General features: G+C 34.9%; 234 protein-coding genes, 16 pseudogenes and 1 riboswitch (2 of these 251 only partly in view). Of the genes and pseudogenes, 180 read left to right on the forward strand and 70 right to left on the reverse strand.

Annotation, left to right across the window (positions count from 1 at the left end; genetic code table 11):
- The 4 genes in view from ACZDYH_RS06835 to ACZDYH_RS06850 are tightly spaced (at most 60 nt apart) and all read left to right on the forward strand, a layout consistent with a single transcriptional unit that may run on beyond the window.
- Nucleotides 1-150 carry the 3' end of a rhodanese-like domain-containing protein gene (locus ACZDYH_RS06835; protein ID WP_434713531.1) on the forward strand. The gene continues 210 nt to the left of window position 1, outside the view, so 150 of the gene's 360 nt are visible here — the last part of the coding sequence; its start codon lies off the left edge, out of view; it ends in the stop codon at nucleotides 148-150.
- A 14-nt stretch (nucleotides 151-164) separates the two neighbouring features.
- On the forward strand, nucleotides 165-461 hold the full coding sequence (locus tag ACZDYH_RS06840; protein ID WP_000661810.1) for a rhodanese-like domain-containing protein: 297 nt from the start codon (nucleotides 165-167) through the stop codon (nucleotides 459-461).
- A gap of 60 nt (nucleotides 462-521) precedes the next feature.
- The gene (locus ACZDYH_RS06845) at nucleotides 522-1,001 is read left to right on the forward strand and encodes a DsrE/DsrF/DrsH-like family protein (RefSeq protein ID WP_000437746.1); all 480 of its coding nucleotides are present in this window, start codon (nucleotides 522-524) and stop codon (nucleotides 999-1,001) included.
- 32 nt (nucleotides 1,002-1,033) lie between these two features.
- The gene (locus tag ACZDYH_RS06850; RefSeq protein WP_086395480.1) at nucleotides 1,034-1,798 is read left to right on the forward strand and encodes a sulfite exporter TauE/SafE family protein; all 765 of its coding nucleotides are present in this window, start codon (nucleotides 1,034-1,036) and stop codon (nucleotides 1,796-1,798) included.
- Nucleotides 1,799-1,830: 32 nt separating this feature from the next.
- On the opposite strand, the gene ACZDYH_RS06855 is transcribed toward ACZDYH_RS06850, so the two are convergent.
- Both ACZDYH_RS06855 and ACZDYH_RS06860 read right to left on the reverse strand, forming a co-directional pair.
- Nucleotides 1,831-2,271, reverse strand: coding sequence for a hypothetical protein (locus ACZDYH_RS06855; protein ID WP_000642362.1), 441 nt, complete (start codon nucleotides 2,269-2,271; stop codon nucleotides 1,831-1,833).
- Nucleotides 2,272-2,419: 148 nt separating this feature from the next.
- Entirely contained in the window at nucleotides 2,420-3,619 is a 1,200-nt protein-coding gene (locus ACZDYH_RS06860; RefSeq protein ID WP_000437390.1) for an LCP family protein, read from the reverse strand.
- Between the two features lie 314 nt (nucleotides 3,620-3,933).
- On the opposite strand from ACZDYH_RS06860, the gene ACZDYH_RS06865 reads away from it, so the two are divergent.
- Nucleotides 3,934-4,929: a YhdH/YhfP family quinone oxidoreductase gene (locus tag ACZDYH_RS06865; protein ID WP_139849201.1), complete on the forward strand. Its 996-nt coding sequence runs from the start codon at nucleotides 3,934-3,936 to the stop codon at nucleotides 4,927-4,929.
- A gap of 37 nt (nucleotides 4,930-4,966) precedes the next feature.
- Here ACZDYH_RS06865 and ACZDYH_RS06870 read toward each other — a convergent pair whose 3' ends face one another.
- Both ACZDYH_RS06870 and ACZDYH_RS06875 read right to left on the reverse strand, forming a co-directional pair.
- On the reverse strand, nucleotides 4,967-6,622 hold the full coding sequence (locus ACZDYH_RS06870; protein WP_000456269.1) for a Na/Pi cotransporter family protein: 1,656 nt from the start codon (nucleotides 6,620-6,622) through the stop codon (nucleotides 4,967-4,969).
- 351 nt (nucleotides 6,623-6,973) lie between these two features.
- A complete protein-coding gene (locus ACZDYH_RS06875) occupies nucleotides 6,974-8,176 on the reverse strand; it encodes an MFS transporter (RefSeq protein WP_000503239.1) in 1,203 nt (400 codons plus the stop codon).
- Between the two features lie 319 nt (nucleotides 8,177-8,495).
- Here ACZDYH_RS06875 and ACZDYH_RS06880 point away from each other — a divergent pair, with 319 nt between their 5' ends.
- The 8 genes from ACZDYH_RS06880 (at nucleotide 8,496) to ACZDYH_RS06915 (ending at nucleotide 16,094) form a co-directional block, all read left to right on the forward strand.
- The gene (locus ACZDYH_RS06880; protein WP_001253349.1) at nucleotides 8,496-9,584 is read left to right on the forward strand and encodes a DUF871 domain-containing protein; all 1,089 of its coding nucleotides are present in this window, start codon (nucleotides 8,496-8,498) and stop codon (nucleotides 9,582-9,584) included.
- A gap of 76 nt (nucleotides 9,585-9,660) precedes the next feature.
- Nucleotides 9,661-11,601 carry a BglG family transcription antiterminator gene (locus tag ACZDYH_RS06885; protein WP_061113601.1) on the forward strand — a complete coding sequence of 647 codons (1,941 nt, stop codon included), beginning with the start codon at nucleotides 9,661-9,663 and terminating at the stop codon, nucleotides 11,599-11,601.
- Nucleotides 11,602-11,711: 110 nt separating this feature from the next.
- Entirely contained in the window at nucleotides 11,712-12,032 is a 321-nt protein-coding gene (locus tag ACZDYH_RS06890) for a PTS lactose/cellobiose transporter subunit IIA (RefSeq protein ID WP_000774631.1), read from the forward strand.
- A 1-nt stretch (nucleotide 12,033) separates the two neighbouring features.
- Nucleotides 12,034-12,339 (forward strand): PTS sugar transporter subunit IIB, encoded by a 306-nt coding sequence (locus ACZDYH_RS06895; RefSeq protein WP_000275642.1) that lies wholly within the window; start codon nucleotides 12,034-12,036, stop codon nucleotides 12,337-12,339.
- A gap of 83 nt (nucleotides 12,340-12,422) precedes the next feature.
- Nucleotides 12,423-13,733 carry a PTS sugar transporter subunit IIC gene (locus ACZDYH_RS06900; protein WP_001013053.1) on the forward strand — a complete coding sequence of 437 codons (1,311 nt, stop codon included), beginning with the start codon at nucleotides 12,423-12,425 and terminating at the stop codon, nucleotides 13,731-13,733.
- The gene (locus tag ACZDYH_RS06905; RefSeq protein ID WP_000900048.1) at nucleotides 13,709-13,987 is read left to right on the forward strand and encodes a hypothetical protein; all 279 of its coding nucleotides are present in this window, start codon (nucleotides 13,709-13,711) and stop codon (nucleotides 13,985-13,987) included. Before ACZDYH_RS06900 ends, ACZDYH_RS06905 begins: the two co-directional genes overlap by 25 nt.
- Nucleotides 13,977-15,062 carry a DUF871 domain-containing protein gene (locus ACZDYH_RS06910; protein WP_000440054.1) on the forward strand — a complete coding sequence of 362 codons (1,086 nt, stop codon included), beginning with the start codon at nucleotides 13,977-13,979 and terminating at the stop codon, nucleotides 15,060-15,062. The genes ACZDYH_RS06905 and ACZDYH_RS06910 overlap by 11 nt, the downstream gene beginning before the upstream one ends.
- A gap of 108 nt (nucleotides 15,063-15,170) precedes the next feature.
- Nucleotides 15,171-16,094 (forward strand): HEAT repeat domain-containing protein, encoded by a 924-nt coding sequence (locus tag ACZDYH_RS06915; protein WP_025709941.1) that lies wholly within the window; start codon nucleotides 15,171-15,173, stop codon nucleotides 16,092-16,094.
- Nucleotides 16,095-16,149: 55 nt separating this feature from the next.
- On the opposite strand, the gene entC is transcribed toward ACZDYH_RS06915, so the two are convergent.
- The 4 genes from entC to ACZDYH_RS06935 all read right to left on the reverse strand — a co-directional run bounded on the left by entC (nucleotide 16,150) and on the right by ACZDYH_RS06935 (nucleotide 20,953).
- Nucleotides 16,150-17,541 (reverse strand): cell wall-binding protein EntC, encoded by a 1,392-nt coding sequence (entC, locus tag ACZDYH_RS06920; protein WP_142384871.1) that lies wholly within the window; start codon nucleotides 17,539-17,541, stop codon nucleotides 16,150-16,152.
- Nucleotides 17,542-17,997: 456 nt separating this feature from the next.
- On the reverse strand, nucleotides 17,998-19,152 hold the full coding sequence (locus ACZDYH_RS06925; protein WP_001986269.1) for an ABC transporter permease: 1,155 nt from the start codon (nucleotides 19,150-19,152) through the stop codon (nucleotides 17,998-18,000).
- A 26-nt stretch (nucleotides 19,153-19,178) separates the two neighbouring features.
- Entirely contained in the window at nucleotides 19,179-19,853 is a 675-nt protein-coding gene (locus ACZDYH_RS06930) for an ABC transporter ATP-binding protein (protein ID WP_000609100.1), read from the reverse strand.
- A complete protein-coding gene (locus ACZDYH_RS06935) occupies nucleotides 19,850-20,953 on the reverse strand; it encodes an efflux RND transporter periplasmic adaptor subunit (protein ID WP_000728834.1) in 1,104 nt (367 codons plus the stop codon). The genes ACZDYH_RS06930 and ACZDYH_RS06935 overlap by 4 nt, the downstream gene beginning before the upstream one ends.
- Nucleotides 20,954-21,164: 211 nt before the next feature.
- Here ACZDYH_RS06935 and ACZDYH_RS06940 point away from each other — a divergent pair, with 211 nt between their 5' ends.
- The 3 genes from ACZDYH_RS06940 to ACZDYH_RS06950 all read left to right on the forward strand — a co-directional run bounded on the left by ACZDYH_RS06940 (nucleotide 21,165) and on the right by ACZDYH_RS06950 (nucleotide 23,861).
- Complete coding sequence (locus ACZDYH_RS06940; RefSeq protein WP_000388697.1) at nucleotides 21,165-21,899, forward strand: YwaF family protein; 735 nt, start codon at nucleotides 21,165-21,167, stop codon at nucleotides 21,897-21,899.
- An 89-nt stretch (nucleotides 21,900-21,988) separates the two neighbouring features.
- Nucleotides 21,989-22,855, forward strand: a complete 867-nt coding sequence (locus ACZDYH_RS06945; RefSeq protein WP_000239670.1) for an ABC transporter permease subunit — start codon at nucleotides 21,989-21,991, stop codon at nucleotides 22,853-22,855.
- Nucleotide 22,856: 1 nt separating this feature from the next.
- Nucleotides 22,857-23,861, forward strand: coding sequence for an ABC transporter permease (locus ACZDYH_RS06950; RefSeq protein ID WP_474885990.1), 1,005 nt, complete (start codon nucleotides 22,857-22,859; stop codon nucleotides 23,859-23,861).
- 41 nt (nucleotides 23,862-23,902) lie between these two features.
- Here the strand turns inward: ACZDYH_RS06950 and brnQ2 are convergent, their stop codons facing one another.
- From brnQ2 to ACZDYH_RS06970, 4 genes are all read right to left on the reverse strand, one after another.
- On the reverse strand, nucleotides 23,903-25,219 hold the full coding sequence (brnQ2, locus tag ACZDYH_RS06955) for a branched-chain amino acid transport system II carrier protein BrnQ2 (RefSeq protein WP_001260934.1): 1,317 nt from the start codon (nucleotides 25,217-25,219) through the stop codon (nucleotides 23,903-23,905).
- Between the two features lie 217 nt (nucleotides 25,220-25,436).
- Nucleotides 25,437-26,006, reverse strand: a complete 570-nt coding sequence (gene cotJC, locus ACZDYH_RS06960; protein WP_000265278.1) for a spore coat protein CotJC — start codon at nucleotides 26,004-26,006, stop codon at nucleotides 25,437-25,439.
- A 12-nt stretch (nucleotides 26,007-26,018) separates the two neighbouring features.
- Entirely contained in the window at nucleotides 26,019-26,282 is a 264-nt protein-coding gene (locus tag ACZDYH_RS06965; RefSeq protein ID WP_000194492.1) for a spore coat protein CotJB, read from the reverse strand.
- Between the two features lie 8 nt (nucleotides 26,283-26,290).
- The gene (locus tag ACZDYH_RS06970; RefSeq protein ID WP_001046257.1) at nucleotides 26,291-26,506 is read right to left on the reverse strand and encodes a spore coat associated protein CotJA; all 216 of its coding nucleotides are present in this window, start codon (nucleotides 26,504-26,506) and stop codon (nucleotides 26,291-26,293) included.
- Nucleotides 26,507-26,539: 33 nt separating this feature from the next.
- Here ACZDYH_RS06970 and ACZDYH_RS06975 point away from each other — a divergent pair, with 33 nt between their 5' ends.
- Both ACZDYH_RS06975 and ACZDYH_RS06980 read left to right on the forward strand, forming a co-directional pair.
- Entirely contained in the window at nucleotides 26,540-26,968 is a 429-nt protein-coding gene (locus ACZDYH_RS06975; protein WP_165443285.1) for a VOC family protein, read from the forward strand.
- A 14-nt stretch (nucleotides 26,969-26,982) separates the two neighbouring features.
- The gene (locus tag ACZDYH_RS06980) at nucleotides 26,983-27,762 is read left to right on the forward strand and encodes a DUF2935 domain-containing protein (protein ID WP_000440986.1); all 780 of its coding nucleotides are present in this window, start codon (nucleotides 26,983-26,985) and stop codon (nucleotides 27,760-27,762) included.
- Nucleotides 27,763-27,780: 18 nt separating this feature from the next.
- Here the strand turns inward: ACZDYH_RS06980 and ku are convergent, their stop codons facing one another.
- Entirely contained in the window at nucleotides 27,781-28,593 is an 813-nt protein-coding gene (gene ku, locus ACZDYH_RS06985; protein ID WP_000557737.1) for a non-homologous end joining protein Ku, read from the reverse strand.
- A gap of 351 nt (nucleotides 28,594-28,944) precedes the next feature.
- Between ku and ACZDYH_RS06990 the strand changes: the two genes are divergently transcribed.
- The 4 genes from ACZDYH_RS06990 (at nucleotide 28,945) to ACZDYH_RS07005 (ending at nucleotide 30,681) form a co-directional block, all read left to right on the forward strand.
- Nucleotides 28,945-29,226 (forward strand): YkvA family protein, encoded by a 282-nt coding sequence (locus ACZDYH_RS06990; RefSeq protein WP_000733844.1) that lies wholly within the window; start codon nucleotides 28,945-28,947, stop codon nucleotides 29,224-29,226.
- A gap of 17 nt (nucleotides 29,227-29,243) precedes the next feature.
- Nucleotides 29,244-29,849 carry a DedA family protein gene (locus ACZDYH_RS06995; protein WP_000435017.1) on the forward strand — a complete coding sequence of 202 codons (606 nt, stop codon included), beginning with the start codon at nucleotides 29,244-29,246 and terminating at the stop codon, nucleotides 29,847-29,849.
- Between the two features lie 98 nt (nucleotides 29,850-29,947).
- A complete protein-coding gene (locus ACZDYH_RS07000) occupies nucleotides 29,948-30,316 on the forward strand; it encodes a DUF3992 domain-containing protein (RefSeq protein WP_001277537.1) in 369 nt (122 codons plus the stop codon).
- Nucleotides 30,317-30,336: 20 nt separating this feature from the next.
- Nucleotides 30,337-30,681, forward strand: coding sequence for a DUF3992 domain-containing protein (locus tag ACZDYH_RS07005; RefSeq protein WP_000525819.1), 345 nt, complete (start codon nucleotides 30,337-30,339; stop codon nucleotides 30,679-30,681).
- A gap of 56 nt (nucleotides 30,682-30,737) precedes the next feature.
- Here the strand turns inward: ACZDYH_RS07005 and ACZDYH_RS07010 are convergent, their stop codons facing one another.
- On the reverse strand, nucleotides 30,738-31,121 hold the full coding sequence (locus ACZDYH_RS07010; protein WP_434714555.1) for an S-Ena type endospore appendage: 384 nt from the start codon (nucleotides 31,119-31,121) through the stop codon (nucleotides 30,738-30,740).
- Here ACZDYH_RS07010 and ACZDYH_RS07015 point away from each other — a divergent pair.
- From ACZDYH_RS07015 to ACZDYH_RS07030, 4 genes are all read left to right on the forward strand, one after another.
- On the forward strand, nucleotides 31,006-31,254 hold the full coding sequence (locus ACZDYH_RS07015; protein ID WP_002025365.1) for a hypothetical protein: 249 nt from the start codon (nucleotides 31,006-31,008) through the stop codon (nucleotides 31,252-31,254). The two genes, ACZDYH_RS07010 and ACZDYH_RS07015, sit on opposite strands and share 116 nt — an antisense overlap.
- 261 nt (nucleotides 31,255-31,515) lie before the next feature.
- Nucleotides 31,516-33,975 (forward strand): LamG-like jellyroll fold domain-containing protein, encoded by a 2,460-nt coding sequence (locus tag ACZDYH_RS07020; protein WP_434713546.1) that lies wholly within the window; start codon nucleotides 31,516-31,518, stop codon nucleotides 33,973-33,975.
- 79 nt (nucleotides 33,976-34,054) lie between these two features.
- Complete coding sequence (locus tag ACZDYH_RS07025) at nucleotides 34,055-34,258, forward strand: hypothetical protein (RefSeq protein WP_000435797.1); 204 nt, start codon at nucleotides 34,055-34,057, stop codon at nucleotides 34,256-34,258.
- A gap of 12 nt (nucleotides 34,259-34,270) precedes the next feature.
- Complete coding sequence (locus tag ACZDYH_RS07030) at nucleotides 34,271-34,441, forward strand: hypothetical protein (protein ID WP_001174839.1); 171 nt, start codon at nucleotides 34,271-34,273, stop codon at nucleotides 34,439-34,441.
- Between the two features lie 28 nt (nucleotides 34,442-34,469).
- On the opposite strand, the gene ACZDYH_RS07035 is transcribed toward ACZDYH_RS07030, so the two are convergent.
- Nucleotides 34,470-35,930, reverse strand: a complete 1,461-nt coding sequence (locus ACZDYH_RS07035) for an amino acid permease (RefSeq protein WP_002040681.1) — start codon at nucleotides 35,928-35,930, stop codon at nucleotides 34,470-34,472.
- A gap of 105 nt (nucleotides 35,931-36,035) precedes the next feature.
- Here ACZDYH_RS07035 and ACZDYH_RS07040 point away from each other — a divergent pair, with 105 nt between their 5' ends.
- From ACZDYH_RS07040 to ACZDYH_RS07080, 9 genes are all read left to right on the forward strand, one after another.
- Entirely contained in the window at nucleotides 36,036-37,259 is a 1,224-nt protein-coding gene (locus tag ACZDYH_RS07040) for a cation:proton antiporter (RefSeq protein WP_474885997.1), read from the forward strand.
- 124 nt (nucleotides 37,260-37,383) lie between these two features.
- Entirely contained in the window at nucleotides 37,384-37,698 is a 315-nt protein-coding gene (locus ACZDYH_RS07045; protein WP_048655899.1) for a hypothetical protein, read from the forward strand.
- A 29-nt stretch (nucleotides 37,699-37,727) separates the two neighbouring features.
- Entirely contained in the window at nucleotides 37,728-38,591 is an 864-nt protein-coding gene (locus ACZDYH_RS07050) for a MurR/RpiR family transcriptional regulator (protein WP_000648175.1), read from the forward strand.
- Between the two features lie 235 nt (nucleotides 38,592-38,826).
- Entirely contained in the window at nucleotides 38,827-39,711 is an 885-nt protein-coding gene (gene murQ / locus ACZDYH_RS07055) for an N-acetylmuramic acid 6-phosphate etherase (protein WP_000892350.1), read from the forward strand.
- 24 nt (nucleotides 39,712-39,735) lie between these two features.
- Nucleotides 39,736-41,100, forward strand: a complete 1,365-nt coding sequence (locus tag ACZDYH_RS07060; protein ID WP_000711293.1) for a PTS transporter subunit EIIC — start codon at nucleotides 39,736-39,738, stop codon at nucleotides 41,098-41,100.
- Nucleotides 41,101-41,148: 48 nt separating this feature from the next.
- Nucleotides 41,149-42,222 carry a DUF871 domain-containing protein gene (locus tag ACZDYH_RS07065; RefSeq protein ID WP_000580627.1) on the forward strand — a complete coding sequence of 358 codons (1,074 nt, stop codon included), beginning with the start codon at nucleotides 41,149-41,151 and terminating at the stop codon, nucleotides 42,220-42,222.
- 152 nt (nucleotides 42,223-42,374) lie between these two features.
- Nucleotides 42,375-42,779 carry a DoxX family protein gene (locus ACZDYH_RS07070; RefSeq protein ID WP_474886004.1) on the forward strand — a complete coding sequence of 135 codons (405 nt, stop codon included), beginning with the start codon at nucleotides 42,375-42,377 and terminating at the stop codon, nucleotides 42,777-42,779.
- Nucleotides 42,780-42,932: 153 nt separating this feature from the next.
- Nucleotides 42,933-43,334 (forward strand): nuclear transport factor 2 family protein, encoded by a 402-nt coding sequence (locus ACZDYH_RS07075; RefSeq protein ID WP_001126699.1) that lies wholly within the window; start codon nucleotides 42,933-42,935, stop codon nucleotides 43,332-43,334.
- Complete coding sequence (locus ACZDYH_RS07080; protein WP_000897995.1) at nucleotides 43,334-43,819, forward strand: PRK06770 family protein; 486 nt, start codon at nucleotides 43,334-43,336, stop codon at nucleotides 43,817-43,819. The genes ACZDYH_RS07075 and ACZDYH_RS07080 overlap by 1 nt, the downstream gene beginning before the upstream one ends.
- Before the next feature lie 34 nt (nucleotides 43,820-43,853).
- On the opposite strand, the gene ACZDYH_RS07085 is transcribed toward ACZDYH_RS07080, so the two are convergent.
- Nucleotides 43,854-44,765 (reverse strand): DMT family transporter, encoded by a 912-nt coding sequence (locus ACZDYH_RS07085; RefSeq protein ID WP_001146242.1) that lies wholly within the window; start codon nucleotides 44,763-44,765, stop codon nucleotides 43,854-43,856.
- Nucleotides 44,766-44,970: 205 nt separating this feature from the next.
- Between ACZDYH_RS07085 and ACZDYH_RS07090 the strand changes: the two genes are divergently transcribed.
- Entirely contained in the window at nucleotides 44,971-45,465 is a 495-nt protein-coding gene (locus ACZDYH_RS07090) for an Lrp/AsnC family transcriptional regulator (RefSeq protein WP_000446095.1), read from the forward strand.
- A gap of 129 nt (nucleotides 45,466-45,594) precedes the next feature.
- Entirely contained in the window at nucleotides 45,595-46,050 is a 456-nt protein-coding gene (locus ACZDYH_RS07095; protein ID WP_000686669.1) for an N-acetyltransferase, read from the forward strand.
- Nucleotides 46,051-46,116: 66 nt separating this feature from the next.
- Here ACZDYH_RS07095 and ACZDYH_RS07100 read toward each other — a convergent pair whose 3' ends face one another.
- Entirely contained in the window at nucleotides 46,117-46,887 is a 771-nt protein-coding gene (locus ACZDYH_RS07100) for an SDR family NAD(P)-dependent oxidoreductase (protein ID WP_434713553.1), read from the reverse strand.
- A 134-nt stretch (nucleotides 46,888-47,021) separates the two neighbouring features.
- Here ACZDYH_RS07100 and ACZDYH_RS07105 point away from each other — a divergent pair, with 134 nt between their 5' ends.
- From ACZDYH_RS07105 to ACZDYH_RS07125, 5 genes are all read left to right on the forward strand, one after another.
- Nucleotides 47,022-47,381, forward strand: coding sequence for a MerR family transcriptional regulator (locus ACZDYH_RS07105; protein WP_075677766.1), 360 nt, complete (start codon nucleotides 47,022-47,024; stop codon nucleotides 47,379-47,381).
- Between the two features lie 411 nt (nucleotides 47,382-47,792).
- Entirely contained in the window at nucleotides 47,793-48,137 is a 345-nt protein-coding gene (locus ACZDYH_RS07110) for a DMT family transporter (protein ID WP_017656912.1), read from the forward strand.
- 2 nt (nucleotides 48,138-48,139) lie between these two features.
- Nucleotides 48,140-48,454 (forward strand): DMT family transporter, encoded by a 315-nt coding sequence (locus ACZDYH_RS07115; protein WP_000539671.1) that lies wholly within the window; start codon nucleotides 48,140-48,142, stop codon nucleotides 48,452-48,454.
- A gap of 151 nt (nucleotides 48,455-48,605) precedes the next feature.
- The gene (locus ACZDYH_RS07120) at nucleotides 48,606-49,184 is read left to right on the forward strand and encodes a TetR/AcrR family transcriptional regulator (protein ID WP_002025356.1); all 579 of its coding nucleotides are present in this window, start codon (nucleotides 48,606-48,608) and stop codon (nucleotides 49,182-49,184) included.
- A gap of 212 nt (nucleotides 49,185-49,396) precedes the next feature.
- Nucleotides 49,397-50,599 carry an MFS transporter gene (locus ACZDYH_RS07125; protein ID WP_000742953.1) on the forward strand — a complete coding sequence of 401 codons (1,203 nt, stop codon included), beginning with the start codon at nucleotides 49,397-49,399 and terminating at the stop codon, nucleotides 50,597-50,599.
- Nucleotides 50,600-50,632: 33 nt separating this feature from the next.
- Here the strand turns inward: ACZDYH_RS07125 and ACZDYH_RS07130 are convergent, their stop codons facing one another.
- The gene (locus ACZDYH_RS07130) at nucleotides 50,633-50,971 is read right to left on the reverse strand and encodes a winged helix-turn-helix transcriptional regulator (protein WP_061113258.1); all 339 of its coding nucleotides are present in this window, start codon (nucleotides 50,969-50,971) and stop codon (nucleotides 50,633-50,635) included.
- Nucleotides 50,972-51,140: 169 nt separating this feature from the next.
- Between ACZDYH_RS07130 and ACZDYH_RS07135 the strand changes: the two genes are divergently transcribed.
- Together ACZDYH_RS07135 and ACZDYH_RS07140 are read left to right on the forward strand one after the other, a co-directional pair.
- A complete protein-coding gene (locus tag ACZDYH_RS07135; RefSeq protein ID WP_163093099.1) occupies nucleotides 51,141-51,680 on the forward strand; it encodes an ester cyclase in 540 nt (179 codons plus the stop codon).
- Between the two features lie 23 nt (nucleotides 51,681-51,703).
- A complete protein-coding gene (locus ACZDYH_RS07140) occupies nucleotides 51,704-52,252 on the forward strand; it encodes an NAD(P)H-dependent oxidoreductase (protein ID WP_006917044.1) in 549 nt (182 codons plus the stop codon).
- Nucleotides 52,253-52,324: 72 nt separating this feature from the next.
- On the opposite strand, the gene ACZDYH_RS07145 is transcribed toward ACZDYH_RS07140, so the two are convergent.
- On the reverse strand, nucleotides 52,325-54,085 hold the full coding sequence (locus ACZDYH_RS07145) for an SgrR family transcriptional regulator (RefSeq protein ID WP_434713561.1): 1,761 nt from the start codon (nucleotides 54,083-54,085) through the stop codon (nucleotides 52,325-52,327).
- An 84-nt stretch (nucleotides 54,086-54,169) separates the two neighbouring features.
- Here ACZDYH_RS07145 and ACZDYH_RS07150 point away from each other — a divergent pair, with 84 nt between their 5' ends.
- Nucleotides 54,170-55,432: an MDR family MFS transporter gene (locus ACZDYH_RS07150; protein WP_434713563.1), complete on the forward strand. Its 1,263-nt coding sequence runs from the start codon at nucleotides 54,170-54,172 to the stop codon at nucleotides 55,430-55,432.
- A gap of 51 nt (nucleotides 55,433-55,483) precedes the next feature.
- On the opposite strand, the gene ACZDYH_RS07155 is transcribed toward ACZDYH_RS07150, so the two are convergent.
- From ACZDYH_RS07155 to ACZDYH_RS07175, 5 genes are all read right to left on the reverse strand, one after another.
- Nucleotides 55,484-55,687 (reverse strand): hypothetical protein, encoded by a 204-nt coding sequence (locus tag ACZDYH_RS07155; RefSeq protein WP_001063863.1) that lies wholly within the window; start codon nucleotides 55,685-55,687, stop codon nucleotides 55,484-55,486.
- A gap of 311 nt (nucleotides 55,688-55,998) precedes the next feature.
- Nucleotides 55,999-56,514, reverse strand: coding sequence for a type 1 glutamine amidotransferase domain-containing protein (locus tag ACZDYH_RS07160; RefSeq protein ID WP_006917041.1), 516 nt, complete (start codon nucleotides 56,512-56,514; stop codon nucleotides 55,999-56,001).
- 18 nt (nucleotides 56,515-56,532) lie between these two features.
- Nucleotides 56,533-58,530: a catalase gene (locus ACZDYH_RS07165; RefSeq protein ID WP_006917040.1), complete on the reverse strand. Its 1,998-nt coding sequence runs from the start codon at nucleotides 58,528-58,530 to the stop codon at nucleotides 56,533-56,535.
- Between the two features lie 274 nt (nucleotides 58,531-58,804).
- Nucleotides 58,805-60,004, reverse strand: coding sequence for an ABC transporter permease (locus ACZDYH_RS07170; protein ID WP_434713566.1), 1,200 nt, complete (start codon nucleotides 60,002-60,004; stop codon nucleotides 58,805-58,807).
- 60 nt (nucleotides 60,005-60,064) lie between these two features.
- Entirely contained in the window at nucleotides 60,065-61,489 is a 1,425-nt protein-coding gene (locus ACZDYH_RS07175; RefSeq protein WP_001186301.1) for an amino acid permease, read from the reverse strand.
- A gap of 147 nt (nucleotides 61,490-61,636) precedes the next feature.
- A riboswitch (Lysine riboswitch) is annotated at nucleotides 61,637-61,818 on the reverse strand.
- Nucleotides 61,819-62,019: 201 nt separating this feature from the next.
- Here ACZDYH_RS07175 and racE point away from each other — a divergent pair.
- Nucleotides 62,020-62,850 carry a glutamate racemase gene (gene racE, locus ACZDYH_RS07180; RefSeq protein ID WP_000109669.1) on the forward strand — a complete coding sequence of 277 codons (831 nt, stop codon included), beginning with the start codon at nucleotides 62,020-62,022 and terminating at the stop codon, nucleotides 62,848-62,850.
- Nucleotides 62,851-62,959: 109 nt separating this feature from the next.
- Complete coding sequence (locus ACZDYH_RS07185; RefSeq protein ID WP_102956458.1) at nucleotides 62,960-64,045, forward strand: DUF3626 domain-containing protein; 1,086 nt, start codon at nucleotides 62,960-62,962, stop codon at nucleotides 64,043-64,045.
- A gap of 79 nt (nucleotides 64,046-64,124) precedes the next feature.
- Here ACZDYH_RS07185 and gapN read toward each other — a convergent pair whose 3' ends face one another.
- Nucleotides 64,125-65,564, reverse strand: coding sequence for an NADP-dependent glyceraldehyde-3-phosphate dehydrogenase (gene gapN, locus ACZDYH_RS07190; RefSeq protein ID WP_474886012.1), 1,440 nt, complete (start codon nucleotides 65,562-65,564; stop codon nucleotides 64,125-64,127).
- A gap of 595 nt (nucleotides 65,565-66,159) precedes the next feature.
- On the opposite strand from gapN, the gene ACZDYH_RS07195 reads away from it, so the two are divergent.
- The 5 genes from ACZDYH_RS07195 (at nucleotide 66,160) to ACZDYH_RS07215 (ending at nucleotide 72,457) form a co-directional block, all read left to right on the forward strand.
- Nucleotides 66,160-67,920 carry an ABC transporter ATP-binding protein gene (locus tag ACZDYH_RS07195; RefSeq protein WP_102956457.1) on the forward strand — a complete coding sequence of 587 codons (1,761 nt, stop codon included), beginning with the start codon at nucleotides 66,160-66,162 and terminating at the stop codon, nucleotides 67,918-67,920.
- Nucleotides 67,917-69,917 carry an ABC transporter ATP-binding protein gene (locus ACZDYH_RS07200; RefSeq protein WP_102956456.1) on the forward strand — a complete coding sequence of 667 codons (2,001 nt, stop codon included), beginning with the start codon at nucleotides 67,917-67,919 and terminating at the stop codon, nucleotides 69,915-69,917. The genes ACZDYH_RS07195 and ACZDYH_RS07200 overlap by 4 nt, the downstream gene beginning before the upstream one ends.
- A gap of 294 nt (nucleotides 69,918-70,211) precedes the next feature.
- Nucleotides 70,212-71,009: an amino acid ABC transporter substrate-binding protein gene (locus ACZDYH_RS07205; protein WP_033696624.1), complete on the forward strand. Its 798-nt coding sequence runs from the start codon at nucleotides 70,212-70,214 to the stop codon at nucleotides 71,007-71,009.
- Nucleotides 70,996-71,694, forward strand: coding sequence for an amino acid ABC transporter permease (locus ACZDYH_RS07210; protein WP_000281497.1), 699 nt, complete (start codon nucleotides 70,996-70,998; stop codon nucleotides 71,692-71,694). The genes ACZDYH_RS07205 and ACZDYH_RS07210 overlap by 14 nt, the downstream gene beginning before the upstream one ends.
- Nucleotides 71,695-71,722: 28 nt before the next feature.
- The gene (locus ACZDYH_RS07215; protein WP_000623610.1) at nucleotides 71,723-72,457 is read left to right on the forward strand and encodes an amino acid ABC transporter ATP-binding protein; all 735 of its coding nucleotides are present in this window, start codon (nucleotides 71,723-71,725) and stop codon (nucleotides 72,455-72,457) included.
- Between the two features lie 51 nt (nucleotides 72,458-72,508).
- Here ACZDYH_RS07215 and sasP read toward each other — a convergent pair whose 3' ends face one another.
- Nucleotides 72,509-72,712 carry a small acid-soluble spore protein, SasP family gene (gene sasP / locus ACZDYH_RS07220; RefSeq protein WP_000013338.1) on the reverse strand — a complete coding sequence of 68 codons (204 nt, stop codon included), beginning with the start codon at nucleotides 72,710-72,712 and terminating at the stop codon, nucleotides 72,509-72,511.
- Nucleotides 72,713-73,169: 457 nt separating this feature from the next.
- Between sasP and ACZDYH_RS07225 the strand changes: the two genes are divergently transcribed.
- Nucleotides 73,170-73,415 carry a hypothetical protein gene (locus tag ACZDYH_RS07225; RefSeq protein WP_000510476.1) on the forward strand — a complete coding sequence of 82 codons (246 nt, stop codon included), beginning with the start codon at nucleotides 73,170-73,172 and terminating at the stop codon, nucleotides 73,413-73,415.
- 19 nt (nucleotides 73,416-73,434) lie between these two features.
- Here ACZDYH_RS07225 and ACZDYH_RS07230 read toward each other — a convergent pair whose 3' ends face one another.
- Both ACZDYH_RS07230 and ACZDYH_RS07235 read right to left on the reverse strand, forming a co-directional pair.
- Nucleotides 73,435-74,892, reverse strand: coding sequence for a YheC/YheD family endospore coat-associated protein (locus ACZDYH_RS07230; protein ID WP_088362356.1), 1,458 nt, complete (start codon nucleotides 74,890-74,892; stop codon nucleotides 73,435-73,437).
- Nucleotides 74,893-74,912: 20 nt separating this feature from the next.
- A complete protein-coding gene (locus ACZDYH_RS07235; protein WP_033696621.1) occupies nucleotides 74,913-75,965 on the reverse strand; it encodes a YheC/YheD family endospore coat-associated protein in 1,053 nt (350 codons plus the stop codon).
- 129 nt (nucleotides 75,966-76,094) lie between these two features.
- On the opposite strand from ACZDYH_RS07235, the gene ACZDYH_RS07240 reads away from it, so the two are divergent.
- Nucleotides 76,095-77,231 (forward strand): DUF445 domain-containing protein, encoded by a 1,137-nt coding sequence (locus ACZDYH_RS07240; protein ID WP_025709955.1) that lies wholly within the window; start codon nucleotides 76,095-76,097, stop codon nucleotides 77,229-77,231.
- 142 nt (nucleotides 77,232-77,373) lie between these two features.
- Entirely contained in the window at nucleotides 77,374-77,730 is a 357-nt protein-coding gene (locus ACZDYH_RS07245; RefSeq protein WP_000164614.1) for a YlbF/YmcA family competence regulator, read from the forward strand.
- Nucleotides 77,731-77,859: 129 nt separating this feature from the next.
- Here the strand turns inward: ACZDYH_RS07245 and ACZDYH_RS07250 are convergent, their stop codons facing one another.
- Both ACZDYH_RS07250 and ACZDYH_RS07255 read right to left on the reverse strand, forming a co-directional pair.
- A complete protein-coding gene (locus ACZDYH_RS07250; protein WP_088362354.1) occupies nucleotides 77,860-78,465 on the reverse strand; it encodes an NDxxF motif lipoprotein in 606 nt (201 codons plus the stop codon).
- A gap of 17 nt (nucleotides 78,466-78,482) precedes the next feature.
- The gene (locus ACZDYH_RS07255; protein ID WP_088362353.1) at nucleotides 78,483-79,043 is read right to left on the reverse strand and encodes an HAAS signaling domain-containing protein; all 561 of its coding nucleotides are present in this window, start codon (nucleotides 79,041-79,043) and stop codon (nucleotides 78,483-78,485) included.
- A 432-nt stretch (nucleotides 79,044-79,475) separates the two neighbouring features.
- Here ACZDYH_RS07255 and alsS point away from each other — a divergent pair, with 432 nt between their 5' ends.
- Nucleotides 79,476-81,164 (forward strand): acetolactate synthase AlsS, encoded by a 1,689-nt coding sequence (alsS, locus tag ACZDYH_RS07260; protein WP_434713574.1) that lies wholly within the window; start codon nucleotides 79,476-79,478, stop codon nucleotides 81,162-81,164.
- Between the two features lie 16 nt (nucleotides 81,165-81,180).
- The gene (gene alsD / locus ACZDYH_RS07265; protein WP_078385749.1) at nucleotides 81,181-81,939 is read left to right on the forward strand and encodes an alpha-acetolactate decarboxylase; all 759 of its coding nucleotides are present in this window, start codon (nucleotides 81,181-81,183) and stop codon (nucleotides 81,937-81,939) included.
- 138 nt (nucleotides 81,940-82,077) lie between these two features.
- Here the strand turns inward: alsD and ACZDYH_RS07270 are convergent, their stop codons facing one another.
- Nucleotides 82,078-82,695: a DNA-3-methyladenine glycosylase gene (locus ACZDYH_RS07270; protein WP_410988265.1), complete on the reverse strand. Its 618-nt coding sequence runs from the start codon at nucleotides 82,693-82,695 to the stop codon at nucleotides 82,078-82,080.
- A 134-nt stretch (nucleotides 82,696-82,829) separates the two neighbouring features.
- Here ACZDYH_RS07270 and ACZDYH_RS07275 point away from each other — a divergent pair, with 134 nt between their 5' ends.
- Nucleotides 82,830-83,702 (forward strand): Cof-type HAD-IIB family hydrolase, encoded by an 873-nt coding sequence (locus ACZDYH_RS07275; protein ID WP_000640415.1) that lies wholly within the window; start codon nucleotides 82,830-82,832, stop codon nucleotides 83,700-83,702.
- Between the two features lie 394 nt (nucleotides 83,703-84,096).
- Nucleotides 84,097-87,936, forward strand: a complete 3,840-nt coding sequence (locus ACZDYH_RS07280) for a SpaA isopeptide-forming pilin-related protein (protein WP_474886020.1) — start codon at nucleotides 84,097-84,099, stop codon at nucleotides 87,934-87,936.
- A gap of 94 nt (nucleotides 87,937-88,030) precedes the next feature.
- On the opposite strand, the gene ACZDYH_RS07285 is transcribed toward ACZDYH_RS07280, so the two are convergent.
- The gene (locus ACZDYH_RS07285; RefSeq protein ID WP_044307491.1) at nucleotides 88,031-89,734 is read right to left on the reverse strand and encodes an S-layer homology domain-containing protein; all 1,704 of its coding nucleotides are present in this window, start codon (nucleotides 89,732-89,734) and stop codon (nucleotides 88,031-88,033) included.
- A gap of 251 nt (nucleotides 89,735-89,985) precedes the next feature.
- On the opposite strand from ACZDYH_RS07285, the gene ACZDYH_RS07290 reads away from it, so the two are divergent.
- Nucleotides 89,986-91,476 (forward strand): coproporphyrinogen III oxidase, encoded by a 1,491-nt coding sequence (locus tag ACZDYH_RS07290; RefSeq protein ID WP_140159228.1) that lies wholly within the window; start codon nucleotides 89,986-89,988, stop codon nucleotides 91,474-91,476.
- 301 nt (nucleotides 91,477-91,777) lie between these two features.
- Nucleotides 91,778-93,334, forward strand: a complete 1,557-nt coding sequence (locus tag ACZDYH_RS07295; protein ID WP_434713580.1) for a fatty acid--CoA ligase — start codon at nucleotides 91,778-91,780, stop codon at nucleotides 93,332-93,334.
- A gap of 554 nt (nucleotides 93,335-93,888) precedes the next feature.
- Here ACZDYH_RS07295 and ACZDYH_RS07300 read toward each other — a convergent pair.
- Entirely contained in the window at nucleotides 93,889-94,086 is a 198-nt protein-coding gene (locus ACZDYH_RS07300) for a hypothetical protein (protein ID WP_001098262.1), read from the reverse strand.
- Between the two features lie 134 nt (nucleotides 94,087-94,220).
- Nucleotides 94,221-94,685: a hypothetical protein gene (locus tag ACZDYH_RS07305; protein WP_000954998.1), complete on the reverse strand. Its 465-nt coding sequence runs from the start codon at nucleotides 94,683-94,685 to the stop codon at nucleotides 94,221-94,223.
- 187 nt (nucleotides 94,686-94,872) lie between these two features.
- Between ACZDYH_RS07305 and ACZDYH_RS07310 the strand changes: the two genes are divergently transcribed.
- The 4 genes from ACZDYH_RS07310 (at nucleotide 94,873) to ACZDYH_RS07325 (ending at nucleotide 101,439) form a co-directional block, all read left to right on the forward strand.
- Nucleotides 94,873-96,342 carry a SulP family inorganic anion transporter gene (locus tag ACZDYH_RS07310; RefSeq protein ID WP_000486654.1) on the forward strand — a complete coding sequence of 490 codons (1,470 nt, stop codon included), beginning with the start codon at nucleotides 94,873-94,875 and terminating at the stop codon, nucleotides 96,340-96,342.
- Between the two features lie 335 nt (nucleotides 96,343-96,677).
- A complete protein-coding gene (locus ACZDYH_RS07315; RefSeq protein WP_006919753.1) occupies nucleotides 96,678-98,198 on the forward strand; it encodes a putative polysaccharide biosynthesis protein in 1,521 nt (506 codons plus the stop codon).
- 143 nt (nucleotides 98,199-98,341) lie between these two features.
- Nucleotides 98,342-99,430, forward strand: a complete 1,089-nt coding sequence (csaB, locus tag ACZDYH_RS07320; protein WP_001241591.1) for a polysaccharide pyruvyl transferase CsaB — start codon at nucleotides 98,342-98,344, stop codon at nucleotides 99,428-99,430.
- Between the two features lie 146 nt (nucleotides 99,431-99,576).
- A complete protein-coding gene (locus tag ACZDYH_RS07325; RefSeq protein WP_000847506.1) occupies nucleotides 99,577-101,439 on the forward strand; it encodes an S-layer homology domain-containing protein in 1,863 nt (620 codons plus the stop codon).
- Nucleotides 101,440-101,623: 184 nt separating this feature from the next.
- On the opposite strand, the gene ACZDYH_RS07330 is transcribed toward ACZDYH_RS07325, so the two are convergent.
- The gene (locus tag ACZDYH_RS07330) at nucleotides 101,624-103,018 is read right to left on the reverse strand and encodes an O-antigen ligase family protein (protein ID WP_434713585.1); all 1,395 of its coding nucleotides are present in this window, start codon (nucleotides 103,016-103,018) and stop codon (nucleotides 101,624-101,626) included.
- 300 nt (nucleotides 103,019-103,318) lie between these two features.
- Between ACZDYH_RS07330 and ACZDYH_RS07335 the strand changes: the two genes are divergently transcribed.
- The 3 genes from ACZDYH_RS07335 (at nucleotide 103,319) to ACZDYH_RS07345 (ending at nucleotide 104,902) form a co-directional block, all read left to right on the forward strand.
- Nucleotides 103,319-104,131, forward strand: a complete 813-nt coding sequence (locus ACZDYH_RS07335; RefSeq protein WP_002023367.1) for an enoyl-CoA hydratase — start codon at nucleotides 103,319-103,321, stop codon at nucleotides 104,129-104,131.
- Between the two features lie 109 nt (nucleotides 104,132-104,240).
- Nucleotides 104,241-104,558, forward strand: coding sequence for a hypothetical protein (locus ACZDYH_RS07340; protein ID WP_000738198.1), 318 nt, complete (start codon nucleotides 104,241-104,243; stop codon nucleotides 104,556-104,558).
- 17 nt (nucleotides 104,559-104,575) lie between these two features.
- Nucleotides 104,576-104,902, forward strand: coding sequence for a nucleoside triphosphate pyrophosphohydrolase (locus tag ACZDYH_RS07345; RefSeq protein ID WP_001277350.1), 327 nt, complete (start codon nucleotides 104,576-104,578; stop codon nucleotides 104,900-104,902).
- 21 nt (nucleotides 104,903-104,923) lie between these two features.
- Here ACZDYH_RS07345 and ACZDYH_RS07350 read toward each other — a convergent pair whose 3' ends face one another.
- Nucleotides 104,924-105,103, reverse strand: coding sequence for a hypothetical protein (locus ACZDYH_RS07350; RefSeq protein WP_149215554.1), 180 nt, complete (start codon nucleotides 105,101-105,103; stop codon nucleotides 104,924-104,926).
- Nucleotides 105,104-105,229: 126 nt separating this feature from the next.
- On the opposite strand from ACZDYH_RS07350, the gene ACZDYH_RS07355 reads away from it, so the two are divergent.
- The 3 genes from ACZDYH_RS07355 to ACZDYH_RS07365 all read left to right on the forward strand — a co-directional run bounded on the left by ACZDYH_RS07355 (nucleotide 105,230) and on the right by ACZDYH_RS07365 (nucleotide 109,380).
- Nucleotides 105,230-106,279 (forward strand): M42 family metallopeptidase, encoded by a 1,050-nt coding sequence (locus ACZDYH_RS07355; protein ID WP_000930085.1) that lies wholly within the window; start codon nucleotides 105,230-105,232, stop codon nucleotides 106,277-106,279.
- Nucleotides 106,280-106,670: 391 nt separating this feature from the next.
- The gene (locus ACZDYH_RS07360; protein WP_102956911.1) at nucleotides 106,671-108,278 is read left to right on the forward strand and encodes an N-acetylmuramoyl-L-alanine amidase; all 1,608 of its coding nucleotides are present in this window, start codon (nucleotides 106,671-106,673) and stop codon (nucleotides 108,276-108,278) included.
- Between the two features lie 148 nt (nucleotides 108,279-108,426).
- On the forward strand, nucleotides 108,427-109,380 hold the full coding sequence (locus tag ACZDYH_RS07365) for a TRM11 family SAM-dependent methyltransferase (RefSeq protein WP_016121971.1): 954 nt from the start codon (nucleotides 108,427-108,429) through the stop codon (nucleotides 109,378-109,380).
- Between the two features lie 141 nt (nucleotides 109,381-109,521).
- Here ACZDYH_RS07365 and ACZDYH_RS07370 read toward each other — a convergent pair whose 3' ends face one another.
- Nucleotides 109,522-109,737: a YflJ family protein gene (locus tag ACZDYH_RS07370; RefSeq protein ID WP_163093213.1), complete on the reverse strand. Its 216-nt coding sequence runs from the start codon at nucleotides 109,735-109,737 to the stop codon at nucleotides 109,522-109,524.
- A 165-nt stretch (nucleotides 109,738-109,902) separates the two neighbouring features.
- Between ACZDYH_RS07370 and ACZDYH_RS07375 the strand changes: the two genes are divergently transcribed.
- The 11 genes and pseudogenes from ACZDYH_RS07375 to ACZDYH_RS07425 all read left to right on the forward strand — a co-directional run bounded on the left by ACZDYH_RS07375 (nucleotide 109,903) and on the right by ACZDYH_RS07425 (nucleotide 121,143).
- Nucleotides 109,903-110,907, forward strand: a complete 1,005-nt coding sequence (locus tag ACZDYH_RS07375) for a proline racemase family protein (protein ID WP_163093107.1) — start codon at nucleotides 109,903-109,905, stop codon at nucleotides 110,905-110,907.
- 19 nt (nucleotides 110,908-110,926) lie between these two features.
- On the forward strand, nucleotides 110,927-111,904 hold the full coding sequence (locus tag ACZDYH_RS07380; RefSeq protein ID WP_086388828.1) for an ornithine cyclodeaminase family protein: 978 nt from the start codon (nucleotides 110,927-110,929) through the stop codon (nucleotides 111,902-111,904).
- 361 nt (nucleotides 111,905-112,265) lie between these two features.
- On the forward strand, nucleotides 112,266-113,846 hold the full coding sequence (locus ACZDYH_RS07385; protein WP_434713593.1) for an ABC transporter substrate-binding protein: 1,581 nt from the start codon (nucleotides 112,266-112,268) through the stop codon (nucleotides 113,844-113,846).
- 55 nt (nucleotides 113,847-113,901) lie between these two features.
- Entirely contained in the window at nucleotides 113,902-114,852 is a 951-nt protein-coding gene (locus ACZDYH_RS07390) for an ABC transporter permease (protein ID WP_000278787.1), read from the forward strand.
- Nucleotides 114,853-114,858: 6 nt separating this feature from the next.
- On the forward strand, nucleotides 114,859-115,710 hold the full coding sequence (locus tag ACZDYH_RS07395; RefSeq protein ID WP_001065302.1) for an ABC transporter permease: 852 nt from the start codon (nucleotides 114,859-114,861) through the stop codon (nucleotides 115,708-115,710).
- A gap of 26 nt (nucleotides 115,711-115,736) precedes the next feature.
- Nucleotides 115,737-116,729 (forward strand): ABC transporter ATP-binding protein, encoded by a 993-nt coding sequence (locus ACZDYH_RS07400; RefSeq protein ID WP_434713596.1) that lies wholly within the window; start codon nucleotides 115,737-115,739, stop codon nucleotides 116,727-116,729.
- On the forward strand, nucleotides 116,722-117,693 hold the full coding sequence (locus tag ACZDYH_RS07405) for an ABC transporter ATP-binding protein (protein ID WP_000544142.1): 972 nt from the start codon (nucleotides 116,722-116,724) through the stop codon (nucleotides 117,691-117,693). The genes ACZDYH_RS07400 and ACZDYH_RS07405 overlap by 8 nt, the downstream gene beginning before the upstream one ends.
- Before the next feature lie 609 nt (nucleotides 117,694-118,302).
- Nucleotides 118,303-118,922 (forward strand): annotated as a pseudogene (locus ACZDYH_RS07410) (DsbA family protein).
- A gap of 326 nt (nucleotides 118,923-119,248) precedes the next feature.
- Nucleotides 119,249-120,070, forward strand: a complete 822-nt coding sequence (locus ACZDYH_RS07415) for an MBL fold hydrolase (protein WP_006919777.1) — start codon at nucleotides 119,249-119,251, stop codon at nucleotides 120,068-120,070.
- Between the two features lie 4 nt (nucleotides 120,071-120,074).
- The gene (locus tag ACZDYH_RS07420) at nucleotides 120,075-120,467 is read left to right on the forward strand and encodes a nuclear transport factor 2 family protein (protein ID WP_001046361.1); all 393 of its coding nucleotides are present in this window, start codon (nucleotides 120,075-120,077) and stop codon (nucleotides 120,465-120,467) included.
- Between the two features lie 151 nt (nucleotides 120,468-120,618).
- Nucleotides 120,619-121,143 (forward strand): nuclear transport factor 2 family protein, encoded by a 525-nt coding sequence (locus ACZDYH_RS07425; protein ID WP_000764214.1) that lies wholly within the window; start codon nucleotides 120,619-120,621, stop codon nucleotides 121,141-121,143.
- A 417-nt stretch (nucleotides 121,144-121,560) separates the two neighbouring features.
- On the opposite strand, the gene ACZDYH_RS07430 is transcribed toward ACZDYH_RS07425, so the two are convergent.
- Both ACZDYH_RS07430 and ACZDYH_RS07435 read right to left on the reverse strand, forming a co-directional pair.
- Nucleotides 121,561-121,845 carry a hypothetical protein gene (locus ACZDYH_RS07430; protein ID WP_016121979.1) on the reverse strand — a complete coding sequence of 95 codons (285 nt, stop codon included), beginning with the start codon at nucleotides 121,843-121,845 and terminating at the stop codon, nucleotides 121,561-121,563.
- Complete coding sequence (locus tag ACZDYH_RS07435; protein WP_016121980.1) at nucleotides 121,845-122,939, reverse strand: response regulator aspartate phosphatase; 1,095 nt, start codon at nucleotides 122,937-122,939, stop codon at nucleotides 121,845-121,847. The genes ACZDYH_RS07430 and ACZDYH_RS07435 overlap by 1 nt, the downstream gene beginning before the upstream one ends.
- Before the next feature lie 204 nt (nucleotides 122,940-123,143).
- Between ACZDYH_RS07435 and ACZDYH_RS07440 the strand changes: the two are divergent.
- Nucleotides 123,144-123,370: pseudogene (locus ACZDYH_RS07440) on the forward strand (hypothetical protein); the annotation flags it as partial.
- Nucleotides 123,371-123,625: 255 nt separating this feature from the next.
- Entirely contained in the window at nucleotides 123,626-124,069 is a 444-nt protein-coding gene (locus tag ACZDYH_RS07445) for a DUF5065 family protein (RefSeq protein ID WP_016121981.1), read from the forward strand.
- Nucleotides 124,070-124,141: 72 nt separating this feature from the next.
- Here ACZDYH_RS07445 and ACZDYH_RS07450 read toward each other — a convergent pair whose 3' ends face one another.
- Nucleotides 124,142-124,297 carry a hypothetical protein gene (locus tag ACZDYH_RS07450; protein WP_000394762.1) on the reverse strand — a complete coding sequence of 52 codons (156 nt, stop codon included), beginning with the start codon at nucleotides 124,295-124,297 and terminating at the stop codon, nucleotides 124,142-124,144.
- 842 nt (nucleotides 124,298-125,139) lie between these two features.
- On the opposite strand from ACZDYH_RS07450, the pseudogene ACZDYH_RS07455 reads away from it, so the two are divergent.
- From ACZDYH_RS07455 to ACZDYH_RS07525, 15 genes and pseudogenes are all read left to right on the forward strand, one after another.
- Nucleotides 125,140-125,308: pseudogene (locus tag ACZDYH_RS07455) on the forward strand (DUF4176 domain-containing protein); the annotation flags it as partial.
- A gap of 76 nt (nucleotides 125,309-125,384) precedes the next feature.
- Nucleotides 125,385-125,504: pseudogene (locus ACZDYH_RS07460) on the forward strand (ornithine cyclodeaminase family protein); the annotation flags it as partial.
- A 198-nt stretch (nucleotides 125,505-125,702) separates the two neighbouring features.
- Nucleotides 125,703-125,999: a WXG100 family type VII secretion target gene (locus ACZDYH_RS07465; RefSeq protein WP_000918591.1), complete on the forward strand. Its 297-nt coding sequence runs from the start codon at nucleotides 125,703-125,705 to the stop codon at nucleotides 125,997-125,999.
- A gap of 158 nt (nucleotides 126,000-126,157) precedes the next feature.
- Nucleotides 126,158-126,433 carry a TIGR04197 family type VII secretion effector gene (locus tag ACZDYH_RS07470; protein ID WP_006923578.1) on the forward strand — a complete coding sequence of 92 codons (276 nt, stop codon included), beginning with the start codon at nucleotides 126,158-126,160 and terminating at the stop codon, nucleotides 126,431-126,433.
- A 40-nt stretch (nucleotides 126,434-126,473) separates the two neighbouring features.
- The gene (locus ACZDYH_RS07475; protein ID WP_000077666.1) at nucleotides 126,474-126,836 is read left to right on the forward strand and encodes a DUF3958 family protein; all 363 of its coding nucleotides are present in this window, start codon (nucleotides 126,474-126,476) and stop codon (nucleotides 126,834-126,836) included.
- The gene (locus ACZDYH_RS07480; RefSeq protein WP_152122297.1) at nucleotides 126,833-128,215 is read left to right on the forward strand and encodes a T7SS effector LXG polymorphic toxin; all 1,383 of its coding nucleotides are present in this window, start codon (nucleotides 126,833-126,835) and stop codon (nucleotides 128,213-128,215) included. Before ACZDYH_RS07475 ends, ACZDYH_RS07480 begins: the two co-directional genes overlap by 4 nt.
- Nucleotide 128,216: 1 nt before the next feature.
- A complete protein-coding gene (locus ACZDYH_RS07485) occupies nucleotides 128,217-128,888 on the forward strand; it encodes a hypothetical protein (protein ID WP_098821582.1) in 672 nt (223 codons plus the stop codon).
- A 253-nt stretch (nucleotides 128,889-129,141) separates the two neighbouring features.
- Nucleotides 129,142-129,405: a DUF4176 domain-containing protein gene (locus ACZDYH_RS07490; protein ID WP_138101366.1), complete on the forward strand. Its 264-nt coding sequence runs from the start codon at nucleotides 129,142-129,144 to the stop codon at nucleotides 129,403-129,405.
- Nucleotides 129,406-129,481: 76 nt separating this feature from the next.
- Nucleotides 129,482-129,673 (forward strand): annotated as a pseudogene (locus ACZDYH_RS07495) (hypothetical protein); the annotation flags it as partial.
- Between the two features lie 126 nt (nucleotides 129,674-129,799).
- Complete coding sequence (locus tag ACZDYH_RS07500; protein ID WP_000918587.1) at nucleotides 129,800-130,096, forward strand: WXG100 family type VII secretion target; 297 nt, start codon at nucleotides 129,800-129,802, stop codon at nucleotides 130,094-130,096.
- A 186-nt stretch (nucleotides 130,097-130,282) separates the two neighbouring features.
- Nucleotides 130,283-130,558, forward strand: a complete 276-nt coding sequence (locus ACZDYH_RS07505; protein ID WP_000529655.1) for a TIGR04197 family type VII secretion effector — start codon at nucleotides 130,283-130,285, stop codon at nucleotides 130,556-130,558.
- 41 nt (nucleotides 130,559-130,599) lie between these two features.
- Nucleotides 130,600-130,962, forward strand: a complete 363-nt coding sequence (locus ACZDYH_RS07510) for a DUF3958 family protein (protein ID WP_000076120.1) — start codon at nucleotides 130,600-130,602, stop codon at nucleotides 130,960-130,962.
- Nucleotides 130,959-132,383 carry a pre-toxin TG domain-containing protein gene (locus ACZDYH_RS07515; RefSeq protein WP_000056052.1) on the forward strand — a complete coding sequence of 475 codons (1,425 nt, stop codon included), beginning with the start codon at nucleotides 130,959-130,961 and terminating at the stop codon, nucleotides 132,381-132,383. Before ACZDYH_RS07510 ends, ACZDYH_RS07515 begins: the two co-directional genes overlap by 4 nt.
- Nucleotides 132,384-132,401: 18 nt before the next feature.
- Entirely contained in the window at nucleotides 132,402-132,872 is a 471-nt protein-coding gene (locus ACZDYH_RS07520) for a hypothetical protein (RefSeq protein ID WP_000595044.1), read from the forward strand.
- A gap of 3 nt (nucleotides 132,873-132,875) precedes the next feature.
- Nucleotides 132,876-133,085, forward strand: coding sequence for a hypothetical protein (locus ACZDYH_RS07525; protein WP_000392187.1), 210 nt, complete (start codon nucleotides 132,876-132,878; stop codon nucleotides 133,083-133,085).
- Between the two features lie 80 nt (nucleotides 133,086-133,165).
- Here the strand turns inward: ACZDYH_RS07525 and ACZDYH_RS07530 are convergent.
- A pseudogene (locus tag ACZDYH_RS07530) lies at nucleotides 133,166-133,411 on the reverse strand (site-specific integrase); the annotation flags it as partial.
- A 127-nt stretch (nucleotides 133,412-133,538) separates the two neighbouring features.
- On the opposite strand from ACZDYH_RS07530, the gene ACZDYH_RS07535 reads away from it, so the two are divergent.
- The 6 genes and pseudogenes from ACZDYH_RS07535 to ACZDYH_RS07560 all read left to right on the forward strand — a co-directional run bounded on the left by ACZDYH_RS07535 (nucleotide 133,539) and on the right by ACZDYH_RS07560 (nucleotide 135,771).
- Nucleotides 133,539-134,207, forward strand: a complete 669-nt coding sequence (locus ACZDYH_RS07535) for a hypothetical protein (RefSeq protein WP_140159397.1) — start codon at nucleotides 133,539-133,541, stop codon at nucleotides 134,205-134,207.
- A 13-nt stretch (nucleotides 134,208-134,220) separates the two neighbouring features.
- Nucleotides 134,221-134,313, forward strand: a pseudogene (locus tag ACZDYH_RS07540) (DUF4176 domain-containing protein); the annotation flags it as partial.
- Between the two features lie 11 nt (nucleotides 134,314-134,324).
- Complete coding sequence (locus ACZDYH_RS07545; RefSeq protein ID WP_001147552.1) at nucleotides 134,325-134,516, forward strand: hypothetical protein; 192 nt, start codon at nucleotides 134,325-134,327, stop codon at nucleotides 134,514-134,516.
- 95 nt (nucleotides 134,517-134,611) lie between these two features.
- Nucleotides 134,612-134,680 (forward strand): annotated as a pseudogene (locus ACZDYH_RS07550) (hypothetical protein); the annotation flags it as partial.
- Nucleotides 134,681-134,802: 122 nt separating this feature from the next.
- A pseudogene (locus tag ACZDYH_RS07555) lies at nucleotides 134,803-135,246 on the forward strand (SecY-interacting protein Syd); the annotation flags it as partial.
- Between the two features lie 45 nt (nucleotides 135,247-135,291).
- A complete protein-coding gene (locus tag ACZDYH_RS07560; RefSeq protein WP_166695335.1) occupies nucleotides 135,292-135,771 on the forward strand; it encodes a DUF2247 family protein in 480 nt (159 codons plus the stop codon).
- Between the two features lie 215 nt (nucleotides 135,772-135,986).
- Here the strand turns inward: ACZDYH_RS07560 and ACZDYH_RS07565 are convergent.
- Nucleotides 135,987-136,157: pseudogene (locus ACZDYH_RS07565) on the reverse strand (N-acetylmuramoyl-L-alanine amidase); the annotation flags it as partial.
- A 39-nt stretch (nucleotides 136,158-136,196) separates the two neighbouring features.
- Complete coding sequence (locus tag ACZDYH_RS07570) at nucleotides 136,197-137,519, reverse strand: MFS transporter (protein ID WP_474886048.1); 1,323 nt, start codon at nucleotides 137,517-137,519, stop codon at nucleotides 136,197-136,199.
- 224 nt (nucleotides 137,520-137,743) lie between these two features.
- On the opposite strand from ACZDYH_RS07570, the gene ACZDYH_RS07575 reads away from it, so the two are divergent.
- The 3 genes from ACZDYH_RS07575 to ACZDYH_RS07585 are packed head-to-tail and all read left to right on the forward strand — an operon-like array spanning nucleotide 137,744 to nucleotide 141,002.
- Entirely contained in the window at nucleotides 137,744-139,360 is a 1,617-nt protein-coding gene (locus ACZDYH_RS07575; RefSeq protein WP_474886050.1) for an ATP-binding protein, read from the forward strand.
- Nucleotides 139,354-140,031: a response regulator gene (locus ACZDYH_RS07580; RefSeq protein WP_440009105.1), complete on the forward strand. Its 678-nt coding sequence runs from the start codon at nucleotides 139,354-139,356 to the stop codon at nucleotides 140,029-140,031. The genes ACZDYH_RS07575 and ACZDYH_RS07580 overlap by 7 nt, the downstream gene beginning before the upstream one ends.
- Nucleotides 140,028-141,002: a tripartite tricarboxylate transporter substrate binding protein gene (locus tag ACZDYH_RS07585; protein ID WP_474886051.1), complete on the forward strand. Its 975-nt coding sequence runs from the start codon at nucleotides 140,028-140,030 to the stop codon at nucleotides 141,000-141,002. Before ACZDYH_RS07580 ends, ACZDYH_RS07585 begins: the two co-directional genes overlap by 4 nt.
- 211 nt (nucleotides 141,003-141,213) lie before the next feature.
- On the opposite strand, the gene ACZDYH_RS07590 is transcribed toward ACZDYH_RS07585, so the two are convergent.
- Nucleotides 141,214-142,611 (reverse strand): Sau3AI family type II restriction endonuclease, encoded by a 1,398-nt coding sequence (locus ACZDYH_RS07590; RefSeq protein ID WP_474886052.1) that lies wholly within the window; start codon nucleotides 142,609-142,611, stop codon nucleotides 141,214-141,216.
- Between the two features lie 273 nt (nucleotides 142,612-142,884).
- Between ACZDYH_RS07590 and dcm the strand changes: the two genes are divergently transcribed.
- The 12 genes and pseudogenes from dcm to ACZDYH_RS07650 all read left to right on the forward strand — a co-directional run bounded on the left by dcm (nucleotide 142,885) and on the right by ACZDYH_RS07650 (nucleotide 158,922).
- The gene (gene dcm, locus ACZDYH_RS07595) at nucleotides 142,885-144,168 is read left to right on the forward strand and encodes a DNA (cytosine-5-)-methyltransferase (RefSeq protein WP_474886054.1); all 1,284 of its coding nucleotides are present in this window, start codon (nucleotides 142,885-142,887) and stop codon (nucleotides 144,166-144,168) included.
- 259 nt (nucleotides 144,169-144,427) lie between these two features.
- The gene (dptF, locus tag ACZDYH_RS07600) at nucleotides 144,428-146,794 is read left to right on the forward strand and encodes a DNA phosphorothioation-dependent restriction protein DptF (protein WP_474886056.1); all 2,367 of its coding nucleotides are present in this window, start codon (nucleotides 144,428-144,430) and stop codon (nucleotides 146,792-146,794) included.
- 3 nt (nucleotides 146,795-146,797) lie between these two features.
- Nucleotides 146,798-148,186, forward strand: a complete 1,389-nt coding sequence (gene dptG, locus ACZDYH_RS07605; protein ID WP_086402434.1) for a DNA phosphorothioation-dependent restriction protein DptG — start codon at nucleotides 146,798-146,800, stop codon at nucleotides 148,184-148,186.
- A complete protein-coding gene (gene dptH, locus ACZDYH_RS07610) occupies nucleotides 148,167-153,260 on the forward strand; it encodes a DNA phosphorothioation-dependent restriction protein DptH (protein ID WP_474886058.1) in 5,094 nt (1,697 codons plus the stop codon). Before dptG ends, dptH begins: the two co-directional genes overlap by 20 nt.
- Before the next feature lie 276 nt (nucleotides 153,261-153,536).
- Complete coding sequence (locus ACZDYH_RS07615) at nucleotides 153,537-153,719, forward strand: hypothetical protein (RefSeq protein ID WP_233462297.1); 183 nt, start codon at nucleotides 153,537-153,539, stop codon at nucleotides 153,717-153,719.
- A 155-nt stretch (nucleotides 153,720-153,874) separates the two neighbouring features.
- Nucleotides 153,875-154,213, forward strand: coding sequence for a magnetosome magnetite crystal formation protein family (locus ACZDYH_RS07620; RefSeq protein ID WP_474886059.1), 339 nt, complete (start codon nucleotides 153,875-153,877; stop codon nucleotides 154,211-154,213).
- Between the two features lie 3 nt (nucleotides 154,214-154,216).
- Nucleotides 154,217-154,468 (forward strand): hypothetical protein, encoded by a 252-nt coding sequence (locus ACZDYH_RS07625; RefSeq protein ID WP_044783259.1) that lies wholly within the window; start codon nucleotides 154,217-154,219, stop codon nucleotides 154,466-154,468.
- 8 nt (nucleotides 154,469-154,476) lie between these two features.
- Nucleotides 154,477-155,234, forward strand: a pseudogene (locus ACZDYH_RS07630) (MerR family transcriptional regulator).
- A 53-nt stretch (nucleotides 155,235-155,287) separates the two neighbouring features.
- Nucleotides 155,288-155,614 carry a nucleoside triphosphate pyrophosphohydrolase gene (locus ACZDYH_RS07635; protein WP_474886062.1) on the forward strand — a complete coding sequence of 109 codons (327 nt, stop codon included), beginning with the start codon at nucleotides 155,288-155,290 and terminating at the stop codon, nucleotides 155,612-155,614.
- A gap of 196 nt (nucleotides 155,615-155,810) precedes the next feature.
- Complete coding sequence (locus tag ACZDYH_RS07640) at nucleotides 155,811-156,674, forward strand: DnaD domain-containing protein (RefSeq protein WP_474886064.1); 864 nt, start codon at nucleotides 155,811-155,813, stop codon at nucleotides 156,672-156,674.
- Nucleotides 156,671-157,960 carry a replicative DNA helicase gene (gene dnaB, locus ACZDYH_RS07645; RefSeq protein WP_474886066.1) on the forward strand — a complete coding sequence of 430 codons (1,290 nt, stop codon included), beginning with the start codon at nucleotides 156,671-156,673 and terminating at the stop codon, nucleotides 157,958-157,960. The genes ACZDYH_RS07640 and dnaB overlap by 4 nt, the downstream gene beginning before the upstream one ends.
- A 113-nt stretch (nucleotides 157,961-158,073) precedes the next feature.
- Entirely contained in the window at nucleotides 158,074-158,922 is an 849-nt protein-coding gene (locus ACZDYH_RS07650) for an RpnC/YadD family protein (protein WP_000908110.1), read from the forward strand.
- Between the two features lie 139 nt (nucleotides 158,923-159,061).
- On the opposite strand, the gene ACZDYH_RS07655 is transcribed toward ACZDYH_RS07650, so the two are convergent.
- On the reverse strand, nucleotides 159,062-159,847 hold the full coding sequence (locus ACZDYH_RS07655; protein WP_016513681.1) for a TrmB family transcriptional regulator: 786 nt from the start codon (nucleotides 159,845-159,847) through the stop codon (nucleotides 159,062-159,064).
- 263 nt (nucleotides 159,848-160,110) lie between these two features.
- Here ACZDYH_RS07655 and ACZDYH_RS07660 point away from each other — a divergent pair, with 263 nt between their 5' ends.
- The gene (locus tag ACZDYH_RS07660) at nucleotides 160,111-160,878 is read left to right on the forward strand and encodes a TSUP family transporter (protein ID WP_000348458.1); all 768 of its coding nucleotides are present in this window, start codon (nucleotides 160,111-160,113) and stop codon (nucleotides 160,876-160,878) included.
- A gap of 200 nt (nucleotides 160,879-161,078) precedes the next feature.
- Here the strand turns inward: ACZDYH_RS07660 and ACZDYH_RS07665 are convergent, their stop codons facing one another.
- Nucleotides 161,079-161,966, reverse strand: coding sequence for a DMT family transporter (locus ACZDYH_RS07665; protein WP_474886070.1), 888 nt, complete (start codon nucleotides 161,964-161,966; stop codon nucleotides 161,079-161,081).
- A 298-nt stretch (nucleotides 161,967-162,264) separates the two neighbouring features.
- On the opposite strand from ACZDYH_RS07665, the gene ACZDYH_RS07670 reads away from it, so the two are divergent.
- Entirely contained in the window at nucleotides 162,265-162,420 is a 156-nt protein-coding gene (locus tag ACZDYH_RS07670; protein ID WP_000394753.1) for a hypothetical protein, read from the forward strand.
- A gap of 173 nt (nucleotides 162,421-162,593) precedes the next feature.
- Here the strand turns inward: ACZDYH_RS07670 and ACZDYH_RS07675 are convergent, their stop codons facing one another.
- On the reverse strand, nucleotides 162,594-163,169 hold the full coding sequence (locus tag ACZDYH_RS07675; RefSeq protein ID WP_474886073.1) for a TetR/AcrR family transcriptional regulator: 576 nt from the start codon (nucleotides 163,167-163,169) through the stop codon (nucleotides 162,594-162,596).
- A gap of 142 nt (nucleotides 163,170-163,311) precedes the next feature.
- On the opposite strand from ACZDYH_RS07675, the gene ACZDYH_RS07680 reads away from it, so the two are divergent.
- Nucleotides 163,312-164,787, forward strand: a complete 1,476-nt coding sequence (locus tag ACZDYH_RS07680) for an MDR family MFS transporter (RefSeq protein ID WP_001057517.1) — start codon at nucleotides 163,312-163,314, stop codon at nucleotides 164,785-164,787.
- Nucleotides 164,788-165,187: 400 nt separating this feature from the next.
- A complete protein-coding gene (locus ACZDYH_RS07685; protein ID WP_000358710.1) occupies nucleotides 165,188-165,748 on the forward strand; it encodes a PRK06770 family protein in 561 nt (186 codons plus the stop codon).
- Nucleotides 165,749-165,840: 92 nt separating this feature from the next.
- Here the strand turns inward: ACZDYH_RS07685 and ACZDYH_RS07690 are convergent, their stop codons facing one another.
- Nucleotides 165,841-165,975, reverse strand: coding sequence for a hypothetical protein (locus ACZDYH_RS07690; RefSeq protein ID WP_001198456.1), 135 nt, complete (start codon nucleotides 165,973-165,975; stop codon nucleotides 165,841-165,843).
- A gap of 214 nt (nucleotides 165,976-166,189) precedes the next feature.
- Between ACZDYH_RS07690 and ACZDYH_RS07695 the strand changes: the two genes are divergently transcribed.
- The 4 genes from ACZDYH_RS07695 to ACZDYH_RS07710 all read left to right on the forward strand — a co-directional run bounded on the left by ACZDYH_RS07695 (nucleotide 166,190) and on the right by ACZDYH_RS07710 (nucleotide 170,944).
- Nucleotides 166,190-166,297, forward strand: coding sequence for a YjcZ family sporulation protein (locus ACZDYH_RS07695; protein WP_000540375.1), 108 nt, complete (start codon nucleotides 166,190-166,192; stop codon nucleotides 166,295-166,297).
- Between the two features lie 132 nt (nucleotides 166,298-166,429).
- Complete coding sequence (locus tag ACZDYH_RS07700; RefSeq protein ID WP_064532710.1) at nucleotides 166,430-166,975, forward strand: GNAT family N-acetyltransferase; 546 nt, start codon at nucleotides 166,430-166,432, stop codon at nucleotides 166,973-166,975.
- 773 nt (nucleotides 166,976-167,748) lie between these two features.
- Nucleotides 167,749-170,517 carry an S-layer homology domain-containing protein gene (locus ACZDYH_RS07705; RefSeq protein WP_474886075.1) on the forward strand — a complete coding sequence of 923 codons (2,769 nt, stop codon included), beginning with the start codon at nucleotides 167,749-167,751 and terminating at the stop codon, nucleotides 170,515-170,517.
- A gap of 13 nt (nucleotides 170,518-170,530) precedes the next feature.
- Nucleotides 170,531-170,944: a CDI toxin immunity protein gene (locus ACZDYH_RS07710; RefSeq protein ID WP_000212599.1), complete on the forward strand. Its 414-nt coding sequence runs from the start codon at nucleotides 170,531-170,533 to the stop codon at nucleotides 170,942-170,944.
- 237 nt (nucleotides 170,945-171,181) lie between these two features.
- Here ACZDYH_RS07710 and ACZDYH_RS07715 read toward each other — a convergent pair whose 3' ends face one another.
- Nucleotides 171,182-171,337 carry an IS3 family transposase gene (locus tag ACZDYH_RS07715; protein ID WP_080348377.1) on the reverse strand — a complete coding sequence of 52 codons (156 nt, stop codon included), beginning with the start codon at nucleotides 171,335-171,337 and terminating at the stop codon, nucleotides 171,182-171,184.
- A gap of 188 nt (nucleotides 171,338-171,525) precedes the next feature.
- Here ACZDYH_RS07715 and ACZDYH_RS07720 point away from each other — a divergent pair, with 188 nt between their 5' ends.
- The 4 genes and pseudogenes from ACZDYH_RS07720 (at nucleotide 171,526) to ACZDYH_RS07735 (ending at nucleotide 173,468) form a co-directional block, all read left to right on the forward strand.
- Entirely contained in the window at nucleotides 171,526-172,206 is a 681-nt protein-coding gene (locus ACZDYH_RS07720; RefSeq protein ID WP_474886077.1) for a pre-toxin TG domain-containing protein, read from the forward strand.
- 49 nt (nucleotides 172,207-172,255) lie between these two features.
- A complete protein-coding gene (locus tag ACZDYH_RS07725; protein ID WP_001025898.1) occupies nucleotides 172,256-172,579 on the forward strand; it encodes a hypothetical protein in 324 nt (107 codons plus the stop codon).
- A 321-nt stretch (nucleotides 172,580-172,900) separates the two neighbouring features.
- Nucleotides 172,901-173,098 (forward strand): annotated as a pseudogene (locus ACZDYH_RS07730) (GNAT family N-acetyltransferase); the annotation flags it as partial.
- A complete protein-coding gene (locus tag ACZDYH_RS07735) occupies nucleotides 173,082-173,468 on the forward strand; it encodes a hypothetical protein (protein WP_000631591.1) in 387 nt (128 codons plus the stop codon). The pseudogene ACZDYH_RS07730 and the gene ACZDYH_RS07735, both read left to right, overlap by 17 nt.
- Nucleotides 173,469-173,547: 79 nt before the next feature.
- Here the strand turns inward: ACZDYH_RS07735 and ACZDYH_RS07740 are convergent, their stop codons facing one another.
- On the reverse strand, nucleotides 173,548-174,930 hold the full coding sequence (locus tag ACZDYH_RS07740; protein ID WP_259592953.1) for an alpha/beta hydrolase: 1,383 nt from the start codon (nucleotides 174,928-174,930) through the stop codon (nucleotides 173,548-173,550).
- 406 nt (nucleotides 174,931-175,336) lie between these two features.
- On the opposite strand from ACZDYH_RS07740, the gene ACZDYH_RS07745 reads away from it, so the two are divergent.
- Nucleotides 175,337-175,489 (forward strand): hypothetical protein, encoded by a 153-nt coding sequence (locus ACZDYH_RS07745; RefSeq protein ID WP_000734755.1) that lies wholly within the window; start codon nucleotides 175,337-175,339, stop codon nucleotides 175,487-175,489.
- A 250-nt stretch (nucleotides 175,490-175,739) separates the two neighbouring features.
- Here the strand turns inward: ACZDYH_RS07745 and ACZDYH_RS07750 are convergent, their stop codons facing one another.
- The gene (locus tag ACZDYH_RS07750; protein ID WP_000540377.1) at nucleotides 175,740-175,865 is read right to left on the reverse strand and encodes a YjcZ family sporulation protein; all 126 of its coding nucleotides are present in this window, start codon (nucleotides 175,863-175,865) and stop codon (nucleotides 175,740-175,742) included.
- A 197-nt stretch (nucleotides 175,866-176,062) separates the two neighbouring features.
- Here ACZDYH_RS07750 and ACZDYH_RS07755 point away from each other — a divergent pair, with 197 nt between their 5' ends.
- Nucleotides 176,063-176,320, forward strand: coding sequence for a hypothetical protein (locus ACZDYH_RS07755; protein ID WP_140421588.1), 258 nt, complete (start codon nucleotides 176,063-176,065; stop codon nucleotides 176,318-176,320).
- Between the two features lie 100 nt (nucleotides 176,321-176,420).
- On the opposite strand, the pseudogene ACZDYH_RS07760 reads toward ACZDYH_RS07755, so the two are convergent.
- A pseudogene (locus tag ACZDYH_RS07760) lies at nucleotides 176,421-176,962 on the reverse strand (DUF4352 domain-containing protein).
- A gap of 418 nt (nucleotides 176,963-177,380) precedes the next feature.
- Here ACZDYH_RS07760 and ACZDYH_RS07765 point away from each other — a divergent pair.
- Both ACZDYH_RS07765 and ACZDYH_RS07770 read left to right on the forward strand, forming a co-directional pair.
- Nucleotides 177,381-177,965 carry a CGNR zinc finger domain-containing protein gene (locus ACZDYH_RS07765; RefSeq protein ID WP_313755213.1) on the forward strand — a complete coding sequence of 195 codons (585 nt, stop codon included), beginning with the start codon at nucleotides 177,381-177,383 and terminating at the stop codon, nucleotides 177,963-177,965.
- Nucleotides 177,966-178,082: 117 nt separating this feature from the next.
- Complete coding sequence (locus ACZDYH_RS07770) at nucleotides 178,083-178,637, forward strand: HPP family protein (protein WP_001059994.1); 555 nt, start codon at nucleotides 178,083-178,085, stop codon at nucleotides 178,635-178,637.
- A gap of 178 nt (nucleotides 178,638-178,815) precedes the next feature.
- Here ACZDYH_RS07770 and ACZDYH_RS07775 read toward each other — a convergent pair whose 3' ends face one another.
- The gene (locus ACZDYH_RS07775) at nucleotides 178,816-179,082 is read right to left on the reverse strand and encodes a YmzC family protein (RefSeq protein ID WP_046392418.1); all 267 of its coding nucleotides are present in this window, start codon (nucleotides 179,080-179,082) and stop codon (nucleotides 178,816-178,818) included.
- A 440-nt stretch (nucleotides 179,083-179,522) separates the two neighbouring features.
- On the opposite strand from ACZDYH_RS07775, the gene ACZDYH_RS07780 reads away from it, so the two are divergent.
- The 7 genes from ACZDYH_RS07780 (at nucleotide 179,523) to ACZDYH_RS07810 (ending at nucleotide 184,287) form a co-directional block, all read left to right on the forward strand.
- Nucleotides 179,523-179,981 carry a MarR family winged helix-turn-helix transcriptional regulator gene (locus tag ACZDYH_RS07780; RefSeq protein ID WP_000198944.1) on the forward strand — a complete coding sequence of 153 codons (459 nt, stop codon included), beginning with the start codon at nucleotides 179,523-179,525 and terminating at the stop codon, nucleotides 179,979-179,981.
- Entirely contained in the window at nucleotides 179,974-180,558 is a 585-nt protein-coding gene (gene pssA, locus ACZDYH_RS07785) for a CDP-diacylglycerol--serine O-phosphatidyltransferase (protein WP_000042263.1), read from the forward strand. The genes ACZDYH_RS07780 and pssA overlap by 8 nt, the downstream gene beginning before the upstream one ends.
- 39 nt (nucleotides 180,559-180,597) lie before the next feature.
- Nucleotides 180,598-180,969: an ATP synthase subunit I gene (locus tag ACZDYH_RS07790; RefSeq protein ID WP_006917967.1), complete on the forward strand. Its 372-nt coding sequence runs from the start codon at nucleotides 180,598-180,600 to the stop codon at nucleotides 180,967-180,969.
- 215 nt (nucleotides 180,970-181,184) lie between these two features.
- Complete coding sequence (locus ACZDYH_RS07795; protein ID WP_088362891.1) at nucleotides 181,185-181,823, forward strand: VanZ family protein; 639 nt, start codon at nucleotides 181,185-181,187, stop codon at nucleotides 181,821-181,823.
- A gap of 127 nt (nucleotides 181,824-181,950) precedes the next feature.
- A complete protein-coding gene (locus ACZDYH_RS07800; protein WP_088362890.1) occupies nucleotides 181,951-182,586 on the forward strand; it encodes a hypothetical protein in 636 nt (211 codons plus the stop codon).
- Between the two features lie 235 nt (nucleotides 182,587-182,821).
- Entirely contained in the window at nucleotides 182,822-183,475 is a 654-nt protein-coding gene (locus ACZDYH_RS07805; RefSeq protein ID WP_088362889.1) for a DUF2306 domain-containing protein, read from the forward strand.
- A gap of 182 nt (nucleotides 183,476-183,657) precedes the next feature.
- Nucleotides 183,658-184,287 (forward strand): LysE family translocator, encoded by a 630-nt coding sequence (locus ACZDYH_RS07810; RefSeq protein WP_000274247.1) that lies wholly within the window; start codon nucleotides 183,658-183,660, stop codon nucleotides 184,285-184,287.
- A 204-nt stretch (nucleotides 184,288-184,491) separates the two neighbouring features.
- Here the strand turns inward: ACZDYH_RS07810 and dhaQ are convergent, their stop codons facing one another.
- Nucleotides 184,492-185,490: a DhaKLM operon coactivator DhaQ gene (dhaQ, locus tag ACZDYH_RS07815; RefSeq protein WP_474886085.1), complete on the reverse strand. Its 999-nt coding sequence runs from the start codon at nucleotides 185,488-185,490 to the stop codon at nucleotides 184,492-184,494.
- 19 nt (nucleotides 185,491-185,509) lie between these two features.
- The gene (dhaS, locus tag ACZDYH_RS07820; RefSeq protein WP_000204213.1) at nucleotides 185,510-186,076 is read right to left on the reverse strand and encodes a dihydroxyacetone kinase transcriptional activator DhaS; all 567 of its coding nucleotides are present in this window, start codon (nucleotides 186,074-186,076) and stop codon (nucleotides 185,510-185,512) included.
- A gap of 178 nt (nucleotides 186,077-186,254) precedes the next feature.
- On the opposite strand from dhaS, the gene dhaK reads away from it, so the two are divergent.
- Nucleotides 186,255-188,006: a dihydroxyacetone kinase subunit DhaK gene (dhaK, locus tag ACZDYH_RS07825; protein ID WP_102956974.1), complete on the forward strand. Its 1,752-nt coding sequence runs from the start codon at nucleotides 186,255-186,257 to the stop codon at nucleotides 188,004-188,006.
- A gap of 648 nt (nucleotides 188,007-188,654) precedes the next feature.
- Here the strand turns inward: dhaK and ACZDYH_RS07830 are convergent.
- The gene (locus ACZDYH_RS07830) at nucleotides 188,655-188,957 is read right to left on the reverse strand and encodes a hypothetical protein (RefSeq protein ID WP_474886087.1); all 303 of its coding nucleotides are present in this window, start codon (nucleotides 188,955-188,957) and stop codon (nucleotides 188,655-188,657) included.
- 279 nt (nucleotides 188,958-189,236) lie between these two features.
- Between ACZDYH_RS07830 and ACZDYH_RS07835 the strand changes: the two are divergent.
- A pseudogene (locus ACZDYH_RS07835) lies at nucleotides 189,237-189,439 on the forward strand (helix-turn-helix domain-containing protein); the annotation flags it as partial.
- Nucleotides 189,425-189,679: pseudogene (locus ACZDYH_RS07840) on the forward strand (DUF3967 domain-containing protein); the annotation flags it as partial. The pseudogenes ACZDYH_RS07835 and ACZDYH_RS07840, both read left to right, overlap by 15 nt.
- 194 nt (nucleotides 189,680-189,873) lie before the next feature.
- Here ACZDYH_RS07840 and ACZDYH_RS07845 read toward each other — a convergent pair.
- On the reverse strand, nucleotides 189,874-190,332 hold the full coding sequence (locus ACZDYH_RS07845; protein WP_098472723.1) for a hypothetical protein: 459 nt from the start codon (nucleotides 190,330-190,332) through the stop codon (nucleotides 189,874-189,876).
- Between the two features lie 816 nt (nucleotides 190,333-191,148).
- Here ACZDYH_RS07845 and ACZDYH_RS07850 point away from each other — a divergent pair.
- The 4 genes from ACZDYH_RS07850 to ACZDYH_RS07865 all read left to right on the forward strand — a co-directional run bounded on the left by ACZDYH_RS07850 (nucleotide 191,149) and on the right by ACZDYH_RS07865 (nucleotide 193,240).
- Nucleotides 191,149-192,258 carry a response regulator aspartate phosphatase gene (locus ACZDYH_RS07850; protein ID WP_474886090.1) on the forward strand — a complete coding sequence of 370 codons (1,110 nt, stop codon included), beginning with the start codon at nucleotides 191,149-191,151 and terminating at the stop codon, nucleotides 192,256-192,258.
- Nucleotides 192,258-192,386, forward strand: a complete 129-nt coding sequence (locus ACZDYH_RS07855) for a hypothetical protein (protein WP_000737558.1) — start codon at nucleotides 192,258-192,260, stop codon at nucleotides 192,384-192,386. The genes ACZDYH_RS07850 and ACZDYH_RS07855 overlap by 1 nt, the downstream gene beginning before the upstream one ends.
- Before the next feature lie 268 nt (nucleotides 192,387-192,654).
- Nucleotides 192,655-193,044: a hypothetical protein gene (locus ACZDYH_RS07860; RefSeq protein WP_000940664.1), complete on the forward strand. Its 390-nt coding sequence runs from the start codon at nucleotides 192,655-192,657 to the stop codon at nucleotides 193,042-193,044.
- A gap of 76 nt (nucleotides 193,045-193,120) precedes the next feature.
- Nucleotides 193,121-193,240: a DAK2 domain-containing protein gene (locus ACZDYH_RS07865; protein WP_071740898.1), complete on the forward strand. Its 120-nt coding sequence runs from the start codon at nucleotides 193,121-193,123 to the stop codon at nucleotides 193,238-193,240.
- 426 nt (nucleotides 193,241-193,666) lie between these two features.
- Here ACZDYH_RS07865 and ACZDYH_RS07870 read toward each other — a convergent pair whose 3' ends face one another.
- Nucleotides 193,667-194,560 (reverse strand): helix-turn-helix domain-containing protein, encoded by an 894-nt coding sequence (locus tag ACZDYH_RS07870; protein ID WP_000395467.1) that lies wholly within the window; start codon nucleotides 194,558-194,560, stop codon nucleotides 193,667-193,669.
- A gap of 368 nt (nucleotides 194,561-194,928) precedes the next feature.
- Between ACZDYH_RS07870 and ACZDYH_RS07875 the strand changes: the two genes are divergently transcribed.
- The 8 genes from ACZDYH_RS07875 (at nucleotide 194,929) to ACZDYH_RS07910 (ending at nucleotide 204,586) form a co-directional block, all read left to right on the forward strand.
- Complete coding sequence (locus ACZDYH_RS07875) at nucleotides 194,929-195,210, forward strand: LCI fold-containing protein (protein ID WP_000473837.1); 282 nt, start codon at nucleotides 194,929-194,931, stop codon at nucleotides 195,208-195,210.
- A 1,536-nt stretch (nucleotides 195,211-196,746) separates the two neighbouring features.
- Nucleotides 196,747-198,012 carry a 3D domain-containing protein gene (locus tag ACZDYH_RS07880; protein ID WP_086692745.1) on the forward strand — a complete coding sequence of 422 codons (1,266 nt, stop codon included), beginning with the start codon at nucleotides 196,747-196,749 and terminating at the stop codon, nucleotides 198,010-198,012.
- A gap of 62 nt (nucleotides 198,013-198,074) precedes the next feature.
- Complete coding sequence (locus ACZDYH_RS07885) at nucleotides 198,075-199,340, forward strand: 3D domain-containing protein (protein WP_474886095.1); 1,266 nt, start codon at nucleotides 198,075-198,077, stop codon at nucleotides 199,338-199,340.
- 62 nt (nucleotides 199,341-199,402) lie between these two features.
- Nucleotides 199,403-200,743: a C40 family peptidase gene (locus ACZDYH_RS07890; protein WP_434713662.1), complete on the forward strand. Its 1,341-nt coding sequence runs from the start codon at nucleotides 199,403-199,405 to the stop codon at nucleotides 200,741-200,743.
- Between the two features lie 258 nt (nucleotides 200,744-201,001).
- A complete protein-coding gene (locus ACZDYH_RS07895; protein WP_000288190.1) occupies nucleotides 201,002-202,735 on the forward strand; it encodes an S-layer homology domain-containing protein in 1,734 nt (577 codons plus the stop codon).
- 125 nt (nucleotides 202,736-202,860) lie between these two features.
- The gene (locus ACZDYH_RS07900; RefSeq protein WP_001035208.1) at nucleotides 202,861-203,505 is read left to right on the forward strand and encodes a hypothetical protein; all 645 of its coding nucleotides are present in this window, start codon (nucleotides 202,861-202,863) and stop codon (nucleotides 203,503-203,505) included.
- 141 nt (nucleotides 203,506-203,646) lie between these two features.
- Entirely contained in the window at nucleotides 203,647-203,961 is a 315-nt protein-coding gene (locus tag ACZDYH_RS07905) for a PadR family transcriptional regulator (RefSeq protein ID WP_017673390.1), read from the forward strand.
- A 13-nt stretch (nucleotides 203,962-203,974) separates the two neighbouring features.
- Nucleotides 203,975-204,586: a DUF2812 domain-containing protein gene (locus tag ACZDYH_RS07910; protein WP_025710240.1), complete on the forward strand. Its 612-nt coding sequence runs from the start codon at nucleotides 203,975-203,977 to the stop codon at nucleotides 204,584-204,586.
- Between the two features lie 362 nt (nucleotides 204,587-204,948).
- Here the strand turns inward: ACZDYH_RS07910 and ACZDYH_RS07915 are convergent, their stop codons facing one another.
- Together ACZDYH_RS07915 and ACZDYH_RS07920 are read right to left on the reverse strand one after the other, a co-directional pair.
- Complete coding sequence (locus ACZDYH_RS07915; protein ID WP_000700226.1) at nucleotides 204,949-205,188, reverse strand: DUF2798 domain-containing protein; 240 nt, start codon at nucleotides 205,186-205,188, stop codon at nucleotides 204,949-204,951.
- Nucleotides 205,189-205,535: 347 nt separating this feature from the next.
- A pseudogene (locus ACZDYH_RS07920) lies at nucleotides 205,536-205,885 on the reverse strand (IS4 family transposase); the annotation flags it as partial.
- A gap of 96 nt (nucleotides 205,886-205,981) precedes the next feature.
- Here ACZDYH_RS07920 and ACZDYH_RS07925 point away from each other — a divergent pair.
- Nucleotides 205,982-206,554, forward strand: coding sequence for a histidine phosphatase family protein (locus ACZDYH_RS07925; RefSeq protein ID WP_000846736.1), 573 nt, complete (start codon nucleotides 205,982-205,984; stop codon nucleotides 206,552-206,554).
- 188 nt (nucleotides 206,555-206,742) lie between these two features.
- Nucleotides 206,743-207,126, forward strand: coding sequence for a hypothetical protein (locus tag ACZDYH_RS07930; protein WP_078439232.1), 384 nt, complete (start codon nucleotides 206,743-206,745; stop codon nucleotides 207,124-207,126).
- 316 nt (nucleotides 207,127-207,442) lie between these two features.
- Here the strand turns inward: ACZDYH_RS07930 and ACZDYH_RS07935 are convergent, their stop codons facing one another.
- Together ACZDYH_RS07935 and ACZDYH_RS07940 are read right to left on the reverse strand one after the other, a co-directional pair.
- Nucleotides 207,443-207,550 (reverse strand): YjcZ family sporulation protein, encoded by a 108-nt coding sequence (locus tag ACZDYH_RS07935; protein ID WP_000505670.1) that lies wholly within the window; start codon nucleotides 207,548-207,550, stop codon nucleotides 207,443-207,445.
- 368 nt (nucleotides 207,551-207,918) lie between these two features.
- Nucleotides 207,919-208,329: a hypothetical protein gene (locus tag ACZDYH_RS07940; RefSeq protein ID WP_474886101.1), complete on the reverse strand. Its 411-nt coding sequence runs from the start codon at nucleotides 208,327-208,329 to the stop codon at nucleotides 207,919-207,921.
- 213 nt (nucleotides 208,330-208,542) lie between these two features.
- Here ACZDYH_RS07940 and ACZDYH_RS07945 point away from each other — a divergent pair, with 213 nt between their 5' ends.
- From ACZDYH_RS07945 to ACZDYH_RS07955, 3 genes are all read left to right on the forward strand, one after another.
- Entirely contained in the window at nucleotides 208,543-208,932 is a 390-nt protein-coding gene (locus ACZDYH_RS07945) for a YflT domain-containing protein (RefSeq protein ID WP_000448802.1), read from the forward strand.
- 50 nt (nucleotides 208,933-208,982) lie between these two features.
- Nucleotides 208,983-209,183 (forward strand): CsbD family protein, encoded by a 201-nt coding sequence (locus tag ACZDYH_RS07950; RefSeq protein ID WP_001293468.1) that lies wholly within the window; start codon nucleotides 208,983-208,985, stop codon nucleotides 209,181-209,183.
- Between the two features lie 75 nt (nucleotides 209,184-209,258).
- The gene (locus ACZDYH_RS07955; protein WP_000522903.1) at nucleotides 209,259-209,510 is read left to right on the forward strand and encodes a GlsB/YeaQ/YmgE family stress response membrane protein; all 252 of its coding nucleotides are present in this window, start codon (nucleotides 209,259-209,261) and stop codon (nucleotides 209,508-209,510) included.
- 181 nt (nucleotides 209,511-209,691) lie between these two features.
- On the opposite strand, the gene ACZDYH_RS07960 is transcribed toward ACZDYH_RS07955, so the two are convergent.
- A complete protein-coding gene (locus ACZDYH_RS07960; protein ID WP_000391011.1) occupies nucleotides 209,692-209,892 on the reverse strand; it encodes a hypothetical protein in 201 nt (66 codons plus the stop codon).
- Between the two features lie 196 nt (nucleotides 209,893-210,088).
- On the opposite strand from ACZDYH_RS07960, the gene rsbV reads away from it, so the two are divergent.
- The 5 genes from rsbV (at nucleotide 210,089) to ACZDYH_RS07985 (ending at nucleotide 213,480) form a co-directional block, all read left to right on the forward strand.
- Nucleotides 210,089-210,427: an anti sigma b factor antagonist RsbV gene (gene rsbV, locus ACZDYH_RS07965; RefSeq protein WP_149214988.1), complete on the forward strand. Its 339-nt coding sequence runs from the start codon at nucleotides 210,089-210,091 to the stop codon at nucleotides 210,425-210,427.
- Between the two features lie 6 nt (nucleotides 210,428-210,433).
- Nucleotides 210,434-210,916 carry an anti-sigma B factor RsbW gene (gene rsbW, locus ACZDYH_RS07970; protein WP_000970572.1) on the forward strand — a complete coding sequence of 161 codons (483 nt, stop codon included), beginning with the start codon at nucleotides 210,434-210,436 and terminating at the stop codon, nucleotides 210,914-210,916.
- Nucleotides 210,879-211,655: an RNA polymerase sigma factor SigB gene (sigB, locus tag ACZDYH_RS07975; RefSeq protein ID WP_016122036.1), complete on the forward strand. Its 777-nt coding sequence runs from the start codon at nucleotides 210,879-210,881 to the stop codon at nucleotides 211,653-211,655. Before rsbW ends, sigB begins: the two co-directional genes overlap by 38 nt.
- A gap of 69 nt (nucleotides 211,656-211,724) precedes the next feature.
- Nucleotides 211,725-212,165, forward strand: coding sequence for a ferritin-like domain-containing protein (locus tag ACZDYH_RS07980; protein WP_474886301.1), 441 nt, complete (start codon nucleotides 211,725-211,727; stop codon nucleotides 212,163-212,165).
- 172 nt (nucleotides 212,166-212,337) lie between these two features.
- Nucleotides 212,338-213,480 (forward strand): fused response regulator/phosphatase, encoded by a 1,143-nt coding sequence (locus ACZDYH_RS07985; RefSeq protein ID WP_000025520.1) that lies wholly within the window; start codon nucleotides 212,338-212,340, stop codon nucleotides 213,478-213,480.
- Nucleotides 213,481-213,519: 39 nt separating this feature from the next.
- Here the strand turns inward: ACZDYH_RS07985 and ACZDYH_RS07990 are convergent, their stop codons facing one another.
- The 3 genes from ACZDYH_RS07990 to ACZDYH_RS08000 all read right to left on the reverse strand — a co-directional run bounded on the left by ACZDYH_RS07990 (nucleotide 213,520) and on the right by ACZDYH_RS08000 (nucleotide 217,540).
- Nucleotides 213,520-214,377: a CheR family methyltransferase gene (locus ACZDYH_RS07990; protein WP_000429036.1), complete on the reverse strand. Its 858-nt coding sequence runs from the start codon at nucleotides 214,375-214,377 to the stop codon at nucleotides 213,520-213,522.
- A 16-nt stretch (nucleotides 214,378-214,393) separates the two neighbouring features.
- The gene (locus tag ACZDYH_RS07995; protein WP_474886111.1) at nucleotides 214,394-217,084 is read right to left on the reverse strand and encodes an ATP-binding protein; all 2,691 of its coding nucleotides are present in this window, start codon (nucleotides 217,082-217,084) and stop codon (nucleotides 214,394-214,396) included.
- A 204-nt stretch (nucleotides 217,085-217,288) separates the two neighbouring features.
- A complete protein-coding gene (locus ACZDYH_RS08000; RefSeq protein ID WP_000991357.1) occupies nucleotides 217,289-217,540 on the reverse strand; it encodes a hypothetical protein in 252 nt (83 codons plus the stop codon).
- A gap of 236 nt (nucleotides 217,541-217,776) precedes the next feature.
- On the opposite strand from ACZDYH_RS08000, the gene ACZDYH_RS08005 reads away from it, so the two are divergent.
- The 5 genes from ACZDYH_RS08005 (at nucleotide 217,777) to ACZDYH_RS08025 (ending at nucleotide 219,761) form a co-directional block, all read left to right on the forward strand.
- Nucleotides 217,777-217,917, forward strand: coding sequence for a hypothetical protein (locus tag ACZDYH_RS08005; RefSeq protein WP_001004570.1), 141 nt, complete (start codon nucleotides 217,777-217,779; stop codon nucleotides 217,915-217,917).
- 36 nt (nucleotides 217,918-217,953) lie between these two features.
- Nucleotides 217,954-218,484 (forward strand): general stress protein, encoded by a 531-nt coding sequence (locus tag ACZDYH_RS08010; protein ID WP_474886116.1) that lies wholly within the window; start codon nucleotides 217,954-217,956, stop codon nucleotides 218,482-218,484.
- A gap of 139 nt (nucleotides 218,485-218,623) precedes the next feature.
- Nucleotides 218,624-218,827, forward strand: a complete 204-nt coding sequence (locus tag ACZDYH_RS08015; RefSeq protein ID WP_002023439.1) for a DUF4028 family protein — start codon at nucleotides 218,624-218,626, stop codon at nucleotides 218,825-218,827.
- Between the two features lie 136 nt (nucleotides 218,828-218,963).
- Nucleotides 218,964-219,275: a YbjQ family protein gene (locus ACZDYH_RS08020; RefSeq protein WP_000637511.1), complete on the forward strand. Its 312-nt coding sequence runs from the start codon at nucleotides 218,964-218,966 to the stop codon at nucleotides 219,273-219,275.
- Nucleotides 219,276-219,614: 339 nt separating this feature from the next.
- Nucleotides 219,615-219,761 (forward strand): hypothetical protein, encoded by a 147-nt coding sequence (locus ACZDYH_RS08025; RefSeq protein ID WP_000498628.1) that lies wholly within the window; start codon nucleotides 219,615-219,617, stop codon nucleotides 219,759-219,761.
- A 96-nt stretch (nucleotides 219,762-219,857) separates the two neighbouring features.
- On the opposite strand, the gene ACZDYH_RS08030 is transcribed toward ACZDYH_RS08025, so the two are convergent.
- Nucleotides 219,858-220,163 carry a hypothetical protein gene (locus ACZDYH_RS08030; RefSeq protein ID WP_000266554.1) on the reverse strand — a complete coding sequence of 102 codons (306 nt, stop codon included), beginning with the start codon at nucleotides 220,161-220,163 and terminating at the stop codon, nucleotides 219,858-219,860.
- Between the two features lie 117 nt (nucleotides 220,164-220,280).
- Nucleotides 220,281-221,273, reverse strand: coding sequence for a zinc-dependent alcohol dehydrogenase family protein (locus ACZDYH_RS08035; RefSeq protein WP_088859423.1), 993 nt, complete (start codon nucleotides 221,271-221,273; stop codon nucleotides 220,281-220,283).
- 150 nt (nucleotides 221,274-221,423) lie between these two features.
- Between ACZDYH_RS08035 and bsh the strand changes: the two genes are divergently transcribed.
- Nucleotides 221,424-222,410, forward strand: coding sequence for a choloylglycine hydrolase (bsh, locus tag ACZDYH_RS08040; RefSeq protein ID WP_434713674.1), 987 nt, complete (start codon nucleotides 221,424-221,426; stop codon nucleotides 222,408-222,410).
- 121 nt (nucleotides 222,411-222,531) lie between these two features.
- On the opposite strand, the gene ACZDYH_RS08045 is transcribed toward bsh, so the two are convergent.
- Nucleotides 222,532-222,672, reverse strand: a complete 141-nt coding sequence (locus ACZDYH_RS08045; RefSeq protein WP_000273537.1) for a YflJ family protein — start codon at nucleotides 222,670-222,672, stop codon at nucleotides 222,532-222,534.
- Nucleotides 222,673-222,827: 155 nt separating this feature from the next.
- On the opposite strand from ACZDYH_RS08045, the gene ACZDYH_RS08050 reads away from it, so the two are divergent.
- Entirely contained in the window at nucleotides 222,828-223,190 is a 363-nt protein-coding gene (locus tag ACZDYH_RS08050; protein WP_000582785.1) for a hypothetical protein, read from the forward strand.
- 26 nt (nucleotides 223,191-223,216) lie between these two features.
- Here ACZDYH_RS08050 and ACZDYH_RS08055 read toward each other — a convergent pair whose 3' ends face one another.
- Entirely contained in the window at nucleotides 223,217-223,402 is a 186-nt protein-coding gene (locus ACZDYH_RS08055) for a YhzD family protein (RefSeq protein WP_000539552.1), read from the reverse strand.
- 208 nt (nucleotides 223,403-223,610) lie between these two features.
- Between ACZDYH_RS08055 and ACZDYH_RS08060 the strand changes: the two genes are divergently transcribed.
- The 5 genes from ACZDYH_RS08060 to ACZDYH_RS08080 form a co-directional block, all read left to right on the forward strand.
- On the forward strand, nucleotides 223,611-224,852 hold the full coding sequence (locus ACZDYH_RS08060) for a metallophosphoesterase family protein (RefSeq protein ID WP_088859424.1): 1,242 nt from the start codon (nucleotides 223,611-223,613) through the stop codon (nucleotides 224,850-224,852).
- Nucleotides 224,849-227,773, forward strand: coding sequence for an ATP-binding protein (locus ACZDYH_RS08065; protein ID WP_474886123.1), 2,925 nt, complete (start codon nucleotides 224,849-224,851; stop codon nucleotides 227,771-227,773). Before ACZDYH_RS08060 ends, ACZDYH_RS08065 begins: the two co-directional genes overlap by 4 nt.
- A 41-nt stretch (nucleotides 227,774-227,814) precedes the next feature.
- Nucleotides 227,815-228,759: a 3'-5' exoribonuclease YhaM gene (yhaM, locus tag ACZDYH_RS08070; protein WP_000726638.1), complete on the forward strand. Its 945-nt coding sequence runs from the start codon at nucleotides 227,815-227,817 to the stop codon at nucleotides 228,757-228,759.
- Between the two features lie 345 nt (nucleotides 228,760-229,104).
- Nucleotides 229,105-230,049: a ring-cleaving dioxygenase gene (locus ACZDYH_RS08075; RefSeq protein WP_086389228.1), complete on the forward strand. Its 945-nt coding sequence runs from the start codon at nucleotides 229,105-229,107 to the stop codon at nucleotides 230,047-230,049.
- A gap of 42 nt (nucleotides 230,050-230,091) precedes the next feature.
- Nucleotides 230,092-230,686 carry the 5' portion of a ring-cleaving dioxygenase gene (locus ACZDYH_RS08080; protein WP_088859426.1) on the forward strand. Its footprint extends 383 nt past the window's final position, so 595 of the gene's 978 nt are visible here — the first part of the coding sequence; it begins with the start codon at nucleotides 230,092-230,094; its stop codon lies off the right edge, out of view.

Here is a 230,686-nt window from a genome sequence, read left to right on the forward strand (position 1 = left end):
CTAGCAAGTAAGGCGAATCAATTAGATAAGAATAAGGAAGTAATCGTTATTTGCCAAAGTGGAATGAGAAGTAAGCAAGCAGCAAAGGTATTGAAAAAACTAGGGTTTCAGCAAGTAATAAACGTTTCAGGTGGTATGAATGGTTTGTGAGGAGGAAATGTAAAATGAAAGAAATGACTACAAAAGAATTAGAAGAAAAATTGTTGCGTAAAGAAGCGGTAAATATTGTGGATGTACGTGAAGTAGAAGAAGTAGCTGAAGGGAAAATTCCAGAAGCATGTAATATTCCACTAGGACTATTAGAGTTTCGTATGCATGAATTAAATAAAAATCAGGAATATATTATCGTTTGTCGTTCAGGCGGGAGAAGTGCAAGAGCTGTTCAATTTTTAGAAAGTTACGGTTTTCAAGTAATCAATGTGGTAGGTGGTATGTTAGCTTGGGAAGGAAAAGTAGAATAGGGAGAAACAATTTTTTATAAATTAAAAAATACCCCTATAGGTAATTGGAGGGAGAACAATATGGAACAACAGAAGAAAACAACAATCGTTTTATTTAGCGGAGATTACGATAAAGCAATGGCTGCTTATATTATTGCAAATGGTGCAGCGGCGTATGATCAAGAGGTAACTATTTTTCATACTTTCTGGGGATTAAATGCTTTAAGGAAAGATGAATATGTGAATGTAAAGAAAACATTTATAGAAAAAGTATTTGGAAGAATGATGCCACGCGGTGCTGATAAGATGGGGTTATCCAAAATGAATTTTGCTGGTATGGGACCAAAGATGATTAAAGGCATTATGAAAAAGCATAATGCAATGCCTTTGCCAGATTTAATTGATTTGGCAAAAGAACAGGGGATTAAACTTGTAGCTTGTCAAATGACAGTAGATTTATTAGGGTTAAAAGAGGAAGAGATTATGGAAGGCGTAGAGTTTGCAGGTGTAGGGGCATATTTAGCAGATGCTTCGGATGGGAATGTAAACTTATTCATTTAATCATCTTCTTTTTAGAAGGAGGGGGATGTAAGGTGAGTGGAGTATTATTACTTTTTATAATTGGGTTTGTAGGATCGTTTATATCAGGAATGGTTGGAATTGGCGGTGCAATTATTAATTATCCGATGATCTTATATATTCCAGTATTGTTAGGATTTACTGGCTATACGTCACATGAAGTGAGCGGTATTACAGCAGTACAAGTATTCTTTGCAACTTTTGCAGGTGCCTGGGCATATCGGAAAAGTACTGATATGAATAAAATGTTAGTTGTGTATATGGGAGCTAGTATATTAATAGGAAGTTTTATAGGAAGTTTTAGTGCAAATCTATTAGATGAACACGCTGTAAATGTTGTTTATACAGTATTGGCGACCATTGCAGCTATGATGATGTTTGTACCGAAGAAAAATAATAGTGGAGCAGTTAAGTATAATAAATGGTTAGCAAGTGTGTTAGCGTTTATTGTAGGAGGTGTTTCGGGCATTATTGGAGCTGGCGGTGCGTTTCTTTTAGTTCCTATTATGCTAGTTATTTTAAAATTACCATTGCGCATGACGATAGCGACATCTATTGCTATTACGTTTATTTCCTCAGTAGGGATTACGACTGGAAAAGTGATTACTGGACAAGTAGTTATCATTCCAGCTCTAATTATTGCGGTTGCAAGTATATTTGCTGCGCCACTTGGAGCGCGAGTCGGGAAGAGGATAAATCAAAAAGTACTACAATATATGTTATCGATTTTAATTGTCGGCACTGCTGTTAAGATGTGGATTGATATGATATCGAAATAAAAGGATGGGCTGCTTGCAGCCCATCCTTTTATTTATGCCCAAATAACTTTCATTAAGTTTTTATATTCGTCATTCGCTAATTTATATAGCATTCTCGTATGTTCAAAGACAAGTGCTGGATTAAAGTTTGGTTCTGAGAATGCAAGAGATGTTGAAATATCAATTGCATTTTGCTTATTTAATGTGAATTTTGCAAAGCGATAAGATGTATTTAATTCATTGATGACATGTAAAATATCATTTGTTGATGTTGCATCAGGTACGTGAGCAACATTGAAGCAGTATATATCCACCGTAGGATGTTCGTTTTGGAAAGCAGCGATAAGTTGAATTTTTGCGCCAGCTTCAGTCTCTAATCCTACTGAAAAATGAACAGAGCCATCATTTTCATCTATATTTTCTTCCATGTATATATCGTTGGATTTTAAGTAGTCTTTAAAATCTGAGATGTTATGTTTTACTGCAGCTTTCATATGTATGAGCCCCCTGATAATTGGAATAGATTGCTACTATTTATTATAATTTAAAAATATTAAAAAAGATAGTTAGAAAGTTCTGATTTTTAATTCTGAAGAAATAAAAAGAAGCCGTACTCTACCTCCATAGAGTACGGCTTCTTTACTATTCATTGTCGTTAGACGATGTTTCTGTATCTTCACTGCTATTTTTGTTCTTATTTTTCACTTCATTGTTACTTGATTCGCGTTCACTTGAATTTTCAGACTTAGATTCTTTTGTCTTTTTCGAATCAGAGTCTGAGTCAAACTTTGTATATGCAGGTAGTCCAAGATGAGTACGAAGTTCATTTGTAACATTAGCTAATTCTTTTTTATCTGGATTGTAGTAGTAAGTTCGACCACCACCAGCAGATTTGCTACAAGTATCGTCACCTTTTGCCATATAGCAATCATCACCTTGGATTTGTAATTTCTCAATTTCCGAATCCGATCCATATTTATAGAATGAAAGCATATCATCAAATGTTAAGTTTGTAACGAATTGGCCGTTAATATCATCAATGATGTTGCCAACTTTTGTTACAGAACCAACACTTGTTAGTTTCTTTAAAATAGCCTCGATAACGAGTTGTTGACGTTGTCCACGCATTGCATCACTATCGATGTGTCTTGTTCTAGCAAGAGCAAGAGCTTCTTCGCCATTTAGCTTTTGAACACCTTTTTCTAGGTGAATAGCCTCAGCATTATCATTGCTATCTTGCTCAGTAAATTCAACTGGTACATCAACTTCAACACCGCCCAAGTCATCGACGATTTTTATAAATGATTTAAAGTTGAATTTTACAAAATAATCGACAGGAACATTCATTAATTTTTCAACTGCATCAATGCTTGCTTGTGGTCCACCATTTTTTCCGTTTTTAGCAGAACCGAATGCATGAGCGTGTGTAATTTTATCTTTTTTCTTTTCTATTGGAATATAAGTATATGTGTCACGTGGGATACTTAATAGTTTAACAGTTTTGCTATCTTTATTAAATGTTGCAAGTAAAAGCGCGTCTGTTCTTATAGCTTCACCATATTCTTTTCCACGGACATCGCTTTCATCAACACCCATTATTAAAACAGAGACATTGTTTGTAATAGGTTTTACAGCCTTATCACGTAAATCAGATTTATCACCGCGTGCTAAATCGTGTGCGGCATTTCGAACAGCAGAAGATGCTTTATTTACTAAAAACCAAGTATAACCGCCGCCTATTAATAAAACGAATAGTATAGCGCTTATAATAATTTTTATTTTTTTCTTATTTTTTTTCGGTTTATTGCGTGTATTTTCTTGCAAAGATGGGTTTTGCTCCATTTCCTGTACTCCTTCATTTGGATTGAAATACGACACTCATATCCACTTATTATAATGAAATTTAGCGAAAAAAAACATTACAAAACATTTACATTTCGTAAAAATTCAATATATTTATAAAAAGTCAGATTTTCTATATTATATTTTTGAGATGTAGAATAAGTATAAGTTGTTTTAGTAGAAATGAAAATATATATTGTGAGAAAGTGATAGAGAAGTAAGATTTGTTGAAATATAGCCAAGAAGAAACGAGTAGGTTTACTAAGTTTTTCTATATAATAAAGAAGAACTTTACGGATAAAGGAGAGAGCATAATGAATCATACATCATTCCGAGCAATCGTTGTGAACGAAAAGGAAAATCATCAGTTTGTAAGAAAAGTTGTTGAGAGAGAAGTAAGTAGTTTACCTGAAGGAGACGTGTTAATACAGGTTCATTATTCTTCATTAAATTATAAAGATGCTCTTTCAGCTACTGGTAATAAGGGTGTTACGAGAACATATCCTCATACGCCAGGAATTGATGCTGCAGGAGTGGTTGTGAGTAGTGAAGAGGCTACCATTAAAGCAGGAGATCAAGTTATTGTAACGGGATATGACTTAGGTATGAATACCTCTGGTGGTTTCGGAGAATATATTCGCGTGCCATCATCTTGGGTCGTGCCTTTACCGGAAGGAATGTCATTAAAGGAAAGTATGATGTATGGGACAGCAGGTTTTACTGCGGCTTTGTCGGTATATAAGCTTATTGGAGCAGGAATCAAGCCTAGTATGGGAGATGTTTTAGTAACGGGTGCTACAGGCGGCGTAGGGAGTGTAGCTGTTAGTATATTAAGTAAGTTAGGGTTTAACGTAGTAGGAGCGACAGGAAAAATGGAAGAGGAAGATATGCTACTACGTCTAGGAGTGAAAAAAGTGATTCATCGCGCGGAATTGAATGATGAATCAGGAAGACCGATGTTAAAAGGGATATACGCGGGAGTTATCGATACTGTAGGTGGACATATGCTAGAAACAGCTTTAAAAACAGTAAAGTATGGTGGTTGTGTAACGACATGCGGTAATGTGGCAGGCCAGGAACTACAAACAACGGTATATCCGTTTATTTTACGAGGCATAAGCCTTTTAGGGATAGATTCCGTGCAATGCCCAGTAGATGTGAGAAGAGATGTTTGGACGCTTTTAGCGAAAGAATGGGGAAATAAAGAGTTACTATCTTATACAGAAGAATGTACATTAGAAGAATTAGAGAAGAAGTTTGCACTTATATTGCAAGGAAAGTTAAAAGGAAGAACAGTTGTTAAAATATAATGAAAAAAGAGACGCTTAAGTTAGCGTCTCTTTCTTATTATAATGATTGTTTTAGATTGATTTTTCCTTGTTCACCTAAAACACCGTCAGCGATATTTACAGCGTGATCGCCAATGCGCTCTAAGTTACTTACCATATCGACGAAGATGATACTTGCATCACCTGAACAGCTGCGTTCGTTTAGACGTAATACGTGACGTTTACGAAGAACACGTTCCATTTGGTCGATTTTGCGTTCTTTGGCAATAACAGTTTGAGCTAGTTCAGTATCGAAGTTTGTTAAAGCTTCAACTGAGTCTTGTAGTGTTGAAATTGTTAACTCAAGCATTTCGTTTAATTCAGCTAATGCTTCATCTGATAGTGAAACACGGTTTGAAATTTGGAAATCTACAAGTTCTACAAGGTTTTCTACATGATCACCGACACGTTCAATATCTCCAACAACACCTGCTAAAACAGAATGTTTTTCAGAATCTGTAGGTGAAAGTGGCTTTTCTGATAGTAAAACTAAATACTCGGTAATTTTTTTATCTAAATTGTTAATAGCTCCTTCTAATTGAGTAGCCATGTTTGCGTGTTTTTTGTCTTGTGTATTTAAAAATTGATTTGCTTCTTTTAATCCATGTAATGAGAACTCAGCCATACGGATAATCTCTTTTTGAGCTTCAGTTAAAGCGATGGCTGGAGATTGTTCAATAAAGATTGGATTTAAATGTTGTGGTTTGAAGTCAATCGCTGCATCTTCACCACGAATAATTTTTGTTACGATCCATGCTAACACTGCAATGAACGGGAATTGAATGATTGTATTTGTTACGTTAAATGTTCCGTGTGCAAATGCAATAGTCATTTCTGGATTCAAGTTTAATGATGTTTGGAAATATTGAATTAAACTTGTAAATGGTATTAATAAAATTGTAAAGATAATTGTACCGATAATATTAAAGATAACGTGAACTAATGCTGCACGTCTTGCTGCAATTGAAGTACCGATTGCTGCTAATACAGCTGTAATTGTTGTACCGATGTTATCACCGAATAATACAGGAAGAGCTGCTTGTAAATCGATTGCACCTTGCCCGAATAGTTCTTGTAAAATACCGATAGTTGCACTTGAGCTTTGTACAATTAAAGTAAAGACTGTACCGACAACAATTCCTAAAATTGGATTATCACTCATGCTAACTGTTAATTCTTGGAATGATTCTAAAGAACGAAGAGGTTTCATACCTGCACTCATTAACTCTAAACCGAAGAATAACATACCAAAACCGAATACAACTTGACCTACAGAATGTACTTTTTTATTTTTAAAGAAGAATAGTAAGATTGCTCCAATTGCCATAACTGGGAGAGCATATTCTCCGATTTTAATTCCGATAATAAATGCAGTAACTGTCGTACCGATGTTTGCACCCATAATAACACCGATTGCTTGTCTTAATGTCATAAATCCGGCACTTACAAGTCCGACTGTTAAAGCGGTTGTTCCTGAACTGGATTGGATTAATACAGTAACTAACATACCTGCTAGTACACCCATAAGTGGGTTTGTTGTAAAACGATCTAGAATATCGCGAAGACGATCTCCAGCTGCTTGTTGCAGTCCATCGCCCATGTATTTAATCCCGAATAAGAAAATACCTAATCCACCAATGAACTGGAAGATCATATCTTGAACATTATATTCCACGCATTCCACTCCTTAAATTTCATGTACGATGTAATTATTAACTGAACCTTGAGTCACTGTAAACGGTTTGCTAGTAAAATTTACACTAAATTTACAAAGGGAATAAAAGTTTACAATCCCTTAAAGAAACAACTGCATTTCATTGGTTTTTACCTTGTATAAATCTTAATCTTGTAAAGAAATCACACTTTTTAGAATAATATTGTTCAGTCGAATATCGAGGAAAGTATCTGCGAGTTCATCGTATATTTTTTGATGAAAGTTAAGAAAATATGTAGGGAAATGCATGTAGTTTATAACAGTAACTTGAGGGGAAACAATTCTTTTAACACGATAAAAAAAGCCACTGAATTATCCAGCAGCTTTTTCCGTGTTTTTATCGCCATGCTTTTGTTTTCTTATGCTTGTAATGTAAATGAAGAGAAAAGCAATAAGTAATAGAGAGGAATAACGATATACAGTTGCATAGTTTGTAAAATGAGCAATAAATCCAAATATAATCGCTCCAGCGCCGATTCCAAGGTCAAATGCGGAGAAGAATGTAGCCGTTGCTACGCCGCGTCGATGCGGTGCTACGCGGTCAATCATCCATGCTTGTAGTGCAGGTTGAATCGCTCCAAAACCACTTCCGTAACATGCTGCAGCAATAATTAAGCTCGGAATTGTCGTCGTATACGACAATAAAATAATACCTGTAAATGTTATAATAACTCCCGGAATGATGACGAATGTATGGCCTTTCGCATCATATAGCTTTCCAGAGAATGGACGAGTCACAGCGATTGCTAGTGCGTTACATAAAAAGAAGAGACTAATATCAGCTATGCCGACTTCTGTAGCAAATAGTGTGATAAAACTTCCGATTCCTCCGTACATTAATGTAATACATAATATTAATAATGAAGGAAGTAAAGCTTTACGCTCAATAAATCCATCGAGAAAAGTACTAGATGATTGTTGTGGAGGCTGTTTCGTTTTTTGGATTTGAAGTAGTTTCGTTAATATTAATGAAACAATTGTGCACGATAATGCACATAAAAAAAGAATTGTGAAGTTATATGTTTGCATAAGCCATAGTCCGATAAGTGGACCGAGGGCCATTGCAATTGTTCCAGAAAGGCCAAAATATCCCATGCCTTCTCCGCGGCGAGCTGAGGGAATTAAATCAGAAACGACAGTTCCATATGTAGTCGTTGTAATACCGAAACCAGCTCCGTGCAAAATACGAACAGCAAGCAAGAGAAAAATAGTTGAGGCGAAAAGGTAACTGCCCATAGCGAGTAAACAGATAGCAGTACCGATCATTAAAATGATTTTTTTATTGAATTTTTGCAAGGCGTTCCCAGTTAGCGGTCTAACAAAAAGTGCCGCAACGGTAAACATGCCGACAACAAATCCGATATTTGAACTTGTGCCACCAATTTCTTTCACATAAACAGGTAAGGTTGGAATTAACATTTGAAACCCTAAAAACATACATAAGTTTGCAAAAATTAAAGCAACAAACTCTTTTGTCCATAACGGTTCTCGTTTTACGAGTATTGCTTCTCCCATATATTCATCCCCTATATAAAATTTTCTCTTTTCTTTCGAGTATATGTATTGGCCAATGCAACAGTCAAGGAAGGTGTCTTGAAAACGGATAACAATTTTTAAGATGAAAAACTGACAAATTTGTGTAAAAGCTACACAACTATGAAAAAAAGATGTAAAGTATAGATGTATAGACTTGTAGGTGTTAAGAATGATAGAAATTGTTTTTTCTTTAAAGAAAGCGGATTCAAAAGAGTAGTGAACAAGAAGGGGATATATACTTTTTCACTACATATATTTGAAAAGGTTTACAATATGATGAAGGAAGAGGCGTGTACATATGAGACGATTAGGTATTTCTATTTATCCAGAACATTCAACAGTAGAGAAAGATAAGGAGTATTTAACATTAGCAAGTAAATATGGGTTTACACGTGTGTTCACATGTTTATTATCTGTGGATGGAGAAAAAGAGAAAATTATTGAAGAATTTAAAGAAACGATCTCACATGCGAATGCATTAGGGTTCCAAGTATTAGTGGATATTAGTCCATCTGTTTTTGAACAATTAGGTATTTCGTATAATGATTTATCATTCTTCCATGAATTGGGTGCGTACGGTATTCGTTTAGATGTTGGTTTTTCAGGATTAGAAGAATCAATTATGACTTATAATCCGTATGGTTTGAAAATTGAGATTAATATGAGCAATGGTACGAAGTATGTAGATAACATTATGAGTCATAGACCAAATCGTGAAAATTTAATTGGTTGTCATAATTTTTATCCGCATCGTTATTCAGGGTTATCATACGATCATTTCATTAAATGCTCGAAACAATTTAAAGATTACGGTATGAGAACGGCTGCTTTTATTTCATCATTTGATGCAACATACGGACCTTGGCCAGTAACAGAAGGGTTATGTACATTAGAGCAGCATCGTGAATTACCGATGACAACACAGGCGAAACATTTATTCGCGACGGAATTAATTGATGATGTTATTATTGCAAACGCATATGCGTCAGAAGAAGAATTACAAGCACTAGGTGCATTAAATAAAGAGAAACAAACATTTGATATAGAAATATATGATACAACGACAGAACTAGAAAGAATTATCGTATTAAACGAACCACATTTTTATCGCGGAGATGTATCTGAATATATGATTCGTTCTACACAAAGTCGTGTGAAATATAAAAAAGAAGAGTTTAAACCTCATAATACGCGTGAAATTAAGCGTGGGGATTTATTAATTGATAATGAACAATATGGTCAGTATAAAGGCGAATTACAAATTGCATTAAAAGATATGGTGAATACAGGAAAAACAAATGTAGTTGGTCGAATTGTAGAAGAAGAGATTTTCTTACTAGACTATTTACAAGCATGGGATAAATTCGGATTTACATTAAAGAAATAGAGAGAATATAAAGGGGAAAAACTACTGATTTCAGCAGCTTTTCCCCCTTTATATATAAAGAGCGAGAGGAAGAGCTATGACAAAGGTGCATCAGCGATTAATTTCTATTTTAGAAGAATTTTTAGAAGAGAAATCGATGTTAAATCGAGCTTTTTTAGCAGGCCGTTTACATGTATCAACGAAGACGATTCAAAAAGATATAAAATTATTAAATGATATATTGGAAGAAAACGGAGCGAAAATCGAATCGCAAAGAGGGACTGGGTACGAATTAGAAATTATACAAAAGAAGAAATTTGAAGACTTTTGTGTGAGTCTATTTCAAAAACAGACGGAAAAGATCCCAACTTCTTATGAAGAAAGAATAGCGTACATTCTGCAGCGTGTTTTAATGACAGAGGGATATGTGAAGCTTTCAGAATTAGCGGAAGAGATGTATGTGAGCAAATCAACGGTCAATTTAATTATGAAAGATGTTACAGATAAATGTGGTCGCTATAAATTACAAATTGAGAAGAGACCGTATTATGGTATACGTATTGTTGGAGAGGAATTTAATATTCGTTCTTGTTTATCACAATATGGTTTACCGCGTTATGACCATACTCCGTTTCATGAGCAATTTGAGCAGACGGAGACATATTTATCGCTACCGCATATATCACTCATTCGCTCAATTATATTAAAGTATATTGAAGGCGGAACAATATATTTATCTGATATAGAAATTGATAATTTAGTCATTCATATTGCAATCGCATTAAAGCGTTGTCAAAGTCAACATTATATGAAAGGACTGCATGCGGAGCAATCAGAACTTATAATAAAGAAAGAATATACAATTGCGAAGCAGATTTTAGGAGATTTAGAGAAAGAGTTAAAATTTTTATTTCCAGAAGAAGAAGTATTATATGTGACGATGCATTTATTAAGTACTGCTGTTACAACGAGAGATCGCTATGAAAATGTAGAAGAGCTATTAGGAAAAGATATATATGCATTTATGCAACATATTCTTTTTAAAGTAGCGGAAGAACGGAATCTTATTTTTTATTATGATGAAGAATTATTATTTGGATTTGGTATTCATTTAAAAACGTTATTAAATCGTTTGAAGTATAAGTTAAATACGAGAAATCCTCTTTTGGCAGAAGTGAAAAAGAATTATCCGTATGCTTTTGAAATTGCGGTTCTCGTTGGAGATATCATTGGTGAATATACGGGTGAATCGATCCCTGAAAGTGAAATTGGTTATATAGCAATTCACTTCGGCGGAGCGATGAGCCGTTTGCAGGAGCAGAATCAAAAGAAAAGATGCTTATTAGTTTGTGCGACTGGTCAAGGAAGTGCACAACTATTAAAATATAAAATTTTATCACAGTTCCGAGATAAATTAGAGATTGTAGGTATTACAGGCTATTATCAATTCAAAGTAGAAGATCTTTATAAAGAAAAAATAGATTGTATTATTAGTACGATTCATATACCGAGTGGCTTGCCTGTTCCAGTTATAAAAGTGAATTCAATATTTGATGATAAAGAGATTAAATCGATTGGTCAGCGGTTGTTTACGCATGTGAATACTAGTGTGCAGCCTTATATTAAGGAAGATTTAATCTTTTTAAATTATAGTGCTTCTACGAAAGAGGATGTTATTCAGTTTTTATGTGAGAAAGCTGCTGAGAAACGCTATGTACCAGAAAACTTTTATGCTTCTGTTATGGAAAGAGAAAATACGTCTCCGACAGCGGTTGGGAATTCAGTTGCAATACCGCATCCGATGCAGTTATTAAGTGAGGAAACTTTTTTGATGTTTTGCACACTTGAAAAGGCTGTTGATTGGGGAGATAAAAAAGTACAAGTAATTATTTTATTTAGTGTAAAGCGCAATAATAATGAAGATTTGCAAAGGCTATATGATTTTTTATATGATATTATGTCTAGTCAAACTACGATAGAGAAACTTACTCAGACCGAGGTAATTGAAGATTTTCAAGAGATTTTATTATCATTTTGAAAAAGTATATAAAAACTTCCGTTACATAACGGAAGTTTTTTATGTTTAATTGTATGCGTTTTCATAATAAGATGGAAATATAGAAAACATATAGCTTGGGGGAATTTAAAATGGCTGATATGCAAACTCCATTTGCGTTAATTTTACATGGTGGCAATGCGAGAAGTGCGGCGCTTGAAGCAATTGCTTTTGCAAGACAAGGAGATTTCGGGAATGCCGGTGAAAAGATGAAACTTGCTAGTGAGGAAATTTCAGCAGCGCATCGTATTCAAACGGATTTAATTCAAGAAGAGGCAAGAGGAAATCATGCAGAAATTAGTTTACTGTTGGTGCACGCACAAGATCATTTAATGAATGCAATTACAGTGAAAGAACTGGCTGAAGAATTTATTGCTCTTCATAAACGAGTAGAAGAGAAAGTGACCGTATAAGATGTACATTTTATTATGTTGTGCAGCAGGTATGTCAACGAGTATGGTCGTAAGAAAAATGCAAGAAGAGGCAAAGAAACAGGGGAAGAATTATAAAATTAAGGCAGTTGATTCAGAACTAGTGAAGCTTGAAATTAAGGAAGCCGATGTCGTTTTAATTGGACCACAGGTGAAATATTTATTCCCAGCTGTAGAGTTTCTTGCAAATTCATACAATATACCAGTTGCGATTATAGACCAACGAGATTATGGCATGTGTGATGGTTTGAAGGTGCTTAAGCAAGCAGAACAATTAGTTTTAGCATAATTATATCTTTTTAAATATAAACATTATAATGTTATAAAGTTTATTTCATTCTTTTATAGTAGAGAGAAAGAGGAGGGCTATTGATGAATGGGTTTATGAGTTTTATGGAACAAAAGATTATGCCAACAACGCAAAAGATTGCAGGACAACGACATTTATTAGCAATTCGAAACGGGGTTATTTCTACATTGCCGTTAACGATCGTCGGATCATTTTTCGTTATCTTTTTAAATTTACCAATTGATGCATATATGGAATGGATTGCACCGTTTCGCCATATTTTAGATATTCCATTCCGATTTACAGTAGGGCTAATGGCATTATACGCAGCGTTTGGTGTAGGGGCTTCGCTCGCGAACTTTTATCAGCTCAATCAGTTAAGTGCAGGGTTATTATCTGTACTCGCCTTTTTACTAGCATCAGTTGAACCAATTCAAATTACGAAAGCTGTACCAGGTGTTATTGATGCAGGTAGATATATTTCAGTAGGAACATTAAGTGCAACGTCTTTATTTGGCGCAATTGTTACAGCATTAATTGCAGTAGAAATTTATCATTTTATGATTAAGCATAATATCTCGATTAAATTACCAGATAGTGTACCACCCGCAGTTTCAAATTCGTTTGCAGCATTAATTCCAACATTAGCAGTTATTCTTTTATTCTGGGGCATTCGCTACGGTTTGAAATTCGATGTAAATACAACAATTACATATTTAATCGCACCATTAAAATCAGTATTAGTAGGAAATAATTTATTCGGTGGTTTATTAACAGTATTCTTAATCGTGTTTTTCTGGTCATTCGGTATACATGGACCAGCGATTTTAGGACCAATTATTCGTCCGATGTGGGATTCAGCAATTCTTGAAAATATGGAAGTATTCACTGCTACAGGAAATGCACATCAGTTACCAAACTTATTTACAGAGCAATTCATTCAATGGTTCGTATGGATTGGCGGATCAGGTTCAACGTTAGCTTTAGTAATTATGTTTATGTTCTCTAAATCTAAGTTCCTAAAAGAGTTAGGTAGATTATCATTCGTACCAGGTTTATTCAATATTAACGAACCAATTATTTTTGGGGCACCGATTGTAATGAACCCAATCTTAATTATTCCGTTCGTTATTACACCGTTAGTGACAACGACAGTATCATATTTCGCAGTTGTTTCAGGTATGATTCCACTTATGATGGCGAAACTGCCATTTACGATGTTAGCACCAATTGCAGCGGTAATTAGTACGGACTGGACAATTATGGCTGGTGTACTTGTACTTGTTAACTTTGTTATCTCATTCGTTATTTACTATCCATTCTTCAAAATGTATGAGAAACAACAATTAGCAGGAGAGGAGAAAACAGAATGCTCGGAGCAATTATCATCTTAATTACATTCGTGGTCGGACAGTGTATTGCCCATTATTCGAAATGGGTACAAAGTAAATCTTTATTAGTGTTACTACTAGTATCAGTTTTATTTATCGGTTGTTCAATGGGTGCATATGTAATGTTAGGATTGCAATCACCGTACGTAATTATTGTACCGACAATTTTATGTGCAACGTGTTTATCTGCAAAATATAGATTTACGAGCATGGCATTAATACAACGTGTGAAGGAGATGCAAAAGCATGGAGCGTAAATTAGGAATTTCACTTTATCCAGAACATTCAACGAAAGAAAAAGATATGGCTTATATTTCCGCAGCGGCACGACACGGTTTCTCAAGAATATTTACTTGTTTGTTATCTGTGAATCGTCCGAAAGAAGAAATTGTAGCTGAATTTAAAGAGATTATTAATCACGCAAAAGATAACAATATGGAAGTTATTTTAGATGTAGCTCCGGCTGTGTTTGATCAGCTTGGTATTAGTTATAGCGATTTATCATTCTTCGCGGAGTTAGGCGCAGACGGTATTCGTTTAGATGTAGGCTTCGACGGGTTAACTGAAGCGAAAATGACGAATAATCCGTACGGTTTAAAAATTGAGTTAAATGTAAGTAACGATATTGCGTACTTAGAAAATATTCTTTCGCATCAAGCGAATAAATCAGCTTTAATTGGTTGCCATAATTTTTATCCGCAAAAATTCACTGGTCTTCCATACGATTATTTCATTCGCTGTAGTGAACGCTTTAAAAAGCATGGTATTCGCAGTGCAGCCTTTATTACATCACATGTCGCAAACATCGGTCCATGGGATATTAACGATGGATTATGTACATTAGAAGAGCATCGTAATTTACCAATTGAAGTACAAGCGAAGCATTTATGGGCAACAGGGTTAATTGATGATGTCATTATCGGAAATGCTTATGCGAGTGAGGAAGAGTTAGAGAAACTAGGAAACTTAAATCGCTACATGTTACAGCTAAAAGTGCACTTTGTAGACGAAGCGACTGAAGTAGAGAAGAGAGCTACGCTGCAAGAATTACACGTAAGGCGCGGCGACATAACAGAGTATATGGTACGTTCTACAGAAGTGCGTAAAAAATATAAAGACTATGACTTCCCAGTGCGTGAAAGCGTGCTACAGGAAAGAGGGCAAGTTGTAATTGGTAATAACTCATTCGGAAAGTATAAAGGTGAACTGCAAATCATCTTGAAAGAAATGCCGATAGATGAACGGAAAAATATCGTCGGTACAATTGCGGAAGAAGAGTTATTCTTACTAGATTATGTAGGAGCTTGGACGCAGTTTACTTGTGTGGAATAGGGAAGAGAAGGAGAGGATGCTGTGGCATCCTCTTTTTTCTGTTGAAATAGTAATCTATTGTATATAGAATGCAAAGAGATAGACTTAATTTGGACGGGAGAGAAGGAGATGGGAGAGTATATAGATGATTTATTAAGGCGGATGGCTGATGAAGAAACAGAGATTTGGCATCGTGCGTATGATGAAGCAAAAGCGTTAAATGACTTATTAACTTTTCCTTATTTACAGCAGAAGGTAACCAAAGCAAAAAAAATAGCTATGAAGAAAGATATATATTATGTAATGACGAAACTCGCTATCAATACGAAGAAAATCTATATTGCTGATTATCTTATAGATCGTTTGGAATGTGAACAAAGCCCGACTTTGTTAAGTGAACTGCTTAGTAATATTTATACATTGCCAGAAGTAAGTAGTACAAATAAAATCATTCCGTATATTTATCATAAAAACGATAGTGTTCGTTATTGGGCAGTTTCTTCCTTAAAGTTATATAAATCGTTAGAAGCGGAAAGTGCGTTGCTAAAGTTGCTGGATACTGAAGAAAATAAAGATGAGATTACACATATTTGTTATACATTGTTTGAGATTGGAACGAAGCAATCGATTCTGCCGTTAACAAAGCTTTTATATAGTAATAGTGCCTATGTGCGTTCAACTGTTATTGAGGTGTTAGCAAAAATAGGGGGATCGGACTTACAAATAGTTTATATTGAAGCTTTACATGATAGAAATGTTATGGTGAAATATGAAGCTGTTCGAGCTATTTATACGTATGGCGACGAAATGGCAATGAGAGCAATTTGCGAACGTGTGAATAAAATTGTTGCTAGAAGACGTAAAAATGAAGTAGAGCCTACGGATGAAGCAGAGATTATCATTGCTCTTCGTTTCTTACATAAGTTTGCTAATCATGAAGAAGTTTTAAAGATATTTGATAAAGTATATAAAAAACGAGGGAACTTATTTATATCAGAGAGGGAATGGCTTCGAGACAATATTGCTTACTTTCAAGAGAAAGAAAGAATGTAATAATTATAGAAAAGGAGTCAGTCTCAACGATAAGACTGACTCCTTTTTTTACTAACTAGTTTAATACTTTAACTGTAACTGTTTTACGTCCCCAGCTACTTGATGAACCTTTATCTGGCATTAAAACGTCGATTTTATTACCTTTAATAGCTCCACCAGTATCACCAGCGATTGCTACTCCGTAACCTTCAACCCATACTTTTGAACCTAATGGAATGACACTTGGATCAACTGCAATTAGTTTCATGTTTGGATTAGCTGTTAAGTTGTGGCCTAAAGCTGATTTTACTTGGTCGCCTGCTTTATAACCATTTTCAAGTGGATCTGCTGTGTAAGCTGTTGCTACAACACGTAACTCACGAGAAGATGATGGTGCACTTGTTTCAGTTTCTTTTGCAACAGGTTGTTGTGTAGCTGGTTTTTGAGCTTTAGCCGCTTCTTGAGCCTTAGCCGCTTCACGAGCTTCAGCTGCTTCTTGAGCCTTAGCTGCTTCACGAGCTTCAGCTGCCTCTTGAGCTTTAGCCGCTTCACGAGCTTTAGCTGCTTCTTGAGCCTTAGCCGCTGCTTGAGCTTCAGCATCTGCTTGAGCTTTAGCCGCTTCACGAGCTTTAGCAGCCTCTTGAGCTTTAACTTCTGCTTGAGCTTCAGCATCTGCCTGAGCTTTAGCCGCTTCTTGAGCCTTAGCCGCTTCACGAGCTTTAGCCGCTTCTTGAGCTTTAACTTCTGCTTGGGCTTCAGCTGCTTCGCGAGCTTTAGTTGCTTCCACTGCTTTAGCTTTTGCTTGAGTTTCAGCTACTTCCTGAGCTTTAGCCGCTTCACGAACTTTAGCTGTATCTTGAACTGTAGTCGTTTTTTCAACTTTAGCTACTGGTTGAACTTTAACTGGTGCTTTACCTGTTAAGTAAGGAACATGAACATAAGCTGTTTTTCCGTTATATTCAAATTGAATCCAATCATTTTGTACTTGGTGTGTTGTTTCAATTACATCATCTTTTTTCAACTTACCAAGAATCTCTGAGTCTGTGTTTGCCCCAGCACGTACGTTTAATACGTTTGCTGTTACGTAGTAAGTGTCTTTTGTATAGTCAGCGCTTATGAAAGCTTCTTTACCGCCATTCAATTGAACTTTTGACCAACCATTTTCTGTATGTAAAACATTTACTTTATATCCATCTAATAATTTTCCTACAACTTTTGATTCAGTAGTTGGGTTTTCTCGTACGTTTAGTACGTCAGTCGTTACGATTGTTTCTGCTTTAGCAGATGTTGTGAAAATCCCAAGACCAAAAACCGCTGCTGTTGCTATACCCATAAATTTTTTCATAATAGCCTCCATTGCATTTGTTTTCGTTGACCTCATTATAGCAACCATTATTTTCTTATTTGAGAAAAACATAAAATTACAAAGCTTTCGTAATGGGGCATTAATATTCTGTAACAATTCCATAAATTTCCTGATAGCGCTTCCTTGTTGTTTTTTGGCGTATTAGGGCATATGAAACACAAAATGAGTAGTATTTCAATTACTGTAACGTTAATAATGTTACAGTAATATTTCTTGATGATATCTATAGTGTTACAAAATAGCTTATTTTACTGTTTGAATGGAAATTTAGTTATGAAACGATAATCTTTTTAGGCGTGAAAATATATAAATGAGGTGAAATTTAATAAAATATCGATATAATTGTTACAAAATCAGTCGAAGTATGGAAAAAATTACGCCTTGATTTTCGTCTGTTACATAGTATTTTTGCAATAATAGAATTAGATAATAGCCTTAGTATCTATAAATAATGAAAAGTATTTGAATGATAGTTGTAACGTGAAACATATATAATAGAAGAAACTCAATTTAGTAGATAAATAAAAAACGCAGGAGTGTAAACTCCTACGTTTTTGTTTATTCATATCGTAAACATTCAATTGGATCCAGTTTGGCAGCTTTGTTAGCTGGCAGTAAACCGAATATAATACCGATTAACATTGAGATACCTACTGCAAGAAGTCCAAGTTCTTTTGAGACAACGAGTGGCCATCCAGCAAAGATTGAGACGATCCAAGCGAAGAAAATACCGAGCATGAATCCGATGAAACCACCAAGTCCTGTTAATATACAAGATTCGATTAAGAATTGTGTTAATACTTTACCACGTGTTGCACCAAGTGCTTTACGAATACCAATCTCACGTGTACGTTCTGTTACAGATACGAGCATGATGTTCATTACACCGATACCACCAACAAGTAAGGAGATAGCGGCAATACCACCGAATACCATTTTCATCATACCGATTGATTCGTCTAGTTGTTTCGTAAATTCACCTAAATCTTGTGCTTCGAATTTGTGCTCAAATTTAGGAGCTTTCATTTCGTTTAAAACAGAAACAGCTTGTTTTTCTACACTTTTACGTTCTGTCGGAGAGGTCATTGTTAATCTTACAGAGTCATACTCATTTACTCCTGAAATGACAGGCGCATTTTCAAGTGATGTATAACCTTCAGGCATAGGCATTCCAAAGTCATTTTTCGTTTCGTATACACCAACTATTTTATACGGCTTTCCTTTTATATCTGTGTATTGATTTGATTCCCAACCACTACTAAATAATTTGTTGAAAGCTTCTTCATTTAATATAACAGCAGGGATTGCTTGATTTAGTTCACTGTCATTTAATTCACGACCGTGAACTAATTTTATTTTCGAATCTGTCATAAAGGCGCCTGTTCCACCTTTTAAATCAAGATTTACATCTTTTGAACCAGCAGATGCTTTTACTTTCATACTTACGTCTGGATACACATCTTTAACGCCTGGTACAGTTTGCAGACGGTTTAGCATATCAGGTGTGATTTTGGCACTATCTGTTCCGTAATCAGGATTGTTGTAGTAAATCGTTACTTCGTTATCTTTTCCTTGGCCTAATTCTTTTTTAAACTTTGCGTTTGTACCATCACCCATTGAAATGATAGTAATAATAGCACTAATACCGATAATAATACCTAACATCGTTAAGATAGAACGCATTTTATGAGCAAAGATAGAGGAAAGGGCCATGCGTATATTTTCACTCGTATTCAAAATTAACCTCTCCAATCTTGGACGATATTTCCGTCACGAATTACAATTTGACGTGCTGCAGCTTCCCCGATTTCACGGTCATGGGTAATCATAATGATTGTTGAGCCTTGTTTATTTAATTCGTAAAAGAGGTCCATAATTTGTGTGCTTGTTTTCGTATCAAGTGCTCCCGTCGGTTCATCGGCTAAAATGAATTTTGGGTTATTTACGATTGCACGTGCAACGGCGACACGCTGCTTTTGTCCACCTGATAATTCGTTTGGTAAGTGAGTAGCGCGATCAGCTAAACCGACTTTTGTTAAAGCAGCTAATGAGCGCTCGCGTCTTTCTTTTTTATCGACTCCAGCGTAAATAAGAGGTAGTTCTACATTTTGAAGCGCTGTAAGTCTCGGTAATAACATGAAGTTTTGGAATACGAATCCAATCTCTTTATTACGTACGTGTGCAAGTTCTGTTTCAGACATGTTTGAAATATTTTGACCGGCTAGTTCGTACGTACCTGTCGTCGGTTTATCTAAGCAACCGATAATGTTCATTAATGTTGATTTACCAGAACCAGAAGGTCCCATAATTGAAGTGAATTCTCCTTGGTTCAATGTTACGTCAATTCCGTGTAATATTTGAACGGACTCTGCACCATTTTGGAAGGATTTCGTGATGCCTTTTAAGTTAATCACTGGGCGACAACCTCCATACCATCTTTTAAGTCTTTTTCAGGTTTAGAGATAATTTCCTCTCCTTTTTTCACTCCAGAAACTTTTGCTTCGCTATCAGTCTCGAATTCAACAGTAACTGCTTGTTCTTTCGCCTTACCGTCTTTTACAACGAAGACAACATTTTTGTCACCTTTTTTCACGATACTGCTTTTCGGAACAATTGTACCAGTTGCTTCGCCAGATTTACTTGTTACGTAAACGTGGAAGCCGTTTTGTAATTCGTCACTATTATCTAATGTGACAGTGAATTGATAGTTAGAAACAGTTTTATTTTCATCCATGCTCTTTAATGGTGTAGAACCGATTTCTGTTACTTTTCCTGTCCAAGTCTTACCAGCGACAGTTTTTGATGAAACAGTTACTTCTTGCCCAACTTTCATACTAGCAAGCTCATATTCAGAAAGTTGACCTTTTACCTTAAATTGACCAGCGTGACGAAGAGTAACGCCGCTCATACCTGTTTTTTCGTCAGCAGTTTTCACGATATCATCAATTACGCCATCAGCAGGACTTGTTACAGAAAGATTGTTTACTTTCTCTTTTGCTGTTTTAATCATTTCATCAAATTTTTCAACATCAAACTTTTTCATTTCAAGTTGTGATTCTAATTGCCCAACTTCAGCTTCTGATGCTTTTAATGCTTCAGCGGGAAGGCCTGCATTTTTATCTTTTTGTAACTTTTGTTTCGCTGCATCAAGTTGTTTTTGGAACAACGTTACTTCTTTTTGTGCGATTTTCTTTTGCATTTCTGCTTCTGTTACACCTTGTTTAGCAGTCGGGTCATTGTATTTAAATAGAAGCTGACCTTTTTTCACTTCATCGCCTTTTTTTACAGCTAATTCATATGTTCCTTTTGTTGGATCGAATGAAATAGTTTCAATTCCGTTTGGAATAACTTCGCCACCAAATTTTTGCGCGTTTTGGATTTGTTTTTCAGTTACTTTATATCCGCTATATGCCATTGCTACTTCTGAACCGCCTCCAGCAAATGCAAAGTATGATCCAGCTGCAATTCCGATTGCTACTACACTAGTAATTAACACTTTATTTTTCTTTTTCATCTATTTATCACCTTTTCGTTCGTTTTAGTATCTACATTAAGTATAGAAGAGGTGAAGAATCTGACAAATCGTTTTAGCTTACAATAACCTTACAGTTTTGTAAGGTATGAATATGTAAATGTAAGGTAGAGGTTGTCCTAGTGTAAGCAAATGAATTGACTCGTCGTTTCTTTCTTACAATAATATTGTATGGAGGAAAGGAGGAAGGAAGATGGAAGCTTATTTTAGCGCACACCCATTAAAACCATTTATTCCATACTCAAGGCAACATGCCCTTATATTATTTATTATGTTGGTGGGGATATTTTTTCTGTATCAATACCAAGATGTATTACGTCAAAGTGAGTGGAATATAACGGTTCGATATGCAATTGCATTTTTATTTATAGGTAGTGAAATTGGGCTTCATATGTGGGAGTGGAAAGCGGGGATTTTTGAGCTAGCTACTTCATTACCGTTTGAATTATGTACGATTAGTTTATTATTAGCGTCGATTATGATCGTAACGAAAAGTTACCGCATATATGAGATTGTATTTTTCACGGGAATTATTGGTGCATCACAAGCTATTTTAACGCCAAACTTGCAGTATGCTTTTCCGCATTTTCGTTTCATTGAATATTTTATCGCGCATATATTGCTCATTTGGGCACCACTCTTTATGACTTGGGTGGAAGGCTATAGACCGACCTTGCAATCTATTAAGCGTACGATGATATTTTTAAACATATTGATTCCGCTTGTTTCGTTTGTGAATTATAAAACAGGCGGTAATTATATGTTTTTAGCTCATAAGCCAGAAACAGCTTCACTACTCGATATGTTAGGACCGCATCCTTACTATATTATTTCATTAGAACTCGCAGCACTTATTGGGTGTTTTATTTTGTATATGGCGTTTGCAAAAAGAGAAAGGCATGCGCATAAAGAATCACTAGGATCATAACCTAGTGATTTTTTATGTTTGAATATTTACAATTCAGAAAATTAAGAATAAAATTAGAGAGTAAAATATAAAGAGAGAGAAGGGAAAACGTGGTCAAAAAAGTTTTTCTGAATGGGATGGAAGTGACAATTCAATTTATTATTTCGATTTTGGGGATTATTATGTTAGGGGCTCTGCCGAAATTGTTCTATGGATTTAAGCTGGATGTATCAAAGTACATACAGAGTTTAAAAGAAGTGTTTGTGAACTTAATGGATATTTCCAATTTGCAATATGTAAAAGGTAAATTTTTATTTCCGCAGCTGTTCGTCCATTATAAAGAAACGATTATTATTTTTTTAGCTGCTTTTTTTATTTCATTATTTGTAGCATTTTGTATTGTTTATGTAATTATGAGTAGTTCACCGCGTATACAACATCGAATTAAATCATTTCTTATCTTCCTAGAATCTATTCCAGATATCCTTCTTATTTTAGTATCACAAATTTTAGTTATATGGTTTTTTAAACAAACAGGTTTTTTACCTTTTCAAATTGCTTCAATTGGAGGCGAGTCAATTAGAGGATTGCCGATACTTTGTTTGAGCATCCCGACTACGATTATGTTTGTAAAAATGGTCGTGCTTCGCTTTGAAAATGAACTAGAAAAAGATTATGTACTATTTGCTAAGGCGAAAGGGCTGGGGCGCTTTCATATTTTAAATCGTCATATTTTACGAAATGTGTTGCTTAGTACATTATTCTTTGCGAAAACGAATATCTTTTTTATGTTATCTAATTTATATATTATAGAATGGATTTTTAATACGGGTGGTATTTTTATGTTTTTGAAATCGTATTTTGGTATTAGAGTTGAGGTTTTCATCGTTAGTGTGCTTCTTATATATATTCCGATTTTTATTTTATTTAAATTATTTCATTATCTCATTCCGGCTGCGATGAAGGAGAGATTATAATATGTGGACGTATATAAAACGTGATAAAAGATTTTGGATAAGCATTGGGTTTCTTCTCCTATTAGTTCTTTTGAGCATCGGAAATACGTTATGGAATGATGGACATATTAGACAAGTTACATTGCAATATGATGCGGATGAAAATCCACAAGTGCCACCGTTTCCACCTTCATTACAATTTTTACTCGGGACAGACCGGAAAGGGTATGACCTGTTACATTTAGTCATTGAGGGCGCGAAGTGGACGATTGGTATATCTATTTTAATTGCGGCACTTAGAATGGTAATAGGTGTGTTTTTCGGTGTCGTACTCGGAACGTATATAAAAAGAGGATTTTCAAAAATTGAGGCTTTCTTTGATAGTTTTACAGTTATTCCGACAGTTATGATTGCGTATTTTTTTCTTCAATCTGCAAATGCATTTGGAAGCGGAGAGGAGACAACAACCTTTTTTGAAAGGGCTTCGTTTCAAGTTGTCTTACTTGTAATGCTTGTAATGCCAGTTATTGCACTGTATGTTGCGAAGGAAGTTCGTAAATTGCGAACGGAGGAATTTGTTGATGCCGCACGCATATTAGGTGGATCGAGAAGACATATTGTTATAAAGCATCTTTTCCCGCACCTTTATATGACGTTTATACTTGTATTTTTTCAGCAGTTTACGCAGACTCTTACTATTTTACTGCACTTAGGATTACTTGAAGTGTTCTTTGGTGGGACTGTAATGTTTGGTGGACCTATAAAAGAGTTGGAATCTTATACGCATGAATGGTCAGGTTTAATTGGAGTATACTTTAGGTCATTAACAGTGAATCCGTGGATCCCTCTCGTTCCGATTACATTTTTTGGACTTACTATTTTTTCAGGAAATATGATTGTAAAAAGTCTAGAAGAGGCGATGTTGAAAGTTCGATTAGGGGGAGAGATAAAGAAGGAAGTTGTAGAAGAGGAACAATCTGCTGTACAGTCAAAGGAAGAGTTGTTTACGTTTAAACATACGATGTGAAGAGAAAAAGAAGCAAGCATGGATTTCATGCTTGCTTCTTTTTACTTTGCAGAAACTTCACCTTCAGCTTCTGTTTGCGGAATAAAGTATCCGATTATACCACCAATTATTGCTGGAACGATCCAGCCGATTCCTAAGTTATAAAAAGGAATCGTGTGTACGATATTAGCGATAAAACTTGGTATCATTCCCACATTATCAAGTGCATGAATACAGCTAATAATGAATGCTGCGATCATTGCTCCGATGTAGACAGAAGGTTTACGTTTCGTATATTTATCGATAAATGATACGAAAATTAAAATGATTGTAATTGGGTACAAAATAATTAATACAGGTAGTGTGATTTTAATTAATAAGCTTAATCCTAAGTTTGAAATAACGAAACTAAAGATACAAACGTATAGTACGAGCTTTTTGTAAGAAACATTTGTTAATACTGTTGCGAAATAGTTGGCGAATGCACTTACAACACCAATTGCTGTTGTTAAACAAGCGAAGATAATGGCGATACTTAATAAAACATTACCGCTTGTCCCAAAGAATTGGTACATAACAGTTGCTAATAGTTGACCACCGTTCTCGAATTGTCCCAAGTTTCCGTTTGAAGCTCCGATATAACCGAGTAAGAAGTAAACAATTGTTAAGAATAGAGCAGCGATACTTCCGCAAATGATTGTATATTTCGCGATAGATTTCTTCTCTTGTATACCGTTTTGACGAATTGCATTTACAACAATTGTTGATAGTACGAGAGCGCCAATTGCATCTAACGTTAAAAATCCTTCAAGAAATCCTTTGAAAAACGGGATGTCTTTATAGTCACCGATAGGCTCTGCAAACGTTCCTGGTGAAAGAATCGCTTTTGTTGCCATAATTGCAATAATTACAAGTAAAATTGGCGTTAATATTTTACCGATATGATCTACTAGCTTGGATGGATTTAATGATAAGAAGTAAACGACTGTAAAGAAAATCGCACTAAAAACTAACATAGAATACCATTGATCTGGGAAAAGTGGTGCAATCCCAATTTCATAAGATACAGATCCAGTTCGTGGAATAACAAATAGTGGGCCGATTGAAAGATAAATAATGATAGCGAATACTGCTGCGAATTTTGGATGAACACGGCTCGCTAAAGTGTTAAAACTACCACCAGCAAGGGCAACAGCAACGATAGCAAGTAAAGATAAACCGACGTCTGTAATAATAAACCCTGTAATGGAAACCCACATATTTTCTCCGGAAGAAAGACCAAGAAGGGGCGGGAAAATCATATTACCAGCACCGAAGAAAACTGCGAATAGTAATAAACTAATCGAAAGTATTTGCGCTGGTTTCAAAGTTGTACGCATATAAAGAAAATCCTCCTAATGAGTATTTTTGTCGAAAATTCAAATAATTTGTCGAGTAACTGTTATTATTTTAAAGGTCTGATGACTAGAAAGCAATAGGGAATTTTGAAAAAATTAAAAAATAATGCATTAAATCGAATAAATATACTATTTGTATGTTTAATAGGGAAGATTTAACTTTTAACGCAAAAAAACACATATCGCTAGGATATGTGTATTAAAAATATATTTTTCTATCGCGTTCTTCTTTTAAAATTTCAACGGCTTCTCGGAAGCGTTGTGAATGGACAATTTCTCGTTCGCGTAAAAAGCGTAAGCTGTCATTTATGTCGGGATCGTCAGATTGGTTGATAAGCCATTGATATGTGGCACGCGCTTTTTCTTCAGCCGCAATATCTTCGTATAGGTCGGCAATTGGATCACCTTTAGCTTGTATATAGGTTGCAGTAAATGGAACACCAGCTGCGTTATGGTAATGAAGTGCGCTGTCATGATCGACGTAATGAGGGTCGAGACCAGCTGCCTTCATCTGTTCAGGAGTCGCATCTTTTGTCAGCTTATAAACCATCGTAGCAATCATTTCAAGATGCGCAAATTCTTCTGTACCAATATCGGTAAGGAGGCCAATGACTTTATCCGGGATTGTATAACGCTGATTTAAGTAACGTAGTGCAGCAGCTAATTCTCCATCTGCACCACCGTATTGCTCAATTAATAATTTTGCAAGTGCTGGATTACAAGTTCCTACTTTAACAGGGTATTGTAATTTTTTTTCATAAATCCACATAGTTTCTCTCCTTTATATTTGCCATGGCCAAGGACCTTTACTCCATTCCCAAGGGGCATTAGAATAACTGTTCCCAAACTGTTGGAGTGGTCCGTATTTTTCTTCCATCTTTTGTTTTAATACTCTTCGTTTATAGGAGAAATCATTAAATTGATTAATAGCAGCGGTGTCATCTGGATGTGTATCTAAATAAAGAGTTAGTTCAACTAGTACAAAGTCTAGTTCTTGAAGCTCCAGTAACAGCTGATAATATTCTTCTGGTAGCGATTGAGTCACGTCAGTAGTCACCGCCCTTTTTTATAAGGATTCTCATAATAGTCATAAAAAACTGGCCATAAAGTCCCTTTTTGTAGCGCTTCTTTTGGTGTGAATTGTGGTAAGTTTGGCGGTTGAAAACCTAAAAATAAATTAGGAGGAGTAGAATAATATTTCTTTCCAATAGGAGGACAAGGATCGAGAGGACTATGATAGGGCACGAATGATCGCATATATTTATTCATGGATAAACCTCCTTAAATGTTCATTACTACGTATTGTATTCAGACATAATAGGCCTTTATGACACATATAAAAAAGTAATAGGTACGGGGGGAATGAATGTGGAGAATGTGAAACAATTCATTGTATTGGAAGTGAAAAACTTAAAGGAAACTTTGTATTTTTATGAAGGGATTTTAGGAATCAAGCCTAGTTTAGAAAGACCCCAATTAGATGTAACAGGGGTTTGGTATGATGCTGATTCAATGAGAGTTAGTTTTGTAATGAATCGTAGTTTGGGTGGGCGTGAGAAGAGTATTACGGATTCGATTGATGTACTAATGTTTTCAATTTCTAACATAGAGAACTTAAAGAAGAGGTTAGTGTTTTATAAAATTGCATATACAGAAAACAAAAGTGAGAAGAGTATTGTAGTACAAGACCCAGATGGATATAAAATTCAAGTGATAGAGAAGGACGAATAAACGGAGGGGATTTAGTGGAGAGGAATTATGAAGAAAGTGCATTGTTTGAGCATCAATTTTGGCTAAAGGTGCTTACTGATCATTCGCAATTTTTACTTGATGCATTAGCTCCAAAGGAAAAAGAGGATATAAAAAAGGCCACTTATTTTGTTGAAACATTTACGAATCTGTTAAATAAAGTTCGTAATGTGAATCTCATTGCGTTTTCAAAAGAGGCAGAACGAGCAGCAAAGGAAATACGAACGTTTAAATTAAGTATTATACAGAAACAACTCGAGGGAAAAATCACTATTCATTTTACACCAACTTTCATCAATCATATGGTAAACGAAGTAGAAGAGTATATAACAGTGTTAGAATTTTTAAAGAAAGGAGAAGTTCCGCCTGTTTTTCATGAATTACATTATCATCTCGTTTGGTTAACGGATGCGGCTGGCCATGCAGGGTCTATTTCTGGTGGATTAGATCTTGTTGAAAAAAGATTAAAAGAGAAAAGCGAAGAATTTACGAAGCACTTTGAACAATTTTACTTAAAGGCAGTTGAAATGACGGGGTATTTACGGACAGAGCTTCATCATTTTCCTGCATTAAAGAAGTTTACAAAAGATGTTTCACTTGAGTTAAACTTATTTTCGCATTTTCTCCATGAGGTTGAAGAGCTGGAGTTATCGAATGAAATATTAAGTGCATTATCTGCTAGAATGGCGGATCATATGGCAAGAGAAGAATGTTATTACTTATTAAAATTAGCACAATCGTCTGGACTTGAGATGCCAAAATGTAATCCGCTTTAAAGAAAAAAGAGGTCAATTTTATTTGGCCTCTTTTTCTGCTTTATTTTCTCTTTTTATTTTTGCTTGTTCAATACTTGCCTGTAATGTCTCCATAATATTGATGATGTTTGGAGTTGGAGAGATTGTTTCGGTTTTTTCCTGTTGTTCAATTTTGTTTTCGATTAGTTCGGTAAGGGCTTCTTTATACTCATCTGTATACATCTCTTGTTCAAAAGGATTTGTAAGATGGTGGATTAAATTGATTGCTGCTGTGAGTTCTTGTTTTTGAATCGGATAATTTTCGTTACTTGGTAAGTTAGGTGTATTTGTTATATCGCGAATTTCATTAGGGTAGTGAATAGTTTGTAATATAAGCCCATCTTCAAAGTTACGGATAATAGCTAAATGTTGTTTTTTTCTAATGGAAATATGGATAAGACCAAGTTTATTCGTACGTTCAAGTGCTTCTTTTAATAATAAATATGATTTTTCATGTCCTGAGGTAGGGCCTATAAAATAAGAACGATCGTAGAGAACAGAATCAATTTCGTTATTTTGGATAAAAGATATAATACGAATAGATCTTGGTTCGTGAGCTTTTTGCAACTCAGCTAATTCTTTTTCATCCATAATAATGTACTTATGAGGTGCGTATTCATAGGCTTTTACAATATCTTTATCATCAATTTCTTCATCCGTACAATCAGGAGCAAATTTTTTATATTTAATAGGTGTTAAGCATTCTTTATGAAGACTTAAAAATTTTATATCGTTTTCTTCTACAGCACTGTATAGTTTGATTCCTATATTTAATAGTCCAAGTGAAAGGGCACCTTTCCATACGGTATGCAAATGAAGCCTCTCCTTTCATTCAAAAATGATTATGTATATTATGAGATAGTAAGAAATTTCCTATACGTTTTTTGTTTTTACGGAATGTTAAGCAGGAGGATGTGGGATATAAAATATATTGACAAGCCCTCCAAAATATTTTAATGTGATTGTATAAAATTGTGTATATAAAGGGGAGTAACTTATTACAGTAAAGTCGTCATTACAGGGAGAAACCCTCGGCTTTATTGGCAACGTTTCGTTGTTAGTGAGACCTTTACCAGCAATGGTAAAGGCCCCTTATTGTCTTTTTTAGGACCCTTACCATGTTTGGTAGGGGCCTTTTTGTATACAAAGAGAGGAGATATAAAAATGAAAAAACTTATTAGTAGATTAAGAGTTGTATTTCATGTTCGCCGATTTGTTCCATTCCTATTTGACTTTTTCACTTCAAAAGAGGTTTCAATAAAGAAGAAAATTTTATCTATTGCGTTTTTAGTTGGTTATGTTGCGATGCCGCTCGATTTAATTCCAGACTTCTTACCGTTTATCGGTATTTTAGATGATATTGGAATTGTATTATTTATTTTGAACCGAATTGTAAAAATGGCGCCAGTTCAATTACAAGAAAAGCATAACGTAAACGTAGGATAGGAGTTGGGGTAGAAAATATGGAGCAAATTATTTTAGATATAATCGAGTTTTTAAAGCAATTTTCTTATTTTGGAGTTGTGTTAGCATTAACGTTTGAATTTATTCCAGCAGAAGTAGTTTTGCCTATGGTGGGGTATTGGGTGTACGAGGGAGATATGAATTTTTGGCTTGCTGTATTAGCCGGAACCCTCGGCGGAACGACAGGACCTTTAACGTTATATGCACTCGGTTATTACGGTGGTCGTCCTCTATTAATAAAATACGGGAAATACTTCTTCATTAAAGAAGAACAAATTCAAAAAGCAGATGATTTCTTTGAGAAATATGGACCGGTTGTAGCATTTGTTGGACGCTTTGTGCCAGGAGTTCGAACGCTTATTTCTGTTCCATGTGGTATGGCGAAAATGAACATATGGAAATTTAGCATATATACATTTGTAGCAATGTTCCCGTTAACGACTTTGTATGTTTATTTTGGAATGAAATTAGGTCCACATTGGGAAAAAGCAGCGGATGTTGTTGGGCAATATATGTTACCGATATTAGGAGGCGTTATTCTTATCGTTGCTAGTATCTTTGTCTATAAATATATGAAAAAAAGAAACAAAACAGAATCTATCTAGTCACATGAATATTTTTTGAAAATAGATGAATAGTACAGGCAAAAGACTCTGGGGGACATACACATATAGGGAATATAAAAGAGAGAGGGGAAACAACTATGTCTTGTGAGTGCTCAGGGTCAGCATTAACTTGTTGTCCAGATAAAAATTATGTGCAAGATAAAGTGTGTAGTCCGTGGTCTGCTACTGTAGTTGCAACAGCAATTGATAATGTTCTCTATACAAATAATATTAACCAAAACGTAATTGGTACTGGTTTTGTTAAATATGATGTTGGACCAGGCCCAATTACTGTAGAGGTACTTGATTCTGCTGGGGGTACAATTGATACACAAACATTAAACCCAGGAACGAGTATTGCTTTTACGTATCGCCGCTTTGATAGTATACAAGTTGTGTTACCTGCAACACCTGCTGGAACGTATCAGGGAGAATTTTGTATTACAACACGTTATCCACTTTCATAGCAGAATAGGAGAGGATCGAAATGGGAATGAGAAGTTCCAGTTTGTCTTGTTGTTCTAATAAAACACTTGTGCAAGACCAAGTATGTACAGACTGGTCTATTACAGGTGCTGGTACTCAAATTGTATATACAAATAATATCACGCAAGAAGTATATGGTTCAGGTTACGTGAAGTATGATGTAGGTGCCAACCCGATTACAGTTGATTTTTTAGTAGGTGCAACAGTGGTTGATACAATTACTGTACAACCACAAAGTAGTGGTACTTTCACTGTCCGATATTTTACTACTGTCCGAATTACTACGACAGGAACGACTGTTAATCAAGGAGAGTTTTGTATTACAGTACGTTATCCAATCTCATAAAAAGCATACCGTGAACGGTATGCTTTTTATATTAAGGAAATAATGAAATTGGTATTCTATAAGCAACATGTAAATTCGCAACAGTACTTGCCTTCTAAATATAGTGAAGGATTACTTGTTATATTGATAATATTGATCGACTGTAGGTCTTTTCCTGTGTACGATATTGTATTACCAGGAAACACAGTGAAAATATTGGTTACTGTTCCAACGATTTGAATTGTAATTGCTTCGTTGCTGCTAGTACTATTGTAAACCGAGACAGTACCTGATATAAGTAGTATCCCATCACTTTGCCATAGTATCATTGATTGTGATGCATCTTTGGCAGAGGAGATGGTGTTATTAGTTATGAGGAAATTCCCTGCAAATTCATTTGTTACTCGCTCGCAATTTGGATTTGGAGGAGGGGGCGGTGGACAAGGGTCTGGACAAATAATAGATAAAGGAGCGAAACAGCCGATATTTTTTTTATTCTTCAATACAACCCCTCCTTTTAAGTTGTCTTTTATTACTATTAAATGTAAAAGCATGGCCGATGTGTTAAAAAAAGAAGGAAATATTAAAAATTAAGATTGTCTAATAGGCTTAAACCTTAACTTATCATTAGTGTTATAGAAAAGATTATATGTGAATAGTCATAGGAAAAGAATGATCAGACTCTTTTAGACAAAAGGTGGTTGTATACAATAGTACGAGTAATGTTGAACTTAATTTCTAATTAACTGTATATTTACAAAAATCTAATAAAGTTCATTTGTTATTTAAACGACATTAACATGTATTAGATAAAATAGCCCTTGTAATGAATCAATTATTATGAGGAGGATTCACGTGGACAGAAATGCTTTAAGAAAAGTAAAAGGCCTTATTGGATTATTAATGTTTTTTGTATTAGCATTCGTATCATTTCCATGGAGTACATCAGTCAAGGCGGAAGAGAAAAAGCAAGAAAAGGCATCAAGTGAGAAGAAGATAGTTTTTCCAGTTGTAAGTGATGTGCATATTAAAAACAGTGGAACAGATGATACGTTTCGCTGGAAAAGAGCGATTGAACAGTTTAATACACTAGCACCAAAGCAAGATGCATTTGTTATTGTAGGTGATTTCACAGATACAGGATCAGTGCAGCAATATGATCGTTTCATGCAAGTGTATAATGAAAATGCAAATAAAGATGCCGTGAGAATGAATTCTCTTGGTAACCATGATTATTGGAACGGTTTATCTGTAGAGGGCGCACAGAAGCGTTTCTTAGAAAAAACAGGTATGGAATCAATTTATTATCATAAAGTGGTAAAAGGTTATCACTTCCTTGTTATGTCTCCAGAGAATGGAACAACTCATGGCTATTATTCGGACAAGCAAATTAATTGGTTAAAAGAAGAAATGGCAAAAGCGCAAAAAGATGATCCAGAAAAACCGATTTTTGTATTTTTACATCAACACATTAAAGAGACAGTATACGGTAGTCATGAATGGGGAACACAAGATAGCGCAAAAATTAATGCAGTATTAAAAGAATACCCACAAGTTATTACGTTTTCAGGCCATTCACATTATCCATTAGATGATCCGAGATCGATACATCAAAAAGACTTTACATCAGTTGGTACATCTTCAGTAAGTTATATGGAAGTTGAAGGTGGTAAAGTACAAGGGAATATCCCGCCAGGAGCTAGTACGTTAAGCCAAGGTTTATTAGTAGAAGTAGATGATAAAGAAGTAACGATTAATCGTCGCGATTTCCATACGAATTCTTGGACAGGCGAGCCTTGGAAAATTAAATTACCAGCAAAGAAAGAAACATTTACACATGTAGAAGATCGTGATAAAGAAAAGCCTTACTTTGCTAAGGATGCAAAGCTTGCTGTATCAAATGTAACAGAAAATGCGGCAACAGTAACATTCCCACAAGCATTGGACAACCTCCTTGTTCACTCTTACCGTGTGCAAGCTAGAGATAAGCAAACGGGTGAAATAAAAAATAAATTGTTAGCATTCTCAGAGTTTTATCGTGATCCAGTGCCGAAAGATCTTACGTTTACGCTTGCGGGGTTAGATGGCGGGAAAACATATACACTTGAAGTAGTTGCGATTGATTCATTTGGCAATGAAACCGCGCAGCCGTTAACGGCAGAAATTACTACGAAAAAAGATGATATTGATCCGAATGTAAAAGTGCCAAAGGCTGATGTTTTTGATGTGAATTTTGCAGATGGTACATTTAAAGACAATTCACCATTTGGAACAAAAGGTGATGTGAAGGGCAATGTGACTATTGAATATGATAAAGCATTGAAAAAGAATGTTATGAAGTTAAACGGACAATCTAATACATTTGGATACCTTCCATTTTCTGCAGCACAAAAAGAGAAAGTAGCAAATACATTTACATTAGAAACGGTATTTTCAATGAATCAAATCCGTGGACAAGGTATTTTGCAAAATACAGAGAGCGGTGGAATTGGATTTGAGTCTACAGGAAGCGGCTATGTTGAATTATGGGCTCACATTGGCGGCAGTTATAAACGTGTTGGAGTTCAATTAGAAGCAAACAAAACATATCACTTAACAGGAACGTATAACGGAAGTGAAGTAGCTATTTATGTCGATGGTAAAAAAGTAAATAGCCAACCAGCTACAGGAAAAGTGTATCATCCAAATGTACCATTTGCACTTGGAGCGGATCCTGATAGCAATGGAAATGGTGGCATTCCGTTAAATGGACAAATCGCGCTTGCGAAATTATATAGTAAAGCGTTAAGTTCTTCAGAAGTATTAGCAGCGTACAATGAGTTTTCTAACCGTACGAAATTAGAGCAAGTGAACGCGTTATATGAAGAGCTTGGAAAAGGGAAAGAAGTGTTAGCTGGTACGTATGAGTTTGGTGATAAGCCAGGTCAATATTCAAAGGAAGCATTTCAAGAACTAGAGAAAAGCTATAATAATGCAAAACAAGTGTTTGAAAATATAGGGAGTACGGGAGAGCAAATCGTTCAAACATATAACGAATTAAAAACAGCTAATGTAACATTTGTACAATCTAAAGTAGTAGAACAACCGAAAACACCGAAAGAAAAATTACAAATCAATATTGAATCTGCAAAAGTAGTAGTGAAAAAAGCGCAAGATGCAAATGTAACGGACGGTTCAGTGAAAGCACTGAGTCAAAAAATTACAGTGGCCGAAGCTGTAGTGAAAGATGTAAAAGTAAAAGATGCACAGGTAGAAACGATGAATCGTACATTAGAGTATACGATTTCACTTGTTGAAAAAAGCATAAACAAATAAGAGAGAAGAAAAGAAGCTTATCATGATAGGCTTCTTTTTTGTTATACTAAAAGTAGTATAGAATGAAGGAGCGAATAATTTGGAACAGAAAAAGCTAAAAAGAATTCTTGAATATGTATGGATCGCGGTTGTGCTCCTTGTAGGATATTATTTCTTAAAAGAAAAAAGTATTTGGGTTTTATTTTTAATGACGTTTTTATTAGCGGGTTTAGGCACGTTATTTATTAATTTCTTCTTTGATAGTTTAAATGCCTGGAAGAATAAAAAGAAGGGAACGAAGTAAAGGAGGGAATATATGCAAAAGTGGAAGCTCATATATCAGGTGATTATTTTCCTATTGCTTGTAGGTATTGGAATTGTGAAATACGCAACGCCAATAGGAAATTGGGCATGGTTTACAGCTTGCATCGGCATATTTTTCATTTTACAATCGTTGACGAAAAAATATAATAGTACAGAAAGATAGCTCGCCGCTAAAACGGCGAGCTATTTTGTTATGCTTTTTTCTTTTCATCATTCGTTTTTTCAATAGCTAAATGACTATGTTTCCTAGAGTAGAAGAAATAGAAGCATAAGCCGACTATAAGCCAAACTGCAAAGCTAATCCATGTTGTTTTAGACAAATTGATCATTAAATATAAGCAGCAAAGAATCGCGACAACTGGTAATACAGGTACGAAAGGTGTACGGAATCCACGTTTTAAATCAGGGTGTGTTTTTCGTAAAATAAGTACTGCGCAGCAAACGAATGTAAAGGCTGTTAACGTACCGATGTTTACTAAATTCGCTAGCAAATGTAAGTCTAAAAGGCCTGCTAATAAAGCAGCAACAACGCCAGTAATCCACGTATTTAATAAAGGGATTTTTACTTTTTTATTTACACGTGCTAACGCTTTTGGAAGTAAACCGTCACGGCTCATCGCATACGAAACGCGAACTTGTCCATACATAACGACTAAGAGAACGGTTGTCATTCCAGTCATCGCTCCAACAGCGAGTAGTCCTGCAATTGTATCCTCACCAACGAAATGCAATGCAAATGCAACTGGATCAGAAACGTCTAATTGCGTATAAGGAACCATACCTGTTAAAACGAAAGATACGATCATATATAAAACAGTACAAATAAGAAGAGAACCGATAATACCAATTGGTAAGTCACGCTGCGGTTTTTTCGTTTCTTCTGCAGCTGTTGCGATTGCATCAAATCCTAAGAAGGCGAAGAACACAGTGGCAGCCCCAGTAATAATACCGTCGTATCCGAATGGGATGAACGGTGTCCAGTTTTCAGGTTTTACATATTTTGCACCTGCTACGATAAAAGCGATAATAACGGCTAACTTAATAAGAACCATAATATTATTAATGCGTGCGCTTTCGCGTATACCAAAACTTAAAAGGCCCGTAATAAGAAGTAAAATACAGACAGCAGGTAAATCGATGAGACCACCTTTTCCTACGCCGGGGGCCGAGGCGATTATGGCGGGCAGGTGTATATTGAACCCTTGTAGTAATGATTGCAAATAACCAGACCAACCGACAGCTACTGCTGCAACGGCAAGTAAATATTCGAGCATTAAACACCATCCGACGATGAAGGCGACGACTTCTCCGACTGTCATGTATGCGTAAGTATACACACTTCCTGAGACAGGAATAGAAGAAGCAAATTCAGCGTAACAAAAGGCTACACAAGCACAAGTAAATGCAGCAATAAGGAATGATAGCATAATACCAGGACCAGAATGTTTTGCTGCAACAATACCTGTTAATACAAAGATCCCTGTCCCAATTACGGCGCCGATTCCTAAAAATGTTAAATCGAGTGCAGTTAATGTTCTAGCTAGCTGCTTTGGTGATTCAGTACTAAGCGCTTTTTTTCGTAATAATGACTTCACTTTGGACTCTCCCCCCGTTTTTTCATTTCCATAACTGCGACTATAGTATGAGTCCATTAAAAAAGAGTAAGTAAGGAAGTGGAGGTGCAGTTATGGTATGTAGTTTTTTAAAATTGCTGGATTAATCTTAATATAATTCAGAATATTTTGTCAAATAAAAATATGACAAATAAAATGCGGATCAATAGGGGAAACTACTTGCAGAAATGGACGGGGGTTAACGACCCACTGATTAAAGTTAAAGTAGGAGCAGATGCTATGTTATTTTATTTTGAACTTGTCGTCATTTTACTTTGTACGAAATTAGCTGGTGACATTAGTGTAAGACTTGGTCAGCCTTCTGTACTTGGTAAGTTAATTGTCGGTATTATTATCGGTCCGGCTGTACTTGGTATTATTAATAGTTCTGAACTGATTGATGAATTGAGTGAGATTGGTGTTTTGTTACTTATGTTTATGGCGGGACTTGAAACAGATTTAGAAGAGTTAAATCGGAATTTGAAATCGTCGTTTGCAGTAGCGGCCGGTGGAATTATTTTTCCTTTCATCGGTGGTTATGTAACAGGATTGCTGTTTGGATTAATACAATCCCATGCCATTTTTTTAGGGTTATTACTTTGCGCAACATCGGTTAGTATTACGGTGCAGACGCTACGTGATCTAGGAAAAATGAATACGAGAGAAAGTACAACAATTTTAGGTGCTGCCGTATTTGATGATGTCATTGTCGTTATTTTATTAGCATTTGTAATGAGTTTTTTAGGAACACAAGATGTGAATATAACACTTGTCATTGTAAAGAAAATTATTTTCTTTGTAAGTATTGTTTTTATTGCTTGGAAAGTCGTTCCTTGGATTATGAAAATGCTTGTCCCGCTTCGTGTAACAGAAGCGTTAATTAGCGCGGCTCTTATTATTTGTTTCTCTTTTTCTTATTACAGTGCAATGATGGGAATTGCAGGCATTATTGGAGCATTTGCAGCAGGAATTGCTATTTCTCAAACAGAGTATAAGCATGAAGTGGAACATAAAATTGAACCGATTGCTTATGCAATATTTGTTCCAGTATTCTTCGTAAGTATCGGAATGGAAATTACATTTCAAGGCATTGGAAGTCAGCTTTGGTTCATTATTATTATGACTCTCGTTGCGATTTTCACAAAGTTAATCGGATCCGGCTTAGGCGCAAGACTGACAGGATTTAATCGCCAATCTTCTATTAGTATTGGCGCGGGGATGGTATCACGTGGTGAAGTAGCGCTTATCATCGCAGCAAATGGACTTACGGCGAATTTATTAGCGAAAGAAAATTTCACAGCGATTGTTATTGTTGTTATATTGACGACGATTATTACACCGCCACTTTTGAAGAAATATTTTGTATAGACAGGAAGGGCTTATCTGATGTAGGTAAGCTCTTTTTTTATTCTCAAAAGCAATGATCATATAGCATGAAGGGTTTGTAATTATGGTAAAATCTATGTATGTGATATGACAAGGAGAGGGAAGTGTGAAGATTACGAAGGAGAAGGTTATCGGTGTAATCGTACTTATTGCAGTATGTATACCATTTACTGCATGGAAAGAATCAAAAGTGAAAGATTTTCCGGTTTCTATTTTTTCGGAAGAAGCAGATGGTGAGTACGGTCAGAAGCTGAAATATACTGCTTTTTTACCTGATGTTGCGATTTGGATGAACGGTTGGGAAAAGAAGTGGACAGAGGGGGAAAGAACTGTTTATCAAAAAGGGAATCGCATTGTAAATGTGTTTCATCCTCCTAGCGATGATGGTTATTACCTTCTTGAAGCAAGAGAAAATAAGTGAACGCAACCGTAAGAAGTGGAGGTTAAATAGTGAAAGCTTCAACATTACTATTTAAAATTGAAAGTAATATGGATCAATTTTCACCAGCTGAGAAGAAGGTTGCCATGTACATAATGGAGAATGCAGAGATTGTACCGAATTTAACGACGAAAGAAGTGTCAACGAATGCAGGAGCAAGTGAAGCGAGTGTCGTTCGCTTTTGTAAATCGATTGGAATCGGAAGTTTTAAAGCATTTAAGATAGCACTCGTTCGTGAATTAACGATTGCTGATTATAATATTAACGATTTTTCAGTGATGAATACAGAAGATGGACCGTATGATTTATTTAATAAAGTTACTTATGTGAATAAAGCTGCAATTGAGGCGAGTGTTACTGCAATAGATAAGAGGGAACTTGAGAAAGCAGCGGATCGTATTGTCAATGCGGGCAAAATTATATTTTACGGAGTAGGCGGATCAGCTACGCCAGCAATGGACGGGGCTTATAAATTTACGCGGCTTGGATTTACGGCAATGATGCTATCTGATTTTCATATGATGTTGCCACTTGTGACGAATTTAAAAGAAGGCGATATATTTGTTGCGATTTCAACATCTGGTCGAACGAGAGATGTGCTTGAAATGGCGCAGTATGCAAAGAGACAAGGTGCAACTGTTATTGGAATTACGAAGCTAGATCAATCATCCCCCCTATATAAAGAAGCGGACATTCGTCTTTGTATGCCAGATGTAGAACAAGATCATCGTATTGCAAGTATTGCGTCGAGAATGACGCAACTGAATATGATTGATGCTTTATATGTGATTACTTTCAACCGAATTGGTAATAAAGTATTGGATCAATTTATGGAGACGCGAGAAGAAGCGTTGCGGTTACGGAAGTTAAAGTAGAAGAAAAGATGAGGAGACTCATCTTTTTTTTATCCCGTAAAAGCCCGAGTGGTGCGGGCTAATAATCAGTGGGGATGAACAAAACCCCCACTGATTAAAGTTTCACTTTATTATCTTTGACAAAAATATGTCATGTCGTGAAATTTTATTTCATAAAATAAGAAAGGGTTATTGATTTTTAATTTCTTAAAGTTATAATAAAAGTGTGAAATATAATTTCAAAGAGGGTGGAAATATGTTAGAAAATTTATCGACAGAACATCGTAATGAGAAAACAATGAATCTGGATGAAATGAGCATAAAAGAAGTATTGCAAAGTATGAATGAAGAAGATCGAACTGTTGCGTTAGCAGTTGAAAAAGAGATAGAACAAATTGAAAAGGTTGTACAGACTGTTATTAAATCTTTTGAAGAAGAGGGACGCTTAATTTACATTGGTGCTGGTACGAGTGGTCGTTTAGGTATCCTAGATGCAGTGGAGTGTCCGCCGACATTTGGCACGGATGATAAAATGGTGCAAGGATTTATAGCAGGTGGATTGAAAGCGTTTACTAAGGCGGTGGAAGGTGCCGAAGATCGCGAAGAGTTAGCAGAAGAAGATTTAAAAAGTATTGGATTAAATGAGAAAGATACAGTGATTGGAATTGCTGCCAGTGGCAGAACTCCTTACGTAATTGGCGGCTTGAAATACGCACAGAGCGTAGGAGCGAGTACAGCGAGTATTTCTTGTAATAAAAATGCTGAAATAAGTAAATATGCAAATTTAAATGTGGAAGTAGAAACAGGTGCAGAAATATTAACAGGATCAACGCGTTTAAAAGCTGGTACAGCACAAAAATTAGTGCTGAATATGATTTCAACAGCTTCGATGATTGGTGTAGGAAAAGTATATAAAAACTTAATGGTAGATGTTCAATCCACAAATGAAAAGTTAGTAGAACGGTCAAAACGAATTATTGTGGAAGCAACAGGCGCTAGTTATGAAGTAGCGGCAGAGTATTATGAAAAGGCAGAACGTAACGTAAAAGCTGCCATTGTTATGGTGTTGTTGCAGTGTGAGTATGGGGAAGCACTGGAGAAACTAAAATACGCAAAAGGGTTTGTGAAGAAAGCACTATAAAGTAATAGGGAGGGGGATTCTATTATGAAGAAAGAAGAGAGAATGGCCAAGGAAATTTCGGAGCAACTTGGTGGAATAAAAAATATTCGTAGTATTGCTCATTGTATGACGAGACTACGTTTAACGCTTCATGATGAAAGTAAAGTAAATATGGACCTTTTGAAAAAGGTTGAAGGCGTTATGGGTGTTATAGAAGATGAGACGCTTCAAGTTGTCGTTGGTCCAGGAACAGTAAATAAAGTAGCAGCTGAAATGGAAGGTTTGACAGGACTACGAATTGGTGAGGTAGCAGATCATCACCTTGAAGATATTGGGCAAGAGATGAAATCAGAGATTAAGAAGAAAAATAATACACCGGTGAAAAACTTTTTACGAAAAATAGGAAGTATTTTCATCCCATTAATTCCGGGGCTTGTTGCGTCAGGAATTATAAACGGGGTTGCTAACTTTGCGAAAAATGCTGGTGCTGATCCAAATGCAACGTGGTTACAAATGTTACTACTCATTGGCGGCGGTATCTTTACATTCTTAGGAATTTTAGTCGGCTGGAATACAGCGAAAGAATTTGGCGGGACACCGGTTCTTGGGGCAATTGCTGGTATTTTAATTTTCAACCCGGCGATGGCAAACGTAAAATTGTTTGGTGAAGCATTAGTGCCCGGACGGGGCGGATTGTTTGCAGTTATTTTTGCAGCATGGCTTATGGTTGTAGTGGAAAGACAAGTTCGAAAAGCAGTGCCAAACGCAGTTGATATTATCGTGACACCACTCATTACTGTATTAGTTGTAAGTATCGTAACGATGTTAGCCATTCAGCCATTAGCAGGTTTCTTATCAGATGGTATTACGAGCGGAATTAATGCTATTTTAAATATTGGCGGAGCATTTGCTGGCGCAGTACTTGCGGGAACATTTTTACCTCTCGTTATGGTCGGATTGCATCACGGTTTAACACCAATTCATATGGAATTTATTAATCAAACACACGTAACACCTTTATTACCAGTGCTCGCAATGGCTGGTGCTGGCCAAGTGGGCGCAGCAATTGCGATTTATGTGAAAACAAAAAACAAACGACTTCGAAATGTAATTAAAGGTGGATTGCCAGTTGGCTTTTTAGGAATTGGTGAGCCGTTATTATACGGGGTGACATTACCACTTGGGAAACCGTTTATTACTGCTTGTTTAGGAGCGGCTGTCGGTGGTGCATTCCAAGCAGTTATGCAAACAGCTTCTCTTGGAATTGGCGTATCAGGGCTATCTTTAATTCCGTTAATTGCTGACAATAAATATTTACTCTATTTCTTAGGTTTAGTAATTGCATATGCTTTCGGATTTATCTTTACGTATTTCTTCGGATTTAAAGAAGAAATGGCAGAAAACATATAGAGAAAGGGATTCCTTTCTCTTTTTCTATTAATAGAAAGGGAGATTTATATGATCGGAGTTTCCATTTATCTTTCAAAAGAACGAGTAGAGAAACAAGAAGAGTGGCTAAAAGTAGCGAAGGAAAATGGGTTTACATCTATTTTTACATCACTGCACATTCCAGAAGATGATCCAAATACGTATAAAGAGTTAATTCAAATATTAGGGAAACAAGCTCTTGCACATGAAATGGAGTTAATGGTTGATGTTTCTCCAAAATCGTTACATCATTTAGGGCTAACATATGAAAATGTGGAAGAACTATTGGACTGGGGCATTACCGGTTTAAGAATGGATTACGGCATTGCGCCAAAAGAAATTGCAAGCGTATCTCATAAGATGAAAGTAGCTTTAAATGCGAGTACGATTACAAAGCCATTTTGGAAAGAATTACTTGCAGAACATATAAGAGTAGAGAATGTAGAAGCGTGGCATAATTTTTATCCACGTCCAGAGACGGGACTAGCAAAGTCCTTCTTACAAAAACAAAATCAATATTTACAGGAGTGCGGAATAAAAACGATGGCATTTATTCCAGGTGATGCGGAAAAACGTGGTCCGTTATATGAAGGGTTACCAACGTTAGAAAAACATCGCAATATGCGCCCGCTTGAAGCGTACTTAGAACTTGTTCAAGATTGTGGTGTTGATAAAGTATTGATTGGAGATATAAGCGCAAGTTTGGAAAGTATGCAAGAAGTAGCTAGTGCGAGTAGAGGGATTATTCCATTGCGTTACAAATCATTTATAACTGATAAAGAAGTATTAAAAGTGGTGGAGCAAGTGCATACAAATAGACTAGATCCGGCTCGTGATGTTATTCGATCTGTAGAATCAAGGGAAGGAAATAGAGTGGTTTTACAGCCGATGCATACAATTGTAAGAAAGAAAGGCAGCATTACAATTGATAATGAATTGTACGGTAGATATGCAGGGGAGATGCAAGTTGCTACACATGATTTACCTGTAGATGAGAAAGTGAATGTTGTTGGAATAGTTGTGGAAGAGGACGTTTCTTTACTGCCTTATATTGGCGCTGGAAAAATGTTTCAACTTTTTCTATGCGATAGAATAAAAGCTTGAATTAGCGCTATTTTGTAGGAAAACATTATCCGTAAAACGGATAATGTTTTTTGTTTTCTTTAAAAAAGTATTTGACGAATGAAATAAAATACCGTATTGTTTTGACTTGTAAATAAAAGTTCACCATAACAAAACAAAAAGGAGAGTTCAAAATGAATCAATATATTGGGAATTTAATTATTCGTATCGTGTTAGGAGTTACGTTCTTTGCACACGGTTTAGCAAAGTTTCAATCAGGTATCGATAATGTAACAGGATGGTTTACAAGCATCGGTTTACCAGGTGGCCTTGCATACGGCGTAGCAACTGTAGAATTAGTTGGTGGTATATTATTAATTATCGGTTTAGGTGTACGATATGTAGGATTGTTATTCGCTCTTATTTTAGCTGGAGCTATCGTAAAGGTAAATGGAGCAGCAGGTTTATTAGGAGATGGAAAGAATCCAGGATATGAATTAGATCTTGCATTATTATCAATGGGTGCGTATTTATTCGTAGTAAAAGCAGAAGGATATGTAGATCGTTTCTTAAAAGAGAAAGTAATGAAAACGAAGTAAATTTTATTTATAAATGTTGACTTGAAGAAGTATTGTAACTATAATGATTACAACAAATGGATTAAGAGTAAAACAATTTAAATATTTTTTTACACAAGATGTAACTGTATAGGTTACATCTTGTGTAAAAATAAATAAACGGGAGGAAGTAATATGCCTAAATCAAATTTAGAAATTATTCAAAGCACGTATGAAGGATCAGCGTCTTCGAATGCAAAGCATTTAGCAGAAGCCTTCTCTGAAAAAGTGGAATGGACAGAGGCAGAAGGTTTCCCGTACGGCGGAACATATAAAGGCGTAGAAGCTATAATGGAAAATGTATTTAGCCGTTTAGGATCAGACTGGGATGATTATAAAGCAAGTGTAAATACATATCATGAAGTAAACGGAAAAGATGTAATTGTTGCTGAAGGTATGTATTCTGGAGTTTATAAAGAAACAGGAAAATCATTTGAAGCAGAATTTGTTCATGTATGGCAGCTTGAAAATGGAAAAATCGTGAAGTTTAAGCAGTATGTAGATAGTCATATTGTTAGGGAAGCGATGAAGAGCTAATGCTTTTTAAATGGATTGTAGGTATATGTATTACCATTATGGTAATCATCTCTTCTATAGTTGGCGGAAAGAAATTGCTTGCATATGTGGAAAAAGAAAATACAAATATTCAAACCGAGCGAGCGGCAAACGAAAAAGAGAAAAAAGCTGCAGAAGAAGCCCCGCAAATTAGTGAAGGTGAAATTATTTCTACTATGCATAAAATGGTGCACCAAAAGGTAAAATCCTCTGAAAAATGGGGATTTGTAGAGATGACAAAAAAGGAAATTTCTAATGTAAAAAGAGATATTGAAAATAGTACAGGTTTTCAATATAAAATGAAGTTATTTTCTATTATAAATAGATGGGAAAAAGGAGATTTTTCTCAAACTGTTGAGGAGCATAACTTTTTATGGAGCCTTCAAGGTGGAGATACTGGCAAGGCGACGGAACGTTTATCGCCAGAAGAGGAAAAGCAGTATATAAAAGAAATGAAGAGAAAATAAAAACATCGCCAACCCAGATGACGATGTTTTTTCATTAAGAATGTTTTCGCATTAAAGGTCTAACAGGCTGAACGGCAACAGTTTTAAAATGAGAAAATAAATAACATCCTGTTACAACGACAATTGTCCCTAAAATTTGTATCCACGTTAATTCTTCTCCGAGGAATATGAATGCTAAAATGGCTGTGAAAATTGGATTGAAGTTTAGAAAAATACCTGATGTAGTTGCGCCTAATTTTTGTACGCCAATATTCCAAAATACCATACAAAGAACTGTCGAAATAAGCCCAGTATATAAAAGTGATGTGATGAAAGAAGTATTTATATTTGAAACAGTGAAGCTACCTATGTTAAACGGTAGTAATAAAATAACGCCGAAAATACCAGAGTACAACGTTGCCATAAGTGGTGTAGTTGTTTTTGTTGCCCATTTACTACAAACAGAATAGATTCCCCAAATACAAACTGCTGCAATCATCCATAAATCGCCGCTATTAAAATGTAGTGAAAATAAAAGCGAGAAATCACCTTTTAATAGGACGAGGATAACCCCGAAGAATGAAAGAATCATGGATAGGATTTGAAGTGTATTTACTTTTTCTTTTAGAAATAATACTGAAAATAATGCGATTGAAATTGCATTCAATGTAGAGATAAGACCTACATTCGTAGCGGATGTTTTTTCTAATGCTAAAAATTGAAAGATGTTAAAAAGAGCGACCCCTGAAATTCCCATCAATATTAAAGGAAGTATTGCGGTACGTGGTGGAAGGATTTTCTTTTCTTTAAACCATACCATCGGTAATAAACAAACAATCGCAATCATCCATCTTAAATTTGTCAATGTCATCGGCGATGCATGATCGACGAGTGATTTTCCAACGACAAAATTTCCTCCCCATAATAAGCTCGTTAGTAATAGTAAAAAGACGTAAAAATAAGGCATGCTAAAATCCCCTTTTTTGTAATCAATACGAATTGTAAATAATTTTAGCATTTTTCTTTATTATGTAATATATTCTTTTGTATAATGGTGAAAACTCGATAAAATATTTAGTTGCGAATGATATTTACGGAATGATATTCAGTTTTTTGTAAGGTATAAGGTGTTTTTTCGAATAATCATCGGTAAGAAAAAAGGGGGAATTGTAATGGAGTCGTCTGTTATTAAAGTGTTGGATGATTTGGATGTACAAATTTTAGATATATTGCAGAAGGAGTCACAAGTAAGTAATGCAGAGCTGGCACGTCGCGTTAATTTATCACCGGCTGCGATGCATGCAAGAATAAAAAGATTGGATGGGGAAGGTTTCATCGATAAGCAAGTTGCGATTTTAAATCAAGAAAAGCTTGGGTTTGATTTATTATGTTTTATTTTTATGAGTACGAATATTCATCAATTTGACAAGTTGGAAGTGTTGGAGAAAGAATTAGAATCGATGCCGGAAGTGTTAGAATGTCACTGTTTAACAGGAGAGTACGATTATTTATTAAAGGTTGCAAATCGTGATCGTAAAGAACTAGAGCAGTTTATTAGAAAGCTGAATAAGCTTGGTATTACACGTATACAGACGAGTTTGGCACTTCGTGAAATTAAATATTCAACAGTATTGCCGATACGAGATGAGGAACCGAGCATCGATTAGATTGCTTGGTTTTTTGTTTGTATAAATTGATTGACGAGGAGAAAAGAGAGATGTATTATTATATAAAATTATGAATTAAAATTCATTTTAAGTTATAAATATTAATATTGAGGGGCAAGGGGATGTAATATGAAAATCTGTAATGCGGTGACGAGTGATGTGAAAGAAATTTATAGTCTTATTGAGGTTTATGCAAAAGAGGGAGTTGTTTTACCGCGTTCTCTTTTGTCTCTTTATCAATATTTGCAATGTTTATATGTTATGAAAGAAGACGAGAGAATTGTTGGAGTTGCTGGTTTACATGTATTAGGGGAGGACCTAGCAGAAGTCCGGTCGTTAGTCGTTTCGCATACATATGCAGGAAAAGGGATTGGACGTATGTTAGTGAATCATGTCATGAATGAAGCTGCGAAAATAAAAGTGAGTAGAGTTATTTCTTTAACATATGAAACGGAATTTTTTCAAAAGTGCGGGTTTGATTTTGTGAATAGAGATGCATTGCCAGAGAAAGTATGGATTGATTGTAGGCATTGTCCAAAGGTTGATTATTGTGATGAGGTGGCGATGATTCGGTATGTTGGGTGAATTTTTCAGACAGAAAAAGTCCCACTATTATTTACGTAATAGTGGGCATCTATGTTTTAGGGGAAATTAAGAACTTGAATTCGTTTTTCTTACTGCAAACTTAAAAATGGGGTTTTTAAGTTCATAGTTATAAGTAGAACCATCGACAAGCCCTACAACTTTATCGCTATCATAAAGATCGAGCATAAATTGTGCCATTTGTTTTGCAGTGTGGAATTTTGGTACAACATTATCATATTGGAATTCATCAATATCAAATGAACGCTTCGCAAATTCTGTTTCAGTTGCAGCAGGAGCTAAAACTTTTGCTTGCAGTTTTGCGCCTTGTTCTTTCAGTTCGTGAGACAGCCCTTCTGTAAATGCACTTACATAGAATTTCGTAGCGCAATACGTAACAGCATCAGCAACAATTGTGTATCCGCCGCCCGATGAAACGTTAATAAGCTGTGTTCCGTCAACCATTGAATAATCTCGAACGAAAAGAGAAGAGAGTATTGTTAGTGCTTCTATATTGACATGCAACATCGTCTCGATTTTATTTAAATTTTGTTCAGCAATTGAGGCGAAATTACCAAAACCTGCGTTGTTAATCCACGTTTCAATTTGAAAAGATTGTAGGCTTTCATAAAGTTTATAAACATCTTCAGTAACAGATAAATCAGTTTTTCGAATGACAACATCCAATTCTGGATGCATTTCGTTAATTTTCAATTTTAATTCGTTTAATTCTTCTTGTCTTCGAGCTACAAGTACTAAATTTTTTCCGCGAGATGCAAATGCTAAAGCTGCTTCATAACCAATTCCGGAACTTGCGCCAGTAATAACAGTGTATTTCATATAAAATCCCCCTAAATTCAAATTCATTTATGGTTAGATTGTATTTGTTAGAGTATACTCTAAGTCAAACGTTTTTTATAAATTTGATACGGTTATAAAATATATGAGGGTAAGCATGTGAAGGGAGTTTTAGTATGTACACAATTAGCGAGGTAGCAAAATTATTAGGCGTGAGCACACATACACTACGTTATTATGAAAAGGAAAATATATTAATTGCAAATCGTGATACAAATGGAAATCGACTTTACGAAGAGTCACATATAAAGTGGTTGCAGTTTGTAATGAAATTAAAACAAACGCAAATGCCAATAGCGAAAATAAGAGAATACGCTAGATTATATACAGAAGGGGAGCATACAACAGAAGCTCGTTTACAGCTCCTAGAAGATCATAGGAAATCTATTCAGATTCAAAGAGAAAACTTAGAAGTTACAGAGAAGATGCTCGAGAATAAAATTAGTGCATACAAAAGCTCATTGGAAAATAAATAGATGTTGTTATGTGATGAAAAATGGATTTGATCTATGAGTATTTCATCATAAGTGTGCGGACAAATAAAAAAGAGCAGCTAGCAAAAGCTAACTGCTCCATTCAAGGGATCTCTCCAAGGGGGAGTGGAGAAAATATTATGTTACTAGCAGTATTGACAGATTATTGAGAAATATACAAATCAGATGAAAGAAATTTTAAATAAACTTTCGGCATTGACAGTTTTTAAAATGTTCATGTACAATATATATGAATGACATTCAGTCATTTTTATGTGCCAGGATGCAGTTAGCTTAGAAGTGGAACAAATACAATGGTAAATGAGGATGATAGTTGTTTTTATATAGTATTGATGAAAGAGTATATTTTTTTAAAACAAAATGACTGATAGTCAGTCATAAGAGGTGAGAGGTATGAAAAATAGAGCTTGGTTATATGTCATATTAACATGTATCTTTGAAATTTTTTGGGTGTTTGGTTTTAATACGGCTAATACTTGGTGGCATTGGATTATTATTTTAGGAGTTATTGCTATTGATTTTCACTTCCTTTCTAAAGCGTGTGAACATCTTGCAACAGGGACTGTATATGCTGTTTTCGCCGGAGCTGGTACGGTAGGTACTTTCTTAATGGATGTATTTCTTTTCGGTGGAAGTTTCAGCGCAGGCAAACTATTCTTCATTCTTATGGTAGTAGCCGGCGTTATCGGTTTAAAGCTAGCTGATAATAAAGAAGAAACTGTGGAAGGAGCTGCTTAAAAATGGGTTGGTTTTTCGTATTTTGTGCTGCAATTAGTGAAATAGTCGGTGTGATAGGACTTAAAATGTATAGTAAAGATAAGACATTGGCCAATGGTGCGATTTATATAGGCGGGTTTGCTACATCCTTCGCATTTTTGTATACTTCCTTCTTATTTTTACAAGTAAGTGTCGCGTATGCGGTTTGGATTGGTATCGGAACAGCAGGTGCAGTTTTGTTAAACATGTTCTTGTTTGGTGAGTCGAAAAGTAAAGCGCGTATCATTAGTGTGTTTCTTATTGTATGTGGAGTGACAGGATTAAAGGCACTTTCTTAAAGATATATTGTATTTTTATCTCCTAATTGTTTATTAGGAGATTTTATTATAAAAAAATGATTTCCTCTTAGAGTTCACTATCATTGACAGTACAATCGATTATCTTATAAAATGAGTGACAGTCATTCAATATGCGTGTGAAAGGGTTTAGATGATGAATAAAAAAGAGAAAATTGTCTATGCAGCGATTGAAGTGTTTCAGGAAAAGGGCGTCGAAAAAACGAAGATTTCTGATATCGTGAAATTAGCTGGCATTGCGCAAGGAACTTTCTATTTATATTTTCCTTCTAAGCTATCTGTTATGCCTGCAATAGCAGAAGTGATGGTTGAAAAGATGATACTTGCAGTGAAAGAGAAAGTACAAAAAGATGTACCTTTTTCAAATAAAGTGGCACAAGTAATCGATGCAGTGTTTCACTTTATAGAGGAATACCGTGAAATACAAGCTTTAATGTATGCGGGTCTTGCATCTACAGAACATATAAAAGAGTGGGAAGCTGTGTATGAGCCTCTTTATATGTGGTTAAGCGAATTTTTAAGTGAGGCGAAAGAAGCTGGTGAAATTCGTGATTCGGTTCACGCAGAACGAACAGCGAAGTTATTTATCGCTCTTGTTGAATCAGCAGCGGAACAAGTTTATTTATATGATCATAAAGATGATGAGCAAGTGGATTTGCAAAAGGCAGAAGTACTAGATTTTTTAACACATGCACTACATATAAAGAAGTAGTAAGATGAACCTGTCTGAAAAGGTAGGTTCATTTTTGAGGAAAACTGAATGATAGTCATTCACCTAATGCTTATGTATGTGTAGAAGGATAGAGTGAAATTCTAATGAGTGGAGGCATCTTCACTCATTACTAGCCCGCAAAGAGCAGGATAAAGAAAAAGCTTCTTGGGTATTATTTTTTGAGAGGAACTTACGGGAAGAGGTGTTAAAAAGTGAAGAAACCGATAAAAGAACAAAAGATGGTATTGGTCATTCTTTTGAGTAATATATTTATCGCTTTTCTAGGGATTGGATTAATCATTCCGGTTATGCCATCCTTTATGAATGATATGCATTTAACAGGGAAGACGATGGGCTATCTCGTTGCAGTGTTTGCAATGGCACAGCTCATTACTTCACCTATTACAGGCCGATGGGTTGATCTTTACGGTAGGAAGAAAATGATAATCATTGGATTATTTATTTTTGGTGTTTCAGAGCTTCTTTTTGGATTAGGAAAAGATGTGTGGATGCTTTATGTGGCAAGGGTATTAGGCGGAATTAGTGCTGCTTTTATTATGCCTGGTGTTACGGCATATGTTGCGGATATTACATCTATTCAGGAACGTCCAAAGGCGATGGGATACTTATCTGCGGCTATTAGTACTGGATTCATTATAGGGCCTGGAATCGGCGGATTTATTGCAGAATACGGTATACGTGTGCCGTTTTTCGTTGCAGCAGCAATTGCTTTTATAGCATGTGTGATTTCAATCTTTATTTTAAAAGAACCGTTAACGAAAGAAGAACTTGCAGAGATTTCTTCTAATACGAAAGAATCAAGTTTTATTGGTGATTTAAAGAAATCATTACATCCAATGTATGCAATTGCATTTATTATCGTATTTGTACTCGCATTCGGATTATCGGCGTATGAAACTGTGTTTAGCTTATTCTCAGATCATAAATTTGGTTTCTCGCCGAAAGATATTGCAGCAATTATTACAATCAGTTCAATCTTTGGGGTAGTTGTGCAAGTGTTTATGTTTGGCAAATTGGTAGACATGTTCGGTGAGAAAGTATTAATTCAAATATGTTTAATTGTAGGTGCAGTATTAGCATTCGTCTCAACTGTAGTCTTTAATTATTGGATTGTACTTCTCGTTACTTGCTTCATTTTCTTAGCATTTGATTTACTTCGTCCAGCTTTAACGACGTTTTTATCAAAAGCAGCTGGAAAAGAGCAAGGATTCGTTGCTGGAATGAACTCGACTTATACGAGTTTAGGAAATATCGCAGGACCAGCGATGGGCGGAATATTATTTGATATGAATATTCATTATCCATATGCATTTTCAGGAGTTGTTTTAATAGTTGGTCTCGGCATTACATTTATGTGGAGAGAGAAACAGTTGGCTGAGAGTTTTGCGAAGTAATAAAACCCCTTACGACGGTAAGGGGTTTTTGTTTTATAAGCTTAATCCAAACCGTTTTAATTCAATAAAAATCCCCTCTAATTGCTTTCCTTTATCCGTTAATGTGTACTCTACACGAGGCGGAACTTCTGGATATACTTTTCTCGTTATAATGCCTTGAGACTCTAATTCTTTTAGTCGAAGCGATAATGTTTTTGGACTAATACCATTCATTGATTTTTGTAAATCACTAAAGCGTAATGTTCCTTCGATAAGAAGATCACGAATGATTAAAAACGTCCATTTTGTACGAATTACATCAAGCGTTTTAGCGATAGGACAAGGTATGCCAGGTAAACCTTTCGTTAATTCAACTGGATCTATATTGTTCATGGAACTAGCCTCCATAAAATTTTTTTGGATGAATTTGCTTTATAGTATCACAAAACTATACTTTTGGTAACTATATGAAAAAAATATCACTACTTCCATAAATGAAGTTAGTGCATATACAATAGCAATACGAAACATAAAGGATTTATATGAGGAGGTGGTGATTTCCATGGGGATAAAAAAGTTATTTGGATTCCTTAGTTTGTTTGTTATTTGTATTGTGCTTGTAGCATGTGGTGTGGAACAAAAAACTGAAGTCCAGTTATTAAAAGAAATGCCAAGGCCAAAAGCAATGACAATTGATCCCTCACTAAGTAAAAAAGAAGCGACAGAAATGGTTCATGCGGCGCAGCGTTTTTATGCATTTTGGGATACAGGTAAGGAGGAACTTATTCCGCAGACTGTTACTGAAAAATTTTTCGATAATACATTGCCGAAAGGGCGACCACAAGGCATTGAAGGATTAAAGTTTGCAGCGCAAAATTTTCGTAAAGTTGTGCCTGATATACATTGCGAGATTGAAGACTTATTGGTTGTTGGTGATAAAGTAACAGCCCGTCTTTCTTTTACAGGAACGCATAATGGTAAGAAAATTAATTTTTTTGCAATTGATATTTTACATGTGAAAGACGGAAAGATAACGGAAGATTGGCATTTAGAAGATAATCTTACACTACAGCAGCAACTCGGCTTAATAGCCGAAGAGTAGATCATATAGGGGAGAGAAAAACGATGAAAAATATATTTATTATAAATGGACATGAAAAATATGGTACAAAGGAAGGACGATTAAATAGAACGTTAGTAGATTATATGGTTACTGTATTAGGCGAGAATCATCATGTGAAAACAACAACGATTCAAGATGGTTACAATATTAAAGAAGAACAAGATAAGTTTTTATGGGCCGATGTTGTTATTTATCAAACACCGATTTATTGGTTTAGTGTACCGGGCTTATTTAAAACGTATATGGATGAAGTATATGAATATGGTTTGTTCTTTAAAGGTGCAGATGAATATGGAACAGGTGGTTTATTAAAAGAGAAAGAGTATATGTTCTCTACAACTTGGAATGCACCTGAAAAAGCATTTGGAGATAAGACGAAGTTCTTTGAAGGAGAAAGTTTAGAATCAGCGCTTAGTCATTTACACCGCGTGCAAAAGTTTCTCGGTATGAGTCCGTTAAAGAGTTTTGCTTGTTATGATGTGGTGAAGAATCCGGATATAGAACAATATTTATTGAACTTGAAAGATCACTTAGATAGAGTAATTAAATAATAGTTTATATTTGTATGTGAAGAAGGTACTACTAAGGATGTAGTACCTTCTCCTTTTATAAAAACTCACACTTTAATGCGTGGATGGCTGTATCCATAACTTCGCAAAATTTGCCCAACCAAATGAATCAATTGTTACGTTTTTTAAAGAAGGAGGATATGTTTTTCTTTTTAAAACGTGATAGTTAAATAAAATGATGTGTTCTGCTTGTAAAAACTCTTCAATCTCATACATGAGTTCATAACGCTTTTCTTTATTTTCTTCTAGTAAAAATGTATCTAGTAAACAGTTAATTTGTTTTTCGTAGTGCGGGTCCATGAACCGATTTACGAAGCAACTTTTATTTTTAAATACATTTAAGAATGCAATTTCATGATTGGCAGCAAAGACTTCTCCCATGAAAATAATATCAGCATGTTTATCAATAGAGCGATCCATATAATCTGAAACGGGAAATGGATGAAGCTCTACTTGTATACCTAAACTTTCACATCGTTCTTTTAAGAAATATGCATCATTTGCACTATCTTTAAATGCGAAGAAGTAAATATGTATCGTTTCTCCATTATATGTACTCTTTTTCAAATACTCTTTTGCTTTTTCTAAAGAGTAGGATCTTCTTGTTGCAAGGCGGCTTCTATCAGGGAAGAAGCTTGATGCAGCAATTGTTCGTCTACCCTCTATGCTACGAAGTATCGTTTCAACATCATATAGTTCTCTCCAAGCCTTTCGAAAGTAAATATCGTGATGAGGACCAGGTTTTGTAAAGTTGAAGCTAGCATAAATACAACCTATTTCTTCTATTTGTATATCATGCCTTTCATTTTCCTCTTCGTTTGGTAGTTCATAATCAGCATCTATTTGCACATGGTCAGGAATACCCCAAAATTCAATACGGTCTAATAATGCGCGCTCTTTAAAATAATGAGTGAACGCTTCGAGTACGATATTATCTTCAGAGTAATGAGCAAGTTTGAAAGGTCCAGTACCTATATAATGATGATTTTGAATACTCGTATCACGCGGTAAAATTGCGAGTTGCATGGAACTTACATAGTGTAAGAAAAATAAATTTGGTTTTGCTAAATGAAATCGAATTTGCAGTGGTGATGGCGTTTCAATTTGAACAATTTCTTCTGTTAACCATTCGAAAGGAGAGTGAACCTCTTTTAGTCTTTCAAATGAAAATTGTACATCTTTAGAAGTTAAAACTGTTTCGTTATGAAAATATACATCCTTTCGTAAATAAAAAGTCCACGTAAGCCCGTCTTCACTTAATTCCCACGTATGCGCAATGTGTGGTTCCATTTTTTCAGTAACATCGTTATAGACGACTAACGTATCAAAAATTTGACTCGTAAGATGGCTCTCTGTAGTTACAGCCACAAAAGCCGGATCTAATGGGAATATCTTTCTCGATATAGGAATCTTTAATATGTCGTACATATCATTTGAAGGTTCGTATCCAAAATGATGATGTAGTTTGTTTTCTATCTTTTTTTGAAGTGCAGGGGGTAGGGGTTCTTTTAAAAGAAGAAAAACATCCTTTAATTTTTCTTGCGCTAACAGGTCATCTGTATAGGACTCAATCGCTTCTACGAAATTATGTATAAATAGAATTTCCGTTTTATTTCCGCGGCCTCGCCCTGGAGTCCAGCTAATTAATTGCTCCTCGCTCATTTTCTTTAATAAAATCTTTACGTTTTTCGTACTGCAATATAAAACATCCGCTAATTCTTGTAAGCTATTTCGCATATGTTGTTGATCTTGTGCATGTAGTCTTAGTCTAATGTAATAGTCCATAATTTTCATATATACACTTCCTTCTATCATAAAAGGGGAAACTCTTTAGAATATTCTAACCTTTTTCTTCCTTTTTTTCAAAGTAAAATAAGTAAGCATAAGGAGGGGGAAACAATGGGATTTGGGAGTATGCATCGAAATATAAAAATTAGAATTCTAACTTCGTTTTTAACACGTACTGTGTCCACGATGATTTTTCCATTTATGGCGATTTATTTTTCAATAAAGTTAGGTAGTGCGATTGCTGGTGCTTTACTACTCATTAATGTCGTAGCTTCATTAGTAATTGGTTTATACGGTGGATATGTTGGAGACCGGCTTGGGCGTAAAAAGGTTATGATTATCGGTCAAAGTATACAAGTCATTTCCATTGCTTGTATGGGAGTTGCGAATTCGGATTATGTAGATTCACCGTGGTTAACATTTATCTTTATGCTAGTGAATAGTTTAGGATCTGGACTTATGAATCCTGCGACAGAGGCGATGTTAATTGATGTGAGTACACCTGAAAATCGAAAAGTAATGTATAGCATTAATTATTGGGCTATTAATTTATCCATTGCGATTGGAGCAATATTTGGTGGGTTACTATTTGAAAACTATAGATTGCAATTGTTTATCGTATTAACGCTTGTTGCAATTATTACTTTATATGTGATGGCTGTGTATATGGAAGAAGTGTATGTAGCACGAAAAACGGTGGAGAAGAAAAATGTATTAAAAGGTATGGCAGATAGTTATAAAGTCGTGATGAAAGATAAAGCATTTTTAATTTTTTGTGCAGCGAGTATATGTACATTGTCTTTAGAGTTTCAAATTAATAATTATTTAGGTGTTCGCTTGCAGAAGGAATTTGAAACGGTACACTTTTTATTCGGGAATGGTATTACGTTTGATTTAACAGGGATTCGCATGCTGAGCTGGATTTCTGCAGAGAATACAATTTTAGTTGTGTTATGTTCAGCACTTCTTATTAAAATGCTGAAAAGCTTCAACGATTTGAAAATCTTATATGTAGGTTTATTCATTTATACAATTGGATTTACAATACTCGGAACGAGCAATAGCTTATGGATTTTATTAATTGCAGGGCTTTTCCAAACGGTAGGTGAGATGATGTATGTGCCAGTGCGTCAATCTATTATGGCAGATATGGTGCCAAATGAGGCAAGAGGTTCTTATATGGCGATTAACGGAATGGTCTTTCAAGTGGCAAAAATGAACGGGGCATTAGGTGTTATGCTAGGTTCATTTATTGCATCTTGGGGCATGAGTGCTCTGTACTTTATCGTTGGTATGAGCAGTATTTTTCTATTTATGAAGGCGATAGGGAAAGAGAAGTATGAGGATGAGAGAAATGTTTCTCAAATTGGATGAAACTATATAAAAGCGAACCAGCTATACTGGGATTCGCTTTTTATATAATTTTTAGAACGGATCAACTTCAGCTAAATTTGGAGTGGTATTCGGCTGTAGCAAAAGATTTTTTAATGTGCCTACTTCAGAAAGCGCTACTAATATGTAGCCACTAATCAGTACAATTAGCCCAATAACGCGTAACGTTTGTAAGCTCACTTCATTATTATTTGTTTCCGTTGGATTTGGGGGCGTTGAAGGTGGATTGTTATTCATAAATAAGGCTCCCATCTTTTGTATTTATATATGTGCGAAATCATTATTTAACTTATGGATAGGAATTATATAGTCATTTTCACTATATGAGAACTGCCTATGAAAAGTGATAAGGAATTTTTGGGCGAGAAAAGGGGGGAATCCAAAAGATTATTAAAACTGAACTTTTGGATTCCCCTCTTTTTATTTATCTTGCTATTTGTGGTGGTCGGATTGCCTGTAAACGACCAGTTGGTGAGGGCTAATTAATCAGTAGGGGATGAATAAAACCCCAATGATTAACTATTTTCATGTAAATAAAAGGAGGTTAGTTATCCTAATATACGCAACGATTCTTCAATAAACGCTGGGATGTCCTCTGGCTGTCTACTTGTTACTAGCTGATTTTGACATACGACAACCTCTTTGTCATGAAAGTTCCCGCCGGCATTTTTCAAATCGACTTCAATAGATTTATATCCAGTGACATCACGTCCTTCAAGTGTTTGTGCAGTGATGAGTAGCTGAGGTCCGTGACAAATAGCGAAAACAGGTTTTTCCGCATCCATAAATGCTTTACTAAAGCGAACAAAACGTTCATCTGCACGAAGTATATCTGGAGAAAATCCACCCGGTATGAAGAGGGCATCAAAGTTCTCTGGAGAAACATCATCAATACTTTTATCAATCACGACTTCACTTTTTCCTTGCTTACCGTGTACTGTTTTCCCTTTTTCCATTTCAATAGTTGTTAATTCATATCCCTTTTGTTTAAAAGCTTCTACTGGCTCTGTGTATTCTGTATCCTCGAAATAATCCGTTATTACAATAGCAATTTTTTTACTCATTCTAATCCGCTCCTTATATTATCGGTTCCAGAATCTTCCTTGGGCAATGCCTTCTATAAATGATTCAATTGAAGTGTTTGTTAAGTTGTAAACTCCTGCTCCATCCAGTTTAATCTTACTATGGTCCAAAGCATGAGGATTACTAAGGACATGAGCTATCGGTTTAAAATGTTTAAAAGTAGTTTCTGCAAATTCTAAAACAGGGGGTTGAATGACAGACTCACTACTAAACACTAATACTGCATCAAAAAGGGAGGAGTCTGTTGTTGTATAAGTATCAGTTACTTTAATGGAATCATTGAACTGATAAATTTTATTATCTATGATGCTATAGTTAATTCGGTGTTGTACAAAAGCTTGAATCCATTCGGACAGAAGTGAGACGCTTGGGTCACCATTTAATAGAATTGCAACATTTTTGGAATCAGATTTAAAAATAGTATTGGACATACTTAGTGCAGGTGATTTTGCATCTGAATTTACTTCGTGATTTTCCTTAGGTAAAGGAGCTCCAATAATGTTAGCGACTTCTTGTGCTAATTGACGATCGACGTGGTTTAGGAGAGCAATTACATTTGCCTTCACCATGTCTGATTTACACTTCCCAACTTCAAAGCAAAAAGCTTCTTTTATGTGCTGCTTTTCAATAGGGCTCATACTATTGTAGAAAAGTTTAGCCTGAGAATAAAAGTTAAGAAAGCTTTTACTGCGACCTCTAATTTTATGCCCATCAATCTTTTCTTGATAATGTTCATATCCTCCTTGTTCGGCTTGGACGGTTGCAGGTTGATTGTTATTTAATCCATTAGGATGATAGCTTGTTTGACCGCGATGAATCTGCATTTGATGCATACCATCACGTTGATTATTATGAAAAGGACATACGGGCTGATTGATAGGGATTTGATGGAAATTAGGGCCCCCTAAACGAGATAATTGTGTATCTGTATAGGAGAATAATCTTCCTTGCAGAAGAGGGTCATTTGAAAAATCAATACCTGGTACGACATGACCAGGGTGAAAAGCTACCTGCTCTGTTTCAGCAAAGAAGTTATCAACATTTTTGTTCAATGTCATTTTACCAACTAATTTTACGGGAACTTCTTCTTCTGGCCATAATTTCGTTGGATCTAAAATATCAAAATCAAATTTATGTTCATCTTCTTCTGGAATTAATTGTAATCCAAGCTCCCATTCAGGATAATCCCCTTTTTCAATTGCTTCGTATAAATCTTGACGATGAAAATCAGGATTTTTCCCAGCAATCCTTTGAGCTTCATCCCATACTAATGAATGAACCCCGAGGGTAGGTTTCCAGTGAAACTTTACGAAATGGGCTTTTCCTGCTGCGTTAATGAGTCGAAATGTGTGAACTCCAAAACCTTCCATCATTCGTAAACTACGCGGAATAGCTCGGTCGCTCATTTGCCACATGACCATATGAGTGGACTCAGGATTATGCGCAACAAAGTCCCAAAAGGTATCATGAGCGCTAGCTCCTTGAGGAATATCATTATGTGGTTCTGGTTTAACTGCATGGACAAAATCAGGAAATTTAATAGCATCTTGGATAAAGAATACTGGCATATTATTACCCACTAAATCATAGTTTCCTTCATCTGTATAAAATTTTGTGGCGAATCCGCGTACATCTCTTACTGTGTCGTTGGATCCTTTAGAACCTTGAACGGTTGAGAACCGTACAAATACAGGTGTTTTCTTTGAAGGATTAGTAAGAAAATCTGCTTTCGTATATGTTTCTAAAGATTTATAAAGCTGAAAATAACCATGAGCGCCAACCCCGCGTGCATGAACAATCCTTTCGGGAATTCGTTCGTGATCAAAATGGGTCATTTTCTCGCGAAAGTGGAAATCCTCCATTAAGGTTGGGCCTCTTAAGCCCATCTTTAAAGAAAATTCATCTTCAGCTATTTTTACTCCTTGGTTTGTTGTTAAAGCATGTTTGCATTGATTGTCAGTAACGTGATGCTTCAATTGTTCCGTTTTTTTATTCACAATATAGGCCCCTCCTTTACTTTGTTAATTTAATAGATACCCTTTTTATTAGTATGTAAACATGTATTATGATTTTTGTATGTAAAAATCATAATTAACCCCTAAAACATCAAGGGGAAGAAAGGGAGTTTGTATAGCACTCTATGCTTAAGAAAAACAGGAGTAACATACCTAAAGTTTTTAATTAAGTATGAACGATAGGTTTAACATTAAAAAATAAAAAAGCCAAGGAGAAAATTTATTTTCTCCTTGGCTTTTAAGATAATTCTTTTCGTTAAAATGCGGAAATTCTTTGCTTCGTTTTTGGTACAATAATAAATTTGATCCAGAGTAACCCGACAATCATAATGATAAGGCTATGTAAAAATTGACCTGTAGCAATGAGTATAACAATTGAAAATACAATGAGTTGAATACTTGGCAATATAAAGATTAAGCGAAGAAATTGCTTCATCCTTTCTTCAGTATGGGTTGGATATAATGCTACAATAATATTTCCCGAAAAATATTTCCATAGTGAACGAAGCTGCATAGAGATCATATATAAAACGATGTAAGCGATAGCGCCTTTTACGTATATATTTGGTATGAAATATAAGGCGAAAGCACCGATTAATCCTAAGCGAATATATATACCGAAATAATCATTTCCACGTAAAAATGCTAGTGTATGTAAGTAGAAGAAAGTTGCTCGTTTTTTATGTAATAAAGGTTCAATCCAATTTGTAAGCCATTTTCTTTTATTTACTTGTTTATTCAGTTGCGGAACATCTGTGAAAATGCTAGCAAATTGATAAAAACGAACGTTCATTTTTTCTTCTTGCTTGATTATGTAATCCCACGGTATTCGTTTTGTAGGCTGTTTTTTCGTATATAGAAGTAGGAAAGCAAGTAGTAAGAGTAGTCCGCCCAATATGAGAACATTTGCGGAATAAAACAGCATGTAAATGATTAGGGCGTTACAAGTAATACAAATGATTAGCCATATATTTTTTTCGTGACTATCACGCCACATCCAATGTATGTACATGTTCCAGGCTTTCGTAATCATTAACACGATAAAGATTGTACATAAAAAAGGTACCGTTAATTGTAATGATTGCATAGCAAGTGGAACGAGAATAAGGAACGTAAATAACAATGGGAAAAGCTGAATGATGTAATTGTATAGAAGAGATTTTTTGAAATAAGATGTTAATTTCTCTTCTAGTGCTAGTAAATAGACAGCATCAGGTTTTTGAATAAATGTACGGATAGGGCATCTCGTTATAATGAATGTAAGTACAATCGTTATAATTATTAAAGATATTCCTTTAGAAGGAGATGCTTTTAGAAACTGAGCATAATAATATGCACCAACGCATGAAATAAAGATAAAGCTATATAGTAAACCGTTAATCATACGTGCAAAGTATGTAATGATATTTTGAATATGTTGTTGGAAGCGACTGCTCCATAGCGATTCGATTGACATGTTTTTCACCTCTTTGTTCTATTATATATGTTTTACAAAAGAAAAAACGAGCAAATTGCGTTATGCAACTTGCCCGTTTTTCTTTTCGTTATTTTTTTTCTGATCACGATTCATTAATGGATAGAAAGCAAATCCGATTACGAATAAACCAATTCCGAGAAGGAACGTTTTTATATCGGATGCGCCCGTTTTAATAACCCATAGTGCGTAGCAAAGTGCGATAACTGCGACTATGCCATCTGTAATTCTTGCCCGCATTTCATTTTTATATGTTTCACCAGTTGCGACTAGTTTTAACTGGAAGATTGGTGAAACGAGATATGGAATGAGGTAGGCCAGTGTTGATACGGTAATAACGAATGTATAAGCTTCCGCAATGGTTCCTGATAATGTTGAGAATAGGAATACTTGCGACATAATGTTTGTTAATCGTAATGAGTAAATTGGACTTCCTTTTTTATTTGTTTTCGTGAAGAAGGAAGGGAAGAAACCTTCTTTTGCTGCTTGATAAGGTACTTCTGAGCTTAATAAAATCCAGCCTAAGATAGAACCGAACAGGGAAGTAAGAGCAAGTAATGCCATCAGTTTCCCGCCGCCGTGCCCCATTGCAGCGTTTAGTGCATCTGCTAATGGACGTTCAGAAGCTTGTAATTTATCAACATGAAGTACACCCATTGTTAAAATTGTGATTCCTAAGTAGATGGCAACTGTAATAAGTAATCCCGCAACTGTTGCGCGTTTTACCGTTTTTGGAGAAACAGCACGGTTTGATAAAAGAACAGCTGATTCAATTCCGATAAACGCCCAAAGTGTTGTAAGAGCAGCTAAATTCACTTGTGAAAGAAGACCGTGTGATGCCCCTGATTTATCAATCATCGGTGTATACCATTGTCCAAATTTAGAAGCTTCGAATGCAAATAACGTAACGACGATGAATAAAAGGAATCCAGTTACTTTCGTTGTTGTTGCTAAGAAGTTTAGTTTTCCAGCTCCGCTTACACCGTTTGTTAATATAATATGAGTTCCCCAAAGTAAGATGGAACAAATCGTAAATGTAATTAGTTTTCCGACTTCTACGTTAAACGAACCGATTGAAAATAGTAGTCGCGTATCTTTCATAATTGGGAAGAAGAGTGATAAATATCCCGCAAATGATGTAATGATGGCAACGTTACTTGCCCAGTTTGCAACCCAATATCCCCATACCATACTGAAGCCAGCCATTTTTTTCTTTTTTGGTGTTGAGAATAAAGCATATGCATGACTTTGTGGCCCTGTCGTTAAATCAGGACGACGAATTGCTAAATTACCGAAAACAAGAGCTAGCATTAAAACACCAAACCCTGTAGTTAACCAAGCTAAAGTGACACCGAGTGGGCTTGCTGTTTGTGCCAACGTACTTGGCACCATGAAAATACCAGCGCCAACCATGTTACCGACAACGAAAGCTGTTAGTACCCAAAAGCCCCATTTTTTTTGTTGCATAGAAAATACCTCCAAAGTTAGTATAACCAAGTCAAGCGAGGAGATATGTATGTCTTCCTGAGTCAGGAAGAGAAGTCCCAAACAAAACAAAAAAAGCACGTAATTTGCCGCTACATGCTTTCTATCTTATAAGAAACCCACGACATACCTCTCGATAGCTCTCCACAAACGAAACGTTTGTGACAGTTCTGCACTTATTAAATGCAGACCCAGCAAGCGTGCATGGTGGACACGACTTACTTCGGCAACCATTCCTTTCTCATTCCTTCATCAATGCCACTACATCTCCTGAAATGATACTCTTAATGATTGCAACCTCTACCTCACCGAGATACGAATGAGGATTTAAATATTAAATTAACGTCTTTAAGAGTAACAAATGTATTTTTATACGTCAATGGATATAGTAATAATCAGATTATAGAGAAGAGTTTGTGATTAAAAGTAAGAGGGATTGTTATGTGATATTTGAATTTTCGTAATATAATACATGTTATTAGCGCTAGATGATTGAAAAGGGGATGAAGTAAATGTCTGTATGTCATAAACATTCAGTAATAGGTGTGCTAGATTCGGGAGTTGGAGGATTAACAGTTGCGAGCGAAATTATAAGACAATTGCCTAAAGAAAGCATTTATTATATTGGTGATAATAAGCGTTGTCCGTATGGGCCAAGAAGTGTAGAGGAGGTGCAATCTTTCGTATTTGAAATGGTTGAGTTCCTCAAACAGTTTCCATTAAAAGCGCTAGTCGTAGCATGTAATACTGCTGCAGCTGCTGCATTGAATGCGCTGCAAGAAGCACTTTCCATTCCAGTTATTGGCGTTATACATCCAGGAGCAAGAGCGGCAATTAAAGTTACAAAGAAAGGGGAAATCGGGGTAATTGGAACTGTAGGTACGATAAAATCTAATATGTATGAAAAAGCATTACACGAGCTGGATACATATTTGGAAGTGCATAGCTATGCTTGCCCGACTTTAGCCACAGTTGTAGAAAATCAATTAGAAGATACAGCATATGTCACGCAGCAAGTGAAACAAGCTTTACTTCCATTAACGAAAGAAGATATAGATACGTTAATTCTTGGATGTACGCATTATCCACTTTTAGAGTCCTATATAAAAAAGGAACTAGGAGAAGACATAACGATTATTAGTTCTGCAGAAGAAACAGCGATAGAGTTAAGTACCATTTTACAGCACAAAGGAATTTTGTCTGACAATCTGAATCCGAAGCATCGCTTTTTTACAACGGGATCTGTTTTATCATTTGAACATATCGCTGAGCGATGGCTAGGGTATCAAATTTCTGTAGAATGTGTACATTTGCCTATGAAAAATGCGTGTATACATAATTAAGATTTAGTAAATTACTTTTTTAATAAATGAGGTTCGTTTCATAAGAAGGAAAGAATAAGCTTTTAATTGAAGTGTTTAAGGGCAGTTCAATTAAAGGGGAGATTGGATTATGGAATTATTAAGATCTCAATTATTTGCTTTAGAGTATATTTCAAAATATGCAGAGAACGAAAAACGTGGGGCTAAAGCAACGATTAATCATATACTTAAAATGTCTAATATTACAGATGAAATATTTGAAGAAGCTGTCGCTAATTTAAAATCTCATGCAAGGATTGCTTTACACTTTCATCCAGACAGACTAGATTCGAATATGAAAAGTGTTGCTGAAGCACTGTTTGAGCAAGGAGTATATAAAAGTCAGTTTGAAACATTGCTATCTAATGGAAGCGTATCTGCTTACCCTGGTGGTGAACGTGACCTTTGGGAAAAAAGAATATTTGGAGGAGCATATCAATTAGAAGGCGTAACAAATAATCAACGGCCAAAATATGGAGCGCTAAATTTAATGTTACATCCAGATGGGCCGGCTCCGCGTTTTGGTTCCTGTTATTTTCTCTTATCTCCAAAAGTTTCTTCGCGCTCTACATATACGTATTTAGATTCGCATCAAGATCCGAAAGAAAAGGGGACTTATGAGGAGTTTGATATGATTTTAGCTGCTCTTTTGGAAGAGACATTTGTAAGAGATTTTGCAATTGGTGAAGGAAATTTGACTCCAACAATATTAATTAATCATTTACTGGCTAACCTGAAAAGGCCGTTTATAGATGTAGTAAGCAAAGAGCCAGCCCGTAATCTTAATCATTATATTGAAGCGCAGATTCATGGAGAGATTTCTCTTAAAGAAGACGTGGAGGTGCTTGTTGCAGATCCTTCATTTAAGGGTACGGATGTAGGAAGAGTTTTAGAAGAAATTTGCCTGAAGTATGCGATTGATTTGTATTGGCACATCGGTTTTGTACTTGCGGTAGACGAAGTTCCGATGGATTTTAGAGGTTCAAAAATGCCATCTTTAGCAAGACGTATTGCACGGAATCATTGCATCGATGCAAATATAATTGGCTCTGCTGTAGTGGATTTGAAACGCAATCCATTATCTTGGAGTGATCGTGGAACTTATGAAGAAGTGCTTCAGGAATTAAAATTATTATGGCATGTTTTAGTTCGATTTGGAAAATCAAATCGGAAGTAGAACGAAATACTCCGTTTTTCGGAAGTATTTATATAGAAAAGAAGCTGATCTAAAAATAGATCAGCTTCTTTTTATAAGATTAAACTAAGTTTAATACAGTTACTTTTTCACGTGTCATAGACTCAAGGCTCTTACGAATACCTTGTGCGCCCATACCTGAACCTTTTACACCGATGAATGGGAAGTGGTCAGGGCCGCGCTCTGTGCGTCCGTTAATTTGTACAGAACCAGTTTCGATTTTGTTAGCAATTGCAAATGCTTTGTTAATGTCTTTAGTGAAGACACTTGCTTGCAGACCGAACTCTGATTTGTTAGCAATTTCAATTGCTTGTTCATCTGAAGAAACACGGATGATTGGAAGGATTGGGCCGAATGGCTCTTCCCAAGCAACTTTCATCTCTTCTGTTACGTGATCGATTAATGTTGGGTAAATTAAGTTACGCTCACGTTTGTTACCGATAACGATTGTAGCACCTTTTTCTACAGCGTCGTCAACTAAACCTTGAACGAAGTCAGCAGACTTGTCGTCGATTAATGGAACGATTGTGCTATCTTGTTCTGGAGATCCAACTGATAGTTCAGCTACTTGCGCTTTTAATAAGCTAACAAGCTCGTCCGCTACGTTTTCGTGTACAAGTACACGTTTAATAGCTGTACAACGTTGACCAGAGTAAGAGAATGCACCGCTTACGATATGGTTTGCAGCATCTTGTAAGTCAGCATCTTCACGAACGATACCAGGATCTTTACCACCAAGTTCTAATACAAGTGGAATCATTGAAGCTTTTTTCGCTAAATGTTTACCTGTGTTTGTACCACCTGTGAACGATACCATATTGATGCCTTCGTGCTCTACTAAGTAGTCACCAATTACAGAACCGCGTCCTGTAGCTACGTTTACAAGACCTTTTGGAAGGCCAGCTTTATGAAGTGCTTCAACCATTTTAATACCACTAATTGCACCTTGAGTTGCTGGTTTGAAAATAACAGCGTTACCCATAATTAATGCTGGTGCAAGTTTTGCAGCAGATAAGTTTACTGGGTAGTTAAATGGTGCGATTGCTAATACAACACCAAGTGGTGCGCGTTGGATAATCGCAAGCTTAGATGTTGTACCGCCCGGGAAGCTATCGCCCATCATGCTTTCTCCGTGCATATGTAAAGCTTCTTCGATCGTGTAACGAATGAAGTCAGCTGTACGAACAACTTCTTTCTTCGCATCTTTATATCCTTTACCGACTTCTTTCATAATGATATCGGCAATTTCATCCTGCATATTTACGAGCTCATCAGCCCATTTATATAAGTATTTTGCGCGATCCTGTAGGGAAGCTTCGGCCCATGATTTTTGAGCTTCTTTTGCAGATGCAATTGCTTCATCTACTTCTCCGCGAGTAATTGCTTGTACTTGTCCAATTACTTCGTGTAAGTATGGAGATGGAATTTCGATTGTTTCTCCTGAAGAGCTTTCTCTCCATTCTCCGTTTAAATAAAATTTGTACGTATTGCTAGTTGTCATGATTAGTCCTCCTAAAATAGCAACTTGTAAGAGTGAGTATAAGGTGATTGTAGGGGGTTTGATAACATTTTTCAAATGAAATGTTTGTGAAAACGATTTCTTATTCTTTTTTTATTTTGTATGCCCTTTCTTACAGAACATTCCCTTATTTCAAAATGGTGTATCATATATTTTTATTTAAAGTGTGAAAAAATAATTGACAGAATACTCAATAAAGTTGTAAGATTATAAATGGAAAATAAATGAAAGGGGTGTGCGTAATGATTGTAATCGTAAATGTAATGGGCTTAGCTCTGTTAAATGGCAGAAAACATTCATATCATTACGCAACCCGTACGGATATATAGGGCATCTTTGTCTTATAAGAAGCGTACGTTGCGTATATCGTAACGTACGCTTTTATGCATTCCTGTGCATATCGTCAAGCGGCGGTATGCTTTTTTTTGTTTATTTTCCCTTGTTTAGTTCCGATAAAAAACTTTGGAAGGTGGAAAAATGTGATGAGATTGTATGGGTTACGAAATGTAAATGTGATAGGTCTGGATAGTGGATAAAGAAATGAGAGGTAAACGAGAACGAGAAGGGAGAGGTTACATTGTTATCAGTATTACTAAAGCTAAAATGGTTTTTTAGGGAGCACTGGAAGAGATATAGTATTGCCATTGGAGCTCTTTTAATTGTGAATATAGTTGAAGTGATTCCCCCGAAAGTGTTAGGGGTTACGATAGATAATATAAAAACAGGAACGTTATCGAACGAAGCTATTATACAGTCTATTCTTATTTTAATAGGGGTTACGATCGTTGGATATGGCCTCACTTTCGTATGGCAACATCAATTGTTTGGCGGTGCATTCGTACTTGAGAAAACGATGCGCTCTAAATTTATGGGGCATTTACTTAAGATGACGCCGACTTTTTATCAAAAAAATCGTACTGGTGATTTAATGGCGAGAGCGACAAATGATTTGAAAGCAATCGCTATGACAGCTGGTTTTGGTATATTAACGCTTGTGGATTCTAGTTTATATATGCTTACGATTGTCTTTATGATGGGATTTACAATTAGTTGGGAGCTTACATTTGCAGCGCTTATTCCGCTTCCAATTATGGCGTATGCGATGAATATATATGGAAAGAAATTGCATGAAAGATTTACCGTTGCGCAAGATGCGTTTGGTGATATGAACGATAAAGTGCTTGAATCAATCGCTGGTGTGCGTGTTATTCGTGCATATGTACAAGAGAATGCAGACGAGGAAAGATTTCATCATTTAGGAGATGACGTCTACGAAAAAAATATGAAGGTAGCAAAGATTGATGCATTATTCCAACCAACTGTGAAAATGCTTGTCGGTCTTAGTTATTTAATCGGCTTAGTGTACGGTGCATACCTTGTGTTCCAGTCAAAGGTGACGCTTGGTGAACTCGTTTCTTTTAACGTGTATTTAGGGATGATGATTTGGCCGATGTTTGCAATTGGGGAACTAATTAATGTTATGCAAAGAGGAAATGCTTCGCTTGACCGTGTGAATGAAACGTTAGCGTATGAGCCAGATGTAAAGAATCCGAAACATCCAAAGCTTGTGCAAGAGCCGGATTATATTCAGTTTGATGATGTGTCTTTCTCATATCCTTCATCAACTGAAGAAAATTTAAAAAAGGTTTCTTTCACATTAAAGCAAGGAGAAACGCTAGGGGTTGTCGGAAAAACAGGAAGCGGGAAAACGACGCTTGTACGTCAGCTTCTTCGCCAATATCCGCTTGGAGATGGAGATATTGCAGTTTCTGATGTGACATTAGATAAAATGACGAATGAAAATGTACTCGGCTGGATTGGTTATGTACCGCAGGAGCATATTTTGTTCTCAAAAACAGCGCGAGAAAATATTTTATTCGGAAATAGGGAAGCGACTGAAGAAGAACTAGAGAAAGCAATTGAAATTGCTGCGTTTAAAAAGGATTTAGAGTTTTTACCAGAAGGGTTAGAAACGCTCGTTGGAGAGAAAGGTGTTTCTTTATCAGGAGGGCAAAAACAAAGGATCTCGATTGCACGAGCTGTTATTCAAAATCCAGAAATTTTAATTTTGGATGATTCTTTATCAGCTGTAGATGCTCGTACGGAAGCAGCGATCATTGAAAATATAAGAACGGAAAGAAGCGGAAAGACGACGATTATTACGACGCATCGTTTATCTGCAGTGCAACATGCGGATTGGATTCTCGTTATGGATGAAGGTGCAGTTATAGAAGAAGGTACGCATGATCAGCTTATCCAGAGCGGAGGCTGGTATGCTGAACAGTTTGAAAGACAACAAGGTGAAAGTGAAAGTGCGGATAGTGGGGTGAAAATATGAGCGTTTCAAAACGATTGTTTCAATACGCGATGAAAGTGAAAGGGACGATTTTTGCTGCGATGTTAATGTTATTTATTTTCGTCATCGCAGAGCTTGCTGGTCCTTTCGTTGCTAAAACGATGATTGATGATCATATCGTCGGGATAGAGAAACCTTGGTATGAAACAGAACAGAGTGAAGAAGCTGTTTCGTATAATGGCGCTTTTTATAAGCGAAGTGATCGCTTTGAACAAGGCGAGACAAAAGGTAAAGAAGTACGTGTGATGCAAGTCGGTTTTCAATATTATTTTGTACCGAATAAAGTAAATGCGGAAGGGTCACGGACTGTAAAAGGGGATATGATTACCGTTCAAAATGGTAAGGCGGTGCAAGTTTATAAAGCGAAAGCATTAACAAAGGAAGAAGTATTTGCATTTTATAAGCCAGAAATAAACCGTCTATTATTACTTGGTGGTGGCTATTTCGCTTTATTAGTAGTCGTGTCATTATTTGCATACGGAAAGCAGTTCTTCTTGCAAAAGGCAGCGAACAAAATTATTCAAATTATGAGGGAAGATGTTTTTTCTCATATTCAAACGTTGCCAATTCGGTACTTTGATCATTTACCGGCGGGGAAAATTGTTTCGCGCGTGACGAATGATACAGAGGCCATTCGTGATTTATATGTAACGGTGCTGGCAACATTCGTTTCTAGTATCATCTATATTATTGGGATATTCGCTGCGTTATTTTTATTAGATGTGAAGCTCGCTTCATTATGTTTATTAATTATCCCAATTTTAATTGTTTGGGCGATTCTTTATAGAAAATACGCGTCTGTATACAATCATAAAATGCGCTCTCGTTTATCTGATATTAACGGAACAGTGAATGAATCCATTCAAGGGATGCCAATTATTCAAGCGTTCCGTCAAGAGCGTGAAACGAAAAAAGAATTTGAAGAATTAAATGGCGATTATTTTAAGTATCAAAATAAAATTTTGAATTTAAATGCAGCAACTTCTCATAATTTAGTATCCGTATTAAGAAATATCGCTTTCACAGGTGTGATTTGGTATTTCGGTGGCGCTTCATTAAGTGCTACAGGTATTATTTCACTTGGGGTACTGTATGCATTCGTCGATTATTTAACACGATTATTCTCGCCAATTACGAATATGGTGAACCAGCTTGCAAACTTAGAGCAAGCGCGCGTTGCATCAGAACGTGTCTTTGAATTGTTAGAGGAAAAAGGGGAACCGGTAGAAGAAGAACGTATGCCTCGTTTAAAAGGAAATGTAAAATTTGATAATGTATCATTTTCTTATAATGGAAAAGATGAAGTGTTAAAAAATATTTCTTTTGAAGCGAAACAAGGTGAGACAGTGGCACTTGTCGGTCATACTGGATCAGGAAAAAGTTCTATCATGAATGTACTCTTTCAATTTTATGAGTTTGAAAAAGGAAAGCTTACGATTGATGGTCACGATGTAAAAGAGATGCCGAAACAAGCAACCCGTGAACATATGGGAATCGTACTGCAAGACCCGTTTCTTTTTAGCGGGACGGTCGCTTCCAATGTAAGCTTAGAAAACGAAAAAATTTCAAAAGAGCGTATTATAAAAGCATTGCATGATGTTGGTGCTGAAAGATTTGCAAACAATATAAATGAAGAAATTACAGAAAAGGGAAGTACGCTTTCCACTGGAGAACGTCAGCTTATTTCGTTTGCTAGAGCACTCGCTTTTGATCCAGCTATCTTAATTTTAGATGAAGCAACGTCTAGTATTGATACAGAAACAGAGGCGATGATTCAACAAGCACTAGAAGTTGTAAAAAAAGGAAGAACGACATTTATTATCGCTCACCGCCTTTCAACGATTAAAAGCGCAGATCAAATTATTGTGCTCGATAGAGGGACGATTTTAGAAAAAGGGTCTCATGATGAACTCATGAAAAAGCGCGGGCGTTATTACGATATGTATAAAACGCAAATGGAAGGCAATCAGAGTGCTTAATATGCATGGAGGAGAACTTGTGATTTTCACAAGTTCTTTTTTATTGATGAACATGTCGACTCTTTAGCGAATTACGACAGTTAAATAAGAAGTATTGTTTTACCTTTTTCTCCATAAATGCTATATTAAAAAATGTTACTTATTTTTTGTATGTAGCATTATTTTTCCCTTTTGTTTGATTATGAAGAAAAAGGATAAACTAAATAAGAACATTTTCATTGAAAAATTGTTCAAGATTGCATACAATCAATATAGTTTTTAAATTCCTATCAGAATACTTGGAGGATTACTATCATGAAGAAATTATTTTCAGTGCTTGCAGTAACTACATTAGCGATCGGGATTGTAGCCGGCTGCGGTAAAGAAGAGAAAAAAGATACAGCTAGTCAAGACGCGTTACAAAAGATAAAACAAAGCGGTGAACTTGTAATTGGAACAGAAGGTACATACGCACCGTTCACATTCCATGATTCAAGCAATAAATTAACTGGATTTGACGTTGAACTATCAGAAGAAGTTGCAAAACGTTTAGGTGTAAAACCTGTATTTAAAGAAACACAATGGGATAGCTTACTTGCTGGTTTAGATGCAAAACGTTTCGATATGGTTGCAAACGAAGTTGGTATTCGTGAAGATCGTCAAAAGAAATACGATTTCTCTAAACCATACATTTCATCTTCAGCGGCATTAGTTATTGCAAAAGATAAAGATAAGCCTGCTACATTTGCTGATGTAAAAGGTTTAAAAGGAGCACAATCTTTAACGAGTAACTATGCAGATATTGCTAAGAAAAACGGTGCGGAAATTATTGGAGTAGAAGGATTTAGCCAAGCGGCAGAATTATTAGCTTCAGGACGCGTTGATTTTACAATTAATGATAAGTTATCAGTATTAAATTATTTAGAAACGAAAAAAGATGCAAAAATTAAAATTGTAGATACAGAAAAAGAAGCTTCACAAAGTGGATTCTTATTCCGTAAAGGTAGCGATAAGCTTGTACAAGAAGTAGATAAAGCGTTAGAAGATATGAAAAAAGACGGTACGTATGACAAAATAACGAAAAAATGGTTCGGTGAAAATGTATCTAAGTAGTGCATTAGTTTCAGATCGATTGTCTACTTGGATAGATATTATGCAGTCTTCCTTCATGCCTATGCTGAAGGAAGCTGTTTTTACAACAATTCCATTAACGCTTATTACATTTATTATCGGTCTTATACTTGCGACGTTAACAGCGCTCGCACGTATTTCAGGTAGTCGTATTTTACAATGGATTGCTCGTATCTATGTATCTATCATTCGCGGAACGCCACTTCTTGTACAGTTATTTATTATTTTCTATGGTCTTCCAACTCTTAATATTGAAGTTGAGCCATATACAGCAGCAGTTGTTGGATTTTCATTAAATGTCGGTGCATATGCATCTGAAATTATTCGTGCTTCTATCCTTTCCATTCCGAAAGGGCAGTGGGAAGCAGCTTATACAATTGGGATGACATATCCACAAGCATTAAAACGTGTTATTTTACCACAAGCAACGCGCGTATCAATCCCGCCGCTTTCGAATACATTTATTAGCTTAGTGAAGGATACTTCATTAGCATCGTTAATTTTAGTAACAGAAATGTTCCGAAAAGCGCAGGAAATTGCGGCGATGAACTACGAGTTTTTAATTGTTTATTTTGAAGCAGGTCTTATTTATTGGGTTATTTGTTTCTTATTATCAATCGTACAACAGATGTTAGAAAAGCGTTCAGAACGCTACACATTAAAATAATCCTTTTACAAAAGGAGTTTTTGTTTTTATGATTTCAATTCAGCACTTACAAAAAAGTTTCGGAGATAATACCGTACTAAAGCATATAGATTTAACAGTTGAGAAGGGCGAGGTTGTTGTTATTATTGGGCCGTCTGGATCTGGTAAAACGACATTCTTACGTTGTCTCAATGTATTAGAAACGCCAAACGCTGGTAATATTCGTATCGGTAATAAAGAGCTTAACTTCTCTCAAAAAGTAACGAAGAAAGATATTGTTAATCTTCGTACGCAAACAGGTATGGTATTCCAGCACCATAATTTATTCCCGCATTTAACAGCACTTCAAAATGTAATGGAAGGGCTCGTTACAGTGAAAAAGATGGGGAAAGAAGAAGCGAAGAAAAAAGCAAACTATTTCCTTGAAAAAGTTGGTTTAGCAGATAAAGTGGATTTGTATCCGTTCCAATTATCAGGCGGACAACAACAGCGCGTTGGAATTGCGCGCGCACTTGCGATGGAGCCGGAAGTGTTACTATTTGATGAGCCGACGTCAGCGCTTGATCCTGAACTCGTTCAAGAAGTTCTGAAAGTAATGAAAGAACTTGCTAAAGAGGGCATGACGATGGTTATTGTAACGCACGAAATGCGTTTTGCACATCAAATTGCGAACCGTGTTATTTTCATGGATGGTGGTGTCGTTGTCGAACAAGGTACACCAGAAGAAGTATTTACAAATCCAAAAGAAGAACGCACGAAGAAGTTTTTACAAATGTTGCAATAAATTAAGGAAGGTCTCAAGGCATATGCCTTGAGACCTTTTTGCCATATATATTTATTTGTGGAATCCGCCAAGGCTTTGCTCAGCCATTGCAACTAGACGTTTTGTGATTTCTCCACCAACTGAACCGTTAGCGCGAGCCGTAGAATCTGCTCCTAATTGTACACCAAATTCTTGAGCGATTTCGTACTTCATTTGATCGATTGCAGCTGTTGCACCTGGTACTACTAATTGATTTGAAGAATTTTGGTTTGCCATAGGAATATATCCTCCTTAGAGTTATAAAAGTTTTTTTGGTTGGACTAGCTGGAGTTGAACCAGATTATCGCCCCGGTTGGCGCTAATCCATCGGTAATTAAGTTTGTACTCATAGTATGGATGTTACCTAGAAAGATATACAAAATAATAATTTGTAAATTTTGTCAAAAAAACGTATTGATTTCGTAAATTATGAAATAAGAGTAATCGTTGTATTTTTAAGAAAACAGGCCAAACTAAGGAGGATATTAAATATAATTTTTTCATTGTAGCCTGCTACTTGTAGGCTAATTATTAGCTTCTTATTTATGATTTATTGAAATGAAAATGAAATCGGTAGCAACTTCATAGTTCTATTTTTAAGTAGGGATGGAGTGGGCGCTCCTATGTCTGGATAGGTTGCTCTCTTCACTCTAAAAAAGAGAGGCTTTAAACGATAACGTATGGAGGAATCATGATGGGAATTTGCCCGCTTTGTAACGCATTAGAATCACAAACATATTCTTGTCAAAATTGCCAAAGTATACTCCAAGATTATGGGAAGTCTGTAGATTATATAGACGATTATAGTGCCTATATGGATCAAGAATTATTAAGTGCAGTAGATGGTTTAACGCATAATAATTCAAATGAATATTGCAATCATATTTTTTATTGCAGAGTATGTAACGTGGAAACAGAGGTTGTAGTAAAACTTGTGTAAATAGAAAACTTCCACCTTATTATCTAGGTGGAAGTTTTTGTTTTTGTATTTGTGAGTGAATCATAGGAGAAGGGATATGTTCGGTGTTTGATGAAACCCCTGATTTTATTTGAGACATTTTTTCTTTTGTATCACGTAAAGAATGTTCAGTTAAGTAGACGGCATATTCGTAAAATAACTGGCGCGTCAGTTCACTTTGCTCTTTTAATTTTTTATCTTGGAATACAGTTCGCCCAGGTTTAGAGTTGGCTTCAAAGAGCCACGGATTTTCCTTTGTGTCTAAACCGATATCAAAACCGATTTCTCCAATATTTCCAGTTACTTGTTCATCGAGCGCGTAACTTATTTGTAAGGCAGTATGTTTTAATTTATTTTCAATTTGAACTTGTTTCGTTGAATCTGGAAAAAGCTCTTGTAATAATTTTGTATCACCGCCACTATTTACGTGCGTTGTTAAACTGCCTTTGCCGGCGATTTTGGCGACGATTGCACTAACTATCCAATTACCGAAATGGTTTTTATTTGTATGAATGCGGAAATCAACAGGTTGCCCATCGAAGCGAAGTAACGAAATACCTTGCTGTACGATAAACTTTTTTAAATCATGTCCTTTTAATACATGGTTTAGAAGCGTTTCTAATGATTGATACTTTCTCAGTTTATTTTCTTCATTTTCGCGATAACGACAGTAGTAGCAATTCTCTGTTTGAGAATAAAATATTTGATGAATATTTCTACCAAAGCTCCCGTGTATTGGTTTCATGTACACTGATTTATACGTGCCAAGAAACCGTTCTACTTGTTCAAAATGCTGAAATGCTTCTGTATTTGGTAATAAGGGTTTAATTGATTCGTCTTTCGTAAGAAGTTGATGAACTTCCCATTTATTGAAAAAACCTGGGTTAAACCATGGAATGCAGTAGTCTTGTTCTAATTTTCTTTTTGCCCTGACAATTGGTTTATAATTTTCCGCTTGCCGATTCGGTAAGCGATCGTAAATGACATTTGGTAAAGGGACTTTTTTCTTTATCCATTGTTTCTCTTGAAAGAAATATCCTTCAATCGTTTCTTCTTCCCAGTGTATATGTTGAACGCCAAAGACGAATACGAACGGTCGTAATGAGAATGGTGGTGTTAACAACTCACTCAGAGCAATTGAACGATTTCCTAAAGGGTTAGAAGAATCATCATTAAAACCAGTTGTAAAAATGCCGATTAATGGTCCGAAAATAATTGTTTGGTTTTGTGTAAATGCATGAATAGTAGTTGATTGAGGCAGTAAAAGTTTTTCGGCAATATGCTTTCCGATAATAATTTCGCGAGTAAAGGAATAATGAATTTTCACCTCTTCACTTGCAATATGACGTATGCCGAAGGAGAGAGATGTAATAGGCGGTGTAATAGAAAAAACGTAAGGTAAAGTAATGCTATTTGGATGGTCATCTGAAATATTTAATGTATATATATGCTCTTTCAAAATAGGTTTACCTCCTTTCATTATGGTGTAAAGCGACTGAATTTAAGTGGTCCGTGAAATATCTTTTCAGCTAATGAATCACTATGACGAATGTATTGTTCGTAAGGAGGAATCGTGTTGACATACATAAGCCAAATTGCGCCTTTTTGATCCATAATTGTGGAAAGTTCTAGTTCGAATAATGAAGAATAAGACTGATCTAGTGTTTGGAATACTTCATTTATAATGTCGTGTAAAGCGTCTTGCAATAGTTGCACACCTGTACTAGATAGTACGTATTTAATTTTTGAAAATGAATGCAATGAATCATCGTCTGTTGCTGAGGGTAAAAGTTGATTAGGAAATGAACTTTTTTGTATAAATTGACCGATAATATTCCAAGTTTGTTCTTTGTTTTTTTGCAAAATGGTTCGAATGTGGAGTGGGTATGTTAATTGATTTGGTGGTTGTAGCATGGTATGCACTATGTAGCGTGATGAACGTATGTTAGATTTACACCAAGATATAAATTCATCTGTCCGCTTGATTGGAAGAGAAGTATGGTATTTTTCATTTACTGTATCGATATGAAACGTTTTATTTTTGTAAGCGACTCGATATAAGTTATCTTTAGAATGTATATTAGTGGGGCGTATAATAATATCTTTAGTTTTTAACAACAGTTTGAAAATGTTTTGTATCGTTGCCACTTCAAATTTGGGTATATAAGGAGACAGTTTTTTATTAGTGAGAAATAAATCATGTAGTTCACTTAAGTTAATAAGTGTGTTATTTAAAAAGGTAGTGGAAGGACGTTTGTGCAAAGAGTGAATAATTGATTTTGCTTTTTCAAAGTCTGTTTCCTCGTGAAAAGAATAACGATCATATATATAAGAAGGAATAGGGAATGTTTGCTCTTTCCATTTTCCTGTATCTGTATCGTAAATAAGACCAGAAACAAGGTCTGTTTTAGAATCAATACAAAATGGCGTAAACTGGGCAACGACATTATGATAAAGCCGAGCGCGTTTAGCGATTTCGGTGTAATACGTTTGCTCATAATGAAGTTTAGAAGCTAAAAGGCCGAGAACCAACGAAATCACTCCTTTACTACTATTTGCATAATAGGCGAAGCTATATATTGCAAATACGTTTTTATACCATTATACTTTTGTCCGTATAATGATATGCTATAGTTTTGGAGAAGTGAAAGGTTGATTGTAATGAATATATGGTTAAATATGTTAACGACGACAGGACTCGGAGCAATTATTGGGGGATACACGAATCATTTAGCGATAAAAATGTTATTTCGTCCTCATCGTCCTATTTATATCGGAAAGTTTCAAGTTCCATTTACACCAGGGTTAATTCCGAAGCGTCGTGATGAACTTGCTGTTCAATTAGGAAAAATGGTTGTAGAACATTTGTTAACACCAGAAGGAATCGGAAAAAAGCTAACAAATGAAGAGTTTCAAAAAGGTTTAATCCACTGGGCGCAAGTGGAAGTGGATAAAGTAATTACGAATGAACAATCACTGCGATATATGTTAGAAAAATGGAATGTAGCGCATGTAGAAGAAGAAGCGACTCGAAAAATCGAATATGTGATTACAGAAAAAATTCATGCATTTTTAGCAGAGTATTATACATATACATGGGAACAGGCTTTACCTCATTCTGTACATGAAAAGATAGAGAATGCGATTCCGAATGCCTCGGCGTTTATTTTAGAGCGAGGAATTAGCTTTTTTGAAAGTGAAGAAGGGAAAGCGCGTCTTTCAAAAATGATTGATGATTTCTTTGCTTCTCGTGGAACGCTACTTAACTTAGTTGGGATGTTTTTAGGAAATGTAAGTGTTGTGGATCGTGTGCAGCCAGAAGTTATTAAGTTTTTAGGGCAAGATGCTACAAAGCAGCTTTTAACTGACGTACTACAAAAAGAGTGGGAAAAGTTAAAAGGAAGAGATGTAAAAGAATTAGAAGCATTTGTGGAGAAAGAAATGATTGTAAGCTCCGTGCTGTCAGCAGTTAAAGTAGAGGAAACAGTGAGTAAGTTTTTAAATCAATCTGTTCAGCAAGTATGTGAACCAGTTCGAGAAACAATTATTGAAAAAGTGGTTCCAAGTGCAGTAGCGAAAGGCTTAAAGTGGGGAACAGAAAATGTAGAGAGTATACTAAATAATCTACACCTTGCGGAAATTGTCCAGCAAGAAGTGTCTACATTCTCAACAGAAAGATTAGAAGACTTAGTTCTGTCTATTACGAAAAACGAATTGAAAATGATTACGTATTTAGGAGCGTTATTAGGCGGAATGATCGGGCTCGTACAAGGATTGTTACTATTGTTTCTTAGATAATAAGGTGAGTACATAGAAATAAAAGTGAAATTTCTTCACATCTCTTGCATAGTTTGATATGGTAAGAAGAGGTGCGTATGTAAATGCACGTAAAAGGCAGTGCGAGTGAAAAGCGCTAGCCTTCTAAAGGAGGAAAAATAAAATGACAAAGAACATTCATGATGTTGCATATGAATTACAAAAAGCAATCGCTGAAAACGAAGACTTCAAAACTTTAAAAGAGAGCTACGCAGCAGTTCAAGCTGACACAGCTTCAAAGAACTTATTCGATGAGTTCCGTACAATGCAACTTAGCCTACAACAGAAAATGATGCAAGGCCAAGAAATCACTGAAGAAGACAACCAACAAGCACAAGAAGTTGTAGCTCGTATTCAACAAGATGCTAAAATTACAAAATTAATGGAAACTGAGCAACGCCTAAACGTTGTAATCGGTGACGTTAACAAAATTATCATGAAGCCACTTGAAGAATTATATAGCGCGCAACAACAAGCGTAATAGTGGAAGACGCTCCTAGTTTAGGAGCGTCTTTTTTGTTTAGGGAATTTAATAGTTATATCACAAAAACTCCCTTTCAAAATAGCCATTTCTTATTGATTATTTTGAAAGGGATATGTAACACATCGGTTAAATTTTTTTATTGCTGTTAATTGAAGTTTTAATATTTTTTTCGTTCAAAAACTTTTCAATCTCTTTTTGTTTCCTCCCATTTATTTTCTCAAGGCGTTTCGTAAAAGAAAAATTCGCCTTGAATAAGTTACCATCTTGGGCGAGTTTGTCTAACTCTTGATCTAGTTCTACTGAAAGTGCTGTAGACGATGAAATAAATTCATATATTTCTTTTGAAGGCTTTTTGTAATCATCAGGGATTGTATTGTTACTAATAAAATTATGAAAGTTTGCATCATTTTGCTTCGCTAACTCTATTAGTTTTTGTAATTTTTCTCTGTCAGATTCAGTGAAATTCTTATCAGAATTTGCTGAAGCGAGAGGAATTATATTTTCAGCTAACTCCCAACTATAATCTATATAATTTTTTATATTTTGTTTCATTTCGTCTTCACTAATATTTTCATTTTTCTTTGAGGAACTAAATATATTTTCTGGAACTTTAATAGCAACATCTTTGATAGATTGTACATCATTTTTTTCCTTAGGCTGTACACTGTTTGAACAAGCTGATAGAAATAACATTGTAAGTAACATGAGTGGGTATAAAATATAATTTTTCATCTTAATCTCCTTTTGCATTAGTGTCGTTGCAAAATAGCTACATTCCATTTCAAATATTTAACTAAAGCTACGTATAGATGTTTTATTATTTGATAACATATGACTGATATTAGTAAGCCGATGCAAAAGGCTATGAATACATTGTAAACATCGGAATAACTGATTTGATGAAACCCTTTAAAGAATCCTAACCCTATTAATAATATAGGTGAAATAATTAATAACGGTGTAGCAATTATAAGTGCTAGAAGAAGCGGTAATAGAAAGAGTAATACGAAAAAGGCGATAATGATACATATAAAGTTTAAAAGACTTAAGCTCATAACAGAAAACAGTGCTGTCATAATGTTTTTTAGGCTGCGTTTCTTGTCAGCTTTACTGATTACATATGAAATATTAAGTTCTTTAGCGATAGTTTTAGGGTTTCCTAGCTTTTTAGAAATTTCCTCTTCAGATATTCCATCTTGTTTACCACTAATAAAATGAGTTTCGTACTCCGAGATAATATCCTCCTTTTCTAAATTAGGCATATTCTGCAGAGAGGAACTAAGTTGTTCCAAAAATTCATTTTTGTTCATAACAATCACTTTCCTTTATAGAATGATGAATTACAGTTGAGAATCTTATCTTCTTTCTAAACAGCACAATCTATATCTACCTTTTGAAGGGTATATATAAATTATAAAAAAAGATTCCAAATAATGGTTATTCCGTTATTTACAAATATATCACTTGCTATTATTCTTTGCAAGGTACTATAAATTTGTTAATAATGTGAATAGGTGGAAGTATTTTTGTACATTTTTAGAAGAGATATAAAAATGTTATTTTAAGATAAACAAAAGGTTGTAAGCGCATTCTTTAAATCTTGTCAAAATAATATCGAATTCATATTGTTGGAAAAATAATGCATTTGTAATATAATGATAAATGATACTTCACCACATTAATTAACTAGGTGAAATTAAAAATCTTTATTACACAAATTATGAAACAAAGGAATGATTAGTTTGAGTACAGGTGTAAAAGTAAACGACGTGAAGACAAAAACAAAAGGAGCAGATCTTGTTGTTGATTGTTTAATTAAACAAGGTGTTACACATGTTTTCGGTATTCCAGGAGCAAAGATTGACTCTGTATTTGATGTATTGCAAGAAAGAGGACCAGAGTTAATCGTTTGTCGTCATGAACAAAATGCAGCATTTATGGCAGCTGCTATTGGTAGATTAACAGGGAAACCGGGCGTATGTCTTGTAACTTCAGGACCAGGGACATCAAATTTAGCGACAGGTCTTGTTACTGCGAATGCGGAGAGTGATCCCGTTGTTGCTTTAGCTGGTGCAGTACCGCGTACGGATCGATTAAAACGTACACATCAATCTATGGATAATGCTGCACTATTCGAACCAATCACAAAATATAGCGTAGAAGTAGAGCATCCTGATAATGTGCCAGAAGCATTATCAAATGCATTTCGAAGTGCGACTTCCACAAATCCGGGAGCTACTTTAGTAAGTCTTCCGCAAGACGTTATGACTGCGGAAACAACTGTAGAGTCTATCGGTGCGCTTTCTAAGCCACAACTTGGAATCGCTCCCACAAATGATATTACATATGTAGTAGACAAAATAAAATCAGCGAAATTACCAGTTATTTTACTCGGTATGAGAGCGAGCACAAATGAAGTGACGAAAGCTGTTCGTAAATTAATTGCGGATACAGAACTTCCTGTCGTTGAAACATATCAAGCAGCTGGTGCGATTTCACGTGAGTTAGAAGATCATTTCTTCGGCCGCGTTGGATTATTCCGTAACCAACCAGGTGATATTTTACTAGAAGAAGCAGACCTTGTGATTTCTATCGGTTATGATCCAATCGAGTATGATCCAAAGTTCTGGAATAAACTTGGCGACAGAACGATTATTCATCTTGACGACCATCAAGCAGATATCGACCATGATTACCAACCAGAGCGTGAATTAATTGGTGATATTGCCTTAACGGTAAATAGCATCGCGGAGAAATTACCGAAACTTGTATTAAGTACGAAATCAGAAGCGGTATTAGAACGATTACGCGCAAAATTATCAGAACAAGCAGAAGTTCCAAATCGTCCTTCAGAAGGTGTTACGCATCCACTTCAAGTGATTCGTACACTTCGTTCTTTAATTAGTGACGATACAACCGTTACATGTGACATCGGTTCCCATTCTATTTGGATGGCGAGATGTTTCCGTTCTTATGAACCACGTAGATTATTATTTAGTAACGGCATGCAAACGTTAGGTGTTGCACTTCCTTGGGCAATCGCAGCTACTTTAGTAGAACCAGGTAAAAAAGTAGTTTCCGTATCAGGTGACGGTGGTTTCTTATTCTCAGCGATGGAGTTAGAAACGGCGGTACGTTTAAATTCTCCAATCGTCCATCTTGTTTGGAGAGACGGCACATATGATATGGTTGCATTCCAACAAATGATGAAATACGGCAGAACATCAGCTACAGAGTTTGGCGATGTTGATCTTGTGAAATATGCAGAAAGTTTCGGGGCGTTAGGTCTTCGTGTTAACACGCCTGATGAATTAGAAGGTGTGTTAAAATCCGCGCTAGCAGCAGATGGTCCTGTCATTATTGATATTCCAATTGACTATCGTGACAACATTAAATTAAGCGAAAAATTATTACCAAACCAATTAAACTAATGGAGGCAGATTTGAGATGACTGTTGCGCAATTAATTGATATTGATGCGAAAAAAACGAAAACGAGTAATGAAGTATATCAAACATCTACAATGCTTGCGCTATTAGATGGTATATATGATGGTGTAATTAGCTTTGAAGATTTGAAAAAACATGGTGATTTCGGCATCGGCACATTTGATCAATTAGATGGTGAAATGATTGCATTTGATAATGAATTTTATCATTTACGTTCAGACGGTTCAGCGGAAAAAGTAGAGCCAGAAGAAACAACGCCATTTGCGACTGTAACGTTTTTTGAAAAAGAAATGAGTTATACGGTAGAGCGTCCGATGAATCGTGAAGAAGTTGAAGCGTTATTACATGAATTAATGCCAAGTAAAAACTTGTTTTACGGTATTCGAATGGACGGTACGTTTCGTGAAGTAAGGACGAGAACTGTTCCAAGACAAGAAAAACCGTATACACCGCTCGTTGAAGTGACGAAATCACAACCAATCTTTTCATTTGAAAATACAGAAGGTACGCTTGCTGGATTTTGGACACCAGATTACGCACAAGGTATTGGGGTAGCTGGATTCCACTTACATTACATTGATGATGAAAGAAGCGGGGGCGGACATGTTTTCGACTATGTTATAGAAAACTGTACGATCCAAATTTGTCAAAAAGCTCATATGCATTTAGCACTTCCAGAAACAGCTGATTTTATGGCGGCTGCATTATCAAGAGAAAATTTAGAGGCTAATATTGCAACTGCGGAAGGTGCAGAGTAAGAGGGAAAGACTGTTCCATTTTGGAACAGTCTTCTTTTATTCGTAATGTTATTATTTGTCGATAAATCGATATTTCTTGTCGAACCGTTGATATATTGTAAGTTACGATAGATATATTCGAAAAATCGTTGATATCGCTTATTTCTTTGAAACAAACGGATGCCCCTCATAATAAAAACGCCACGGATAATGTACAGCTTCTTCTGCATAGTCGATATTAATACGAGGTCCTGCTGTTATTTTATATTGTGATGATATGTGTTCTTCTTTTGGAACTAATTCAATATGTAACGTATCATTTTGTAACGATACGCCGCGTTCTTTTAAAGTAATTCCGAGTGCACGGCATAGTTTGCCAGGACCGTTTGTTAAGTTTTTATATTGCGCTTTTGTAATTTCGGTCTTATTGTAGCGCGCTAGTTTTATTTCTTCTATTCCATCTACTGGCTCAAGGGCTCGAATGAGAACACCTTGCGGGGTGCCTACTGGCGCTGTAATAACGTTAAAGCAATGATACATACCGTAAATTAAATATACGTAAGCATGCCCTGGTGCACCAAACATAACTTCTGTGCGATCTGTCCGTCTGCCTCCGTAACTATGTGCGGCCTTATCATCTGGGCCTTTATATGCTTCTACTTCTACAATGATTCCGCTTCGCTTTATTCCGTCTACAATATGAACAAGTTTTTGCCCGAGTAATTTTTTTGCGACTTCTAACGTATCGCCTTCATAAAAAGAAGGAGGTGCCTGCATTGTACTATCTCCTTTGCTAAGTGTATATGTATATAGTAAACCAAATTTTCAGTAGTAATTCTAACTCGTTCTATTTGCTACATTTATTTCATAAATTATGGATAGAGTACAACAGCGAAGAGGGGGAGTGCGACATGATTTATCGCTTACTAGCTCTTAATATAGATGGGACACTACTATACAACAATGGAAAAATTGCAAAAGGATTAAGAGAAACAATTGAATTTGTGAAAAGAAAAGATGTATACGTTACGTTATTTACGAGTCGTAATTTTCAATCCGCTCATAAAGTAGCAAAGGCGTTAAAATTAGATTCTATATTAGTGACACATGGTGGTGCTTTCGTTTCAGCAACGTTAGATAAGCCGTACGTTCAAAGAAGATTATCTGAAGAGAAGACTTTTAACATTGTGCAAGTGTTAGAGCACTTTGATTGTAACGTACGCATTTCTCATGAACGGTTTTCGATAGGAAATCGTGAGAGAAATACACCAAACTTAATTGCGCGCACTGTATTATCAAGCGCAGATCCGTTATTTTATCCAGTTCAATTTGTAGATTCGTTAGGTGACGCGCTTCGTGACCATCCGGTAGCAGCGCCAAAAATTGATGTTATTTTCCAAAGTAAAGGTGAAAAAGAAAGAGGACTGAACACATTAAGAAAAGCGTTCCAAGATGTAGAGTATGTTGAATGTGATTCAAAACGAATAGAAATTTTACCGCAAAATGTATCAAAATTACGTGGACTACAATTGCTTGGAGAGCATTTAAATATTTCGCTAAATGAAATGGTTGCGATTGGAGATAGTATGGAAGATTTAGAGGTTATTGAAAACGTGGGACTTGGGGTAGCGATGGGGAACTCGCCTGTAGAATTAAAGCAAGCAGCAGATTGGATTACACGTTCAAATAGCGAAAACGGTGTAGAGTATATGATTAAAGAGCATTTCCGTAAGCAATTCCCGCTTCCGTTTTTGAAGAATCATAAAAATACACCGAAACGATGAAAGAAAAACGTAGCTTTTTGGCTACGTTTTTTTGTTGAGCTTATTAAAAGGAATGGAAACGTTTTAAATTGTGAATTGTGTATGGGATTCATACAATTCACTTGAATCCTTCAGAAAACTAATGTAAAGTGGATGATGTTGTCAAAATAGTTACACCACATGAAATATTCTTCAGATTAATTTTATTGGGCTCCCATACGTAAAAGTATTTCCGCATGACAGTTTAGTTCACGTATTATTTCAAAAATGAATTGTAGTAATTTTATTAAGTAGTTGTAGCGTTCCTTTGTTGTATTTAAATGGATTATTTTAAGTTAATGTGAGTAAGACCTGGTACATATGAAATGTACTTCTTTTTGTGGTTTTAGGAAGTTTAAAAGGGGGAATGAATTTCTTGAGGAAATCATTTAATCAAAAAATTAAAAAGTTAAGTAGTAGTTTAATAGTTGTATTACTAATATGTATGAATTTTTTAATCCATTTACCATTTAAAGCAGAGGCAGCTACAACAGAATTAAAAGGTTTAGGTGATGTATCTTATTACAACGCCATCATTTTTGGAGATCATAGTGCAACGAGTGCGGATATTGAAGGTGCGATGGCTGTTCAGAAAAATATGAACGCATCAAGTTATACAGTCGTAGCGGCTGCAACTGGAGCAAATAACTTAGCTGGAGCAACTTGGGTAGATGAAGGATATCCATCATTATTACTAGGCGGTCAATTTACGAAAGCTGGAGCAGGACAGGTAATTATTCAAGATGGAACAGTGGCGATGACAAAAGACGGTGACCCAGATGGCGCAATGAAAACATCGTATGACCGTATCTCTTATAAAGAGCAAGCGGAGATTGATGCTAAGTTTAAAGAATTTAGAAAAGACGTTGATGGTGTAATTGGGGATGCAAGTAAACTACACACTGATAAGCCAAAACCTAATATGAGCTTTGGAATCGGTGAAGATGCAAACAACCCTAATATTTATGTCTCTTCAGGTCAGACGGGAAAGAAAGCATTCGATGTAAAAGACGTTTTTCTTCCGAATGTAGAGAATAAAGATTTTATTGTTATTTATTCAGATGCAGAAGAAGTGAGTTTTGGTGGCGGTGCAATTTTGTATGATACAAGAAATACTGGGATGGCGACGGATTTAATTAATACATCTCAAGCATATGACCCTAATTCATCTTTTACTGAGTTAGCTAGTAAGGTAATTTGGGTATTTCCTAATGCTACAAAGATAACAACTAAAGGTTATGGTGTAGTAGGTAGTGTGTTTGCACCTAATGCAGTTGTAGAAACAAAAGGTGGTTCTATTAATGGACAAGCCTATGTTGGAGGATTACACCAAAGAGATGGTTTTGAGGTTCATAACTTTAAATTTAACTGGCCAAAATGGAATAAACCAGCAGCTGAAAAAGGACATTTACAAATTAAAAAAGTTGATGAAAACGATGAAAACATTGTTTTAAAAGACGCAAAATTTGATGTTATAGACAAAGATAATAACGTTGTGGCTACTGTTACAACAAACGAAAAGGGTATTGCGGAAGTTAAAGATTTACCACTTGGTGACTATTTTGTAAAAGAAATAAATGCACCAGAAGGATATATAAAAGTTGATACACCAGTCAAAGTAACAATTGATAATACAAACGTAATTGAACTTGTTATGAAGAATACGAAAAGAGTAGAGAATGGCCAATTTAAATTATTGAAAAAAGATAGTGAATCTGGTCAACTTCTGCCAGGTGCAAAATTTGATGTTATCGATAAAGATGGTAATGTTGTGGAAACAATTGTTACAGGTGATAAAGGCGAAGCCTTATCGAAACAACTTCCAGTTGGAAGCTATACATTAAAAGAAGTAGAAGCACCGAAAGGATATGAATTATCATCTAGTTCAGTTTCTGTTGATGTAAAGGCTAATAAAGTAGTGACTGTAGATGTGGTGAATAAAAAGATCCCCGAAAAAGTAACAGGTCAATTCGAAATTGTGAAAGTAGATGCGGAAGATAAAACGAAAGTATTATCAGACGCAGAATTCGAAGTGTATAAAGACAGCAAGAAAGTAGATACGTTACGAACAGATAAAACTGGTAAAGTAATTTCTCAGAAATTAGAACCAGGAACATACACATTAAAAGAAACGAAAGCACCACAAGGATATAAATTGCTAAAAGAAGAAATTGAAGTCGTTGTGGAAGCAAACAAAGTAGTAGAAGTACAAGTAGAAAACGCAAAAGAACTAGGAAGCTTACAAGTAATCAAAAAGGATTCGGAGAGTGGAAAAGTTCTAGCAGGTGCAGAATTTAAACTGAAAAATGAAGCTGGTCAAGTAGTTGGAGAAGCGAAAACAACGAATAAAGACGGTGTTGTGAAATTCGAAAGCTTAGTGCCAGGAAAGTACACGTTAGAGGAAACGAAAGCGCCGGAAGGTTATAAAGCGCTAGAAGTGACAGTAGAAGTGAACGTTGTAGCGAACGAAGTAGTAAAACAAGAAGTCATGAATGAAAAAGTAATGGGTCAATTCGAAATCGTGAAAGTAGATGCGAATGATAAAACGAAATTGTTATCAGGTGCAGAATTCGAAGTGTATAAAGATGGTAAAAAGGTAGCGGAACTGAAAACAGATGAGAGTGGAAAAGTGATGTCACCGAAATTACCGCTAGGTGAATACACAGTGAAAGAAACGAAAGCACCAGCGGGCTACAAACTTTCAAATAAAGAATGGAAAGTAACAATTCAAAATGAGAAAGAAGTAGTAAAAGTAGAGGCAGAAAACGAAAAAATCTTAGGTTCTCTACAAATTATTAAAATGGATGATAAAGATCAAACGAAACGCTTAGTAGGCGCAGAATTTACATTGAAAGATGCGAAAGGAAATGTTGTAAAAGAAGGAATTACAACAGATAAGTCTGGAACGGTTAAAGTAGACGGACTTGTGCCAGGTGAATATACGTTAGAAGAAACAAAAGCACCAGAAGGTTATGAGTTAACAAAACAAATAATTCATGTAACAGTTGACGGTGAAAAAGTTATTGATGTAAAAGTAACGAACGGTAAGAGCCTTGGTCAATTCGAAATTGTAAAAGTAGATGCGAATGATAAAACGAAATTGTTATCAGGTGCAGAATTCGAAGTGTATAAAGATGGTAAGAAAGTAGATACATTACGAACAGATAAAACTGGTAAAGTAATTTCTCAGAAATTAGAACCAGGAAAGTACACATTAAAAGAAATGAAAGCACCACAAGGATATAAACTACTAAAAGAAGAAATTGAAGTCGTTGTGGAAGCAAATAAAGTAGTAGAAGTACAAATAGAAAACGCAAAAGAACTAGGAAGCTTACAAGTAATCAAAAAGGATGCAGAGAGTGGAAAAGTTCTAGAAGGTGCGGAATTTAAATTAAAGAACGAAGCTGGTCAAGTAGTTGGAGAAGCGAAAACAACGAGTAAAGACGGTGTTGTGAAATTCGAAAGCTTAGTGCCAGGAAAGTATACGTTAGAAGAAACGAAAGCACCAGAAGGTTATAGAGCGTTAGAAGTAACAGTAGAAGTAAATGTTGTAGCAAATGAAGTAGTAAAACAAGAAGTTATGAATGAAAAAGTGAAAGAAGAAATTACAGGTCAATTAGAAATTACAAAGGTAGACGCTAATAATACAAATAAAATATTAGCAGGCGCAGTGTTTGAAATTTGGAAAGACGAAACAAAAATTGACACATTAACAACAAATAAGAGCGGTAAAGCAATTTCTCAGAAGTTAGAACCAGGAGATTATATTTTAAAAGAAATCCAAGCGCCAGAAGGATATACTTTAGCCGATAAGGAAATGAAATTTACGATTTCTAATGAAAAAATTGAATTTGTAAAACTTCAAATTACAAATAAAAAAGATACAGAAAAAGGTCCGGAAAAACCAGGTGAAGGAACAGAAAAACCAGGTGAAGGAACAGAGAAGCCAGGTGAGGGAACAGAAAAACCAGGTGAAGGAACAGAAAAGCCAGGTGAAGGAACAGAAAAACCAGGTGAGGGAACAGAAAAACCAGGTGAAGGAACAGAGAAGCCAGGTGAGGGAGTAGAAAAACCTAATTTACCAGAAAAAGGACAAGGTTCTTCTAATAATCAACAACTTCCAGCTACAGGACACAATACGAATTACGTTCCATTCATCGGTTTTATGCTTCTGTTACTAGGAATACGTTTAAGATTCATGGCTAAAAATAGTTAACGGATGTATAAAAGGCATCAGAGATATATAATCTCTGATGCCTTTTAAGTGAATACAGATAAAATGAAAATATCTATATGGAATGATAAATATGTTAAGCTTCAATTACGCTAAGCATTCTGTTTATAAATGCAGCTGCGTGAGCACGTTGTGATGGTCCTTTTGGTACGAATTGATTAAATTCATTACCTTTTACAATTCCATATCCATACACTCTTTGTACTTCTTCTTTAGCGTAAATTAAGTTTTGGTCTACGAATGGTAGTTCAACTTGTTTTGCAAAAATACCAGCGTGTTTTAGAGAACGATCGATCATAATAACAGCTTCTTCGCGTGTAATTGTAGTATTTGGATCAAATGTATTATCACCACGTCCGCGGATTATGCCTGCGCTTGCTGCACGATTAATACCGTCTCTTAAAGATGGGTGTACTTGTTCTAAGTCTGTGAAATTAGCATTTCCACTTGGTAATTGTAAAGCACGAGTAATTAATGTAGCAAATTCAGCACGCGTTACAAGACGTTCTGGGAAGTACTTGCCGTTCCCTTCTCCTTGCATAATGCCTCTAGCTGCTAATTGACGAATGTCTTGTTCATACCATCCACCTGTAATGTCATCAGTTACGGGATTTTTTTGGTTTTCCTTATAGTATGTTTCAGTTCCTTTTAAGAAAGCATCCCATTGTCCGCGTTGAATCATAAACGCAGGGCAGTTTTTTCCTGACCAAAATTGGTGTTTTTGGACCTTATCTAGAGAAATATTTAAGTCGTTCATTAAATAAGCTGCCAATTTACGTGCATTTTCTACCGCTTTTTCATAGTTTCCATCTTGATTAACGGCAATTTCAATTCCGATAGATTCATAGTTTCCAGTTTTATTTCCAGCATGCCATCCAACTTCATTTACTGGAAGATGTTGATAAATTTCTTTATCATCTACTGTGAAATGCCAAGATGCAGCGCGATCAGCTGTTCCGCGTGCTTGATTATCTAAGAATTTTGCATGATTCAGAGCATTAGCACCTTTCGCTGTATTAGCCGTTTCGTGAATCGTAATATATTTAGGCACCATCGGGTAGCCAGGGCGAATATCGTCATTTCCTTTTGGGACAATCATTTCTTTAAATGTAACGCCATAAATATTGTTTGTTTGTAGAGCTTCTGGCGATCTCAATAAACTATTTTTAGCAGTACGACTGTTTTTTAATAATGAAGCTTTTGTACCTTCAAATGTAGCAGAAGGTGCATAAATCCATTTTGCTGTTTCATTTATTTGGACTTTAAACCAATTTCCAGCTTGTTCAGTAGGAGTTATGACTTGTGGCTCTAGTTTTCCTTCTTCTTTAAACGATTGGAACGGAAGTGCATGTATGGAAGCTTCTTCTTTTACGATTAATTTTTGGTTAGATAGTTTATGAATCTCTTGAACTTCTAAGCTATTATCATTGTTATCTATCCATCCAGCGCCAGTTGACGTCGTTATGTAATAAGCATTTCCTTTTTTCTTTGTCGCCGTTACGACTTGTTCTGTAATCTCGATATTCGATTTGTTTTTTAAATCATTCGCGGTATATAATGAATGTTTTTTTGAAGTGTATAGTAGGAATTGGCCAGTAACCTCGATATCTTCTTCATGAGTACTATGCTCATTAACATGTTCTTTAATACTTTTAAAAACTTGATCCTCCGTATATACTTCGGCGGATTTTTCAGCACTCTCTGCAAATGAATAAGTAGGTGCAAGAACAGTTTGTAATGCAAGAGAGAGAGTTAAAACACTATAAAATTTCTTTTTCATATTTGTTTTTAACACATTAGATTGTGGAATCTAGTGTTAACAGTCCTCCTTTTTATATTGTATTTTCACTATGTATCGATTTTAACACTAATAAATTTTAACAAGAGAAAATCATGATGTCTATATACATGAGCAATATTCATAAAAAGAATTATTTGAAAAAATGTAAGAGAAACAGGTAAAACCTTCTGTATTGACCTGTAAACGCCCTTCAAGTAAACTAAAGAGAGTTTGCAAATGAAAAGGTGATAATGTTGTTAATTTCAATTAAAACGTTACAAGATGATCGTTTTTTACGTCCGCTACAAAATATTGGCGGCTTATTTTTTGAAGATAGTACGATTGGATTTGAACAAGAGGAAGCAAATCTGATCGTTGATATACACATTGAGGATAATGTGAAAGCATCCGCTCAATTAACGGATGTTAGCACAGGAAATGTGTATGAAGAAACATTCTCGAAAGATTTATCTGCTTTCACAGATGAAAAAGAGCGTATGAAGCAAGTGAAACACGTTGTTTCTTATGTATATCTTTCTGTTCTTCAGCAGTTAACTGGTATTGAACAAAGCTGGGGTATTTTAACGGGAGTACGTCCGACGAAACTTCTTCACAAAATGCTTCAAAATGGTATGTCAAAAGAAGAAGCGCATCAAGAACTTCGTGAAAGTTATTTAATTCATGAAGAGAAAATTGAACTTCTTCAGCGCATTGTTGATTGCCAATTAGCAGTTGTTCCGGATTTATACCGTTTGAAAGAAGAAGTAAGTATTTATATCGGTATTCCGTTCTGTCCAACGAAATGTGCATACTGTACATTCCCGGCTTATGCGATTAATGGACGCCAAGGGTCTGTTGATTCGTTCTTAGGTGGTTTACATTATGAAGTTCGTGAAATTGGTAAGTTTTTAAAAGAAAAAGGTGTAAAAGTTACGACGATTTATTACGGCGGCGGTACACCTACAAGTATTACAGCAGAAGAGATGGATATGCTGTATGAAGAAATGTATGAAGCGTTCCCAGATGTGAAAAATGTGCGTGAAGTAACAGTTGAGGCAGGTCGCCCAGATACGATTACTCCAGCAAAGCTAGAAGTGTTAAATAAATGGAACATTGACCGTATTAGTATTAATCCACAGTCATACCATCAAGAGACACTAAAAGCAATTGGACGTCATCATACTGTAGAAGAAACAATTGAGAAATACCATTTAGCTCGTGAAATGGGAATGAACAATATTAATATGGACTTAATTATTGGTCTTCCTGGTGAAGGGTTAGATATCTTCAAGCATACGTTAGATGAAACAGAAAAGTTAATGCCAGAATCATTAACAGTTCATACGTTATCATTTAAACGTGCTTCTGAAATGACGCAAAACAAACGTAAATATAAAGTAGCAGGTCGCGAAGAAATTACAGCGATGATGCACGAAGCAGAAGAGTGGACGCAAAAGCATAATTACGTACCATATTACCTATATCGTCAAAAGAATATTTTAGGTAACTTAGAGAATGTTGGTTATGCAATGCCGACGCAAGAAAGTATTTACAACATTGTAATTATGGAAGAAGTACAATCAATTATCGGACTTGGTTGTGGTGCATCAAGTAAATTTGTTCATCCGAAGACGGGAGAAATTACGCACTTTGCGAATCCGAAAGATCCAAAATCATATAATGATGGCTTTGTGAAATATACAGAAGATAAACTGAAAATTTTAGAAGAGCTATTTGCATAAGAAGAAAGAGGTTGTTCCGAGTCGGAACAACCTCTTTTTTATCCTGCAGTAACGGGCGGTCCGATTATATCTTGTCAGTTTTTGTCGGTAAGTCGATATATTCGAAAAATCGCTGATATAAATTGAGTTGTGGTTGATATATTTTGAAAATCGCCGATATAATTTCATTTACCGTCTAACGGTACCGTATGTAAAACTATGTCGATAATAATCAGAAAAATTAGTCAAATCATTAGAGGACAATGTCTACTTATGGACGAAATGATAGATTTATGAAAGAGAAAAGGGGGAAATTGTTGGCATGTATATGACGATAGGGAGAATTTTTGATTTATCAGTTGGTAAGTATCCAAATAAAGAGGCGTTAGTGGAACCTGAAAAAAATATTCGCTGGACGTATAAACAGTGGGATGAACAAATAAATAAAACAGCGCACGCTCTATTAGAAGAAGGGGTAAGAAAGGGAGATACGGTATCTGTTTACTTATATAATTGCCATGAATTTGTAAACGTTTACTTAGCCTGTGCGAAAATTGGAGCGATCTTTAACCCAATTAATTTCCGCTTAAAAGCGAAAGAAGTATCTTATATTCTTCAGGACGCATCCTCGAAAGTCGTTGTCTTTGAAAAAGCAGTTGAGTCAACTGTTGCTATAATTGAAAGAGATTTTCCAAATACATCTTTTTGGTCTATAGAAAACGATAAACCTTCCTATGCAAGTTCCTACCATGAAAAAGTGAATGAAGCATCTTCTGAGAAAGTAAATATCGAAATTGATGAAATGGATTATTGTTCAATGCTTTATACGAGCGGTACGACTGGGCATCCGAAAGGCGTATTACATCGTCATCGCGAAATGGCTGAGCATAGTATGATTTGTACGTATTTCCTTAAATATAATAGAGATAGTGTTGGGCTTGTTGTTGCGCCTTTATATCACTGTGGTGAATTAAATGCCGGAATCATACCACGCATTCAAGTTGGCGGAAAGAATGTTATTTTGCATCATTTTGATACAGAAACAGTATTACATACGATTCAAGAAGAAAAGATTACGACGTTCTTTGCAGCGCCGACGATGTGGAATATGTTGTTGCAAAAAGATTTAGCTCAGTATGATTTAACGTCAATGAAAATCGGTATATATGGCGGAGCAGCAATGGCACCGGCGTTAGTGAAGGAATGTAAAGAACGTCTTTATATTGATCTTGTTCAAATATACGGAATGACAGAAATGGGGCCAGTTGTTGCGTTTCTCGTAGAGGAGGATCAAATTACGAAAGCTGGTTCAGCAGGCACGCCATGTTTTAGCCATGAAGTTCGTATTGTGAAACCGAACGAGGATGCACCGGCAGAACCAGATGATGTATTACCTCCTTATGAAGTGGGAGAAATTATTTTACGCGGCCCAACTATGATGGCTGGCTATCATAATCGTGAAGAAGCGAATAAAAAATCGATGTATAAAGGATGGTATCATTCTGGTGATCTAGGCTATTTTGATAAAGACGGTTATTTATTCGTTGCTGATCGCGTTGATGATATGGTAATTAGCGGTGGCGTAAATATTTATCCTCGTGAAATTGAAGATTTCCTTCATAGTCATCCAGGTATATTAGATGTGGCGGTACTTGGTGAGCCAGATGAATTATGGGGAGAGCGTGTTGTGGCAGTTATTGTGAAGAAAGATGAAACAATAACAGAAGCTGATTTAGAAACGTATTGCAAAGAAAGTGATGAACTAGCAGATTATAAACGTCCGCGTCATTATTTATTTGTAGATGGACTCCCTCGTAATGCGAGCGGGAAGTTGCAGAAGTTTGTACTGAGGGAGTCGTTGAAAGGTGCGAAAAAATAGAAAATGCAGGATGCCCCATATCTATGGGGTATCCTGCATTTTTCTGTATTAAACAGAAGAAACAATATCTTTGTTAATTCTCATTTCTTCTTGGTGAAGGTTAATTAGCGCATTTGAAATAAGGTGGAAAAACAAAAGGGATGTAATGCACAAAAAGAAAAGACACCCTAAGGTGCCTCTCTCCGACTTGAACCATTTCATTTCATACGAATCGGAATCTATCCGTATTACCATTACCCCTTTGTTATGAGTGTAAACACACACTATAAAGCAGAATCGTCTATATACACTAGATTGTTAGTTCACAAAAGACAAGAGATTTGAGATCAATATCGAAGTGACGCCACATCCCCTATAATAATTGATATGTTACGCCTTTTAAAAGAATCTGCTTTATAGAACGTGCCCACAAGTTATATTTTACTACATGTAATATTCATTTAGTGTATTTTTGATGAATATGTATAATTACATAAACTGTATAAAAAAAAAGAGAGTATACTCTAATATTGTGTAATAAAGATAAAGCCCGCCTACGGAATAGGGGGCTTTTCTTACTTTTTATAAATATTTATTCCAATTATATTATCAGATGAGTCTAAACGAATATAAACGTCAGCTGATAAAAGGTGTGCATTATATATTCGTTGTTTATATGTTGATATCTCGAAGCGTTTTCCATTTAATTCACATTCTAGAATAATCATATCGCCATGTTCTTTCCAAGTTATTAATTTAGCAGTTGTATTCATATAAACCTCCTCTGAATCATTTTATGAAAATTAATAGAGATAGTGTGAGAAAGGAGTTTATATAACAAAAAAAGACACCTTAAGTGTCTTCTTTGATTACTATAAAAGTCGTTGAATGAAATAGGTTTCTATTTTTATTTGCGTGAAAAGCCTTCTTCATCAAGGTATTCCGCAGCTTCTGGATAAGAGTTGAATGTACCGTCTAAGTTTACACCAGCGTACACGTTCCACATGTCATCCTCTGAAATAAGAGTAAGAATATGACCATCTTCGTTCTGCCATTCTTCTTCTTTCGCAGGTTCTACAGGTGCTACTACTTCTTCTTGTGATAGAAGGTCAATTGATTTCTCAATTACTGAACGTAACTCCTCTGCTGAAAACTCACGGATGTTAACCATGCCTTTATCATCTGTTTTATAACCTTTAATACCGCTTGCATATACAAATCCATTTCCATTTGGGTGTAAATGAAATACAACGTTCTTTTTATCTAAACGACTTTCTTCAAAGTGGAAGTTTACACGTTTTAATGATACGTTCTTTCTTTCTAGTTCTGGGAAAGATTCAATAATCGATAATTTTTCTTCAAAAGTTAGCATAGTGCCTCCAAGTATATAGTAAAAGATTTAATTTGTTCATTATAGCATAGTTGCAATTGTTTCCAAAGATAAGGGGAAAACTTTTCGTTGAATACGTTTACGTCACGAGAATGTAAAAAGTGAGCTAACGAATGTATCTTTTTAGGTGTACAATGGAACATGGACTTTATACAAAGGTGGTTTTTTTATGTTTCAAAAAATAGCAAAGGAATGTTTAGCAGGATTTACTGTTGCGATTGTTGCGTTACCACTTGCGATTGCATTTGGTATTGCCGCGACAGGAACGTCTGAGGGAGCGCTTGTTGGATTGTATGGTGCGATTTTTGCAGGTTTATTCGCAGCGTTATTTGGCGGGACACCTGGGCAAGTAACAGGGCCAACTGGACCAATTACCGTTATTGCAACAGGAGTTATTGCGACGCACGGGTTAGAGGCAAGTTTTATTGCCTTTATGATGGCAGGGTTATTTCAAATTTTATTCGGTGTATGTAAGCTCGGTTCTTACGTTCGATATATTCCGTATCCTGTCGTTTCGGGGTTTATGAATGGTATTGCATTAATCATTATTTTAGGCGAAATAAAGCACGTACAAAATAGTTTTTTACTTGTTGTGTTAACGATTATTGTAATGATTGTTTCTGGTAAATGGATTAAGGCGATTCCGTCTAGTTTAGTAGCACTAGTCGGTGTGACAGCTTTGCTTCCTTTATTTTCTTCCTTACTCGAAGGACTTACAGTAAAGTTACCGATTATCGGAAATCTTTCACTAAATAAAGTAATTGAAAAGATTGGAACCATTCCAGAAGCGATGCCTACGCTTCATATTCCATCTTTAAGTGGAACAGGAATAGCAGCACTTATTTTGCCAGCGCTTAGTATTGCTTTATTAGGATCGATTGACTCGTTGTTAACATCGGTCGTAATGGATAATGTGACAGGTACACGTCATAAAAGTAATAAAGAACTGGTTGGACAAGGTATCGGTAATATGATGAGCGGATTGTTTGGCGGATTAGCAGGTGCAGGTGCGACTGTAAGGTCTATCGTGAATATAAGAAGTGGCGGTAAAACGGCACTTTCGGCATGTATGCATAGTGTTATCTTATTTATTTTTATTATGGGTCTTGGTTCGGTCGTACAATATATTCCACTTGCTGTATTATCAGGTATTTTAATTTTAACTGGTATTGGAATGTTCGATTGGGGAAGCATGAAAAAGATGCATGTCGCTCCTAAAGGTGATGTCGTTGTTATGCTCGTAACGATGATTGTAACGGTGAAGTTCGATTTAATGATTGCTGTTGCATTCGGTATTATTCTTTCGTTCATCATATATATGGTGAAATGTAAAGAACGCAAAACTTCTATCGTAAAAGAAAAAGAAGAAACGTACACAATTCAAGGACCGCTCTCTTTCCTATCAGTAGATCGTATTTTCTCTACTTTACAAGATGTGAAGTCACCGGTTGTTTTACGTATGAAAGATGTGCGTTATATGGATGTATCAGGAGCTATGGCATTATTAAATTTTGTTGAGCAATCAAATAAAGTAGGAGCAAGTGTAAAGCTTGAGCAAGTACATCCGAGTATTGAAAAAACAATCGCAGTAATGGCAAGCGATGAACAGAAAGAGCAATTGAAAATTTTAAGTGTTTAGATGGTAATTAGAATATCTCACAATCTTACATAAATTATAATGTAGAGTTGTGGGATATTTTTATAATGTTTTTAGTAATATGTATCGCAGTGATAGAGAGGAAGGGCTCTTTTTGCGTAACAGAAACGGTTATAGTGTGTACATATATAATGGAAGGAATTAGAAAAAATATTGTGAAGAGACAGGCTTAAATGGGTTCTCTTTTCTATTTTGAAAAAAAAACCAAGTATTCAACCTATAATAAATTTGTTATGATAACCAATGGGATAAAGTGAATTCCTATCGTTTAAAACAATATGTTTGAGAGTATATGTATAAAAGAAAAGAGAAAAAATATGAATAAAACATTTGTAAAAGGAGCAGCAATTTTAACCATTACAACTTTTTTGTCGAAATTGCTGGGTAGTTTTTTTCAAATTCCATTACAAAATATTGCAGGAGATGAAGTGCTCGGTATTTTCCGCCTTGTTTTTCCTGTATATATGATTGCTCTTACATTATCGGTAGCCGGAGTTCCACTTGCAATTTCGAAACTAATTGCAGAGTTGAACGAAAAAAATAAGCAAAAGGAAATTGCGAAATTATTTAAATCAGCGTCAATTATTGGGATAGCATTTGGCGTTTTCGGCTGTTTAGTCATTGTATTATTTTCTATTGAAATTGCAAATATGCTTGGTGGACAAGAAACTAGAATGCCGTTGCTTATTACTTCATTAGCGTTACTCATTGCGCCATACATGGCGGTGTATAGAGGGTATTTTCAAGGTTTCGGTGATATGAAACCAACAGGGGTATCACAGGTCATTGAGCAATTTGTACGTGTGTTTTTTATGTTAATAATTGCTTACATACTAGTATCATGGGATAAGAGTAATACTGTTATTACTAGTGGTGCGATGGTTGGCTCTTTTCTTGGAGTCATTAGTTCGCTTATATATTTGCGTATAAAATATAATAGAAGTCCATACTACAATAAAAGCAATTCCTATTCGCTTCGAGATTTAAGAGAAAACGGCAAAAAGATATTGCGGGTATCGATCCCAATCGCTATTGGAGCTTTATCAATGCCACTTTTAAATTTAGTAGACTCGCTTACAATACCGCATGTATTACAAGGATCATCAACAGAAATTCAAGAACAATTTGGAATATACAGTCGCGGTTTTGCATTCACGCAAATAATTGTTATTTTTGCAAGCGCAATTGTATTTCCGTTAATACCACTCTTAACTTCCGCATTGGCCAAAAGAGATATAAATTTGGCGAAAATAACAATTCAAAATACAAATCGACTAGCGCATGTTTTGACAGCACCGTTAACAATATGGTTGATGGCATTAACAGTACCGTTAAATGTCGGATTGTTCACAGATGTAAAAGGCAGTAGTATGTTAACAGTTATGATTGGCAGTTCGTATTTTACTGCGGTTATGGTATTATCAATAGGTGTTTTACAGGGCATTAACCGTTCTGCACAAGCTGCATGGATTGTTATTGGTGCGAGTTGTGTGAAAGTCGTGTTAAACATAATGTTCGTGCAGAAGTTTGGCATAGATGGAGCGGCGTATAGTACATTAATTACTTACGTATTGATTTGTATTGTAAATCATTTGTATATTCGAAGCTATATTGCCTATTCTATTCATTTAAAAAGCTTTTTTGGTGTGCTAGCAATAGCATGTATTTTGGGACTAGGATTGTATGAATTATGTAATGTGATAAATATTACATCTTCAAGAATTATGACGTTATTATTCAGTGGTATAGCATTAAGTATTACAACCATTTTGTATGGTGTATGTGCTTTGAAATTAAAATGGATATCAATAAACAAAATACCATTTTTAAAAAGATAAATATAGAAATTTAATTTTTTATTATAATTCATATGAACTGATAAAGAGGAAACTATGTAGGGTATCAAGTGTTTAGGTAAGGAATGGGTACTAGTTTATGTTAGATGAAATAAATGGTTACCTAGTTTTGGAGGAGATTTAGGGTGCGTTTAGTCTTATCAGGATATTATGGTTTTTATAATGTTGGAGACGAGGCGATTCTACAATCAATTATTGAATCGTTAAGTAAAGAGAACCCGGATATAGAACTAGTAGTACTATCAAATGATTCTAAATATACAAAGGAAATGTATGGTGTAGAATCGGTAGATCGCTGGGATATAAAAGCTGTTTATCATGCGATAAAAAACAGTGATGGAGTTATTAGCGGTGGCGGGAGCCTTCTTCAAGATCAGACAAGTACGAAGAGTATTCTATATTATACGGGTATTATGGGACTCGCTCGATTATTAAAAAAGCCGTATTATATTTATTCACAAGGAATAGGTCCAATTACAAAAGGATATAATCGTCTATTAGTAAAATGGAACTTGTCAAAAGCTTCCTATGTATCAGTTCGAGATGAGGATTCGTTTTTATATTTAAAAGAACTTGGCATAAAAAACGATATTGAAATTGTTCCAGACCCTGTTTTAACATGGAAACGGACAAAACAATCGGATTGGTTGCAAAAGCATTCGATACATGGAAAAGTAATTGCGGTTAGTGTGCGTTATTGGAATGCAAAAGAAGATTATATAAAAAAATTAGCTGCGGCATTAAAAAAATTAAAGCAAGAAGGATACCAAATTCTATTTGTTCCAATGCATGAGCCATTTGATCAAAAAGCTTCGCGTGAAGTAGTAGACTTAATGGGAGAAGAGACGTATATGCTTCCATATAAAATGGATATCGACGAGAAAATATTCATTTTATCACAATGTTCATTACTAATTGGTATGCGTCTTCATGCACTAGTTTTTTCTGCTGTAGCCAAAACTCCAATGGTCGGGATTTCATACGATCCAAAAATTGATTCGTTTTTAAGTCAAGTGAATCAGCCAGTTATAGGAAGTGTGGATGGCGAATGGAGTGCTGAATATTTATATGAAATTGCGAAAAAGCAATTAATGCAACAAGGAACTGTGCAGCAAGAGTTACAATTGACAATAGATGAGCTTCGGTTGCAAGGCAAACAGGCAACAAAGAAACTCATTGATCATATGGAAAAAGGCACTTTATTAAAAAAGTAAAGTGTCTTTTATTTTATTTTGAATGTAATGAAAATTCAAATTAAAAAACGTTTTATTTTAATTCCTATTTATTATGCTAAAATGATTGTGATTATTATATAATCAAATTTGTGATAATAAATTCGTAGATTACGAGGAGGATAACCTTGAAGACTTTTTCAAAAGGTATAACAGCAGTGGCATTAACGGGATCATTACTTTTAACTCCTATTTCAAGTTATGCGGCAAATGATGATATTACAGGACATATGTTTGAGACGAATATGCGCTCACTTATTACTAAAGGAGTTTTAATGGGGTATGGAGACAATGTATATGCGCCTGATAAATTAGTAACAAGAGCAGAGTTTGCTACATTCATAGCGAGGGCTTTAAATTTACCGAAAGCTGATTCGAATTTCGAGGATGTGCCGAAGACTTACGGTTTATATGATGGTGTAAGTAGAGCATATGGAGCGAAAATTATTAATGGTCGTACGAACGAGACGTTCTCACCAAATGATGTGATTACACGTGAAGAAATGTCGATCATGGTAAAGCGAGCGTTAGACTATAAAAATATTAAAGTAGCTGTAAGTCCGCTTACCTTTACTGATAAAGATAGTATTAACTATAAAGAGCATGTGCAAGTTATGGTGGCTACTCAAATTATTAAAGGGTATCCAGAAGATAATACATTTAGACCACATTTATCAGCTACAAGAGGGATGGCTTCAGCTATGTTGGATCGCATGCTTCAGACGATTGAAAAAAACGGAAATAGCAATCCTGTAGAAACTAAGAAATATGTCGTGACAAATGTAAGAGAAAACGGAACAGAGCAAGAAGTAGAGCGCTATAATACGTATAAAGAAGCGGTTACCGCTGCTCAAAATAAAGGTATGAATGCGGTAAAATACGAGAACGAATTTTTATGGATTAAAGATGGTTTTGCAAGTGCGAAAAGAATAACTGGGCAAAACATCATTAATATTTATGATGAGAATTTATCAACAGTATATACGTATATTCAGTATGGAACAGAATTGAAAGTGTTAGAAGTTGGCGAAGATCGTGTGAAAGTTCAACTTTCTGGTTTGACAGGTTATGTGAAGAAGAATGAAATCACTTTAATTCCTACCAATGAAATGAAACAGTCATCTTATTATGTGAAATCAGATGGATATTTATACCATAAATATTATACATATAATACAAGTTCACCTGGATATACAGAATTTAGATATGGTGTGGCACCTTCTTTCATGAAGCAAGGACAGCAAATGTATAGTGTAGATGGAAAGACATTTGGAGACGAAACTTTCTATCAATATTTCAATTATTTATCATTACGTTCGAAAACAGATTATACAGCTGAACAACTAGATAGTTATGTGAAATCGATTAAGCCAGACTCTCCATTAATTGGTTTAGGAAAGAAATTTAAAGAAGTAGAAAGCAAGTATAATGTAAATGCATTATTCTTATATTCATTAGCAATTCATGAAAGTTATTATGGAACAAGCGCTCTTGCAAAAGACAAAAATAATTTATTTGGTTTAAAAGCAACAGACGATAGTCCATATGGTAACGGAGAAGCATTCAATTCAAAAGAAGATTGTATTGAACATGCAGCAAAATTATACATGAATGAAGGATATTTAAATCCAGGACATTGGCGTTATACAGCAACATATACAGGTGATAAAGCTGCTGGTTTAAATGCGAAATATGCATCTGATGCGAACTGGGGTAAAAAAGTAGCGGGGCATATGAACCGTTTTGATTCTTATTTAGGTAAAAAAGAATACAACAAGTACAAACTTGCACGTGTGATGAATAACGTGGAAGTGAAAAAGAATCCTAGTATATCAAATGAGCGACTGTATCGTTTAAATACAAATGTAGTTGTCACAGTTACTGGTGAAGAAATAATAAATGGAAAAGCGTGGGTTAAAGTTATTTCAGATAATCCTACTGTAACAGAAGCGTATATTGCAAAAGAAAGCTTAGAATACGTAAAACATTAATTAAATAAAAAAGAAGGTGCTACTAATATTTCGTAGCACCTTCTTTTTATCCCGCATTAACGGGCAGTAATCCCCCACCTCAAAAAAGGAAGTTAGGTAGGGGATGAACTGCCCGTAAAAGCCCGATTGGTTCAACTAATAATCAGTGGGGATGAACAAAACCCCCACTGATTAAAGTTTCACTTTATTCAATTTCAAAATCAACAATGATATAAGCGAGTATCACAACGAAGAAAATACTAACGGCTGGCGCTGTTAATACGTGGCCAGACATAAAGCCAATGCCAAGTGATAGAATGAGTGTGCTCGTTAATAGCATATACTTTACGCTCATGATTTTCTTAAAGTTTGTGATCATGCGGATGAATAATTTAATACCAAAGTATAGAAACGGTATTAAATAAATAAGGAAACCGACAATTCCAAATGCGAAAAATAGGTCATGGAAGTCCATTTCAATTAATTTAATTTTATCTGTGTAGTTACCAGCGTAACCCATTCCGAATAGTTTTTGTGAAAGCGGTGCGTCTTTATAGTACTGTTTGTATGTTTTTAAGAATTTGTCGCGATCGCTGTAAATTAAACTTTTTACTTCAGAATCTGTAAGTTCACCTTTTGCATGTTTTTTTGCATCTTCTGGATCTTCTTTAATTACTTTTCCTTCTTTTCGATCTTTCTCTTCTTGTACTGATTTTTTGTATTCGTATATTTGCATGTGAATGCCCATATTTTTTGCGATAGGAGTATGTGGTGTAAGAGCAATTAAACCTCCTAGTATAACAGCGGCAACAACGGTATTTACAATATGTGTGAATCCTTTTCCTTCTTTTTTACGATTTATCATATATTCAATGAATGAGAAGAAAAGTGCTACGCCTAATGTAATAACAATTGCGCCATATCCGACTTTCGTTCCGACCATAATACTTGCATACATCGCAAGTATTGTTGGAATCCAGTAATATATTTTTGAGAAAGAAGTTGTTTTATGAATCGAATATAAGACAATGATTGGGAACATAATGGCGAAAAGAGAACTTAAATCATTTCCAGCGAAGAACCAACCTCTTGAACCGATTTTTGAGTGCGGATAGCTTGGGAAATCCGTTCCAGTTTGCATTGCGACAATCATTGTGATGCTTAAAATTAAAGTTGCATATAAGAAATATGTAATGATTTTATGAAATACATACTCTTTATTTTTTAGCTCTTTAAAGGCGATAATATATCCAAACAGTAGCACAATTGGATATACGCTCTTTAAGATAAATTTAACTTCTTCTCCAAATGAAACTGGAGATTTAACCATCATATTATTTACAAGACCGATTGCGAGTGCGATTCCGAGTAAACATAAATAGAGGATGTACTTTTTCGCATCTTGTTGTTTGTGATGAAGAAGTAGGTATCCTAATGCAAGAAGCATAAAGGCGAAACGGACTACAACTCCAACTGTTGCGCTCATGTGTAGTATATAGATTGAAAAAGATGTTAATAAATCTAAAATTGGTTGAAACACAATGAATAGCAATAGGAAATGTGGGAAGTAGTTATCCGTTTGTTTCAACTTATTAACCATATGTTCCTCCAGTTCTTCATTCCTTTATTACAACACCCAAAAGATGGGTATAAAGCCTTTTTTACATAGTAAGGCGAATGAATTTCAATATTTGTTTTTTATCAAACTTAAGAATACACCATTTCATTGTAATGGTAAATAGATGAAAAGCATGGATAAACCGACTTTAATTTCTATATTTTTCAACGGAATTGTATGTTTTATACGGTATATGTACAAATTGCGAGATTATTAGACAGAAAATTGAGAAAAAAGAAGGATTTTTCAGTGGTTTTCTATAATTATATAAGTATAATCTTTATGGAGAAAAGAGGGGTATATATAATGGAAATAACAAGTAAAACAGAATCTGTCGTTGTGAAATATGAAGGGCACGTTGCAACGGTTATGGTCAACCGCCCAGAGGTGTTAAATGCGTTAGATGAGCCGACCTTAAAAGAGTTATTACAAAAGTTGAAAGAAGTAGCGGAAAGTTCTGCGCATATCGTTGTGTTATGCGGGAACGGTCGTGGTTTTTCTGCGGGTGGGGATATTAAATCGATGCTTTCAAGTAATGATGAAAGTAAGTTTGATGGCATTATGAATACTATTTCTGAAGTTGTCGTGACGTTATATACGATGCCAAAGCTTGTTATTAGTGCAATTCATGGACCAACTGCAGGTCTTGGGTTAAGTATTGCGTTAACAGCTGATTATGTAATGGCGGATATATCATCTGTTATTGCGATGAACTTTATTGGAATCGCTTTAATTCCAGATGGAGGCGGTCATTTCTTCCTTCAAAAGCGCGTCGGTGAAAATATGACGAAGCAAATTATTTGGGAAGGCAAGAAATTATCGGCGAGCGAAGCACTTGATATCGGCTTAATTGATGAAGTAATCGGCGAAGATTTCCAAACGGCTGTGAAGAAAAAAATTAATGAATGGTCACAAAAACCGATTAAAGCAATGATTCAAACGAAGCAAATTTTATGTGAAGTAAATCGCTCTAATTTAGAGCAAACATTGCAATTAGAAAAGCGTGGTCAATATGCAATGAGACAAACAGCGGATCATAAAGAAGGTATTGCTGCGTTTTTAGAGAAACGTTTACCAGCATTTAAAGGGGAATAAAGTTTGTCCATTCCTCACTGATTATTAGCTCGTTAATTCGGGATAAAGGGGAGAAAGTGCTAACACATTTTAGTATAATTGTGTTAGCACTTTTTTTTAGGAGTAATACATGAAGAAAATGATTGGTGTTATCACTATTATTTTGCTTACATATTCTGCTTTGCATAGTACACCATCTTTGGCAGTTCGGACTGCGTTATTTTTTGAGGGACATCCAAGTGTTGCATTTTCTGACGGGGTGACGAAAGAAAAAGATGTGAAAAAAGAAGCGATTCCAGATGAGTATCAAACTCTATATGGTAAGGACGAAGACTTAGAGCACTATTTCTTTCCACATGTAAGAGCACATGGATCAGGAATTGATATGTTAAGTGCATGCGTGAAGAAAAAATGGTTTTTCTATAAAGCAGAGCTCGGATGTTATTAAATATAGGAGGATGAATGATGTCAGCATATAACAAGTTAGTCAGAGATCGTGTTCCAGAGAAGATTTTAATGTCTGGAAAAACATATACAGCACAAAAATTAACAGGTCAAGCCTACATACAAGCTTTAGCGAAAATTGGAACGGAAGAAATTCGTGAATTTGCTTCTATGAAAGAACGCGAACATGCACTAGATTCTCTTGCAGATGCGCTAGAGGTTATCATTTCATTAGCACGTGCAGAAGGTGCATCGATTGAAGATGTGGAACGCCTTCGTAAGCAAAAAGAGATAGAGCGCGGTGGATTTGAAAGAGGTATTTATTTATTAGATGTTTCAGAAGAATAGTTTTATAGGAAAAGCATAGCGTTACTGAGTAACGCTATGCTTTCTTGTTGCAATGAAGCTAATAATGAAGAAGATAGCTGTTAATATCCAGCCGATTGTAATAGAAGTAGTAGTATGAATGGCATAAGAGATTTGTAAACAAAATGATGATGCTAAAAACCAAATGAGTGCAATGTGTATATATTTTTTTGATATATTCATATTTCAGGACTCCTTTTGTATACTAAAAAGAATTTTACTACAATTTAGAAAATTTAGCTATATAAGTAGAGGTTTTCTGGCGAATTTTGTATACTGAATAGTAGAGAAAATGAGGAGGAAACGACAATGGCACACCATACGAAAGAAACGATGGAACTGATTAAGGAGCTTGTCTCTATTCCGAGTCCATCTGGAAATACAGCAAAAATTATTAATTTCATTGAAAACTATGTCAGTGAGTGGAACGTAGAAACGAAACGTAATAATAAGGGAGCTCTTATTTTAACGGTAAAAGGGAAGAATGATGCGCAGCACCGCTTATTAACGGCACACGTTGATACGTTAGGTGCGATGGTGAAAGAAATTAAGCCTGACGGTCGCCTGAGTCTTTCTATGATTGGTGGATTTCGCTGGAACTCTGTAGAAGGAGAATATTGCGAAATTGAAACATCAAGTGGCAAGACATATACAGGAACGATTTTAATGCATCAAACATCTGTACATGTATATAAAGATGCAGGTGAAGCAAAACGCGATGAGAAAAATATTGAAGTTCGTATTGATGAGCGCGTATTTTCAGCTGATGAAGTACGCGAATTAGGAATTGAAGTAGGAGACTTCGTTTCATTTGATCCGCGTGTTCAAATTACAGAGAGTGGATACATAAAATCCCGTCATTTAGATGACAAAGTAAGTGTTGCGATTTTATTAAAATTAATTAAAAGATTACAAGATGAAAACGTAACATTACCATATACGACGCATTTCTTAATTTCTAATAATGAAGAGATTGGATACGGTGGTAATTCTAACATTCCTGAAGAAACTGTTGAATACTTAGCAGTTGATATGGGAGCGTTAGGTGATGGACAAGCATCTGATGAATATACAGTATCTATTTGTGCAAAAGACTCTAGCGGCCCGTATCATTACGCACTGCGTAAACATTTAGTAGAGCTTGCGAAAACGAATCATATTGAATATAAAGTAGATATTTATCCATACTACGGATCTGATGCATCAGCTGCGATTCGCGCGGGATTTGATGTGAAACATGCTTTAATTGGAGCGGGTATTGATTCTTCTCACGCATTTGAACGTACACATGAAAGTTCTATTGCGCATACAGAAGCATTAGTGTATGCATATGTAATGTCTAATTTAATTGAAGAATAATTTCATAGATAATAGAGAGCTGATTAAAGATATTATTTTTAATCAGCTTTTTATTTGGCAAAGCGATTAGGAGACATGTTCTAATCGCTTTTTTATCCCGCTATTTGCCGAGTAGTAAGACCCCTACCTCAAAATTCAGCGAAAGCAAAAAAGTTAGATGGGGACCGGGCTGCCTGTAAAAGCCCGATTGGTGAGGGCTGATTAAAGTTTTTTATATACATTCATTATAAGTTATATATATGCGATTTTTGTTATACGGCCGGAAACGTATTTACTATAGATATATAATGTTATACACTATGAAAGGAATTAATTAATAGTTAATATTTTTTAGTTAGCTTGATTAAAAAAATTGTATGAATATGAAGTTTTGAGAGGAGATTTATTTTTCATGAAGTACAAAGCAATAGCCGCAGGTTTATTAGCAGCAAATTTACTAGCACATCCAATTAGTAGTTTAGCAGAAACGAAGAAATTTCCTGATGTTTCAGATAGTGCGTGGTCGAAAGACGCAATTTATTATTTAGTAGAGAGAAATGTAATTAACGGTATGCCAGATGGTAACTTTATGCCATACGGAAATTTAACACGTGCCCAGGCAGCAAAGATTATCGCAACAGCAATTGGTGCTAAAGTAGATCCAAATGCAAAGCCGTCTTATAATGATGCGAAAAATAGTTGGGCAGCTTCATTTATTGCAGCCATGGAAAAAGAGAATATTATTAAGGGACGAGAACCAGGAGTATTTGATCCTGAAGGAAAAGTAACTCGTGCTGAAATGGCAGCTATGCTTGTAAGAGCATATAATTTGAAGAGCAAAGTAACAGGACCAGTTCCTACAAAATTTGCTGATTTAGAGAATCATTGGGGTAAAGAAGAAGTTAATATTTTAGTAGAATTAAAACTTTCTTTAGGTACAGAGAATGGCTGGAAACCGAATGATTCTATTACGCGTGAACAAGCAGCTCAACTTACTGCGCAAACAGATAAATTTAGCAAGAATAGTGATCGTCCAGTAGAAACAAAGAAAATGTACATAGATAGAAAATTCATTACATATCACGCACCATCATTAAGTTCTGGGATTAGTGCAAATCAGCATAATCCACAAATGGTTGAAATTAAAGAAGAACGAGATGGATGGATCAAAATTGCAACAAGTAACGGTGATAAATGGACACCTTTAGTAGAGAAAACAGAAGTTATTAATGAAGGGTTCACTACTTATGCAGAAGCTTCTTCTTCGTCAAAAGTAATGGGAACACATAACGCACAACAAGTAACTGTTATTGAAGAGAACGGCAGCTGGATTCGTATCCGCATGGGCGCTGGTTTCCAATGGGTTAATAAAAATCAATTAAATCCAGTGAAGCAAGGTAACTTCTTAGAAGGAAAAGCGATTATCATTGATCCAGGTCATGGTGGAGTTGATTCAGGTAATCCAGGTTATTATGAGAAAGAAAGTGAAACTGTATTAGATGTATCATTGCGATTACAGAAAATATTTGAGAAAAAGACACCATTTACTGTGTTATTCACTCGTACAGATGATACACGTCCAGGAACAAGTGGTCCGGATTCTTTAAAGAAACGTGTAGAATTTGCTCAAAAAAATAATGGAGATATTTTTGTAAGTATTCATGGTAATGGTACGGAAAAGAAAAATGGACAAGGTACAGAAACATTCTACTATGAATCAGCGACAGCAAGAGGAACAAATCCTAACGTATCAGAAAGTCGTTTATTAGCAGAAAAAATTCAAGAGCGTCTTGTAGATGCACTGGGGACAAAAGATCGTGGTGTGAAAAAAGGCGATTTATACGTAATTAGAGAAAATACAATGCCAGCTGTATTAGCAGAATTAGCATTTGTAGATAATAAAAGTGATGCAGATAAAATAGCTACACCAGCGCAAAGACAAAATGCAGCGGAAGCTATTTATCAAGGTATTTTAGATTACTATGAAGAAATGGGTAACAACGTGTCTTCTTTCCGTTAATAAATAATAAGAGATTGCCATTGGCAGTCTCTTTTATTTATTAACGTTTCTCTTTATTTCCGGCATATGATATCATTTAATTTTATATACAAAAGTATTTGAGTAATTGTAATTAGAACAATTTTAAACGATAGAGGATGATAATAGATTGAATAATCATAGTAAAACACCTGCCTGTATATATACGTATGCATTTCGTGAGGAGGAGCGTGCTTTATGTTACTTGGAAATGCGCTCGTTCTTTGGAATGGAGTCCCATGTTAATATTTTAAAAAGTGATGTCAAAATTGACCCGAGTAGAAGTGCGTTTATGAAAGAGCGAATTGAAGTTATGTATGAAGGGGACGACTTAGAAAGCATTTTAAAACAAGTGGAACAAATTGATTTGGCGGGAGCGACATTTAAAGTTATCTTCGTTAAAATCAATGACCTCGTTGGGGAGAATAAAATTGAATACGGAGAAAGACGTCTTATTGAACGAGACCTCGGCATGCATATTGAAGGAGAAGCGGATGTTCGTAATCCAGAGCGTGTATTCGGGATTGTTCCTCTTGGAGGACGCTGGTACTTCGGGCACTATGTAGAAAGCGAACCAGTTTGGTATCATCACATAAAAAAACCGCATAGCTATTCGACATCACTTAGCACACGTGTTGCGAGATCAGTTGCAAATATCGCTGTACCAAATCCAGAGGGAGTACGAGCAATTGACCCGTGCTGCGGTATTGGAACAGTAGTAGTAGAAGCACTTTCTATGGGGATTAACATCGTTGGTAGAGATATAAATCCACTTGTAGTTCTTGGAACGAGAAAAAACATCGCACATTTCGGATTTGAAGGAACAGTAACAAAAGGTCCAATCGAGGAAATTACTGAGAACTATGACGTTGCCATTATCGATATGCCGTATGACTTATTTACGCATGCCACACCAGAAGACCAGCTCTCCATTCTTTCAAGTGCACGCCGCATCGCTAAAAAGGTAGTCGTTGTCACGATGGAAACAATGGACGACATGATCCATGAAGCAGGATTTGAAATTAAGGATCGCTGTATTACAAGAAAAGGATCATTTACTAGACAAATTCTTGTTTGTGAATAAGAAAGGAAGGTCACCCGTTTGGGTGACCTTTTTAGTGTAGTTTGATGTGTGATTGATTGGTGGTGTAGATAGATGAATTAGCGGAATTTGTCGGTAAGTCGATATTCCATGGCGAATCGCCAATATCGTTACATTAGAATATTACTGTTCTTTTAATTTCTCTTGTTGTGCGATTAATAAATTGCGTAATATGTGCCCGCGGTAACTTTCTAGTTTTCGTCCTTCATGATAACGCACACCTAATTTTTTTAGTTCAGCTACGTACCAGCCCTTTGTTCCGTAGTACATTGGATCACTTCCTTTTTGCTTTTGAACAGTATATGTTGGGGAGCGAAGTAACTTTACATTGAAAATAATAAGACTGGTTGTATCAAGGGGCCCCTATAACATAGCCTCTGGACAGTGTATAAAAAAATAGACAGTAGTGTATGTTTTTCTAAACAATGCATACAAATTTATACCCTATGCGTTGGCATGATATTTGCAATGAAAAGAGTATCAACGTATAGGGGAGAGATCGAAATGAAGGTTAGTAAAATATATACAACGATTGATGCACACGTAGCTGGGGAGCCGCTTCGAATTATTACGGGTGGTGTGCCAGAAATAAAAGGAGAAACGCAGCTGGAAAGACGCGCCTACTGTATGGAACATTTGGATTATCTTCGTGAAGTTCTGATGTATGAACCGAGAGGGCATCACGGAATGTACGGTTGTATCATTACACCGCCAGCAAGTGCTCACGCTGATTTTGGTGTGTTATTTATGCACAATGAAGGCTGGAGTACGATGTGTGGTCACGGTATTATCGCTGTTATTACAGTCGGAATTGAAACAGGCATGTTTGAAGTAAAGGGGGAAAAACAAAAGTTCATTATTGATAGCCCAGCCGGAGAAGTTATTGCGTATGCAACATATAACGGGAGTGAAGTAGAATCTGTATCATTTGAAAATGTTCCTTCATTTGTATACAAAAAAGACGTTCCTATTAAAATAGATAACTATGAATTTCAAGTAGATATTGCGTTTGGAGGAGCATTTTACGCTGTAGTAGACTGTAAAGAATTTGGTTTGAAAGTTGATTTTAAAGACTTGCCTGCTATTCAAACGTGGGGCGGTAAAATTAAACATTATATAGAGAGCAAAATGGAAGTGAAGCATCCACTTGAAGAAGGTTTAAAAGGAATATACGGCGTTATTTTTTCAGATGAACCGAAAGACAAAGGTGCTACGCTACGAAATGTAACGATTTTTGCTGATGGGCAAGTAGATCGTTCTCCTTGCGGTACAGGAACTTCCGCAAGAATCGCAACTCTTTTTGGAAAAGATGCTTTACAAAAGGGAGAAATTTTCGTCCATGAATGCATTACTGGCGGGAAATTCGAGGGGGAAGTATTGTCGGTAACCGCAGTAGATCCATATGAAGCTGTCGTTCCAAAAGTAACGGGGAATGCCTTTATTACAGGATTTCATCAGTTCGTTGTAGACCCGAGAGATGATTTGAATCGAGGATTTTTGTTAGGATAAGAGGAGGGGGTGGAAAGATATGCTAGTCATAAGCGCGAACGAACAAAGAAACTTAGTAAATATGAATGAAGTTATTGAATACGCGGCGCTTGCTTTAAAAGAATTTTCCGCAGAAAGAACAATTACACCAATAAGAGGCTCATTACCATTTGCGAACGAGCAAAATACGGCATTAATTATGCCTTCAGTAGCGGAAGGACTTGAAGCACTTGGAGTAAAAATAGTAACGGTAGTCCCGCAAAATAAACAGGTAGGAAAGAAAACGATAAACGGGATTGTGATGCTATCAGACTTTCAAACGGGAGAACCGCTCGCACTTTTAGAAGGATCGTACTTAACGATGATCCGAACAGGCGCCTTATCAGGAGTAGCGACAAAATATTTAGCTCGTCATAACGCAAAAACTTTATGCATAATCGGGACAGGAGAACAGGCGAAGGGGATTGCTGAAGCTGTATTTGCGGTAAGAGCTATTGAAAAAGTCATTTTATACAATCGAACAGAAGAAAAAGCGTATGCATTTGCGCAATATATACAAGAGAAATTAGGCAAACCAGCTTACGTTTACAAGGATCCAAATGAAGCGATATGTGAAGCAGACATCATCGTCACAACTACGAATGCATCCACACCAGTCTTCTCAGAAAAACTACAAAAAGGCGTCCACATAAACGCCGTCGGCTCATTCAGACCGAGCATGCAAGAACTACCCTCACACGCCATCACAAGCGCAAACAAAGTAGTAGTCGAATCAAAAGAAGCAGCACTAGACGAAACAGGAGACCTTCAAGTTCCGATAAAAGAAGGTCTATTCAAAGCAAACGCCATTCACGCTGAACTTGGTCAAATTATAAGCGGAGAAAAAGCTGGTCGCGAAAATGATGAAGAGATTACTATTTTCAAATCAGTTGGTTTAGCGGTAGTAGATATTATCGTTGCGAAGTATTTGTATGAGAGAGCGGTGGAGCAAGGAGTAGGGAATAAGATTGAGTTTTGAGACTGCCTTTTGGTGGTCTTTTTTTCAATTCATCAAATGTCATGATAACCTCCTAAATGTGTTTTTTGTCTTTAATCCCATTCTACATTTTCGATCATATAAAACAATCATTTTAGAGGGATTTTCTGTAAGCTGCTAGTTTTTTAACTCATTTTATGAGGCTACTTATTCGTGGTCTTTTTATTTTCTCCTCCGCATAAATATAGTTTATCGCAAGAATGCATTAATAGATTACAAATTTTCTACCTTTGCGAAAAAGTTTGACAATACATACCGGTAGTGGTAATTTAAAACCTATAAGAAAACTCGGTATTAATTCCGAGTTTTCTTATAGGTGTAAATAGTCGAGAGGGGTCGAAATATGAAGAAGAAGTTGTTTGTATTACCATTTGTCCTACTATTATTTATCGCATTAGCTGCTTGTTCAGGGGAAAAAGATTCGAAGCAAGCGGGCACTAGTAAATCAGGGACTCCGAAAGATGGAGGAACGTTAACGATTGGTGTTAGCGATAATCCAGATACGATGAATCCGCTTTATGCGAATGATCGTGTGTCATTAACTGTGCAGCAAGCTTTATATGCGCCGCTATATCATATGGAAAACGGTAAGAAAAAGTTTGTTCTTGCTGAGAGCTTTACGCCTTCAGAAGATCAATTAACGTGGACATTGAAATTAAAAGATAATTTGAAATGGCATGATGGTAAGAAAATTACATCAGACGATATTGCATTTACATTCCAATCTATTTTAGATGAGAAGCAAAATAGTTCAAGCCGTGAAAACTTTATTTTTAAAGGAAAGCCGCTTGAGGTGAAAAAGGTAGATGAGTTAACTACTCAATTCGTTTTACCACAAGTAAGCGCATCTTTCGAAGGTGTGATGAATGATTTCTTCCCAATTCCGAAACATGTATTTGAAGGGGAAGCAGATTTAGCGAAGAGTAAGAAAAACTTACAGCCTGTAGGTTCAGGACCGTTTAAGTTTAAAGAGTATAAATCAGATGAGTACGTTGCATTAGATCGATTTGATGATTATGTAGGTGGGAAAGCTAAATTAGACTCTATCGTATACCGCGTTGTAAAAGACCGTAATACAGCAAATGTTTCACTGCAAAATGGTCAAATCAACATGAAGATGATTGAGCCGCAAGACTTTAAGAAACTAGATAGTACTGGGAACTTCTCAATGGTGACATTCCCTGAAGGTAGATTATTCTACTTATCTTATAACATGAATACAGATTTGATGAAGAAAAAAGAAGTGCGCCAAGCAATTGCGCATGCGTTAGATAAAAAAGAAATGATTAACTCAGCATTCGTTTCAGGTGAATTTGCAGAACCAGCAAATTCAATCTTAACGCCAGACACTATGTATTATGCGAAAGATATTAAAGACTATAAGTATGATAAAAAAGAAGCGAAAGATTTATTAGCAAAAGCTGGCGTGAAAGAAAAAGTACGTGTGATGTATGTAACGAATAATAAAATTATGGAAAGCTTAGCGTTATATACACAACAAAAATTAAAAGAAGTTGGCTTAGAAGTTGAACTAAATGCATTAGATGCTAGTGCGGCAAGCGAAAAAGGCTTAGATAAAGAGAATAAAGAATATGATATTACATTTGGTGGTTACATAATGGGACCTGAGCCAGATTCATATAAGAGCTTATTCTTAAGCAATGCTGAATACAATTATGCACGATATAAAAACGCTGATTTCGATAAGTTATGGGAAGAAGCTGCAGTTGAAACAGATAAAACAAAACGCGCAGAGCTATACCATAAAATTCAAGAGACAGCTAGAGAAGACGTACCTTATCTACCAATCGCGTATCCGAAAGCAGTTATTGCAGTAGATAAAAAGTTTGATGGATTAAAAGAAGCAAAAGCAATTCCTGTCACAATGTTTGAAGATCTATCTAAGATTTATGAAGTGAAATAAGAAACAATAAAGAAGCTGGTGGAAATCAGCTTCTTTAGCTTGAGGGGGGAAGTTTGTGTATAAAGTAATTGCGAAGAGGCTTTTAAATGCAATTCCGCTTTTATTTGTTATTTCTATTATTTCTTTTCTATTAATAAAACTAGCACCGGGGGATCCGGTTCGAAACTTTGTCACGCCAAACATGAGTCCAATTGATGTGGAGCGTATTCGCAAAAGTTTAGGACTAGATCAACCAATTTACGTGCAGTATATTTTATGGTTAAAAAATATTTTAACAGGAAACTTTGGTTACTCACTTCAAAATCATCGTCCTGTTTTAGATCTTATCGCAGAAAGATTACCCGCAACAATTGGGTTAATGGGATCATCTTTACTCGTCTCATTCGTAATCGCAATACCACTTGGACTATTTACAGGTGTGAAAAAGAATTCGTTCTTTGACCGCATTGTAAACTTTATTTCATACGTTGGTATTTCTATGCCGGTTTTCTGGTTTGCACTACTATTAGTCTACTTATTCTCTTTAAAATTGAACCTACTTCCGAGTATGGGTATGCGCACCGTAGGTAAAGATTCTGTTTGGGATATTGTGCAACACGGCATTTTACCTTGTATGGTGCTAGCGTTCCAAAACGTATCTGTTTATATGAGATATATTCGTTCAAGTACGATTCAGCAATTAGAAGAAGAATATGTACAAATTCAATATGCGTACGGTGCTTCAAAGAAAACGGTGTTATTTAATCACGTACTTCGAAATGTATTAATACCGATCATTACAATTTTCGGATTATCGATTCCAAGTTTAGTAGGCGGAGCGTTTATTACGGAAACAGTATTTTCATGGCCGGGTCTTGGTTCACTTGGAGTAAATGCTATTTTTAGATTTGATTATCCGATTATCATGGCAATTACATTACTATCATCATTCATGTTAATTCTCGGTAACTTAATTGCTGATATTTTATATGGCGTAGTAGATCCGCGCATTCGAATGAGGGGGTGATTTGGAATGAATAATAGGAGATTTCAAACGATAAAAAGTAGTTTTACGAAAAATAAGTTTGTACTAATGGGAGTTATAATACTTGCGATTTTAACGGTCGCATCAATATTCGCATTCGTATCGCCGTACGATCCTAGCAAAATGTCGATTCCAGATCGCTTACAAGAACCGAGTATGAGTCATCCTTTCGGAACGGATGATTACGGAAGAGATTACTTAACGAGAGCGTTATATGGCGGACGAGTTTCGCTTGCGGTCGGTTTCCTTGCGATGGTTGTTTCTATTACAATCGGTACTGCAGTTGGAACAATTAGCGGGTATTTTGGCGGAAAGTTAGACAACTTTTTAATGAGAGTTGTTGAAGTGCTTATGTCAATTCCATCATTCTTTTTAATGCTACTATTAAATGCGTATTTAAAACCAGGAATTACGACGTTAGTTCTTATTATCGGATTACTAACATGGATGGACACCGCCCGTATTGTAAGGGCAGAAACGTTATCTGTAAAAGAGCGTGAGTACGTTTTATACGCAAAAGTATCAGGGCAAAAATCACTTATGATTATTGTAAGACATATCATTCCTAACATTTTATCAACCATTATTATCGCTGCGACATTAACAATTGCGACATCGATTTTAATGGAATCATCACTTAGCTTCTTAGGTTTAGGTATTAGAGAACCAGATTCTTCTTGGGGCAGCATGCTAAACAATGCGCAAGGATATATTGGTGAAGCTTGGTATTTAACACTCTTCCCAGGATTCCTTATCCTTTTAACGGTACTGAGTTTTAACGTAATTGGTGAAGCATTGAAGAAAGCTTTCGCACCAAAAGGAGCCGGACATGAAAACTAAAGTGTTAAGTGAAGGGAGTGAGAAGCGTGTCTGAAAAACTACTAGAAGTGAAAAATTTAAAGACTTCTTTTTTCATAGAAAGTGGCGAAGTTGAAGCGGTTCGCGGCGTTACATTTCGCTTAAATAAAGGAGAAGTAGTCGGTATCGTTGGGGAATCTGGAAGCGGGAAGAGTGTAATGGCGAAGTCTGTTATGTCTCTCATTACGTCACCAGGAAAAGTGAAAGAAGGGGAAATCCTTTTTCATAATGAAAACATACTTTCTAAATCTGAAAAAGAATTGCGTTCTATTAGAGGAAATCAAATTTCACTTATCTCTCAAGACCCAATGTCAGCACTAAATCCGGTCGTGAAAATTGGAAAACAAATGACAGAAGTAATTATACGTCATCAAAAAGTGAAAAAGAAAGAAGCAGAGCAGATCGCGATTAACTTGTTAAAACAAGTCGGCCTTTCGTCACCAGAAGAAAGGGTAAAACAATATCCGCATGAACTAAGCGGTGGTATGAAGCAGCGGGTTATGATCGCAATGGCGATGTCTTGTAACCCAGACCTTCTTATTGCGGACGAACCGACGACTGCACTTGATGTAACGATACAGGCGCAAATACTAGATTTAATGAAAAACTTAAAGAACGAAACGAATATGGCGTTACTTCTTATTACGCACGACTTAGGAATCGTCGCGCAAAACTGTACGCGCGTTATCGTTATGTACGGCGGGCTTATTATGGAAGAAGGACCTGTACTTGATATTTTCCAATCGCCGAATCATCCATATACGAAAGGGCTATTAAACTCTTTGCCAAAAATAGCGAACGGCGTAAAAGAAAGGCTCGCTCCTATTCAAGGTGTAACGCCAAACTTATTAAACCCGCCACAAGGTTGCCCATTCGCAGAGCGTTGCCCGCATGCGATGGACATTTGTGAAAAAGAACGTCCGCCATATTTTGAAATCGGAGACGGAAGGCGTTCCATGTGCTGGTTAAATGATAGGGCGGTAGGTGATTCCCATGCATGAAGAAAACTTAATTGAAGTTCGGAACTTAAAAAAGTATTTTCCTATTAAAAAAGGACTATTCGGTAGAAAAACAGAGCAATTAAAAGCAGTCGATGATTTAAGCTTCACTATTAAAAAGGGTGAAACATTCGGGTTAGTAGGAGAATCTGGATGCGGAAAATCAACGACAGGAAGAAGTATCATTCGCTTACACGATGTCACTTCAGGTAACGTTTTATTTGATGGAAAAGATATCGCAAGTTTAAAGGAAAGTGAACTAAAAGAATATAGAAAACGAATGCAAATCATTTTCCAAGATCCATACGCATCATTAAATCCGTCGATGAACGTATTCCAAATTATTAGTGAGCCAATGAACATTCACGGTTCCTACGAAAAAGAAGAACAAAAAGAAATCATTTTAGACCTTCTGAAAAAGGTAGGATTAAAAGAAGAACACTTATATCGCTACCCGCACGAATTTAGCGGGGGCCAGCGCCAGCGCATTAGCATCGCGCGCGCACTATCTGTAAAACCAGACTTTATCCTATGTGACGAACCAATCTCAGCACTCGATGTCTCAGTCCAAGCACAAGTCGTAAACATGCTGCAAGACATTCAAGAAGAAACAGGCGTCACATATTTATTCATCGCACATGACCTATCCATGGTAAGACACATATCAGACCGAATCGGAGTCATGTACCTAGGAAACATAGTAGAAATTGCCGATAGTGAAGACCTATACGCAAAACCGGCACATCCATACACACAAGCACTACTCTCATCCATGCCAGAACCAGATCCAACAAACACTGGTAAAGAACGGATTATCCTAGAGGGAGAAGTACCAAGCCCGCTCAACTCACCATCCGGCTGCAAATTCAGAACGCGCTGCAAATTCGCCACTGAAAAATGCGCACAGGAAGTACCGAAGATGGTTGAGATTGCGAAGGGGCATGAAGTGGCTTGTCATTTGTTTTAGATTTGAGGAAAAGCATTGGGGGGGACCTGGTGCTTTTTTCTTTTGTGTTGGGTTGTGGGATTGGTTGTTAGTTTAGGAGATAACGCGCTCGAAATTTGTCGGTAAATCGATATGTTGTGTCGAAACGTTGATATATTCGGAGTTACGATCGATATAATTGAATAATCGTTGATATATTTTTGTAAAGAGTGGGATTAGTTGTAGATTAATGTAGAAATTTAATGTTTTCGGAAAAAAGAATTGACTTCTATATTAGTTGTAACTAAAATAGTTACATAAAGATGTAATCAATTTAGTTACAACTAATATCTGCTAAAAATATGATTTATATATTTAATTAAGGATGGTGGTCCATACGTTGCCACCCGGTGTAGAAAGTTACTAACACATTCAAATCGATGCATATTCTAAGCTTTAGTATTTTCTGTTACGGGGCAATAAGGTGCAACGTTATCTTTTGTTAAAAACCTTGGTGGATCTTTCTTTGGAAATATTAGTTTTGGGGAAATATAGTAAGGTATCTAAAAAAGAACAAGGTATAAAAAGATGTACTTATATAAACCAAAAATTTAGTTGAGCTGGATAATAAAAAAAAGGTAGGAGATTTAAATGGAGACGAAACAAGATAATCTTATTTACGTATGGGATGCATATTGTGGATGGTGCTATGGTTTTTCAGAAAGTATTAAAGGATTTTACAAAAACCACACTGAAGTGCCATTAACGGTTTTATGTGGAGGGTTATTTTGGATAATTTACTAATGAAACACTTCTCATATATAGAAGAAGGAAATAAAAGAATTAATCAACTTACAGGTGCTGAATTTGGTCCTTCCTATCAAAAATTGGTGGAGGAAGGGACTTTTAAAATGAATTCGAAAGATGCTGCAATTGGTTTTTCAGCTTTACGCTCATTAGCGCCAGACCGTTTATTAGAATTCACTTCGGCTATGCAAAAAGCGTTTTATTATGAGGGCCAAAGTCTGAGTGATCCTGAAACATATCGTAAAATTGCAATCGAGCATGGTTTGGACCCTGAACAAGTATTAGAACGTTTAAACGCTCAAGAAACAATAATAGATGTCCAAAATGATTTTAATAAAGTTCGACAGCTTGGTGTTAATAGCTATCCTTCATTACTTTTACAAAAGGATAATCAAATTATTCCTATTGGTGGTGGCGTAATGACGCCGGATAAAATTGAAGCACGTTTTAAAAATTTATATTAAGAAAATTTAGGATATAGTAGCAAACATGTTATCTTAAGCCACCTGACATTTATCTCCGGAATATTCGCCAGTACTATTACACTTTCAGATAAATGGGAGTGGGAGATTTTATGCCGCTTTAACGGGCAGTAAGACCCCCACCTCAAAATTCAGTGGAAGCAAAGAAGTTAGGTGGGGGATCAACTGTCCGTAAAAGTCCGATTGGTGTGGGCTAATAATCAGTGGGGGATGAACAAAACCCCCACTGATTAAAGTTTCACTTTATCGGAACAAGATAAAAATATGATAATTAGTTCATAACTTTAACAAAAGGAGAATAACATACTATGTTTAAAACAATCGATACAAATCAAAAAGATGTGAAATTAACGGTGTTTAGTTCGGACGAAAAAAGCTTTATGGTCACAGCAACATTAGTTGAGAAAGCAGGACATGCATTTTTAATAAATTCAAAATTTACTCAATCTGATTCGAAAGGAATTGTTGAGTATCTGAAAAAAAATAACTTATCTTTAGATAAAATCTTTATTATTCATGGGGATCCAGACTACTACTTTGGATTAGAGAGCATTAAAGCCGTTTACCCAGAAGCTATAGCGTATGCAACAGAGTCTACTGTTGAACATATCGTTCATTCTGTCTTAGGGAAATTAAAAGTTTGGAAAGACGCCCTTGGAGAAAATGCACCAAGTAACGTGGTATTACCTCAAGTGTTTAAAGAAAAAGCGATTGATTTTCAGGGGTTAACATTTGAACTAGTAGGCTTAGATCATTACAGAACTAGCCTATTTAATAAAGAACTAAAAGTATTAATTGGTGGTATTGATGTATTTAACGAAATACATGTATTCTTAGCGGATACTAGCTCAAAAGCGGCTATGGAGGCGTGGATTGAGAACTTGAAAGTATTACAAGCATTACATGCTGACATAATTGTACCTAGCCATGGATCAATCGAAAAATCCCTAAATAATCAAGCACTTACTGCGACAATGGATTATCTAAGAACTGCGGTTCAAGCTTCTGAGGAAAGTGGAACTTCAAAAGATTTTGTGGCAAAACTTGAAGCAGCATATCCAGGCTATGCAAATAAAGGTGTATTAGAATTAAGTGCAAAAGTTGTAACAAAAGAAATGCCTTGGGGTTAATGATATGAATAAATATCAAAAGCTATTACATGAAACGTATGTGTTAACTGGCGAAGGGAAATTGGATGCGTTCAAAACGTATTTAAGTGAAAATGTATCTTGGACAGAAGCTGCTGGGTTTCCATATGCAGGTACTTATATAGGTCCAGATGAAGTAGTGAAAAACGTACATGAACGTCTTGGCACAGAATGGGATGACTATAGCGCTAAAGATGAAATCTATGCTTTTAATAACAATACTGTTATCGTGTATGGAAAATATAGTGGGACATATAAAGCTACAGGGAAGTCATTTGTAGCAGATTTTTGTCACCTTTATAAGTTTGATGAGAACGATAAGGTTAAGAAGTTTATTCAAATTGTGGACAGTGCAACTGTTAATGAGGTATTAAGTTAGAATGGATCGTTTCTAATATGCCTTGTATAGGGGGAGGTTAGGATAAATGAAATTCCTAACCTTCCCCCTGACATTACATTTTGGGGAAGGTTTCTCCTTCTTCAAGCTTTTTATAGAAGAAAACTTATTTAAGTAGAAGAGGTAGGTATATATGAAATTAGAGAAAAGTTTAATCATAACAATTATTTCTGTATTTATTTTAGGAGTAGTTTCGACTTTGGTATATCAAGCTTCCACCGGTAATAACAAAGGAAACTCAATAAAGAGCGAGAATGTTGCTTCTGTATCAAAAGAAGTGAAAGAAAATGAAAAGAATAAAAAGATGGTAGTTGATTTCTATAATGAAGTTTTTAACAAACATAATATCGATATTATCCCTAAATATGTTAGCGAAGATTATAAGCAACATAATCCTTTTGTTGCTGATGGACGAAAAGCCTTCATGGATTTCTTTAAGGAGGATTTTGTTAAAAATCCTAATTCCTCTGCAGAGATTAAACGTGTAGTAGCTGAAGGGGATACAGTTGCTCTTCATGTACATTCTCGTACTAATTCTCAAGATAAGGGAGTTGCTATAGTGGATATATTTCGTATCAAGGATGGAAAGATTGTTGAACACTGGGATGTAATTCAAGAGATTCCAAGTGAAGCAGCTAATGATAATACGATGTTTTAGATAGAAGATATATTTAATAATTGTTTAATTGAGAGTGCTTTGTAGAATTTAGATAAGTAAAGGAGATGTCCTAGTACTATGCCTGGGACATCTCCTTTTTGTTTTAACGATATTTAATTTATTGTTATTTGTATTTTTTATGTACTACTATTCAAGTACATATCATTTCAGGCGGTTTTCTTTTATCCCGCATTAACGGGCAGTAAGATCCCCACCTCAAAATTCAGCGAAAGCAAAGAAATTAGGTGGGGGCGGGCTGCCCGTAAAAGCCCAATTGGTGAGGGCAAAGTTTCACTTTATGCTTCTATATTTTCCCTCTTCTACACCAGCAAAAGCAAATCAGATAAAAATGTAGGGCTTAAGTAACTAAAATAAAGAAAAAGCCATACAAGTAGTATGACTTTCTTTGCGGAACAATTAAGCTTGTGGTGCAGGCGGTCTTCCATGATCGTAAGTAGGTGCACCAGTATCACCATCAGCTATACCCCAAGGCTCCCCGTGTGTGTAAGATGAAGACCACCCTTCTCCATGTGTATATTCTGGAGAAGTACCGATATGCCCATCACTAAATGCTAAATCAGGTCTTTGTGGTGCAGGTGTGTCACCTTTGTTTAATGCCGAAAATTCTAAGTTGTTACTTATACCAAAAGTCATAATTCCAGCTAACGTTAAACCTGCTATTGTTAATCCAAACTTTTTCATTACTTTAACGCCCCTTTAGCTAATAGTTTTTTTTTTGCTTCATTACTCATATAAAAATATTTACTAGCCTTCACATGATGTTCCTCTGCATAAAATTTATTCGCTAATCGTTCTGCATATTCTTCAATGCAATCCCATAACTCTTCTTTTTTAAAGTATGAAACTCCTGCTAATACAACAGCTTCTAATTCTGTAGTGTTAGACGTGTTGTTCAATTTTTCTAAGATTTTAAAGCGATATTGATATTCTTTATTTGCTAATTCATTGCAAATGTTTAAGCCTTTTTCGATGAGTTGAGATGCTATTGCCGTTTCGCCTAATTTTAAATTTTCATCTGCTTGTAAATATAGGGCTTTAAAGTGATTTGGTATATTTTCTGTAACCTCTGATAAGTGACGAATTGCTAAAGAGGATAGATTTTGATTTGCATATAATAGTCCGATGTTATTTCTAACACGTAGTAACAATGTTCTTTCATTTTTACTTTTTAGAATATCTATGGCAGTGTTAAAACTTTCTTCGGCTTGTTCAAATTGCCTTAAATCTATACAAGCTAATCCAAAAACATTGTCACATAATGCTACATTAATTTTATAGCCTGTGTGTTTAGAGAAAATATCTTTAGCTATTCGTATGTAATCAATAGCTAAAAGCGGTTTATAGATTTGATAATAAAATGAAGCTAAACGGTAATTAAATTCAGCTTCTTCTACTTCATTCATTGCGTACATTAAAAGTTTTTTCGCCTTCTCAAAATATACTTTTGCTTCATTATAGTCTGCAAGAATTGTGCTGTGAATAGCTTTGAAGAAGTGATAATAATAGGATAAAAAACTACTATCAGGTATATCAAAGGAGTTAATTTCATTAAAGCTATCTTTTGTAATGTTAAATCCATCGGTTAGTACTTTATATCTAAAGTCTAATAATGAATAGTATAATAATAAATTTTTATCTTCTTTTATACTGGAAAGCTTATCTTCAACTTCTTGTTTTAAGTTTGTTGCTTGTACATTTTGATGTTGTAGTATAGCTTGATACCAGTCATTAAATAATTTTGAAATCTGTTCATTACCCTTCACTGGAACACGCATATAATCCCTTCCTTTTCTGAATAGTCTTACATTAAATGATAGCAAGAATAGAATATAATGGAAATTGAAATTTAGTATTTCTCAACATTTGTTTAACAATTTTATTTTCAATTATATAACTAATCGTATTCATTCTAACTGTTTAGTAAATTCAAATATTTGGTACAGTGAAATAATTCTACACGGTACAATTTTTTTATAAATGCTATGAATGCCGTTAAAGAAAAAGCAAAGAAAGACTTCCAAGATGATTACATGACACAGAATTACGTAGCAGATGAACAATCTAAGGTATTTGATTATATAAATGGTATTGAACTCAAATCCCAGGAAGAACTAAACGTTATGAAGAAAGTGATCAACGACTTCCCTAATGACTTCATGACTACTGAATATGTTTATAACAGATAAAAGCTATGAACAAGCAGTAATAAGATATTATGCTTTTCATTTTTTCGCAAACAAAATATGGATAAATACGTTAAAATAATATTCGGATGGGAGTCCAATACATATTATTAAAATTAAAGTGGTTCAAGTCGGAGAAAGGCCCCTTTTGGTGTCTTTCTTTTGTATTTATAACTTTTTTTAGAAATTATTTGAAATATTATACAGTTAATTATATTATTATGTGTGTATGATTTCTGGTTTTAAAAATTACAAAAATTAATAGGGGGGAAACAATAATGAAGTTAGGAAAATTAGCATTAATTGGGGCGTTAACTTTTAGCGGTTTTACTGCAATAGAAATGAGTAAGCCTACCTCACAAGCAGCTGCAGCTTACTCAGATCCACTTAATGATGATTGGGGATTTAAAACCATTGTGGATTTACAAAATTCAGAGGAAAGTACATATCAACCAGATTGGAAGATTGGGAATTTAATAACTGGTGATACATTTTACTTAGCACAACACTTTGGTAGAGAACATTTTGGTGCGCAAATGAAAATTTTTAAAATCCACACAAATGGTATCCTAGAACGATTCCAAACAATAGAACCAGAATTTATTCCTGGAACAGAAATTTGGCAAACCCCTATCACAGATAGCTATACAAGTGGTACTTATGTAGCTGCAATTAAATATCGTGGTGAATTCACGTATTCAAATCAATTTACAATCAATTAGGGATGTAATAAATTGAAAAAAGACTCACTTGGGTTTCTTTTCTTCTGTACATTATATCTATTACGTGCTCATTTATTTTTTACGAAACCCACCCTTTTGCTTTGGACGGCGACGAGGAGTGGGTTTTTTGTTATCTTTTTCTAAAATTTGTTTCCTAAAAACATACGCAGAAACTTCACGTACAATGGCTTTCACAAATTCTTTTAGAAGCTCAAACAAAAACTCCATAGGTATATCACCCCCTTTCCTTCCAAATGGAAAGAAGGGATAACCAATCACACTCACAATATACAGTTAATCCTATTTTATTATACTAGTACAATCTCACCAATATAAAAAAGGACCACCATTACTGGCAGTCCTTTTTTGGTAGTTTTAGAAATTAAATTATAACATATTAATATACAAATTAAAAATATACCTTTACAAAAGATACTATAAGTTTTTTATAATTCTTGATTTCTCAATTTTCATTGCATGATGAATTTTTCTATAAGTATTAACAACTAACATTAAAATTATCAATCCACTAAATTATTAGAAAAAACTGGTTATCTATATAATCATTTGGTAAAATATAGATATAATTTAAGAGGGTAAAGTTAATATAGACCAACTAAGTAATGCTAAGAAAATATTTTATTGCATAAAAAAAGGCTCCATTGCTGGAGCACTCAAAATAAACAAACGAATTAAAACAAGAAACAGACAATTTAACTATATAGATAAAACATAAATAAATCTATATATATGTAAAGATGCATATAAAAACTCTATTTATTGATGCTATAATAGGTTTACTCGATGATTGTTATATTTTTTTATGGTTTTTAAGCAATAAATACCTTCTTAACACCAATTGTACAAGTAAAAGAAGACATCTTAAGCGATGTCTTCTTTTCTTATATAATAACAACACAATAAAATTAAGATGGTTCAAGTGGGAGGAAGGCACCTTTGGGTGTTTTTTCTTTGTCGAATTTGCCTAATAGGGGCAGCGCCACATTGCTATCAAGTTAAAAATTTTTTTCGCCCAAAACAAAAAAACGAGCTGAATTCACATAAATAACTATGGAAGAAAACAAAAACTTGGGATTAAAGAACTTGTGATGTATGACTATATTGGCTGTTTTTATCCAGAAGGATACATTTGTATTTAATCATGAGGATATTGAAGGAATTATATTTGTAGGTTTTATAGATGAGGAAGAAGAGGTATTTGTAGGATTGCTTAATTGAATAGGATCTAGAAACAGGTAGTCTTCAAATTTTGATAAAACTAGCAATCTCCACGCCGAAATTGGTTAAATTATAAGGGGGAAAAGCTGGTCACGAAAATGATGAAGAGATTACTATTTTTAAATCAGTTGGTTTGGCTGTAGTAGATATTATTGTTGCGAATTATTTGTATGAAAAAGCAGTGGAGCGCGGGATAGAATTGAGTTTTGAGGGACTGCCTTTTGGTGGTCTTTTTTGCATAAAATCTTGTAAAGCAAGAAAAAGTAGAATATTAATATTCTAATATTCAATAGAAAGATAAAACGTTTGAAAGTTCAGAATAATAGATTATAATATGTTTAGTAAAATTAACCAATATATATTTTGCTCATTATGTATTAAAGGGGAAATGAAAATGGCTGGACAAATTCGTATGTCACCAGAGGAGCTTAAATCGAAAGCGGCTCGATATGGACAAGGTGCAAATCAAATTGAGGACATTTTAAGTCAACTACAAAACTTACAAAATGAATTAAGAGGAGAATGGGAAGGTCGTGCTTTTGAAGGTTTTGACCAACAGTTCAATCAATTAAAGCCAAAGGTACAAAACTTTGCACAGCTATTACAAGAGATTAATATGCAGCTTAATAAAACTGCAGAGGCTGTTGCTTCTCATGATGAAGAATTATCACGTAATTTCGGTTTGAAATAAAAATTGTCATACTCTATATAACAAGCATTTCAAATGAGCCATACAGCTTATAGTGTATGGCTCATTTGATTGCATGCCCAGCGAGTGATATTGATAGGGATATATATAATGAGATTTCTTTAATGCATTTGGAAAATTTATAGAAAGGATTTGAAAGAATGGGACAATTTCAAAGTAATTTACAAAAAGCAACACAAATTGCTACGAAAATGGGATTAGCCTCTGATAGGATTCAAAGTGCAACCAGTCGTTCTATAACAAAGGCGACGCGTACAACGTTGTCTGTTAATTTCAAAGCACAAGAAGCGAATCAGCAAGTTTTAGACTTGACGAAACAATTTTCCGCTGCCTTTCAACAAGCGGTTGATAATATTCATTCGGTATCTAATGAATTTGAGAGAATGGATAATGAACTTCACAACACTTTTCGCTAATGTGACAACCTACGTAAAGTAAAATAGTAGGAGGAAAAAGATGAGTCAACATATTGAAAAACAAATTAATCAAGTAAATCAAAAGTTACGAAGTGTATTTGAAGAACAAGACCGAAATCAATCTGCGATTCAAAAACAGGAAAAAGTAGAAGAAGATTTTCATGTATGGAAGAATCAAAACCATCGTTTGTTTGATCGTATTTTAGGAACTTGGCATAAAGATAGAGAAATGTCATTGTTTTTTATGGATATTCGTCAAGAAGCACAATACATCGAACGAAAACTTACATTTGAATTGGAAAGCCAAAAAGAAACATTGTTTAAAGAGAAACGAGATCTTAGTGATTTAGAAAATGATCTTTCATATCAACAACAACAATTAGTAAAGGAGGCTAATTCATGAGTTTAAATATGTATTTGGGAGAAGTACAAAACCAAACTCAAAGTATGAATGCTGTATGTACGGCCACCATTCAAGGTATGGAACAAGCAATTCAGTCGATTGATGCTTTTGCAACTGATACTGTGTTACAGGGGCAAACATATAGCAGTGCAAAAGCATTTTTTGTACAAACTTTTCGACCTTTGGCACAAGGAATTATTTATTTGTGTGAAGAATTAATCCGTCAGAATGGTGCTTTTCCAAGTCAATTTCAATCACAAGTCGCTTCCACAGATGTAATTGAACAAGAGATATTAGAACAAATTCGGGAAATTGACCGAATGAAAACAAGTATGGAAGCTGTCAATCAAGCTATGCCAATGCCGGGTATGGATGCTATGGTAAATCTTTTTATTGTTATGAGGCAAAAACTGCAAGAAAAGCTGGATCATTTGTATCAATTCAATCAGAACTCTAGTAATAATTATAGTACAGCACTTCAATTAGCAACTAGTATTGCTGCAGGTCTTGCGGAAGTTCAAAGTGGGAAGGGATTTAGTGTTGTCAGCGGTACATTTAGTACGCAAGGATTGAATATGGATTGGACGGGGCCTATTCAAACAATTACAGAAGATAAAGCTCGTGAAGTTGAAAGGTTAAATAAGGATTCTGAATCTGGTGAAGTAGACAAAAAAGAGTCATTTTTAGGTATGACTGGATTCAATTGGAATGCACCATTGGATGGAGCGGGGAATACATTCGGAACACTTACAGGTGCAGTTGTAGTAGGGAATACAGCTCATAAAGTAATTAATGGTTATAAGGTAACATACGATTTGGACAGAAGAGCACAACGCGTCCTTGTAAGAGAATATTCCGGTTTTAAGGGCAATAAAAAAATTAATGGAAAGTATAGGGATTATAAGATTTATTATGTAGATGATGTCGCGGCAAAAATGAAAAATGGAACTGCTAGCAAGACGATAAAAGAAATAGATGCTCTTATAAAAAATGGAAGTGCGCTAAGTGCGTCTAAAATGGCTTTAAAGGATAAACTTGGATGGTTTAGTGTGGCTATAGACTCATATACGGATACAAGTGAGAATATCAAAAATAATGAATCAAATGATAAAATCGCCGGGGATATTATTGGTAATGTTGTTGTAGGAGGAGCAGTAACCGTAGGGGCAACGGCTCTTACAGTTGCTGCCCTCCCAGCAGCACCAGTTCTGGCGGTTGCGGCAGCTGGATTTGCTGTTTCAGTAGGACTAACATATTTTACAGAAGGTGTGAAATGGGATGTTGATTTAGATGGTGATGGTGAAGATGATAGTATTAAAGATATGGTGAAAACGGGTGCGAAAAAAACTTGGTCAACAGTAGCGGGGTGGTTTAATTAATATGAAAAAAATTATAGATTTTAATAAGAAAGCTTTTGCACATTATATGGCTCTTTATCCTGTAAATGAAATAAGATTCCAAATAATTGCCCTTGTTCTTGTGGGAGCGGACATATTTATTCTGTTGCCCGCTTTTGCGAATCCTTTTCGATTACTCTATGTATATATAGTAACTCCTCCAGTTGTTTTTTTAAATTTGTGGGCGATATGGATTGCTATCAATCCTCGGAAACGACAATTACAATACACCCTATTTCGAGGAGTATATGGCGCCATATGTTCAGTCGGATTATTGGTTATAACTCAAAAATATGCTTATGAAGTGTTACAATTACAAACTCCCATCTATTTTATTCTTTCATTTGGTTTGTATGGTTTTGCTTTGTATTATTTTTATAAAAATCATATTGAAAAACTTCAGGAACCAAGAAAAAAATCAAAATCATCGAAAGGAACTGGTGGTGTAAAAGTAGCAGCTATTGCAGCGGGATCGGGGCAGTTAATTGCTAATATAATTCTTAGCATTGCAACACAACAGATGGGGGCAATTGTATTTATGTCTGCATGCACAGTGTTTTCGTTTGTTTTGTTTTATATGATTATAGAACTCCATAAGTATTATTATTTACGGAAGCATATAGAAGATGGAGGGAAAATACGTATAGGCTTTTAAAGAGGATTTGTTGCATTTCAAGTATATAATCGCATTCTTCTTCTAGTTGGTTAAAGGATAGAAAAAATAGGAGGGAGAGTTAATCTCATGAATGTGGAATTACATTTAGATAGCAGAGATATCTTTTTTCTATTTTGGGTGATAGGGATAAATAATACTTAATCGAAAACGACAGGATGGTGCAAGTGAGATTCTGCGCTATTTAAATAATCTTTGAAAAATATATCAGCCGTATAAGAAAGGGCGGAGAATTATGCAATTTTCTAAAGAAAAGCTGTTACCAAATGGCTCTATTGTTCTGTTAAAAGGAGGGACAAAAAAGGTTGTAATTTACGGGAGAAAACAACTACTTATGGTTGAAGAACCGGTTATGTATGACTACATAGGCTGTTTTTATCCAGAAGGATATATTGATCCTGATTATACATTTGTATTTAATCAGGATGCTATTGAAGAAATTATATTTGTAGGTTTTATAGATGAGGAAGAAGAGGCATTTGTAGGATTGCTTAATTGAATAGGATCTAGAAACAGGTGATCTTCAAATTTTGATAAAACTAGCAATCTCCACGCCGAAATTGGTTAAATTATAAGGGGGAAAAGCTGGTCACGAAAATGATGAAGAGATTACTATTTTCAAATCAGTTGGTTTGGCTGTAGTAGATACTATCGTTGCGAATTATTTGTATGAGAAAGTAGTGGAGCGCGGGATGGGATTGAGTTTTGAGGGACTGCCTTTTGGTGGTCTTTTTTGCATAAAATCTTGTAAAGTAAGAAAAAGTTGAATATTAATATTCTAATATTCAATAGAAAGATAAAATGTTTTAAAGTTCAAAATAATACATTATAATATATTTAGTAAAATTAACCAATTTATATTTTGCTCATTATGTATTAAAGGGGAAATGAAAATGGCTGGACAAATTCGTATGTCACCAGAGGAGCTTAAATCGAAAGCAGCTCAATATGGACAAGGTGCAAATCAAATTGAGGACATTTTAAGTCAACTACAAAATTTACAAAATGAATTAAGAGGAGAATGGGAAGGTCGTGCTTTTGAAGGTTTTGACCAACAGTTCAATCAATTAAAGCCAAAAGTACAAAACTTCGCACAGCTATTACAAGAAATTAATATGCAGCTTAATAAAACTGCAGAAGCTGTTGCTTCTCATGATGAAGAATTATCACGTAATTTCGGTTTGAAATAAAAATTGTCATACTCTATATAACAGGCATTTCAAATGAGCCATACAGCTTATAGTGTATGGCTCATTTGATTGCATGCCCAACTTAGCTGGACACACGTTTAAAAAGAGTGATATTAATAGGGAATTTTCATATATTTATTGGGATTTCTTTGGCATCTTCTGAAAATTAGAGAAAGGATTTGAGTGATGGGACAATTTCAAAGTAATTTTCAAACGGCACAACAAATTGCTACGCAGATGAGAACAGCTTCGAATATAATCCAAAGTGCAACAAATCGTTCTATAACAAAGGCGACGCGTACAACACTATCTGTTAATTCCAAAGCACAAGAAGCGAATCAACAAATGTTAGATTTTACGAAACAATTTTCCACTGCCTTTCAACAAGCGGTCGATAATATTCATTCAGTAGCCCAAGAGTTTGAGAGAATGGATAACGAACTTCACAACACTTTTCGCTAATGTGAAAACCTACGTAAAGGTAAAATAGTAGGAGGAATATAATGAGTCAAGATATTGAAAAACAAATCAATCAAGTAAATCAAAAGTTAAGAAGTGTATTTGAAGAACAAGACCGAAATCAATCCGCGATTCACATTCAGGAGCAAGCGGAAGCAGATTTTTATGAATGGAGAGGTCGAAACCATCGTTTGTTTGATCGAATTTTAGGAACTTGGCATGGTGATAGAGAAATGTCTCAATTTTTTATGAATACATATCAAGAGGCACAACATATTGAACGAAAAGTCACATTTGAATTAGAAAACCAAAAAGAAACGTTGCTTAAAGAAAGACGAAACCTTAGTGATTTAGAAAACGACCTTTCCTATCAACAACAACAATTAGCGAGGGAGGTCAATGCATGAGCTTAAATATGTATTTAGGAGAAGTACAAGGCCAAACTCAAAGTATGAATGCTGTATGTAACGCTACTATTCAAGGTATGGAACAAGTCATTCAGTCAATTGATGCCTTTGCAATTGATACTGTTCTACAAGGACAAACTTATAGCAGTGCAAAATCATTTTTTGTACAAACCTTTCGTCCTTTAGCGCAAGGAATCATTTATCTGTGTGAAGAGTTAATTCGCCAGAACGATGCTTTTCCAAGTCAATTTCAATCACAAGTCGCTTCCACAGATGTAATTGAACAAGAAATATTAGAACAAATTCGAGAAATTGACCGAATGAAAGCAAGTATGGAAGCCATCAGTCAAGCTATGCCAATCCCAGGTATGGACGCTATGGCGAATCTTTTTACTGTGATGAGGAAAAAACTGCAAGAAAAGCTGGATCATTTGTATCAATTCAATCAGACCTCTAGTAATAATTATAGTACAGCACTTCAATTAGCAGCTAGTATTGCTGCAGGTCTTGCGGAAGTTCAAAGTGGGAAAGGGTTTAGTCCTGCAAGTGGTACATTTAGTACGCAAGGGTTGAATATGGAATGGACAACTTCAATTCAGGAGATTACAGAAGATAGAAATCGTCAGACTGATAACCTTCTAAATAGTGGTACAATTGAAGAAGGAGCAATTGATGGTAGATTTTCATCGGAATCAGAAGAAAAAGGTTTTGATGGTAAAAAACTAGCAAGGGATATAGCTGGTGAAATAAGTGGTGAATATGATATTCGTCGGGCTTGGGATGGTGTTGATCCATCATCTGGAGAAAAACTGTCTACTTTGGACCGATTTTTAGCTGGTGGGATGGTAGTAGCTGGTCTTACCCCAATTGGAAAAATTTCAAAAGTTGGTAAGGGTGTAAAGATGACTGCTGACGCTACTAAGGTTGTAAATAAAACTAAAAAAGTACCTGTTGAGAAAGTAAATGAAGCTAAAGGTACAAGTGAAGTTAATAAGAAAGTCAGCGGAACTAGTGTAGGAGAAGAAAACGTTACTTATCGTAGGGTTCAAGGTGGTGATAGTAAAGAGTTAATTTTAGTTAATGATGATGGTACACTCTCTTTAAATAGTAAATGGAGGGCAGATCATAATTTAAATGTATCTACTGGAAAAGATCACTCTACATATTTCAAAAATAAACGAGCAGACTCATATATTGTGGAATTTGATGTACCACAGTATTTAGATGATTTAATTAGAGAAAATGCGATTTCTCAGAAGGGTTATAAAACTAATCCACTTAACCAAGGTAGAACAGCTCCTAAGATTGTTGACAAGGGTATTTTTGATAAATATGGATTTGAAGGTGTTGCATACGAATTACCTGACCCCATTAGTCGGTGGTTGGTAGAATACGGACGGAATGCTAAACTTATTAAGTAAGAGAGGAGAGCGTGTTAAATGATTAAGCCTTTATACGCCGAAAATATTATAGTAGGTGTAAAATATAAAAATAAGCTCAATTGGTATATAACTGAATCGGATTTATGGTATTTAGATTATAATCAAGCTGGATATTCTCCTAGTGAATATCCAGAGGAAAGAAAAGGCATTAGTATTTTAAATGAGACTACAATAGCTAACTTTTTAGAAAGAATAGAAAAATATAAAAGATTTACAGAAGATATTAGGTTAGAATTTTTAAGGGAAATAAGAACTAATAGAGAAGAAGCCTATTATGATTATAATCCATGTTTCCTAATAGACTTTGAGCGTTTAATTTTTTATTCTAATTATCCGGAATCAATATCTTTTGAAGAATATATTCCGAATAACTGGAGAGGTTATTTACAGCGATTTGATGAACAAGTACCCTATGAATATAGATATTGGGAAGATGAGAATAAAAACTATTTAGTTAGAGAGGATTAGGTCATGGAAGAAAATAAAGTAGTTATGATAAAAGAAACATTTAAAAATGAAGAAACTGGTGAACTAACGCCAGGAGTTACTATAATACTTGATGGGAATTTAAGGGAAGTGTTGGAGATAATTATGGAAAAAGAAGGCTATTCGGATTATCCAGAAGCTTTAAAAGAAGTAATCTTTGAAGGGATTCATCATTTTGTGAAAAGAAATAAATAATAAGCTGACATATACTTTTAAGGTAAAGGGCAATTCTGAAAGGGATATGCCCTTTTTATTTTTTAAATTTGAAATGTAACTCAGATATTAACTTTTTCTTCCTTATTGATACCAATATATTTTAAGTGTAATTTATGAGGTGCTATGATTGAGTATTTCTTACAACATAGCGAAATCTTTTGTTTATTTATAGAACCAATAGCCGAAGGTTTGTACATGGTGTGAGTCCCAATAGATTCGATACCAGAAAACTCTCCGGCTTTTTGAAATTTTTGATAAGCCTAGATCTTATTAATGGGTTGATCTTCTTTTCGAGAAGGGAATAATATTTTACAGAAGGTGTGAAATGGGATGTTGATTTAGATGATGATGGAGAAGATGATATTATTAAGGATATGGTGAAAATGGGTTCAAAAAAGCTTGGTTAACAGTAGCGGGGGTGGTTTAATTAACATGAAAAAAAATACAGATTTTAATAAAAAAGTTTTTGAATATTATATGGCTCTTTACGCTGTAAGTGATATAAGATCGACTATAATTACTCTTGTGATTGGGATAGCAGATATATTTGTGCTTTTGCCTGCTTTTGCGAATCCTGTTCAACCGATATATATGTACATAATAGTTCCACCAGTTGCTTTTTTAAATGTATGGGCAATATGGATTGTTATAAATCCTAGGAAGCGGCAATTACAATACACTCTATTTCGTGGGGTATTTGGCACCGTATGTTCAGTAGGATTATTAGTTATAACCCAAAAGTTTGCATATGGAATGTTAGGATTACAAACTCCTATCTATTTTATTTTTTCGGTTGGTTTGTATATTTTTGCTTTGAATTATTATTATAAAAATCATATTAAAAAACTTCAGGAATCAATCAAAAAATCAAAATCATCGAAAAAAAACTCTGGTTTTGGAGTAGTGGCTTTTGTAGGATTGGGTCAACTCATTGCTAATATCAGTCTTGGTTTTGCAACACAAAAGATGGTAGCAATTGTATTAATGTGTGTATACTCCATGCTTTCGTTTATGTTGTTTCATTTCATTATGGAACTCCATAGGTACTATTATTTAAGGAAGCATATAGAAGATGGGGGTAGAACACATGAAACCTTTTAAAGAGGTTTATTGAATTTTAAGTATTGTGATTTATGGAAGGAAACAAAAACTTATGGTTAAAGAACCTGTGATGTATGACTATATTGGCTGTTTTTATCCAGAAGGAGGAAAGCTGATATGCAAGCATTTAAAGTTGGGAAATTAGTCACATTCGTTGCAATTATAATACTTCTTGTAGTTGCTATTTTATCTCCTTACAACTTATTTAAAAAGATTTATTTTATTATTGGTGTTCTTATTATTGGCGCAATTTCACTTGGTGCAAATAAATTCTTTGAACTGATACACAGTAAATTTAATAAGAAATGATATTACTTATGTGATAGGGAAATTCCCCTCTAAATCATTAAGGATTTAGAGGGGAATTTCCACAATATGATTTTACAGGATTATGTGGAACTAAATTAGTTCATCACCATATTGGTGGTGGTCAAGCTGTTGGTGTTCCGATGCCACTACATCCTGGTTTTTGAGGGGTTCATAACGCAAAAAAAGCGATTGGAGCATGGGTGAAAGATGCAGGATATGTAGAAATGCTTCAGAAATGTATTGAACATCATACATTAGGCGGTAAATAAAAAATAAAAAATGAAAAATGAAAAATGAAATGGAAAATTGTTTTGATAAAATAATTTGAGAGTGGCAAGATTGTAATAGTTCATTACTAAAATCTTTATGGATAGAAGAAGCAGATACTTTTATCTATGAAGGAGAACCAGATATAGAGGGGTACGTATTCTGGAAACCGTTAGAAAAAAATATAATTCATGATTTTTCTAATATAGAAAAAGATTTGGGGATACAATTACATAATTCAATTAAAGAATATTATAATTCTTATTGATTTTTAGACTTTGGAGGTAATTATTTAGGTTATGCTTTTGAATTAAATCCTGTTATACCAGGAATTGAACTGCATGATTTTTATGTATCTTTACAAGGGTACCAAGGCGCACATGATAATCAACTGAATAATATTCCTATTGGTATGGAATTTAATGGTCTCTTGGTAGTTGTAGATAATGAAAATGGTACTGTTACAGGGAAACCAAATCAAGTTCCAAAAAAGTAGAAGGAGAATTATATGGATTTAATAGATTTTAAGAACAAAGGTCTTAAGTATGATTGGAAAACTATTTATACCGGTGTAAATAAAAAATATTTCGAACCGAATGTCATTTCTGATTATGCGGTGGAACTAATGGAAGCCGGTGATGATGAAGCTTTTGTTAATGAACTAGCTTGGGGAATAGATTCTAGTGATTTAGATAAAATTTTGTTTGAAATTAAAGATTTCCACTTTCCTAATCTAGAAGAAAATAGTGAAGAATTACAGAATGAGATAAGTAAACTCAGATTCGTTTACTTATCTAAGTTAAAAGAAAAGATTACTGATGAGGATGAACTATTAAATAGAATTGCAGAGTTTTATGATAGACATGATTATCCTGAAGAGATGACAAGTTTTATTACTTATATGCCCCAAGATACCCCAACTACGAAGGAAGATTTGTTAAATAGGTTTTATAAATTTTTGGATTCAGAGAAAAAATTTATTGAATAGCTACTTTGCTAGATTCTGAGGGCAAGAAATGAATTTTTTGAAGAACAAGCCTTCTTTAAGGTTGAATATTTCAATGAACCATGTTATCTAGCTTGGAGTAAGTGAAGAGAAAGTTACATATGGAGAATGATCAACAAAAGAGACCTAACATTTGCGGTCTCTTTTGTTGATTTAAATTAAAAAGTATCATTTAAGTGGATGCCCTTTTGTACCTCTTACTTTACATACAAATAGGCTTCAATTGCTGATACATAGTATCTTTTATCCTTGCTGTTATGTACTTTGTATTGTGGCGCTCCATTCACAGTTACCTTTACATCAATGGTAAATCCTAATCTTACCTCTAAAGCACCAACAACATCTTTACCCTGCCAAGAAAGAGATTCATCGAGTTCAGATTAACGAAGAACATAGAATACATAATTTTAACTAGATTTATTATTAACTAAACTATCTCCACCACCAAGCTCCGCCTCAATCTGCGAAGTTTTCGATGACTCATCCATACGCCAATACGTAATAAAGCTGATCGCGATACATCCGGCTACGTAGAAGTAGAATAGTGATTCCATTCCGATACTCTTTAGCCATAATGCGATGAACTCGGCTGTCCCACCAAATATCGCAACGGTTAGTGCATATGGTAAACCTACGCCAAGTGCGCGAATTTCGGTCGGGAAGAGTTCTGCTTTTACAATTGCGTTAATGGAAGTGTAACCAGTAACGATAATGAGACCGACCATCATGAGTAAGAATGCTACGATTGGTTCTGTCGTTTTTTCCATGAAGAAGAAGATCGGTGCTGTTAGTAATGTTCCGAGAATACCGAATGCCATTAATAGTGGACGGCGTCCGATTTTATCGGATAATAATCCTGCAATTGGTTGAAGTACGACGAAAATAAGTAGTGCGACAAAGTTAATCCAGCTTACAACTTCTTTCGGAAGGCCGACTGTGTTTACCATGAACTTTTGTAAATATGTTGTGTACGTATAAAATGCAACAGTGCCTCCTAATGTTAGACCGACTACCGTTAATACTGCTTTCGGGTGTTTCATAAGAGCGCGAACAGTTCCTGCACTTTCGCGTTTTTGTGATTTTATGTTTGAGAACTGCTCCGACTCATCCATCGTGCGGCGAAGCCATAATACAACTACTGCGCCCATCGCTCCAATAATGAATGGAATGCGCCATCCCCAAGCTTTCATATCTGGTTCGCTTAGTAATTGCTGAAGAACAATTTGAACGCCTAACGCAACCATTTGTCCAGCAACGAGCGTTACATATTGGAAACTTGAATAAAAACCACGGCGGCCACTACTAGCCATTTCAGATAAATACGTTGCGGAAGTTCCATACTCTCCGCCGAGTGACAACCCTTGAAGTAAACGAGCAAGAACTAAAATAATTGGTGCCATAATACCGATACTTTCGTAACTCGGTGTACAGGCAATAATGAAAGAACCACCGGCCATAACCGTAATCGAAAGCGTTAATGCTGCCCGGCGTCCATGCCGATCCGCATAACGTCCCATTAATAAACTCCCAATAGGGCGCATTAAAAACCCAACTGCGAAAATAGCTGCTGTGTTCAGTAATTGACTCGTTGGATCTCCTTTAGGAAAGAACTCTGCTGAAAAATAAACAGCGAAAGCAGAGTAAACGTACCAGTCGTACCATTCAATTAAATTGCCGACAGAACCTTTGAAAATATTGCCGGCGACTCGATTAGATTTTGCTTGAGCCATAATAATTCCTCCTCGTACTTATAAATAAAAAAATAATATGAAAGCGTGTTCATTGTAGTTGAATTGTACTGTCCTTTGTCTAAAATCTCAATATTATGACAATTTTATTCTTTTTGTACTTTATGTACATGGATATTTTTAATAGTTGCTTCATTTTCAGTTTTGTCATAATAATAGAAAAAGGAGATTGATAGTTTTGAATATTTTATCAAAGGATATGAAATATGAAGAAATCACGCAAAGTGTCATTGCAAACGAAAATAGTAAGCTTAATTATCGCGTTAATTTTATTTGTCGTTCTCCTATTAGCGGGAATATTTGTTTACATTCAGTCCGTTGATACGAAGCACCAAGTGGAGCAACTAGCACTGCAAACAGCGAAGTCGCTTTCTTTTATGCCTGCTATAAAAGATGCTTTTCAAAATAACGAGCATAAAAGTACGATTCAATCTATTGCGGAACAAGTTCGTGAGCAAGCTGGTGCAGATTATGTCATTATAGAAGATCGCTTTGGGGTTATGTATTCCCATTCTAATTCGGAGTTAATTGGCACAAAGAGTAACAACCCGTATAACTATGAAGCGCTCACTTTTGGCGGATACTATACGCTCGAAGGAAAGGGTTCAAGTGGCCCGGCTTTAATGGCGAAGGCACCTATTATTGTTCATAACGGAGATTACGATCAAGTAGTAGGCGTTGTGACAGTAGAGTTTTTAATAAAAGGTATTGAATCTAACATATTGAGTAGAACGAAAGAAATTATCCTCTTTTCATTAGCAGTATTATTAGCCGGCATTGTTGGTGGCATTCTTTTAGCGCGTAGCATCAGGAAAGATACACTCGGTTTAGAGCCGAATGAAATCGCAGCGTTATACCGGGAACGAAGCGCAATACTACTATCTATAAAAGAAGGGATTATCGCCATTGATCAAAATGGTTTTATTACGATGATGAACACCTCAGCAGAAGAAATGCTTCATGTAAATGATGATTATATGCAGCAGCACATTTCAAAAGTTTTACCGGAATTTAATATGGAGAGAGTGCTAGAAAACGATCAAGAAATCGCGTTTCAAGATAAGGTGTTTATTTTAAATATGACGCCGATACTCGAAAATAACAGTACGGTAGGTGTTGTATGTAGTTTTAGAGATAAAACAGAACTGCAAAACCTTGTGAACACAATATCTGAGGTAAGAAAGTATTCCGAGGACTTACGCGCTCAAACACATGAATTTACAAATAAGCTTTTCGTTTTATCAGGATTACTTCAGTTAGGACATTACAAAGAGGCGATTGAATTTATCCAGCAAGAATCTAACATTCATCAAAGCCAAAACCATATCTTATTCCATCAAATTCATGATGCAAAAGTACAAGCTATTTTATTAGGAAAACTCGGAACAGCGTCTGAGAAGAAAATTTATTTTCATATTGAAGGAGATAGTGCACTTCATCCGTTACCAGGCCATATAAAAGTTTCGCACCTTATTACGATTCTTGGAAACATAATCGACAATGCATTTGATGCGGTGAGTGAACGAGAGGAAAAGAGTGTTTCCTTCTTCGTTACGGATATTGGGCACGATATTGTATTTGAAGTAATAGATAGTGGGATAGGAGTGCCGGCAGAAAAAATAAGTACCATTTTTCAAAAAGGATTTTCGACGAAAGGGAATAATCGTGGTTACGGACTAGCGAATGTGAAAGAAATGGTAGATCTACTAGAAGGAACCATTGAAATTCAAAACGAGAAAAATGGAGGAGCTATTTTTACAATTTACCTTCCAAAAAACATTGAGAGAAAGTACATGACAAACAGGGGGATGGGCATATGTTGAAGGTTGCAATTGCAGAAGATGATTTCCGCGTCGCGCAAATTCAGGAAGAGTTTTTATCAAAAATAAAGGACGTAAAAGTGATTGGAAAAGCATTGAACGCGAAAGAAACGATAGAACTACTACAAAAGGAAGAAATCGATTTACTTCTATTAGATAATTACTTACCAGATGGAATTGGAACTGACTTATTACCACAAATTCATGCTGACTTTCCAAACGTTGACGTCATTATGGTAACGGCGGCGAATGAAAACCACATGTTAGAAAAAGCAATTCGAAACGGCGTAAGTAACTACCTTATAAAACCAGTCACGTTAGAAAAATTTGTTCGCACAATTGAAGATTATAAAAGAAAGAAGCAACTATTACATAGTAACAATGAAATAAATCAAGCACTCATCGATAACTTCTTCGGGACTTCGCAAACACAAGACATAAAAAACTTACCGACAGGTGTTGATCCGTTAACACTGCAAAAAGTGAAAGGAATTATAAAAGGATTCGAAGAGGGCATTACAATAGAAGAAATGGGAGAACAAATGGGGGCCTCCAGAACAACCGCAAGAAGATATTTAGAATACTTAGTAGCGACAAACGAATGCACAGTAGAGTACACATACGGCATTATCGGACGACCAGAACGAAAGTACCGAATAGGACGAGGAATATGAAAAAACGATTATTACTATGTATATGGATCATGACAGGAGTAATAGCAGGTTGTTCCTCGGAAAAATCCCATATGAATAAAGTGAACATCGACAAAGTAGAAATCGTTGCGCCGAACGTTCAAGGAGCCGGATGGGACTTAACAGCACGGGCGATGCAAAAAACACTAACGGAAGAAAAAATCTTCACAAAACCAATCACTGTCACAAACAAAGTAGGTGGCAGCGGTGATGTCGGATGGAAATATACGAAACAAAAAGGTGGTCACGTACTGGCGATTAACTCAAGCTTACTCATAACGAACAATCTACTAGGCCACAGTAAACTAACATATAAAGACTTCACACCACTCGCGACACTAGCATCGGACTGGGAAGTCGTTGTCGTATCAAAAGAATCAAACATAGAAAACGCAAAACAACTAATGGAACAACTAAAACAAAACAAGGAAAACTTCAAAATCGGCGTTGCCCCAGGCCTAGGAAACGACGATCACCTATCATTCGTACAAGTAAGCAAAGCATTCGGCATAAACCCAGCCGAACTACAATTCTTCGTCTACGAAAACAAAGGAAAAATCATAAATGCTCTAACGAACAAACAAATAGGCGCCGCAACCATGACCCTATCCGAAGCCGAAAAACAATACAAAGCCGGCAAAATAAAAATACTAGCCGTATCCGCACCAAAACGCCTAGACCGACTACCAGAAATCCCAACATGGAAAGAACAAGGAATCAACGTCATATTCCAGCACTGGAAAGGAATTATGGGCCCAAAAGATATGACGGAGGAAGAGATTGCTTATTGGGATGGTGTTATTAAGAGGATGGTGGAGAGTGAGAGTTGGAAGGGGATTTTGAGGGAGCGGGGTTGGGAGAGTTTTTATAAGGGGAGTGGGGAGACGAGGGGGTTTTTGGAGGAGAGTAGTTTAGGGTATGGTGAGTTGATAGGAGGAATTGGTTTGAGATGATGAGGGATAGCACGCATACAATAAGATGTGTTATATAAACAACAAAGAGGCTGTCTCATAAGTCTCTTTCAAAGTAAAATCACATGAAATTGAAAAGGCAGAAACGTTATTAAATCAACATTTCTGCCTTTCGCTTTCTATTTGATTTTGGCTAAAAAGTACCTTTTGGGACAGCCTCTTTTATGGTATAGAGATTATAGATTAGGGTAAATTATTCGTTAATGTTATTGGCAACAACAGAAGCAATATAAGAATTATTCAACCAATAGCACTGCTTTGTAATCTGCTGTCCATCAGGTAAAGTGACCTTGTCAGCCCCATTACGAGCTTTTGGTCGAATATGTGCAACGCCGTTGAAATTCATTTTTGGTAGGTTATTTACTTCAACGGTTTTATCACCACGTGTTTTATATTCAAGTGTAATACCTTCATTTACCACTGTGTTTACTTCTTCCCAAAGTTCACGTATTTCTTTTTCTATTGTAGGGACAGGCATGTTCCAAAGTTTAATGCCTTTAAAGTAGAGCTCGCGGTTTGGGCTTTCTTTTTTTGTTTGTTTAAATTCAAAAATTACAAATAAGAATTTGGTTTGGTAGAAGCGTTCTCGAATTTCGCTCTCTTCCCATGATTCATTTGTCCATTGATGAAAATCAATCGTTTCAAATGACATGCTTTGTTCAGGTTTTCCGTTTGGTTCTAGGCGAACTGTTTTAAATTCTATATTTGCTTTAGCGAATTCTTCAATATTAGTAAGACGTGTGTTTTTAATACCTAGTAAAGAGCTTACCAGTGATGGAATGAAATTTTTTGCAGTAGGTTTAGAATCTATTTCTAGTGAATGAGCAATCTCTTTATCTGTCAAACCTATATAAGGTTCGAATTTTGAATGAAGAAATTCCTCTAATGATTTTCCTTTTAAGTCGTTTGCTGTTGTGAAGCTTATTAACTCTTCATTTTTGATATATCTACGAACTAATGTAGTCATATAAGATGGCTTTAATGAAAACGCTCGTTGCATTGCTTGTATTTCGGAAAATGGTTGTGGACGGATTGAATTTTTATTTGCTCCTTTTGTACAAGCTCCCAAATAATTTGTATCGCCTTCAGATAACTCATGTGCTTTTCCAGAACGAATCTTAGATACGATTGTTTCCCAATCTTGCTTTATTATTTCTAAGTCAGCTTCAGGATATGAAAATAGAACACTCTTTGCGATATGGAAGTCTTGACGATTTAAATCTGCTTTCCATTCGTAAAACATAAGTAATAATTTTTTGTTCTTTTCCCAGAAGCTAGACGCTTCAAAAGATGTATTAACTTCCTCCATGTAGTTAATGATATTTAAAACTAAGCGTTCTTTAGCAGATAAAGAACCATTTTTATTTTGCTTAAAAGGTGTTACTTTTAGTTTAACTCCAAGGTTTGTAAAGTTAATATCCGCATCTGAGGTGCTTTCATACCCAAAAAATCCTTCTTTGACTAACTGACCAAGTTCACCTTTAGAATTTGCTGTTGTAAGTTTATTGGTTGAATCAATTTCACTAAATTTTTGTCCTTCAGCTTTTTTTGCTTTTAACATTAGTTCATCTAGTGTAGCGTATGTAACCATATTAATCCCCTTTCGTATTCTATATTAATTAGTTTGCTGAGAAACCGTTAAATGAAAAGTTGTGATATAATAAAAAGCTGTTTTAATTTTATAGAGATAAAAATTATGTAAAGGAAAATCAGAGGATTTCTTACTAAATAAGATATGGAAATCCGAAATCTATATTATGGAATAGAAGTATTTACTCTCATAATGGAGGGATTGATCTTTTCCTTACTTTTTATTATAATGAAGCATAAAGAAATAAAACACCGAAGGGATGTTCGTGTATTTATGGTGAAAGTAGTAGAACTTTTTGCGGGAGTGGGGGGTTTTAGGTTAGGACTTGAAGCGAACGAGAATTTTGAGATTATTTGGGGGAATCAATGGGAGCCCTTAACTAAAGCGCAGCATGCATTTAATTGTTATGCTACTCAATTCGAAAATAAAGGAATACATGAAAATAAAGATATAGCAGAGGTTTGGCCAGAAATACCTGAGCATGATTTATTGGTAGGTGGCTTTCCATGTCAAGATTATTCAGTAGCACGCACAATATCAAATGAAAAAGGGATACAAGGGAAAAAAGGTGTTCTTTTTTGGGAGATAATGAACATAGTTAACTCTCGCAAGCCAAGATTTGTTTTGTTAGAGAATGTAGATAGATTATTGAAATCACCAGCAAAACAAAGAGGTCGTGATTTTTCTATTATGCTGGCGAGCTTTAGAGATGCAGGGTACGCAGTGGAATGGCGAGTTATTAACGCTGCGGATTATGGGAATTCACAAAGAAGACGAAGAGTATTTATTTTCGCGTACTTAAAAGAATCTCATTTTGCATCAGTTCAAAGTGAAATGAAGTCGTTAGAGATATTATGTGAAAATGGATTTTTCGCTCCGATTTTTAATGTGCATGAAGCGCCTAAAGAAAACAAAAAAAGAGGGCAATTTGAGTTGCCGGTCGATATTATTGAGGTTTCTGATACATTTAAAGCTGAATACTATAATTCTGGCGTGATGATAGATGGACAAGTATATACTGAAGAAGTCGTTCCAGTAACTGAAAATCCGAAGACTTTAGGTGAGATTGTTCAGAAAGCATATAATAAATTTGGTCCTGCAGATGAATCATATTACTTGAAAATGGATAAGGTTAACAAAAAGGGAAGAACGGAATTTGAGGAACTTAAGTACCTTAAAGGGCCTAAAAAAGAAGAAAGAATATCAAAGGCGACAGGTCATAAATATTTCTACTCTGAGGGAGGAATGGCTTTCCCTGATGATTTAAATAAGCCTGGACGTACAATGTTAACAAGTGAAGGGACTTGTAATAGAAGTTCTCATGTAATTGAAGATCCTTACACAAAAAAACTAAGATACTTAACACCAGTTGAATGTGAGTTGTTAAATGGATTTCCGATGGATTGGACGAATACAGGTATGCCACAAAGAAACAGGTACTTTTGTATGGGAAATGCTTTAGTGGTTGATTTGGTGGAGCGAATGGGTCAAAGGATTTTAGAGATTAACAAAGAAGAAGAGAAGATGGATAGTGTTGTACAGTTAAGTTTATTTTAGAAAGTAAATGTAGCATGTTTTTGTGAAAAATTTAAAAGTATATAGTGTTGGATAACCTGGGTTCTATAGTTAAAGACTCAGGTTATTTTTTTATGTAATCTTTTAAAAGTAAGAATGGAGTAGTGGGAACAGTTTAATTTTTTTATGAATGGAAAATCCACTAATTCCCTTTTTTCTTAATGCCAACAATTCTTCTGTAGATATTGTATAATATGGAATATATTCGAAACGTATTTTTAGATTAAGAGGTGTTACATCATTGGAGAAATATACATTTGATTTTCTACAAGAGATATTCCCAGAGTTAGCGGAGATGGGTAGGGATATTGAAAATGTTTTTTATCAAGATCCTCAATCGGTTTTAATTAAGGGAAGAATATTTGCAGAGCTATTATCAAAACGCATTGCGGAAGAGCATGAACTGTACGACGTACAATATTTAAAGCAAGTAGAGCGTATTCAAAAATTAGAAAGAGAAGATATTTTACCAAAGGAAATTTCACGTTCATTTGATACTGTTCGCTATTTAGGAAATAAAGCGGCACATGAACATATTGAAAGTGGGGTAGAGAGTGCTTTTAAAATGCATAAAAATCTATTCCAAATTGCAGTGTGGTTTATGGAGGTATACGGGAGTTATGAATTTGTTGCCCCGAAATACAAACATCCACAGCCGAAGAGTAGTGTACATATTGTGGAGAAATTAGAAGAAAAGATATCTGCTAGTTTAGAAGAAAAGTTAAAAATGCTAATTGAGATTGCAAGTAAACAAAATACATCAAATCAAACTGAGGAATTAACAGAAATAAATAATGCTGAGATTGCGGTAGGATTAGAAATTGAAGATAAACAGTCTGTGGATAATGAAGAAAAAGCAGATAACAATTTTGTGTATGATGATTTTATTTTAGGAGAAGGAGAGAGCTATTTACTAGCAGAACTCTCGAAGCTGAAAGAATCATCTCAGGAAGCTATTGAAAATCCTAATGAATTTAGTTCGTTTAAGGATTATTTACATGTTGAAAGAACGATACAGAACGATATGATGTCTGCTCTAACAGCAGCGGCTGGGCAAAATACAAGTCAATTAATTTTCTTGTGTGGTAGCGTTGGAGATGGGAAATCACATTTATTATCGTATGTGAAAAATAAATATCCTGAATTGATGGAAGAGTTTTCGGTGCATAATGATGCTACGGAAAGTTTTGATCCACAAAAGAGTTCCCTTGATACATTAGCGGAAGTATTAAAGCCATATAGTGATAGTGAGATTGATGGTTCTAGATTTAAGCTAATTTTAGCTATTAACCTAGGAGTTCTGCATAACTTTATTGAATCAGATTATGCAAAAGAGCACTATCAAATTTTAACAAAATTTATTGAGGAATCAGGAATATTCGAGGCAAATGAAATTGCTACTAATCAACAAAGCGGTAATTTCCACTTGATTAGCTTTAGTGATTATCAACCTTTTGAATTAACTAGTGAAGGGCCAAAATCAGATTACTTTTCATCTATTTTAAAGCGAATTGTGGTTGATTCAGAAAAAAATCCATTCTATCAAGCTTATTTGAAGGATAAGCAACGTGGTATAAATGGATTCTTTATGGTGAATTATGAGTTATTGCAACAACAACAAATACGAGATGGTGTTTTAAGTATATTAATTGAAGCAATAGTTAAGCATAAGATGATTATTTCGACACGTTCCATGCTTAATTTTATTTATGATATTTTAGTGCCTTCTCATGGCAATGAAGATTTTCTTGGGGCAGATATGATGGAAAAAACCGAAGCCTTATTACCGAATTTATTATTTGATGGTCAAGAAAAATCAAATTTACTAGCAGTTATTTCTAAAATGGATCCTATTCATCTACGATCAAATAGTGTAGACCAAATGCTAATTGAGCTAAACAATTCAGTAAATATGAAGAATACTTTCCAAAAGCATTTGAATTTACATGGACTTGATGGATGGATAGAAGGGCTAGAAGAGATGGGTTCTTTCTTTGAGCTAAGTGATTCATCTAGACAGGTATTCAATAAAACATTAATACGTATGTCGTTATTTTTATCTCCGGTTTTAAGTGAAATATTTGGGGATGAAAATTATAAAAAATATATGGAATATTTATATGCTTTTAATAAAGGAAATCGATCTGATCTAAAAGATATGTATAATTTAGCGAGAAAATCAATTTTCTTATGGAACGGAAGTCCGAAGTCAGATTATGTATTTATGGATTACTCAAATGATACTACTCAGGTTGCACAGTCTCTTAAAATTAAGCCGTTTGTAGGACATTTGAAAGGGGTAGAACCAGAGGTTTTAAATCGATTTAAATTAAATATATTACTTGCTTTTTCCAATGAAGATAAAGTAGCTCCTGTATATTTAGAAATTGATTATCCATTATATGAAATGATGGTCAAACTTTCAAAAGGTTATCGCCCGAATAAAAAGGATAAAGAAGATTGTATTCAGTTCGTTGAATTTGTGGATAAGATAATGAAATTAGGAAATAGAGAAAAAGAACTATTGTTTGTTCAATCTAATGAAAATGGAATGTTTAGACTAACATACGACGAAGATTTTGAAGAATTTACGTTTAGAAGGGATTAGAAAATGATTGTAAGAGAGAATTTAGAGGATTTGAAAAACTCGCTGAGTATTAAACCAGAAAAGTTAGGATTAAAACATACAATAAATAAAAAAGCTCCTCTGTTACCTTTCTCTACCCGAGGAACAGAGCGGGCAAAATTCGCAAAAGGGTTTCAGGGAGTATTAGGAGAGTTTACGCGTCTAGTCAGCGGAAATAAGTTAAAAATGGAAGTTAATCTAGAAGAACTTATTGGAGAGATTAGTAAATCTGTTGATGTATCAAAGCAAGATAAGTCGCAATTTGAACAAATACTACGTACCTTTCTGCAGGATAGTGACAATACAATTAAAATTTTTCATTTGCATTTGTTTCAATATTTACCATTAAGTGATAAGGCTGATAAAAAAGGAGAACAAGATATTGCTAGATTCCTTTTAGACGTCTTATTAGGTGAAAAAGAAACAGTAGAAGAGATTTTTGGAAAAAGCGATTCAACAGATTTAATGTCACGTCTTGTGTTAAAACAATTAAATCATTTGGAGAGCGACGAAAAAGAACGCCGTCCTTATATTAATCAAATTCCATTTATCTCAAAGCTATTCAAAGAAGATTTTCAATTTTTAGCGGAACATAAAGATTATTTTAGAACTCATTATCATTTGTTTCTTAGTTATTATTACTTTTTATATATTACTCAATTGACTTTAAAGCTTTCACAAGTTGGGAAAGCGAACTTTAGTGAGAACAACGAAGTTTATTTTACACTTGACTGGGAGTCTACGAGTAAGAATAGAAAAGGTTATACTCATGGTTATCAAATGATTAAAGATACAGGTAGACATTTACTACTACATATTAATTGCTTAGAACATTTAAATTTCCTAATGGGAGTAGAAAAAGCAGGTGGCTATCCTGAATTAAAGGAAACATATCAGCAATTATCCGATGAGGATAAAAAAGTATTTTTAGAGATGCTTTGTGATTGGGTTATGGAATATAGAAGACATTTAGGTCTTGGGGCTTATGAAGGAAATTTAGAATTAGAATATGATACGCTTGTACAATCCTTATTCCGTAGTATAGAAGAAGCCTATGAAAAAGATACGATGCAAGGCCCGCGACATAGATACTCTTTATCAATAGAAGAGGTTGGGAAAAAATACTTCTTAAAAACTCGAGGTTCACTTGGTTATATGCTTAATATTAGTCAAGATATGTTATTGCTACTAACAGCATTGAGTTTAAAAAAGGAAAGAAAACCTTTGAAGCAGGTATTTATAGATTTAGAGGCTAGAGGTTTATTCTTCGATCGTTACTCAAAAGAAGAAATTGTACAGTTATTTGATAAGCTGAATTTAATAGACAAAAAAAGTGATAGCGGTGATGCACAGTATGTTAAACCAATTTTATAATTATCTTTCAGATAAACTAATAAATTATTTACAAGCGGAAAATCTTAGAGGTGGAGAGCGATTTTACCTTCAATTTGATAATCATGAACAAGTACAAGCATTTTATGACACATTAAAAGAACAAGATTTATCGCGGGCGTTTTATTATCAGCATAAGCAGGGAACTCCATACGAAACGATTGCTATTAAGGTTTCAGAGGAGATGAAAGTAGTTGTTGCGACTACATCGGCAAATGTTACTCCGGACTTTTTAGTAACACTTCGTAATGAAGTCGGTGAACAAAAGGATGTTTGGGAGAAAACAGCTTTACTTAGTATATGTCATGAGACACTGGACAGTATTAAGGGTGGAAGCAGTGATTTGCAAAAAGAAGGTATGCCATTTAATGTAAAATCAATTTTAAAAACATTAAAAGAAGAAATTGAAACTTCTTCTTTAAATAAAGAAGAGAAGGAAGTACTTTCATTTTATTTACGTAAAAAATTAGATGATACAATTGTGCGACCATCTCTTTGGGATTATGAAGAAATTCTTGGATTTTTATCAAAACAAGAGATTGCGAGAGAAGATTATTCTAATCTAGGTATTTTCTATGATGAAAATTTAAATCAATTTACTTCAGCTCAAATGAAAAAAAGGCTAGAAGAAAATGCTTCATTCTTTGAGAAAGTTCAACATATGCATGAGTATGAACATTTAGAGAGTCAATTAGAAAAATTATTTGATGAGAAAGGTGTTTCTCGCCTGAAGAAAGATGATTGGCAGCAAGCAGATTATGTTCTTGTTAAAGATTCTTACGACAAAATGACTGAGATAGATCGCCCATTAGAATATATCGAATCACCAAAGAAATATTCAAAAGAAGGTCTGCTATATTGGGAAAAAGCACAAGCTGAGACAAAGGCTGGGAGACGTAAACGCCATATTATCGTTTTTAATCCTACACAGATAGAAGATATCAACTTGAACTTTGAATTTGAAGAAAAGTTGAAGAAGGAATACATTCATAAAAATTCACAGGGTTTCTGTGGGATATCTGGGAAAAAACTAACTGTTAGTTTAGCGCATAAGCAAAATGTGACTTCATTCCATAAAGTTGTATATACGCATAAAATGCAATCTAAGTCGAAATATGAGTTTCATATTGCTGTTGTAGAATGTGAAGCCGCGTTTTTACAATCGGTTCAAACGATTTATGAAGTGAATGTAAATAAGAAAAATGTAGTTATGAATAAAGCTGAAGAACGTATTATTTTTGGAGATATTTCTAATGAGCCAGAAGAAGTATTTATTGAGGAAGATGCACAGATTATAAATTGGCAAGGTGGAAGTTTTGAAGTCTCTGAATCTTCCCCTGCATGGAATGATGATAGCTTATCATTTTCTGTTCAAATTGAAACATCTTTAATTCCTATTCTTATTAGAGAGCAAGTTGCAAAGACTGTTCCAGTATCAGGAGAAAGGGTATGGAAATTAAAAAGAGAACATCAAGAAAGCTTTGAATATAACCTTGATACAAATAAATTAAAACAAGGTGCAAGGGAATTTTCAGCACGAGAAGGATTTCGAAATTATTTACAAGACGAGAGAGTATGGATTGAAAATGAAATCGCTTTTGCAGTTAGAGGGGTATCAGGCCTAAATAAGGTTGAATTATTAATGAACCCATCATTGAGAGATGCGTATCAACAATTATTAAATTACTATAAGTTTAATAATACGGTTCCTAGTCTTTGTTTTGTGGATAATCAATTAAGAGAGCTATCTATAAGATACTTGAAGGCTTTTAACGAAAGTGTTGCTCATATACAAGAAAATGTAATGTTAAAAGAAGAAGAAAAGAATCTGTTTAAATTGGGAGTTATTGAAGAGGAACAAAGGGTCATACTAACACCGTTGCATCCGCTTAATGTTGCCTATCAGTTAAGTGTTAATGATGAAATTAAAAACGAAGTAGTTGAGATGCATATTTTAAATCGTCTGCATCCTAACAATCTATTGCCATATATATATGGACAGAATGATGAATTGTATAGACCGGTTTCTCAAAATGAAGCGCCTGAATGGACTGTTTATGAACCACTTCATAAGGTTGCGATTGGAGAATCTAATGCATTTTTAGCTAATGTAGTTGAAGAAAAGCTTCAACAATTTGTGGAACATTTCCAATACTTATTTTTACAAGAATCTAAGTCTCCGATACGAATCAATGTGATTAATATAAATAATGATAAAGAAGTTGTAAGAGGTTTAGTACAGTTTATTAAGAAGCAGATAGATAAAAAAGGGCCGTCCAAAATTATACCAGTAGAGGTTGCTTTATATCATGAGAGTAATATACTAAGCGCCTTTGAAAAATTTTCTATATATGATGATGTTCAAAAATTTGAGGAGTTCTTTGAGTTATCGTTAGCATCAAAGAATCTCGATGCTGTAGACGTATTAAGGCTGATTCGAGAAAATGTTTTCTATTATAAACTTATTGGTACGAAAGAATATGGTTACGCTCATATTTCATTCTATAAAATGATTTCAAATGAGAAGCATGCGAAAAGTACAATGGAAGATATTGAAACAGGATTATCTTTAAATGGAATGTTATCATCTCTATCATCTATAAGTACAGAAGTAGATTATCGTACAGGATTTGGATTGAAAAATGTATTGAATAATGAACATTTGTTAATTCAAACCGCTAGAGGAATGAATGAATTAGGAAGTAATTTAAATAACGATGGTACAAACCCTTATCGTAAGAACGAAACAATTGTTACGAGAACATCTACCTATGATGAACAAGTTTTAGAACATTTATATGAATCTTCTTATTGGGTAACATTTATTGAACCTAATGTAGGTTTAGATTTCTTCCAAGATTCATCACGTAATTTATTGGTTATTCATTATAGTGATCAATATTCTTCATCAAGCCAGTATGATGCAATTACAGTAACGGATAAAGCAAGACAATACCGAGCGGTTATTGAACAGTATTTAGCGGAAAAAGAAATTGTATCGACACCTGAAAAAATTAATACAGCTATTAGAGCTTTCAATAGTTTAAATGGTGAGTGGTTACTACGAATTATAGGAAGTAAGGGACAATTCTCAAGAGAAAAGTTAAGTATTATTTCAGCTGTGAAGTATATATTAAGTGCTTTAGATCATGAGAATATTTTATGGGTTCCTATCTCATTAGAAGAAATATTGCGTGTTGCTGGAGCGGTGAAATTAACGAAAAGTGAAGGTGTATTTTCTGCGAAAAATCTAGGCGGAAAAGGTGCACATAGTGACGATTTACTGTTAATTGGAGTAGAAATGCAAGATGATAAATTATCAGTGCATTATTATCCAGTGGAAGTGAAAATCGGCTTAAATCAAGACAGTGCTATTGCAAAAGCAAAAGAGCAAATTAATGCTACTAAGCAACTATTTGATACGCAACTTTCTAAAACAAGTGAAGATGGTTTACATGTATTTAAACATAAGTTTTTCCGAAACTTCTTTGTACAGTTATTGCTAGCAAATGCCGAGAAATTTATTGCAAACAACATTTGGCCAGAAAAATCTTATGAGAAAATTGAAGAACTAAAGAAAAGATTATTAAATGATGATTACGAAATGAGTGGACATTTGGATGATAAAATCGGAAAAGGAGCAATTTTATCATTCAAAAAGGAACAATCATGGAGATCCATCAAAATAGAAGAAGATATTTTATTAGTGGAATTAACCGAAGAGGATGGATATGAAGGAGTAATCGAAGAAATTGAAGCACTCAAAATGAAAATCCATTCGGGTGGAACTGATATTAATCCAGATAGATTATTAAATCAGAATCATGATTCTAATCAAGTGTTAAAAAAAACTAGCAATAATGTCGTTCCAACTGTACCTCATTCTGAAGAAGAAAAGGAAGAAAAAGGAACAGGAGGAACAAAAGAATTAAAAGACATCCGCGTTTTGTTAGGAACAGTAGAGGGATCGACTCAAGAAATATATTGGGAATTCGGAAATTCAGAGCTAGCAAATAGACATATTTTAATTTCGGGTAAATCAGGACAAGGTAAGAGTTACTTCATTCAATGTTTACTACTTGAGCTGGCGCAAAATGGAATTTCTAGTATGATATTTGACTATACAGATGGATTCAAGAATTCTAAGTTAGAACCGGAATTCAAAGAGAAACTCCAAGATAATATTGAACAATTCCTAGTAGCAAAAGATAAATTCCCAGTAAATCCATTTAAGCGAAATCAAAAAGAATTGGATGAAGGAATTTATATCGATGAAGATAATACAGATGTTGCTGAAAGAATTAAAAGTGTATTTTCAGCTGTATATAAAGATTTAGGCATTCAGCAACAAAACGCTATATATGAGGCAGTAATGCGCGGTTTAGATAAATATGGCGAAGGTATGAATTTAAATTATTTATTAGCAGAATTAGAAGAGGATACTTCTGGGCCGGCTAAAACAGCAAGATCACAAATTAAGCCTTTTATTGATAAGAATCCATTTAATCATAATGCTGTATATGATTGGGGAGACATACTGAACCAAAAAGGTAAAGTGTTTATTGTACAATTAACGGGCTTTAATAGAGATGTACAGCTCATGATTACAGAGTTTATCTTATGGGATATTTGGAACTATCAATTACACCATGGAGACAAAAATAAACCATTCCCAGTTATATTAGATGAAGCGCAAAATCTTGATCATAGAGAAAAATCACCAAGTGCCAAAATTTTAACTGAAGGAAGAAAATTTGGTTGGTCAGGTTGGTATGCAACACAATCATTAAAAGGACAATTTACAATGGATGAAATTTCACGACTACAGAATTCAAGTCAAAAAGTGTATTTCATGCCACCAGAAAATGAAATTAGTGCTATTGCATCAAACCTTGCTCAAGATTCAGCTGTACGTAAAGAATGGGAAAAACGACTTGCAACATTGAAGAAAGGTCAATGTATCACTTCGGGACCAATGTTACAAAAAGATGGTACGTTGAAGTCGGGTAGTCCTGTGATCATTAATATTAGTGCGTTGCAGGATAGATTGAAGTAGTAATTTAATAGTGATATGAAAACCACCTTGGACGGTATATTTGTTTGAGGTGGTTTTTGTATTGTTAATCATGTTGAAACTTAGAAATAATAGAAGGTCTTCCTTGTCAAGTCTTCTAAAATTCTTGAATGATTTTTATATAGATAAAGGTGAGGGGAATTCATAATTAGAGAAAAGTTTAGTGTTTAAAGAGTATGTATATAGTTGATCTTTTAGTTTAGTGGGGGATATAATAAGAGAATCATAAAATTGAAAGGAGGAAGAGTGTTGAACTTTATGATTCTTTTGACCGGTATTTCAATTTTATTTCTTCTCTATTGGTGTGTTGTGAATCAATATATTGTTGTTAAATGGAATTTTATTGTTAAGAAATTTAATGAAAATATAGCGTTTGGGATGTTTATTACATGTATGTTATTTTGGCTGCAGTATGTATTTCAAATGTTTTTTGATAGATGATTAGTTTTTTATGAGGTAAATAGACACAATGGAGTATGTAAGATACTTCATTGTGTCTATTTTTTCAGAACTAATTATAGTTTATTTCTTGCATCTCCCCCAACGTCACCCCCTAACCTAAAGAAGACAAATCAAAAAGGGGGACCAAACCACTCATGAAAACCACCACAAAAGAAAAAAGAAACACCATCATCATGCTATTGCTCTCAGCTGCAATAGGAATCTTTTCACCACTACTCATGTACATTACACTGGCACGTAAAAATGAAGTGTACAAATACCATTGCCGAAAGGCTTTCAATTTTCATTTGTTAATTTTTCTTCTATTTAATATTAGTTCGCGTATTAGTGATGTTTTGTTTTGGACTGTGTTTGCCTTTGAGGTCGTTCAAGTGATCTTTGTAGCGTGGAAAGTAATACGCGACGAACCATATCGCTATTTCATTCGAATACCGTTATTTAAAGAAGATAAGTATGTGGTGGAAGGAGAATAGGTGATGAAACAAGAAGTGGAAATAAGGGGAAAGCGACTTTTGGTTATGATTGCAGTGTTGTTTATTGCGATTTATATCGTTTTACGAAAAAGAAAGTATGAGTACTTTTATGATGGTATTAGTGAGTATGAAAATCGTTATAGAGGGAATGTTCCTTTGTTATTGCTTGTTGTAGGTTTGTTTCAATATTGTAGGCAGAATGAGGTGAGTTTTTCTCATATGCTTCAGTATGTGAAAGAGAAGTTATCGGAGTAGGTGATGATATGGCGTGGATGATTAGTGAGTTTGCAAGTGTTGGGGATGTTACGGTGCGGACGCTTCGGTGCGGACGCTTCGTTATTATGACAAGATTAATTTATTAAAACCGAGCGATTATACTGAGGGCGGGCATCGGTTATATACGAAAGATGATTTGTATGTGCTGCAGCAAATTCAATCGTTTAAGCATCTCGGTTTTTCGCTTGGGGAAATTCAAAATATTATATTGCAGCGTGATATAGAGACGGAAGAATTTTTAAGACAAATGAATTTTCAAAGAGAGATGCTTTTGGCGGAGCAAGAAAGAATTGCGAAGGTGCTTTCGCATATGGATGAGATGATGAAGAAGTTTCAAAAGGAAGAACGAGTGGATGTTGCTTTGTTTTCTTCATTTCTGCAAACCTTCATATGGGAGAAAGAAAATAAGGAATGGTTAGAGGAACACTTTTCAAAGGATAGTGTTCGAGCGTTTTATAACAATAAGGATTTAAAAGAAGAATTTGAGCAACGTTTTATGGATGTAATAGGGAAGTTGAAAAACTATAAGGAAGAAGAGAAGGATCCAAATCATCATGATGTTCAAGTTACTCTGAAGGAATTTTTCAATGTAATACAAGAGATAACGAACTACCTTGATACACCTCAAAGTGATATAGAAGATATAATCCAAAAATCAAACCTCCCACTATCCGAATTCCCAACCCTCTTCACAACCGAAGAAGAAAAATATATAAAAGAAGCAATCCAGCAGTTTAACACCTAGTTAAACTGCTTTTCCATTATAATAAAAGAAAAACCAAACGGAGGAAAACCCACATGCCAACCTACAACAAACTAATCCGAAACAAAATCCCACAAATAATAAAAGCTAACGGAAAAACACCCACAACAAGAATCCTACCCCAAGAAGAATACATAAAAGAACTCTGCAAGAAAACAGAAGAAGAACTAACCGAATACCTAGAAGCAGACACAAAAGAACATAAACTAGAAGAACTATCCGACCTACTAGAACTAATAAACGCCCTAGCCGAACACGAAGGCACAACACTAGAAGAAATCAACAACATCCGAAAAAAGAAAGCAGAAGAAAGAGGCGGCTTCTCAGATCGAGTATTTTTAATCGAAGTAACCGATAACTAGCCCCTCATAAGCCCCTTACAAGCCCCTACCAAGTAATAAATCACTAAGAAAAAACATAACAAAAACAAAAACAACAACAAACACCGTAGTAGTAGTCGAAAAAAATTTGAAATAACACGCCAAAAACCCAACCCTCCTTCCTATATATAGTACAAAGAGGAATTTTCATTTTTGAATGAGGACGGGAGGAATTAGGATGGCGGTGTATCGTAATGTGCAGGTGAATTTTTGGCAGGATGATTTTGTTTTGGATTTGACGCCGGAGGAGCGGTATTTTTATGTTTATTTGTTAACTTGTTCGAAGACGACGCAGTGCGGGATTTTTCCTTTTCCGAAGCGGTTAGCTGAGATGGAGACGGGTTATAACAGGGAGACTGTTGATAAGCTTGTGCAGCGCTTTGTTGATTATGGGAAGATTCTTTATGATGCGGATACTCGGGAGCTATTCGTTTTGAATTGGCTTCGTTATAATCCTGTGACGAATACGAATGTGGAGAAGTGTGTGCTTCGTGAGCTTAAGGGTGTGAAGAATAAGGAGTTTGTACATATGTTTCTTCAGAAGTGCGTAGAGGAAGAGCTGAATGTTCCGATGCTTTTAGCGCATTTCGGTATGCCTGATGATTTGACTGTGGATGATGTTGAGCCGATTTGTGAGGAGACACAGGAAGAAGAAGAGGTTGTAGAGGAAGAAACGGGAAGTCGTGTGTTTTCTTTTTATGAGCAACATTTCGGTAGTTTGTCTCCTTTTGCGGTGGAGGAACTGAGTGCGTGGATGGAAGATTTGTCAGAGGAGCTTGTGCTGAAGGCTCTTCAAATTGCGTTTGAGAATAATAAGCGGACGGTTGCTTATGTGAAGGGGATTTTGAGAGGTTGGCACGGGAAAGGTTTTACGAAATTGTGTGAGGTTGAGGCGGATACGGCGAGCTTTAGGAAGAAGGAGTCGTCTGCTAGTACGGGGGAGACGGAGGAGTTTTTGGCGAGGTGTGAGGAGTGGGAGAAGAATGCACCATCTGAGGAAGAGTTGCAGCGCTTTTTAGCGGAACGCGGGTGGCGGCCATGAGTATTCAAAATGTGGAGGCGGAGAAGACGGTGTTAGGTTCTCTACTACTTGATGGAGAGCTTATTAAGGAGTGCCGTTTGACGGAGCAGTATTTTTCGATGCCAGTACATAAGTCTATTTTTCAGTTAATGCGAAAGATGGAGGGCGAGGGGCAACCGATTGATCTTGTGACTTTCACTTCTAGGTTGGACCCGAATTTTTTGAAGGGCATCGGGGGAATGGAGTATTTTATAGGGTTAATGGATGGTGTGCCTACTACTAGCAACTTCTCATATTATGAGGGGCTTGTTCGAGGTGCTTGGAAAATGTATCAGGCTGGTGTTCTCGGGCACAAGATGGGAGAGCGTCTTATTGCGGAGAAGAGTGAGAAAGTTATCGGTGAGACGATTACGGCACTTTGTGAGTTAGAGGAGAAAGACTCTGTATGTGAGTTTGATTTGAAGGATGCGTTAGTTGATTTGTATGAGGAGCTTCATCAAGATGTGAAGGAGATTACTGGTATTGAGACTGGTTATACATCGTTAAATAAAATGACGTGCGGATTGCAGGAAGGTGATTTTGTCGTTCTTGGTGCGCGTCCTTCTATGGGGAAGACTGCGTTTGCGCTTAATGTTGGATTGCATGCGGCGAAGTCTGGAGTGGCGGTTGGATTGTTTTCGTTAGAGATGAGTAGTAAGCAATTGTTAAAAAGGATGGCTTCTTGCATAGGTGAAGTGTCAGGAGGTAGGCTGAAAAATCCGAAGCATCGTTTTGCGATGGAAGATTGGGAGAAGGTAAGTAAGGCGTTTGCGGAGATTGGTGAGTTGCCATTTGAGATTTACGACAATGCAGGCGTTACGGTACAAGATATTTGGATGCAAACTCGTAAGTTAAAGAGGAAACACGGTGATAAAAAGCTTTTAGTCATTGTAGATTATTTGCAGCTTATTACAGGCGATTCGAAGCATAAGGGCAATCGATTTCAAGAGATTAGTGAGATTTCTCGTAAGCTTAAGTTATTAGCGCGTGAATTAAATGTTTGTGTAGTAGCACTGTCACAGTTATCTCGTTCTGTAGAGTCACGGCAAGATAAGCGTCCGCTTTTATCTGATTTAAGAGAGACGGGACAAATTGAGCAAGATGCGGATGTCATTATGCTTATGTATCGTGAGGATTATTACGATAAGGAAACGAAGCAGAAGGAGATGACGGAGATTCATGTGGCGAAGCATCGAAACGGACCTGTTGGTAGTTTTAAGCTGAGGTTTTTGAAGGAGTTTGGGCGGTTTGTGGAGAGGGAGAAGTAGTGAGAGGAAGGTGTTTTGAAAATAGCATGTGCATGTGAACGAAAGTTGTAACGCTAATTTTATAAGTTATATAATAAAGAAAATGGTAACTAATAGTTAAGGGGGATTAGCTATTGGCAGGGAATGATATTTCTTATCATAATAAAGATATTCTGATGAAGTTTTTAAGTGAATGTTATAGGGATAAAGGGCTTGAAGCATATGGGTTAAAAGGTTATCCAAGAATAAAAGAATTGTTGCTAAATGAATTTTCGAGAGTTCGTGCAGATCAAAGGCGCTCAGATACTTTATTTGAAATGGAAGATGGTTCAATTTTAATGTTAGAGTATGAAAGTAATACCCGTTTCCTCGAAAACCATTTGAAGTATATGGATTATGCGAATCAAATTATGTATCGTTACTATAATAAGAGGAAAGAGTTACCGGATATTCGAATCGTAGTTATTTATACAAGTGAGGTAATGAATCCTATAGAAGAAATAGATGTATGTAGTATACGTTTAAATTCTAAAGCGGTTTTACTAAATGAGTACAATGGTGATGCCATTCTTCAAAAGATTATTAGAAAAATGGAAGAAGGAAAATCTTTGACGGATGAAGAAACCATGAAATTAATACTTGTACCACTTATGCATAGTAGAGAGAAAAGACAAATTTTAATTGAAAAAACGATAGAAGTAGCAAAGTGTATCTCCGATGAGCAAGAACAAATTCAAGTTATTGCTGGGATTCTTGTAGCTACAGATAAATTTATTGATGAAGACTACGCGAAAAAGGTAAAGGAGTGGTTACGGATGACAAAAGTAGGTCGTTTATATGAACAAGAGAAGCAAGAAGAAATTGATAAAGCACTTTCGGCAGCTGGAATGCTCTTTAAAGGAATGAGTGTAGAAGAAATAGCTAAAAAATTAGATGTAACAATTGAAAAGGTGAAAGAGTGGGAGAAGCGTTTATCTCATTAATCGCTAGGGTAATGGCAGCGTCTGTATAAATTTATACAAAAATAGCCGAATATTTATTATATAATAGTCGGCTATTTTTGTACAGAGAAGTTGTTAGGTTTAATACGCAAATCTTTTGGTTTGCTCTTGAATATGTTCCTCATTTCCCCATAAAGAAAGATCTTCTCTCTGCAGTAATCCATTGCTGCAAGTCATCTTGGCTACGTCGGACAAGTCGATTTACTAACACATCATGCCATACGTAATCCTCTAATAAGTATATATGAACGGGGTCATCTGTATAAAAAGCAATATTACGCTCTTCAAGTGACGGTCCATAAATCATTTCTTTAGAATCTATCGATACAATAAACCAATGTTCTGTAGACAAGGTTTCTGTGTAAGGTGTTATGCGATGGGCTTCTAGATTTTTAATGGGATTTTCAACATGCAGGGTAATACCTTGTATTGAAACTTTATCAGCTACTTCAGATAGATCTTCTTTTAATGCTTCATACATCTCATCCCACATTGAAATGACAATACGTCGTTCTGCTTTTTTTATTAATGCCTGACAATAGCTAATGATTGTTTGATTGTCTTTTAAAGTAATTACTCGATTATCCGTTTTTTCCTCGGAAGTTTCTAGTTTTTTTAATGAATCACTTATTCCTTCATAAGTAGATTGCCATTCTGTTTGCGCCTTCTGTAAAAAGATTTCAACAGGTAGAGGTGAATAGCGGGTGGTGTCATTTATTTCTTCTTTCATGACAATTCCTTTTTCTACAAGGTTACCTAAAATCTCATAAATTCGCGCTCTTGGGACACCCGAATCTTTACTCACTTGGTAGGCTGTGACAGGCCCTTGTTTAACAAGAGATACATAAGATTTAGCTTCATATTCATTGAAACCAATTTTTTTAAGCTGTTGCACTATGTAGTCCACTTTTTTCGTCCTCCGATGTTTGCTTTTATCCCGCTTTAACGGGCAGTAAGACCCCCACCTCAAAATTCAGCGGAAGCAAAGAAGTTAGGTGGGGTCGGGCTGCCCGTAAAAGCCCGATTGGTGAAGGCTAATAATCAGTGGGGGTGAACAACCCCCCCACTGATTATTAGCCTTCACTTTATATTTCAACGTTACAATAACTATTTACATTTAGCAAATTATTAGTTACTATTCGAATAGTGACTAAAGGGGAGGTTAATAGTATGGATTTTTATTTAGACCCATCTGTATTAATGATTTTGATTGTTTTTGGATTTGTAGCTGCATTTATTGATTCAGTTGTAGGTGGTGGTGGACTCATTGCTTTACCAGCTTTATTATTTACAGGACTGAATCCAGCAAGTGCAGTAGCTACGAATAAACTAGCATCGACAATGGGAAGTGCAACTAGTAATATTGTGTTTTATCGTTCTGGTAATCTTGATTTGAAATCGGCGTTTAAATTAGTTCCGCTCACTTTCATAGGTTCCATAATAGGGGCATGGACTGTTCATTTAATGAATCCAGAAGTATTGAAGCCATTAATGCTGATCATGCTTGGTGCTGTCGCTATTTATACGATATTCAAAAAGGATTGGGGTAGTATTTCCACTCATAAGAAATTGTCTGGTCGACACGTCATTATTTTTACTTTCTTTGTTTTTGCTATTGGTTTTTATGATGGATTTCTAGGTCCTGGAACAGGTTCATTTTTAATGTTTTCTCTTTTATTTATTGGGTATGATTTTTTAAAAGCAGCAGGTAATGCGAAGCTTCTTAATTTAGGAAGTAATGTTGGTGCATTGTTGATGTTTATGTATGTAGGGCAAGTCAACTATGCATATGGTTTTATAATGGGGATTGCTCAAATTGCTGGAGGGATTGTTGGCTCCAAATTCGCTATAAAAAAAGGGAGCGGGTATGTTCGTGCCCTTTTCATTACAGTAACTTGTTTATTGTTAGCGAAAAATCTGTATGACTATATTCAGTAAGTAATTAAAGAATGTAGAAAAGGTCAAAGATGCAGATTACATAAAATATAAGAAGACACTAGGGAGAAAATTCCTTTTAACATTTTTTAGATGCTACCTTATTTGAAGATAGCATCTAAAAAGGAAATCTAAGTGAAGAAAATGAAAATAATATAAACTCATATTTTTCTGGGGTATGTTTATTGATCATAGTGAAATGTTTATTCTATATTCTTCTTATAATTAGGCCTCAACAAACTCTTAAAATCCACCTCAGCAATTAGCACACTCAGCAATATAAGCGTAGCCCCTAAGTATCCTTTTCCTGTCAGCGTTTCACCTGTGAAGACGAAAGCAAAGCCTGCGGAAAAGACAGGTTCTAATGAAAAAATAAGACCTGTATGGGTAGGTGTAGTGTATTGCTGGGCAATTACTTGCACGATGAATGCGACTGCGGTGCAAAATATGCTTAAAGCTAATATGATGAGCCATGAGTTGATTGTGCTAGGAAGCTTTGGCGTTTCTATAATGAATGAAAAAATAAGACTAAATAGGCCGACGAAACCTAGTTGCACTACTCCAAGTGCAATGGAATTCACATGTTTCGTTACGCTTCCAGTAATGATGACGTGGATCGCATAAAATAGGGCAGACAGTATGCAAGATATATCGCCGTTACCGATTTTGAATTCGCTCGTTAATGTTAATAAGCCGATTCCTATTATCGTTAAAATGATTCCTACTATAACTTTCTTTTCCGGAATGTGTTTTAAAAATATAGCTGATAATATTGGAATGAAAATGACTGTGAGACATAGTAAGAAACCAGCATTAGAAACACTCGTATACTTTGTACCGAAAGTCGCGAAAATATAAACGATAAATAAGACAGAAGCAAGTATAAATGCATATTTTACAGTTTTAAAATCAACTTTGAATAAATGTTTGTAAAATATTAAACCTGATAAAAGAAAAGCGATAATAAATCGTAATGCAATTAAATTATATTCTTCTATGCCATCAAGTCCAAGCTTTGTAAGTAGGATGGATGCACCCCAAAAAAATGTAACTAGTAGTAACATTAAATCCGCTTTTAATTGTAGTTTCATTTCTATTCCCTCGTTATGTATAAATTTTATAAGCCCATACCCCTATCCCCATTTTTAATTTTAATATTAATTCTGAATATTTGTAACTTAAATTTATCGACGGTTTTTTCAGAACAATTGGGAAGTAATAGTATGTATAAAAAAAAGCCCAGTTTGGAGGGGCTTTTTTCTATGTAAAATTTCATTTGTTTTGTTTACATAATACCTTTACAATCATTTGATAAAATAAAATCAACTGCATATTGTGAGGGTGGATGGTTATCCCTTCTTTCTATTCGGAAGGAAAGGAGGTGATAATATGGAGTTTTTGTTTGACCTTGTAAAAGAGTTTGTCAAAGCGACTGTGCGCGAAGTTTCAGCGTATTTTTTGCGGAAGCAACTTCTGGATAAGGACAACAAAAAACCCACTCCGCGCCGTCACAAGCAAAAGGGTGGGTTCCGCAAAAAGAAATAGCTTATAATAACCACCACCCTAAGCGGTAGCAGTTAGGGAAGAGATGTGAGCGCATCTCTTCTTTTTATTATATGCCATTTTATTTGATGTCATACTTATATAGTATTCTACGGAAAATATATCATATTCCTATTTTGTGGTCAATTTGATTGAATGATTGAAAAGGTGTAGTCTTATTCCTCTTCAAACTGAAAAATATCCCGATTAATGAGTTGGTGGAGGTGCCTATCCATTTCAGCAGCAGAAACGCTTTTTTTATTTTTAAACCACCATGTGCTTAATGAGGTGATTGCCCCTGAATAAAACTCAATGATTAAATCATTTGGTATCGTATGGTTTTTGCAAAGTTGATTTAATGCTTCTATTTCTTGTTTTCTCGTTTCGTGACTTAAATAATGTGTACGGGTAATAAATTGTTCATCAGACATTTGCGTTTCTAATATTTTACCGAGTTCTTCATGATGTAGGAATTGTTCCATTACTTGAAATGGTTTACTTAATCGATCTGAAACCGGTATTTCAGCAATCATCTTGCCGTATCGTTTAAATCCAAATGTTAATAAAGCATCTTTATCTTCAAAGTGTTTATAAAAGGTTGTTCGGTGTACCATAGCGCGGTCACATATTTGGTTAATCGTAATCGTACTATATTTCTGTTTTGATTGCGTCATTAATTCAAATAAGGAATCCCACAGTAATTTATGTGTACGTCTAATACGTAAATCAAGTTGTTTTTCGTTATCATTCATCTACAATTCTCCTTTTTTGTAGATTAAATATACAGTGGTTGAAAATTGATTCTCCCTTTTTAATCTACATATGTATATTATATTACATGTGTTTAGGTATATTTAAAGTTTTTTAAGTAAGAAACAGGAGGAGAATCTGTAAATGAATATGACAACTAAGAGCCCTGCAAGTGGCAAAGTTGATACTTCTAATTTGAAACATACCCCCATTTTAATTGCGTTACTTTTAGGAGCAATGGTTGCATTATTAAATGAAACATTACTTGGTAATGCGTTAACAGTATTAATGAAAGAATTTGACGTAACAGCTTCAACGATTCAATGGCTTTCTACAGCTTACATGTTGGTGGTTGGGGTTTTAGTCCCAATTACAGCGTTACTTCAGCAATGGCTCACAACGAGACAAATGTTTTTGATCGCTATGGTAACGTTTTTAGCTGGTACATTAATTGCGGGATTTGCACCAACATTTTCTGTTTTATTAATCGGCCGTATCGTCCAAGCTATAGCGACAGGGTTAATTTCACCGTTATTAATGAATACGATTTTAATTATTTGTCCGCCTGAAAAACGTGGTGCGACAATGGGATTAATCGCACTTGTGATGATGGCAGCTCCGGCAATTGGTCCTACATTATCTGGAGTAATTGTGGATTCATTAAATTGGCGCTGGTTATTCTATATTGTTATTCCTATCGTGATCATTTCCATTATGATTGGGATGAAGTACATTCAAAATGTTTCAGAGTTAACAAGGCCAAAAGTAGATTACCCATCTATCCTTTTATCGACATTAGGATTTGGCGGATTTGTGTATAGCTTTAGTGCATCAGGTGATTTAGGATGGTCCGATGCGAAAGTATATGGCGCTTTAATTGTTGGGCTTATCTCATTATGTATTTTTGTCGTTCGACAATTAAAAATTGAGAATCCAATTTTAGAATTACGCGCATTTAAAGTTCCGATGTTTACATTATCAGTTGGATTAATTGTCATTGTGATGATGTCGTTATTTTCAACGATGACTTTATTACCGATGTTCCTGCAAACAGTTTTACTCGTTACAGCTTTTAAGTCAGGAATCATCATGCTTCCAGGAAGTATTATTAGCGCTATAATGGGACCGATTGCAGGTAAACTATTTGATAAATTTAGTCCGAAAGTTATTATCGTTCCCGGCATTGTGTTAGTAGGGATTGCAATGTTCTTATTTAAAGGCATTACTCCTGATACATCAATGTTACAAATTATTATTATGCATAGCGTATTAATGGTTGGACTTATGTTTGTCATGACAGCACAAACATACGGTTTAAATCAATTAACACCAGATTTATATCCGCATGGAACCGCACTGTTTAATACGTTGCAACAAGTAGCTGGTGCAATTGGTACAGCTATCTTTATTTCGAAAATGTCTTCAGGAACAACTAAGTATATGGAAAGCTCCGCAAATCCACTGGATCCAGTAGAGAAGTTAAACGGTTTAACTTCAGGGTTCCAAGGTGCATTTGCACTTGGGTTAATCTTTATTATTGTTGCATTTATCGTATCGTTATTCTTAAAAGAGGAGAAAGAAGGAGTAAAGGAAGCGAGAGTTTTACAGAACGAACATTAAGGTTTATATAAAAAAGACATCTTTCCCTAGCAAAGATGTCTTTTTCATATTTTTTTCGTAACACTTGTTTTGGTTGTCTTCATACATAAGAATTGGTATGTACAATATTTATCCTTTTTGAGAATAACGATGCAAAGCTGTGCTAATAACTAAAAGTCCAATAATGAGAGAGTGTGTTCTTATAATAAGTTCTGCCGCTAATAGTTCACCAGATGATTTAGTGACATCGTATATAGATTCTGTTATGAGAATAGGCATAGTCATGATTATGAAGTTATTATATTTGCATTAAACGATTTGCGCGTTTTTTTATAGTAAAAATTAGAGACTCTTCAATAAAAAGGAATTAAATATGGTATTCTTTAGTTAAGATATTTAAACGAAGACAGGGGAAATGAAGATGGACAAGAAGCTAACGTATTGGCTAGCATCTATTATAGGGGGAGTAGTACTTGCAACTGGTATGACTTATGGAATGTTACAGTTTGCTGAAGTCCCGCTTAAGAGTGAGGACCATGTTTTTGCAGAGGTTAATAAAGAAGACATACTATCGAATGAAGCAGAAGTGAAAGGTTCAAATGCACAACTTCACATTACAGTAACTTCTACTGAAGAAGAAGTTATTTCAGCTATGCATAGCATGACTCATCAAAAAGTAAAAGCGTGTGAAGGAAAGGGAGCAACCCCTATGTCCAAAAAGAATGCAGAGAAAGTAAGAAATATTCTAAACGGAAACAATTTCAAGAACAAAGAAGAGCTATTAGCAATTACTGAAAGATGGGCAAATAGAGATTTTAGTAAAATTTTAGAAGAACATAACTATTTTATTAAACTTCAAGGTGGCAAGACAGGTGAAGCTACAGTAATGGATACGGTAGACGAGAAAGTATTCTGTCTCAATACTTTCGGTGATGATGTAACGGCTGCATTAGTTAAATCAGGAGATCTTCAAGCCTTGTAAGGTGTTTTTTCTTTAATATAAAGAAAGCCTCAAGTATTCATATACTTGAGGCTTTTCTAATGGAAAGATAGGAATGATCCGAATTCCTTACATTAAGAACAAAGTGGAATTACTCCTAAACCAATTAATAAAGCTGCAGCAACTGCTGGAATTGGTACAGGAATTTGAATACCTTCTACAAACAAGAAATACTGACCACTCACTATTTTAAAACAAACTACTTGCATGGCAATTCCTCCCTTCTTTTAGAATTAATACATTATATTATTTAATCTATTTATTGATATAGTTAAATTATTCATTTTTAAAAATATAGTTAATATGTGAATACTTTTCGAAAGGACCTGCTCAATCAATGCGGAAAAACATAAGATGAAACGAATCCATTAAAATACATGAGTGAACCTTAGTTTTCCCCTCTTATCTAAAGGAGGAACTATTATGGGTTATGGTGGTAGTTGTGGCGGTTGTGGCTTCTCGGGAGGCTTTGCTTTATTAGTCGTGTTATTCATTTTATTAATCATCGTTGGAGCTTCTTGCTTCTGCTAAAAACTATTGGAAAAGACACTCATATGGAGTGTCTTTTCTTTCGTGCAAAATGATTCCTGATATTATCCAACTGTATATAGTATACGGTATATTTTTTCCTCATTAGACATATAAAAATGTTGGAGGGATGTTATGAAACTAGTAGGGAAGTACATTTATATTCGGCTTTATAAAACTGCTGATGCTAACGAGTTAGCTAACTTACATATTAGAAATCGCGAATTTTTTCAACGAGTTTGCCCGTTGCTCCCAGAAGTTTTTTATACAGAAGAACATCAAAAAATACGTCTTGAACAAGCTCTAAAAAAGACAGCTGAAGGGCAAGTATATCCTTTTGGAATCTTTTTAAGAGAAAATGATAAACTGATTGGAGACATTTCATTAACTCAAATTGTTAGGGGAGACCTCCAAAGCTGTTATACGGGATTTACTTTAGATAAGGAGCATAATGCAAAGGGCTATACAACAGAGGCTCTTCAACTTGTTGTAGATTTTGCTTTTAGGGAATTAAAGCTACATAGAATTGAAGCAGGAGCGATGCTTGATAATTTAGCATCTATTCGTGTATTAGAAAAAGTGGGATTTAAAAAAGAAGGTATAGCGAAAGAAAATATAAGGATTAATGGCAAATGGACAGATCATCAAATATTAGCTATCATCAACAGCTTGGATGTGTAAGTTTATTTTGATTCCAATAACGATAATTATGTAAAGGGCTGTCTATATCGACAGCTTATTATATTTTTTGCTTAGCGTGATTTTTTCGGCTAATTCAGTAAAAAACGGAAACTCTGCAACCCACGCCAGGATAGGAATGTATAAAAAAATGAATAGCATTATAGGGGTACGGAAACGATTATGGGTTTCAAGGGCCACTCTGAAATTAAATACCACGCTTCGATTTTGATAAGTGTATTTGAGAAACTCTAAATCCTTTAAAATCAATAACTTGTAAGCTTCTCAATAGAGTACACTCTATTGAGAAGGTAAATATGTAATTATGCATATTTATATTTTTTTATTTTAATAGTAATTAAACCTAATATATAATTAAAAAGTTTTTTACGAATTGATAAGGAGATGCGAGTATGAAGAAAACCATAGGACTTATATTATCATTATTTTAATTACTTTCTACCTATGCACCAATGTTTACAGAGGAAGTCGAAGTTTTAAATCAAATAGGCCGCGTCAAAGAGAAAGGAGATTAGTATTATTATGGATCTCTTCAACATAATGCGAATTTTAGACTAAGGGATTTTTAAATTAAAAAACTTGGTTTTACTGTTTATTAAGAAGGTTCCATAAACGGGCTACTACATTTAAAACATGAAACATCTTATGAACTAATTATTGTTTAGACAGAATGACTTAGGTTGTCCTTATGCGAAATATTAGTATGAATAGAAATTTGATAATTATATTTTTAAAAATTGAATAGGAGATCTATTATGAATACAATTAAGAAATTATTTTTAAGTTCTGTGATATGTATTTTATTATTCAGTACAGTAGGAACAGCGTATGCAGAACAAAATGGTCAAGTGAATTCATCATCTTTTATTGACGTTCCTAAAACCCACTGGGCATATAAAGAAATGATGTATATGGCTGAAAATAAGATTATAACAGGATACGGAAATGGATATTTCGGTGCTACGGATCCTATTATTCGCGAACATCTTGCTGCATTCTTGTATCGATATTTAAAACCGCAAGATAGTACCAATAATCCATTTATTGATATTGGTGATAGCAATTTTAAAAAGGAAATTTTGGCACTTACTGCACGGGGCATATTTAGCGTAAATGTAGAGAAACAATTCAATCCGAAAAATAATATGACGCGTGCTGAAATGGCTGCAGTACTTGTCAGAACCTTCGATTTAAAACCGAAAGGGAATTTTGACTTTACGGATATGAAAGGTCATTGGGCTAACGAATATGTCAAAATATTAGCTGGGAATAAAATCACAAATGGTACTGGTGATGGCAATTTTAATCCAAATGGACTTGTCACAAGAGAGCAATTTTCTGTGTTCTTATATAGGACAATCATGGCAACATCAAGTATAAAAAACAATGAATCGGTTGGCTGGGTTGTAGATGGAGAAAAGAAATACTATTATGACAAACCAGGCGTGAAACATACTGGATTATTACGTTCAGGGGATGATACCTATCTCTTCGATAAAAATGGTAATCTAGCTTCAGGATGGAATACCGTAGACGGAAAGGACTACTATTTTGATACGGTAAGTGGAGCTGCACAAAAAGGATGGTTCTCTCAAACTACCCATTGGTATTATGCAGACGATAACGGTGTGATTCAAAAAGGCGATGTAACCTACAAAGGAAAACAATTCCAATTTGATAGAACAGGTAAAATGGTAAAAGGGTGGATAACAATCCAATCCCTCGACCAAAATATCTACAAATCCAGAACAGTTGTAAGGGGATTTGACCCAATAAAAGTTAGAAAGGATGAAATTCTTGAAGTAGTAGGGGAAGACGGTCCTCTATGGTTTAAGGTGAACTACAATGGTCAAACATACGTTGTGCAAAAATTATTTGCAGTCGTGTTTGATCAATCTCTATCTAATAAAATAGATACAATTCGTCAGGACATTGCAGATTTAAAAACTACTGCAAATTTGGTAAAAATATATTCCGAACGCTTTAAAAAAGCAAAAGAAACTAAAAATTATGATATGGCTCTAGTAGATTCAAGTGAACTTGCAGCAAGCTTATCAGGATTTCTAACTACCATAAAAAATTCTGATATGACGAATTTAGTGAATAAAATCTACGAAAAAGAAGCTGATCCAGCTATAAAAGAAAAATACAATTCTACCATCGCTACTTTAGAGATGATGAATGAGGATTTTGGCAAGATCCACAAATTAATGCTACTAAAAGATAGCATAATGGTTTTAGATAAAGCGAATCAGGATTCAGGTAATATTATTCAACAAATTCAGAATGGTAAAAACCTAGCACAACAAGATAAAATTAAGCTTCAAAACTATGCTAACGATATGACGGCGTATAAAAAACAATTGGTCGAATGGTATGCTGATACTTTGACTGCAGTAACGGATCTAACGGTATCGCTTATTGACCAAACAAGTCTTTACTGGCTAACAATCAATGACACATTTGTTGAGCCAGCAGAAAAATGGGTTGGTACATTACCAAAAGATGAAATCAGTAAATTTGCTGATGGGGTTCGGGACTACGGACAACAAGTTACAGCTATGCATGAAGGTTTTAAAAGCAGATTGCCTGAATATAAACAAATGGCCAGTGATTTACGCGTAGTAAATCAAAGTTTCCATAAGTTTGGAGATTCTGTACAAAAAGCTGGGGCATCACTTCATAAACAAGCAGTAATGGCTGATGGACTAATTAATAGTGTCTCAACGCATGTTGCAGAAGCTCAACAAGCATTTCCAACACTACATACAGATATTATGTCTGGATTAGATGCTGCTAATAATATGATGGATTCTGCTAATAAAATTGCGAGTTATAAAATTGATGTGCCTGCGGCATCCAAAAACATAGGGAATATGGATGGACTAAGAAACACGTTACGTGATTTTGGTGTGCCACCTGAAAAAATGAAGGAGTATTTGGAAGAAGAAAAACGTTCTGCTCAACAAACTTCATTCCTGCTTGATATTACTCCTGGATTTGGAGAACTAAAACAAGGTATCCAGCTCTTTACGGGCGAGGATATGTTTACTCATGAAAAATATGGTCCAAGTGAATTTGTAACAGGAACGCTTGCTGCAGTTACTGGCGGTACAACAAAAATAATTGGCCGTACATTTGGTAAACTTGGCGATCTTGAGAAAAATGCACAGAAACTAGGCAAGGTTTCAAAAGGTGCTCAATCGGGTGAAATTGTTCTTGATAAAGTCAAAACCTATGAACAAGCTAGAAATCAAGCAATGGATCTTTTAGGGAATTTAGGTAGCGACTCTATTCCAATGGTTGGAACAATGAAAAAAAGTGCAGGATATGGTAAAGTAATTGGAAGACAAACTGCTGATAAAAAAGCAAGATGGCGATTAGATTATGATCCTGAAAAAGGTCTACATATGAATGTAGACGATTTTAGAAACGGTAAAGGAAGTAAATCTACTAAATATGCAATTCCAATAGAAGGTGATGAAGAGTTATTTAAATCACTATTAAAACATTTAAACAAGTAAGGTGATAAATATAATGGCAACTTTGTTAGACGAATGTATCGAGGCATTAGGAGAAAATATAGTAGTTTTTGAAGGTGAAGAGAGAGAAAAAATCTTAGATAGCTTTGAAAACTCATTTCCAATTACAAGTTGGGCCAGAATTGATTGGGATAAATTCAGTGATTTCCAAAATATCGTTTATTTGGATGATATAGAAGCATATCTAAATAAACAATACGGTTTAGACTCTTATATCATTTATATTATTTGGGATGAAGCATCCTTACCAATCATAAAAACGAATTTACATCAAATACTACAGGTAATTGATGATGTTACAGCAGTAAGTTTTGATACTTGGCTCTATTCTCCAAATCTAGGATATGCAATAGAGTTTTATCATGAAGGTGAAGTACGTATTGGTAATAAGAAAGAGATTTTAGAATAAGGAGTGAATGAAAAAAGTAGGGGCTTCCCCTACTTTTTTTATGTGAACTTTAATAAGGTTTTCAACCCTATCTATAATAATGATCATTTCTCCTATTTATAAGTACGGGTTAATGAGGCAGCTAACTATCAGTGTTTTTAGAACTGTCGATATTCTTATGTTGCTTTTAAAATAGCTACGGTATTTTGTGAACTGTACCCTATAAAATGGGCAGTTTAATAAAAAAGCTCTAAAAAATCAAGCACTTAAAAGATGGTTCCGATATTCGATCGGGGCCATCTTTTTTAATGTCCACTGATAACGATTATAATTATACTCCTCTATATAATCCTTTATGTTGAGCTCAAGGGATTCAAAGGTTTGACAATCTTTGTAATCTAATTTATCTATCATATGACCAAAAATGGACTAATTAATAGTGTTTCAACGCATGTTGCAGAAGCTCAACAAGCATTTCCAACACTACATACAGATATTATGTCTGGATTAGATGCTGCTAATAATATGATGGATTCTGCTAATAAAATAAAATTTCAGGCTACAAAATAGATACGTCTAATGTTGTTAAAAATGTTGGTAATATGGATGGGTTAACAACCCGTCTTAAGGATTTTGGTGTACCACCTGAAAAAATGAAAGAATATTTGGAAGAACAAAAGCGAACGAATGAATTAGGATCTATGGCGCTTGATTTTATTCCAGTTGTTGGACAAATTAAACAAGGTTTACAAATTTATAATGGAAGAGAATTTTTCACAGACAGAAAATATGAGCCGAATGATTATGTATGGGGAACTGTTTCTACAGTTGTAGGTGGCACTCCTAAAGTTATTGGTCGAGTATTTGGTAAATATGGAGAGTTAGAGCAAAAAGCGAAGGATTTAGGAAAAGTATCAAAGGTAACTGAAGAGATTGGATGGAGTATGCCAAGAGCTGGCGGCGTCATTGATGGGCGTAAGTATACTGAACATGCGCTTGAAAGAATGGCGCCTGATACAATTCAGGTTCGAGCAGAACTTACAAAGCGTGCACGTGAAAGAGCTGAAAGGAATGGTTACACATTCGGATCAAAAGAATACATGGAGGAATTAAAAAAAGTTGATCCACGTGGTGTAACACCAAGTGTAGTAGAAGAAACAATTAAGCATGCTACTAAAAAACCCGGAAATAAACCTGGTCTATGGCAATACGATGGGAAAGATGTTAGAGTCGTATTGAATGATAATGGCGATGTTGTATCCGTTGTACCTAATAAATCGTGAATATTATAAATAAAGTGGATTGAGCCCATTCACGTAAGGAGTTGTTAAATTGAATATACAATATGATGAATATGAATTATTAGAAATATTCGAGAGTGAACCAGAAGATTATTTTATTCCAGGTGCAGGTGCATATAGATATAATAAAATAGATAAATTAGGTTTTGAATTAGTAATGATTATGTGTTATTACGAGGAAACTGTGGAATTAAATTTGTATTATAAAAATAAACGCATCTTTGAAACCAAGATGCATTCGGCGAAACGAATCTATACCCGTAATGACTCATTATATGTCCAAGGTGGCGTAGAAAACAAAACAATCGAAGTAAAATTCAAGCCACATTTTACAGTTACAATAAATGAGTTTTAAAAACTTGAAATCAATGTTCGTAAATATTCTGAACATGCTTTAGAAAAAATGGATCCGGATACAATACAAGTTCGCGCTGAATTAGAGGCACATTCCAAAAGTAGAGGGATATACAGAAATTTAAAGAATTTGTTAATCCTAGAGGTATCACACCTTCTGTAGTAGATTTTCTGTGCCTTTCCATCGGAAAATCAAGGCTGATATAAAAAATGAGTAGAAAAAACAAGGCTCTTACTTCGTGGATACCGCTACAAAGTAAGAGCCTTGTTTCATTATATTTGTTCATACAGTTTTCCTTGTAGTCTTCTGTTTTCATCCTTCAATCGCTTATTCTTTATCAATTTTTCGAACAGGTTGCTCCCAAAAGTTTTTTATACAAAATAACATCAAAAAATACGTCTTGAACAAGCGTTAAAAAAGACAACTGAAGGGCAAGTATACCCTTTTGGAATCTTTTTAAGAGAAAATGATAAAATGAAGGTAATATTAGGGAATTGTGAGGATGATTACGTTGCTTACTTTGATAAAATTTGTAGTTAGTTATGCTGCAAGTCTATTTGCTTTTATTTTTGGATGGTTCTTAATTTCATATATTTTTAATCCTAGCTTTATTCACCCAGACGTTTTACAGGGGTTCATAAAAACTATCGTCACTTATGGTAGTATACCAGCTCTTATAGCTTGTCTAATTGGGGAAGTTTTATATAGGAAAATTAAACGATGTCGAGAGTTTCAATTTGGAATTCCTTTATTTATAGGACTAGCAGTTATCTATACACTTATACCATTTCTTTTTCTTTTTACTTTTTCTTTTTCACATTTCTTTTATTTCGTAGCACCTGTTATGATGGGGTCCTTAGCTTTTTATGTAGTGCGTAGAAAAATATAATTATAATAGATATGTCTAAATCACTAGTTTCAAAAAGCCTTCACGCAATAATGATTGCATGAAGGCTTTTGATGTTTTCTTATTTTTTTGTCTCGTTAACCCATGTAATAATGTCCTGGATGACGTACTCGGGAACATTAGCAGGGATTTCATATTCACTAGGGAGGCTTAATTCCCCGTCACCCTCCGTGAAGAAATGATTCAATTTCGGGTATTTTTTGAACTGAACATTCCTGCGGTTTGCAAGCCCTTCTTGCCATTTTGTATATTCATTTTTTACTGTTACTTGATAATCGCGTGCTCCTTGCAGAATGAGTAAAGGCTCTTTTCGTGATTTTGCCTCTTCAACTGGACGCCACCTAGAAACATCATACATAAAATGAGGTGATCCAAAATTGTAGCCAGCTGGAGGATGATCAGGATTGAAAGTAGGATCCTGAATAAAAGCAGCCTGTCTTTTTAGTTCATCGATTTCTTCCTGTGGTTTCCCAAGGTATTGATACTGATCAATGGCAATGTCAGTCAAAGGGCGTGCAGGTGGTGCGAGTAAGATACTTCCTCGAACAAGTGAAGAAGGCGCTTTGCTCAGTATACGCGGCATTGTGCCAGCTCCTTGGCTATGTCCGAGAATGAAAATATTATTTGGATCAATGCCTTCCTGCTGCGCTGCGGATTTTGCTGCATATATAGCATCATCTGTAGTATCACGGTCTAACGTAACGGGTTCTGCACTCATCTTTAATGCATGTTCTAAGGTACGTTTTTCATAGCGCAACACTGCAATTCCGTTGGATGAAAGGCCCACCGCAAGGTCTCGTAAGATTTTTGTTCCCAAATAGGTAGCATCGCGATCATGGATGCCAGCACCATGCACAAGAACAACGACGGGTACCTTTTCACCACGCTGATGCTTCGGAACTGTTAATGTCGCTGGTAACGGATAGGTAGAATTTCCAATGACGATTTCACGTTCTTGATAGGAGTCAGGTTGATCATAGCTAGGATGTGGGATGGTATAAGATTCTTCGGGTGGCCTTTCTCCAATTTCATCTACTTTCCCGCCAGGTGTGAATTTAAGGAGTAGCGGTATGGTAGTTCCTTCGGTAGCTGCTGGAATTTCTACCGTCTGATGGACCAAGTTTCGTTCTTTTATCACGGGGGTTCCCATGCTTTTTATCCCGCTCCAGCCACTTTGTGTCCACCAGTTTTGTAATGTGGTTGCTGTAAACTTGGATTGAAAAGCAGTAGACGTCAACTGTAGTGCCTCTGCATACTTACCTTGCTGGAGATATTCAAAAAATAATGATGTACGCTCCGTTAAAGAGACTAGTTTCTTTTCAGCAGATTGTTCTTCGCGTGTATCTGCGTGAATAGTTGTTGTAAGCGGGAAAGATGAAACGCCTAAAGAAAAGAGTAGGGGAAAGGTAAGTACTGATCTTTGTATTTTCTTTTTTTTATTCATGTTTTAACCTCCAATACGTGATGGTACAAAACAGGTATGGTAATTAGAATTCTGGTGCGAAAACTTCAAAATATTTGCAAGCAATCTCCAAAACTTGGACATACTCATATTATTATTCTAAAAAAACGTAGCTTTCTTCTCTTGTCACATGCATATTAATCCCAGAAATAATCTTTCTTCCTTCACTTTATATTTTGATTATACGAAACAAAGCTCTCGTTTTTCTTACTTGATACTTACAAATTCCTTAAGTAAAGGATATTTTAAAATCTTAGCTTGATGAATATGTAGCGGTACTCCTATGTTAAGAGATAGCTTAAGGACCGAGGATTATATTGTTTTTATAAAGGGTTGATGTTATGTTTGTTTTGTAACATATCGTGTTTTATGCATGTAGGAGGATTTATTGAAGAAATTATTAATATTGTTTTTATTAGCTACATTTTGTCTACAGATTACAGGATGTTCTAATAATATGGGTACACTAAGGGAGAAGTCTAAAACTTCAACAACTGTGAAGTCTAAACGCATCAATAAAGGGTGGTACAAACATATGTAATAGTTTGTATCACCCTTTGTTGATGATAGAAGTCATAAAGAAAAGACACCCTAAGGTGCCTTCCTTCGACTTGAACCATCTTAATTTTAATAATATATTGGACTCCCATCCAACTATTATTTTACCATGTTAAATTGTTTTATTCATTGAGAAATATGCTTTAAATCTATATTTTTAAAAAATATATAGATTTGAACAATATGTATACGAGCCACATATCAAAAAAAGACACTCTCAAGAGTGCCTCTCCTTAGCAGCCGAATCCGCCGCCCCAACAGCTAGCGCCAACGATGATTAATAAGATGAAGAGCACAACAAGTAAGGCAAATCCGCCGCCGAAACCACAGCCACCACCACAACTACCTCCATAGCCCATATTAACTCCTCCTTCCATAAAGACCATTTATTAATGGATTTAATTTAATTTATGTTTTTAAGGGTGAATGGAGCAGGTCCTTAAAAAAATAAAAGGATTTTGGAAGTTAAAAAGAGTTGACGATCTTATTTTTGTCACCGGAATTTTGTCTTCTACATATTGTATTTTATTCTGTGTATTGGGGGAAGGAGGATCTTATGGCTAATTCTGAGATGATTTTACGTTTACTTACGGATTTAAAGATTGAACAACAATTGTTGAAAGAACAGTTAGAGAAAATGCAAACAACTGTGACTATTCTTGAAGAAAAATCAGTGACGATTAAAGAAAAACCAGCGACTCTTAAAGAAAAAACAATGACTCCTGAAGAAAAACCATCTGTTACAAAGCAAAGAGCTTTTTCTGGACGCCCAACATCTTTTCGTGATTGGAGAGCAGCTAGTCAAAAAAATTAGGGAATGTTATGTGAAATGATAAAAAAAGTACAGTCTGCTGTAGAAAAGACTGTACTTTTTTATGTCAGTAGAGAATGTTAAGGGAGACGTATTTATTGGCCTATTCCACTTTTAATTGGAGTTCTTTATCTAACTTATCATTATTAATTTTTTTAAAGTTAATCCTTGCGTGTTTTTCGGTACATCAAATACAATGTTTCCTTCCGAACTTTCATTAGGATTAACAATATTAAATTTGAATGTGGAGATATTTGCAGCTTTAAGTACTGACTGATATTCATTGGAAATGTGATATTTTCTTCCAAATCCATCAATTAATTTAAAGTTGTTGATATCTAGTGTAATGGGTTCTTCTTTACGATTATAAACTGCGATGTCTAATACTTTAAAGACACCTTGTGCTTTAACTTCTCCAGTCCCTAGAACATCTAGTGACTCGGCAGATCCCATTGACATGTATACATCAGAGGAATCTACATTGGTAGGAAGTTCTTTTTGCGAATCCTTGTTGCTAAGTTTGTCATTCTCTGTTTTTTTAGAAGTCGCCTGCTCATTTTTCGCAGGCGCATCATGTGAACTGCACGCTGATACTCCAAACAAGAATGTGCTACATAATAATGATGCTAATAACTTTTTGTTCATCGTTTGTTTCTTCCTTCCAAAATAGAAGCACTTTTAATGAGTGCTATATATTTGTCTTTATATGTATTACATTTTATATCTTATTACATTAATTTTGGAAGGAAAAGGGAAAATGTTGTGCGTTTTTCCGATTCGAATTATTTATTTGTCTAAAAGTTGAAATTAAAATGAGCCCCATAAATGATAAACCATTCCACTAACAAAAAATGCTAGTCCTACAAATAAAACAATTAAAGCAAGCACTCCATTTTTATTATGTTCCATAAAATTAGCTCCTTTTTCATTTACTTACATACCAAAAGCCTTTAGTCATAATTATGGCTAAAGGCCTTAATCTTCATACTTTGTAGTTTATAAAAAAAGTTGTACTTCTGTATTAATTTGGAATATGATTATTTAAAGAGAAGGTGATGAGTACATGCAGGAAACAAAACAATTCCCGCTTATATCGGGAAATCTCTCATTAGATTTAGTAAATACAGAGTTAGTTAGGCGTGGACAACGTTATGATTTATTAATAACAGATGAAGATGTATTAGAATGGCTACATGTAATAAAGGTTAATCTTCCTTTTTGGAATGAAAAAACACTTATAGGAATTCAGAAGCGAATGGATCAAGTTACATCTAGCATATTAGAGGTAAGAGAAGTATTGAGAAAACAGTTTGAGGCAATTGCTGATCAGCAAGAAATTTCTAATGATTTTATTACGTATTTAGAAAAACAAATTGAGAAGGCACCATTTACATATAAAATCATTGAACAGCAGCTAGTATCTATCCCAGTTGGAGAAATCGAGGATGTACTCGCATCGTTAATTGCATTTGATGCTTTAACCTTAATAGCAGAAAATAAGCTGATTTCCCTTAAAAGGTGTTCAAATCCTGAATGTGTTTTATTATTTATAGATAAGAGTGGGAAACGAAAATGGTGTTCTATGAAAATATGTGGGAACCGGAAAAAGGTAGCAAAATTTCAGGATCGAAAATTTGAGGAAGTTTAGAGAATCAACTTATAATAGTTGATTCTTTTTTTGCATTCTATAACTAACCTCTAAAATTAATATTTACAGGTTAGTTATTGCCGAGTTATAATGGTTGGTAAATAAAGGAGGAGAACGATGAATAATATAACAGCAACTAAGCAAAAAGACCCTCAACCAATAAGTGTACGATATTTTACAAAAATGAAAGGGAAAGGAAGAAGTCCATTACAAGTAAATGTAAAGGACTCTTTAACGGGACTACTAGGGGGATTTTTAACAATTCTTACCTTAACATATTTAACGAGCATAACCTCTACAGAATTATTAATGGCTCCATTTGGTGCGAGTTGTGTATTAGCGTTTGGAGTTTGGAATGCGCCATTATCTCAGCCGCGTAATATTATTGGAGGACATTTGATTTCAACTTTCATTGGTCTATCAATATATCATTTGTTTGGGAATGAATATTGGACAATTGCTTTAGCGGTGGGGATGGCAATAGCCGTTATGATGTTAACGAGAACGACGCACCCTCCGGCAGGCGCCGATCCGATTATCGTTATTTTAGGGGCAAATAGTTGGAGTTATTTAGTAACACCAGTTTTAATTGGCTCCGTTGTTATTGTAGTTATTGCTTTATTCATTAATAATATGAGTAGTAAAAGAAGTTATCCAACTTTTTGGATGTAGTTTGTGAAGTGAAAAATAATTTAAGTGAGTATTCTATTCTTACTATGTTTTATTTTTTATATAGTAAAAGCCTTAGTCGTAATTGCAGCTAATGGCTTGGGGCCTCATACTTTGTAGTTCATAAAGAAAAGACACTTTAAAGTGTCTTCTACAGATTTGAATTATTTAATTCATGTAATTAATATTCGTTAGCATAAAACTCTTTTATTAATTTTATTTCATTTGTATCTGGATTAAACTTAAATATTTTAATTTGATTCGATTCATCTTTGTATGCAAATGTATTCTCACCAACTTGGATCATATTGCTGGTGTTTAAAATAGGATCGCTACCGTGATCAGTAATTTCCACAGTTTTCTCACGATCCCAGAATGCAATGACAATAATCAAAATGATAAGACATACCCGTATAAAACGTAATTCTCTTGCAACAGGATGTTCCATCTGTTAGTCTCCTTTACTGTTTGATAGAGTTTGTTTATAAAAGAGATAATTGCAATGAATATAAATAAAAAAGACACCGTAAAGTGTCTTTTTTATTTTAGTTATGCGCATTACTTAATAAGACGCTAGTTCCTCAGTCTGGCTATGAGTAACTATGTAGGGTGATTCCATTATAACATTTTAACCAGTAATGGGTCTATATGGAATTTAATTGGTTTTCTTTTTGATTATTCAGAACGATTAATTGGGTATTTGGATGAAGGAAGCAGTGAGGAAGAAGGGACTTAACTTGTTTTAGAAGAGTGTCTTCTTTTTTGTATCACTGTGAGTAAAGTGTAGCGTTATATTTCCCTTTACACGAACATAACGGTATACTATAGTTAAGTTAAGTAAACTTAACTATTAAACGAAACGAAATAAAAGCATGGAGGAATAACGCTATGACTAGAACGTATAAAGAAGTGATTAATGAAATGAACCGAGCTTATAATGAATTCTACATTTTACTATTCCAGGAGTTAAAAGATGAGTTCGGTCTTACAGGACAGCAAGAGAGCATGCTATTTCATATTAATTTAAATGAAAACACGACAGCAAATCACATTGCGACTACCTTTAATGTATCCAAAAGTGCCGTTAGCCAAGTTTTATCTAAATTGGAGAAACAGAAGATGATTTCAAAACAAGTAAACCCTAATAATAAACGGGAGTATTTTCTTACACTTGGTCCAAACGGTAGTAAGTATATAGAGCGGTTGTCTGAGTTAGATGATGTATTAATTGAGAAATATTTTTCTAAAATCGATATAAATGCCCTTGAGCAAATGACCGAGACGTTAACGAAAATAAATAAAGTGATATTGGAAGAAAAACAGAAGGATCTTAATTGTAATGAGTAAGAACGTAGATGAAGCAATTAGTAGAAAGGAGGAGAAGCGTGTTATGAGTTACATACCAAATATGATTACGATAGCAAATTTTGTATGTGGACTTTTAGCTATTTACGCTGTTTTCGTTCACGATATTTATTTGGGAGCAGTTTTTATTATTACGGGTATGTTGTTTGACTTTTTAGATGGTATGGTCGCTCGGAAACTTGATTCTGTTTCGGAAATTGGTGGAGAGTTGGACTCATTTGCGGATTTAGTTACTTTTGGTGTGGCACCGTCTATTCTTGCATATAGTGTCGCGTTAAAAGATTTGCAGTCTATCGGGATGATATGTGCGCTTGCTTATAGTATTTGCGGAATGCTTCGGCTTGCGAGATTTAACACGCAGCAAAGCAAACTCCCGACCTTTATCGGCATGCCAATCCCATTCGCGGCAATGTGTCTCCTCATTTTATGTTTTTTAAAGAATCCAGTTTCCGTGGCGTTTGGTACATGTGTACTCGCTTATTTAATGGTGAGCAAAATCAAATTCCCTCATTTTAAAAAAGATATAGCTGAAAGCTTGAAGCCTGGGAGATTGGATTGATGATACGGAATTACAATGAGAAAGATAAAGGAGAATAACATGATTCGTATGGCATTAAGATCGTTCAACATACAAATGTATTGTTTGCTAGGCGTAATGTTATTGGGATGGCTTGTGACACCTTTTTCAGCACAGTTCGTAGGGATAAGCATTGGCCTTTTAGTAAGTATGTACTGCGCCTGGATTTTAGGAAGACGTATTGAAAAGTTCGGAGATAGCATTGTAAAAAAAGAAAAAGCACCGATGCTCGGAATGATGAACCGGTTCGCAGCCGCAATTCTCGGCGCAATTATTATGTATGAAATTGAACACCATGAATTCATGTGGACATTTGCTGCTGGAATTATGAGTGGGTATTTCTTGGTTATTATTAATTTGGGGTATTACAGTATGAGGGATGAGAAGGAGTAAAGTGAAAACTAAGTTTAAGCATACTGTTGCCTAACAACGAATAGCGGATTAGTAATTAGAGTAATAATAAAAACTAACATAAAATTTAAGAAAAATTTTATATTTACCCTACTCTTTATTTTAAAAGTTTCTCCTATCTTATAAATGAGTTACATCAAGAAGGAAACTAAAAACGACAAAGTCATAGAGGAAAATGTAAAGTTAGGGGATTCCACATGCATAGAGAAGTTTTGATGAGTTATTTGTATACGTATTTTTTTACAATTATGTTTTGTATTGTATTTCAAATTGGATGTTATTTTAAAGCGAAAAACAATATATCTATTCGGCATTTTCTATGGGTGTATGTTTTTCTATTTTACCTTTCGTTAGTGTATAAGGTGACGCAGATTGCAACTGTATGGGATATAAGTAGATATGAAACGTGGATTCGTGTAAATCAAATCAACTTGACTCTATTTGATACGGCAGGTAGTACGACGTATCTTTTAAATATTGTACTGTTTATGCCATTAGGTTTTTTATTACCGACTATTTGGCCGCAGTTTAGAAAAATGAAAAACACCGTATGTGCAGGATTCTTTTTTTCACTGGCAATTGAGTTAAATCAATTACTAAATAATAGAATTACAGATATTGATGATTTATTTACGAACACCCTCGGGGCGATTATTGGGTATTTATTATATAAAGCATTATTTAAAATGATATATAAAAGAGAGGAAAAAAAGCTGGATACAAATTCTTCTCTAGTTATAAAATACGAGGCTATTTTTTGTTTAGTGTGTTCATTTGTAGGGGCGATGTTAATTTATCATCCAGCTTTATTTGGAAGACCTGTAATCCTCCAATGAGATGTGCGATCTCGTTTATAAAATGATTCTCGTTCTCCACACCCAAACACGATAAAATATGAATGGTTCATCCTTTTTCTAACTTAATAGATACAGTTTATGTATTACATGATAGGTAGGTGTAAATGTGTTAAGTGTTCAATTATCTCAATACTTACTAAAAGAGTCTAAACCAGCTCTTCATACAGATGAAAAACGAGTGTATATGTTAAAAGATGAAGGGCTATCACCGTATCCTATTTATTTAAATCACCCTATTATGATAGGAGTGGGAACGAATTTGAATCAGCATACAGGATTCGAAGAAATCATTAAAGGATTTATGGGTACACATAACAAATTTCCTATGTATATGTTATTTGAAACTTATTTATGTAGAGACTTTATTGAAGGGTTTTTAGAAGAGAATAAACTTCATTTTGAGCTAGTTTTTACTAATAAGAAAAAGGATACGAACTTTTTTAAAGTGTGCATTACCAATAGTGATGATATAACCACACTTATGAAGTATTTCTTCCAATCAGCACAAGATTCTCTCTATACGCTATTAAGCTATTCAGCAGACTGTAAGATTATCAGTAATCGTACTGGTGGGATTGAAATAAAAGCGGACAGTTTCTATCCAAGCTTTTCATTTATGTATGATGCGCAAGAATTATTTATTATTGGTGGAGAAGAAAAATGGTCTGATATCCATTATATAAAAAGATTTTTCCATCTTGAGCAGATTACAGATGAGCTAATTATTGATTTAAGAAAATGAGAGACGAGAGAGAATAAATGAAAAACCCCTCAAGTATAGAACGACATACTTGAGGGTTTTTATGTATGAAGAAGGGCCTTGTATCATATATTTTATTCGTCGTTGCATGTAAGTCATTCGGTTTATAAAAACAATGTGCTAAAGAAATCAGTAAAGAAGGCTTTTCTATTTTTCCCGAGAATGAAAAGAAATATATAATCTAATTTTCGTGAATATAATGGGGAGGCAGTAAAATTTGAACAGGAAAATTTGGTTTGTATTTACCTTTTTTGCTTTTTTAGTATCTGGTTATATTGTTGTCCAATATTTTATTATGGATGGTTTTCAAACAGGGCTTGTAAAAGTGAAGCTTATGTTTGGATCTAAATTAAGTGCGTTCTGGTATATGATGCTATTTATACATATTACAACTAGTATAGTAGCATTAGTAATTGGTCCTTTTACATTATCCACTAAATTTAGAGAAAGGAATATCAACCGTCATCGAATAGCTGGGAGAATCTATATGGTTGGTATATTATTAGGCGGCGTTTCTGGATTATATCTATCCTCTTATGCTACGGGAGGATTGGTAGCGAAGCTAGGTTTTGGTTTGTTATCTGTATTTTGGCTAACATCAGCATATCAAGCGTTAAATGGAGTTAAGAATAAAAAAATTAAAGAGCATCGGAATTGGATGATTAGAAATTATTCTTTAACCTTTGGAGCAGTTACATTAAGAATTTGGCTACCGTTGTTTATCGTTCTATTTGGAATAGAGCGTTTTGAACTTAGTTACGCTATTATTGCTTGGTTAGCGTGGGTACCCAATTTAATTGTTGCAGAATTATTCATAAGAAAAAGACTTAATAAAGGAAAATACAAAGGAAATGAGGATTTACATTTTTAATGTAAATTTGCTGTAATATTGAGGGCAGAATTCTTCAGTAATTGAATCATTTAATAGTTGGATTTCGTTTGTAGATTCAAAAATTCGCTAATTTTATTGAATAAATAGAAAATACTTTCTTTTTTCGTCTGTTTAATTTAATATCAATAAGGGCACCAAAAAAAATAGATAGAGGTGCTAGAATGTACGGTATTATTAATTATGAAGTGTTTTTACTAACAGGAATTTTATTGAATTTAATTCCTGGTGCAGACACCATGTACATTGTGGGGAGAAGTATTTCACAAGGTAGAAAAGCAGGTGTGTATTCTGTGTTTGGTATTATTACTGGTTCTTTAGTTCATACGTTGTTGGTTGCTTTTGGTTTATCTATTATACTTACAAAATCCATTGTGCTATTTAACACTATTAAGGTTATAGGTGTTATCTATCTTGTATATTTAGGAATTAAAATGATACTTGATAAGACGAATGTAGCTTTCCAGGCCTCGTCCAATAAATTGAACATTAGAAAAATATATATACAAGGGCTTTTAACAAGTCTTACGAATCCAAAAGTCTCTTTATTCTTTATTGCGTTTCTTCCGCAATTTATAGATACAAAGGCTTCAGGTCCTATGCCTTTTATCATTTTAGGACTTACTTTTACAGTAACTGGACTATTATGGTGTTTATTTGTTGCTTATTTCTCTTCATATGTTACAAAAAAATTAAGAGGAAACCAAAAGGTAGGAATGATTCTAAATAAGATAACAGGACTGATTTTTATTGGTATGGGGTTAAAGTTGCTTCAAACAAAAGCTCCTCAATAAACCTGAATAACATAAAAATGCCCCCTTTCAAGAGATGTAATCTTAGGTTTAGGCTAATTTCTATATACTAAAAAGTCCCTTTAACTTTGAAGGGACTTTTTGCTTGTTATTTTGAGTTATCTAAAAGTTTATTTCAAGGTGAGGATCGGTCTGCCCGTAAAAGCCCGATTGGTGAGGGCTGATTAAAGTTTCACTTTATTTGTATTACCAACTAGCAGTTTCCGTATTCTCCTTCAACCACTTCACCCAATCCAAATCCTCTACCTTAAGCAAACTAAGCGAAACACCCTTCATATCTAAAGAAGTTAACAGTGTACCAACCTTTACGAATGCCACTTGCAATCCTTCAAGTTCACACAAACGGCGAATGTCGTTTGCGAAAATGTATTGTTCCATTAATGGAGTTGCGCCGAGTCCATTAATGAGGATAGCGAAGTTGTCTCCTTTTCTCCAGCGATAAATGCTTTTTAGTTTGTTCATTAGTTCGATCGCTAATATTTCAGAAGAGGATAGTGCTTCTTTACGGTAACCTTTTTCGCCATGGATGCCGACGCCATAAAACACTTCATCGTCATTTAATGTGAATGAAGCTTTTCCTTTTACTGGATCGTTGACAGGGGAAAGGGCAACTCCTAATGTGTGTAAGTTTTCAGTGATAGAGCGGCCAAGTGTTGTTAGTTCTTCTAGAGAATGGCCTTCAAGAGCGGCCACACCAAGTATTTTTTGAACGAAAACAGTACCAGCTACGCCGCGTCTTCTTTTATTAAAAGAAGCATCATCTTCAATTGAAACGTCGTCATTTACGATAATATGGTCAATTTTTCTTCCTTCTTCTTTAGCGATCTGCTCAGCCGCAAGAAAGTTCTCAACGTCATCTTTAAAGTTTTTAATGATGAATAGTATACTTTTATCTTTTGGCATAAGGCGAGTTGCCGCTACAATTTGTTCCACTGTAGGCGGAGTGAAAATATTGCCGTTTACTGCCGCTGTAAGCATACCTTTTCCTACATAACCAATATCAGCAGGTTCATGTCCGCTACCACCGCCGCTTATAATAGCGACGTCTTGCTCCAGTTTTTCGATATTTTTTACATAAATGATGTTATTTGTTTCGTCGTAATTTACTTTGTCGTTATGTTCAAAATAAAAGCCGTGCAGCATATCTTGAACGATATTTTGTACATCATTCATAATCTTTTTCATTGCTTTTGCCACCCTTTAATTACTTTGCTGATTGCTCAAGTAATAGTAGTAATTGATTGTTTATCATATTTTTCATAAGAGAAGACATAACGGATGGATCTACTTCGCACTTACTTTCAATCCAATCTTTTATCGTTCCAACGAAGCCGTGACTATAAAAGGAGGCAATCGTATTTTTTGTCTCATCAGAAAGGCTGAATCCACAGCTCACAGATAATTCATCAATAATCTTCATATATAAGTTTTTCGTATGCTCAAATAAATAGTGATTAAACGAGTTTTGCTCAATGACTTTAAAAGCATTTCGGTAAAATTTTTGATTTTCATAAAAGTAATCAAATAATAAATCGAAAATGTTTTCCCATTTTTCATAATCGAGAAAGTCTATAATATTTTCTTTCGTTTCTTCTCTATAAATCCAGCTTAATAGTTCAAATTTATCTTTAAAATGATAATAAAAAGTTTGCCTACGCATTTGACAGTGTAACATAATATCGCTCACTGATATTTTATGAAACGACTCTGTTTCCATTAAATACTTCAATGAGTTTGCGATTATCTTTTTAGAAATTATAGAAGAGGTCATCTGAATCATCCCTAGAATGTTAGTAATATAAAAATCCTATCTATAAATGAGAGCGGTGTCTTGAGACAGATTGTCCATTTTGTCCGTTTACTATAAAACGCTTTCATTTTAACATGGTTAGTAAGAAGAAGATTTCAAATATATCACAATATATTAAAGGAATTGAGGGAGAACTACAATGAAAAAGATTATAAACAAACCAGAAACATTAGTAATGGAAATGTGCAACGGAATGGTTATGGCTCATCCAGAGCTTGAGCTTTTGAAAAAATATAAAGTCATCAAGAAGAAAGAAATGAACGAAAACAAAGTAACGTTAATTAGTGGCGGCGGTAGTGGTCATGAGCCGGCACATGCAGGATTAGTCGGAAAAGGAATGTTAGATGCGGCAGTGTGCGGAGATGTGTTTGCGTCACCTTCACAAATTCAGGTATACCAAGCAATTAAAGAGACAGCTAGTAAAAAAGGTACGTTATTAATTATTAAAAATTATAGCGGCGATATTATGAATTTCAAAAACGGTGCGCATTTAGCGACGGAAGATGGAATTGAAGTCGACTACGTAAAGGTGGACGATGATATTGCGGTAGAAGATAGCCTGTACACAGTAGGGCGCCGCGGCGTTGCGGGCGTTATTTTAGTTCATAAAATTGCTGGCGCAGCAGCGGAAGAAGGTATGGATTTAGGAGCGGTGAAAGCTGTAGCAGAAAAAGCAGCGGCTAACGTGCGCACAATCGGTTTAGCATTAACGTCTTGTACAGTTCCAGCGAGCGGATCACCTACTTTCACACTTGCGGAAGATGAAATGGAATACGGCGTAGGTATTCACGGCGAACCAGGAATTAAGCGTGAAAAAATGCTGTCAGCAGATGAACTAGCGAACCGTATGACAAATGATCTTGTAAAAGATTTAGGAGTAAAAGATGGAGAAGAAATTGCGCTTCTAGTTAACGGTTTTGGCGGAACACCACTGCAAGAACTTTACTTATTTAACAACGCAGTTACGAGAGAACTAGCTGCAAGAAACATTAAAATTAATAGAGTATTCGTCGGTAACTATATGACAAGTATTGATATGGCTGGTATGTCTTTAACGGTAATGAAGTTAGATGAAGAGCTAAAAACATTACTATCAAAAGAATGTAATACACCAGCGTTTAAAGTAGACGGTCCAGTTGAAAGTGTAGAGTACGTAAATGTACTTGAAGAAACAGAAGAGAAGGAAGTTTCCTTTGAACTAGAAACAGCGGAAGAGCACGCTGTTATTAAAGATAATGTTATTACATTAAACAGCATGATTTATCTCGTTGATAAAATGAGCGATATTATTATTAAAAATGAAGTACCGTTTTGTGAGTTAGATACGCATGCTGGTGACGGCGATTTCGGAATGAGTGTAGCAAAAGGATTTAAGCAATTAAAACGTGAGTGGCATTCTATCGTGGAACAAGAGAATGTAACGATCGGATCATTCCTTGACGGTTGCTCCATGATTATTATGGAACATTGCGGCGGAGCTTCAGGCCCAATTTGGGGCGGAGCATTTCGCGCAGCTAGTAAAGCAGCGGGCGAAAAACGTGAGCTAACAGTGAAAGAATTCGCTGAAATGTTACAAGCAGCATTGCAAGGCATCCAATCGATCGGTGAAAGATCATTCGGCAGAGGAGCAGTAGTTGGTGACAAAACACTTGTTGACGCACTTGCTCCATGTGTAGATTCTTGGTTAGATAGCGCCTCAAACGAAGTAGACGTAAAAACTGCCTTTGAAAAAGGAGCAGAAGCAGCGGTCAAAGGAGCAGAGTACACGAAAGAAATCGTAGCTCGCATGGGCCGCGCTGGTACAGTTGGCGAAAGAAGCTTAGGATATCCAGATGCAGGTGCACATGCACTTGGGGTTATCTTTACGGAGATTGCGGGTAGTTTGAAATAGGAATTGGAAAGTCCCTCTGCCTTAAGGTGGAGGGATTTTTCTGTAGTTTTCGAGAATAATAGTATGTGTCTTTTTGTATTACCAAAAACGACCGATTTTGGTGATACAGAAGGACATAAATCTCGTTTTTTGTTATGTCTTCATTTACAACGGTTTTCAAAGGAGATATTCTTAGTAAGAAATTATATTGAAAAGAGGTTTTGATTGTATATGATGAAGCTTATTAATCGCTAATTAAAATTCAAACGAATTTTATACTGTAAGGATAATTCCTTGATTTTATTTGTTATACCTTTTTACTAGTAGCGGTTAGAAGACATTATATCTTATCAAAAAATTTCATGTTATTTCACGATATCTATTCTTTCGGGACAGGTGTATTTATAATAGACAGAAATTTGACCATGAGAAGATGTTTCTTCTTGTGGTCTTTTTTTGTTGTCTTGTTAGTTAAAGGGGTACTTAGTACAAAAAATAACCGTAGATAGTAGCACGAACACTGTTCTTGTTATAATTAATTTTTTTCAGAACGTCTATAATCCTCTTTTAAAAAATATATGTAAATATAATAAAAAACGAATGATTAATAGAAATATTCTACGCCACTCGTTTTTTATCGGACTTCTTTTTACTGTACTTTTATTTTCTTTATGAGTTATTAGAAAAATAATTGTCTATATAAGTCTTTATTTTTTCAAAATCCTTTTCCATAAATAAAATTGCTGGTACTTCAATTATTGGAAGATTATTTTCATTATTAAAAGGTGGACACGGTTTGGGAACTACCAAATAGTCAACTGAGCTTTTATCCCTAATATAATTAATTGAAATATCATAATGATTGGAAAAAAATTCCTTCAAATCATCCTGATTCCTTAAAAATGGTAGAGAAAATATTGAACCATAATTTATACCAGCGTCGACAATTAATACAAAGCATATTTTTTTCATGATACACCCTCCTCGTATAATAAGTTTTAAGTTAATAATTGTTCCTTGAAAATTAAATAGTTTTTATATTCAAGAGCTACATCAAAAAAATGATGTATGGGTAAAATTTAGTCTTGGATACTGGGTGGGTTCCTAGATAATGGAAGTATAGAAGTAAAAAGATATGGTTATAATTTAAGTCTTCGACACGATATAACATATCCCCTGTAAAAATTTGTAAAATAGCCTGTGAAAAACTGGATTTTCACTTGTAAATAACAGAAATAGGAGATGGAGAGAATGTTATTTACTTTGGATGAAATTATGACGCCGAGGGAAGCATGTGATCGTTGGGAGATTACGCTGGATAATCTACACATGAAATTAAATAGATTAAAAAATAGTGATGTGTTGAATGGATTAATTAAAGAAGGAAAAGCAAAATATTATAAGCCAGAAGGAAAAAAAGAGGGGAATGGATATTTACAATAGAAGAGATTAATAAGGTGCAGCAAGTAAAATTATTAGAAATGGAACAAAGATTAGGTGATCGCATTGATCAAAGAAATAAATAAATTGAAAATGATATAAAAGATCGTAAGGAACGTGAAGAAAGAATAGAAAAAAGGCTAGAATTAAGAGATGATAACTTTATGGAAATGGTAAGAGAAATCCAAGATGCAAAACGTACTATCGTATTGGCTCAACAAGAAATAGCGGCAGCTAAAAAGAAGTCCTGGTAGATGTTTTGGAAATGAGTATCATTTTTAAATTAATACAAGTAAAAGAGACCTTATATGGTCTCTTTTTTTTAGGGTATTTTACTGTTTTCGCTCAAATGGATTGTCTTATACATCTAAGTTGTTTCTACATAAATATCTGTAATCTCACCTATTACTATATCTTTAAAAAAATTTCCAACAGAACCAATAAACCGTTATAAAAAGTATTTAAAATAATAACAAATAGGTATAATAATTCCCACTATAGAAAATACAATACTTCCTAAATTAAATGCAGAAAGTTTCGCACGATGAACTTGAATTTCACCTAAATCTACCCCTCCACTAAAATGCTTATCCATAACTTTAGCGACGTTTTGTTGTTGATTAACAAAATAAGGTATTAGCCATATACAGCAGAACAAAATAATACTACCAAAAAAGAGTGTGTCAATAATTGAAGCTTTCCAATTTAATGAAGTAATGACTATGAGAACAAATTCTCCCACCATAACAATTATCATAGTTACTATATATCTGGTTTTTTCAGAAACGTTTTTAAATACAGTCTCGTCCATAATTTTTTCTATTTTAGTCCATATTACACTGATTAACACGATTAGGCTAATTAAGAAAATAGTAAATAAAGCTTTAACTAAAAGGTACTCAAACACTACCGACACCACCTAGTAATTTCTAAATTAGAATATAAAGTTGATTTTTTTAACTCTATCAAAAGATTAAATTCAATAATCTATTAACTAGCTTATCGAAAAATTTATTGATTTAAAGATACAACACTATATGTATTAGTTATATAGGATAAGATCTCCCAAAATTCCTTTTCTAATATATATATCTTCTAATCGTTGTTGGACTTCAATTGTCTAAATATTTTATTTAGCACTTTATATCAGTTAATGATTAGAATTTTCTGAATTATAATTCCGTGATATTATTAAGAAAATAATTATTATTATGATATCTCGATGTAATTGCTGCTAATGCTTTATCTTCAAGGGGAAATATAAGGTTTTCGTTACCGTAATACTAATAACAACCTAACAAATTGAATAGTTACCAGAAAATACTAAAATATATCCCTCGGCAATTTACAGTATAATACACTTTTAGAAAAAATGGAATATTTAAGTATTTCTTTATTAATAATATGAATTAATAGAATGTTTATATTATTGTCCGGATTAAAGATAGCTTAGCTGTGGTGATCTTTATTCATTTTTTCTAGAGTTTATATTAACTTAACAAACTTTGTAACAGAACCATATATAAGATCAAATATGATACAAGCAATATGACAAGTTTTTTATTTTTTATACAGTAACCATTTGTTAGCCAATCTCCTTTCTCCATTAAGAATATTCTGTTAATTTTTTATCAATTTACAATTAGAGGTTGAACTATTATATAATTTGCAAAATTATGGTAATATTCAGGTAAATAGAAGTAGTTGAGGAGGACGTAGTGATATGAGCACAAATATTTTAATGCATGAAGCAGTTATGCAACAACTTAATGATTTTTATCAAATGATGTTGTCGCAGCAAATTATAAAAGCAACTGAATTAAAGAAAGAAATAGATGAAAAAATTGAACAGATTAAACATGCAGAAGAAAAAGAAAATCAAAATTTATTATTATATTATTCTTTACTAGACCTAAAATATAGAATGCTAACTGATCGAGTGAGTATTCGAAAAGATAGTTTTGAAGCAATTGATACAATTGATGAATCGACAGATACACTCACAGCTTATTACTATCATTCTTTTAAAGCAGAACATGCTTTAATGTTTAGTAACTATAATGAAGCCAGAAGGCAATATGAAGAAGCTGAGAGCCTATTAGAACATATTTCTGACGAATTAGAGCATGCAGAGTTTTATCAAAAATATGCGGTGTTAAATCATCATATGTCTAGTATGCTAATATCTATTGAATACGCAAATAAAGCGAAAGAAATCTTTGAAAGACATGCTGGATATGAGATGAAAGTTGCTTCTTGCGAAAACACATTAGGGACAGCTTGTATATTCTTAAAGCAATTTGAAAAAGCGGAAGAACATTTGAATCGTTCCATTGACCTTTTGCAAAAACATAATGTAGAAAAATTGATTTTAGTAGTAAGGCATAATTTAGGATTATTATATGCAACTCAAAACTTATCTACATTAGCGATTCGTCATTTATCAGAAGTGACAGAGAAGAATCCTGCCCATTTTAAAGCATTGTTCTTACAAGCACGTGAACACCATAAGCTAAGAGAAACAATTATTGCAAAAGAACTTATTGAAAAAGGATTAGCAGTTTGTATAGAATTAGGAAATGAAGAGTATGTATATCATTTCAATATTTTACGTTCTCTTAATGAAGATGAAGCAATTGAACTCTTAGAAGAAGAAGTGAAAAAAGGTATTTCTTACTTCGAAAAGCAGGATTTGTGGGATTTCGTAGAAGAATATGCAGAAGTATTAGCGGTTCGCTTCCGCAAATTGAATAAGCATGAAAAAGTTAGTGATTATTTCGATGTATGTTACGAAGCGAAACAAAAATTACTAAGCAAAGGGGCGTTAAAATAATGAAGAAGCTTGTATTAGCGACGTTAGGATTAGTGATAGTATTATCATTTAGTAACAATACAGGTGATACACAACATGCTCTAAAAAAGGAAGAAATTATACAATACTCACATGCTGATCATTTTTAATAGCTAATTAACAAAGGGACTCCAATTATGGAGTCCCTTTGTTAATAGGATATTGCTTTAGTTTATCTAATTGTAATAATGTTTGTAAAAAGTGTAGATATTTTCTAAATTTGCAGAGGTAATTATTTGTTAATCTTTTAAAACATTGGCTTAGTAATACCGAGGGTTATTATAGATATATTAATCATATAATTTGTCCATATCAAAATGAACGTTTTTTGCATTTAATATATTGTAAATATATTTTATTTTGGAAGGATGTGATTATATGGCTCATAAATCTACTGGAGTGTTTCGAGTTCCAGTTTCTGAAAATGGGATTATTCCAACTGCTCTCAACATTATGTTAAACAATGATTCACGTTGCCATACTAGTAATGTAACGGTAACTGTTAAGAGAAGTCGAAACACCTTTTTCCCAACTCAAAATGAATTAGTTGAAATCTCTCGTACTTTTGTTTCTTTAGAACCAAACAGAACAACTAAGATTGTGTTGTTTACTCCAGAATTCCAAGTAGAAGATTTCCTTGATGTCATCATTAGTGGAAATAGAGAGGATGTTAAGGATGTTCTTGTATATTCTTTCTTAGCAGATTCAGTAGGTCATAATCTGCCATCTACTGTTTTCAGAAATGCAGAATACACTTTTGCTTGCTGACACTGTGATAATGTATTCTTTACTGTCGTATATCTGAATTGAAATGTTGCAAACAGCACTTCAAGGCATATAATCTATCGTTGAAAGATCATTCGGCAGAGGAGCGGTAGTTGGTGAAAGAAGTTTAGGATATCCAGATGCAGGTGCACATATGCTTGGGGTTATCTTTACAGAAATTTTAGGTAGTTTGAAATAGAAATTAAAGATCCCTTCTACCTTAAGGTGGAGGGGGGTTCTTAATATTGTTTTTTGATATATATTGCTAAATATGTTCCCATAATTCATTCTATTGTATTGAGAATAATGTCATCTACATCAAAAAACGGTTTATAAAAGGAACTAGTATTTGAAGAAGTTCCACCTCAAACATACTCCTATGCATATAAGTATGTTTGAGGTGGATTTATTAAAGAATTTTATATATAGCATGAATGAAAATGGGATAAATAAAACAATGCTTCTCAGTATGTTTTTAAGAATTAATTGAGCAGGTCTTTGTAAAAATAAAGAAAAGACATCTAAAGGTGCCTTTCGCCGACTTAAATTAATTTTAATATTATCGATCTAAGTTTAAAAGCTGTAGGGATTTTTTCTGTGGGTTTTGTAAGTAGTTTTTACGAAATTATGAGTGTTTTTTATTTTGTATTTCAATAAGTTCATCTGGTAGCATTTTTGTATAATATTCTTTTTCTGTTAGTTCAAATATAAATAATGCTTTTTTCCAGTTATAAATAACATCTTCTACATTATGTTGTTTCATTTTTAATAAACACTGACCCTTTAAATAGAATAGTTCACCTAGTAAGTATAAAGTATTTAGATTAATTGCTAATTTGATACCCTTATCAATATACTTTATTGCCTCTTCATGTTGATATGTGAAGTCGAAACATTTTGCTAAATTTAACATGAGTTTTAATTTAATTTCTTTATCTCTAGGAAAATCTAATTTATTAAAATTAGTTAAACATCTTTTGAATATATTAATACTTTTTTCATATTCTTTATTTTCTGCATAAAATATAGCCATTGTTTGCATAATATCTATTTCTCTTTCTGATAAAAAATCAGAATTAGTTAAAGTGAGTTTTAATGCATTATTTAAAAAATCTAAAGCAGTTTTTATTGATTTATCCACCATAAATATAGCAATTGCTTCATGCCACATTAGAAATTGTTTCTCATCTTTTGTTTGAAAATTATTCAAGTTTTTTTCTTTTTTTACTATTTCATAAAGTTCTTTATATTGTTTTTGCTTTAAGCAATCTTTTATTACGTATTTTACATTTTCTACATATTTTAATCTTTTGTTTTGAGTTAGTGCAAATATGTTATTCGGATCAATACCAAGTCTTTCTGATAATTGATATAACAATATACTAGATGGATAAATCATACCTTTTTCAATCTTGCTAATTTGACTTTGTGAACATATTCCATGACATAATTCGGATTGTGATATATTTTTTTTAATTCTAAGTTCTTTAATGGTAATACCCAAATCGTTAAATTCCATTTTTCCACCTACTATTTAGCACTTTATTAATATAAGAACATTCTCTAACCTTAATGTAATGTAAAATTAATATAGTTGCAATTATTGTTTTAAAGGTCTTATCGTTTCTATAAGATGGTGAGATTTTTTTTTGTACAAAAAAGACACCAAAAGGTGCCTTTCGCCGACTTGGACCACGTTCATTTAATATAAACCTATCTGTATTTTCACATGCTTCTCTAATCCCTCTATTTTACATTTGATAAAATAAAATCCTAATATTACCAATAATTAAATAAATATTTCTACATGTTCAAGATATTTACATAAATTACAAAAATGATACATTTAAGTTGTAAGCTATAAAAACTATTAAAGGGGGATTTATTATGTTCAAGAAATTAGTAGTAGGGCTATTGGCAACAGGTATTGCATTAACAGGAGGAATTGGGGCAGCTTCAGCTGATACGCAAAAAGCTGTGAGCTCTCCGAAGCAAGCAACATGCTCAATTCCTTATGAGTATTCTAATGGTAAATTCAAAAGAACTCTTTATTACTCAAATGGAGTATATGCTAATAGTTTTAATGAAAATGTTTGTGGCGGGACGATTACGTGGTACTTAAAACATGTTCAAAATGGAGTTGCTTTTTACGAAGGTAATTTAAAATAGTAGATTTTTTGAACCTCATTTATTGAGGTTCTTTTATTTTTAGTTTTTAAACTGATTCTCTATAAAAAAGACACCCTAAGGTGCCTTTTTGCGATTTGATCCATTGTAATATGGTATTGAATGCTAGTCCGATTATTATTTTACTATGTTAAGTAGTTTCGATTATTGAGAAAAAATACAACTCATTGTTTGAATGCAAAAAAGCCCTAGGGGGACTAGGACTTTTTGCTAGAATAAATAAGATTTAAAAAAGGACTTATATAACGTAACATATGAATGTTTCGTAAATGTATCAAAAAAGTGAACAAAAGCGTTAATTTTAATAAAAAAAGCTCCGCGATAAAAGCTGCGGAGCTTCATAAGGTCGAGTTATGTCGTACTCACAAAGGATTTTAACATGAATGTTGTGGTGAAAATACTGGTAAATTTATCCCATAAAACTCCCGCTGATTAGAGTTTCACTTCATTCGAAGGAATTTATGTTTTATAAATTAGATTATAATAGTTGATATTCTCCATATTGACCAGAAAAGAACTAAAAATTCTAGTGAAATTCCAAGTGTTCGTTTCCTAGTTTTTTGAAATTCTTTTATTAAATAGCCAACAGCACTAATTGCTATAAGAATGAAAAGAATAAGTTCGAGTGTAACTGGCATTTTATCTACTCCTAATACATTGATTTGTCATATATAGATTATAGGATATTTTTACGGCTAGTGGTGAAAAAATTAATAAAAATATCTCTAATGGAGTTTTGTTTGAACTTCTAAAAGAATTTGTGAAAACCATTGTACGTAAAGTTTCTGCGTATGTTTTTAGGAAACAAATTTTAGACAAAGATAACAAAAAAATCACTCCTCATCGCCGTCGGAAGCAAAAGGGTGGGGTTTGTAAAAAATAAATGAGCCCTAATGAATATAATGTACAAAAGAAAAGACACCCAAAGGTGCTTTACCCCGACTTGATAACAACATTTTATGTATTAAAGGTCATCAAAAAATGTTGTATTTGAAACACGTGACGTTCCATTAATATATTATAAACTAAATGTGATTATATATTGAATATAAAATTTAGAAAGTTGGTGGGAATAATAAAATGCATAAAATCCTTATTAAAAAAGAAGCCCTAGGATTAGGGGGCTAGGGCTTCCTGTGTTGGTATATCTCGCACGACATTATAAAAAGAAAAGAACTTAATGAAGATAACAGAGAAATGTTTAGTAAATGTATCAAAAAAGTGAACAAAATAGTTATTTTAAAAAGAAGAGCAACTAGCAAAAATTAGATACTGATGTATAAGAAAAGAATAGATTAAATAATTTAATATAAAAAATACAAGATATGCAATATTGCATATCTTGTATTTCATATTACATTGAACCCAATCATGCCTTGAATAGAGAGGGTTTAAAAGAAATATAATAATCTAAATTGTTTACCAATTAATATGGTAAATTATAGATAAATAAAGAAATTTATGTTAATGTACTTATGGTAATATACTGTTAAAAAAAGGAAGAGGTGAAAAGTTTATATGTTTAAAAAAGGCGTATCATTGCTATTAATTCTCATTTTATCTATTTCTACATTTAGTATAGTAACTCACGCTGCTAGTAGTTCAGAATCTGTGAATCAATCATTCTATGGGTATAAGGAGCCATCTTTTAATTCAGCTAAAACAAATGGCGGATCAGAGTATGGTGCTCAAAATGTAGGAGTCGTGGAAAAAAGAGATAATGGCTGGTGGAAGATTGAAACATGGGAAGGTCCAGTTTGGATTAACTTAAATGGGGAAGAACGTGTCATGGGAGATTTCTATGGATATGATGAACCTTCTCTCTCATCAAAGGTTGCGAATGCTGGAGCGAAGTACGGGCGACAAACATTTAGAATAGTAGATGGAACAACAGATGGTTGGCTTAAATTTAAGACGTGGGAAGGCGAAAAATGGATGAATCCTGCGGCTGAACAAATTACCGTCAACAAAACAATCTATGCATATAATGAGCCTTCATTTAATGCAAAGAAAGCAAATTATGGAGCACCATTTAACCCACAAAATTGGGGAGTAGTAGAAAAAAAAGAAAATGGCTGGATGAAAGTAAGTACTTATGAAGGTTATAAGTGGATCAATCCAGATGGAGAAGAAAAATTCATAAACAAATCATTCTATGCGTATAACGAAGCCTCATTTAATGCAGCAAAAGCAAACGCTGGAGCATTATATAGTCCACAGAACTTTAGAGTTGTGGATGGGACAACTAGTGGATGGTTAAAGGTTAAAACATGGGAAGGCGAGAAATGGATGAATCTAGATGGAGAAGAAAGGTTTATAAATAAATCATTCTATGCGTATAATGAACCTTCATTTAGTTCAGGAAAAGCAAACGCTGGAGCATTATATAGTCCACAGAATTTTAGAATAATAGATGGGACAACTAGTGGATGGTTAAAGATTAAAACATGGGAAGGTGACAAGTGGATTAATTTAAATGCGGAAGATATAGGCGTAGAATTCTACGTGGAAGCTACTGCATACAGCGTAGAAGGTAGTCCACCACATGAAAGAATTACGGCAGCTGGAATAGACATAGGAAAAAATCCTAACATCAAGTTAATTGCAGTTGATCCTAAAGTTATTAAACTAGGAACGAAAGTTTGGGTTGAAGGATACGGTGAAGCAATTGCTGGAGATACAGGTGGAGCTATTAAAGGCAATAAAATTGATGTTCTATTCCCTACAGAAAAGCAAGCACGTGAATGGGGACGTAAAAAAGTAAAAATTAGAATAATGAAATAGGATATATCTATTCTTAGCTTTGAAGATTATATATTAGACAAAATAAAAGGGAGGATATTTTTATGTTTAAGAAAAGTATAGGAATTTTATTGTTTTTAATTCTATCTATCTCGACATTTAGTATAGTAACTCACGCTGCTAGTAATTCAGAATCCGTGAATCAATCATTCTATGGGTATAAGGAGCCATCTTTTAATTCAGCTAAAACAAATGGCGGATCAGAGTATGGTGCTCAAAATGTAGGAGTCGTGGAAAAAAGAGATAATGGCTGGTGGAAGATTGAAACATGGGAAGGTCCAGTTTGGATTAACTTAAATGGGGAAGAACGTGTCATGGGAGATTTCTATGGATATGATGAACCTTCTCTCTCATCAAAGGTTGCGAATGCTGGAGCGAAGTACGGGCGACAAACATTTAGAATAGTAGATGGAACAACAGATGGTTGGCTTAAATTTAAGACGTGGGAAGGCGAAAAATGGATGAATCCTGCGGCTGAACAAATTACCGTCAACAAAACAATCTATGCATATAATGAGCCTTCATTTAATGCAAAGAAAGCAAATTATGGAGCACCATTTAACCCACAAAATTGGGGAGTAGTAGAAAAAAAAGAAAATGGCTGGATGAAAGTAAGTACTTATGAAGGTTATAAGTGGATCAATCCAGATGGAGAAGAAAAATTCATAAACAAATCATTCTATGCGTATAACGAAGCCTCATTTAATGCAGCAAAAGCAAACGCTGGAGCATTATATAGTCCACAGAACTTTAGAGTTGTGGATGGGACAACTAGTGGATGGTTAAAGGTTAAAACATGGGAAGGCGAGAAATGGATGAATCTAGATGGAGAAGAAAGGTTTATAAATAAATCATTCTATGCGTATAATGAACCTTCATTTAGTTCAGGAAAAGCAAACGCTGGAGCATTATATAGTCCACAGAATTTTAGAATAATAGATGGGACAACTAGTGGATGGTTAAAGATTAAAACATGGGAAGGTGACAAGTGGATTAATTTAAATGCGGAAGATATAGGCGTAGAATTCTACGTGGAAGCTACTGCATACAGCGTAGAAGGTAGTCCACCACATGAAAGAATTACGGCAGCTGGAATAGACATAGGAAAAAATCCTAACATCAAGTTAATTGCAGTTGATCCTAAAGTTATTAAACTAGGAACGAAAGTTTGGGTTGAAGGATACGGTGAAGCAATTGCTGGAGATACAGGTGGAGCTATTAAAGGCAATAAAATTGATGTTCTATTCCCTACAGAAAAGCAAGCACGTGAATGGGGACGTAAAAAAGTAAAAATTAGAATAATGAAATAGGATATATCTATTCTTAGCTTTGAAGATTATATATTAGACAAAATAAAAGGGAGGATATTTTTATGTTTAAGAAAAGTATAGGAATTTTATTGTTTTTAATTCTATCTATCTCGACATTTAGTATAGTAACTCACGCTGCTAGTAATTCAGAATCCGTGAATCAATCATTCTATGGGTATAAGGAGCCATCTTTTAATTCAGCTAAAACAAATGGCGGATCAGAGTATGGTGCTCAAAATGTAGGAGTCGTGGAAAAAAGAGATAATGGCTGGTGGAAGATTGAAACATGGGAAGGTCCAGTTTGGATTAACTTAAATGGGGAAGAACGTGTCATGGGAGATTTCTATGGATATGATGAACCTTCTCTCTCATCAAAGGTTGCGAATGCTGGAGCGAAGTACGGGCGACAAACATTTAGAATAGTAGATGGAACAACAGATGGTTGGCTTAAATTTAAGACGTGGGAAGGCGAAAAATGGATGAATCCTGCGGCTGAACAAATTACCGTCAACAAAACGATTTATGCATATAATGAGCCTTCATTTAATGCAAAGAAAGCAAATTATGGAGCACCATTTAACCCACAAAATTGGGGAGTAGTAGAAAAAAAAGAAAATGGCTGGATGAAAGTAAGTACTTATGAAGGTTATAAGTGGATCAATCCAGATGGAGAAGAAAGATTCATAAACAAAGCATTCTATGCGTATAACGAAGCTTCATTTAATGCAGGCAAAGCAAACGCTGGAGCATTATATAATCCGCAGAATTTTAGAGTTGTGGATGGGACACCTAATGGATGGTTAAAGGTTAAAACATGGGAAGGCGAGAAATGGCTGAATCTAGATGGAGAAGAAAGGTTCATAGAAAAAGCATTCTATGCGTATAACGAGCCTTCATTTAGTTCAGGCAAAGCAAACGCTGGAGCATTATATAGTCCGCAGAATTTTAGAGTAATAGATGGGACAACTAGTGGATGGTTGAAGATTAAAACATGGGAAGGCGACAAGTGGATGAACCTAAACCAAACAGATTCTGGTTCTTCTGGAGTAATTGATTTAGCTTTAAAACAACTTGGAAAGCCGTATGTTGAAGCTGGGACAGGACCAAATGGATTTGATTGTAGTGGCTTTATTTATTACGTATTTAAAAATAATGGATATAACATTGTGAGAACAAGTGTTGCAGGATACTGGGGAATGGTTACAAAAATAAGTGATCCTCAACCAGGAGATTTAGTATTCTTACAGAATACATATAAAGCGGGTCCTTCTCATTTAGGAATATATTTAGGGAATGGTGAATATATTCATGCTGCTGACGAAACAACAGGTGTAATTAAAAGTAAGATAAATAGTTCATACACTCAAAAGCACTTCTTGGGGTATGCTAGATTTTCAAAATAATTAAATTGGATTCAATAAAAAGACAGCTATCTATGGATAGCTGTCTTTTTATTATTTGTGTTGACTTGACTACTTATATATATTCACAAGCAAAACAACATAATATTAATACGGAAAAATATATTAATATGAATTTTTGCATATTTTAAAATTCAATATATCCCTCAAAAACTTTTAATTGTATAATATATTTTGTCATATTTTTAGATTTTTCGACATAAACCAACAAAAATAGAGAGCGTATTGGGAGAAGACATTATGTATACAAAACTATTAAAATCAATTACATCATTATCACTGATTGGTGGTGCGTTGTTATATACAAATGGCAGCGATGTAAAAGCTGCTGAAGTGGGTGTTTTTTCTGATGTGCCGACATCACATTGGTCATATCCTGCGATTAAAGATTTAGCGAGTAAGAATATTATTTCCGGTTATGGAAATGGGATATTTGGTTTTGGAGATGTTGCGACAAGGGAGCAAGTTGCGGCTTTAATTTATCGAGTGTTAGTACCAAATAAACAAGGCGGTTCGTTTAGTAATGGTGGAACTCGTTACGTATTAAAGGATGGATCTACGTTTAAAAATCCTTACGGTGATATTAATCAAAGTTCTACAATGTTCCCAGAAGAGGTGTTAACTTTAACGAATTTAGGAGTTTTTAAAGGTGATGAAAATGGCCAATTTAGACCGAAAGCTTCTGTGAGTCGTGCGGAAATGGCACAAATTCTTACAAATGCTTTCCATCTTGCGGCAAAACAAAAACATACCTTTAAGGATGTTCCAAATCCATTTTGGGCAGAAAATGCAATTAGTGCGGTGCAGTCAAATGGAATCGCAGATGGCACAGGGAACGGGAATTTTGAACCGTATGGCACAGTAACACGTGAACAGTATGCGCAGTTTTTATATAAAACTTTGAAATATAAAAATGCCGATGTGAAAGACACAGGAGATGCGGCATTATTAACAGCTTTTAAAGAGGAAGTACAAAAGCGTATTAATACATACGAGACAAATATTACACTTCCATATAAAACGAAAAATAATAATACAGAAGAAGTGATGAATACACTTTTTAACGCATATAAAGAAGTTGCAAGTAAAAATGAGTATACAAATAATAATAGATCGAATGTTTCATATGGACTTTCTGGATCACCTGGAAATTATACGTTTACGCTTAAGATTACATATCGTGAAACGAAAGAACAGACGGAATATGTCATGAAACAAGCGAAAGCAATCGTTTCTTCTATTACTCAAGTTGGAATGGATGATCACGAAAAAGTGAAGGCGATTCATGATTACGTAGTAAAGCATGTTTCTTATGATACGTCTTATAAAGCTTACACAGCATATGAAGCACTTGTAAATCGTTCTGCGGTTTGCCAAGGTTACGCACTATTAACTTATCAATTATTAAAAGAAGCAGGAATTGAAAATCATTTTGTGACAGGAACTGGGGACGGACAACCTCATGCTTGGAATTTAGTGAAAATCGAAAACAAATGGTATCACCTTGATACAACATTCGATGATCCAGTGCCAGATGAGCAGGGCCGCGTCACGTATTCGTATTTCAATTTATCAGATGAACAAATCGCAAGAAATCATGAGTGGAACCGCGGAGACTACCCGCAAGCTACAACGAATTATTATAGTACACTGACAAACAAAATTGCGGCAGGTAGTACGAAAACGCCTGCATATCAACAAATATTAAAAGATACAAAGTTAAACTATTTAGGAAATGAATATATCGCAAATAACTATACCGAATTAAAAAATAAAATGCAGCAACGCTATAGTGCAAAACCAGAGAAAATTGAAGTGCTATACAAGCAATCAATGAATGGTGCACTGCAAGATGTGAAAAAGGCAATTGGCGAAATCGATTATCCGCAAGGGGCAAATCGAGTTTCTTATAAAGCGGAGCCTTATAATGCGAAAGAAGGGTATTCTTTAGTGACGATTACGTTTACGTATTAAGAATGAGAAAAAGCATCTGTTTCAGATGCTTTTTTTTATTGTATTGATTCGACAAAATATGACAGGGGAAAGCGAATTGGTCTGTTATGATAATTTTTGAAATTTTACATTTTGGAGGATTAATCATGAACAAAAAGAAGATTTTCGGTGCGTTAATAGGAATTGTAGCCTTATTTGTAATTATTAATGTAGTTGTTATGAAAGAGAAAACGACATCAACTAGTGAAAAAATGTACTCTGAGAAAGAATATAATAAATTAGTAGATGAACATTTTGAAGAAACGCAAAAGTTGAAAAGTGATATGAGTGTGTTAGAAACTGAAAAAAAATCTCTTGATGAGCAAGTGAAGAAGTTAAAAGATGAGTTAGCGAAAAAAGAGCAACAAGTAGCGCAGCAGCCGGTTCAACAAGAACAACCAAAGCAGGAACCACAACAACCAGCACCAGCGCAACAGCCGGAAAAGAAAGAAGAGCCAAAACCAGAACAACCTACTGGAGCATTCGAAAATCCAATGAAAAGCATAAACAAAACAGAGGCAATGAATAAAGTAAAAGAAAAGGCGAAGAAAGACTTCCAAGATGATTATATGACACAAAACTTTGTTGCGGAGGAACAATCAAAAGCATTTGATTTCTTAAACAGTATTGAAATTAAATCACAAGAAGAATTAAATGTAATGAAGAATGCATTGAAAGATTTTTCTAACGACTTTATGACCGCGAAGTTTGTTTATGAAGAGCAAATGAAGGCGAAGAATAAGCAAGGGTAAAACAAAAACGCTATCTTTTAAAAAGGTAGCGTTTTTGTTTTGGGTTATAAAGTTATTCCTACATTTGACATATACAGTCTAACTGTATATAGTTAAACTATACAGTTTAACTATATATTTATCGTTACATTGGAGGTCTTTATGAATAGAGATAAAAATTTACCATTAACGGAAACAACGTATTACGTTCTTTTAGCTTTATTAGAGCCAGCTCATGGATATTTAATTATGCAAAAGGTGGAGGAACTGAGTAATCATCAAGTGAAAATCGCAGCGGGTACATTGTATGGTGCGGTTGAAAATTTATTAAAACAAGGGTTAATTGAATCGGTAAAAAGTGAAGATAAACGAAGAAAAGTGTATGTCATTACGGAACGCGGGAAAGAAGTATTGCATTTAGATTTTATGAGAATGCAGCATATTATTGCGGTTACAAAGAGTTTATTACGCGTATAGTTAGGGGGAAACGATGATGTGGAGATTGAAATTCTTTTTAGATTTTGAGAAAGAGGAAAAATGGTTAGAAGAGATGGCTTGGAAAGGCTATCAACTGAAAAGCACTACATTTGGTTATACATTTAGATATACAGAGCCGGAAGATGCGACGATTAGAATAGACCATAGAGTATTTAGTAGAAAAAGTGAATTTATTAATTACTGCACGTTATTTGAAGATAGTGGTTGGGAGCATATAGCCGGTAATCGTTGGTCAGGTACGTACTATTTTAAAAAGGTAAATGAAGAAAGTGAAGATGACATTTTTTCAGATCCAATGTCACGAGCAGGGAAGTATAAGCGTCTATCTAAAACATTTTTAGAATTAGCGATCTGTTATTTGCCGATATTATTTTTATTTGTGTATAGTAATACAATGAATTTAGGAGCCTTTGTAAATCCGAAAGAACTATACTTGACGCCAGGATTATGGGATAAGCAAGGTGCATCATTTCTATGGTCATTCTTATTTGAAACGCCATTTGCATTAATGAGAGGACTTTTTTTGACATTTATCCCCGTTGCGACATGTATGTTTTTCGTTTGCTCGTATAAAGCAAATCGATTGTATGAAGAGAGAAGATAATAGGATGGATCCCCTGAAAGCTTAAACTCTTGGGATAGATGGGCATCTAATTAGCTAGGGTCTATAATGACACCTTTCAAAAGAATCAGCTTTATAGAGCGTACCCATAGTTTATAGTCTACTATATACCTTTTTATGAATATGTATAATTACATGAAATTTCAGTGGAAAAGAGAGTATACTTTCGTATTGTGTAATAAAGATAAAGCCCGCCTACGGAAATAGGCGGGCTTTTTTTACTTATAAAGAAAAGACAACCTTTAAGGTGTCTTCCTTCGATTTGAAACATTTTACTAGGTTAAGTTTTTGTGATAATAAACTTTTTTAATTGGAATGAACCTACGCAGTACATCACTTTATTCTTAAGCATCATTCTCAACAAAAGTGAAGATTTTCATTATCTTTTTAACTACAAAGGGTAATAATTTAGAAGCTAAAAATGCAAGTACGAAAGCAATTCCCCATGTTTTCATCCATGATTTGAGAAATAAAGCTGTATATCCAACATTCATTGAAACCATGACGAAAGAGATAATACTAGATATGCCTAAAATCATAAGGATATTAAAAATTAATGGTTCAAATTTTTTATTGATTTTCAACATTAACACCTATTTTCTATATATGCTTTGCTGCAATAGCAATTATTGAGATGTTTATTAGTTTGTCTGGAATAGGATCTCCTGTTATTGCTATCCAGCTAAGATTTTAAGTCCGTACCTAAATGAACACTTTATATTTTTTATAGTATCGAAGTTCATTTTGGGGGCGAATGTAATACTACATCATTAAAGTATTAGTTACAATTGAATCTCTGCGCACATAACCATCAAATTAAGCTTAAAAATAAAATAAACTTGCATTTACATAAACGAAGAAATTCTTAAAATATGTGTTTTCATTAAAAATAAGCATACGAAATAGACCCTAGCGGGTTTCATTTTTTTACTTATGCAGCTTTCTTTTGCTTTCTCAATCCACTATTTTCATAGATAACACCCATGATATCAAAGACAGTCTTCTTCTCATATCGATGAGATTTCCGCCCGTTGTTCTGTAGAAGGTATAACAAGCGAATCAGCAGATTTGTAATCTCTAGGAGTCCTTTTTGTATGACTTGATATAAGAGAAATGGATGATCTTGTATCATACCTATCGCTTTATATTCAATTAGTTTTTTTTTAGAATTTGGCGCATTTTAAACATTGTAGAGGAACATAGGTAAATAGTGATTATATTTCTATATAGTTGGCACTCTAATCGCTCCTGTTTTACATTACGATAATGGTCTGTTTCGAATTTGTAGTTTTCTGTTATTTTTTGGGAGACTGTATTGGATATATATGCTAATATAAGTTGGTGATTATACAGAAAACTGAAAAAATGGAGGTAATTATGAAAACTTTCATATATATGGTGAGACACGGGGATTCACCAAAGTTTGGAAAAGAAAAAACAAGAGGATTAACTGAAAAAGGAAAATTAGATGTTCAACGAATAACGGATGCATTACAAGGTGAGGGAATCGACGTTGTTATCTCAAGTCCATACAATCGTTCAATTCTAACTGTTCAGCAGTTAGCAAAGCAAATAGGACAAGAAGTTTTAGTATTTGAGGACTTAAAAGAGAGGATTTTTATTGCTGAAGAGGAACGAATTTCGGATAAAGAATTATTCCCTTTGATAAAAAAGTCATTCTTAGACCCCGACTTTGCTTTAATGGGGGGAGAGTCTAATGTCGACTGTCAGAAACGTGCTATAAAAGTCTTAAAAGAATTATTAAACACCTATCGAGGACAGAAAGTAGTATTAGGCACTCATGGAGCTATAATGACTTTGATGATGGGGTATTATGACAGTAAGTATGACTTGAATTTTTTACTACAGACATCAAAACCAGATATATATAGGATGGAATTCAATGGACAGGAATTGGTGGAGGTTAAAAGATTGTGGGAAATTTCATAGATTGAATTTATTCATCCATTGCTTCTCCCAATGACGTGTATTATAAAAAATAGGGTTACTGCGGTAACTCTTTTTCTTATGGAACTAATGGGGGATTGAGTTCAACAATCTAAAAATTTCGGTTCCTTAGCGCACAAAATTCACGTTTTGTTCTTGCTATCCCGAGATGAAATGGGAGGGAATGTTTTTTGGGCAAGATACTTTTAAAGTTATTTTTTAAATCAATCCTATTTTTTTTCTTATGCGGTATTGTTGTTTATTCTATATTTCAGATTATTTTTGTTTTGAGTGTTTCGACAGGATTAGGGAGGGATGATATAGTCGGATTTTCTGATAATAAGTATGTAATTGGCCGTCCACCTGTTAGCTATAATTTATATAAAAAAGATAGTGGAAAAACTATATTAGATAATGTTATTGGTTATAAAAAGGGGAAAACCAAAAGCTATGTTCGGAATGAAGTTGAATTTGTAGTGATAGATGAGATAAAGGGTAGCTATGAACTGTATAAAATACAAAATGCTTCAGAAAAGGATATAGAACGGCTGAAGGAAATGAAGAAATTAGAATAATAGAGACTATCTGAAAGGTAAAGAAGCACACTTGTTATTGTTAGATCTAAAAAATGGTTTAGACTGATAACTGAGTTTTGTTTCATGAAAAGAGTCATTATTAAAATAAAGTATTAGGGGTTCAGTCCCATTGTCATCAAGCTAAAATTTTATCGTACCTCCAGAACGAAATTTTGTGCTAACTTATAACAAAAAAGCTCATTTTCTCGTTTTGGGGTAATTCTGAATTCTTAAGTTGATAAGCATGGCCTCTGCACATTGCATGGGGCTTTTTCATGAAGAAAGGACACTCACGTGAGTGTCCTTTCGATAGTTTTTAGCAGAAGCAAGCAGCTCCAACGATGATTAATAAAATAAACAATACAACTAATAAAGCAAATCCTCCAGCAAAGCCACAGCCGCCACAACTACCACCAAAGCCCATAACAGTTCCTCCTTTTAATAGGAAGGGAAAACCAAGAGGTCACTCATGTGTTTTAACGGATTCCATTTACTTTATTCTTTTACGAATGAATGGAGCAGGTCCTTTTTAAAATAGATTTATGCCGCTATTTGTCGGGTAGTAAGACCCGGATTGGTGAGGGCTGATTAAAGTTTCACTTTATTATTTAAGAGCGAATAAATGAAAAATAAAATATCTAATAATATAGATAGAAATCCGCTTTTATACCTTTCAATAAAAGAATAATAGCATTATATATTATAAGGAATACTTGTCCTTAATTGTAAATGAAAGGGGGGAATTGGTATGAGTTATGGCTATGGTCACCCTCCAAAAAAATGCTTTGAACATCATAATGAAACTTTATCAACGGGTGTATTACGTAGACATTCCGCTACGTTATTTCTTACTGTTGAAGCTATGAATGTTGATCCAGATGATACTCGTAGAGTAACAGTAATAGTAGAATGTGCAGATTCTCTCTTTTTTTGATCTAGTGTGATTTGTTTAGGAGTGCCTTTTTGGACTGCTGAAACGATAGATTGTATCATTTTTTCGTTGTCTGTTTGAGATTTGGAAGTAGTATGATTTGTTGTTTTCAGTATTTCAATGTCTGTAATATTAGCAGAATTTAATTGAAAGGTATTTTGTTTATGTTCTTGCTTAACTTGTGAAGCTTTATCTGTAGCCGAGGTGCTTGTACAACCTATTAAATTGAAAGATAGAGCGGTTAGAGCGCATATAGATATGATTTTTTTCATAGTATCCCTCCTCAAGTTTAATTATAACAATTTTCTGTTAATTTAGGTAGTTATTGTAAGGAGAAGATGTTTTAAAGTGGTAAATGATGATGTTCATTCTCTATTAAAATCAAAATTCACATAACTTTTTTCATATTTTATGTTTAACATTTCGAAAATAGGTGTACTACATATAATATAACAAATAATTCATTTTAAAGGAGGAAGTTAAAGATGGAAACGAAGTATAGTAAACCTTTTGTATATGAATTTATTACGGAGAAAGAGGTCATGAATGCGGCGAATGATCTCGTGAAAAAAGGAATAGACCAAAAAGATATTTACGTATTAACGCATGAGAAAGATAGGACAGATAGAATTGCGGACAATGCAGACGTGAATACAATTGGGATAAAAGAGGAGGGACTTGGGACAAGCATTATTAACGTCTTTCAAAAAACAGGAGATCAGTTAAGAAATAAAATGCAAGAGTTAGGGCTTAATGAGGAAGAAGCGAACTTTTATGAAGAAAAACTGGATGAAGGGAAAATCTTGTTATTCGTTAAGGATTTAGAAAGAGTCGGTGAATGGTTACAAGAAAGAAGATGCATGTATTCTATTTAAATTTGTATCCTTTAAATCTATAAATCTATTACGAAAAGGAGATTGTAAATATGAGTGAGAACGGACTAAAAGAACAAGTTAAAGGTAAAGTTGAAAAGAAAAAAGGACAAGTAAAAGAAGGAATTGGTGAAGTTACAGAAGATAGAGAGTTGAAAAATGAAGGTAAGTGGGAAAAAACGAAGGGAACGATAAAAGAAAAAGTCGGAAAAGTGAAACAAAAGATAAGTGATGAATTGGATAATAAAGAATAATATATGTTCATCAAGCTTTAGTTACATACTAAAGCTTGATGAATTCAATATAAAACGAATATAGGAGGTTTAATTGTGGGACTTATTATTACGTGTATTGTAGGTGGACTTATTGGTGCGTTAGCTGGAATGATTACAGGAAAAGACTTTCCGTTAGGTATAGTTGGAAACGTGATTGCCGGATTAATCGGATCTTGGGTAGGTAGTGCGTTATTTGGTCATTGGGGTCCTGAATGGGGAGGCATTTTTGTTCTTCCAGCGTTATTAGGTGCAATCGTCTTTATTTTAATCGTTACATTCTTCTCTAGAATGCTGCGGAAAGCGTAAGTATGATAATAAATAGTAATCTTAAGTTTATTATATATAGTTATAAAGTTAATGAACTGATAAAAATACATAAAAAAGCATCCAATTAAACTAATTTGGATGCTTTTTTATGTATTTTACATAGGAATGAGTGGAGGATGAAGAACCCCCCACTCATTAACATTACACTTTCTATTATGTATTAAGCCATCGTTACCTTTTTACAATTATTTATTCTTACGACTTGCCTTGGTTCTATATGAGATAAGTCCTCGCTATTACTTATATCAACTACAATTGTATTCGTTAGTATGTTAATAATGGAACCAACTAATTTTGTAGCATGATCGTGTCGATAAGAAAATTGAACAAAATCTCCCTTTTTAAAGTTGTGCTCTTCCATAGATAGATCCCCCTAAAAATAATGTTTATACATTATATATACACAAATTTATAAGGTTTAAACATTTGGTAGTATTTTTTACGTGTTAAGCCGAGAAAGGTGTAGAAAATTTATTTATAATGAAAATAAAAAAATATGTTTAAAACTAATTTTTATGGGTAATTAAATAGTAAAAGTTCGAGATAAGGGGGCGGAAATGATGAATTTGGAAATAAATATTTTGCAAAATGATGTAGGTTATACGGTACAACTTAATGGTGAAATTGATGCGTATACGGCATCAGATTTGAAAAATAAGGTAATGCCTATTACAAGCGAAAAAGAGGTTCAGATTGTAGTAGATTTTCATAACGTAGATTATATGGATAGTACTGGTTTAGGTGTTTTTATAGCTCTATTAAAAGCGGTTAAGAAAAATGATGGAAAACTAGAGTTTATCGGTGTATCTAAAAGATTAAAAAGATTATTCGATATTACAGGATTAACGGAAATATTAAATTTGAATTCTGATTTTGAAAAAGTAGAAAGAAGGTGACTAGGGATGATGGAGAGATTTGAAAAGATAGAAATGAAAATTCCTGCAAAGGCAGAATATGTGGCTATTATTCGTTTAACAATGGCTGGTGTTGCGAATCGAATAGGCTTTGCTTATGACGATATAGAAGATATGAAAATTGCTATTAGTGAGGCGTGTACAAACATTGTACAACATGCATACAAAGAAGACGTTGGAGAAATTACAATTGTCTTTGGGCTATATGAAGATCGATTAGAAATTATGGTTGCGGATAATGGGGTTAGCTTTGATTTTAATAACTTAAAAAGAAAAGTTGGTCCGTATGATATTAGTAAACCAGTAGAACATTTGCCGGAAAATGGTTTAGGTTTATATTTAATCAATACGTTAATGGATGATATACAAATCATGCATGATGAGGGCATGACGGTTTTAATGACAAAATATATACAAAGAGAGCAGGTGGAGAATGATGGAAATCCAATCTCAACCTACGAATCTTACTAAAGAAGACGTTATTAAACTAATTGCAGACTTCCAACAAAACCAATGTAATGAAGCGCAGGAAAGGTTAGTTGATCATTATAAAAATCTCGTATATTCCATTGCATATCGCTATTCAAAAGGCGGGCCGATGCATGAGGATATTATACAAGTAGGCATGTTAGGGCTCTTAGGTGCAATAAGAAGGTATGATTATTCGATAGGGAATGCTTTTGAGCCTTTTGCAATACCTACGATAGTAGGGGAAATAAAGAAGTATTTACGCGATAAAACTTGGGGCATTCACGTTCCAAGGCGAATTAAAGATTTAGGCGGAAAAATTAAACTTGCGATAGAGGAGTTAACAGATCACCTGCAACGTTCGCCGAAGATTATAGAAATCGCAAATCATTTAGGACTATCGGAAGAGGAAGTTCTAGAGATTATGGATGCTAAAAATAATTATCGAGTATCTTCCTTAGATGATGTAGTTGAAAATGCATCTGATGGTAGTTCGGTAGCGAGAATTGAATCTGTAGGTGAAGTAGAGCAAGGATATGAAGAGACAGAAAGGCGTCTCGTTTTAAAGGATATTTTTAACGTATTAAATGACACGGAAAAGAGTGTTATTCATTATATATTTGGAGAAAATTTAAATCAAAAAGATACAGGGGAACGGTTAGGTATTTCACAAATGCACGTTTCTCGTATTAAAAGACAAGCGATAAGTAAATTGAAGCAAGCCGCATTTTTAGATACATAAAAATTTAAAATAATGATGTTTAAAACATGAGAAAAGGGGTACTTATTAAGTATAGGAGGAGATATGAAAATGTCACACGATGTGAAAGAACTAATCGAAGGATTGAATGAAGATTTAGCAGGAGAATACGCAGCAATCATTATGTATAACCATAATGCAGCTACAGTTTCTGGTATATATAGACAAGTGTTAAAGCCTTTCTTTGAATCTGAAATTAGTGATGAACAAGGACATGCCCTATATTTAGCGGAGAAAATTAAGACGCTAGGTGGTACACCTACTACGATCCCTTTATCAGTGAAACAAGTAGAAGATGTTAGAGAAATGTTAGAATACGCTAGACAATCAGAATATGAAACAATTAAGCGTTATGAAACGAGAAAAGAACAGGCAGCGAAATTAAATATGACAGAGTTAGTTGTAAAGCTAGAAGATATGATTGCAGATGAAACTAATCATATGGAAGAATTAGATCGTCTTTTAAATGATAAAGTAATGGTGTTAAATTAAAAGTAGAAATTTATAGAGTGAAAGAACAAATTCCTATTTCTGGGGGTTTGTTCTTTTGTTGTATAAATATGTTTGAGTAAGAAATTTTCATTTTGTAACTGAGTATGTAATACTAGAAAAATAGAAAATAATAATAGATTTACATTTTAAATAAGAAAAGGGGAAATAACTTGTGTCCATTTTAATTGTTGATGATAATCCGGTTAACATATTTGTAATTGAGAAGATTTTAAAACAAGCCGGATATCATGATCTTGTATCGCTCAATTCTGCACAAGAGCTCTTCGAATACATACAGTTTGGAAAAGATTCTTCCAGGCATAATGAAATTGATTTAATATTATTAGATATTATGATGCCTGAAATTGATGGACTTGAAGTTTGTAGGCGATTACAAAAAGAGGAGAAGTTTAAAGATATCCCTATTATTTTTGTTACAGCTTTAGAGGATGCAAATAAATTGGCCGAAGCTCTTGATATGGGGGCAATGGATTATATTACGAAACCTATAAATAAAGTTGAACTATTAGCACGTATGCGTGTAGCGTTACGCTTGAAATCGGAATTAAATTGGCATAAAGAACAAGAAGAAAATCTTCGGAATGAACTAGATTTAGCTACGCAAGTACAAAGAAACTTATTAAGTAGCCCATTACGAGAAGATCATATAAAAATTGAAGCAAGTTACTTACCTTCATTTAAACTAGCTGGAGATATGTATTATTGGTATAAAATCGATGAAAATCGCTACGGTATTATATTATTAGATGTGATGGGACATGGTGTATCTGCTTCATTAGTTTGCATGTTTATTTCGTCTGTATTACGTGAAACGATTAAATGTTTAATTGATCCAGAACTTGTTATTAAAGAATTAAATAAATATATGACCCTTTTACATAATGAAAATGATAATATTCCCTATTATTTTACGGCCATATACTTAGTTGTTAATACAGAAGATAGAACAGTTGAATATGTAAATGCAGGGCATCCTTCTGGATATGTTTTAGTTGATGAAACAAATGTAGTTGAACTAGATCGCGGGAGTTGTGCGGTAGGATTTTTTGATGAAATAAAAGTTAAAAAGACAGTTATACCTTTTGAGAAGAACGCTCAAATACTATTGTTTACAGATGGTGTTCTTGAAGCAATTGCAAATGATGAATTTGAGGCTGAAGAGAAATTACGTACTTTTACAGAAAGAAAATGGGGAGATTTAGAAGGCGAGATAGAAGGGTTTTACAAGGAAGAACAAAAGAAAGCGCAATCAGATGATATGTGTCTCATTATGATACAAACGAATGCGAAATAAAAAGCGTATGAAATCCAAACAGAGGATTTCATACGCTTTTTATTGTATTTTTTGATAAATTTGTTCGCTAGGATTAAATTGAGTATAATGCGGCATTATATTTGAAAAACGAAGAGTTTCTTTATTCCCTAAACATAGAAAACCATTGTGACCTAAGCTTTCATAAAATAGTTGCTGCACTTGATTTTGAAGTTTACTTGTAAAGTAAATTAAAACGTTACGACAAAGTATAATATGAAACTCGTTAAAAGATTGATCGGTTACTAAATTATGCTGTGCAAAAATAATGTTTTGTAAAAGTGATGGATTAAAATAAGCAAAACGATTATCTGTTGAATAATAGTTAGAAAACGCTTGTGTACCGCCAGCTTGTAAATAGTTTTTCGTATAAGTTTGCATTTTATTTAACGGGAGGATACCTTGTTTTGCTTTTTCTAACACATTTGTATTCATATCTGTTGCGTAAATAACCGACTTTTCACTTAATCCTTCTTCGTGAAGTAAGATGGACATTGATAATACTTCTTCACCAGTTGCGCATCCAGCATGCCAAATTCTAATTTCGGGATGCTTTTTTAATTCAGGAATAACATGCTCTCTAAGCGCTTTAAAAAAGGCAGGGTTACGGAACATCTCAGTTACATTAATTGAGAAATCATTTAATAACTGTTCTAAAACCCCTTCCTCGTGAATTACTTTTTCAATTAATTTTGAAATGGTTGGGATATTAGAGAGCTGCATTCGATTACAAATCCTTCTATAAATAGATGTGCGAGCATATTGGCGAAAATCAAATCCTGATAGTTTAAATACCGCTTCCAATAGTAATTCAATTTCTAAGTTCGTGCGCTCATCCGTATCTACTGATGGATCAAAATTATAATACTTATTTTCCACTCCAACTAAACCTCACTTATTTTATTAACCATACACTCATTACCGAATAGAGTTGATGTAGATTTAATGGTTTACTTATATAATCTGAAGCGCCAGCAGATAAACATTTTTCCTTATCATTTGGCATTGCTTTAGCAGTTAATGCGATAATAGGTATTTCATTTAACCCTAAGTTCATTCGGATATTTTCCATCGTTTCATAACCGTCCATATTAGGCATCATAATATCCATTAAAATAAGGTCAATATTTGTATTGCTTTGTAGTATTTCTAAACACTCTATGCCGTTTTGGGCAGTAATAATGTTGGCATTTTGTTTTTTTAATGCATTTTGTAACGCAAATATATTTCGATGATCATCATCGACAATTAAAATTGTTTTCTCTTGGAAGACGTTATTTGTTTCTGGAGTAACGATAGTTTCTTCAACAACTTCAGCAGGAATAACATCTTCTATCGTTGCTGCGACTTCTAAATTGGATAACTGTATATCATGTAATCCATTTGGAAGGTTAGGAATATATACCGTGAAAGTACTACCTTCTCCTACATTACTCTCTAACGTAATCCAACCACCTAATAATCTCGCAAACTCTTTACAAATAGATAAACCTAATCCTGTACCACCATACTTTCGAATCGTTGCTCCATCTGCCTGTTGAAAGGCTTCGAAAATAAGTTGATGCTGTTCTTTAGCGATACCAATACCAGTATCTTTTACTGAAATTGTAATCCAATCTTTACTTATAGACTGCATATCATGACTCAAATTGGTTGTTTCTATCGAATCAAAATGTAAAGAAACGGATCCTTTTTCTGTGAATTTAAATGCATTGGATAATAAGTTTTTAATAATTTGCTCAATCCGTTTTGCATCTGTATAAAACAGATCAGGAATCGTATCACTGTCCTCAATAGTAAATTCGACATTTTTTTGTGCAGCTATATGTAAAAAGTTTTGATGCATATTGGCTGCCATGTCACTTATGTTCGTTGCCTCAAAAATGATGTCTAGTTTGCCTGCTTCTACTTTAGATAAATCTAGTATGTCATTAATTAAAGTAAGTAAGTCTTTCCCTGATGAATGAATGACAGTTGCTAATTCAATTTCATCGTCGGATAAATTGTTATCATGATTTTCTCTTAACATTTCAGATAATAGTAAAATACTATTTAACGGTGTGCGTAATTCATGTGACATATTTGCTAGGAACTCAGATTTGTATTTTGAGCTGCGTAACAACTCGCTTGCTTTTTCTTCTAATTCTAATTTAGTAATTTGTAAGTCAGCTGTCTTCTGCTCAGCCTCTTCAGTTCTAGACTCTAATTGTTCATTCGTTGTTCGTAATTCTTCTGCTTGCATTTGTAGTTCTTCCGCTTGCGTTTGCAATTCTTCTGATTGAACTTGTAACTCTTCTGTCATTGCTTGTGATTCATGTAAAAGAGTTTGAATTCGCATACGTCCCATAATGCTATGGATTGTTAAACCTAGATTATCAACGGTTTGTTGAATTAAATCTTGATGTAAATCTGAAATCTCAGTTACACTTACTAACTCCATTACTGCGATCACTTCATCCTCAAATAAGATAGGGATGACTAGTAAATTTTTAGGACGTATTTCTAATACTCCGCTAGTGACATAACGAAACTCTTCGGGTATATCCCTGAGAATAAAACTTTTCTTTTCTAAGGCAGACTGTCCAATGAAACCTTCACCCATTTGAATGGATTGTTTCCCAATATCAGCACCTTGATCGGCGAAAGAAGCTTTTTTCACATAGTAGACAGTTTCTTCATATTCTTCACGTACATAAAATGCACCGCAAGAAGTTTGCGTTTTTTGTATAATTCCACTAAGAATTTTTTTACCTAACATCTCAATAGAAGATACACCTTGATACATTAAAATTAATTCTGCAAGCTCCGTTTGTAACCACTCTCTTTTCGATATTTCGTCTAGTAGGTGATTCGTTGTATGAGCAAGATCTTTTATTTCATCACGTGTGTTTACATGAATTCTTTCCGTGATTTTTTCTTTAGAAGAAATGGATTTAATAACTTGAATTACATTTTTAATCGTTTTTGTAATGGAATTCGAAATATAGAGTGAAATGATAATAGAAATACAAGAAAGTAAGAACAATAAACTGTATAACCAAATCTCTAATTTATTATTTTCAGTATCTAATTGTGCTGCTCTTTTTTTCGTTAATTGCTCCTCAGTGCTACGGAAGTTAGTTACCTGTGACTGTAATGACTGAATTTGAGTCGTGTCGATTGTTTGTACATTATTACTATTATTATTTGCAATGAGTGGGTGAATCTCTTTATTTATCCAACTAATAATATTTTCGTTAATCTGTTTTAATTTTTCTTGCTGAGATGGGTTATCCTCTAATAATGAGAAAAGATCTTGATAATGCTTTTCGTAATCCTTTTCCGCAGAATTAAGAGATTGTACGTAATTTGGATTATTAGAAATGATAAACCCTTTCGCTTTATTTTCAATTGTTAGTAAATCTTTCTCCACTTGATTTGTTAAATTGAGAACTTTAAAATCGTGATCAATAATAAAATTACGAGATTTTTGTAAATTAGAAATCTCATTGTTCAACATAATGAAAGAAACAAGTAAGAACAAAATGATAACTAAATAACCAGCCATAATTTTGTAGCGAATACTAAATTTTGCTTTCGAGTTCATTAAAAATTCCTACCTTCAAGGTTATTAAAACTTTTCTATTTTAAAGAATGAAAAACGTAATATATATTATATCAGTTTTCATAAGGCTAAACTAGAAATCCCCCTATTGTATTAGGGGGTTCTTTTTTAATAGAGGAAATCATTTTGAAATATAAAACTATATATGAAAAGTAACAATCGAGGGAATAGGGGATAACAAAACTTTTAAGAAGGGAAGAGTGTTCTTAAAGCTCTTTTTGCATCTATTCCTTCAAAAATAAATAATACAAGATCTCTCTTTTTTACAGTAAGGAAAAAGGATACTAGAGTGCTTAAGTTTTTAATAGAAGTAAGTGTTCCGTGTTTACTTATAAATACATTCGTTTGAAATGTTGTCATTAAAGCATAAAAATGATGAATTTGAGTTATTGTAGGTGTTTCATTATAAGAAATAGTAGTAGAGTGAATGGCGTTCATCGTAATATTCCTTTCCATATAGTAAGCATAACAATATAAACATACCCGTTTTAAAAAATGTTAAACATATAAATAAGAAAAAATATAATTATAGTTTTTTACGTTTAGAAAAGGTTAGGAAGGGTATACATATACTACAAAGAGATTGACTGAAGATGAATTGTAAGATGTCTATGTTTAGTAGATTAGTCTATCAAAATATACTTTTACTTTAAATAAAAAGGAGCCTGGTATACATGAATGAAATGATGATTAATATTACATTTGATTTAATTTACTTGTTAAGTAGTTCACTTGTAGTGCTTTTACTATTCGCTTTTTTCATAAATGGTTATGTTAATAAGAAAATTAGTGTATACAGAAATGAAGAAAAATAAAAATATATTATATAAAACTTTAGGAGGTTAATAGTTATGAATGTAGATAGAAAAATAGTAGGTGTTTTTAGAACAATTGATGATGCGGCACTCGTTATTAATGAATTAAATGATAAAGGATACTCAGCAGATAACATTTCAGCTATTGCAAAAGATCAGAAGGAAATTGAACACCTTGAAGAAAAATCGGGTGAAAAAGTAAATCATGAAACTACACATAAAGCAGATATCTTTTCAGCAACAGGGCTTGTGGCAGGAGGAGTAGCAGGCGGACTCGGTGGTTTATTAACAGGTCTTGGTATACTTGCTGTTTCTGGAATGGGTCCAATCGTAGCAGCAGGACCGATCGCAGCAGCTATTGGAGGAGCCGGTATTGGCGGGGGAGCTGGAAGTTTAATAGGAGCATTTATAGGGTTAGGAATTCCAGAAGAACATGCTAAAAAGTATGAAGAATATATTTACGATGGCAATATATTAATTTTAGTAGATGCAAAATTAGATGATAAGTTAGAAATCTATAAAATATTTGATAAGCATAATGCCTATAACTCTGATTTCTTTAAATAAAATGTAAACAAAGTGAATATCATTTTTTGATCTTACAACTTTGGCGCGGCCGAGGAGTCGTATGACTATAAGAGAGGAAGGGCTTATAGTAAAAGATCAAGTTCTATTCTGTTATTTAAAAGGGAAGAGGTGTCTATTCGTGATTGTAAAAATATTAAAGGATAGTAGTAATAGTTTCCTTTGCACAGTTCAAAATAAAAATGGAGACCAGTATGTGAAGAAATGGTTTCGTAAACATGAGAACAATGAAAAATTAGGACGACCAACTTTCAAAGAAGTAGAAAAGGACTGGAAAGAAAATAAAGAGTCGTTTATGTATCCTAATGTTAAAGCGCTTTATTAAACATAATAGGCATTTTATTCTTACAAAACTGTCACATTCCTGTAAGGTAATTCAATAGATTAGTTGTTTGTTCCATGTCATAATAAAGACATAAGAAAGCTAATTAAAACTACAACTTATTAGGAGAGTGTCAGTCATGATTGTAACAACAACGTCTGGAATTCAAGGTAAAGAAATTATTGAGTATATCGATATTGTAAATGGTGAAGCTATTATGGGTGCAAATATTGTCCGCGATTTATTCGCTTCTGTTCGTGATGTTGTCGGTGGTCGTGCTGGTTCTTATGAAAGTAAGCTAAAAGAAGCTCGTGATATCGCAATGGACGAAATGAAAGAACTTGCAAAACAAAAAGGTGCGAACGCTATCGTTGGTGTTGACGTAGATTACGAAGTAGTTCGTGATGGAATGTTAATGGTTGCTGTAAGTGGTACAGCTGTACGTATATAAGTAAATAAAAAACAGGCTCACCCCTTGAAGTTTATGCTTTGAGGGGGTTTTTTATTTTTCTTTTGTTCATGACTAAAGTTAAAATAGAGAAGAGCCGACGTACTCGCTCGCTTATTTCAAATGTAGTATATTATTTCTTGAGAAAAAGCAAGTAAATGGAATTTTTTGTATTTGAAGAAGGTGTTAACTTTATGACAAATAATAAAATTGCTATTTGAGGTACGAAGAGAATTAGTGGTATGAATAATTTTAGAAAGTGTATAGTTAATAGAAATAAACGATGGAGTATGTAAAGAGTTATATTACATAAAATTTATTATGAATGGAGGCGGTTACACTATGTTTTGGTTAGGATGTTTTTTAGGATACATTGTAGGTTCTATTATTACATGTGCGCTACTTTACTTTGGATATAGATCCAATGAAAATAAAAAAGCGGATATGCAAAAAGGGGAGGAGAGAAAAATCAATAAAAGAGGTGTATAGTAGGCGAAAGGTAAGGTGATAACATTGATGCAAAAATAAAGGACAGTTACATATTTCATATGATTACTATGTACTGTCCCGCTTATTCCTTTTGGATTAGGAAAAATTGTTTCCTGTCTTGCTGTAAAATTCATAGGCGAAATATCCAAATAAATAGCCTATTCCAGCTCCTAAACTAACTGAAAGCAGGGCGAAGTTCGGGAAAAATATACCGAAAATCAAACCGATCATACAGCCAACAAGCATTCCTATAGGTATTAAACTGTCTAATAACAGTTGAGCCTCTTTTGATTTTTTCTTACCTAATGTGCCGTTGTCATATTTATGTTTAAGCCTTCCAATTACATAGACTACAATTCCCCCGACTATTAAAACAGGCGCAATTGCTTTGAGTAACCACATGTTAGAGTCTCCTTTCACCTTTTAACATGATTATACCAGATACTTACAATTAGGTATTCCTGAACGTACTATCTAGTCTATTTAAAAGACCAATCAAAAAGGCTTCTTCAATTGTAGTTAATAACTTGTCAAAAACACTTTCCCTTTCGTTTTCTCAGCGGACTGTACAACATCAACTGCCGCTTTCACATCCGCTAATTCATACGTAGAATGGACTTTCATAAAACGTAATTGCTCATTTTCTACTAAGCGAATTAAATGACGAAACGTGTCTTGCCATTTATAAGGTGACACTTCTTTATTCCAATGTCGTAAATGAAATATGTTCGCGTGCACTTTTGCTTTCGTGACAATCTCTGCCCAGTTTACTTGTATTCCTGACAGAAGTCCTATAGTTAAAAAGTGCCCATTGGGACGTAAGGAGAAAGCTAATTCATTTCCATCCGGTCCCCCGATAGAATCAATTGCAGCATCCGCGCCGAGCCCGTTCGTTAATGTCATAACGGTTTCATAAAGCGGGGCAGTCGAAGTATCAATTACATGATGAGCGCCAAGCTGAAGTAATTCGTCTGTATGTTTACTATTTCTTATCACGGCAATGAGTTGGAAATTTAAAATTTGCGATAACTGCGCAAAAAGATGCCCGATAGCGGATCCACAAGCATTCACTAACAAAACATCATTCCGTTGTAAGTTTAGCGTTTCCGTACATGTAACCCAAGCCGTAAGGGGATTAATATACATTTGTGCCGCGGTAAAATCATCAATAGAATCGGGAATAGGGACTACAAAATCAGCTGATGTCTTCACATATTCTTGCCAAGTACCTTCCCCGCGTAACGGTAACACACGTTTACCGATAAGGTCTCTAGAAACAAAAGCTCCTACATCTTCTACAATACCAACACCTTCATAACCAGGTATGTTAGGTAAAGGGATTCTATGTGCGTACGCTCCGGTTATTGGAATTAAGTCAGATGGATTAATCGGTCTAACTAGCATACGAACGAAAACTTCATTATCTTTCAGTGGTTCTATATTTTTATATTCAACTTGTAATACGTCTTTTGGATTGCCAAACTTATGAAATTGAATGCATGTTCCAAGCAAAGTAATTTGCCCCCTTAGTTTCATTGGGTTTATTATAGCATTTTTAGTTTGGGTGGTTATTTTGTTAGTGATAAATAGGGTTTTTAATTTACGTATTTATCAGAATTTTATAAAATGTGTATATAACTATGAAATGGGGGGGATTTCTTCATGTGTACTAGTTTGACGTTACAAACAAAAAATTTCCAGCATCTTTTTGGGAGAACAATGGATTTCACATTAGATATGAATCAAGAAGTAATAATCATTCCTCGGCGTTATCAGTGGAACAATATAACTGGTGAAACGATCCGAGCGAAAAAGGCTGTTGTCGGAATGGGAATTAATTTTGGAGGAAGGGTCATGATGGCGGACGGAGTAAATGAAACTGGTATGACATGTGCAACTCTCTATTTCCCAGGATTCGCTACTTATAGTAATCATATAGATAGCGATAAAACGAATGTAGCGCCATTTGATTTTGTGACTTGGAGCCTCACGCAGTTCAATTCTGTTGAAGAGGTAAGAAAATCTATTGATAACATTGCCTTTATAGATGTGCCATTACCAGTTTTAGGAATTACGCCACCGCTACATTGGATTTTAGCAGATAAATCGGGAGCGTGTATTGTACTTGAGCCGACAGCTGATGGAATAAAAGTGTATGACAATCCAATAGGAGTGATGACTAATAGTCCCGAGTTTAATTGGCATTTACAAAATTTAAGACAATATATTGGTCTTAAATCGCAGCCATTTGCGCCAACGGAGTGGGGAGATGTACCATTAAGTGCTTTTGGCCAAGGTTCAGGAACGATGGGGCTTCCTGGAGATTTCACTCCGCCATCAAGATTTGTACGGGCAGCATATGGCAAACAAAACATTCAAAGTATAGAGAACGAAGAAGAGGGGATATCGGCTATTTTTCATATTTTATCAAACTGTGAGGTTCCTAAGGGGGCAGTAATAACAGAAGACGGTATATTAGATAATACGATCTATACAAGTGCAATGTGTATGGAGTCTGGAACATATTATTACCATACTTACGATTGTAGACAAATTATAGCTATTCATTTATTCCATGAAAATTTAGATGCAACTGAGATTAAAACTTATCCGTTTCAGCGGAAACAAAAAATATTTTATGAAAACTGAAGCGCCCCTGAAAAAGTGAGACTAATAAAAACACCTCCATTTAATTTGCATACTTAGTATGCGAATTTAGGAGGTGTTTTTTATCATTTACCAATATTCAGGTTTACTTCTTGCTATTCTATTAAGCCGAAGCTCTCTTCATTCTCTCAAGTAAACTAGATAACACATGCGTACGATAAGATTCTAGTTTTTTACCTTCATAAGTACGGATACCTAATTTTTTAAGTTCTTTTACATACCAACCTTTGCTTCCGAAATACATGTGATCGCTCCCCTTCAACTTTGTTTTTATTTATTCTGATTGCATATGGAGGTACAGGAATTATTAATGAAGGAAATGAATTTCGCGCGAAAATGGTTAACTTTGTTGCAAAAGACATATATACTAAAGATAGTATACAACGAGGTGGACAAGACGTGATTATAGAGAAGCACGAAATTCAAATTGACCAAATTACTAGCGGTAAAGTGAATATCTTTACTTTCTATCGAAATAGAAAGCAAATTGATGATCATTTTTTACGATTGCAAGAACCATCGCTTACAGCAAACTACTTCTTCCATTTTCATTTTGATGCAGAGAGCTTGCATCTACTGCAGAAAGAGTTTCCGAGCGTATATCCGTACGACGGTAGTGAAACGATTCACGACTGGACGGAAAAGATGAAAGCTGAATTGCAACATCAGATCCAAACAGGTAAATGGAATAAACGCGTACGTATCGGTAATCGCATTCTAGATGTGGTGTTTACGTGGTGTGACGAAGATATAGTAGAGTGAAAAAGAAGCGGATGACGCTTCTTTTTTTAGCGCTGGAATAAAACGAGCTTACCTGCAGTAGATGTACAGCGATGTGTTTTTTCATACAATCCTTTTTCTTGTAAGATAGATTCACCTTTTGCTTTTGCTTCTTTTTCAGTTGCCGCCTCGAATGATTCGTCTAATGCTTTTGAACCATCTTTTTCAAAGACTGTTAGAACGTATACTCCCATGAAAATTCCCTCCAATAATTAAAATCAGAATCTTATAATTATTTTGACATAAAATGCTACAATATGCAAAGAAATATATGACATTGCGTGGTAAAATAGAATGAAACTTTAATCATCGAGAATATTTTTATTCTCGATGATTATTAGTTTTCAGCGATTTTAATTTTGATAAAATGAAACTTTTGAAAGATAGGAAGGATCGTTATTTGTGAAACAAGTAAAGTTTATACATGCGGCTGATTTGCATTTGGATAGTCCGTTTAAAGGGATGGAGATGAATGTTGCGCAGTCTGTTTGGGAGAGAATGAAGCAAAGTACGTTTGAATCATTTGAGCGTATTGTTGATAAAGCAATTCAAGAGCGCGTTGATTTCGTATTACTAGCTGGGGATTTGTATGATGCGGAGACGAGAAGTTTGAGGGCGCAAGTGTTTGTGCGTGAGCAAATGAAGAGACTTTCGCAGTACGATATCCCTGTTTTTATTATTCACGGTAACCATGATCATTTAGGAGGAAGCTGGGCAGCAATTGAGTTTCCGGAAAATGTTCATGTATTTACTGAGCCTTATGTAGAAGAGAAATCATTTTATAAAAATGGTGAGCTATTAGCTTCTATTTATGGTTTTAGTTATTTGCAGCAAGCGGTAACGGATAATATGACAGCGCAGTATACGAAAATGAGTGATGCGCCTTTTCATATTGGCATGCTTCACGGAAGTGTGGAAGGAGATGCAGAGCATAATCGCTATGCACCGTTTCAAATTCGTGAGTTGAAAGAAAAACAGTTTGATTATTGGGCTCTTGGCCATATACATAAACGTGAAATTTTATCAGAAGAACCATGCATTATTTATCCAGGGAACATACAAGGTCGTCATCGTAAGGAAACAGGCGAGAAGGGTGCGTACCTTATTGAACTTACGAAACAAGGAACGCAGTGTTCATTTTTCCATACGGCAGATGTTGTATGGGATGAAATCGAAGTTTGTATTGATAGACTTGAAACTGTTGATGAACTTATGACGAGCCTATCTACTGCGATGAATGAATGCCGAAGAGAAGAGGAAGGTACGCTATTAACTGTCGTATTCACAGGACAAGGTCCACTTTCACCTTATTTGCGTGACGAAAAGCGCGTGGAAGAGATTTTTCACATTTTAGCATCTGGCGAAGAGCGAAAAGATTTTGTATATGCGATGAAGTGGAAAAATGAGACGGTTTCTTTTGCGGAAATCGAACGTTTGAAAGCGGAAAATCATTTCGTAGGTAGTGTGCTAAAGGAGTTAGAAGCTTTCAGCAATATGGACGGAGTATTGCGCACTATTTGGACATCTCTTGTAGCGCGTAATAGTATTGAATCTTTTACAGAAGAAGAGAAGAAAGAGATTCAAAAGGAAGCAGAAAATATTATTTTAGAGCAATTATTCCAGCAAGAGAGGGATAAAAAATGAGAATTGAAAAACTCCATATTTATGGGTACGGAAAATTAGAAAATGTGGAAATGGATCTTTCCTTGCTGACGGTGTTATATGGTGAAAATGAAGCGGGGAAATCGACAATTCGCTCATTTATGAAAAGTATTTTATTCGGTTTTCCGACGAGAGGACAGCGCCGTTATGAGCCGAAAGAAGGCGGGAAGTATGGCGGCGCGATGACTGTGCAAACAGGGCAGTACGGTCGTTTGAAAATTGAGCGATTGCCAAAGACGGCAGCTGGCGAGGTGACCGTTTATTTTGAAGACGGGAAAACGGGCGAAGAAGAAATTTTAAACGATATATTAAGCGGGATGAATGAAAGTTTATTTGAATCTGTCTTTTCATTTGATATGCATGGTCTTCAAAATATTCATCAGCTAGGCGAAGCGGATATTGGCAATTATTTATTTTCGGCAAGTGCAGTCGGAAGTGATGCGCTATTGCAGTTAGATAAAAAGCTAGAAAAAGAAATGGACCAGCGCTTCAAGCCGAGTGGTCGTAAACCAGAAATTAACGTGTCATTGCAAGAGATGAAGAAACTTGAAGAGAAGATGAAAGAGTGGCAAGGAAAAATTGGCACGTATGAAAAACAAGTAGAGCAGTTAAAAGAAAGTGAAGAGAAGCTTGCTTCTGTTCGCGGGGAAAAAGAGAGTGCAGAAAAGCGAAAGCAAGATTATGAAATATTAGCAGCGCTTGAGCCACTCGTTATTGAAAAACGTGCGCATGAGAAAGTGTTAGAGAACGAGAGCGGGCAGTTTCCTGTAAACGGAATGGCGCGTTATGAAGCAATTAAGGCGAAAATGGAGCCGCTTCAATTACAAGTTGATTCGCTCCACAAGAAAATTGAGACAGTGCAATCGGAAATTGCTTCGATTCAAATAGATGAAGAGTTTTTACAAAAAGAAAGTTATGTAGAAGAACTTCGTATGCAGCATATGTCTTACGAAAATGCACGCCAAGAAATGCGTGATATGAGCGGGAATATTACGAATATAAAAGAAGAAATCGCAGAACTAGAACAACAAATTGGTACTACTTTTGAAAAGGAAACAGTTCTTTCATTTGATATGAGTTTGGCAACGAAAGAGTTAATTACGCAAACAGTGCAAAAGGCGCGCGAATTAGAAACGCAAAAAGCACAGCTCGATGATCGTTTTAAAGTAGCGCAAGAGCAATTAGAAGAACAAGAAGAAAATATAAGACAGATTAAGAAACAAATGTTAGTGGATGAAGAGAGAAATGTGTTAGTTGAGAAAGAGAAATCGTTCCAAGATGCGGCGTTTATCGGTATGGGCGCAGAGAGAATGAAGCGCAAGTATGAAGAGAAAACAGGAGCAGCTAAGCAAAAGAAAAAGCAGTGGCAAAGAGTTTGTCTTCTGTTACTCCTTATTAATACAGGCATTTTATTCACAAGCTTATTGATAGACAATCGCCCGCTCTTATTTATTAGTGTCATCGTATTTGTAGGGATTGTTCTCGCCCTTGTTTTATATAAAGATCCATCAAGTGGATTACAAGAAGAGCTCCTTACACTTCAGCAAAGTGCCGGCGGGAGACAAAGTGAAGAAGCGATGTCTGTACGCTATCAGTTAGAAAAAGATGAAGAGATACGTAAATTATTTGAGCGTGAGTCTTATAAGTTACAGCAGTTGGAGCGAGCGTATGATAAAGTCGTTTCATCGTATGAGGAATGGGAGAGAGAAACGTTCCAGGCGGGAGAACAAGTCGATGCATATAAAACGCGCTATATGTTTCCTGAATTTTATACGTATGCACACATATTGCCGGCGTTTGAGCGTATTGAAAAAATGCAGCAATTATATCGGGAGTTAGAGAAGCAAGGTACGCGAAAATCTTCATTATATGAAATGATTTCGCAATTTGAACATAAACTAGAAACTGTTATCGGTAGTGCGGAGTATAGTAAGCTACACGAGGCACAAAGCCGTATGCAAAATGAGAAAGAGAAGCGCCAAACTTGTAAGCAGTTAAAAGAAAAACTGGCGGAATGGCAAGAAGAATATGAGTTTATGCAAGAACAATTAAAGCAATTACTAATAGAACGAGATGGTTTATGGCATATTGCAGCGTCTACAGATGAAGAGATGTTTTTAGAAGCAGGTAAACTGGCGGAAAAACGTGAAGATGCAGAGAAACAAGTGGGGCGTTTATTGCCGCAAATTGATCTGTTAGAACAGCGTTTAACGAGTTTATCATTAGCTGAACATTATGAAGCTGACGGTTATGAAGAGAAATTAAAGAGAGAAATGACAGTCGTGCAAAACTGTCTGGCGCAAGAGAAAGAACTGACAGAGCGTATTGCGAAACATCGTATGGAAATTGCGAATTTAGAAGAAGGTAGTACGTACGGTGATTTAATGCATGAATGGGAAATGAAAAAAGCGCAAGTGCGTGAACAAGTGAAGAAGTGGGCTGCTTATGCGGCCGCAAAAACGGTGTTAACGAAAACGAAGCAATATTATCATGAAGTACATCTTCCTCGTATTTTACAAAAGTCAGAAGAGTATTTCGTCTATTTAACAGGCGGACGATATAGTAAAATCTTTTCACCGTCAGAGTCAGAGCCGTTTATTGTAGAGCGTAACGATGGTATGCGTTTTTACAGTCATGAACTAAGCCAAGCGACAGCGGAGCAGTTGTATTTATCGCTGAGATTTGCACTAGCAAAAACATTTGAGCATGATTATCCATTTATTATTGATGATAGTTTCGTGCACTTTGACGCGGTAAGGACGAATCGAACGATTGAACTTATAAAGGAAATTGCAAAGGATAGACAAGTCATATTCTTTACATGTCATGCGCATTTACTCGCGTATTTTACAGAAAAACAGATTATAAAATTAACACATATGCGTAAAGAAAATGAGTTGTAGTGTGCTATACTAAAAGTAACTGATTTGGTGGAGGAATTCGAATGAAAAAGAAAATTGCAGAGTATGAAGTTGGTGAACAAGTCGATATTTTCTTGTTAATTAAAACAGCGACAAAAGGTATCGCAAGCAATGGAAAGCCATTTTTAACAGTAATCTTACAAGATCCAAGTGGAGATATTGAAGCGAAGTTATGGGACGTATCACCAGAAGTTGAGAAACAATATGTAGCGGAAACAATCGTGAAAGTAGCTGGAGATATTTTAAACTACAAAGGACGTATTCAATTACGTGTGAAACAAATCCGTGTTGCGAATGAAAATGAAGTAACAGACATCTCAGACTTCGTAGAAAAAGCACCAGTGAAAAAAGAAGATATGGTTGAGAAAATTACGCAATACATATTTGAAATGAGAAACCCGAACATTCAGCGTCTAACAAGACATTTATTAAATAAGCATCAAAATGAATTTTTAGACTATCCAGCAGCGACAAAAAACCATCACGAGTTCGTATCTGGACTAGCTTATCACGTCGTATCAATGCTTGATTTAGCGAAAGCTATCTCAAATCTATACCCATCATTAGATAAAGACTTACTATATGCAGGTGTTATTTTACATGACCTTGGTAAAGTAATTGAATTATCTGGCCCAATTTCTACAACGTATACGTTAGAAGGAAACTTACTAGGCCATATTTCGATTATGGTGAACGAAATTGGTAAAGCGGCAGACGAATTGCAAATCGATGCAGAAGAAGTATTAATTCTTCAACACATCGTCCTTTCTCACCACGGAAAAGCAGAATGGGGTAGTCCAAAACCACCATTAGTAAAAGAAGCAGAAATTCTGCATTACATCGATAACTTAGATGCAAAAATGAACATGATGGACCGCGCATTAGGACGCACAAAACCAGGCGAATATACAGAGCGTGTCTTCGCACTTGATAATCGTTCGTTCTATAAGCCGTCGTTCCATAATTAAAAGTGTGAATAAAGTGGCCTCATTAAGTTTTAATATGCTTAGTGAGGCTGTTTTTATAGGAAGTAAATAATATGATACAAAAAATATCTCGAATTTGAGATAAATCACTTGCTTTTTAATCACTTGAGGTGTAAAGTGATAGTAACGAAAGCGATTGAGTCATATGAAAAACATACACTCAGTTGTTTTCGATTAAAAACAAAGTAACTTATACAGTAAAAACTAAGATGAATTTACAAAAACATAATTAAGAATAAATTGAAAAGCTAAAAACCATATTAGTTGTGGGAAATGTTATTTTTTTAGTTGTCACTTGACTAGTAAAACGAAACGGAGGAATAACCAATGTATGAAATTAAAGGGCATCATCACATTTCAATGGTTACGAAAAATGCAAATGAAAATAATCACTTTTATAAAAACGTGCTTGGCTTACGTCGTGTGAAAATGACAGTAAATCAAGATGATCCGTCAATGTACCACTTATTTTATGGAGATAAAACAGGAAGTCCAGGTACGGAATTATCATTTTTTGAAATTCCATTAGTAGGAAGAACATATCGCGGTACGAATGCGATTACTCGAATTGGATTACTTGTTCCTTCAGAGGATAGCTTGCATTACTGGAAAGAACGCTTTGAAAAATTTGATGTGAAACATAGTGAAATGACAACATATGCAAATCGTCCTGCTTTGCAATTTGAGGATGCTGAAGGTCTTCGCTTAGTACTACTCGTTTCAAACGGAGAAAAAGTAGAGCACTGGGAAACTTGGGAGAAATCAGAAGTTCCTGCAAAGCATCAAATTCAAGGAATGGGTTCTGTAGAAATGACAGTGCGTAGACTTGATAAAATGGCGAGCACACTTACAGAGATGTTCGGTTATACAGAGGTTAGCCGAAATGATCAAGAAGCAATTTTCCAGTCCATTAAAGGAGAGGCTTTTGGAGAAATCGTTGTGAAATATTTAGATGGTCCTACTGAAAAACCGGGCCGAGGTAGCATTCACCATTTAGCAATTCGCGTGAAAAACGATGCAGAGCTTGCTTATTGGGAAGAACAGGTGAAACAAAGAGGCTTCCATTCTTCAGGAATCATCGACCGTTTCTATTTTAAAAGCTTATATTTCCGCGAATCAAACGGAATCCTATTTGAAATTGCGACAGATGGCCCAGGATTTACAGTTGATGGAGATGTGGAACATTTAGGAGAAAAACTTGATTTACCACCATTCTTAGAAGGTCAGCGAGCAGAAATTGAAGCGAATTTAGCACCTATTGAAGAGAAGTAATAGAAGAGAAAATAAAATTTAAAACCACTGGAGGAATATAAAATGAACCAATTAAAAGGAATTCACCACGTTACAGCAATTACAAGTAGTGCAGAAAAGAATTATGAGTTTTTCACTCACGTTTTAGGGATGCGTTTAGTTAAGAAAACAGTAAACCAAGATGACATTCAAACGTATCATCTATTCTTTGCAGATGATAAAGGTAGTGCCGGAACAGATATGACATTCTTTGACTTCCCAGGTATTCCAAAAGGAGTACACGGTACAAATGAAATTTCAAAAACTTCATTCCGTGTTCCGACTGATGCAGCGTTAGCATATTGGGTAAAACGTTTTGACCGTCTTGAAGTAGAACATACAGGAATTAAAGAGCAATTTGGTAAGAAAACTCTTTCTTTCGTTGACTTTGATGACCAACGCTATCAATTAATCTCAGATGAACTTGATAAAGGGATCGAATCAGGTACACCATGGCAAAACGGACCAGTTCCATTAGAATATGCAATTACTGGTTTAGGGCCTGTATTCATCCGTATTGCAAACTTTAATTTCTTCAAAGAAGTGTTAGAAAAAGTTTTATTATTTAAAGAGGTTGCGCAAGAAGGAGAATTCTATTTATTTGAAGTGAATAAAGGTG

The organism is Bacillus sp. EB V-12 (assembly GCF_056158125.1).

Bases quoted from the DNA above. Each gene is read 5' to 3' on its own strand.
- ACZDYH_RS07210 (WP_000281497.1), top strand. From the start codon at position 70,996: ATGTATCTAAGTAGTGCATTAGTTTCAGATCGATTGTCTACTTGGATA.
- ACZDYH_RS06900 (WP_001013053.1), top strand. From the start codon at position 12,423: ATGAATGGGTTTATGAGTTTTATGGAACAAAAGATTATGCCAACAACG.
- ACZDYH_RS07470 (WP_006923578.1), top strand. From the start codon at position 126,158: ATGGGACAATTTCAAAGTAATTTACAAAAAGCAACACAAATTGCTACG.
- ACZDYH_RS07420 (WP_001046361.1), top strand. From the start codon at position 120,075: ATGAATAAATATCAAAAGCTATTACATGAAACGTATGTGTTAACTGGC.
- brnQ2 (WP_001260934.1), bottom strand. From the start codon at position 25,219: ATGCGTACAACTTTGAAACCAGCGCAAATACTTTCGATTAGTTTATTA.
- ACZDYH_RS07690 (WP_001198456.1), bottom strand. From the start codon at position 165,975: ATGCAAGTAGTTTGTTTTAAAATAGTGAGTGGTCAGTATTTCTTGTTT.
- ACZDYH_RS07170 (WP_434713566.1), bottom strand. From the start codon at position 60,004: ATGTCAATCGAATCGCTATGGAGCAGTCGCTTCCAACAACATATTCAA.
- dptH (WP_474886058.1), top strand. From the start codon at position 148,167: ATGTTAAACCAATTTTATAATTATCTTTCAGATAAACTAATAAATTAT.
- ACZDYH_RS07510 (WP_000076120.1), top strand. From the start codon at position 130,600: ATGAGTCAAGATATTGAAAAACAAATCAATCAAGTAAATCAAAAGTTA.
- ACZDYH_RS07810 (WP_000274247.1), top strand. From the start codon at position 183,658: ATGTACGGTATTATTAATTATGAAGTGTTTTTACTAACAGGAATTTTA.
- ACZDYH_RS07040 (WP_474885997.1), top strand. From the start codon at position 36,036: ATGACAAATAAAATGCGGATCAATAGGGGAAACTACTTGCAGAAATGG.
- ACZDYH_RS06890 (WP_000774631.1), top strand. From the start codon at position 11,712: ATGGCTGATATGCAAACTCCATTTGCGTTAATTTTACATGGTGGCAAT.
- ACZDYH_RS06885 (WP_061113601.1), top strand. From the start codon at position 9,661: ATGACAAAGGTGCATCAGCGATTAATTTCTATTTTAGAAGAATTTTTA.
- ACZDYH_RS07100 (WP_434713553.1), bottom strand. From the start codon at position 46,887: ATGAAATACACTGTTATTACTGGCGCAAGTTCCGGAATTGGTTATGAA.
- entC (WP_142384871.1), bottom strand. From the start codon at position 17,541: ATGGAATTGTTACAGAATATTAATGCCCCATTACGAAAGCTTTGTAAT.
- ACZDYH_RS06990 (WP_000733844.1), top strand. From the start codon at position 28,945: ATGAAAAAACTTATTAGTAGATTAAGAGTTGTATTTCATGTTCGCCGA.
- ACZDYH_RS07545 (WP_001147552.1), top strand. From the start codon at position 134,325: ATGCAAGCATTTAAAGTTGGGAAATTAGTCACATTCGTTGCAATTATA.
- ACZDYH_RS07505 (WP_000529655.1), top strand. From the start codon at position 130,283: ATGGGACAATTTCAAAGTAATTTTCAAACGGCACAACAAATTGCTACG.
- dhaS (WP_000204213.1), bottom strand. From the start codon at position 186,076: ATGACCTCTTCTATAATTTCTAAAAAGATAATCGCAAACTCATTGAAG.
- ACZDYH_RS07855 (WP_000737558.1), top strand. From the start codon at position 192,258: ATGAAGAAGCTTGTATTAGCGACGTTAGGATTAGTGATAGTATTATCA.
- ACZDYH_RS07575 (WP_474886050.1), top strand. From the start codon at position 137,744: ATGAAGAAATCACGCAAAGTGTCATTGCAAACGAAAATAGTAAGCTTA.
- ACZDYH_RS07995 (WP_474886111.1), bottom strand. From the start codon at position 217,084: ATGAACTCGAAAGCAAAATTTAGTATTCGCTACAAAATTATGGCTGGT.
- ACZDYH_RS07115 (WP_000539671.1), top strand. From the start codon at position 48,140: ATGGGTTGGTTTTTCGTATTTTGTGCTGCAATTAGTGAAATAGTCGGT.
- ACZDYH_RS07255 (WP_088362353.1), bottom strand. From the start codon at position 79,043: ATGAACAAAAATGAATTTTTGGAACAACTTAGTTCCTCTCTGCAGAAT.
- ACZDYH_RS07695 (WP_000540375.1), top strand. From the start codon at position 166,190: ATGGGTTATGGTGGTAGTTGTGGCGGTTGTGGCTTCTCGGGAGGCTTT.
- ACZDYH_RS07485 (WP_098821582.1), top strand. From the start codon at position 128,217: ATGAAAAAAATTATAGATTTTAATAAGAAAGCTTTTGCACATTATATG.
- ACZDYH_RS07345 (WP_001277350.1), top strand. From the start codon at position 104,576: ATGTCAGCATATAACAAGTTAGTCAGAGATCGTGTTCCAGAGAAGATT.
- ACZDYH_RS07305 (WP_000954998.1), bottom strand. From the start codon at position 94,685: ATGCTAACTTTTGAAGAAAAATTATCGATTATTGAATCTTTCCCAGAA.
- ACZDYH_RS07560 (WP_166695335.1), top strand. From the start codon at position 135,292: ATGGATTTAATAGATTTTAAGAACAAAGGTCTTAAGTATGATTGGAAA.
- ACZDYH_RS07515 (WP_000056052.1), top strand. From the start codon at position 130,959: ATGAGCTTAAATATGTATTTAGGAGAAGTACAAGGCCAAACTCAAAGT.
- ACZDYH_RS07065 (WP_000580627.1), top strand. From the start codon at position 41,149: ATGATCGGAGTTTCCATTTATCTTTCAAAAGAACGAGTAGAGAAACAA.
- ACZDYH_RS07425 (WP_000764214.1), top strand. From the start codon at position 120,619: ATGAAATTAGAGAAAAGTTTAATCATAACAATTATTTCTGTATTTATT.
- ACZDYH_RS07155 (WP_001063863.1), bottom strand. From the start codon at position 55,687: ATGAATAACAATCCACCTTCAACGCCCCCAAATCCAACGGAAACAAAT.
- dcm (WP_474886054.1), top strand. From the start codon at position 142,885: ATGGTGAAAGTAGTAGAACTTTTTGCGGGAGTGGGGGGTTTTAGGTTA.
- ACZDYH_RS07520 (WP_000595044.1), top strand. From the start codon at position 132,402: ATGATTAAGCCTTTATACGCCGAAAATATTATAGTAGGTGTAAAATAT.
- ACZDYH_RS07315 (WP_006919753.1), top strand. From the start codon at position 96,678: ATGAATAAAACATTTGTAAAAGGAGCAGCAATTTTAACCATTACAACT.
- ACZDYH_RS07685 (WP_000358710.1), top strand. From the start codon at position 165,188: ATGGACAAGAAGCTAACGTATTGGCTAGCATCTATTATAGGGGGAGTA.
- ACZDYH_RS07620 (WP_474886059.1), top strand. From the start codon at position 153,875: ATGAAAACCACCACAAAAGAAAAAAGAAACACCATCATCATGCTATTG.
- ACZDYH_RS08020 (WP_000637511.1), top strand. From the start codon at position 218,964: ATGATTGTAACAACAACGTCTGGAATTCAAGGTAAAGAAATTATTGAG.
- ACZDYH_RS06915 (WP_025709941.1), top strand. From the start codon at position 15,171: ATGGGAGAGTATATAGATGATTTATTAAGGCGGATGGCTGATGAAGAA.
- ACZDYH_RS06855 (WP_000642362.1), bottom strand. From the start codon at position 2,271: ATGAAAGCTGCAGTAAAACATAACATCTCAGATTTTAAAGACTACTTA.
- sigB (WP_016122036.1), top strand. From the start codon at position 210,879: ATGATGGAAATCCAATCTCAACCTACGAATCTTACTAAAGAAGACGTT.
- rsbW (WP_000970572.1), top strand. From the start codon at position 210,434: ATGATGGAGAGATTTGAAAAGATAGAAATGAAAATTCCTGCAAAGGCA.
- ACZDYH_RS07720 (WP_474886077.1), top strand. From the start codon at position 171,526: ATGGATGGGTTAACAACCCGTCTTAAGGATTTTGGTGTACCACCTGAA.
- ACZDYH_RS07850 (WP_474886090.1), top strand. From the start codon at position 191,149: ATGAGCACAAATATTTTAATGCATGAAGCAGTTATGCAACAACTTAAT.
- bsh (WP_434713674.1), top strand. From the start codon at position 221,424: ATGTGTACTAGTTTGACGTTACAAACAAAAAATTTCCAGCATCTTTTT.
- ACZDYH_RS07375 (WP_163093107.1), top strand. From the start codon at position 109,903: ATGAAGGTTAGTAAAATATATACAACGATTGATGCACACGTAGCTGGG.
- ACZDYH_RS07335 (WP_002023367.1), top strand. From the start codon at position 103,319: ATGGAGAAAAGAGGGGTATATATAATGGAAATAACAAGTAAAACAGAA.
- ACZDYH_RS07755 (WP_140421588.1), top strand. From the start codon at position 176,063: ATGGCTAATTCTGAGATGATTTTACGTTTACTTACGGATTTAAAGATT.
- ACZDYH_RS08005 (WP_001004570.1), top strand. From the start codon at position 217,777: ATGAATGAAATGATGATTAATATTACATTTGATTTAATTTACTTGTTA.
- ACZDYH_RS07310 (WP_000486654.1), top strand. From the start codon at position 94,873: ATGTTTCAAAAAATAGCAAAGGAATGTTTAGCAGGATTTACTGTTGCG.
- ACZDYH_RS07080 (WP_000897995.1), top strand. From the start codon at position 43,334: ATGCTTTTTAAATGGATTGTAGGTATATGTATTACCATTATGGTAATC.
- ACZDYH_RS07405 (WP_000544142.1), top strand. From the start codon at position 116,722: ATGCATGAAGAAAACTTAATTGAAGTTCGGAACTTAAAAAAGTATTTT.
- ACZDYH_RS07910 (WP_025710240.1), top strand. From the start codon at position 203,975: ATGATGTGGAGATTGAAATTCTTTTTAGATTTTGAGAAAGAGGAAAAA.
- ACZDYH_RS07880 (WP_086692745.1), top strand. From the start codon at position 196,747: ATGTTTAAAAAAGGCGTATCATTGCTATTAATTCTCATTTTATCTATT.
- ACZDYH_RS07105 (WP_075677766.1), top strand. From the start codon at position 47,022: ATGTACACAATTAGCGAGGTAGCAAAATTATTAGGCGTGAGCACACAT.
- ACZDYH_RS07350 (WP_149215554.1), bottom strand. From the start codon at position 105,103: ATGAATATATCAAAAAAATATATACACATTGCACTCATTTGGTTTTTA.
- ACZDYH_RS07480 (WP_152122297.1), top strand. From the start codon at position 126,833: ATGAGTTTAAATATGTATTTGGGAGAAGTACAAAACCAAACTCAAAGT.
- ACZDYH_RS07385 (WP_434713593.1), top strand. From the start codon at position 112,266: ATGAAGAAGAAGTTGTTTGTATTACCATTTGTCCTACTATTATTTATC.
- ACZDYH_RS07950 (WP_001293468.1), top strand. From the start codon at position 208,983: ATGAGTGAGAACGGACTAAAAGAACAAGTTAAAGGTAAAGTTGAAAAG.
- ACZDYH_RS07000 (WP_001277537.1), top strand. From the start codon at position 29,948: ATGTCTTGTGAGTGCTCAGGGTCAGCATTAACTTGTTGTCCAGATAAA.
- rsbV (WP_149214988.1), top strand. From the start codon at position 210,089: ATGATGAATTTGGAAATAAATATTTTGCAAAATGATGTAGGTTATACG.
- ACZDYH_RS08010 (WP_474886116.1), top strand. From the start codon at position 217,954: ATGAATGTAGATAGAAAAATAGTAGGTGTTTTTAGAACAATTGATGAT.
- ACZDYH_RS07145 (WP_434713561.1), bottom strand. From the start codon at position 54,085: ATGATAGAAGGAAGTGTATATATGAAAATTATGGACTATTACATTAGA.
- ACZDYH_RS07710 (WP_000212599.1), top strand. From the start codon at position 170,531: ATGGCAACTTTGTTAGACGAATGTATCGAGGCATTAGGAGAAAATATA.
- ACZDYH_RS07095 (WP_000686669.1), top strand. From the start codon at position 45,595: ATGAAAATCTGTAATGCGGTGACGAGTGATGTGAAAGAAATTTATAGT.
- ACZDYH_RS07290 (WP_140159228.1), top strand. From the start codon at position 89,986: ATGTTGTTAATTTCAATTAAAACGTTACAAGATGATCGTTTTTTACGT.
- racE (WP_000109669.1), top strand. From the start codon at position 62,020: ATGTCTGTATGTCATAAACATTCAGTAATAGGTGTGCTAGATTCGGGA.
- ACZDYH_RS06840 (WP_000661810.1), top strand. From the start codon at position 165: ATGAAAGAAATGACTACAAAAGAATTAGAAGAAAAATTGTTGCGTAAA.
- ACZDYH_RS07030 (WP_001174839.1), top strand. From the start codon at position 34,271: ATGCAAAAGTGGAAGCTCATATATCAGGTGATTATTTTCCTATTGCTT.
- ACZDYH_RS06925 (WP_001986269.1), bottom strand. From the start codon at position 19,152: ATGGCCCTTTCCTCTATCTTTGCTCATAAAATGCGTTCTATCTTAACG.
- ACZDYH_RS06970 (WP_001046257.1), bottom strand. From the start codon at position 26,506: ATGAATAAATATATGCGATCATTCGTGCCCTATCATAGTCCTCTCGAT.
- dnaB (WP_474886066.1), top strand. From the start codon at position 156,671: ATGAGTATTCAAAATGTGGAGGCGGAGAAGACGGTGTTAGGTTCTCTA.
- ACZDYH_RS07140 (WP_006917044.1), top strand. From the start codon at position 51,704: ATGAAAAATATATTTATTATAAATGGACATGAAAAATATGGTACAAAG.
- ACZDYH_RS07430 (WP_016121979.1), bottom strand. From the start codon at position 121,845: ATGAAAAAGTTTGGATTAACAATAGCAGGTTTAACGTTAGCTGGAATT.
- ACZDYH_RS07940 (WP_474886101.1), bottom strand. From the start codon at position 208,329: ATGAAAAAAATCATATCTATATGCGCTCTAACCGCTCTATCTTTCAAT.
- ACZDYH_RS07250 (WP_088362354.1), bottom strand. From the start codon at position 78,465: ATGAAAAATTATATTTTATACCCACTCATGTTACTTACAATGTTATTT.
- ACZDYH_RS06940 (WP_000388697.1), top strand. From the start codon at position 21,165: ATGGAAGCTTATTTTAGCGCACACCCATTAAAACCATTTATTCCATAC.
- ACZDYH_RS07700 (WP_064532710.1), top strand. From the start codon at position 166,430: ATGAAACTAGTAGGGAAGTACATTTATATTCGGCTTTATAAAACTGCT.
- ACZDYH_RS07570 (WP_474886048.1), bottom strand. From the start codon at position 137,519: ATGGCTCAAGCAAAATCTAATCGAGTCGCCGGCAATATTTTCAAAGGT.
- ACZDYH_RS06845 (WP_000437746.1), top strand. From the start codon at position 522: ATGGAACAACAGAAGAAAACAACAATCGTTTTATTTAGCGGAGATTAC.
- ACZDYH_RS07415 (WP_006919777.1), top strand. From the start codon at position 119,249: ATGTTTAAAACAATCGATACAAATCAAAAAGATGTGAAATTAACGGTG.
- ACZDYH_RS07060 (WP_000711293.1), top strand. From the start codon at position 39,736: ATGAAGAAAGAAGAGAGAATGGCCAAGGAAATTTCGGAGCAACTTGGT.
- ACZDYH_RS07740 (WP_259592953.1), bottom strand. From the start codon at position 174,930: ATGAATAAAAAAAAGAAAATACAAAGATCAGTACTTACCTTTCCCCTA.
- ACZDYH_RS07130 (WP_061113258.1), bottom strand. From the start codon at position 50,971: ATGAACAATATAGATCCAGTTGAATTAACGAAAGGTTTACCTGGCATA.
- ACZDYH_RS07490 (WP_138101366.1), top strand. From the start codon at position 129,142: ATGCAATTTTCTAAAGAAAAGCTGTTACCAAATGGCTCTATTGTTCTG.
- dptG (WP_086402434.1), top strand. From the start codon at position 146,798: ATGATTGTAAGAGAGAATTTAGAGGATTTGAAAAACTCGCTGAGTATT.
- ACZDYH_RS08065 (WP_474886123.1), top strand. From the start codon at position 224,849: ATGAGAATTGAAAAACTCCATATTTATGGGTACGGAAAATTAGAAAAT.
- ACZDYH_RS06935 (WP_000728834.1), bottom strand. From the start codon at position 20,953: ATGAAAAAGAAAAATAAAGTGTTAATTACTAGTGTAGTAGCAATCGGA.
- ACZDYH_RS07355 (WP_000930085.1), top strand. From the start codon at position 105,230: ATGGCACACCATACGAAAGAAACGATGGAACTGATTAAGGAGCTTGTC.
- ACZDYH_RS07090 (WP_000446095.1), top strand. From the start codon at position 44,971: ATGGAGTCGTCTGTTATTAAAGTGTTGGATGATTTGGATGTACAAATT.
- ACZDYH_RS06865 (WP_139849201.1), top strand. From the start codon at position 3,934: ATGAATCATACATCATTCCGAGCAATCGTTGTGAACGAAAAGGAAAAT.
- ACZDYH_RS06910 (WP_000440054.1), top strand. From the start codon at position 13,977: ATGGAGCGTAAATTAGGAATTTCACTTTATCCAGAACATTCAACGAAA.
- ACZDYH_RS07945 (WP_000448802.1), top strand. From the start codon at position 208,543: ATGGAAACGAAGTATAGTAAACCTTTTGTATATGAATTTATTACGGAG.
- ACZDYH_RS07770 (WP_001059994.1), top strand. From the start codon at position 178,083: ATGAATAATATAACAGCAACTAAGCAAAAAGACCCTCAACCAATAAGT.
- ACZDYH_RS07330 (WP_434713585.1), bottom strand. From the start codon at position 103,018: ATGGTTAATAAGTTGAAACAAACGGATAACTACTTCCCACATTTCCTA.
- ACZDYH_RS07705 (WP_474886075.1), top strand. From the start codon at position 167,749: ATGAATACAATTAAGAAATTATTTTTAAGTTCTGTGATATGTATTTTA.
- ACZDYH_RS07395 (WP_001065302.1), top strand. From the start codon at position 114,859: ATGAATAATAGGAGATTTCAAACGATAAAAAGTAGTTTTACGAAAAAT.
- murQ (WP_000892350.1), top strand. From the start codon at position 38,827: ATGTTAGAAAATTTATCGACAGAACATCGTAATGAGAAAACAATGAAT.
- ACZDYH_RS07200 (WP_102956456.1), top strand. From the start codon at position 67,917: ATGAGCGTTTCAAAACGATTGTTTCAATACGCGATGAAAGTGAAAGGG.
- ACZDYH_RS07750 (WP_000540377.1), bottom strand. From the start codon at position 175,865: ATGGGCTATGGAGGTAGTTGTGGTGGTGGCTGTGGTTTCGGCGGCGGA.
- ACZDYH_RS07225 (WP_000510476.1), top strand. From the start codon at position 73,170: ATGGGAATTTGCCCGCTTTGTAACGCATTAGAATCACAAACATATTCT.
- ACZDYH_RS07585 (WP_474886051.1), top strand. From the start codon at position 140,028: ATGAAAAAACGATTATTACTATGTATATGGATCATGACAGGAGTAATA.
- sasP (WP_000013338.1), bottom strand. From the start codon at position 72,712: ATGGCAAACCAAAATTCTTCAAATCAATTAGTAGTACCAGGTGCAACA.
- ACZDYH_RS07830 (WP_474886087.1), bottom strand. From the start codon at position 188,957: ATGAAAAAAATATGCTTTGTATTAATTGTCGACGCTGGTATAAATTAT.
- ACZDYH_RS07135 (WP_163093099.1), top strand. From the start codon at position 51,141: ATGGGGATAAAAAAGTTATTTGGATTCCTTAGTTTGTTTGTTATTTGT.
- ACZDYH_RS07935 (WP_000505670.1), bottom strand. From the start codon at position 207,550: ATGGGCTTTGGTGGTAGTTGTGGCGGCTGTGGCTTTGCTGGAGGATTT.
- ACZDYH_RS07005 (WP_000525819.1), top strand. From the start codon at position 30,337: ATGGGAATGAGAAGTTCCAGTTTGTCTTGTTGTTCTAATAAAACACTT.
- dhaQ (WP_474886085.1), bottom strand. From the start codon at position 185,490: ATGAAAAAGATTATGAATGATGTACAAAATATCGTTCAAGATATGCTG.
- ACZDYH_RS07775 (WP_046392418.1), bottom strand. From the start codon at position 179,082: ATGGAACATCCTGTTGCAAGAGAATTACGTTTTATACGGGTATGTCTT.
- ACZDYH_RS07445 (WP_016121981.1), top strand. From the start codon at position 123,626: ATGAAGTTAGGAAAATTAGCATTAATTGGGGCGTTAACTTTTAGCGGT.
- ACZDYH_RS07120 (WP_002025356.1), top strand. From the start codon at position 48,606: ATGATGAATAAAAAAGAGAAAATTGTCTATGCAGCGATTGAAGTGTTT.
- ACZDYH_RS07300 (WP_001098262.1), bottom strand. From the start codon at position 94,086: ATGAATACAACTGCTAAATTAATAACTTGGAAAGAACATGGCGATATG.
- yhaM (WP_000726638.1), top strand. From the start codon at position 227,815: ATGAAAAAGAAAATTGCAGAGTATGAAGTTGGTGAACAAGTCGATATT.
- ACZDYH_RS07960 (WP_000391011.1), bottom strand. From the start codon at position 209,892: ATGGAAGAGCACAACTTTAAAAAGGGAGATTTTGTTCAATTTTCTTAT.
- ACZDYH_RS07275 (WP_000640415.1), top strand. From the start codon at position 82,830: ATGATTTATCGCTTACTAGCTCTTAATATAGATGGGACACTACTATAC.
- ACZDYH_RS07205 (WP_033696624.1), top strand. From the start codon at position 70,212: ATGAAGAAATTATTTTCAGTGCTTGCAGTAACTACATTAGCGATCGGG.
- dhaK (WP_102956974.1), top strand. From the start codon at position 186,255: ATGAAAAAGATTATAAACAAACCAGAAACATTAGTAATGGAAATGTGC.
- ACZDYH_RS07675 (WP_474886073.1), bottom strand. From the start codon at position 163,169: ATGAATGATAACGAAAAACAACTTGATTTACGTATTAGACGTACACAT.
- ACZDYH_RS07215 (WP_000623610.1), top strand. From the start codon at position 71,723: ATGATTTCAATTCAGCACTTACAAAAAAGTTTCGGAGATAATACCGTA.
- ACZDYH_RS07615 (WP_233462297.1), top strand. From the start codon at position 153,537: ATGATTCTTTTGACCGGTATTTCAATTTTATTTCTTCTCTATTGGTGT.
- ACZDYH_RS06880 (WP_001253349.1), top strand. From the start codon at position 8,496: ATGAGACGATTAGGTATTTCTATTTATCCAGAACATTCAACAGTAGAG.
- ACZDYH_RS07590 (WP_474886052.1), bottom strand. From the start codon at position 142,611: ATGGTTACATACGCTACACTAGATGAACTAATGTTAAAAGCAAAAAAA.
- ACZDYH_RS07790 (WP_006917967.1), top strand. From the start codon at position 180,598: ATGATTCGTATGGCATTAAGATCGTTCAACATACAAATGTATTGTTTG.
- ACZDYH_RS07075 (WP_001126699.1), top strand. From the start codon at position 42,933: ATGCCTAAATCAAATTTAGAAATTATTCAAAGCACGTATGAAGGATCA.
- ACZDYH_RS08055 (WP_000539552.1), bottom strand. From the start codon at position 223,402: ATGGGAGTATACGTTCTAACAGTCTTTGAAAAAGATGGTTCAAAAGCA.
- ACZDYH_RS08075 (WP_086389228.1), top strand. From the start codon at position 229,105: ATGTATGAAATTAAAGGGCATCATCACATTTCAATGGTTACGAAAAAT.
- ACZDYH_RS07625 (WP_044783259.1), top strand. From the start codon at position 154,217: ATGAAACAAGAAGTGGAAATAAGGGGAAAGCGACTTTTGGTTATGATT.
- ACZDYH_RS07535 (WP_140159397.1), top strand. From the start codon at position 133,539: ATGAAAAAAAATACAGATTTTAATAAAAAAGTTTTTGAATATTATATG.
- ACZDYH_RS07295 (WP_434713580.1), top strand. From the start codon at position 91,778: ATGTATATGACGATAGGGAGAATTTTTGATTTATCAGTTGGTAAGTAT.
- ACZDYH_RS07110 (WP_017656912.1), top strand. From the start codon at position 47,793: ATGAAAAATAGAGCTTGGTTATATGTCATATTAACATGTATCTTTGAA.
- ACZDYH_RS06950 (WP_474885990.1), top strand. From the start codon at position 22,857: ATGTGGACGTATATAAAACGTGATAAAAGATTTTGGATAAGCATTGGG.
- ACZDYH_RS07925 (WP_000846736.1), top strand. From the start codon at position 205,982: ATGAAAACTTTCATATATATGGTGAGACACGGGGATTCACCAAAGTTT.
- ACZDYH_RS07160 (WP_006917041.1), bottom strand. From the start codon at position 56,514: ATGAGTAAAAAAATTGCTATTGTAATAACGGATTATTTCGAGGATACA.
- ACZDYH_RS07340 (WP_000738198.1), top strand. From the start codon at position 104,241: ATGAAGAAAATGATTGGTGTTATCACTATTATTTTGCTTACATATTCT.
- ACZDYH_RS07525 (WP_000392187.1), top strand. From the start codon at position 132,876: ATGGAAGAAAATAAAGTAGTTATGATAAAAGAAACATTTAAAAATGAA.
- ACZDYH_RS07885 (WP_474886095.1), top strand. From the start codon at position 198,075: ATGTTTAAGAAAAGTATAGGAATTTTATTGTTTTTAATTCTATCTATC.
- ACZDYH_RS07900 (WP_001035208.1), top strand. From the start codon at position 202,861: ATGAACAAAAAGAAGATTTTCGGTGCGTTAATAGGAATTGTAGCCTTA.
- ACZDYH_RS07870 (WP_000395467.1), bottom strand. From the start codon at position 194,560: ATGGAATTTAACGATTTGGGTATTACCATTAAAGAACTTAGAATTAAA.
- pssA (WP_000042263.1), top strand. From the start codon at position 179,974: ATGAGTAAGAACGTAGATGAAGCAATTAGTAGAAAGGAGGAGAAGCGT.
- ACZDYH_RS06895 (WP_000275642.1), top strand. From the start codon at position 12,034: ATGTACATTTTATTATGTTGTGCAGCAGGTATGTCAACGAGTATGGTC.
- alsD (WP_078385749.1), top strand. From the start codon at position 81,181: ATGACTGTTGCGCAATTAATTGATATTGATGCGAAAAAAACGAAAACG.
- ACZDYH_RS07435 (WP_016121980.1), bottom strand. From the start codon at position 122,939: ATGCGTGTTCCAGTGAAGGGTAATGAACAGATTTCAAAATTATTTAAT.
- ACZDYH_RS07580 (WP_440009105.1), top strand. From the start codon at position 139,354: ATGTTGAAGGTTGCAATTGCAGAAGATGATTTCCGCGTCGCGCAAATT.
- ACZDYH_RS06905 (WP_000900048.1), top strand. From the start codon at position 13,709: ATGCTCGGAGCAATTATCATCTTAATTACATTCGTGGTCGGACAGTGT.
- ACZDYH_RS07035 (WP_002040681.1), bottom strand. From the start codon at position 35,930: ATGGACTCATACTATAGTCGCAGTTATGGAAATGAAAAAACGGGGGGA.
- ACZDYH_RS08030 (WP_000266554.1), bottom strand. From the start codon at position 220,163: ATGTGGTTACTCAAAGCAATTGCGCCTGTTTTAATAGTCGGGGGAATT.
- ACZDYH_RS07875 (WP_000473837.1), top strand. From the start codon at position 194,929: ATGTTCAAGAAATTAGTAGTAGGGCTATTGGCAACAGGTATTGCATTA.
- ACZDYH_RS06860 (WP_000437390.1), bottom strand. From the start codon at position 3,619: ATGGAGCAAAACCCATCTTTGCAAGAAAATACACGCAATAAACCGAAA.
- ACZDYH_RS07380 (WP_086388828.1), top strand. From the start codon at position 110,927: ATGCTAGTCATAAGCGCGAACGAACAAAGAAACTTAGTAAATATGAAT.
- ACZDYH_RS07890 (WP_434713662.1), top strand. From the start codon at position 199,403: ATGTTTAAGAAAAGTATAGGAATTTTATTGTTTTTAATTCTATCTATC.
- gapN (WP_474886012.1), bottom strand. From the start codon at position 65,564: ATGACAACTAGCAATACGTACAAATTTTATTTAAACGGAGAATGGAGA.
- ACZDYH_RS07660 (WP_000348458.1), top strand. From the start codon at position 160,111: ATGGATTTTTATTTAGACCCATCTGTATTAATGATTTTGATTGTTTTT.
- ACZDYH_RS06995 (WP_000435017.1), top strand. From the start codon at position 29,244: ATGGAGCAAATTATTTTAGATATAATCGAGTTTTTAAAGCAATTTTCT.
- ACZDYH_RS07635 (WP_474886062.1), top strand. From the start codon at position 155,288: ATGCCAACCTACAACAAACTAATCCGAAACAAAATCCCACAAATAATA.
- ACZDYH_RS07500 (WP_000918587.1), top strand. From the start codon at position 129,800: ATGGCTGGACAAATTCGTATGTCACCAGAGGAGCTTAAATCGAAAGCA.
- ACZDYH_RS07795 (WP_088362891.1), top strand. From the start codon at position 181,185: ATGCATAGAGAAGTTTTGATGAGTTATTTGTATACGTATTTTTTTACA.
- ACZDYH_RS07150 (WP_434713563.1), top strand. From the start codon at position 54,170: ATGGGATTTGGGAGTATGCATCGAAATATAAAAATTAGAATTCTAACT.
- ACZDYH_RS07240 (WP_025709955.1), top strand. From the start codon at position 76,095: ATGAATATATGGTTAAATATGTTAACGACGACAGGACTCGGAGCAATT.
- ACZDYH_RS07640 (WP_474886064.1), top strand. From the start codon at position 155,811: ATGGCGGTGTATCGTAATGTGCAGGTGAATTTTTGGCAGGATGATTTT.
- ACZDYH_RS08045 (WP_000273537.1), bottom strand. From the start codon at position 222,672: ATGTATTTCGGAAGCAAAGGTTGGTATGTAAAAGAACTTAAAAAATTA.
- ACZDYH_RS07665 (WP_474886070.1), bottom strand. From the start codon at position 161,966: ATGAAACTACAATTAAAAGCGGATTTAATGTTACTACTAGTTACATTT.
- ACZDYH_RS07245 (WP_000164614.1), top strand. From the start codon at position 77,374: ATGACAAAGAACATTCATGATGTTGCATATGAATTACAAAAAGCAATC.
- ACZDYH_RS08000 (WP_000991357.1), bottom strand. From the start codon at position 217,540: ATGAACGCCATTCACTCTACTACTATTTCTTATAATGAAACACCTACA.
- ACZDYH_RS07895 (WP_000288190.1), top strand. From the start codon at position 201,002: ATGTATACAAAACTATTAAAATCAATTACATCATTATCACTGATTGGT.
- cotJC (WP_000265278.1), bottom strand. From the start codon at position 26,006: ATGTGGATTTATGAAAAAAAATTACAATACCCTGTTAAAGTAGGAACT.
- ACZDYH_RS07765 (WP_313755213.1), top strand. From the start codon at position 177,381: ATGCAGGAAACAAAACAATTCCCGCTTATATCGGGAAATCTCTCATTA.
- ACZDYH_RS07680 (WP_001057517.1), top strand. From the start codon at position 163,312: ATGAATATGACAACTAAGAGCCCTGCAAGTGGCAAAGTTGATACTTCT.
- ACZDYH_RS07780 (WP_000198944.1), top strand. From the start codon at position 179,523: ATGACTAGAACGTATAAAGAAGTGATTAATGAAATGAACCGAGCTTAT.
- ACZDYH_RS07715 (WP_080348377.1), bottom strand. From the start codon at position 171,337: ATGATAGATAAATTAGATTACAAAGATTGTCAAACCTTTGAATCCCTT.
- ACZDYH_RS07070 (WP_474886004.1), top strand. From the start codon at position 42,375: ATGAATCAATATATTGGGAATTTAATTATTCGTATCGTGTTAGGAGTT.
- ACZDYH_RS07905 (WP_017673390.1), top strand. From the start codon at position 203,647: ATGAATAGAGATAAAAATTTACCATTAACGGAAACAACGTATTACGTT.
- ACZDYH_RS07475 (WP_000077666.1), top strand. From the start codon at position 126,474: ATGAGTCAACATATTGAAAAACAAATTAATCAAGTAAATCAAAAGTTA.
- ACZDYH_RS07185 (WP_102956458.1), top strand. From the start codon at position 62,960: ATGGAATTATTAAGATCTCAATTATTTGCTTTAGAGTATATTTCAAAA.
- ACZDYH_RS07465 (WP_000918591.1), top strand. From the start codon at position 125,703: ATGGCTGGACAAATTCGTATGTCACCAGAGGAGCTTAAATCGAAAGCG.
- ACZDYH_RS07175 (WP_001186301.1), bottom strand. From the start codon at position 61,489: ATGCAACAAAAAAAATGGGGCTTTTGGGTACTAACAGCTTTCGTTGTC.
- ACZDYH_RS08025 (WP_000498628.1), top strand. From the start codon at position 219,615: ATGTTTTGGTTAGGATGTTTTTTAGGATACATTGTAGGTTCTATTATT.
- ACZDYH_RS07670 (WP_000394753.1), top strand. From the start codon at position 162,265: ATGGAGTTTTTGTTTGACCTTGTAAAAGAGTTTGTCAAAGCGACTGTG.
- ACZDYH_RS07450 (WP_000394762.1), bottom strand. From the start codon at position 124,297: ATGGAGTTTTTGTTTGAGCTTCTAAAAGAATTTGTGAAAGCCATTGTA.
- ACZDYH_RS07360 (WP_102956911.1), top strand. From the start codon at position 106,671: ATGAAGTACAAAGCAATAGCCGCAGGTTTATTAGCAGCAAATTTACTA.
- ACZDYH_RS06875 (WP_000503239.1), bottom strand. From the start codon at position 8,176: ATGGGAGAAGCAATACTCGTAAAACGAGAACCGTTATGGACAAAAGAG.
- ACZDYH_RS07285 (WP_044307491.1), bottom strand. From the start codon at position 89,734: ATGAAAAAGAAATTTTATAGTGTTTTAACTCTCTCTCTTGCATTACAA.
- ACZDYH_RS07270 (WP_410988265.1), bottom strand. From the start codon at position 82,695: ATGCAGGCACCTCCTTCTTTTTATGAAGGCGATACGTTAGAAGTCGCA.
- ACZDYH_RS07085 (WP_001146242.1), bottom strand. From the start codon at position 44,765: ATGCCTTATTTTTACGTCTTTTTACTATTACTAACGAGCTTATTATGG.
- ACZDYH_RS07980 (WP_474886301.1), top strand. From the start codon at position 211,725: ATGTCACACGATGTGAAAGAACTAATCGAAGGATTGAATGAAGATTTA.
- ACZDYH_RS07735 (WP_000631591.1), top strand. From the start codon at position 173,082: ATGATTACGTTGCTTACTTTGATAAAATTTGTAGTTAGTTATGCTGCA.
- ACZDYH_RS07860 (WP_000940664.1), top strand. From the start codon at position 192,655: ATGGCTCATAAATCTACTGGAGTGTTTCGAGTTCCAGTTTCTGAAAAT.